Source organism: Gluconobacter oxydans DSM 3504, assembly GCF_000583855.1.
GTDB lineage: Bacteria > Pseudomonadota > Alphaproteobacteria > Acetobacterales > Acetobacteraceae > Gluconobacter > Gluconobacter oxydans.
The window spans coordinates 57,672-265,000 of record NZ_CP004373.1; the positions used below are offsets into that span (position 1 = coordinate 57,672).

Sequence of the window (207,329 nt, forward strand, 5' to 3'; positions counted from 1 at the left end):
CGAGATGAAAGACAGGCCAGCGCCCCGAATGCCGCGTCCACATGGAACCAGAGCCCAGCCTCACGAGCGACCGCCTCGATCGCCACCAGATCGTCAATCGCCCCGCAGTCAACGGTTCCAGCCGTGCCCGCAACCATGAACGGCACGAAACCGTCCTTCCGGTCCTCTGCGATCATGTCCCGCAAGGCGCTGACATCCATACGATGATCCGCCAGAACGGGGACACGCCGCAGCGCCTCGCTTCCCAGCCCTGCCAGATCAAATGCCCGCGGCAGACATCCGTGAGCGGTCGTCGCGGCATAACCCACGAGCCTGCGGCCCCCGATACCTTCCTTCCGGATGGACAGGTCCTGCGCCCGGCTTGCCGTGATCACGCTGATGAAGTTGGCCATGGACGAGCCAGTTACCAGACAGCCCGAGCCATCCTGCGGCATGCCGACCATCTGCAGGGCCCAGCGGATCACCTCGCGCTCGACCTCGATCGGCGCGTGATCGCGTCCACCACAATTCGCATTCAGGCCACCGGCAAGCATTTCCGCCAGCATCCCGACCGGTGTTCCCGCCCCATGCACCCATCCCATGAAACCGGGATGGGTATTCCCCACGCCATAAGGCACGACCAGATCAAGATAACGCCCGTACAGATCGTCGAGGGAATGTCCCTTTTCCGGCAGTCCTTCCTTCAGGGCCTGCCGGGCAGAAGATGGCATGGGTCTCCAGACGGACCCCTCTCCCACATGCTCCATGCGGTCAAAGACCTCGTCCAGCATCCGGTGTCCGATGTCACGAATGCCGCGCCAGTCGGTGGGGTCCAGTCCGGCCATGATTATCCCTTCCCCTGAAATCCGTCAGGTGTCTGCGATACAGGGCCGCCCGGTCGATGTCACGTCAGGAAAAACGCTCAGAACAGCGCAGAATACAGTGACGAACTGCTGTCGCTGCTCGAGTTTCCGGTAAAAAGGGAAAGAATGCTCGTGCTGGAGCCGCTCCCGCCATAAAGGGTCAGCATGCTTGCTGGCGTCGTGCTCGTAACGGGATGGATCTGCAGCAGGGCAAGATATTGCTGCGCGAACTGCTGGATTCCCTGCTTCGTACTGAGTTTGGACATATCCAGCTTCGATCCAAGCAGACGGACCTGCTGATCGTAATCCAGCGCACCGAACTGTGTCGTGTCAAAACCGGAAACAACCTCAGCCACTTTCAGAAGCTTCGGATCTGCCATCACATTGGCAAGAGTCATGTCCGTCGTGGCTGTCCGGGTGAAATACAGCGCATCCCCAAGACCCGGCGTCTCTGTCTGCAGACTGTCTTCGTAACTGTTGGTCAGGTAACTCTGCGTGATGCTCTGCACGGTGTCGGAAGACGCCAGAGGCGAGGTCGACCAGTCGGAAAAGGCATTCGCAAACGCCTTCCAGGCCGAATTTCCGCTGGTCTGGGCCAGGGATTTGGACGAGGTCGGATCCTGCGTCATGAGATCCTTGATGACCGCCGTCTGACCAATGACCGAGGACATTCCATAGGCCCCGAGCACCACCGTGAGGGCCTTGTAGTTTTTCAGAAGCTGCTCCGGCGTCTTGATCGAAGCGGCATCCTTCTGGAAGGCCGTGACGGCCTGCTGGGCGGAGACGCTTGTTTTTTCCCACTTGTTCGCCGAAGAGTCTTCATCCTTGATGATGGAGACATACTGCGGAATGGCGGGCATGGCGGAAATGGAGGAAGACACGCGCGTTTCTCCGAAAAAGGAGTAGGTCCGTCACTCTATCTCCCCATTCCCTAATACAGTCTTAACGTCTCCTGTCCTTCTCCACAGTCCGGAACCCCCTCATGTCCCTTCGCCTGTCCCTGCTCGCCGCCACTGCCGCGCTTCTGATTCCGGTTATGGCCAGTGCCTCCACCCTGTCCGGTCTGCCGGAATCCTGCTTCACCTACGAACTTGCCGGCACAAAGGCCGCCACGCATGGCCTGACGGCTAAAACCCTGCATGCGACCCTGACCGGCACCGACATCACGCTCGACATCCGCGGCGTGAACCTGTCCGATCCATCCGGTCACGTTGAAAGCGCCACCCTGGAGCGCTTCAACGCCGTGGCAGCCTATGCCGCACTCAGCGCCTTCCGTGGCGGGATCAGCGCGGCCTGCAAGGAGCAGAGCCTGACGATCAACAGCAGCGATATCCGTAGCGGAACCCCGCAGGCCGCCTGGACAGACGTCACGCTGGGCCGCCCCGGCCACAACATGACCATCCGTAAGGCTTCAATCCAAGCTGTCCAGACCACGCCGGACCTTCGACTGAAGGTCGAGGGCACGGGCATCCATGATACCAAACAGCCCCTCATGCCCACGCAGCTTTCAGCCGATCTGACGGTCCAGGGCCTCGATACGGCACGCCAGCAGATCACGATCAACGCCCTGCACGCCGTCTCCGGCAGCAGCGCCATCGACGGCAAGGGCAGCATCGAGCCCGGCGCAACAGCTTCTACTTCGGCCGCAGACCTGCATGTCAGCGTCACGAATGTCGACACCCTGATCGGCCAGATCCGCGACACGGCTCCCAAAAAGGTCGTGGCCGCCCTGACGATCGCCCGGCTGATGGGACGTCAGAGCGGTGATGCGACCCTGTGGGACATCGGGCTGAGTGGCGGTGTCGTGACCGTCAACCGCATCCCGCTGCCGTTCTCAGTCCCCTGATTTCGATGCCTCAAGCTTGCGGATCATCTTGCACAGAACGGTCGTGACCTTCTTGGCATAGCCAATGCGGGTCGCATTCGTCATTTCGCGGATGACCGCAAGCTTGTGATCGGGACGGATTTTCACGCCCGATTCCTTCTTGCGCGTTACCCAGTCGATCAGCGCGGCCGGATTGCGGAAACGGTTCCGGCGGAACTGGATCACCATGCCCTTCGGCCCGGTTTCCAGACGTTCCACACCAGCCTCACGGCACAGGCGCTTGATCAGGACCACATCGAGCAGATTGCCCACTTCCGGCGGAAGCGATCCGAAACGGTCCACGAGTTCGGCGCGCATGGCCTCGACCTCGGCCTCGTTCGTCAGTGACGCAATGCGCCGGTACAGTCCGAGACGCACCGGCAGATCCGGCACATAGGTTTCGGGGATCAGTACCGGCAGGCCGAGAATGATGGTCGGGGTCCAGCTGTCCTCGTCGTCCTGACGCTTGCCGCGCTCACGGCGCATATCGATCACGGCATCTTCGAGCATCTGCTGGTACAGCTCGATCCCGACTTCCTTGATATGCCCGGACTGCTCATCACCCAGCAGGTTGCCAGCGCCACGCAGGTCCAGATCGTGGGACGCCAGCGTGAAGCCCGCCCCGAGCGAGTCCAGCGTCTGCATGACCTCAAGCCGCTTTTCCGATGACGGAGACAGCGGACGCGTCTGTGGCCAGGTCAGATACGCGTAACCGCGCTGCTTGCCACGCCCGACACGTCCGCGAAGCTGGTAGAGCTGCCCCAGACCGAACATGTCCGCGCGGTGAATGATGATCGTGTTCACACTCGGCATATCCAGCCCGCTTTCCACGATGTTTGTGGAGAGCAGGATGTCGTATTTTCCGTCTGCGAATTCCGTCATGACGCGTTCGAGTTCCGTGGGCGTCAGGCGTCCATGAGCCTGCACGGTCTTGGCGTCCGGGACGATTTCCGTCAGGCGCTCGGCCATCCGGTCCATATCCGCCAGACGCGGCACGACGCAGAAAATCTGGCCGCCGCGGAATCGCTCACGCTGGATCGCCTCGCGGATCATGACGCTGTCGAACGGCGTGATGAATGTGCGCACCGCCAGACGGTCTGTCGGCGGGGTCGCGATCAGGCTCATTTCACGCACGCCGGACAGCGAAAGCTGAAGCGTTCTGGGCAGCGGCGTGGCTGACAGGGTCAGGACATGCACGTCCTCACGCAGCGCCTTCAGACGTTCCTTGTGCGCCACACCGAAATGCTGCTCCTCGTCGATGATCAGCAGGCCCAGACGCTCGAAGGACACGGTCTTGGCCAGCAGCGCATGGGTGCCGACCACAATATCCACCGTGCCATCCGCCATACCTTCGCGGACTTTCGTGGCTTCTTTCGGCGTGATCAGGCGTGAAAGCTGCGCCACACTGACCGGGAAGCCCTCGAACCGCGTCGAGAAGCTGCGGAAGTGCTGACGGGCCAGCAACGTCGTCGGCACCACAACCGCGACCTGCATCCCGGAAAGTGCGGCCACGAACGCTGCCCGCAGCGCCACTTCCGTCTTGCCGAAACCCACATCGCCACAGACCAGCCGATCCATCGGCCGCCCGGCGCTCATGTCTTCCAGCACGTCTGCAATCGCACGGGACTGGTCTTCCGTCTCCACGAAGGGGAAGCGCGCGCAGAACTCGTCCCACAACCCTTCGGCCGGTGCGAGCGTCGGCGCATCCTTGAGCGCACGGGCCGCGGCTGTCTTGATCAACTCCCCCGCCATGACGCGGATGCGGGACTTCATCTTGGCTTTACGCGCCTGCCAGGCCGTGCCGCCCAGCTTGTCGAGCTGAACACCCGCCTGTTCGGAGCCAAAACGGCTCAGAAGTTCGATATTCTCAACCGGAAGAAGAAGCCGCTGTTCCCCATCATAGAGGATCGACAGGTAGTCGTGTGCAACGCGGCCTTCGACGACCGTCTCAAGCCCCACATATCGCCCGATTCCGTAATCGGAATGAACAACCAGATCCCCTTCCGCGATCTCGCCGACCTGCGAGATGAACTGCTCGCCACGCTTGCGGCGACGGGGGGGACGGGAAATCCGCTCGCCCAGAAGATCCTGCTCGGAGACAAAGCACAGACGATCCGAGACGAATCCGCGCTCCAGACCCAGCGTCAGCAGGCCGGTCGTGCCCTTCGGCATCCCCGCAGCATCCGGCCAGTCTTCATAGGACGTCGTCGTGACACCATGCTCGGCTAGAAGATGCGAAATCCGCTCGCGCGATCCGCGGCTCCAGGCCGTGACATAGGTCCTGCGTCCTGCCTCGGCCCAGGTTTTCACCTGCTGTCCGAAGGCTTCGAACATCCCGGCCCGGCTTCCGTCCTTGGCGCGCGCGAACAGCGGTCCGGGGCGATAGCCTGCATCCACGCCCTGAGCCGTATCCGGCATGGCAAATGCATTGAGGATGACGGAAGGCACATCCGCCAGCATCGACTCCCAGCCGTGAGCATCCAGATACAGCCTGTGCGGCGGCAGCGGACGATACGGAATTTCGCCCTCACGCGTCGGCACACGGCGGGCCTGATAATGATCGGCTATCATGTCCAGCCGCGCCTTGAGGATTTCCGGCGCATGATGGTCAAAGCTGACCGCACCACCCGGTAGATAATCCAGCAGCGTTTCCATCTGGTGTCCGTCACCGTCATGAAACAGCGGCAGATAATGCTCCAACCCCGGATAGCGCCGCCCGTCGGAAACGTTCTCGTAGATCGTATCGGATGTCGCGGCTGAGCCGAACGAATCGCGCCAGCCTGTCCGGAAGCAGCTGATACTGTCAGGACCCAGCGAGAACTCGGACACCGGCCGCAGTTCGAAACGCTTCAGGGTTTCGGTGGAACGCTGCGTTCCAACGTCGAACGCGCGGATGTTCTCGACCTCATCCCCGAACAGGTCCAGACGGATCGGATCGCTCTCGCCGGCTGGGAACAGATCGAAAATCCCGCCCCGTGTCGCGAACTCGCCCGCTTCCATGACCGTATCGGTCCGGGTGTAGCCGTTGGCGATCAGCAGTTCGATCAGCATGGCCTGATCGAGGCTCTCACCCGTCTTCACGCTGATGGACTGCCCACGGAATGCCGAGCGCGGGGGCACGCGCTGTACCAGACTGTGCACGGTCGTCAGAACGATCCGCCGCGCCTTGGTGGGCTCCAGCAGACGGCACAGCGTCCCGGCCCGTTCGGCGATCAGAACCGGATTGGGCGAGACGCGGTCGTAAGGCAGGCAGTCCCAGGCCGGCAGACGCAGAACCTCCACTTCCGGCATGAGCCAAGCCAGCATGTCGGCCAGCGCGGCCACGGCAGCGTCATCACGCGCAACATGCAGCAGAGGTCCGTCATGCTCGGCAAGGCGCTGGCGGAGAAGAAAGGCCACACTGCCATCCGGCACGCCCCAGACGGTTGGTCCGAAAGACCTGCCGAAGGACGCTGTGGACATTTCACGGGTCATGGTTTCGTTTTGTTCCATCCTGCTAATGCCCTATACCTGCCGTTCCATCGCCTGTCAGCCCGAGGAGCACGGGAAGCGCCCGTTGTCACGATGCCGTCCGAACAGTTCCCGCAGTCTCTTCCATCCCATTCCGACCAAGAACAGCGCAACGAAGCCTGGGACGACCGTCTCGCTCCCCTCTTCGCACCGCTGACGAGCCTGCCCGGCATCGGCCCCCGGCACGCCAGCCTGCTGGAAAAAATCGCGGGCGGCCGCCGCGTGCTGGACCTGCTGTTCACCCTGCCCGAACGGGTGGTTGACCGGCGCATTCTGCGCACAGTCGCGGACGGACACAATCTCGCCCCCGGCGAAATCCTGACAGCGCATGTGCGGGTCCTCTCCCTGCGCAAAGCCGCTCGCCCCGGTCAGCCCTCCATCATCCGCACCGAAGACGACACCGGAAAGCTTGATCTGGTCTTCTTCCAGACACGCAACATGCCCAGCCCGACCGTGGGGACCGAACTTCTCGTCTCCGGCAAGACGGGCAGCTTTCAGGGCGAGCTGACGATGCCACAGCCCGACCATGTCGTGAGCTGGGCCAAACGCGACGGCTTCCCCTCGCTCGAACCCGTCTGGCCCCTGACCGCAGGCCTGTTTCCCTATACGGTCCGCAAGGCCATGCGTGCGGCTCTGGCGCTCCTGCCTGACTTGCCGGAATGGCTGGACCCGTCCCTCGTCACCCAGCGGAAATGGCCTTCCTTCACACAGGCCCTGCGCCTGATGCAGTCCCCCGAGATCATCCCGCCGGAAGTCGCCTGGGAGCCTGTCCGCAACCGCGCCCTGTCCCGCCTTGCCGCCGACGAACTTCTGGCCGACCAGCTCTGTTTCGGTCTTGCCCGCCTCAAGGCCCGTGAGCGGCCCGGACGCAGCTTTCCCGGAACCGGCGAACTTCAGGCGGAGATGCTGCGCCGCTTCGGCCATAAGCCCACCCACGCCCAGACACTGGCCATTGCCGAAATCGCTGCCGATCTTGCGGCCTCAACGCCCATGATGCGTCTGCTTCAGGGCGATGTCGGGGCGGGCAAGACCTTCGTCGCCATGAACGCCATGCTCCAGACTGTCGAGTCCGGTGCGCAGGCCGCTCTGATGGCGCCCACAGAAATCCTCGCCCGCCAGCATTTCGAAACGCTCTCCCGTCTCTGCCCCACGGAATGCGTCTATCTGAGCGGCACCATCAAGGGTGCAGCCCGGCGCAAGACCCTCGCCGCCATCGCGGATGGAACTGCAAAGATTGTCGTCGGCACCCACGCCCTGTTTCAGGACGGCGTGACTTTCCACGACCTCGGCCTTGCCGTCATCGACGAGCAGCACCGATTCGGCGTCCGCCAGCGCATGAATCTGAGCGCCAAGGGCGAAGCGACCGACATTCTCGTCATGACCGCGACCCCCATCCCCCGCACGCTCCAGCTTATGGAGTGGGGCGAAATGAGCGTCAGCCGTCTGGACTCGAAACCGCCGGGGCGACAGCCAATCCGCACGACCCTGCACAGTATGGACTCGCTCGACAGTGTGCTCGCCGGCATCAGTCGTGCCCTGCGCGATGGTGTGCAGGTTTTCTGGGTCTGCCCGCTCATTGAAAACAGCGAGACACAGGCCGCAGCAGCGGCGGAAGAACGATGGGCGTCGCTGGAGCAGCGCTTTGAAGGGCTCGTCGGCCTTGCTCACGGCAAACAGGACATTACCGTCCGTCAGGAGGCGCTGGACACGTTCCGTCTGGGTAAAACACGCCTTCTTGTCGCTACCACCGTCATTGAAGTGGGCGTGGACATCCCGGCGGCTTCGGTCATGGTCATCGAACAGGCCGAGCGCTTCGGTCTGGCCCAGCTTCACCAGCTTCGCGGGCGCGTCGGGCGTGGCTCGAAACAGTCCTTCTGTCTCCTCCTCCATGACCGCGCTGCAACACCAACTGCCGTCCGCCGTCTGAGCCTTCTGCGCGACACGAATGACGGCTTCCTGATCGCCGACGAGGACTACAGAATCCGTGGCGGCGGCGACATCGCGGGAGACAGACAGTCCGGACTTCCCGGCTTCCGTCTGGCGCAGGGCGCGCGTCTCAGCCTGCTGCTGACCGCCATGCAGCAGGACAGCGAGCGTGAAATCGCCCGCAATCCACATCTGGAAGGTCCCCGCGGTCACGCACTCAGACTTCTTCTGGAAATATTTGACCGGAATGATCCGGACAGACTTCTGATTTCCGGTTAGACAGAAAAGTTCATGCGGATATAATGCCGCTACTTGATCAGTAATGCATTCAACTGAATTTCATGGAGTACACGCGTGATGAGCAGTCCTGCCAGAGACGCTCAGAAAGAGACTTCACACGAATACTCTGGCACCTCTTCGGATCGCCGATCCCTGCTTTTTCGTCTGCTTCTGCCCGCGACGGGCGGGTCGGCAGTCGCGTTGCTGGACCTCTCCGCAAGCGGCACCCCGGATATTCTCCATGCCATCGGCCCCCTTCCGCCAGCACTGCAGAAAGCAGCCACAGGAAGGATCATTCTTTCATCGGAACAGAATCGGAATGGCGACACTCCGTTTTCCTGCCCGTTACCCGATGACTTTTCCCTGATCGGATACCCTGTCCCCACCCGTTCGAGTGACGGCAAGTCTGGACTGTTTCTGGTTGCGCTCTGCCCACCGGGCGGACGTCTCTCGGCCACGGCTGGCCGCGCCCTGCAGGACGTCGCAGGCGAGCTTGCCAACGAGACTGCGGATCATCCGGGAAAATCCTCCCTGCCGGACCGCGAGGAAAGCCTCCGCGTCCTGCACCAGTTCATTGAACGGACAGGCAAGCTCTCACGCCGCGCCGTGTTCAGCCTGATCCATCTCAACCTGGATCATCTCTCGCTGATCAACGACCGCTATGGATGGGACACGGCTGACCTGATCCTCGCGGAAATGATCCGCCGCCTCAGAGCCGTTCTGCCGGAAGGCTGTTTCCTCAGCTCGATCGGCGGCGGCCATTTCATGGTCCTGACACCGCCGGGCACCACAGCCGTCACGACCCGTTCCCTGGTCAATGCGATCCTGCAGATCTCAAGCGCGCCCGTGTCGCTGGATATGGGCGCAATTCCGTTCTCGATCTCGGCAGGATGGAGCGTTTATCCGCAGGATGCAGGAGACGCGAACCAGCTGATCCTCGCTGCCCGCGCAGCCCTGACCGAAGCCAATCGCACGGGAGGTGGTCATGAGCGCCGCGCCAATGCGGAACTGACGAACACCTATGCCATCACGTCGAATCTTGAGAAGGATCTGCTCAAGGCGGTCGAAGACGATGCCCTTTTCCTGAAATGGATGCCCATCGTCGATACGGCGTCCCAGAAAATCGTCGGACATGAGGCTCTTCTGCGCTGGACACGCCCGGGCCATGGTGAAGTAGCCCCCAATCTCTTCATCCGCTATGCCGAGGAAGTCGGCATGATCGAGGCACTCGACAGCTGGAGCCTGCGCAATGCCTGCCTGGCCGCTCTGCGCTGGCCGACTCCGCTGCGGGTGTGTGTGAATGTCTCGCCCGTCTGGCTGGTCAATGAACGGCTCGCACCGCTCGTCGATACCGTCCTGACCGAGACCGGCCTTCCGCCCGGAAGACTGCAGGTCGAACTGTCCGAATGCCGTCCTTTCGGTCCTTCCGACATCGCCTTTCGCGAGCTCTCCCGCGTCCGCGCGCTGGGTGTGCGCCTTGCCATCGACGATTTCGGGGCCGGCTATTCCTCACTGGAGAGGCTGCGGATCTATCCGCTGGACCAGATCAAGCTCGACCGTGCCTTCGTCCAGTATCTGGGTGAGGACATGCGTGCCGACGAGATCATGTACGCCATTCTCTCCCTTGCCCGCTCCCTGAACATCACCTGCTGCGCGAAAGGTGTTGAAACCGAACACCAGATGGCGCTGCTCGATGCCAATGGCTGCGAGGAAGTCCAGGGTTACCTGCTGGGAGCCCCGGTCCGGGACAGCCACGTCCCGCATCTCGCCCAGGCATGAAAAAAGGCCGCTTCCCGTAAGGAAAGCGGCCTTTTCAGTCCCCGGTCTGGAAACGTCAGAACTTGACCGAAAGCTTGAGCGATCCGTAGTTGAATAGACCCGCCTTCTGCGTCTCGAACTGTGCCGTCTGCCAGTTCTGGCTGTAGGACAGGCGCACACCGTGCCACATAACAGCCACACCGGCATGGATCTCACCCACATCCCAGACCTTCTCGACGTGAGGCGCATTGGGGCGGACCGTGCTGCCCTGAAGCGTCACGTCATAGCCCACGGCCTGGCCTTCGACCCCGCCGTAGAAATACCAGGCAAAAGGACGGGTCGCGCGGAACGCATCAGTGCCGTCGAGTCCCGGTCCGATCGTCGCATTGCCGAAGTCACTGTCCAGACCCTGACCGATGCGGAACGTCGTCGCTACATCAGCATAGGTTCGGTAATCACCCGCCGCACCCGAGATCGCCGGCAGCACGTCGGCATGAATGCCATAGACATTCAGGACAGGCACGCGCCAGATCCGGCCGGCCTGAACCTGAAAGATCGGCTGATTCGCGAGCTGGTGTGACCAGCCGGTGCTCGGCGTATCGCTGATGGCCTTGTGAAAGCCGTTCTGGACCTGACGCCCGAGTCCCGACGGACCAAGCATGCCGAACTGGATTCCCATTACGGTCCGGGAAAGATCCGTATCGTTGATGAGGTTCACGGTTCCCAGCAGCAGCCCGGCATAAGGGCGGTCACCCTGCGGCGGATTGTCAGCCTGGGTGTCGCGCGGCGTGTCGATGATCTGCTGCAGACCGATGCTGATACGCTGTACGCCATCGCCCATCAGGATATGGTTCAGCTTCGCGATAGGCCGCGGAAGATTGTCCGTTCCCGATGTCCAGTTGATGCGCAGACCGGACGTATAATACTGATCCGACGTCCCTTTCAGCGTGGAAATCGCGTCATTTTCACCCTGGACGGTCCAGGTTCCGTACGGATCCTGCAACGGCGTGGCCATGGCGGTGGAAGACAGCGCCAGCACGGCAGTGGCTCCAATGGAAAAAGTCAGTCGGCTTCGCATGGGCACCTCTGTTACGCGCGGGATCGGGAACCACCAAGTACTGGGAAACGTGTGTATGTCATTTTCACGACCGGAATCAAAGTGTCGACGGGTCTCATCCCAATCTTAAAATTAGCGCGAGTTATGTTTCAGCCCCATATTCCCTGTGGCAGAGAAGGAAAAAAGCGTGCTAGGGATTGCTGCAGGAGAGAAACAGCGTCGTTTTTTTCCAAATTTTTGAAATTACGTCACGGCAGGGTCCGCCCTATCATGACACCCCAGTCTCGGGATTAGACCGTTGAGAAACAACAGAACCGACCGCAGCAGCTTCAACTCACCTCGCCGCGGCGGGTTTGACGACACATACTCGTCCCAGCCGTCCTATGGCGATCGTGGAGGCTTTGGTGGTGGAAATGGTGGTGGCGGCTACGGCGCGCCCCGTCGTAACAGCTTCGTCGCAGCTTCAGGCCCGGAAATCAGCTCCCGCGTGAAGTGGTTCAACACCGAGAAGGGTTTCGGTTTCGTTGAACTGTCCGATGGCTCGGGCGACATCTTCCTGCACGCCAACGCCCTCACCAATGCTGGTGTCAGCAACGTGAACCCGGGCGCGACCGTTGTGGTCCGCATCGGCCAGGGCCCGAAGGGCCGTCAGGTCGCTGAAGTCCTCTCCGTTGACGAGAGCACGGCAGAAGCACCGCGTCCCCGCGCTGCTTTCGGTGATCAGCCCCGCTTCGGTGGTGCACGTCCGGGCCGTCCGGCTCCGGACCTGTCCCGCGCTGAAGACATGCGTGGCACGGTCAAGTGGTACAACGCCACGAAGGGCTTTGGCTTCATCACGCCGGAATCCGGCGGCAAGGACATCTTCGTCCACGCCTCCGCTCTCGAGCGTTCGGGCCTGCCGACGCTTGACGAAGGCCAGACGATCAACGTCAAGGTTGTTCAGGGCCAGAAGGGTCCGGAAGCTGCTGAAATCAGCGCTGACTGAACGACCCGGACTTCGGTCTGAGTAAAAAAGCCGCTGCCAGCTTCTGCTGCAGCGGCTTTTTTCATGTCTGCCTTGCGGCCCAGGCAATAAAAAAGGCCGGAAGAATCCGACCTTTTTTCAATCTTTATCCCCAGAGCAAACCGGCTCAGTAGTCCTTGCCGCTGCTCCGAACCAGTCGCGCCTTGTCCCGCTTCCAGTCACGCTCGGCAATGGCATGCCGCTTGTCTTCCTTGCGGCGTCCCTGACCCAGGCCCAGCGTCACTTTCGCCATGCCACGGGCATTGAAATGAATATCAAGCGGCACCAGACTGGCGCCCGCACGGCTGACAGCACCCAGAAAATGCGCGATCTGCTTGCGGTGCATCAGCAGCTTGCGCGGAGCACGCGGCTCAAACCGGGAGAGAACGCCGCCCTGATATTCCGGAATATAGGAGTTGAAGAGCCAGATCTCGCCGTCCCGCTCGGCAGCATAGGCTTCCGTAATCGTCGCCCGGCCGAGACGCAGGCTTTTCACTTCCGGCCCCTTCAGGACGATTCCGGCTTCGGTCGTTTCCAGAATCGTATAGTCAAACCGACCCTTGCGGTTCTGTGCGGCCATGCCATGGGAAATCATGCCGCTCTTGGTTTTCTTTCCGGCCATAGCTGTGATCAGTCCAGAAGCTCAAGCGAGCGGAGGGCAGCGTCAACGGCCCGACGCGTCTCTTCCTGCGGCTCTACGAGGGGCAGGCGCAGCGTCGCATTGCACAGTCCGAGTCTGGACAGTGCATATTTCACCGGACCGGGATTGCTTTCCATGAACATGGCATCATGGAGCGGCGTCAGGTGATCCTGAATAGCGATTGCATCCTCGATCCGTCCTTCCTGCCATGCCAGATGCATATCCGCGCACAGATGCGGCACGACATTGGACGTCACGCCAATGCAGCCGTCACCACCTGCGGCAAGAAAGGACAGAACGCTGTTATCGTCACCAGAAAGCTGGTTGAACGGCTTGTCCACGGCACGACGCACAGCGATCGGCCGGGCCATATTGGCGGTCGCATCCTTGGTCCCGACGATATTGGGGTGTTCGCCCAGACGCGCCATGGTCGCTATCGAGATGTCTACGACTGACCGGCCCGGGATGCAGTACAGGAACATCGGCAGAGGCGTCGCATCGGCAATCGTCATGAAATGGCGATATAGCCCTTCCTGTGACGGCTTGTTGTAATACGGCACAACCACCAGCAGACTGTCTGCCCCGACGGAATGGGCATGCTTTGCCATGAGAACGGCTTCAGACGTGCTGTTGGAACCCGCACCGGCCATGACGCGCACGCGTCCGTTCGCCGTCTCAACGCAATGCGCCACGACGCGACCATGCTCCTCATGCGACAGCGTCGGGCTTTCGCCTGTCGTACCAGCCGGGATCAGTGCCGTGGTGCCTGCTTCGATCTGACGCTCGATCAGCTTTGCCGAAACGTCGAAATCGATCCGTCCATCCGTATGCATCGGAGTGACCAGAGCCGTCAGCGACCCCTGATACATGCTCGTGTCAGCCATTGTTCCGCCTTCTGTCATGGGCTCTGCCTGTCCTGCCCTCACGCCCGGCGTGAGAGACTGCTTGGGTAAACACCCAGAATTCTCAGATCGTCGCTGACCTGCTCCAGTTCCGCGAGCGCCGCCGCCAGAGGGGCCTGTTCCGGATGTCCCTCGACATCCATCAGGAACTGCGTCGCTGCAAACGAGCCGTCCAGCATGTAGCTTTCGATCCGCGTCATGTTGATACCATGCCGGGAAAATCCACCCAATGCCGCATAGAGCGCCCCCGGGCAGTTCCCGACCCGCATCAGCAGCGTCGTCAGCACATCTGTGCGCTCGGGCGAGGGAATGCAAGGCTTGCGGGCCACACGATAAAAGCGCGTCGTGTTGTGCGAAGCGTCCTCGACATTGCTCCGAAGCACCGTCAGTCCGTTCAGCTCGGCCGCCAGGGAAGACGCAATCGCCGCATCTTCCTTCCGTCCCCACTGCGCCACCATCTCGGCCGCACCGGCGGTATCGAACTGCGTTACTGGCTCCACACCCAGTTCACTGATCAGTTTGCGAACCTGTCCCAATGCAACGGGATGTGTGTGAATCCGGCGGACATCTTCGATCTTCGCACCCGGCACGCCCAGAAGGCAGTGCTCGACGCGCTGGAAATATTCCCCGACGATGTGAAGCCCGGCGTCCGGCAGAAGCGAATGAATGTCCGGCACACGCCCGGCCAGCGTATTTTCACACGCCAGAAGCGCTTCGTCCGCCCGACCGTCATGCACGGCGTCGATCGCATCGGCAAATGTCGGACAGGGCAGCGTGGTCCAGCCCGGACGCGCCTGACGGCAGGCCAGATCGGAATAGGCGCCGGGACGGCCCTGAAATGCAATAACCGGCATCAGACCAATCCTCTCACATGCTCAAGATCAGCAGGCGTATCCACGCCCTGAGGCGCGTGGTCAATCCTCGCACAGCCGATCGTCATGCCGGCTTCAAGCGCCCGCAGCTGTTCCAGACTTTCCCGACGCTCCAGCGCGGAGGGCGGCAGCGTCACGAAACGCTCCAGCGCCGCACGACGCCAGGCATAGATCCCGACATGATGCCAGTGCGGCCCCTCGCCCCACGGAATGGGCAGACGGGAGAAATACAGCGCACGCGCCACATCCGTCTCGCCAAACGCGCAGGCAATCTTCACAACCTGTGAGGCCTCGCGCTCAACGTCGCTGGTCACGGAGGCCGCCAGGGTTCCAATATCGAAAGCAGGATTTTCCAGCGGTTTCAGGACTGCAATCAGACTGGACGGCTCGATCAGGGGCAGATCCCCCTGAAGATTGATGACAACATCATGTACCCCATCGGGATCGACCTGCGCGAGGGCGGCATGAACACGGTCGGACCCACTGGCCAGACCCGAGTCGGTCAGCACTCCCCGAACGCCGGGAATATCCGCGATGGCTTCAAGGATTTCCCGATCCCCCGCCGCCACGACAACCGGGCCGGCCTTCGCGGCCAGGGCACGCCGGACCACCCGGACGATCATGGGCACGCCACCAATGTCAGCGAGGGGCTTGCGCGGCAGGCGGGTCGAAGCAAGTCTGGAGGGGATAACGATGATCGGATGCATGGCCCCTCTGATGCCGCCCCCCAGAACGGGCGTCAATCTCATGCCACGCTCCTGGGACGGGAATAGACGAAAATCATGAGTGAAACGGTTCTGCAGACCGCCATTGAAGCCGCCACGGCCTGCGCCGACATCGCCCGCAGGACCGTCCTGCCCCATTTCCGGACGTCCCTTCGTGCCGACGCCAAATCCGACGACAGCCCCGTCACCATCGCGGACCGTCAGGCCGAACAGGCCATGCGCAGCATTCTCGAAGAACGCCTTCCGGAGCACGCCATCCTTGGCGAGGAAAACGGCATAAGCGGCGCCAGCAGCGACTGGCTCTGGGTTCTCGATCCCATTGATGGCACCCGCGCTTTCCTGACCGGCCGCCCCACTTTCGGGACGCTCATTGCACTCTTTCACAAGGGCCGCCCCGTCCTCGGGCTGATTGACCAGCCCGTTACAGGGGAGCGCTGGCTCGGCGTTACGGGGAGACCAACCACCTTCCTGTCCGACCGCCTGCCCGGCACCATCGGCACGCGCCGCTGCCCGGAAGCGGCGGAAGCTGAACTGTCCTGCACGGCCCCAGAAATCATGACAGACGCGCATGCCCCGCGTTTTGCCAACCTGAAAAAACATACCCGGCGCACGTCATGGGGTGGAGACTGCTACGCGTACGGACTGCTTGCCCTGGGCCAGATCGACGTCATTGCCGAATGCACCATGAAGCCCTGGGACTGGGGCGCGCTCGTTCCCGTAGTGGAAGGCGCGGGTGGCTGCATCACGGACTGGCAGGGGAAGCCTCTTACGCTCGAAAGCGACGGCACCGTTCTGGCCTGCGGAGACGCAACCCTGCTTCCCGAACTCGTCCGCCACCTTTCCTGAATCCCGCCAATCGGCTAGGGAGAGGACCCCGGCGAACGTGGCGGCAGACATGAGCCGGGACCGGTCTGGTCACGGCCAGACCTGATGGAAGCAGTTTGAATTGAAACCGGAGCCTTCCGGTTCATGACCGGGACGGATTTATGGAAACGCAGTTCTCTCTCCCCAAGAACAAGATCCGCATTCTTCTTCTGGAAGGCATTCACGAAAGCGCCGCAGCCCATTTCGCCGCAGAGGGCTACACCGAAGTGACGCGCGTCAAGGGCGCACTCGAAGGTGATGCGCTGAAGGAAGCCCTTCAGGGTGTGCACATGGTCGGCATCCGCAGCCGGACGCAGCTGACCCGCGAAGTCCTCGAAGGCGCAGACCGCCTCATGGCCATTGGCTGCTTCTGCATTGGCACGAACCAGGTCGATCTGAACGCCGCACGCATGCTCGGCATTCCCGTCTTCAATGCACCGTTCAGCAACACCCGTTCCGTGGCTGAACTGGTCATGGGCGAGATCGTCATGCTCCTCCGCCGCATTCCATCGCGTTCGGAAGCCTGCCACAAAGGCGGCTGGGACAAGTCCGCCACCAACGCCTGGGAAGTCCGCGGCAAAACGCTCGGCATTGTCGGCTATGGCTCCATCGGCTCCCAGCTTTCGGTCCTGGCCGAGGCATTCGGCATGCGCGTGCTGTATTTCGACGTGATGCCGCGCCTGCCGCATGGCAATGCCATCGCCGTGTCCACCCTGCATGACCTGCTCGCACAGTCCGACATCGTCAGCCTCCATGTTCCGCAGACACCGGAGACCGATCTGCTGATCGGAGAGACGGAAATCCGGGCCATGAAGCCCAATTCCATCCTGCTCAACAACGCGCGCGGCAACGTCGTGGACCTTGAGGCCCTCGCAGCTGCGCTGAAGGACGGACACCTGATGGGCGCGGGCGTGGACGTGTTCCCGGTCGAACCCAAGAAAGCCGGCGAAGAGTTCAAAACGCCGCTTCAGGGCCTCGAGAACGTCATCCTCACCCCGCATATCGGCGGCTCCACGATGGAAGCGCAGGAGCGCATCGGCGTCGAAGTCGCCCGTAAGCTGGTCGATTATTCCGACGTCGGCTCCACGATCGGATCCGTCAATTTTCCCAGCGTCCAGCTCCCCGAGCGTCCCCGGGGCACGCGCTTCATGCATGTCCATGCCAACCGGCCGGGCATCATGCGCCAGATCAATGACCTGTTCGCCTCGCAGAACTGCAACGTAACGGCCCAGTACCTCCAGACGGATGGCGAAGTCGGCTACGTCGTTGTCGAAGCCGAGTCGGAAGGCCCTGACATGGACACGAAGCTGCTGGACGGCCTCAAGGCCCTCGATGGCACACTGCGTGCCCGCCTGCTGTACCAGCGCGCCTGATACTCTTGCCGTTAACCAACGGTAAATAATTTCGGGCTAGGATTTGTCTCATGACGAGTCCCAGCCCGCATACACCTGCCCTCGCCCGCATCCAGAGCTTCGCCTTCTCGGGTATCGAAGCCGTTCCGGTCACGGTCGAGGTCCAGGTCTCCAGCGGCCTGCCCGCATTTCTCGTTGTGGGACTGGCGGACAAATCTGTCGGCGAAGCCCGCGAACGTGTCCGCGCTGCCCTGACAGCCATGGGACTGGCGCTTCCGCCCAAACGCATCCTCGTCAATCTCGTGCCGGCCGACCTTCTCAAGGAAGGCGCACATTTCGATCTTCCCATAGCCCTTGGCCTGCTCTGCGCCATGGGGATTCTGTCATTTGAAGCCGTTTCGGCCTATGCGGCTGTGGGTGAACTGTCGCTGGACGGACGCATCAATCCCGTCGCAGGCGTTCTGTCCGCTGCCATTGGGGCCGTCCAGGATGAGCTCGGACTGATCTGTCCGGCAGCCCAGGCGCTTGAAGCACGCTGGGGCAATGACAGCACGGATGTTCTCGGCGCCCCCACACTCGCAGCCCTTGTTTCCCATTTTCAAGGACAGCAGATCCTGTCGCCGGCCCCGCTCCCGACCGAACATGTCATTGAGTACGGGCCCGATCTTGCGGACGTCAAAGGGATGGCAATCGGACGGCGCGCTCTGGAAATTGCCGCTGCCGGGGCTCATTCGATGCTCATGAGTGGACCGCCGGGTGCTGGAAAATCCATGCTCGCCAGCCGGCTGCCCGGAATTCTACCCAACCTGACACGGGAAGAAGCGCTGGAGACCAGCCGGATCCACAGCGTCTCCGGCATTCTGCAGAACGGCAGACTGGTTGTCCGACCGCCCTATCGTGCCCCGCATCACAGCGCGAGCCTTCCGGCCATCGTCGGTGGGGGTGCAAAAGCGCGGCCCGGCGAAGTCAGCCTTGCCAATAATGGCGTGCTGTTTCTCGACGAGCTGCCTGAATTTTCACGATCCTGTCTGGAATCCCTGCGCCAGCCGATTGAAACCGGCAGCATTTCCATCGTCCGTGCGGCCCATCACACGACCTATCCGGCCCGTTTCCAGTTCATCGGCGCCATGAATCCCTGCCGTTGCGGCTATCTGGGTGACCCGGAACGGAGCTGTCGCAAGGCTCCCCGCTGCGGCGAGGACTACACGGCCAAGATTTCCGGCCCGATGCTTGATCGGATGGATCTGTGCGTGCAGATCGAGCCGTTATCTCCCATCGACATCAGCCGCGCGCCGAAAGGAGAGAGCAGCGCCAAGGTTCGTGCTCGCGTGGAAATTGCCCGCCAACGCCAAATCGACCGTCAGGACGTTCCCAACTCGCAGGTCTCTCCGGACCAACTCGATATGGACGACGATGCCCGCTCTCTCGCCGAACAGGCCGCTGAAAAACTGCGCCTGTCCAATCGGGGCATCACCCGCCTGATCCGCGTCTCCCGCACCATCGCGGATCTGGAAGGCACCCAGAGCATCCAGCGCCATCACGTCGCTGAAGCCCTGACTTTTCGTCGCCGTTAAGGTTCAGAACTGAAGGCTGTCCAGACCTCGTGCCAAATCGGTCTTCAGATCCTCGACGTCTTCCAGCCCGATATGCAGACGGAATGTCGCGGATGTCGGACCACCCTCACCCGTCACGCGCCGGATATGCCCCGTGGTCGGCAGGACCAGACTTTCATACCCACCCCAGGAGGCTCCGATCCCGAACATCCCAAGCCCGTCGATCATCCGCTCGGCGGCCTCAACGGAAATTTCTGGCTGAAGCTCCACCCCGAACAGGCCGCACGCTCCGGTAAAGTCGCGCTTCCAGAACTCATGCCCCGGACAGTCTTCCAGCGCGGGATGCAGGACCCGTGCGACCTCGGGCCGCGTCTTGAGCCACTGCGCGATTTCCAGTGCCGAACGGGACTGATGCGCCAGCCGCACACCCATCGTCCGCAGACCCCGCAGCGTCAGCCAGCAGTCATCCGGCCCGGCGCACAGTCCAAGCTGGATTGCGGCATCCCTTAGCGTTTTCCAGTGCGCTTCATCATTGACCGTGACCGACCCCATAATGACGTCAGAATGCCCGGCGGGATATTTCGACAGGGCCTGGATCGACACGTCCACACCATGAGTGAAGGGCTGAAAGACGCCGATCCCCCAGGTGTTGTCCAGCATCAGGAGCGCTCCGGCCTCATGCGCGATTCCGGCCAGCATAGGTACGTCCTGCACCTCGAAAGTGTGACTGCCGGGACTTTCCGCAAACAGCACCTTCGTCTCCGGTCGCATGAGCGCCAGAACTTCGTCTCGCGATGCCGTGGGCGGATAATAGGTCGTCGTCACGCCCATGCGCTGGAGCATGGTTCCTGCAAAGCGCCGCGTCGGTCCGTAAACCGAATCGGGCAGCAGAAGATGGTCTCCACAACCCAGAAACGCCAGAAGCGGCAATGCGCAGGCAGCGAGCCCTGAGCCGACAACCTGTGTATGGGTTCCGCCCTCGATCCGGCTGAGCATTTCCTCAAGCTGGTGCTGGATCGGCGATCCCATGGCCCCGTAGACCACCTTGTGGGCATGGCTGCGACCATCCGTCCGGTTCATGGCTTCCAGCGACGGGAACAGGACCGTCGATCCGCGGCTCACCGGCGCATTCACGAATGTTCCCGATTCCGGAAGCTCGTGTGGACGTCCCTCGCGCACCAGCATGGAGGCCATCCGGCTCCACCCCGCGCTGACCTGCTTTTCCAGATCGCTCATGCTCATCCCTCTCCCGTCACAACCGGGGCATCGGGGTCACTGCCCCATTCCGCCCAGGATCCATCATACAAAGCCGCATCGCCATATCCCGCGATGGCGATAGCCGCCACAATTGTCGCGGCTGTCAGCCCGGAACCGCAGGTTGCGATCACCGATCGCCCCGCTGCCGCACTCAGAATCTGCTTCAGTTCGGGAGCCGGCAGAAAACAGCCGCTTTCATCCACAAGACGCGTCCAGTCCATGCTCATTGCGCCGGGCATGTGGCCGCTCCGCACCCCGGGACGCGGCTCCGGAACTGTCGCCGCAAACCGTCCTGCACTTCGGGCATCGAGAACGAGACTGCCCTCCCGCTCCAGCGCAAGCCGCACATCCTCCGAACCCGCCAGAAGCCCGTAGCGGGGACGGGGCTGGAAAAGGACTGGCTCCTTTGCGGACGGAGCACCTGCTTCCACCGGACCGCCTGCCTTCAGCCAGGCCTCCAGTCCACCCTCGAGTATCCGTGCGTTCCGGTGGCCGAACAGCCGCGCAAGCCACCAGCCTCGGCACGCGCCCACACTCCCGCGCCCGTCATAAAACACGACCGGCACATCCTCGCTTACTCCAAGCGCCCCCATCAGCCTCGCAAACCGCGCGGCACCCGGAACCGTGTGCGGAAGCGGGCTATCCGGGTCCGCAAAGACATCAATATCGAATCGCTGTGCATCGGGCAGATGGCGCTGGGCAAACGCGGCGTCGGGGTCGCCTTTCTGCCCCGGCAAAAGCACGCTGGCATCAAGGGGAATGAACCGGCCAACCTCGGAGATCAGGGTCGCGGCATCAACAAGTGGCGAGATCGTCATACCCGCACCATAGGTCGAGGGATGCGTCCGACGCCAGAGCGTGCCAATGTGTCACTCCATGAACACGCAGCCCACAGAGTCATGCCGGTCCGTTCTCCCGTCCGGCTCCAGTCAGGAGAGCGGCACCGCATGACGACCGAGCGGATTCTCCTTGGCCTCATCCTGGCCGGAATTGCCTATGGATGCGGCATCATCCTGTGGCCTTTCCTCTCGGCCATCCTGTGGGCTGCAATCCTCGCCTTCACGACCTGGCCCATCTACCGCCGCATGCGTCGGCATGTCCGCCCTGCGCTGGCGGCTCTCGCCATGATGGCATTGAGCGCGCTCTTTATCGTTGTCCCTCTGGCTGTCCTGACCAGCGCGGGCATCAGCGATATCCCCGGCACGATCTCGGAAATCGACACCCTGATCCTGCATGTCACCAGCGCGAACCCACCTCCCGCCTGGCTGAACCGTATTCCGATGGCCGGTCCTCATCTCGTGAATGCCTGGCATCATTTCAGCCATGACGTCGGCGCCTTCGCGACCGAGGTTCTGCGCCCCTATGCCGGGCAGATCGCCCATCTGACGCTGACGGTCCTGCTGCGTCTGGCAGGCGGCCTCGCCGAACTGGTCATGGCGCTGTTCGTGGCGTTCTTCCTGTGGCTCAACGGCGATACACTCGGCAACACCATCACGGCCCTGATCGACCGCATCGCCGGCCCCCACACCACGCCGCGCCTCATCAATATCATCGGCCGCACAGTCCGAGGCACGGTTTACGGCATCCTTGGCACTGCCCTGATCCAGGGCGTCCTTACAGGGATCGGCCTCATGCTGGCGGGCGTGCCCTCTCCCGTTCTGCTGGCCGGTATTACCGCCTTCGTGGCCGTCTTTCCCATCGGCGCTCCGCTCGTCTGGGTCCCGGCTGCAATCTGGCTGGGCATGACCCATCATTTCGGGCACGGACTGTTCCTGGCCATCTACGGCATCCTGATCATCTCGGGTGCCGATCACGTCATCCGCCCGGCCTTCATCGCCCGCGGTGCCCAACTGCCCTATCTGCTGACCGTCCTGGGCGTTCTCGGCGGCATCGTGACCTTTGGCGGCGTAGGCATCTTCCTCGGGCCCGTCCTGCTGGCTGTTGGCTATACCCTGACCAGCGAGTTCGCCGCCGGCCCCCATCATCGCGAACGCAATCCCCTCTATCTGCCGGAGCCTCCGAAATGACGACGTCCCTTCAGTCCGGAGCCTCTTTCAAGATCCTGAGCTGGAACCTTTACCGCTGGGAAGGCGCGTCCCTCGAAGACGTCCTGACAGTTATCCGTGCGGAAGATCCCGATATCGTCGTCATGCAGGAAGCGCAGACAGCGGTGGACGAACTTCCCGAGATCCTCGGCGGCTATTATGACCGCATCCCACTTCCCGGGCGCCCACATGGAACAGCCTGCTGGAGCCGCCTGCCGTTTACGCGCCCTCCCTCATTCTGCCGCCTGCCGCGTGGTCTGCTGGTCAAGCGCACAGCCCAGCTCATCGATTTCGGCAGCTTCTCGCTCGCCAACGTGCATTTGTCCCACGGTCAGATCCTCAACCGGCGCCAGCTTCGCAGCATCAGCGCCAACATGCGCCACCGCGCCGTCATCATGGGTGATTTCAACCTTGTCGGTCCCGTCCTGCTTCCGGGCTTTCTGGATGTCGGACCCAAGGAAAAGACCCACCGGATGCTGAACCATGTTCCGCTCAGGCTGGACCGCTGTCTCGTACGGGGCCTGTCCCGCTTGGAAGCGCGTGCCCTGCCGCGCTTCGGCTCCGATCACCGCCCCATCTCCGTCACGCTGCGACTGGGCGCGTAAGACCCTTACAGATAGGGCAACAGCAGCCTGATCGCCGAATTGCGCATCCGGATCAGGAACGGCAGGCTGTCCAGATCATGATGCGTCAGCCTGTTGCGGCGATGCGTCTGCATGAAGGTGGACAGATCCTTCGCCACGCCGGTGTCATAGATTTCCAGATTGATCTCGAAGTTCAGCCGCAGGGAGCGCATGTCGATATTGGCACTCCCCACAAAGCTCCATTCATCATCCACGACCATCAGCTTGGAATGATTGAACGGCGGATCGGCCATCCACACCCGGCAACCCGCATCCAGAAATGGCCGCAGATTGGCATCCCGCGCATGGTCGATCAGCGCGTGATTACTGCTTTTAGGCACGACGATATCGATCACCACGCCTCGCAAGGCCGCAAGAATAAGCTCCGTCGAGAAGCGGTCATCCGGCAGGAAGTATGGCGTCATGACCCAGATATGACTCCGGGCCAGCGCAAAAGCCTGCAACATCCCGTATTCGATCTTTTCCAGATCCGTATCCGGCCCGGACGTCACGATGCGCATCGGCACATCCCCCACCGGGGACGGTTCGGGCAGATAACGCTCGCCTTCGAGTTCCTCACCCGTCGTGAACGACCAGTCCCAGGCAAACGCCACGGCAAGCTGATGCACGATCGGCCCCTGAAGGCGGAAATGCGTATCCGCCACCGGCAGCTTCGTCCGCAGCCGGAGCATGTTCTCCTCGCCGATGTTCAGACCGCCCATGAAGCCGATGGTCCCGTCCACCACGAGGATCTTGCGGTGATTGCGCAGATTGATGAACGGCATGCGCCAGGGCCAGACCGAGTGCATGAACCGTGCGCAGGCCACCCCCTCACGCCGCAGCCGGCGCTCGATACCGCAGCGGAAATATCCGCTCCCGATCCCGTCCACCAGAACCCGGACCTCGACCCCGCGCTGCTTTGCCGCCACCAGAGCCTCGGCAAAACGCTGCCCCACCTCATCATCGCGGAAAATATAGGAGCACAGGATGACCGATTTTTTGGCCTGACCGATTGCCTCCAGCATGACCGGATAGGCATTGTCCCCATCATGAAGGCAGGTGATCGAATTGCCCCGCATCAGGGGCCGTTCCGTCAGACGCCCCAGCATCTTTGAAAGCGGCGCCAGATCGCCATCCACGGTCTGGCGGTACTGCGCCAGTGGGTCGCGCCCTTCCCACAGATGCCGGTTGACCATTTTCTGCGCCCGGCGCCGGACACGGTTAATCCCGAACATCAGATACAGCACCGTCCCCAGAACGGGCGCAATCCAGCAGATGCCGATCCAGCCCGTGCAGGACGCCGTATCGCGCTTGTGCACCAGCGCATGGACCGTGACGAGCAGGGGCAGCGTCCAGCGCAGGATCTGCATGAGAAGGTGGAAAACGGTCCAGTGCGTCATAAATCTCCCTGCGGCGGACATCCTGTGCTGCAAACAGCACATCAGCCCCCGGATCTTCTTCCGTCATCCTTTCGCAAAGATGGAGGATGCGCCAGCCCCCGTCCTTGCGATAGGATCATCTTCCGGCCCCGTCTTTCGAAAAAGGAGAGCGTTCCATGCAGCATCGCCCACAGCTCTTCTACACGACGGCTCCGGCCCCGTGCCCCTACCTGCCCGACCGGACCGAACGCAAGGTCCTAACCGAACTCGCGGGCCCTGACGCCGTAGCCCTGCACAACCGCCTGTCCCAGGCCGGCTTCCGCCGCAGCCATGCGATCGCCTACGCGCCCGTCTGCGTCGGCTGCCGCGCCTGCACCCCCATGCGCATCCCGGCCGCGACCTTCGCCCCGACCCGCACCCAGAAGAAAATCCGCAGCCGCCACGCAGACCTCGTGGTGAACATCGTCCCGCCGGTCCCCACCGACGAGCAGTTCCGCCTGTTCGAAATGTATCAGGCCGTCCGCCATCCCGATGGTGACATGGCCCACATGTGCTGGCGCGACTACGCGGAACTGATCGCCAATACGCCGGTCGAGACCTTTCTGGCCGAATTCCGGCGCCCGGATGGCACGCTCGTCTGCGTCAGCCTGATCGATCGTCTGTCGGACGGACTGTCCGCCGTCTATACGTTCTATGACGTCAACGACCTGACGGCCTCATGGGGCACGTTCTCGATCCTGTGGCTGATCGAAGAGACCGCCCGCATGGGGCTGGAACATCTCTATCTAGGCTATTACGTCCCCGGCAGCCCGAAGATGGCCTACAAGGCCGCCTTCGGCCCCGCTGAAGTCTTCCGGGACGGCCAATGGAGCCTGCTGGCGGCATTATCCCCCGCCTGAATGGGGGATGATCCCGCTTCAGCTCTTACGGAGCATCCACTGCGGCGCCGCACGCCCTACGGCACCGCGGCGCCCCTCAAGCGGGGCCAGATCCGCCGTCGCGCGGACACGCTGGCCTTCCTGCCACAACAGTCCTTCGGACAGGGTGAGCGTCCGGATATCCCGCAGTGTGCTATCGCCCAGCTTCTGGAACGCCACACCGCCGCCACGCGTCATTTCCGGCACCTGCTCCAGCGGGAAGATCAGCGCCCGCTTGTTCTGCCCCAGGGTCAGAACATGGGTTCCACCCACCGGAATACAGGCAAAGACCTCGTCACCGTCCTTGACGTTGAAGACCTGTTTGCCCGTCCGTTTCTCGGCCACAAGCCCCGCTTCGGACACGATCATGCCCCGCCCGGCCGCTGAAGCGATCAGACGACGCCCCTCATCCGAAACCGGGAACAGCGTCACCACACGGTCTTCCTGAGGCACATCCACCACAGTACGGAACGGCTGTCCGAACCCGCGTCCCCGCGGCAGATCCGCCGCCTTGATGGTATAGGCCTTGCCGCTGCTGGAAATCAGGCACAGACGGTCCGTGCTCTGGCACTCCACGGAGAGCCAGCCTTCGTCGCCTTCCTTGAAGCGGTGCCCCTGCGGATCGAGCCCATGGCCCTTCATGGCCCGGATCCACCCCTCACGGGACAGCAGAACCGTCAGCGGCTCGCGGTCGATTTCCAGTGCCGCAGAAATGTCGATGGGCTCAGGCGCGGCCGCAATCAGCGTCCGGCGGTCCCCAAGCGGACCGGAACCGAACTTTTTGATCGTGCCGTCCAGATCCTTGCCAATCCGGGTCCAGCGGCGACGCTCCGAACCGAGCAACGTCTCAAGAGCTTTCTGCTCATCCGCAAGCTTGTCCCGCTCACGCCGGATTTCCATTTCCTCAAGCCGACGCAGGGAGCGCAGCCGCATGTTCAGAACAGCTTCGGCCTGAACATCCGTCAGGCTGAACGTCGCCATCAGGCTGACCTTGGGCTCGTCCTCTTCGCGGATGATCCGGATCACCTCATCAAGGTTCAGATAGACCGCAAGAAAGCCCTCAAGGATCTCCAGCCGCCGCAGCACCGCTGCGAGACGATGGTTCGAGCGCCGCACCAGCACTTCATGCACATGGTCCAGCCACGCCCGCAGAACCTGCTTCAGCGACAGCACACCCGGAACACGGTCCCCACCCAGAACATTCATGTTCAGGCTGAAACGGTTCTCAAGCGCCGTGTTGCGGAACAGCGTCTCCATCAGGACTTCAGGCTCGACCCCCTTGGTCTTGGGCTCCAGCACAAGGCGGATGTCGGTCGTACTCTCATCGCGCACATCGCCAAGAAGCGGCAGTTTGCGCTGTTCCATCAGGTCCGCAATCTGCTCGATCAGACGTGACTTCTGCACCTGATACGGGATTTCGGTGACAATAATCACCCAGGTGCCAAACCGCCCCTGCTCGACTTCCCAGCGTGCCCGCGTCCGGAAACTGCCACGTCCGGTCTCGTAGGAACGGATGATGGAGTCGCGCTCTTCCACCAGAATGCCGCCCGTCGGGAAATCCGGCCCCGGCATCAGATCCACCAGTTCGGCGATCGTCACATCCGGTTTTTCAATCAGAAGCTTGGCGGCCCGGCAGATCTCGGCGGCATTATGCGGCGGGATGCTCGTCGCCATACCCACGGCAATGCCTGCCGCACCATTGGCCAGCAGATTCGGGAATGTACCCGGCAGCACGATCGGTTCGTGATCTTCATTGTCGTAGGTCGCGCGGAAATCGACGGCGTCGTCCTGAATCCCGTCCAGCAGCGCCTGCGCCACTTCCGTCAGGCGGCTTTCGGTATACCGCATGGCGGCCGCGCCATCGCCGTCGATGGAGCCGAAATTGCCCTGTCCCTCAACCAGCGGATAACGGACCGCAAAATCCTGCGCCAGACGCACCAGCGCCTCGTACACGGAGGCATCGCCATGCGGATGGAACTTACCGATCACATCACCGACGACACGTGCACACTTTTTAAACCCTGATGTGGGATCAAGGCGGAGCTGCTGCATCGCGTAAAGGAGGCGGCGGTGTACCGGCTTCAGGCCATCACGCACGTCCGGAAGGGACCGCGACATGATTGTCGACATCGCATACGCAATATATCGCTCGCTCAGAGCCTCAGCGAGCTTGGTATCCTCGATATGACCAGCCAGATCCGTTCCCATGCATCTCCCCTCTTTCGTGCAGGACTTAGACACTGGCGTGCCATCCTGTCCAGCGCTCTCCTCATCGGCACGGCCGCCTGCTCACCCTACCGCCCGGTCCAGAAGGCGGAAGTGTCGTTCGCGCTGGCTGGTTTCAAGGCGCACCCTGCCGATACGACTGCACGCTGGGCCATGATGAACCTCCTGCCCCCCAATACCCTGACCTACCGCATGCAGAACGGACAGCCGGTCCTGCTCTACGCCGATCCCATCGCCTGCGGCTGCGTCTATATGGGCGACAAGACGGCCTATGCTGCCTACAAGGCCAGCCATCCGATCGATGCCGCGCAGGAACAGCGCATGACGGCCGAGATCAACCAGCATCCCGGCTGGGACTGGTCCGTCTGGGACAGCACGGCCGATGTGGACGTCGTCAACGGTCTGCGCCCTGGCCCCAGCCACGTTTTCTACTGATCGGACTCCGCGTCAGCATCCATCGCAGGCTGAAGCCGCTGCACATACTCCACCAGCCGCTCCCGCGCCGCCGGCAGCGGCTGGTGCCGCACGCCGAATACCCAGCGTGACAGGAAATGTCCCGTCAGCGCCAGACCATCTTTCCAGTCTTCGGGTGTTCCGTCCTGTGTTTCATCCGTCATCAGCGCGGGTAACGGAAGGAGCCTGTCCCGCCATTCGCCGGCACCTTCCCGGCTCACCGCCCGTCCCGAGCGTGGCGACACATAGTCCAGATCCTCCCGCGCGCCCGTCACCGCACATTCCGACAGGTCCAGCCCATAGCCGAGCCCGGCCAGAAGCTGGGCTTCCCAGCGCAGATAGGCCCCCATCGGCGCAGGATCGGGTGCCACGCTGATCAGCGTCAGAAGGCGGACCAGCCGCATGAAAAGCTCCGGATGCGGCTCTCCCTGCGGCAAAGCTCCGTCGACCAGCGCGCAGGCACTGCTCACCATCTCAAGCTGCAAAGGCGCATCCAGAATGCGCCCCGCCACACACTGAACCGGCTCGGCCGTCAGAGTCCCGAGTTGATCTGCGAGGCGCGCCCGCCAGCGCGCCATGACCAGATTGCCGGTCTGCCACAGGGAGGCCTGACGTCGGGACGCGCCCCCGCGCGCCATGCCATGCGAAACCCCGTGCTCTTCGCTGAACAGATGGACGAGCGCACTTCCTTCACCGTAAGGCCGGACTGACAGAACCAGCGCCGCCGCTTCCCATTCCATCGTCCATCCTCCCCGATCCGTACGCCAAAACGCAGAAAGCCCCCGCACGCCGGAGCGCACAAGGGCCTTTCTACAGACTTTCGAGCCCGACCTGAACCGGACAGACCCGGATCAGGACAGGAACGGAAAACCTTACTTGGTGCCGGCAGCAGCGGCGACTTCAGCAGCGAAGTCGCTCTCTTCCTTCTCGATGCCTTCACCGAGCTGGAAGCGCTCGAAACCGACCAGCTTCGCGCCAGCCTTCTCGACAACCTTGGCCACGCGGCTTTCACCGTCCAGAACCCATACCTGCTCCAGAAGAACGACTTCTTCGTAGAACTTGCGGATACGGCCTTCGACCATCTTCTCGATGATGGCTTCCGGCTTGCCGGACTCACGGGCCTGCTCGATCAGAACGGAGCGCTCGCGCTCCAGGGCTTCCGGATCAACGCTGGCAACGTCCAGGGCAGCCGGACGGGTTGCAGCAACATGCATGCCGATCTGACGACCCAGCGTCAGCAGGGCGTCGGACTCGGACGGAGCTTCCAGAGCAGCCAGAACGCCGATCTTGCCAATGCCCGGACGCAGTGCGCTGTGGACGTAGCTGGCAACAACGCCGGACTCGACCGACAGGACCTTGGCGCGACGGATGGCCATGTTCTCGCCGATCGTGGCGATCAGGTGCGTCAGCTCGTCAGCAACCGTGCGGCCCGACGGAACCTTGCCAGCCTTGATGGCGTCCAGATCGTCGCCGACTTCCAGAGCAACGTGAGCGACCTGCTCGACGAATGCCTGGAATGCCTCGTTACGGCCTACGAAGTCCGTCTCGGCGTTCACTTCGACCATGGCAGCGCGGTTCTTGGCGGACGCAACACCGACCAGACCTTCAGCCGTCGTGCGGCCGGACTTCTTCGCAGCCTGGGACAGACCCTTCGTACGCAGCCAGTCGATGGCGGCTTCCATGTCGCCGGCAGCTTCCGTCAGGGCCTTCTTGCAATCCATCATGCCTGCGCCAGTGGCTTCGCGCAGTTCGCGAACCAGGGCTGCTGTGATTTCTGCCATTTATCTCATCCCTCAAAAAAGATCATGCGGCCGGACGAATTCGCCCGGCCGCATGCCATGTTTCAGTTGCCGTTTTCCATGACCGGACCCCGGCAGTCTGTTCAGCCAGCGGAAGCGGGAGCTTCTGCGCCTTCAGCAGCGGCGGCTTCCAGAACAGCCGTCTCAGCCGGCAGTTCTTCAGCAGCACCGATGTCCTGACCCGAAGCAGCCAGCTCGGCGGAAATACCGTCGAGAACCGCACCGGAGACCAGGTCGCAATACAGGGTGATGGCGCGGATGGCGTCATCGTTGCCCGGGATCGGATAGGTCACGCCAGCAGGGTTGGAGTTGCTGTCCAGAACGCCGATGACCGGAATGCCAAGCTTCGTGGCTTCTTCGATCGCCAGCTTTTCCTTGTTCGTGTCGATCACGAACAGCAGGTCGGGCAGGCCACCCATTTCCTTGATGCCGCCGAGGGAGCGCTCGAGCTTCTCGCGGTCACGCGTGATGTCGAGAACTTCCTTCTTCGTCAGACCCGTCGTGTCACCCGACAGCATCTCGTCGATCTGGCGCAGACGCTTGATGGAACCCGTGATGGTCTTCCAGTTGGTCAGCATGCCGCCGAGCCAGCGGTGGTTGACGTAGTACTGGCCGCAACGCTGTGCAGCTTCAGCAACATGGTCAGCCGCGGCGCGCTTGGTGCCGACGAACAGGACGCGACCACCGTTGGCGACCGTGTCACGGACAACCTTCAGGGCGCGGTCCAGCATCGGAACCGTCTGCTGCAGATCGATGATGTGAACCTGGTTACGCACACCGAACAGGTACGGCGCCATGGCCGGGTTCCAGCGACGGGTGTGGTGACCGAAATGAACGCCGGCTTCAAGAAGCTGGCGCATGGTGAAATCAGGCATTGCCATGATTCGAAAATTCCTTGCGTCTGGTTGAACCTCCGCATGGCAACGTCCCCGAAGGGACACCAGAAAACCCAGAGCCATGCGTGCGGATTGTTCTCATTCGGAAAAATCCGGAGAAGAACGGTCGCGATATGGCGGAAAATGCCCACAGACGCAAGACCTGTCAGCAGAGTTTCACACAATACTGCCCCCGTCAGACCTGTAAGGCCTTCTCAACCCCCCGCAATGTCCGCAGCCGCTCCGCAAGACGTGGCGTCACCCGGTAATGTCCCGGAATGGAGATTTCGACATCCTGCGTCTCCTCGACGGAAGGCAGCAGTTTCACACGCCCGAAGCCGCCCTGAACCTCTTCCAGCAAAGAGGCCAGATCCGGCAGGGACGCATCCTCCTTCAGCCAGACGCGGATTTCCGAACGCTCGGCCGCAGCGGCGACCTCCAGATCCATGACATTCTGCGCCGTGATCCGCAGCGCATCGCCATCCACCTTGAGTTCCGCCGTCACCAGAATGGCCTGTCCCGCCACCAGCAGATCCCGGCAGGACGTCAGCGTTTCGGAAAACAGCGTGACCTCACATCCGCCACCGCTATCGGACAGATTGACCCAGGCCATTTTCTTGCCGGTCCGTGTCGGCCGCTCCTTACGATCCACAACACAACCGGCGATCTTGACGCGCGTCGTCCCTGTTTTTGCAGCATTTTCCAGAGCGTTGGATGGCGTCACACCCAGCCGCCTCAGAACACTACGATACGCATCCAGCGGATGCGCGCTCATGTGGAACCCGATAGCCGAAGCTTCCAGAGACAGACGCTCAAAGTCGGGCCATGGGCGGCCTTCGTTCAGGCGCAGAATCTCACGCTCCTGCCCCGCACCTCCGAACAGTCCGGCCTGACCCATTTGCTGCTCCTGCGCCCGCGCCTGAGCCCGCCGCAACAGAATGTCGGCACTCGAGAAAACGATATGCCGTTCCTTGAGAAGACTGTCGAAAGCCCCTGCTTTTGCAAGACTTTCCAGCTGTATCTTGTTCAGGCTCTTCGGATCACAGCGCTCCGCAAAATCCGTGAGATCCTGAAACGGCCTGTCCCCACGGCACGCCACGACACTCTGCATCGCGGCCGCGCCCACACGTTTGATAGCCGACAACGCATAACGGATTCCCTGACGCCCGTCTTCCAGTGTTTCAATGGAAAAATCTGCCAGAGATTTATTAATATCAACGGGTAACACGGGAATCTTCATTCGCCGTGCTTCCTGACACAGAGCCGCCAGTTTGTCCGTTTTTTCCCGTGCCAGAGACATGCAGCCCGCGAGAAACGCGACCGGATGGTTCGCCTTCATCCAAGCCGTCTGATAGGACACCAGCGCATAGGCTGCGGCGTGCGACTTGTTAAAGCCGTAATCCGCAAAACGAGCCATAAGATCAAAGACTTCGACCGCTTTTTCCTGAGGAATACCACGTGCCGTTGCACCCTCAGTGAAGATCGCGCGCTGCTTTTCCATTTCCGCGGCGATCTTCTTGCCCATCGCACGCCGCAGCAGATCCGCGCCACCCAGACTGTAGCCCGCCATCTTCTGGGCGATCTGCATGACCTGTTCCTGATAGACCATGATCCCATAGGTCTCTTCAAGAATATCGCGGATTTCCTCGTGAGGCGGCTCCCAAGGCTCGCCATGCTTGCGGCGACAGTAATCCGGGATGTTTGCCATCGGCCCGGGACGATACAGCGACACGCCCGCAATCAGATCCTCCAGCCGACTGGCCGCCATCTGCTTGAGCATGTCCCGCATACCCGCGCCTTCGAACTGGAACACGCCGGCCGTATCGCCTTTGGCCAGCATCTCGAACGTCTTCGCGTCATCCAGCGGAATACGTGAGAGATCGACCGTAATCCCCTGTTCTTTAAGAAAATCCAGACCTCGCTTGAGAATGGTGAGCGTTGTCAGGCCAAGGAAGTCAAACTTCACCAGACCAGCTTGCTCGACATATTTCATATTGTACTGCGTCACGAGCATGTCGCTCTTCGGATCGCGATACAGCGGCACCAGTTCCACCAGCTCGCGATCACCGATCACCACACCCGCGGCATGGGTGGATGCATGACGGTACAGGCCCTCGAGCTGCAACGCGATTTCCATGAGTCTTTTGAGCGATTCATCGCTGTCCCGCATTTCCTGAAGACGGGGCTCACCCTCAATCGCATCCGACAGCGAAACAGGCTTGGCCGGATTGTTCGGGATCAGCTCGGCAACGCGGTTGACCATGCCGTAAGGCAGCCCCAGCACACGCCCGACATCGCGCACCGCCGCCTTGGCTTGAAGCTTTCCGAACGTGATGATCTGCGCCACACGGCTTCCACCATATTCCTCGCGCACATACCGGATCACTTCATCGCGGCGGTCCTGACAGAAGTCGATATCGAAATCCGGCATGGAAACACGCTCAGGATTCAGAAAGCGCTCGAACAGCAGTCCGAACGGAATGGGATCGATATCCGTAATCGTCAGTGCATACGCCACCAGCGAACCTGCGCCCGAGCCACGCCCCGGGCCGACGGGAATATCATGTGCCTTGGCCCATTGAATAAAGTCGGCAACGATTAGGAAGTAGCCCGGGAAGCCCATCCGCGCGATGATATCGAGCTCCACCTGAAGGCGCTCGGAGTAAAGTTTCCGCTTCTCTTCATCCGCATTGATCGCTTCAAGACGCTTTTCCAGCCCTTCCCAAGCCATGGCCCGAAGCGTTTCTTCTTCCGTCGAGCCTTCGCGGACCTTGGGACAAATCGGCAGTAGCGGCTTGCGCGTGCAGGCCGCCACCGCACATTTTTGCGCAATGATCAGCGTGTTGTCACAGGCTTCCGGAAGATCATGAAAGACAGCCCGCATTTCCGCAGGCGTCTTGAACCAGGCCTGTGGAGACACATGCCAGCGGTCTTCTTCCGCAATGGTCCGGCCCTGCGCGATACACAGCAGCGCATCATGGGCCTCATGCATTTCAGGCTTGGGAAAGAAGCATTCATTGGTGGCGACCAAGGGAATATCCATCTGGTCCGCCATCGGGATCAGGACGCTTTCGACTTCCTGCTCCCCCACCTCTCCAAGCCGGTTCAGCTCGACGGCGATATTTCCCCGGAAAGCTTCTTCCAAACGGCTCAGAAGAGCCTGCGCGTCGGATTTCTGTTCTTCAAGAATCAGCTTGTTGATCGGCCCGCGATTGCCGCCCGTCAGCAGAAACAGTCCCGCCGCATGCTGACACAGAAAGTCGACCGCAACCGAAGGATCAGCCGGATCGCCGTTCAGAAATCCTTCAGACGACAGAATCTGGAGATTTGCCAGTCCTTCCTCATTCCGCGCCAGAACCACCAGCGGCTCGGACATTGCTCCGGGTTTTGTGCTGCGGGGGGGGAGTGAAATCTGGCAGCCGACAATCGGCTGAACACCGTTGCTGCGACAGTACAGCGAGAACTCAAGCGCACCGAACAGATTGCCGCTATCCGTCAGGGCGACAGCCGGCATGCCATTCTTGGCTGCCAGGCTCACAAGCTCCGGAATCCGGATTGCGCCCTGGCTCAGGGAGTACGCGGAATGATTTCTGAGATGAACAAAATCGGCATGAGACATGCCGTCATTCTATCAGGGACGGGCAGCGGATACAGGAGATTTTGATATCCCCTGCTCCACATCCTTCTTCAGAACGGCACGAGCTTTCCATCCCGCAGCGTCACGGTCCGGTCCATGCGGGAGGCCAGTTCGTCATTATGCGTGGCGATCAGGGCCGCCGCGCCCTCTTCCCGCACCACACGCAGAAGCTCGCCGAACACATGATCAGCCGTACCGATATCCAGATTGCCGGTTGGTTCGTCCGCCAGAAGCAGCTTGGGCTGATTGGCCAACGCACGCGCAATTGCTGTCCGCTGCTGCTCGCCACCCGACAACCGTCCCGGTAGCGAATCAAGACGATGCGAAAGTCCGAAGCGGCCCAGCAGATCCCTTGCCCGCTCCCGCGCCTTGCGCGGTGATACACCTGCGATCAACTGCGGCAGCATGACATTCTCGCACGCCGTGAACTCGCCCAGCAGATGATGGAACTGGTACACGAACCCGATCTGATCGCGCCGGATCGCCGTCCGGACGGTATCGCTCAAGCCGCTCGCTGGACGATCCGCCACGAAGACCGTGCCCGCCGACGGTGCTTCCAGCAGACCCGCCAGATGCAGAAGCGTGGATTTCCCGGTTCCGCTCGGCGCCACCAGCGCCACGATCTCGCCGGAGCGGAGCTCGAACTCCGCTCCGCTCAGGATTTCGAGCGTTTCTTCGCCCGACCGGAAACGGCGCGTCAGACCTTCAAGACGCAGGGCGCTTGCACCCATTGAAACTTCATTCATGACGGAGCGCCTCGATCGGATCGGTTCTGGCCGCCCGCCAGGACGGATACAACGTCGCCAGCAGCGACAGGACCAGTGACATTCCGATCACTTCCCAGACCTGTGACCACACCAGCTTCGCTGGCAGGCGCTCCAGAAAATAGACTTCCGGATTAAACAGGTTGGTCCCCGTGAGCGACTGGAGCCATTGGCGGATCCGCTCGATGTTCAGCGCAAACGCAATCCCGAGCGCCGAGCCCGCCACAGTCCCGACAATCCCGACAGACGCGCCGCACATGAGGAAAATCCGCATGATCGCGCCCCGGCTTGCACCAAGCGTTCGCAGCACGGCGATATCCCGCGTCTTGTCCTTCACCATCATGATGAGCGACGAAATGACGTTGAATGCCGCCACAAGGATGATCAGCGTCAGGATCAGGAACATCACGTTCTGCTCGACCGTCACAGCGTCCAGAAAGCCGTTTGCGCTCTGCGTCCAGTCGAGAACCCGCAGGCGCGGGTCTTCCAGACGTGCGGCAATGGCCTTGCGCGTCGGCTGCACATTCGACGGATCAGCCGTCGAGACCTGAATAAGCGAAACGGCGGACGAACCCAGCATCAGGAACTTCTGCGCTGCAGGCAGCGGCATCAGAACAATGCTGGAATTGTAATCATTCCAGTTGGCGTCAAAAATGACCGCAACATGATAGGTCTTCACCCGCGGCATCGTCCCGAACGGCGTCGCCTGGCCGTCCGGAGACAGCAGCGTGATCGGAGACCCGATTGTCAGTCCGGCCCGGTCCGCCATCGTGGTGCCGATCGCAACCGCATTATCGCCGGTAAAATCGTTCAGACTTCCCGCGATGATCCCGCTGCTCAGCGCCGTCCAGTCCCGGAGCGACTGCTGGGACACGCCCTGCATTTCTGCCCCGGAAGAGAAACGTCCCGCCTCCACCAGCACAGTGCCCTGCGCCATGGGGATGACGGATTTTACCCCTGGAACCTGCCGGATTGCTGCAACATCGTTTTCGTAAGCCTCAATGGGTCGCCCGTAGCCATACACGGTCAGATCGCCGTGCAGCCCCAGGATGCGTCCCATCAGATCGGCCTTGAACCCGTTCATCACCGACATGACGATGATGAGCGTCGCCACTCCAAGCGCAATCCCGATCAGGGAAAAGATGGCAATGATCGAGGCGAAACGTTCGCCACGGCGGGCGCGGAGATACCGCCCCGCCACCATGCGCTCAAAGCGGCCAAACATCAGGCTGCTCCGATTTTCGCCAGAACGTCCTCGACCGACAGCTCGAACCGCTCGCCCGTGGCGCGCTGCTTGAGCTCGACCTTACCTTCCTTGGCGCCACGCGGTCCGACGATGATCTGCCAGGGATGACCCATCAGATCCGCATCGTTGAACTTCACGCCGGCCCTCTCGGAACGATCATCATACAGCAGGTTCTCTGGATCGGTCCCGTAGATGCGGTCACAGATCGCGTCGCATGCCTCATCACCCTGACGCAGGTTCAGGATTGCAGCGCGATAAGGGGCCACGGACGCCGGCCAGATGATGCCAGCATCGTCATGCGACGCTTCAATGATGGCACCGACCAGACGCGACACGCCCACACCATAAGAGCCCATATGCGGATGGAACGGCGCACCGTCCGGACCGCTCACTTCGATCCCCATGGAGGCGGTGTATTTGGTTCCGAAATAGAAGATGTGACCGACTTCGATGCCACGCCCTTCACGCTTGCGCTCGGCCGGAACCTTGGCCCATTCGGCCTCGTCGTGCTTCTCATCCGTTGCCGCATAGTGATCGGTCACGGTCGCAAAGAACGTGGCCAGGCTCTCGGCGTCATCACAATCGACCGGACGGCTCAGCCAGTCCTGCTCCTCAAGCGCTGCATCGAAGAACACGGCGCTCTCACCCGTGGGCGCCAGCACCAGGAATTCGTGGCTCAGGTCGCCGCCGATCGGACCGGTATCGGCCACCATCGGCACAGCCCGCACGCCCAGACGCTGGAATATGCGCAGATAGGACAGCATCATCCGGCGGTAGCTGGCGACCGCACCTTCATAGGACGCATCGAAGGAATAAGCATCCTTCATCAGGAATTCACGTCCACGCATCACACCGAAACGGGGACGTACCTCATCACGGAACTTCCACTGGATGTGATAGAGCGCCTTGGGCAGTTCCTTGTAGGACTTCACGGACGATCCGAAGATATCCGTGATCATTTCCTCGTTCGTCGGCCCGTAAAGCAGATCACGGCCATGACGGTCCTGGATCCGGAGCATCTCCGGACCATAGGCGTCATAGCGGCCCGACCGGCGCCACAGTTCGGCCGACTGAAGCGTCGGCATCAGGACTTCCTGCGCCCCGATCGCGTCCTGCTCTTCACGGATGATCTGCTCGATATTGCGCAGAACCCTCAGCCCGGCCGGCAGCCAGGCATAGATGCCCGAGGCAGTCTGGCGCACAAGGCCAGCCCGAAGCATCAGACGGTGAGACGCAATCTGCGCCTCGGCCGGAACTTCCTTCAGCGTCGGCTGGAAGGCTTTCGTCAAACGCATGTGTATTTCTCTCAGACGCGCAGCAAATGGACATCAACAAGCGGACGCTTCTGGAGCTTGCGCCCCAGAGCACGGCGCAGGGCCGTCTTGGCCGCATCCCGGAAGGCCGCATCGTCCTGACGTAGTTCATCGGGGATCTGGTCGATGGCATCGGCGAATTCTTCCTGAATCCGCACGCTTTCCGGATCATCAGATTCCAGCAGACCCGGCGCACTGATCTTTGGATCGCCGATGACATAGCCTTCGTCATCAACGGCAAAGCTCGCCAGCACGATACCATTGAACAGCATCTTGCGACGGGCCGCGAGAACACCGCCCGTCATCGGCAGCAGACGACCACCATCCAGAGCCAGACGGCCCGTCGGCGCCGTATCCACGACCTTCACCTCACCCGGAGACAGGTTCAGGATATCGCCATCTTCCAGCAGGATCGGCTCGGCACCCATCTCATGCGCCAGCGCGGCATGCGCCGTCAGGTGACGCCATTCGCCATGGGTCGGGATGCTGTATTTCGGACGGACGATCCGGTATAGCGTCCGAATGTCCTCGCTGGTCGCATGACCGGACGTGTGGACCTTCGCATCCTTGTCCGTCAGGACCGTCACGCCACGACGCGACAGGTTGTCCTGCACGGCCATGACAGCCTGTTCGTTGCCCGGGATCATCCGCGAGCTGTAGATCACCGTATCCCCCTCGCCGAGGGCAATGTTCGGATGTGTATCGGACGCAATGCGCGACAAAGCCGAACGCGGCTCACCCTGGCTGCCGGTGATGATCATCAGCAGGTTGTCGTCTTCGACATCCCGGGCATCCTGCTCGGTCAGGAACGGCGGCAGATCCTGGAAGTAGCCGCACTCACGGGCCGCCGTCTCGAGATTACGCAGCGAACGGCCAACGATCATGACCACACGACCGGAGGCCTGGGCCGCCTTCGCGATGCTTTCAACGCGCGCCACGTTACTGGCAAAGCACGTCACGGCAATCCGGCCTTCCAGCCCCGCGATCAGCTCCGTCAGGCCCTTGCGCACATCGGCTTCGGACTCGGACTTGCCCGGCTTGAGCACGTTCGTGCTGTCGCCGACCATAGCGAGCACGCCCTCGTCGCCCAGCTTGCCGAACGTCTCCAGATCCGTAACCGGGCCGACCAGCGGGTTCTCGTCAAGCTTCCAGTCGCCCGTATGCACGATCAGACCATGCGGCGTCCGCAGAGCCACGGCCTGTGCTTCGGCAACGGAATGCGTCACGGACACGAACTGCAGATCGAACGGCCCCACATCAAAGCGCGAGCCCGGGCGGATGACGTGGATCTTCACCTGGTTGTTCAGATGGGCTTCCTGCAGCTTGCGACGCAGAACCGCAGCCGCAAACGGCGTGGCGTAGACCGGGCAGCGCAGATACGGCCACAGATGCGCCACCGCACCCAGATGATCTTCATGCGCATGCGTGATCACGAGACCGCACAGGTCCCGCGCACGATCGGCGATGAAGGTCGGGTCCGGCATGAGCACTTCGGCTTCAGGGGTGTCGTTGCCCGAGAACCCGATGCCGCAGTCAATGGCAAGCCAGGTGTCGTGACCGTTCTTCGTCAGGCAGTAGAGGTTGAAATTCATGCCGATCTCGCCCGTCCCGCCCAAGGGCAGGAAGGACAGACCGTCCTGTTTTTCTGTCATGATTGTTCCTTGCAGATATGATGCATAATCAGAGTGATATTCATTGCCCGATGCCCTGAGAGCGTTCGGGGGAATAGGAAAGCGGCGGACCTGTATTGCGGTCCGCCAGAAGGCGCAGGCCATCCAGCGTCAGATCGGGCGCCAGCACATCAAAAAGCGGCGTTCCCTCAGAGAACAGCGGAGCCAGACCGCCTGTTGCGATCACAGTCGGCTTTGCGTCCATTTCATCGGAAATTCGGTGGATCAGTCCCTCGACGAGACCGACATAGCCCCAGAACAGGCCCGAGCGCATCGCCACGCTCGTATTGCGGCCAATCGCCGCCGTAGGGCGGCCGATACTCATGCGCGGCAGGCGAGCGGCTGCACGGTGCAGCGCATCGATCGACAGGTTCACACCCGGAGCAATCGCACCGCCACAGAACTGCCCCGCACTGTTGACGACATCAAAGGTCGTCGCGGTCCCGAAATCGACCACGATCAGCGGGGCGCCAAAAAGCTCGCGACCGGCCAGACCGTTCAGGCGACGGTCCGCGCCAAGTTCATTCGGATTGTCGACAAGAACGTCGATACCCCAATCCAGCCTTGCATTGGCGACCAGGGGCACGACATCCAGCCATTCACGGCAGAAACGGCGCAGTTCGTAAAGCGCTACAGGCACAACCGTCCCGATAATGGCCCGCGTAATGGCCTTGGCGTTCACCCCCACCCGATCAAAGAGTGTCAGAAGCCAGGCCGCATATTCATCCGCCGTTCGTGCTTCATTCGTCGAAATACGCCATTGCCCCAGCCACGACTCTCCATCGTGTACAGCAAACACGATGTTGGTGTTTCCAGCATCAATGACGAGAAGCACGTTGCGGTCCGGTCCTTCAGTCCAGCAGGATATCGCCGGTTACAACCGGAATGGTTTCACCGTGGGGCAAGGCAAGCAGCAGGCGTCCCTGCGCATCGAGCCCTGAAAACGAACCTGTAATATAGGTTTCACAACGCTGAACCGCAAGCGGGGTGCCAACCGGGTGCGCCCGCGCCAGCCACGCGGCCCGAACCGGTGCGAACCCTTCCCGCTCCCGGAGGGCGGTCCAGTGTTCGATCTGTGCCACCAGCACCTTTCCGAAAGCTTCAGCAGACGGCGGATCAGTCGCTTCGGCGAGCGCCGCCAGACGACGACCCGGAATCTCAGGGGCCTGCCGCAGATTGGCCCCGATTCCCACGACGACCCAGGGATTGCCCTGTGGACCGCCCGTCTCGATCAGCACGCCCGCCATCTTTCGGCCATCCATCAGAAGATCGTTGGGCCATTTAAGCATGAAGCGGGACGGCCCCGTCACAACCGGGCAGAAATGCGTGACTGTCTCGAAGAGGGCCACAGCGACAACAAACGGAAGAGCCGCGATGAAAGCCGCGGGATCAGCCGGACGAAACAGCAGCGAAATGGCAAGATTGCCACCCGGGTCAGTCCAGGTCCGTCCGCGCGTGCCGCGCCCTGATGTCTGGGAAAAAGCCTGAACGGCAAGATGTTCGGGTTCACCGGCTTCGGCTCTGGCTTTGCACAGATCGGAAGTGGACCCGAGCGTTTCATGGTATTCGAAACGCCAGCTCATGGCTGCATGATGTTCTTTATGGTGGGCGATGACGGGATTGAACCGCCGACCCTCTCGGTGTAAACGAGACGCTCTACCGCTGAGCTAATCGCCCTCAGACTGTGTGTGCGGTCTATATACACGGTTCCGGATGGCGGTAAAGCCACCCGGAACCGTTTTGTGAGCTTTCTCAGCTCACGGCGTCCTTCAGCCCCTTGCCCGGCTTGAAGCGGACAGAGGTGGATGCCGGAATGTCGATCTCTTCGCCCGTGCGCGGGTTGCGGCCCTTGGCGGCCTTGCGCGTGGCAGTCACGAAGCTGCCGAAACCGACGAGACGGACTTCCTGCTTCTTGGCAAGCGTCGCCTCGATCGTGCTGAACACCGCATCGACAACTTCGCTGGCCTTGGCCTTCGGAAGATCGGCAGCGTCTGCAACGGCGGCGATCAGTTCCTGCTTGTTGAGGGGCTTCTCCATGATGTGCCTTTCTGGTGTTAGAGCGCCTGAGCCGGGCTCTGGTGAGTCCCTTCTGGCTCAGGCGCCTTGTTCGATCTGCGGCCGCACTATGAAGCGGATTTTGCCCGCGTCAACTGCTAGAATCGCAGAAGCGTGTCAGTGTCAGTGTGGAAGTGCCTGCGGAGCCGTCTTATCCACCGTTATTTCACCCATCGGGTCGACATTTTCGTCCCATTCGATGGCTTCCGGCATACGAGTCAGGGCGATCTTGAGCACCTCATCCACATGGCTCACGGGAATGATCTTGAGCGCGTGACGGACATTGTCCGGCACCTCCGCGAGATCCTTCTCGTTGTCCTTGGGAATCAGGACCGTCTTGATGCCGGCCCGCAGAGCCGCCAGCAGCTTCTCCTTAAGCCCCCCGATCTCCAGAACGCGGCCACGCAGGGTGATCTCACCCGTCATGGCCACATCCTTGCGGATGGGGATCTGGGTCATGATGCTCACCAGAGACGTCGCAAGCGCGATACCGGCGGACGGACCATCCTTGGGCGTCGCACCTTCGGGAAGATGGATATGGATATCCCGCTTTTCGAACAGCGGCGGCCGGATCCCGAAGTCCTGCGCCCGCGAGCGCACATAGGACAGCGCGGCCGAAATGCTCTCCTGCATGACTTCACCGAGCTTGCCGGTCTGCTTGACCTGCCCTTTGCCCGGAACCATCACGCTCTCGATCGTCAGGATCTCGCCGCCGACCGAAGTCCAGGCAAGCCCCGTCACCACACCGACCATGTCCTCCGTCTCGGTCTCGCCATGACGGTAGCGGCGGACACCCGCATACTTCTCAAGGTTTTCGGGCGTGATTTCGACATGCTTGACGCCGGTCGTGATGATTTCCTTGACCGTCTTGCGTGCAAGCTTGGCCAGTTCACGCTCAAGGTTCCGGACGCCAGCCTCGCGGGTATAGGAGCGGATCAGTTCGCGGATCGTATCATCCGTGACCGTCCATTCATCCGGCTTCAGATTATGCGCCTCCGCCTGCTTGCCCAGAAGATGACGGCGCGCGATCTGTACCTTCTCGTCTTCCGTATAGCCGGACAGGTTGATGATCTCCATGCGGTCCAGCAGCGGCTGGGGCATGTTGAGGCTGTTGGCCGTCGTGACGAACATCACATCCGAAAGATCATAATCTACTTCCAGATAATGATCGGCAAACGTGGAGTTCTGCTCTGGATCCAGCACTTCGAGCAGCGCAGACGACGGATCGCCGCGCCAGTCGGCACCCAGCTTGTCGATCTCGTCGAGCAGGAACAGCGGGTTGGATGTCCGCGCCTTCTTCATGCCCTGGATGATCTTGCCCGGCATGGAGCCGATATAGGTCCGGCGATGGCCTCGGATCTCCGATTCATCGCGCACGCCACCCAGCGACATGCGGATGTAGTTCCGCCCCGTCGCCTTGGCGATGGACCGCGCCAGAGAGGTCTTGCCCACACCCGGCGGCCCGACAAGGCACAGGATCGGTCCCTTGAGCTTCTGCGAGCGCGTCTGCACCGCCAGATACTCGAGGATCCGCTCCTTGACCTTCTCCAGACCGTAATGCTCGGCTTCGAGAACGTCCTCGGCGTGCTGGAACTCCCGCGTGATCTTGGAGCGCTTCTTCCAAGGGATTCCCAGCAGCCAGTCGAGATAGTTGCGCACAACCGTGCTCTCGGCCGACATCGGGCTCATACCACGCAGCTTCTTCAGCTCGGCATGGGCCTTTTCCTTGGCTTCACGGCTCAGACGGGTCTTGTTGATCTTCTCTTCAAGCTCGGAGTTCTCGTCCTTGCCGTCTTCGCCCTCGCCGAGCTCTTTCTGGATCGCCTTGAGCTGCTCGTTCAGATAGTACTCGCGCTGGGTCTTCTCCATCTGCCGCTTGACGCGGTTACGGATGCGCTTTTCGACCTGAAGAACACCGATTTCCGTCTCGATATGCGCGAAAACCTGTTCCAGGCGACGCGCAGCCGAGGCCGTCTCCAGAATTTCCTGCTTTTCGGAAATCTTGAGGTTCAGATGGCTCGCAATCGTATCGGCCAGCTTGGAAATACCCTCGATCTGGTTGATCGAGACCATGACTTCCGGCGGGATCTTCTTGTTGAGCTTGATATACTGTTCGAACTGCGAAACCGTCGAACGGCTCAGCGCCTCGATCTCACTTCCCGGAGCAGCATCCACAGGCTCCTCGGGAATTTCCTCGATTTCAGCCTCGAAATGCCCGTCCACATCGAACAGACGCGTGATGTGCACACGCCGCGTCCCTTCGACCAGAACCTTCACGGTCCCGTCAGGCAGTTTCAGGAGCTGAAGGATCGTCGAAACCGTACCGTAGCGATAGATGTCATCGACGGACGGATCGTCCAGCGAGACATCCTTCTGCGCCACGAGCAGGATCTGCTTGCTCTCGCGCGTTACGGTCTCCAGTGCCTTCACCGACTTCTCGCGCCCAACAAACAGCGGCACGATCATATGCGGGAACACAACAATGTTCCGAAGCGGCAGAACGGCCATCACGTCATGACGTACGGGCTGCTGTACCACAGGGGTTTCAGCTTCGGGCTCCGCCTTGCGCGCTGCAGCACGTGGCTTGCGCGTTACCTTCTTCGGAGCCGCAGCAACTTTTTCGGGAACGGCCACATCGTCTGTCTTCTTTGTGCGGCGGCGGGTTTTCGGCTTGGTATCGTCAGTCATTCACTTGATCTCCAGAGGGACGATCTTGCGATACCGGCCTGCCATGCAGCGCCGGGATCGCATTTCTTTCATGCTTGAGCGGCATGAATTCGGACAACCTCAGTCAGTTATGTCGAAAGCCGATGGGGCCAGCACAAGAGCCGGAACCATTTTTACGCAGACTGCTCGGCGGGTTCGGACTTGCCCTTCCCGTAGACATAGACTGGCTGGGCCTTGTTTTCCGCCACTTCCCGGTTGATGACGACTTCTTCCACGCCTTCAAGTCCGGGAAGGTCGAACATCGTACCAAGCAGGATGCTTTCCAGGATCGAACGCAGGCCACGCGCACCGGTCTTGCGCTCGATGGCGCGTTTGGCGATCGCTGCCAAGGCATCTTCCGTGAAGGTCAGCTTGACGCCTTCCATCTCGAAGAGACGGCCATACTGCTTGATCAGCGCGTTCTTGGGCTTGCTGAGGATCTGGATCAGGGCGGATTCATCCAGATCGTTCAGCGCCGCGATAACCGGCAGACGGCCAATGAATTCGGGGATGAGACCGAACTTCAGCAGATCTTCCGGCTCCACGCTCTGCAGGATCGCACCGAGACGACGCTCGTCATCAGAACGCACATCCGCACCAAAGCCGATGCCCGATCCCTTGCCACGCGCCGAAATGATCTTGTCCAGACCGGCAAAGGCGCCACCGCAGATGAAGAGCATGTTGGTCGTATCGACCTGCAGGAATTCCTGCTGCGGATGCTTGCGGCCACCCTGCGGCGGTACGGAGGCCACAGTGCCTTCCATGAGCTTCAGCAGGGCCTGCTGCACGCCCTCGCCCGAGACATCACGCGTGATGGACGGGTTGTCGGACTTGCGGGAAATCTTGTCGATCTCGTCGATGTAGACGATGCCGCGCTGGGCCCGGTCGACATTGTAGTCGGCGGACTGGAGCAGCTTGAGGATGATGTTCTCCACGTCCTCGCCGACATAGCCGGCTTCGGTCAGGGTCGTGGCATCGGCCATCGTGAAGGGAACGTCCAGGATACGGGCCAGCGTCTGGGCAAGCAGGGTCTTGCCCGAACCCGTCGGACCGATCAGCAGAATGTTGGATTTCGCAATCTCGATGTCGCTGCTCTTCGCGGCATGGGCGAGGCGCTTGTAGTGGTTGTGAACCGCCACAGAGAGCGCACGCTTGGCCTCGAACTGACCGATCACGTAATCGTCAAGAACCTTGCAGATTTCCTTGGGGGTCGGAACTCCGTCGCGGGACTTCACGAGATGGGTCTTATGCTCTTCACGGATGATATCCATGCAGAGCTCGACGCATTCATCGCAGATGAAGACCGTGGGACCAGCAATCAGTTTGCGGACTTCGTGCTGGGATTTCCCACAGAACGAGCAATACAGGGTGTTCTTGGAATCGCCGGATTTGTTGCTCATTGCTGTTCCCTTTCCCTTGCGCACGACCTGACCACATTCACGCAGCAGACATGCGAAAGAACTTTAACTTTAGGCCGAGGTCAGAGCCTTCGGCAACCCCGGAGCCCAAATGCCCCAAGACACGAAAAGCGGCATATCGGAATGCCGCTTTTCTGTTCCGGAAGGAACGTCAGGCTCCTCAGGTCCGGAAATACCTCAACTCGGGTCGGGCGTGGTCTCATGCGGATTGCGTTCGACAACCTTGTCGATCAGGCCGAATTCGCGGGCCTCATTGGCCGAAAGATAGCTGTCACGCTCGAGCTTCTGCTCGATCTGCTCCAGCGTCTGGCCGGTATGTTCGCGATAGATCTCGTTCAGCCGCTGACGGATGATGAGGATTTCGCGAGCCTGGATCTCGATGTCCGAAGCCTGACCCTGCGCACCGCCGGAAGGCTGGTGAACCATCACGCGGGCATTCGGAAGGGCGTAGCGATGCCCCTTCTCGCCACCTGCCAGAAGCAGGGAACCCATGGATGCGGCCTGACCGATGCAGACCGTGCTCACGGGGCAGCGGATGTACTGCATGGTGTCATAGATCGCGAGACCAGCGGAAACGACACCGCCCGGGCTGTTGATGTAGAACGAGATTTCCTTGGTGGGATTCACGCTCTCCAGATAGAGGAGCTGCGCGCAGATCAGGGACGAAACCTGATCGTAGACGGGTCCGGTCAGGAAGATGATGCGCTCCTGAAGGAGACGCGAAAAGATGTCGAAAGAGCGCTCTCCGCGGGCAGTCTGCTCGACCACCATCGGCACCAGAGAGTTGCTGAACACCTCGAGGGGATCACGATCCCGAATGGTCATGCTGTCTGTTCCTCAATGCCCGATGGGCTTTCTTCTGCTCCCTAACATGGACCCGGCATGCCGTTCCGTCAAAGGGAGCAGGCAGGAAAAAACGGGCACCCCGAAGAGTGCCCGCCGGTTCCCGCGCCGAAAGATCAGAGTTCGGCGGGCGGGATCTCGGCCAGTTCTTCCGGCGTCACTTCCTTGTCGGTGACGTCGGCCAGCTCGATCAGGTAATCGACGACCTTGTTTTCCAGGATCGGGCCACGGAGCCCTTCAACGGCCTGCGGGTTCTTGGAGAAGAACTCGAAAACCATCTGTTCCTGGCCCGGATAACGACGGGCTTCCTGCTGCATCGCACCGAGGAGTTCCTCGCGGGACACCTGGATTTCCTGCTTGCGGCCGATTTCAGCCAGCAGCAGACCCAGCTTCACGCGACGTTCTGCAATGCGACGGTAGTCAGCCTTGAGGGTCTCTTCGTCCTTGCCGGCATCTTCCTCGTCCAGACGACCGGCCTTGCGGTCTTCCTCGACGCGGGCCCAGATCTGGTTGAACTCGGCGTCAACCATGCTGGACGGAGCTTCGAAGTCCGTCTTCTCGGACAGGGCGTCCAGAAGGTCGCGCTTGATGCGCAGACGCGAAAGCTGCTGGTATTCGCCCTCAGCCTGCTCGGTGATGATCTTGCGGATCTGCTCGAGGTTCTCGAAACCGATCGTCTTGGCAAGCTCGTCATCGATGGCCGGATCAACAGCCTTCTTCAGGGACTTCGCCTTGATGTCGAAGGTCACGGCCTTGCCGGCCAGCTCTTCAGCCTGGTAGTCGGCCGGGAACGTCACGTTGATGACGCGCTCTTCGCCAGCCTTCATGCCTTCCATCTGCTCGGCAAAGCCGGGGATGAAGCCTTCGCCGCCGATTTCGACGTTCACATCGTCAGCCGTGCCACCATCGAACGGCGTGCCGTCCAGCTTGCCCACGAAATCGACGCACAGGACATCACCCTTGGCGGCCGGACGGTCTTCTTCGATCGTCTCGAACTTGCGGCTGCGACGGGCGACGTCGTTCAGGGCCTTGTCGACGGTCTCTTCGCTGACCTTGGCGCCAAGGCGCGTCAGCTTCAGGCCGGACAGGTCGGGAACTTCGATTTCCGGGAGAACTTCGGTCTCAACCTTGAATTCGAGATCCTTGCCGTCTTCGATGGCGGAAACCACCTCGACCTTCGGCTGCATGGCCGGACGGATCTTCTGCTCTTCGAACAGCTTGGCGGTCGCGTCGTTGACGGCTTCCTCAAGCAGTTCGGCGTTCACGGACTCGCCATAGCGCTGCTTGACGAGGGAAGCCGGCACCTTGCCCGGACGGAAGCCCGGAAGCTTGATCGTCTTGGCAACTTCGGCGAGTCGTGCATCGCGGCGGGCCTGCAGGTCGGCAGACGGGACAACGACGGTGAAGGCGCGCTTAAGTCCTTCGTTGAGCGTGGGCGTAACCTGCATGAGCCAGGCGATCCTCTCGGTCGGTAGGTTGGTCAAATCTCTTTCTCGGGAAGCCGGGCTTGGTGCGGGCGGAGGGACTTGAACCCCCACGACTTGCGCCACCAGAACCTAAATCTGGCGTGTCTACCAATTTCACCACGCCCGCAGCGCTCGGCCTCCAGGCTCGTGTTACCGAACCTCGGAAGCGCGGCCTTTAGCGCATGAAACGCGACTTCACAACAGGGAGCCGGTCGCCTTTTTGTCTCCCGCCTCCCGCGCCAGACGCGTGGCAGTCGCCCGTGCCGGCCCCAGAGGCAGATCCAGATCCTCGGCCAGGGGCCAGCCGCCATGGACTTTCCCCGCCTCGATTCCGGCTTCCCCGTGCAGCCAGACACCTGCGCAACAGCCTTCCCAGACGTCCATCCCCGCGGCAAGCAGGGCTGCGATCACACCCGTGAGGGTATCCCCCGAACCTGCTGTCGCCAGAGCGGACGACGCATGCGTATTGATGGCAAGGCGACCATCCGGAGCAGCAATGATCGTGTCAGGCCCCTTCATGACGACAACAGCATTGATGCGCTTTGCAGCCGCCAGCGCGGCATCCAGACGGCTGCCTTCGACGGGCCCGAAGAGTTTGCGGAACTCTCCGATATGGGGCGTGACGGCAGCGACCCCTTTCAGCCGCGACAGATCCTGCGCGCCCCACGCCAGTGCACCGGCATCCGCCAGCACGATCCGGTCAGCCTTGAGGAGCTGCGGAAGGGTCGCAGCAACTTCGTCTTCAGTCAGCCCAGGCCCGCAGATCCAGACCTTACGTCGCGCATCCTCCAGCAATTCGGAAAGCGGCGCATCGTCCACGATCAGACCGGGATCACCGAGTCGGTAGGCAGGAGCCCCCTCGCCTGCCGAGATCCGCACAAGACCGGCCCCGCTGCGGCGCGCCCCGCGAGCCGAGAGCCGGGTCGCGCCAGGCATTTCAGCCCCACCGCACAGACTGACCACGCCACGGCGGTATTTATAGTCCCCGTCCCCCGAGACCGGCAGGCTCCACAGGCCAGGCCCGTTATGCTGCACAACCGGTGTGATGCCCTCCCATGCCGCGTCAGGCATGCCGATATCGGCGCAGATCACTTCACCACACAGATCAGAACCGGGTTGCAGAACATGCCCGGGACGCGGACGGACAAAGGTGACCGTGAGCGTACAGTCGCGGGCCTTGCCAAGGATTTCACCCGAGGCTCCGGCCACGCCGCTCGGCATATCGATGGCAACGACCTCCCGGGCGGCCGCAAGAACAGCCGCAACATCATCCGCAACAGGACGCTTCAACCCCGAACCGAAAACCGCATCCACGACCAGATCGGCCCCCGCCAGTTCCTCAGCCGTGAACGGCACCATGGGGCCGGTCCAGCAAGCAGCCATTTCAGCAGCAGGCGTCCCGGGTTTGGGAGCAGCAAGCGCGGCAACGCGGACTGACCACCCCCACCGCGCGAGATTACGGGCCACGACATAGCCGTCCCCGCCGTTGTTTCCCGGCCCACAGGCAACCGTGACACGGCGCGGCGAAAAGCGGTTACGGATGACGCGCGCCACGGCCCATCCGGCATTTTCCATCAGACGTGTGGATGGAAGAAGGGCAGCAGCCGCATGATCCATGCGGTCGCTCTCCTCGGGCAGCAGCAATGCGAAAGGATGGCGGGATACAGGGCTGGATATTTCAGGGCTGGGCATCTCGGGGCGTTCTCCTGCTGGACTCATGACAGCAAAGCATGACCGGCTGTTGCGTTGCCTCTTTCGGGGTCCCTCAATTCCGCTTCCCTCTGGCGCTGAGGGGCTTGCGTCGGATATTCAGGGAAATGCTTCGGGAATGTTCTTCCCCCTTTTTTCCATTTTCAACCATGACGAGGATCAATGACAGGGTCGATCATCTGGAGCCTCGTGCTCGCAATCCATCTGCTGTGCATGACCTACTGGGTCGGCGGCTCGATCTATTCGACGCTCGTTGTCCGCTCCACGGTCGGACTGCTGGATCCGGGACCGCGTAACTCCGTCCTGCTTCAGGGTTACACGCGCTTTTTCCGCGGCCTCTATCAGGTTGTCCCGTTCTCGCTTCTGAGCGGCTGGGGCCTGATTTTCCATGAAGGCGGATTTGCAGCCGTGCCCTGGCCGGTCAATGCGATGCAGCTTCTGGGCCTCGCCATGGCAGTCATTTTCATCCTGACCGTCCAGGGCCCCTTCCGCCGGGCCCGACGCGCCATGCGTCCCCAGCCTGCGCTGTTCGACACCCTGCGCAGCCGCACCGCCATGATGGCGGGACTGGGTGTCCTGACCATTCTTGTCGCCGCAATGGCACGCGGCATCTGAAATCGTATGCGATACGGCGCCAGAAGGGCCGTATCGCTTGCCATTCCTGCCATTTATCGATAACGCACCAGTTATAGCTGCGGGCAATTGCCCCGCCCTCAACTCCGGCCCTCATCCATTTGGGTGTGCGCCGTCAAAGAGAGTCTCGAGAGTCATTTGAGCGCGAAAACGACCTCCGGTCCTTCCAAGCCCCGTACGACTGCAACGCCCAGACGCGGACGCCCCTCTGCTTCGCGTGCTGCCGCAGCCGCAACTTCCCCGACTGTTGCCGATGAAGGCGAAACGTCTCCGGTAACGGAAACTCCCGCTGCCAAGGCACCCCGTACGCGTCGCACGAAGACTGCGGCTGCCGCGACGGAAAAGACGGCGGAAGTGAAGACACCAGCACGCCGGACCCGCAAGGCAGCCACGCCTGCTGCCGAGTCCGCGACTGAAAGCGAAGCTCCTGCTCCGAAAACGACAGGACGCCGGAAGAAGGCTGTTACAGAACCGGAAGCCGTGACCGAGCCTGCCGAGGCGGCTGCAGCCGCACCTGCTTCGCGTCGTCGCCGCTCCATAAAAGCAGCCGAGACCGTGACGGAAGAAGTCGAAGCAGCCCCCAAACGCCGTGGCCGTCCGCGCAAGACGCCGGTTGTGGAACAACCCGCCGCCGAAGTCGTGACCGAAGAAAGCGTGGAAGCTCCTGCCGCGCCGCGCCGTCGTGGCCGTCCCCGCAAGGTGGATGTCGCAGCTGCCGCAGAGGCCGCGGCAGAAGCACCCGTCGAAAAGAAGGCGCGTCCGTCCCGTCGCAAGGCCTCCGCCCCTGTCGTGGAAGCCCCGGAACCCGCTGCCGAAGAAACCCCTGCCGTTCAGGCCGAGCCCACGAAGAGCGAAAAGCCTGCACGCCGCCGCCGCACCAAAGCGGCTGCTGCAACACCGGCTGTCGTTGAAGAAACCGTTGAGGCACCCGCCGTCGTTGAGACCGTCGTGGTTGCCGAGGACGTTTCCGACAGGCCGCGCTTTGCCGATCTGGGACTGGGCGAGCCGATCATGCGGGCCATCGAGGAGCTGGGTTATGAACACCCCACTCCCATTCAGGCCCAGGCCATTCCCGAAGTCCTGAAGGGCCATGACGTTCTGGGTGTCGCCCAGACCGGAACCGGCAAGACGGCCTCTTTCACGCTGCCGATGCTCCAGAAGTTGGCTGGCTCCCGCGCCCGCGCCCGGATGCCGCGCTCGCTGATCCTGGAGCCCACGCGTGAACTGGCATTGCAGGTTGCCGAGAACTTCAAGCTCTATGGCAAGTATCTGCGTCTGACCCATGCGCTGCTGATTGGTGGCGAGAGCATGGCCGAACAGCGCGATGTGCTGAATCGCGGCGTGGATGTGCTGATCGCGACTCCGGGTCGCCTGCTCGACCTGTTCGGACGTGGCGGCCTGTTGCTTACGCAGACCAGCACGCTCGTGATCGACGAAGCCGATCGCATGCTGGACATGGGCTTCATCCCCGATATCGAAAAAATCGTGGCACTGCTGCCCGCCCATCGCCAGACCCTGTTCTTCTCCGCCACGATGGCGCCGGAAATCCGCCGTCTGGCCGATGCTTTCCTCCGGCACCCGGTGGAAATCACGGTATCGCGCCAGTCCTCCGTGGCCACGACGATCGAGGAAGCCCTGGTCATCGTGCCGGAGGACGAGAAGCGTCGCACGCTCAAGAAACTGCTGCGTCGTGAGAACGTCCAGAGCGCCATCGTGTTCTGCAATCGCAAGCGCGATGTGGACATGATCCAGCAGTATCTGACCAAGCATGGCATCGAAGCCGGCCATCTTCACGGAGATCTGGCCCAGTCCCTGCGCTTCTCGACGCTGGAGCGTTTCCGCTCTGGTGACCTGAAGTTCCTGGTATGCTCGGATGTGGCAGCACGTGGCATCGATATCGGCGGCCTGTCGCATGTCTTCAACTATGACCTGCCGTTCAATGCGGAAGATTATGTGCATCGTATCGGACGGACCGGTCGTGCAGGCAACGAAGGCCATGCCTTCAGCTTGGCGACTCCGCGCGATCGCAGACTGCTGGAAGCCATCGAGACCCTGACAGGCAAGGTGATTGCCCGCCCGGTTCTTGAAGGCATCATGACCGTTGACTGGGCGCCCGAAGAGGGTGAACGCCGTCCGGCCGAAACCGCGACTCCTGCACCGCAGGACGTGGCGGAAGAAGGAGAGCAGCGTCCCCGCAAGCGCCGTCGTGGCGGTCGCAAGCGCAATCGTGGCGATCGCGACGAGAGCGAGACCGTTCAGCAGGTTGCTCCCACAGCCGTCGCTTCTGTCGCGGTGATCGAGGCCCCTGTCAGCCACCGTTCGGTTGAACTGGCCCCCGCTTTCGAGAACGATGGGCCAAAGACGGGCTTTGGTGGTGATACGCCCGCTTTCATGCTGCTCCCGCGCCGCAGGAAAGTCACGGTTTCCGGTAGCACCGATCCTGCTGCTCCTGTTCAGCATGATGGGCGCCATTACGGTAATGAATGATACCTTGACCGGGGTTGCAGAACTCCGGATTGAAGGACTGGGTGCGGCAGGCGACGGCGTTGCGCATCTTGATGGCCAGACCGTTTTCATCCCGGGCACTCTGCCCGGGGAAGACGTCCGGGTCCGCCTTGCCCCCGCTCATCCCGAACTCATTGACATCGTTCACGCATCGGCTGACCGCGTCCCCCCCCCGTGCGACCTGTTTGGCGAATGCGGCGGCTGTGCGTTGCAGCACCTCTCCCTGCCAGCCCTGTTGGACTGGAAGGCGCAGCGCGTCACACAGGCTCTCACGGCAGCGGGTTTCACGGATCTGCCGCCTGCACGGATGTTCCAGACAACGCCAAAAACCCGGCGCCGCATGGATTTTGCCGTCCAGCGCGTGCCAGGCGGCGTGATCATCGGGCTGCATCGCCGCAATGGCGATCCCGTGGACATGACGGAATGTCACGTCCTGCATCCCGCGATTTTCGGGCTTCTCGCCCCTCTGCGTGAGGTTCTGGGAAGTCTGGGCGCACTGACGGGCCGCGGGAGCCTGATGGTCAACCTGCTCGATAGCGGGCCGGACCTGACACTGCAGACCCCGGCTCCCCTGACGAGTGCCGACCGCCTCAAGCTGGCAGCCTTTGCCCGCGAGCATGATCTGTCGCGGATCTCCTGGCAGGATCCGAAAGATCTGGGCATCGAGACTGTGGCCCAGTCCGGCCCGGTCCGGGAAGATTTCGGTGGCGTGATCGTCTCCCCGCCCCCTTCCGCCTTTCTTCAGGCGACCGCTGATGCCGAGAAGGCCATTGTCACGGCTGTCGTGGACGGGTTGCCGTCGCTCAACAAGAAGGACGTAACGGTCGAACTGTTTGCCGGATGTGGCACCCTGACCTTTCCGATGTCCGAAAAAGGTCGGGTCATGGCCTATGAAGGCAATCTAGCGGCCGCAAACTGCCTGAAAGCTGCCTCCGGTGGACGCCGCGTTGATGGATTTCATCGGGATCTGGGGCGCCAGCCGCTTCTGCCGCATGATCTGAAATCGACACGGGCCGTAGTCCTCGATCCGCCTTATGCGGGCGCAGGCGCACAGACGATGCCTCTGGCCAAGTCAGCCGTGCCCGACATCGTTTACGTAAGCTGCAACCCTGCTGCACTTGAAAAAGACGGCAAGGCTCTGTGGAATGCAGGTTTCTCGGTCATCGGCCTGACGATCGTGGACCAGTTCCTGTGGTCCACGGAAGTCGAAGCCGTGGTCGTGCTGTCACGTGACGTGAAGCGAATCAGACGTGAAAACTCTCGCCGCAGCCGCAGCGACCTTTCTCGTTCGGATTCCTGAACGTAAAACCGGATTCGAGGTCCTTGACCTCGTAATCCATGACAGTACCGGTCAGGAACAGGGTCGCCTTGCGATCCACCAGCAGGGTCACGCCCTGATCCTCGACGCGCTCATCGGTCGGCTCCGGGGCTGTCACGAAGTTCATTTCGTAAGACAGTCCCGAGCACCCACGCGTTCCCACGCTGATGCGCAGGAGTTGACCCTGATGGGAGCCGGCGTAAAGAGCTTTCAGGCGCTTGGCCGCCTGATCGGACAGGGTCATGAGAGCGGGCAGCGGGCGGCGCGTTGCAACGTCGGACATGATGGTTCTTTCCGGATCAGAACATGTTGAGGGCAAGACGGGCATCGTCACTCATGCGGCTCATATCCCACGGCGGATCCCAGACGATTTCGACAGTGGCCTGACTGACACCCGGAACATGGGACACAGCATCGCGCACCATCTCCGGCAGTTCTTGCGCACTGGGGCAATTGGGCGCCGTCAGCGTCATCTCGATATGCACGCGGCCGTCATCATGCAGGTCGATCGCATAGATCAGACCTAGCTCGTAGATGTTGACCGGGATCTCCGGGTCATACACCGTCGCGATGGCCGCGATGACCGCTTCCTGATCGGGCGCCGTCCCTGTTGCGGGGACAGCAGCTGTATCTTCACTGGTTGTGATATCGGTCATGGCTTCACTCATGTGAGCATCATCCGGGCCCGTTCAAGGCCTTCGATCAGCGCATCGATCTCTTCAGTCGTGGTGTAAATGCCAAAACTGGCGCGCGCGGTGGCATGAACGCCGAGACGACGCACCAGAGGTTCAGCACAATGCTGCCCGGCGCGGATGGCAATTCCGAGCTGATCCAGCAGTGTTGCCAGATCATGCGGATGCGCACCGTCCATGACGAAGGAGATTACACCCCCGCGCTCTTCAGGCTCGCCCAAAATGCGCAGGCTGTTGATCCCACGCATCTTTTCCAGAGCATAAGCGGTCAGCTCAGCTTCATGGCGCGAAATGGCGTCATAACCGATCTCTTCCACAAAACGGACAGCCGCCCCCAGACCGATCGTCTCCAGAATTGCGGGCGTACCGGCCTCGAACTTGTGCGGAACATGCGCCCAGGTCGCACGCTCGAAAGACACGTTCTGGATCATGTCACCACCGCCCATGAAAGGCGGCATGATGTCCAGCAGCTCCATCTTCCCCCAGAGCGCCCCGATCCCCGTGGGGCCGTAGAGCTTGTGACCGGTGAAAGTGAAGAAATCCGCTCCGAGAGCCTGCACGTCGATCTTGCGGTGCACCACCGACTGAGACCCATCCAGCAGGATGCGCGCGCCATAAGCGTGGGCGATTTCCGTCAGTTTCCTGGCGGGAGTGATCGTTCCCAGCACATTGGACATGTGCGTGACGGCAACAAGCGCCACCTTGCCATCCGACAGAAGCGCTTCATAAGCATCCAGATCAATATCGCCGGCGTCATTGATGGGAGCGACACGCAGTTCGATACCCGCACGATCCCGCAGCATGAGCCAGGGCACGATATTGGCGTGATGCTCAAGCTCGGAAATCAGGACTGCCTGCCCCGGCTTCAGCATACTGCCGAAACTGTGCGCCACGAGGTTGATGGCCTCGGTGCTGTTGCGGGTGAAGACAATTTCCCGATGATCGGGCGCATTCAGCAGACGGGCCACATCATGACGGGCGCGCTCATAGGCTTCCGTCGTGCGCTCGCTCATCCAGTGCAGGCCACGATGAATATTGGCATACTGGTGATACGCCGCATCCCGCATGGCCTCGATCACGACATCCGGCTTCTGGGACGAAGCTGCGCTGTCGAGAAAGACCAGAGGCCGACCATGAACAGTCTCGTTCAGGATCGGAAAATGGGCGCGGATCTCCGACAGATCCATCCCGGTACGGCTGTCAGCGAGGGTCATGACGTCATGCTCCGCAGCAGCAGATCACGCAGACCTTCGTCGGAAACCAGATCCAGCGCATCAATCAGGAAAGCACGCACAAGCATATCCCGCGCATCCGCTTCCGCAATACCGCGGGAGCGCAGATAGAAAAGCTGCTCGTCATCAAGTGCGCCGACAGTAGCGCCATGGCTGCACTTGACGTCGTCAGCGTAGATTTCCAGCTCGGGCTTACTGTTGATCTGTGCCTTTTCAGACAGCAGAAGCGCCTGGTTCATCTGGTAGCCGTCAGTTTTCTGGGCCACGCGATCAACAAGGATCTTGCCCTGGAAAACACCCTGCCCGGCGTCGGACAGCACTGTCTTGACGGTCTGGCGCGAGCTCCCATCAGGAGCGGCATGATGGATCATGGACGTCAGGTCGTTCAGACGCTGACCATCAACGATCTGTACGCCATTCACATGCGCCATGGCGTGAGGTGCGCCCAGTGTCACGACAGCTTCGTGACGCGCAAGACTGCTGCCCTGGTTCAGGGTAAAGCTGTCATATTCGCCCTTCTCCGCCACATCGGCCGAGACAATGGCGAGATGCGTACCGGTCAGGCTCTCGCGCTGCACCTTGACGTGACGCAGGGTCGCCCCCTTGCCTACGACGATATCGAAACGCGGATTGGCGATATAACGCCCCTCACCTGCGCTGACATCGTACAGTGTCAGGGACGCGCCGTCTTCCAGTACGATGCGGTGCTGAAGATGCGTCGAAGCATCCTGCCCATCGGACAGGCTGACGAGCGTCAGAAGACCGGCATCCGTTCCAGCAGGAACACGAATGTCGAGACCTCTTTCGCCGAGCGCCGTATTCAGCGTCGCGGAAAACACTCCCTTAAGCGGAGAGACATTTTCCGAAGCCTGCCGAACTGTTTCCGGCAGGGCCGACAACGCGTTCAGAAGCTGGCCATTGCCATAGACCATGCGGGCGCCCGTTTCAGGCAGAACCAGACGGTCCAGCAGCGCAGTGGCGGTTTCGGTCGTCAGGGATGCAGCCTTCTGCCACGCTGTATCCGCGATCGAACGCAGCGGCGTATAACGCCAGGCTTCGACGCGACGCGTCGGCAGTCCCGTGTCGGCCAGAGCCGCACCCTGCCCGGCGGCACGCGCAACAAACGCCTCCAGAGCCGGAGCAGCGTTCTGCGTCACGGTTGGCGCTCCGCTCACGCTGCCGCCTCGAGGAACTGGGTATAACCCTGCTTCTCAAGGGTCTTGGCGATATCGGGGCCGCCGCTATGGATGATGCGACCATGCGCCATGACATGCACGCGATCTGGCACGATATAATCGAGCAGGCGCTGGTGATGGGTGATGACCAGAGCGGAGAAATCCGGGCTGCGCAGGGAGTTCACGCCTTCAGCGACAATACGCAGAGCATCGATATCCAGACCGCTGTCCGTCTCGTCAAGAATGGCGAAAGACGGCTGGAGCAGACGCATCTGGAGCACTTCGTTGCGCTTCTTCTCACCGCCCGAGAAACCGACATTAACCGCACGCTTGAGCATGTCGTCGGACATGGACAGGTGCTTGGTCTCGGCACGGACAGCCTTGAGGAAAGCCACGGCATCCAGCTCGGCTTCACCACGCGCCCGGCGAACAGCGTTGACGGCCGTGCGCAGGAAGTTCGCGTTGTTCACACCCGGCAGTTCGACCGGCGACTGGAACGCCAGAAACAGGCCAAGCGCAGCACGCTCTTCGGGTTCGAGCGCCAGCAGGTCCTGCCCCTTGAACGTGGCGGAACCACCCATGACTTCATAGTCCTCGCGACCGGCGAGCACGTAGGACAGCGTGGATTTACCCGAACCGTTCGGCCCCATGATGGCGTGGACTTCGCCCTTGGGCACCTCGAGATCGAGGCCCTTGAGGATGTCCTTGGGCGTGCCGTCGGCGTCGATGCGGGCCTGAAGACCCTGAATTTTCAGAAAATCGCTCATATTAACCCACACTTCCTTCGAGGCTGATCTGCAGAAGCTTCTGCGCCTCGACCGCGAATTCCATCGGGAGCTCCTTGAGCACCTCGCGGCAGAAACCATTGACGATCAGACCGACTGCATCTTCTTCCGACAGGCCGCGCGAACGGCAGTAGAAGAGCTGGTCTTCAGAGATTTTGGACGTGGTCGCTTCATGCTCCACGCGCGCCGTCATGTTGCGGCTTTCGATATAGGGCACCGTATGCGCGCCGCACTGGTCGCCGATCAGGAGACTGTCGCACTGCGTAAAATTGCGTGCGTTGCGCGCCTTTGGCTGCATGCGGACCAGACCGCGATACGTGCTGTCGGAGTGCCCGGCGGAAATGGTCTTGGCGATAATCGTCGAGCGCGTGTTCGGCGCCAGATGGATCATCTTCGTGCCCGTATCGGCCTGCTGGTGATTGTTGGTCACCGCAACCGAATAGAACTCGCCAACCGATCCTTCACCGGCCAGCACGCAGGACGGATATTTCCACGTAATGGCGGACCCGGTCTCAACCTGCGTCCAGGAAATCTTGGACCGCGCGCCACGGCAGATGCCACGCTTGGTGACGAAATTGTAGATGCCGCCACGGCCTTCATCGTCGCCCGGATACCAGTTCTGGACGGTGGAATACTTGATCGAGGCGTCTTCCATCGCGACAAGCTCGACCACGGCCGCATGAAGCTGGTTTTCGTCACGCTGCGGTGCCGTGCAGCCTTCCAGATAGGAGACAGTGGCGCGATCTTCCGCGATGATGAGCGTACGCTCGAACTGCCCTGTATTGCGCGCATTGATGCGGAAATAGGTGGACAGCTCCATCGGGCAGCGAACGCCCTCGGGGATGTAGACGAACGAGCCATCCGTGAAGACGGCAGAGTTCAGGGCCGCAAAGAAGTTGTCCGCCACCGGAACCACCGTGCCCAGATATTTCTGGACCAGTTCGGGATGTTCACGGATTGCGTCGGAAATCGGGCAGAAGATTACCCCGGCTTCGGCAAGCGTCTTGCGGAAGGTCGTCGCGACGGACACGCTGTCAAAAACGGCATCCACGGCAACGGGCAGACGCTCCTCAGCACCTTCGACACCGGCAAGCAAAGCCTGCTCATGCAAGGGAATACCCAGCTTGGCATAAGTCTTGAGCAACTCGGGATCGACTTCGTCGAGGCTCTTGGGGCCGGGCTTCTTCTTCGGCTGCGCGAAATAATGCGCGTCCTGATAGTCGATCGGCGGATGATGGATATGGGCCCAGGTCGGCTCTTCCATTTCCAGCCACGCGCGAAAGGCCTTCAGGCGCCAGTCCAGCATCCACTGCGGCTCACCCTTGCGCTCGGAGATCAGGCGAACCGTCTCCTCGTTGAGGCCCTTGGGCGCGATATCCATCTCGATATCGGTCTCGAAACCCCATTCGTAGCTGGATTTCGCGAGCTTTTCGACTGTCTCGCGGGTTTCCGTCACGGCTGGCATGGTGTGTTGTCCTTAACTGACCGCGTCGGTCACGGAAGAAGTCTCCGCTCCGGCGGGGGCGACAGGTGCAGACGCGGGGCTGCGCCTTGGCAGGCGCTCCGCGTGACGGCCCATATCTGCCAGTGTGATGCTGTTGAGCGTTTTGAGGATGGCGTCATTCACGACATCCCACTGTCCGGACAGGCCGCACAGCGAACTGTGCTCGCACTCGCGTCCGTCACAGCAGGCCGTGATGGCGATTGGACCATCCACAGCAGCAATAACGGTTGCGACCGTCACGGTTTCAAGTGCGCTGGAAAGACGGTATCCGCCACGGGCGCCACGATGGGACAGAACCAGGCCACTGGAGGCCAGCCCTTTGAGAAGCTTGGCGACGGTCGGTTCGGGGACGCCGGTTTCCACCGCAAGGGCTGCTGCTGTTGCCAGTCCTTCGTGACGACCGAGATGGACCAGAAGGACAGTGGCGTAATCGGCCAGTTTTGACAGCCTCAGCATCGCTTGCACACTCACATCTTGTTCTAATTCAAGACTTGCTAAGTCCTGATTTGTTCCAAATGACCCAATCCCGGGCAAAGGTCAAGACTTCTGTATCCCCCCGTCTCCGGACATGGAATGTTACACACCAAAAAACAGTCGGGAAACGCCGTCGAGCGCCGCTCCGGCAAGAAAACCGACAACGGTGCCATTTATACGAATATAGGCCAGATCACGACCCACCCGCGACTCCAGCCGGGCCGCCAGATCGTTTCCGTCCCACCCCGCCATGACGGCCGCGATAAACCCCGAGAGCTTTTCACGCAGGCCGGGCAGGATCCGCTGGACAGTACTTTCGACAGCCTGATTGACCTTCAGCCGCAGGGATTCATTGGAGCGCAGGGCACTGGCGAGCTGGACGATGGCCGCATCAATGACGGTGGCGCTCCAGCCGTCCTCGCGTCCGCTGTCCTCCTCGACCATGCGCCGCAGACGCTCCCACAGCTCCGAACTCCATCCCTTGAGACTGGTATGCGTCAGGACAGACGTGATCGTATCGGCCATGTCCTTGCGCCGGGCAGGATCGTTTTCAATACGGTCGATCTCACCCCGGACCCAGGTGGTAAAACCGTGTCGCAGATCCGAGTCCATCGGATCGACCCGCTCAAACTCGGCATGAAGCGCCATGAGGACGCGGCTGGCGACGGAACCGCCAATGGCCCAGCCCAGAAAACGTCCCCCCTGCTCGCGCACACGCTCTTCCACGAAATGACGCAGATCGGACTCACGGGAGGTCACGGTCGTCTTGATGCGCTCCAGCAGGAAGGACAGGACCTCCTGATGCATCTCGCTGTCCACCATCGCCCGCATCCCACGCGAAACGAGGGGAGCCATTTCCTCACCATTCAGCAGAACCGGAAGCGCGCGAGAAATGGCGGTCTTGGCGCGCCCGTCTTCCATCCGGTCGAACATCAGCGGAATGGCAGAACGCATGCTGGTGACGAGCGTCTGGCGGTTCGCCGGATCGTTCAGCATGTCGGCAATCAGGCCGGAGAGGTCGATTTTCGACAGGGCGCGGCGAACGTCGTCCTCCGTGAAGAACTGACCGGAAATGAAGCGTCCCAGCGCCTGGCCGAGCCGTTCTTTCTGCCGCGGCAGAATGGCCGTATGGGGAATGGGCAGACCCAGCGGATGACGGAACAGGGCCGTAACCGCAAACCAGTCAGCAAGACCACCCACAACGCCTGCCCGCGATCCGGCACGCAACAGGCCGAACGCAAGACTGCCGTCCCCGATATGACGGGCGGCTGCAAGTGTCGTTCCCGCAGCGAGAACACCCATGCCGACGAGCAGGCCGCCGGCCATGAACCTGGGCGAGAAACCTGTGGGGCTGGATTTCCGGGAAACGGGTGGGGTCGTGTCCGCGTGCATGAGCGCACCGATAGCATCATCCTGCCGTGCTGTCGCGCCCAGAGCAAGGTTGCGCTTGATGACAGGGCATGAAAAGTATTGCGCCCCGTCTTCGTCCCATTTTTTCCGCAGAAGCGAGACTGCTCCCGATGTCTGACTGCGCCTCCCGGCTCGATCCGTCCCTCCATGACCGTATTGACGCAATGACGTCACGGCTTCTCCATGAGCGCGATGGCCTCGCAGACCTGATTGCATCCATTGGACAGGGCCTGTCGGACGACGACCGGAGCGAGAGCAGGACGCAGCTGGACGAAATCGAGAATGTCGTCCGCGCCCTGCGTGACGAGCATTTCGTGGAACGGGCCGCCCATCTGCGCTCCTATGTCGGGCTCGATACCGCTGCTCCCCAGGGCCGCCTCGAAGCCGTGGCGAAACGCCTTGTCGATCAGGCCCCGGATGCCGTCTCCCTGACGGTGCCGCAGATTGCCGCCGTCTTTACCGCCCACCCGACCTTCGCACTGGCGGACGGCGTCTATGAAATCCTGACGCAGCGTGCTGAAAATCCGGAACTGCCGGTGCCCTGCCTCAAGACGCATCGCCGTCCGGCCCCTCCCACACTGGCGCAGGAACAGGCGCTGGCTCTGGCCGCCATCCTGCGGGGACGTGATGCGCTCGACGATCTGACCGAAGCGCTGCTACAGGAAATGTCCCAGCGCTGGTCCGGCGAGGCCGGTCAGGTCGATCCCTCGCCCGTCATCCTCGCAAGCTGGGTCGGGTTCGATACCGACGGCCGGAACGACATCGGCTGGTGGGACACGCTGCGGATCCGGCTTGAGCTGAAATCCTCCCAGCTTCATCGCCTCACGGACGGACTGGAGCGTCTGGGTCTGCAGGACAGCGCGCTGGCCATGCGCGCGCGCCGGGCGATCGAGGCGGTCAAGACGCAGCACGCCGCCTGCCCGACCGGCAAGGACGCGGCTCCGGAAATCATCAAGGATTTTGCCCAGACACTGATCGCCTGCCGGGACAAGGCGCTCCTCGACGCCACCGAGCTTCTGCCGCTGTTCCAGGACGCGGCGGTCGGACTGGATGACGAAGCCAGACTGCACCTGCGGACCATCCGTGCCGGCTTCATGAACCACGGCCTTGGGATCGCGCGGATCCATACAAGGCTGAATGCCGCACAGATCTACAACGTGGCCCGCACCCGTCTTGGCCTGACCGATGATCCCGCCCTGCCCTCGCGTCGGCGCGTTCTGCTGGCCAGGATCGACGAGGCCCTTTCGGACCTGAAACCCCGCGCCGTGGATTTCGGAGCCCTGTTGGTCGAGCCGGCCTCAGCCGCCCGGCTGATGATGACGATGGCGCAGATCCTCAAGCACATCGATTCCGGCTCGCCCATCCGCTTCCTCATTGCCGAGACCGAAAGCGGCTATACGCTGCTCGCCACCCTCTGGCTGGCACGCCTGTTCGGGATCAAGGACCACCAGATCGAGATCTCGCCGCTGTTCGAGACGGAAAGCGCGCTTGAAAACGGCGAGACCATTCTGGAAGAGGCTTTCCGCTCCAGCCACTGGCGCGATTACCTGCGGGCGAACGGCCGCCTGTCGCTTCAGTTCGGATATTCCGACTCGGGTCGTTATGTCGGACAGCTCGCAGCCACCAACCTGGTCGAACGCCTGCGCATGCGGACCCTTTCCCTGCTGGCAGAGCACGGCCTTGAGGACGTCTCCCTGACGCTGTTCGACACGCATGGCGAAAGCATCGGACGGGGGGCGCATCCGTTCAGCCTGCGTCAGCGTCTGGACTATTTCTCCCCTGCCCGCACGCGCCTTGCCATGCGTGAGGCTGGAATCGGCTGCCGGGTCGAAACCGCATTCCAGGGCGGAGACGGCTACACGCTGTTCGGCACGAAAGCAATTGCGGCCTCCACCATCGCAACGCTGGCGGAACATGTGGCCGATATCCCGCTGGACACGAAAGATCCGGTTTATACGCGGCCTGACTTCGCATCGGATTTCTTCTCCACCATCGCGCTCGACATGGGCGCACTGGTCGACGATCCGGGCTATGCGGCGCTGCTGAGCGCATTCGGCCCCGCTCTGATCGACAAGACGGGATCCCGTCCTTCCGCGCGCCAGTCGGACGCGGCGACGGTCACACGCATCACCCATCCGGGACAGCTCCGCGCCATTCCCAACAACGCCATTCTCCAGCAGCTGGGCTGGTGGGCGAATGTGCTGCATGGCCTGGGCAACGCGGCGCAGCGTCATCCCGAAACGTTCGAGCAGTTCGCCACGGAATCCTCGCGTTTCCGCGAAGCCATGGATTTCGCCCGTCAGGCCCTGGCCCACTCGGATCTGGACGTACTGCGGACGACGATCCACCAGCTCGATCCCGGAACTTGGCTGGACCGTGCCGCGAAAGCCCGGAGCGATGAAGAACGTCAGAGCCTGCTGTGCATTTCGCACGGTCTGGAACTGCTGCGCTTCTGGGCGAGTGGCCCGGCCATGTTCCGGCGCATCCAGGCGGATCATATCGCCCTGCGCGCAGCCTGGCCGGATGCACCCCGCATGGAAGCCCGCGAGAAGCTGCTTCATGCGATCCGCTTTGCCCTCATCGACCGGCTGTGGGCGCTTTCAACCCGCATCCCCTATTTCGGGCCGCGCAACAGCCTGACACGCGAAGCGATCACGAACCTGATCCTCTGCCTGGATGTGCCGCGCGCGCTGCATCTGCTGGAAGATCTGTTCCCGGTTACCGCTCCCAGCGTTGCCAATCTCGACTTCGGGGAGCCGGGGGACGCCGCTGAAGCCGCCGGTTTCGCGCGGGAGCATGAGGAAATCTTCGCGCCGCTGTCACGCTGCTTTGCACTGCTGCGTGAGATCGGCGTGGCGATCATGCACGCCAACCGGGCTTTCGGCTGAGGAATGATCCGCGGCCGCAACTCTTGTCCAGTGCGGCCGCCTGCGGTTAGAAAGCTCGCGTCATAACATCCAACGGAAAGTTCCTCTGCATGCTTCGCAAGGCCCTTCTTCTGGGTGCAGCCATGATGGCTGTGCCTGCTCTGGCGGCAGGTCCTGCCACACCGGCGCCCAATGCTGACAGCGTGACGAACGGAACCGTAACGGTCAATGGCGCGACCATCCCCTACCGGGCAGTTGCAGGCACCATTCTGGTTCATGGCGCCGACTACAACGATTCCGGCGATATCCTGGCCAAGCGTGGCACCAAGCTCGATGGCGGCAAGGATGACGACAGCAAGAACGCGCCCGTCGCCTCCATGTTCTACACCGCCTATTTCAAGGAAGGTGTTCCCGCCGAAAAGCGCCCGATCACCTTCCTCTATAACGGCGGCCCGGGTTCGGCCTCCGTCTGGGTACACATGGGCACCTTCGGCCCACGCCGCGTGAACACGCCGGGTGACACCCATCTGCCGGCCGCTCCGTATGCGCTCATCAACAACCCGCAGTCCCTGCTGGACGTCTCGGACGTCGTCTTCATCGACGCGCCGGGCACGGGTTTCTCGCGGATTGCCGGCAAGGACGCTGACAAGGAATTCCTTGGCGTCGATGGTGACGGTGAAGCCTTCACCCACTTCATCTCGAAGTTCCTGGCCAAGTATCACCGCTACAACTCGCCCAAATACCTGTTCGGCGAGAGCTATGGCACGATGCGCTCGGCCGTGGTCATCAACGACCTTGAGCAGGACGAGAACATCGACTTCAACGGCGTGATCCTGCTGTCGCAGATCCTGAACTACGACAACAGCGATGACAGCCCGCAGTTCAATGCCGGCATGGACGATCCGTATGTGCTCGCCCTGCCCACCTACGCCGCCACGGCCTGGTACCATCACTGCCTGCCGGCCGAACATCCGGACCTGAAGGCTTTCCTGCATGAGGTCGAGCATTTCGCAATGACCGACTACACGCTGGCCCTGCGTCAGGGTGCGGATCTGCCGGAAGACCAGCGTCAGGCCATTGCGGCAAAGCTGCATGACTACACGGGCCTGCCGGTCGACTACATTCTGCGGGCGGATCTGCGCGTCAATGGCGGCGAATTCGACCAGCAGCTTCAGGCGAAGACCGGGATGGCGACGGGCCGTCTGGACACCCGCTATTCAAGCCCGACGATCGATCCGATGAGCCAGGAAGTGGATTACGATCCGCAGTCCAGCGCCATCAGCTCGGCTTATGTCACGGTCTTCAACGACTACGTCCGCAACACGCTCAAATACGGCACGGACGAGGATTATCGCCTCTATAACAGCCAGGGCCACTGGGACAGCCATCACCGTCAGCCCGGCCACGGCTACCAGCCCAAGGGCGAGCCGAACGTCATGACGGATCTGGCCATGGCGATGAAGACCAATCCGAACCTGCATGTCATGCTCAACGCCGGCTACTACGATCTCGCAACGCCTTATTTTGAAGGCGTGTACGAGATGAAGCATCTGCCGATGCCGAACAGCCTGCAGAAGAACATCGAATATGCGCAGTACACGTCCGGCCACATGGTCTATGTGGACCCGGCGACGCTGCAGCAGCTCCATGACAACGTGGCAGCCTTCATCCGTCGGACAGACAATCTGCACTGATCCCTGACGGGACCGGACAAGGCGGCGAAGGGGAAACCTTTCGCCGCTTTTTTTGTGCTCAGCCCTTCCGGACAGGCCAGCCGATCCGCACAAGGACGCAGTCAGGCCCGTTGACCGCAAACTCGTACATGCCCCAGGGCCTGACCGACGGCCCTTCCTTTTCAAGGACCCGTCCCGCGAAGGCCTGCGCCAGCGCATCCACATCCGGACGACGGAAATAAAGACCGAACGGATTGCGCCCGGCCTCAACCCAGCCGGGAATAGCCTGCGTCAGATGGAGTTCCTCACCGTCCGCCGTTTCCAGAAGCCTGTATTCGGCTGAACTTCCGTTGCGGGACGAGAAGCCGAGGACCGCAAAAAACTGCTCTGCCTGCGCGAGATCGTTCACCGGCAGAATGGCAATGACGGATCTCCGGGGTTCAGACTGGGACATCGGGTCTTTCCTTGAAAGGGGAATACAAAAAACCCCGCCAGATTGCTCTGGCGGGGTCTGATGTTTCACCGGAGTGAAGAAATCAGGCGGACTTCGCGATGATTTCTTCAGCCACGTTGCGCGGCACCGGATCGTAGTGATGGAACTGCATAGTGAAGGATGCACGACCCTTCGTTGCAGAACGCAGGTGCGAGATGTAGCCGAACATTTCCTTCAGCGGCACCTGTGCACGGATCATGACGGTCGAACCAGCGGTTTCCTGGTTCTGGATGATGCCACGGCGACGGTTGAGATCGCCCACGACGTCACCGACGTGATCGTTCGGCGTGGTGATTTCCACGTCCATGATCGGCTCGAGGATCACCGGACCGGCGTTCTTCATGCCTTCACGGAAGCAGGCCTTGGCGGCGATTTCGAAGGCCAGAGCCGACGAGTCAACGTCATGGTACTTACCGTCGAGCAGCGTGAACTTGAAGTCCACGGTCGGGAAGCCGGCGAGAACACCCGTGGTGCTCTGCATGCGGATGCCCTTTTCGACAGCCGGGATGTATTCCTTCGGAACCGTACCACCGACGACCTTGTTCTCGAAGATGATCTCATCCGGCTTCTCGGAAGGAGCGAACTCGATCTTGACTTCAGCGAACTGACCCGAACCACCAGACTGCTTCTTGTGGGTGTAGGTCTCGACATGCGGCTTCGTGATCGTCTCACGATAGGCCACCTGCGGTGCACCGATGTTGGCATCGACGCCGTATTCACGACGCAGACGGTCAACGATGATGTCCAGGTGAAGCTCGCCCATGCCGGACAGGATGGTCTGACCCGTTTCCTGATCGGTCTTGAGGTGCAGGGACGGATCTTCGGCCGTCAGCTTCTGCAGGGCCAGCGTCATCTTCTCGACGGCGTCCTTGGTCTTCGGCTCGACGGAGATGTCGATGACCGGGACCGGGAACTGCATACGCTCCAGAACCACCGGATCGGCGGCATCGGCAAGCGTGTCACCCGTGACGGTGTCCTTGAGGCCCACGAATGCGGCGATGTCACCGGCACCGACGGACTTCACTTCCTGACGCTTGTCGGCGTGCATCTGGAACATGCGGCCGACGCGTTCCTTGTGACCCTTCGTCGTGTTCAGGATGGTGTCACCGGAGTTCAGGACGCCACGATAGACGCGGACGAAGGTCAGCGTGCCGTACTTGTCGGAGATGATCTTGAACGCAAGGCCAGCGAACTTGCCGTCCGGATCAACCGGGACGATCGGCAGGAAGTCCTCGTCGACCTCTTCGCCTTCCGGCGGAGCGATGCGGATGCCTTCGACTTCGTCAGGAGCCGGCAGGTAGTCGATGACGGCGTCGAGCAGGGGCTGCACGCCCTTGTTCTTGAAGGCCGTACCGCACATGACGGGACGGAATTCGCCGGAGATCGCACCCTTCTTGATGCACTTCTTCAGGGTTGCGACGTCCACGTCACCCTTCTCGAAGTACTCTTCCATGGCAGCGTCGTCCATGGCGAGAGCCGTGTCGAGCAGCGTCTGGCGGGCTTCGGCAGCCTTTTCCTTCAGATCGTCAGGGATCTCTTCGTAGTGGAACTTGGCGCCGAGTTCGCCGCCTTCCCACACGATGGCGCGCATCTCGACCAGGTCGACCACACCGATGAAGTTTTCTTCGGCGCCGATCGGGAGCTGCAGCGGCACTGCAACGATGTCGAGCTTCTCCTTCAGCGTGCTGAAGGCGTAGTAGAAGTCCGCACCGGTACGGTCGAGCTTGTTGATAAAGATGATGCGCGGAACGTTGTAACGGTCAGCAAGGCGCCAGTTCGTTTCGGACTGCGGCTGCACGCCGGCCACGCCTTCGATCACGAAGATCGCGCCATCGAGCACGCGGAGCGAACGGTTGACTTCGATGTTGAAGTCGATGTGGCCCGGGGTGTCGATGATGTTGATGCGGTGGTCGTTCCACTCACACGTCACGGCTGCCGAGGTGATCGTGATGCCACGCTCACGTTCCTGCGCCATGTAGTCGGTGGTGGTGTTGCCTTCGTGGACCTCACCGATCTTGTGAGAGACACCCGTGTAATACAGGATACGCTCGGTCGTCGTGGTCTTACCGGCATCGATATGCGCGGTAATACCGATGTTGCGAATCTTCGAGAGAGCCGACTTGGCTTCCTGAACGCTTTCGGACACGGAGAACCTCCAAAATACAATGAAAGGTGTTTCAGCCTGAACCGAAACACCTCCGCTGCGGTCCTATTGAAAGGACCGAACCTGATTTATCCCAGTGGCGGCTGAATGACGCAGACCGCCATGGTTTTCAAGAGCAATCTTGTTACCAAACAAAGTCCGGCAAAGATTTCTCAGGCGGTCTGGGCAGCCTTGCGTTCCTGAACGCGCAGGATACGGCGCTTGATGACCTGGGCTTCCGTCGGAAGCTTGCGGTTCGGCGTACCCAGCAGGAACGAATCCAGCCCACCGTTGTGCTCGACCGTGCGGATACCGTTGGTGGACAGGCGCATACGCACCGAAGCACCGAGAATATCGGAGATCAGCGTGGTCTCCTGCAGGTTCGGGAGAAAACGACGGCGGGACTTGTTATTGGCGTGGCTGACGTTGTTGCCCGTCAGCACGCCCTTGCCCGTGATCTGGCAACGGCGAGACATGGTGGTACTTTCCTCGATGCTGGATGACGCAGGACAGCGAGGTCCGGCGTGTTCCGTAAATCAGGCGCGGCTTATGACGTATGCTTGGGGGCTTCGTCAACCCCCGAGAGCTGTCCAGCGACGTTTTCACCGGCCTGTGCGGCCCACATTGCGGCATAATGGCCACCTGCGGACAGCAGTTTCGTGTGGCTTCCCTGCTCCACCACGCGCCCCGCGTCAAGCACCACGATGCGATCGGCATCCTGAACCGTGGAAAGACGGTGCGCGACAATGACCGTGGTGCGCGCCTGCGACAGGACGGCCAGCTCCTTCTGGATGGCGACTTCCGTGCGGGTATCGAGCGCGCTCGTGGCCTCGTCCAGCAGAAGGATGCGCGGGTCCTTGAGGATGACGCGCGCAATAGCTACGCGCTGCTTCTCGCCACCGGAAAGCTTGAGCCCCCTCTCACCGACAACAGTGTCATACCCATCGGGAAGTTCACGGATGAAGGCATCGATCTGCGCACTCCGGGCCGCCTTCTCGATCTCCTCACGAGACGCTGACAGATCTCCATAGGCAATGTTTTCGCCAATGCTGGAATTGAAGAGCACCGTATCCTGCGGAACCGTCCCGATGATGTTCTGGATGTCGGTCGGCGCAATATCGCGCAGGTCATGACCGTCGATGCAGACCGAGCCTTCGGTCGGATCATAGGCCCGGGTCAGCAGACGCCCCAGGGTGGATTTGCCTGACCCGGTATGCCCGACAATCGCCAGAGACGTACCTGCGGGAATATTGATGGAAACATCATGCAGGATCTGCCGCGCAGGGCTGTAGCCAAAGGAAACATGCCGGAACGCAACGGACGCCGCCCCCGCTTCCGACAGCTTTCCCGGCAGACGAACCGGCTGGACGGCATGGGTGATCTCGGAGCGCACGGCAAGCAGTTCGAGATAGTTCTCCAGATCAACGCGCGCATTGCGCCAGCCTGCACTGACGTAATTCAGGGCGCCCACCGAAGAATAGAGACCACTCAGATAGCTGCCGATCAACACGAACTGCGCAACCGCCAACCGGTGCGCCACGATATCATGAGCCGCCATCGCGAGAAGGGTCGTCGTCGTGACCGCAATCAGAATGCCGCGGCTGATCTGGGAGAGGCTGACATAACGCTGAAGGCTGATTTCAGCCTGCCGGAGATCCTTCCTAGCCGCGTCGTACCGGGCAATTTCATGCGGTTCGTTGGCGAAACTGCGGACCGTCTCGAAATTCAGAATGCTGTCGACCAGCTGATGCTGGGCCTCGTTACTGGCACGGTTCCGGGCCCGTCTCGCCGTCATTCTCAGACGGGTAAAGACATAAGAGACAGAAGAATACAGCCCGAGCGCCAGCAGAAGCAGCCCGACGTAACGCCAGTCGAAGATCTTCAGAATGACGGTCAGCGTCATGAGGAGTTCGATGACATTAGGCAACACGTTGAACAGCGCCAGGGACAGCAGCGTCCCGACCGCATCCGCCCCCCGATCAAGCGTGCGTGTCAGGGAACCGGTCTGCCGGTCCAGATGGAAACGCACGCTCAGATCATGCAGATGGCGCAGCCCAAGCACCGCCACACGACGCTGAAGATCCGTTTCGACAGGTTTGACCAGAAGCTCCCGCAGCGGGGTCGCCAGCCCCGAAATGATCCGGATGACCGCATACTGGGCGATCAGCCAGAGCGGAACAGCCAGCAGGGTCTCGGGACGCGACAGGCTGCTGACCATGCGGCTGAAGAGCCAGGGCGTGGCGACGGCCGTGCCGCTTTCCACCAGAAGAATGATGAGTGCAAAACCGATGCGTGTCGCGTCGGGCCAGAGTTTTTCGGGCCGGATCATGGGCCACAGCACCCGCAGGGAGAGCGCTTCAGATGTCGAATCGGTTTTCTTGAGCATCGGCAGACTATGGGAAGTGCAGGCGATGCTTTGCAAATGCCTGTCTGCATGCGACATATCGCTCTGTGTCTGACAAATCCTTCCCCCCTGCCCTCGAACCCTTTCTTCGGCATATTGCAGCCTGCAACAGCGCAGTCCTGCCAGGTGGCCGCCTTCCGTTTTTCTGCGGATCAGAACAGATCGGCTGGGTCAGCCCCACAACCGCACAGACGCTTCAATCACTTGGCCTTCAGAAGGACCAGGGTTTCGGCGTAAACGCCGGCACGGAGCTTCTGCCGTTCTCCCAAGCCCTATGCGACATGGGGCTCTACGCGTCGCATGAGGAAGCCTTCGATGTCCGTAATGACAGCGGCATCGTTCTGGGCCAAGTGGATCGCGGCGCCATACCGGTTCTGGGACTGGCCGCCGAAGGCGTGCATCTGAACGGACTGGTCGAACGTGAGGACGGACTTTTCCTTTGGGTAGCCCGTCGCAGCATGAGCAAGCGTCTGGATCCGGGAAAACTGGACCATCTGGTCGCAGGCGGCATGAGCGCAGGCCTCGATCCGCAGACAACAGTCATCAAGGAAGCGCAGGAAGAAGCCGGCATCCCGGCGGAACTGGCAGCAACCGCCCGCGCCGTCAGCCGGATCGAATACGCACTTGAGCGCCCCGAAGGGCTGCGACGCGACGTGCTGCACTGCTATGACCTGCTCCTTCCGCAGGGTTTCACGCCCATAGCGGAGGATGGCGAGGTAGAGAGCTTTCACCTTCTGCCCATTCAGGAAGTCGTCGCGCTGGTCCGGGACACCGATGCGTTCAAGTTCAACGTCAATCTTGTCCTGATCGACCTGTTCATTCGCCGCAGCCTGTTCGCCCCTGCTGAAGCCGCGATCCTGCGAGACGCCCTGACGGGTCGGACTGCGTGAAGAAAACGCTGCTTCTGCTGACCCTGACAGCTCCGCTGCTCGGCGGCTGTATCGTGCCCGTCAGCGTCACACCCAATCTGTGCCGCGAAATCCAGACCCGCGACAGTCTGCAGATCAGACTGATGTTTGGCCTGAGCCGCCCCGATGGCAGCATCATCGATGGCGATGACTGGCAGAATTTCGTGGACAGCGAAATCACGCCACGCTTTCCCGCAGGTTTCACCGTGATTGACGCGCAGGGACAGTGGTATGATGCAGCAGGCCACCGGATCATCCGCGAAGCATCGCGAATCGTCTGGATCGTGGCTCCGTCTTCGGATCGCAACCTGCAGCCTTATCTGAAAGCCATTCGTCAGGCGTATCAGAAACGTTTCAGTCAGCAGGCCGTCGGACTGGCCATCCAGTCCGGCTGCTCTTCATTCGAAAACGTGCCCGTGGAATAGTTCCATGATGCGGAACAGTGTTACTCAGGTTCCTGCATCTTTCTTCATCCGGACTTCTCTCGTCGGAGCAGGTCTCTCTGCACAGGACGACAGTTCAGACATATTTTCATTCCGGAATTCTCATGACCGATTTTTCTCCGCCCCCTTCTCCCGACACCATCACGGTCGAGGCCTCCGCCTCAACCGGAACGATCCAGCGGCGTGCACGGGGCTTCCTGGCGCTCTTCTTCGTGGCGATCGGCCTTTACACGCTCAAGGGCTTCCTGCCCGCGCTGCTGTGGGGCTGCGTGTTCGCCATTTCGATCTGGCCCCTCTACCGCAGAGCCGAGCTGCGCTTCGGCCGCAGCGACTGGCTGCCGATGGTCTTTACACTGGCGGTGGCTCTGATCTTCCTGGTGCCCGTCTCGCTGGTCGGTGTGAAGGTCGCGGATGAGGCGCGGAGTGCGCTGGAATGGATTGATGACGTGCGGAACAACGGCATCCCGATGCCGGAATGGGTTCCGCACCTGCCGTTCCTGTCCGCACAGGCCACCAACTGGTGGCAGAACCACATGACGAGCCCGCAGCGCCTGTCCCATCTGCTTCATTCGGTGGATGTGGGACATGGCATGCAGATGACCAAACAGGTCGGATCGCAGCTTGCACGCCGCGGCACGCTGTTCGCCTTCTCGCTCCTGACGCTGTTCTTCCTGCTCAAGGATGGAGACAGCGTGATCCGCAAATGCCTGCTCGGATCGCAGCGCCTGTTCGGCGAACAGGGTGAAAGCCTGGCCAAGCAGATGATCTCGTCCGTGCACGGCACGCTGGCAGGGCTTGTTCTGGTGGGTCTGGGCGAAGGGGCGATCATGGGCATCGTCTACATGGCAACAGGCGCGCCCCAGCCCCTGCTGTTTGCGATGGTGACGGCCGTGGCGGCCATGATCCCGTTCCTGGCCTGGCCGACGGTCGGACTGGTGGCCCTGCTTCTGCTGGCAAAGAGCAGCATGATCGGTGCAATCGTCGTCTCGGCCATCGGCTCAGTCGTGATCTTCATCGCAGACCACTTCATCCGCCCCGCCCTGATTGGCGGCAGCACGAAAATGCCGTTCCTGTGGGTTCTACTTGGAATTCTGGGAGGCGCCGAGACCTGGGGTCTGCTGGGCCTGTTCCTTGGACCGGCCATCATGGCCGCGCTGCATCTGCTGTGGACACTCTGGACGGAAGTCAATCCGCGCAAGGGCGTCTATGCAGAAGACAAAGGATCTTAAGAAAGGGAAATTACCGCAGGAGTGGTCGGGCAGGCGGGATTCGAACCCACGACCCCCAGTCCCCCAGACTGGTGCGCTACCAGGCTGCGCTACTGCCCGTCGTCCTGCGGTGGCGGTGGTTTAGCAGTGTCCCGCCGTCACCGCAATGGGGCATTGTGACTAGACGGGCAGAAGATTTCGCAAATTGCGAAGCTCTTCCAGAATTTCGCGCAGTTCCGAACGCAGCAGGCTGTTTTCAGCCTCGGTCTTTTCCAGCGTATTGAAAAGAAGTTCGTTTTCGTCACGCAGGGTCACGAGCAGAGCAGAATCGGGAGCTTCGGCTTCGGCTTCGGCTTCGGCTTCGGCTTCGGCTTCGGCTTCGGCTTCGGGGCTCTCATTTTCCGCCGTGCTGTCAACCGTTTCCGTCACAACGACCTCATGGGCCGCGGCAGGAACTTCCGGAAAAACAATGTCGTCAACGCTGGCTTCTATCGGCGTCACCGGAGTATCTTCATTCTCGACAGGCTCGGCCACCGGTGTTGCATCCACAACAGACGCAGGACTTTCTTCAGTCGCCTCAACCGTGACAACCGGAACATGAACCGCTTCCACAGATGCTGCCGAAACCTCCTGCACCGTTTCAGGCACTGCCTCCGGAACAGCCTTCTGGGCGGCCGCGCGCGCCTTCTCGGCACGGCGCTCTCTCAGAACCCGCAGAACCCCCTGCCCCTTGTACCCCTGCACATAAAGTAGATCCGAAATCAGCCGTAGCGTCTCGATATGCTCGGGGCTGTAATAGCGGCGGCCACTTTCCCCGCGAAAAGGCTTTACGCCCGGATAAATGGTTTCCCAGGACCGCAGACGGTGCTGAGGAATATGCAGCTCTTCAGCGACTTCGCTGATGGTGCGGTACGCCTCGGGCGCCTTCCTGACCTTTTCCGGAGCGGAAGCAAGGTCATCGTTCGGCGAAACCATGACGGCCTGGGATGCGGAATTATCTGTCATGGGAGGAAGCCTCGGCCGCTGCGCCATTCTCGGAACCGTTCATACGGTCCCTCAGCAGTTGGGAAGGTCTGAACACCAGCACGGCCCGCGGCAGAATGGGAACTTCCACACCCGTCTTGGGATTGCGGCCGATACGCTCGCCCTTCTGGCGGACAGAGAATGTTCCGAATCCGCTCAGTTTCACGGATTCGCCTGCTTCAAGGCGGTCTGAGATCACACCCAGCAGGCTTTCAAGAATCATGGAGGAGTCATGCCGGGAAAGACCGACACGACTATAGAGATGCTCGACAAGATTCGCGCGCGTGACTGTGCTCATGTCACTTGCGTATCATGACGTTCAGAACAGTCAAAGGAATCAATCATTAACCTGCCCATTGTCAGGGCACAGGCTTACATCCGGATGAGAGCGGATCCCCAGGTCAGACCACCACCCAGCGCTTCCATCAGCACCAGATCACCCTTCCTGACCCGTCCATCCCGCACAGCTTCGTTCAGAGCAAGCGGAATCGACGCCGCAGACGTATTGGCATGACGGTCCACGGTCACGACCACCCGGTCCGCCGGAAGCGCCAGCTTCTTGGCCATTCCGTCAATGATGCGCAGATTCGCCTGATGGGGGACCATCCACTGGATATCCTGCCCGGTCAGACCATTGGCCTCGAGGGCCTCATCGACAGCCTGCGAAAGCTTGACGACGGCATGACGGAAAACCTCACGGCCCTGCATCCGCAGATGCTGCGATGTGGACGGGCAGCCCGCCGCACCATCCACATACAGGATATCACCGGTCCGACCGTCCGAATGCAGATGCGTGGACAGAACGCCCTCGCCTTCCCCTGCACCGGTTTCCAGAAGAACCGCACCTGCACCATCGCCAAACAGGACGCAGGTGGACCGGTCGGTCCAGTCCAGCAGACGCGAGAAGACTTCGCTGCCGATCACCAGGACCTTTTTGGCCTGTCCGGACTGCATCAGGGCCGTTGCCGTCGCGAGGGCATAGACAAAACCCGAGCAGGCCGCGCTGATGTCAAAGCCAAACCCGGCAGTCATGCCAAGACGCGCCTGCACCTGCACAGCCACGGCCGGAAAGACCTGATCCGGTGTCGCTGTGGCGACCAGAACAGCATCGACCTGTGACGCATCCACGCCGGCATATTCCAGCGCCTGACGCGCAGCCTCGGCCGCCATGCTGGCCGTCGTCTCGTCACCGGAGGCGATATGCCTCTGGCCAATGCCGGTCCGGGTTCTGATCCATTCGTCCGAAGTCTCGATACCGAATTTCCGGGCAAGATCATCGTTGGTTACGACGTCACGCGGAAGATAGCCCCCGACACCCGTCAGGCGGACACGAATGGGATCGGACATGTTTTTCAGCTCACAGGTTCAGGGGCAGCCTTGGCAGCGGCGGGAGCGACAGGCTCGGGAGTCCCCATTCCAAGCTGCTCCAGGCGGGCGCGGATCTTGTCGTTCAGATGGTGCGTGACGGCATCCATGGCAACATCGACGGCCGCGGCAAAGCTCTCACCATCCGCACCGCCATGCGACTTCACGACAATACCGTTCAGGCCGACAAACAGGGCGCCGTTATAGCGACGCGGATCGATCCATTCCCGCATCCGCTCCAGACCCGGCTTGACCAGAAGATACCCCAGACGGGTCAGAAGATTGGTCTGGAACACGCGCTTCAGAAGGCTGAAGGCCAGCTTGAGAGCCCCTTCACCGGTTTTCAGGGCAACATTCCCCGTAAAACCATCCGTCACCACCACATCGGTCGTCCCGGCGGTGATGTCATGACCTTCCACAAAGCCGTGGAACTGGGGAGCCAGCGGGCTAGCCCGCAACCGTTCAGACGCCTGACGCAGACGGTCATCGCCCTTCAGTTCTTCCGAACCGACATTGAGAAGACCAATCGTGGGAGACGGAAGACCAAGGGCCGCCTGTGCAAAGGCTTCACCCATGATGGCAAATTCGACCAGGTTACGCGCATCGCAGGCGATGTTCGCCCCGAGATCCAGCATCACGATATCACCGCGCGCGGAAGGCTCGACAGCAATCATGGCCGGACGGGAAATGCCTGGCAGGGCTTTGACGATGATCTTGGCCAGCGCAAGCATGGCACCGCTGTTGCCAGCCGACACCACACCGCAGGCTTCCCCGGCGGCGACGGCTTCCATGGCCATGCGCATGGACGAGCCCCGCACGCGGAGCGCCGCAGTCGGTTTCATGTCCATGGAGATACTTGCCGCAGCATGGCGGATATCACACAGACGGGCAGCTTTGGGATATTTTGCCAGAGCCGGTCTGAGAAGGGCCTCATCCCCGATCAGGAGAATACGGGCCTTCGGGTGCCGGTCGGCGGCCAGATCGAGTCCGGCAAGGACGATATCCGGGGCCCTGTCACCACCCATTGCATCGACGGCGAGGGCGTAAGGCCCGGAGGCCGCGATGTCACGTTCGGGCGTGACAGGCGCTTTGGTCATTGAGACAGTTTCCCGGACAGCATCACAGATGCGGGCCGCGCTCTCTGGAAGCTACGGACCCGCAGGTAGGGATCAGGCGCGGACGGCGGTCTTCAGGCCCTTGCCGCTGTTTCCAGCAGCGACCACTTCGCGGCCGTCATAATGACCACAGTGGCTGCAAACGTGATGCGGACGCTTCATCTCGCCGCAGTTCGAGCACTCTGCATGAGCCTCAACACCCAGGGCTTGGTGGCTGCGACGCATGCCACGACGGGACGGCGTAGTCTTTCTTTTAGGGACGGCCATGGCTTTTATGCCTCTTTCTGCTTCAGTGTCGGCACCCCTGCTCCGCTCCCCGCGGCATCCGGTGCCCTGTTGTTCGTCGTCTCGTAATTACGTCGAGTTCAGGCGGGCGGCTCTAGCAGAGCCCGGGGCAACCCGCAAGTCAGACGTGGGATTTTATTCTTTCCTGTCCCCGTTTTTCAGCACGGAAAGCGCCGAAAACGGATTGGGACGGCGCGGACCATCCGGCCCCTCGCCAGACAGATGTGCCCCTTCTTCCCCTTCTGCAGGCGCCACGTCAACTGCATTTTCCAGACCGGCGCCGGGTTTACGCGGATACGGGTCCAGCATCAGGGCCAGCTGCTCGGCCGCCGCCTCACCGATATCGACGGCCTTTCCGTCATGCGGAACCTCGTCCGGTCCATCCAGATCGATGGAATCGATATCGAATTCGTCTTCCGGCATGTCGGCTGCAGGAATGAACTTCAGGAAGAAGGTCTCGGCCAGCACGTCCTCGAAAGGCTCGGACGTAATGACACAGATCTGCGTAACTTTCGCCGAAAGATGCCCTTCCGCCAGAACACTCCGGTTCTCCGAAGGCGTCAGGCGGAACCGGCAGACCAGGGTTTCGATCTCAGGGATTCCGAGCCGGGCGGCGAGAGCCTTGCGCTCGGCGGCCGAGGCCTCGATCGTCTCGTCCAGTCCCGATCCCAGCCGATTGAAGGGGATGCGTCGGGAAAATTCGGGTGAATGGGACATTCAGGCACTCCAGCCCCCGGAATATGGGGGAAATCGTTGACATGCAGGCGCCGTTCGGGCACGCGCTCATTTGAGCGGTTCTCTTGCACAGGATAGTTTCCGGATCCATGAATAACGCATCTTCCCCGACGCCCCAAAGCAGAACACGCCTCCTTCGCCGTTTCGCACAGGCCGGAGTGGCATGTGTCCCGCTGCTGCTCGGCGGATGCTCGTTCTTTTCCCCGATTCCCGAGCCGCGCGGCTCCCTGATCGAAAAGACCGACTACGCGCAGCTCGTTCCCGGAACGAGCACACGCACGGATGTTCTGGATCTGCTGGGCTCGCCGACCGCCCACGCGACCTTCGACGACAACACATGGATCTACGTGTCCATGATCACGTCCCCGACGCCACTGACCTTCCCGAGCGTGAAGAAGCAGCAGGTCGTGGTCCTGAACTTCGATAACGGCGGCGTCCTGCGCAAGATGGACACGCTCAACAAGAAGAACGCGATGTATGTCGGCATGGTCGGCGCCAAGACCCCCACGCCGGGCACCAGTTCGTCCATCCTGCAGGAGCTGCTGGGCAATGTCGGCCGCTACAACCCGATGAGCGGCATGAGCAGCCAGTTCGGTGGCAGCACCGGCCCGATGGGCGGTCAGGGCACCGGCAATGGCGGCGCTGGCAATACGCTGCCCTGAGCCTGACTATTTCGGGAGGCTGAGCACTACGCCCAGACCTCCCAGCGGGCTCTCCACCAGACGGATCGATCCGCCATGGGCATGAATGATGTCCCGCACGATCGTCAGCCCCAGCCCGCTGTTCCCATCCTGACTGGCCGTCGTGCCATTAAGCTCCGAAATTGCCGCCCGGCGACTGGCCGACAGACCCGGACCGTTGTCCTCAACCGTGATTTCAACGTTCCGCTCTCCCTCACGCAGGGAAAAGCGCATGGCACCCCCGTGACGGCGGGCATTTTCCGCAAGATTTGTCAGCACACGCCGCAGGGCATCGGGGCGCACCGTAGCTTCCACGCCCTCACGCCCTTCCACGCCCAGAACCTGCCCCCCGGCCCTCACCGTGGCCGCCGCGACATCATCCAGCATGGCCCTCAGTTCAGTCAGAACGGGCTCTTCCGCACCTTCCCCCCGGGCAAATGACAGATAGCTGCCGATCAGACGCTCCATGTCCTCAATATCTGCAACCATATCCGCGAGATCCGGCTTCAGGGTCTCGGCGCGGATCGGTCCAAAGGTCGGGATCATGGCGACGGTCAGACGCAGGCGGGTCAGAGGCGTCCGCAGATCGTGCGACACCCCGGCGAGAACCGCCGTCCTCTGCGCCACGAAACGATTGACGCGCGCCTGCATGCGGTTGAAGGCAATGGCAGCCTGACGGACTTCCCGCGCGCCCTGCGGACGGATCGGCCCCTGATCCCGCCCCATACCGAACAGTTCGGCCGCATGGCCCAGCCTGCGAATGGCCCGCACCTGATTGCGCATGAACAGGCCTGCGATCAGGAACAGCACGATGGAACTGCTGACAGCCCAGACGACGAACAGCCAGATCGGCCCGATATTCAGACGCTTCACCGGCACCATGACGACCATTACACCCTGAGGAAGCTGAATGGATGCCCGGACGGTCTGCGGAGACTCCGACCAGTCCACATCATAGGGCCGGCCAAGATTCTGCCGGATGGAACGCGCGAAATCGTCATCCATCGGGCCGAGAACATGATTGGTGCCATACCGGGAAAGCATTTCGCCGGGCTGGAATGAAAATCCGAGCTGGGTCCGGGACGACGCATCCTGAAGAACGAGCGTCCGCTCGGCCTCTGAAGAGGTGTGCTCGATCATGGCGATAACGAGCGAGACCTCACCCGTCACACCGTCCGAGAGGCGCCTGGAGACCACATTCAGGTAGGTGCCATAAAACAGGCCCAGCGCAATGGCTTGCGTAACCAGCAGCGGAATGAGAACGATCAGCATGGATCGCCCCATCAGGGAACGCGGCAGGATACGCCTCAGCGGGCGGTCCAGCTTCTGCCAGGCGTCGTCCCGCTCCCCCACAGGCTCAGCGTCCCGGCTTGAGAACATAGCCCTTTCCCCGGACGGTATGAAGGAAACGCGGCTCCTTGGGATCAGCCTCGATCCGGCGACGCAGACGCGTAACCTGCACATCGACGGCCCGCTCGCCGATTTCATCCATTTCAAGAGCACGGGCGATGGCTTCACGGGAGAGTACCGTCCCGGGCTGACGGGTCAGCACCCCAAGAAGAGCGGACTCACCGCCCGTCAGATGGACCGCTCCCTGCGGCCCACTGAGAAGGCCTCGTTTGACGTCAAATTCCAGCTCCCCCAGACGCAGGACATCCGGAACCTCATCCACAGCCGGGAGGGACGGTACCATCCTGCGCAGATGCGCCCGCAGACGGAGCAGAAGCTCCCGCGGCTCGAAAGGCTTGCCCAGATAATCGTCCGCCCCCGCTTCCAGCCCACCAATCCGGTCCGCCGGTTCGCCACGCGCCGTCAGAAGCAGGATCGGCAGCGACAGACCGTCCCTGCGCAGACTGTTCGTCAGGGACAGACCGTCCTCGCCCGGCATCGTCACATCCAGGACAAGAGCATCCGGCTGAATGCGCTGCAGGACTTCCCGTGCCGTCTGCGCATCCAGCGCCGTACTGACACGATAGCCGTTTTCCGACAGGTAACGCTGAAGCAACCGCAGCAGACGCGGGTCGTCATCGACCACCAGGATATGTTCATCGCTCATCGTGCGCGACTTTCCGCCGGAACCTGAAGGGGCGCCAGAACCCGCCGGAACCCCTCGACAGCCGTCATGCCGGCTTCGCGATATGCCCGGGTCATAACTTCGCGGATCATGAGAAAGAGTTCGCGCTCCAGCGCTTCTCCGCTCGCCGTCAGTCGCAGAGGCCGTTTGCGGCGATCATGACGGTCTTCTTCCTGAATAAGCAGTTTGCGCTCCCGCAGATCTCCCAGAGCACGCCCCAGAGACTGCTTGGTAATGCCCAGACTGTTCAGCAGTACACCAGGCGTGATCCCCGGATGGGCGGCGGTCAGGAACAGGATGCGATGATGCGCAGGCCCCAGCCCTTTTTCACGCAAAAGCGCCTCGCAATCGGCATTCAGGGTCCGCCAGGCCAGCATCATGGCTTCGTAGGACTGACGGATACGGTCTTCGCGCAGATAGAGATGCGCCGTGGCAGATGACGGAACGTCCATGAGACGGGAACTCACCGGAGAATTTCTTCCACATATCCGAATCGCTCGAAATCAGTAATGCGCTGCGGATAGAGAATGCCGTTCAGATGATCGTTCTCGTGTTGCAGGACATTGGCGTGAAAACCTGTCGCCTCACCTTCGAGCAGCGCACCATTCTCATCCAGCCCTGAATACCGGACCTTCGCATGGCGCGGCACATCGGCCCGCAGCCCCGGAATCGACAGGCAGCCTTCGCTGCAGATCATCATTTCATCACCGACAGGCGTGATTTCGGGGTTGATGAGAACGCGGGGCAGCAATGCCTCTTCGGGATTCGCCACGCGGTTCGTGGGAACGTGATAGACGAAAATCCGCAGGGGCTGATGAACCTGCGGCGCGGCCAGTCCGGCACCCCGGGCATCGGCCATCGTTTCCAGCATATCTGCGATGAGCGACTGGATTTCCGGGGCTTTCGGGTCGGAAACGGCCTGTGCTACCTGATGCAGGACGGGGTTGCCCATGCGGGCAATCTTGAGCAGGGCCATGAAAACGTCTGTCCTTCAAACGGGAGTGGCATCCGGGTGTCCCAGAGTGCGCGTTGGGAATAATCCATTCAAGCGTTCCTGAATGAATTGCGTTCCCCGCGAAAGATGTGTTAAGGGCACCATCCTTAGTTGGAATGCCATATCACGGGTGGCGCTGAAGAGCGGGCCCATAAGGAGTTGACGGCACCGTGCAGGTTCTCGTTCGTGACAACAATGTTGACCAGGCGCTTAAGGCGCTCAAGAAGAAGATGCAGCGCGAAGGCGTGTTTCGTGAGATGAAGCTGCGTCGCCACTTCGAAAAGCCCTCCGAGAAGCGCGCCCGCGAAGCAGCCGAAGCTGTTCGTCGCGCCCGCAAGATGGAGCGTAAGCGTCTGGAGCGTGAAGGCTTCTGAGCCTTCCCGTCCTCCGAACGGAAAAAGAGCCGCGTCCTTCGGGATAGCGGCTTTTTTTTGTGCCTGAAATCCGGCCCTCTCCCCTGCCCGTTCCTTTGAACGGACAGGGGCGTGACGTGACTTATTGCGCGTCCATCAGCTTGTGGCTGAGATAGATCGCTTCCAGAGCCCGCTCATGCGCGATCTCAGCAGCATTGACCGTACCCGCATGGCCACCTTCCACATCTTCATAATACAGGAAAGGCAGCTTCAGGCTTTCCAGCCGGGCCGCAAACCGGCGCGCATGGATCGGACCAACCCGGTCATCCCGCGTTGACGTGAAGATGAACGGCTCAGGATAGGACACACCGGCCTTCAGGTTCTGCAGGGGCGACATCTTTTCCCAGAAGGCGCGCGGCCCCGGCTCGGAAATGCTGCCATATTCCGCAGCCCAGGACGCACCAGCCGCCATCTGCTCGTAATTCATCATGTCCAGCAGCGGAACACCAATGATCGCCGCATTCCACAGGTCGGGATGCTGGGTAAACTCCACACCCGCCAGTAGGCCACCATTGGACCGCCCCCGCAGCCCCAGATGCTTCGGGGACGTGATATGCCGGGCGATCAGATCGCGGGCCACAGCCGCAAAGTCATCATAGGCTTTCTGCCGCCCTTCGCGCCGTGCAACATCATGCCAGGCCGGGCCGAATTCTCCGCCACCACGGATATTGGCCATGACGTAAACGCCACCACGGTCAAACCACGTGATCCCCAGATCGGGATGATAGACGGGCAGATACGAAAGCCCAAACCCGCCATAAGCCGTCATCAGGGTCGGGCGGGCGCCATCCTTCTGCCAGTCTCGGGCATGAACGATGAAATAGGGAATGCCCGTGCCATCCGTGCTGGTCGCCGACATCTGCTCCACGACCAGACCGGACGTATCGAACAGGTCCGGCTGACGATACAGCGGCTGCGCGGTCTGTGACGTCGTATTCAGGCTCCACAGCTGCGGCGGCTGAATGAATCCTTCAAGTTGAAGATAGGCCTGCGGAAGCTTCGGATCTGACGAGACGATTTCCGCCGCCATGTTTTTGGGGAGCGCAATGGAACGCGCGGTCCATGCCCCGCTCGCCTCATGGCGGAAAAGCTTCAGGACAGGCTGGACGTTGTCATACACCACAACCACCAGACCATCCCTGGTCACCGCCACAGCGTCACCCATACCATCCCCGATGGTCTGACGGGACGTCGGCGACAGGATCAGCCGGGGTTCAGACGGCTTTGCCGGATCCAGGGCAACAATGCTGTCCGCACGGAATGTCCGTCCGGGCAGGACCCAGTCCTGAAGCAGATGCAGGACAAGCTGACCATCCAGATAGGAGAGGCTGTCGTATTTCTCTGGAAGGGGCAGCCGACTCAGCTGATGCGTGACAGGATTGAAAAGGCTGACTTCCGTGTGAAAGAAATCCCGGTGACGGCTGACAAGGAAAAGCTTCCGCCCCTTCTCATCACGCAGCCTCTCCGGCGAAACATCCATGTCCGTGGTCTGCCCACGATAGACTTCGACAGCCTGAGCCAGTGTCTGACCCCGCCGCAGCAGCCGGACCGAATAGGGATAACCTGACTTGGTCAGCCCCGCATCGCCCGTACCCCAGTCCCGCGAAACCAGAAGCGTATCGGCATCCACCCAGGTGACAGTCTGTTTTCCGGACGGCAGAGCGAAACCGTCTTTTACGAAACTGTCCGTCTGCGTGTCGTATTCCCGGACCACATGCGCATCTTCCCCCGCCTGGGACAGGGACATGAGACAGAAGCGATCCTGCGGTGCAAGACACTCAAGACCCTCCATAACCCAGTTGGCATGTTCGGTGCGGGCCAGAGCATCGAGGTCGAAGCGCGTTTTCCATTCCGGATGACCGGAATTGAAGGATGCGACCGAAGCGCTACGCCAGATCCCACGGACATGAACATCGTCCTGCCAGAAGTTCCAGATTTCCCCGCCCTGCTGCGTGGGAACGGCAAGACGGACCGGAGACTGCTGGGCCGTCAGGATTTTCTGATACAGGGGTTTATAGCGGGGATCAGATGTGAGGACCGCCTCTGTATGGGCATTCTGTGCCCTCACCCAGTCCAGCGCCTTCGCCCCGTCCGTCTGGCTCAGTTCGGCAGGAGACGGGAGAGAGGGCGAACCTGCATAGGCTGCCAGAGGCAGGATGGAGAGAGACAGGCACAGTGCTCTCGCAAGAACAGGAAACATGGAAAGCCTTTACGATACCGACAATATCGACATCGTAAAGACATCCGGCCGATCAGGCCACAGCCGCTGCGCTAACCGCTTCCTCGACTTCCTGAAAGCTCGGCATCAGGTCTGAAGGGATGCTTTTGCGCCCGATCTCAACGCTGACCTGCGGCGCATTACCCTGAAGATGCGCAACGATGACGGAGCGAACGAGGTCGAGGTAGGACGACTCTTCCTCAACCACGCCTCCCAGCCGGCTCGCGATCGGAGCCACAATTCCATAGGCCAGAAGAATACCCAGGAATGTGCCCACCAGCGCGCCGGCAATCATTTCGCCGAGCACGATCGGCGGCTTGCTGATGGACGCCATGGTCTTGATGACGCCCAGAACGGCCGCCACAATTCCCAGAGCAGGCAACGCATCGGAGACGGACTGAAGCGCATGGGGGAGATGCATTTCCTCGCGCATGTTCTTCTTGAGCTCGTTCCCCATCACTTCATCCATCTGGTACGGATCAGTGGCATTCATGCCCGCCATGCGCAGATAGTCACAAATGAACGAACAGACATGGGGGTTGTCGCGGATCTTCGGAAAGGCACCGAAAACCGTACTGCCCTGCGGGTCCTCGATATGGGATTCCAGCGCCATGAACCCCTTGGAAGATGCCAGCTTCGCGATGTGGAACAGCAGGCTCAGAAGATCGACGTAATCTGCCCGGCCGTACTGGGAGCCTTTCATGGCCTTCTTGATTCCGGCGGGAAGATGTTTGACGGCGCCGAGGGAGTTGGCCATCAGAAAGGTTCCAACCGCCGCTCCCAGAATGGTCAGAAGCTCGAACGGCATTGACGAAACGAGCGGACCGATAGCACCGCCGGACGCTACGAACGATCCGAAAACACAGCCCAGAACAACGACCAGACCGATAATGATGAACATCCGAAAATTTCCTGACTGACTTGAATTTATTGAGAAATATCGGGCGACAGCACCAGGACGATGCGACGGTTCCGGGGATTGAGAGGCTGGGTGGGGTCAAAAAGATTGCGGTCGGCATATCCGCTGACGGATTTCAGCCGCCGGTCCGGAAAGCCGCTCTGGACAACGAGATCCCGCACAGCGACCGCACGCGCGCTCGACAGGCTCCAGTTGCTCAGCTGTCCGGGGCGATAGGGAGCGGCATCGGTGTATCCGGCAATGGAGAGCTTGCCGTGGAGCTTCTCAAGATACGGCACAATGGCCTTGATCAGCTGGACGGCATGAGGATTGGGCGAGGACTGCCCCATGGCAAACATCGGCTGGTGATCGGAATCCGCGATCTGGACATGCAGCCCGTCATCACCGACCGTGACCGAGACCTGGGAACGGACATCCGCCAGTTCGGGCGTATTGCTGATGAGCGCCTGGATCTTCTGGGCCGCCTCAGCCCTGGCCTCCTGCTCGGCCTTCTGGGCCGAAGGCGTAACGGGGGGCTCGCCGGGCTGGATCTGGCTGTCATGCAGAACGACGATCTGCGCCGTATGCACGCCCGGCGCGGTCTGGTCCTTCCCCTGCTGGGAGCCTGCTGCTCCCTGGGGCGCCTTGCCGTACTGGTCTTTTCCGGGCTTCAGGGCAACCGGCTTCGTCTCCAGAGACACTGGCTCCGGTGCCGCGGGCAGGACATTGTCCACCGGCGGCGGCATATCCTTCCAGACCGCCATCGGATTGAAGAAGTTGGCGATACCCTTGCGCTGCTCTTCCGTCGTGGCATTGATGAGCCACATGACAAGGAAGAACGCCATCATGGCCGTTACGAAATCGGCATAGGCAATTTTCCACGCCCCGCCATGATGACCGCCTTCGACCACATCAAAACGCTTGATGATGATCTTTCGAGCTTCTTTGCCGTTCTGGTTGGACATCCCACCTCCTGAATGTGTCCAGTATGGCGGGCAAGGTCTTAAGGAGAGGTTTAAGAACGCTCGGGAAGCTGCACACCGGTCGTGAAACCTGGCGGGCTTACGGTGTAGCAGCGGATGGGTTGAGCGCGGACTTCCCGGCACAGTGTTGCGGATTTTTCGGGAACCGCGCCGTGCCGCTGCTCCTCGACCATGACGGCTTTTGCGCTTTCCGCTGCGGGAAGACGGAAAAGGTGCCAGCGTGGATCCGTCCCGATTACGGGCAGGATGTCCTGCGTGAATGCCAGTCTTGAGGCGAGAGCGTAATCCTCGGCGGCGAGCGCGGTTGCGCCTTCGGCTTTGGCCTTCAGGGCGAGCTGTCGGGAAAATGTTTCCCAGCCGCCGGTCAGGCGCAGCACCGGATCCCGATGCGGCACAAGATGCAGCGGTGAAAAAACAGCCTGAATGCAGACAATGAGGGTCAGGGCCAGCCCGCTGATGACGGGCCAGCGGATGCGCCAGCCTGTTTCAAGAGCAGCCAGGGCAAAGACCGGATAGATGACGGCCGGCCAGTTTGGCTGGACCCGGTCCCCGAAGGCATGCGTGACGAACACGGCCATTGGAACAAGAGCCAGCCAGGCCAGAAGGCGGTTACGTTTGAGACAGCCCCAGAGCCCGACCACGAACAGAACGAAAATGAGCGGCGTGGCGAGACCGATCTGCCCTCCGATCAGCTCGCCCATGAACTGGACGGCACGGGCCGGATGCCAGTCTCCTGCCCTGCCTCCCTGTCTGAGGAAGCTGGCCCAGTGGTGATGCGCATTCCACAGGATAACGGGCGACATCGCCACGAACAGGGCCGGAATGGCCAGCCAGGGACCAGGCTGACGGCTCAGGCGTCCCGTCGTGAGGACAGCGCCTCCCAGTCCGGCCCCGATCAGAACGGCAGTGTATTTTGAATCGAAAGCCAGCCCCAGAAGAACAGCCGAACCGATCCACCACGGAAGAGCGGCGCGCGGTTTGAGCTCCGGATCGACAGCGCGGCTGAGCGTGTAGAGAAACAGCGTGATGAAGAACAGCAGCGGGGTGTCTGGCGTCATGGTGGCGGCGCCCAGACCCAGCATGAGCGTAGCATTGAGCAGCAGCGCTGCCTTAAGGCCGGAGGCCGGCCATGGGCAGGACGGCAGCAGACGACGGGCAGCGTGATAAAGCGCCCAGCTGCCGGGCAGAACGGAGAGCGGCCCCAGCAGACGGACACCCAACGGTGTCTCCCCGGCGATCCATGTCCCGACACGGATCCAGAGGGCAACCATGAAGGGGTGATCCAGATAGCCCGGCTGAAGATTGCGGGACCAGACCCAGTAATAGGCCTCGTCGGGCGTCAGCGGGACATTGGCGGCCAGACACAGCCGGATGATGGTCAGGAGGGCAAGAAGCGCCCAGAACAGCCGGATTTGGCGAGGCGTATCACTCAAGATGTCAGCGCCAGACGAGCGTGGAAGAGACCGCGTAGTTCCAGACAACGCCGACGACGGCTCCGGCAGCGGAGGAACGGTCCCAGTGGCCATGGCCGGCGCTGTCCAGCATCATGCGGGCAATACCGATATTGGCGATCGCACCCAGCGAGCAGACGGCAATGAAAATGACCAGTCCGCGCCAGAGCTTCACCCCTTTCAGACGACGGTCATGATAGGTGAAGCGGTTGTTGAGCATGAAGTTCGTCAGGATGGCGACGGCGGTTCCGGCCAGCTGGGCCCAGGAAAAACCCAGACCGCAGGCGCCTGCCAGATTCAGGACGGCTACATTGACGGCCACGCCAATCAGCCCGACCAGCGCAAAAGCCATGAAGCGCGTCGGCAGCCAGCCGCGGGTCAGCTTGTCGAGCAGCATGGTCGCGAACTGGATCAGGACAACGATATCGAGCTTGCTCTCGCCGGCCAGTCGCGGACGGAAGACGAAGGGCACCTCGACGATGCGCACGGTCCGGGGTGCGGACATCACCAGATCGAGCAGGATCTTGAAACCGGTGCCCGACAGTCGGGGCAGCAGGGTGTCAAAGAGATCCCGGCGCATGGCGAAAAAGCCGCTCATCGGATCACTGAGCGGGTGCGGCATGATGGCCTGTGCGGCCCGGATGCCCGCATCCGAGAGCATGTGCCGCCAGTGTCCTGCCAGTCCGGCGCTGTCTCCGCCTTCGACATGTCGACTCGCCACGACGATATCCGCGCCCGACTGCAGTTCGGCCAGCATGGTGCGCAGGACGGATTCATCATGCTGCAGATCACCGTCCATGACCGCGACCCAGGGGGCACTTGATGAGAGAATTCCCTCGATCACGGCAGATGACAGGCCACGACGCCCCACCCGGCACAGCACCCGGACCCGCGGGTCCAGACGGGCAATGCGGGAGACTTCGGCTGCCGTGCCGTCCGGAGAGCTGTCATCGACGAAGATGACTTCCCATTTCCGGCCTTCGAGCGCGCTGTCCAGTGCGGCGACCATGGGCGCCACATTGGCGACCTCGTTGTAACACGGGACGATGACGCTCAGTTCGGCCGGAAGAGGCAGCAGCCGCGAGGCGGTCATGGGGTCAGCCGTCAGATCGGCACGCCGGCGAGATCACGGCTTGTATGGATGGTCTGGAGGGTCTGGACGCGGACGACATGCGGGCTGTCGGTCAGCAGGCGCGTCAGGGCGTTCTGGTGGGCGGCGTCGCGGGCGACAAGGCGCACGAGGAAATCGCCGCCGCCACGGATCATGTGGCATTCCCGCGTTTCGGGCCAGGCGCCGACCTGCGCCTCAAAGGCTTCCAGCACGCTGCCTTTCTGGCTCTCGAGGCCGATCAGGGCATAGAAATTCAGGGACCAGCCCAGCAGGGCCGCGTCCACTTCCGCGTGGTAGCCCTTGATGATCCCCAGTTCTTCGAGCCGCCGGACACGTCGCAGGCAGGGCGGCGCGGAAATGCCGGTCCGACGGGCGAGTTCCACGTTGGTCATGCGTCCATCGGCCTGGAGTTCGGCAATGATCTGCCGGTCGATGGCGTCCAGTTCAATCGGTGCGGGGTGTGGCGGTACGTTCATTTCACTCTGACGTATATGGCAGGTGACATGATCCGCAAAGATGGCAGATGCGTCGGAAGTCTTTATATGGGGGACCAGATACCCATTGAGGACCCATCATGCCTGAAATCCATCATACGGATCTGCTGGTCGTTGGCGCCGGCCCTGCTGGTTACACCGCTGCGATCTACGCGGCCCGCGCGAGCCTCAAGCCGATTCTCGTCACCGGGATGCAGCCCGGCGGCCAGCTCACCATCACGACGGATGTTGAAAACTATCCCGGCTTTGCGACTCCTGTGCAGGGTCCCTGGCTGATGGAGCAGATGCGCGCGCAGGCCGAGCACGTCGGGACGCAGCTGGTTTATGACCTGATCGTACAGGCCGATCTGAAGAACGGTCCTGGGCCGGACGGATATTTCCGGCTGGTCGGAGACTCGGGAGACGAGTTCCGGGCCCGCACGGTTGTGATCGCCACGGGGGCCCAGGCCAAATGGCTCGGTCTCGAATCGGAAAAGCGTCTTCAGCGCGGCGGTGTTTCGGCCTGCGCGACCTGTGACGGCTTCTTCTATCGCGGCAAGACGGTCGCCGTGATCGGCGGCGGCAATACGGCGGTCGAGGAAGCGCTGTACCTGACGCATCATGCGGACAAGGTGCATCTGATCCATCGCCGCGACAGCCTGCGGGCCGAGCGCATCCTGCAGGAGCGCCTGTTCTCCAATCCGAAGGTTGAAGTTCACTGGAACCAGGCTGTGGAGGAAATCCTGGGCACGGGTGAGCCGGAAGTCGTCTGCGGCGTGGCCCTGAAGGACACGCAGACGGGCGCTCTCTCCAGGCTGGACGTGGACGGTGTGTTCGTGGCCATCGGTCACACGCCCAATGCCGGTCCGTTCCGGCATGAAGTGGCCTGTGACAGCGACGGGTATATCCTGACGGAAAGCGACGGCACGGGAACGTCCGTCAAAGGCGTGTTCGCTGCCGGTGACATCCAGGACCGGATTTTCCGGCAGGCCGTGACGGCAGCCGGAACGGGCTGCATGGCGGCGCTGGAGGCGGAACGATATCTTTCTGGCATACCTGCCATGACAAAAACTTGACCCTCGCCTGCGGTTCAGACAGTTTCGTCCATTCAACGACATATCTTGACGGATAACGCCGGGACGTATGGGCAAGAAGGACGAAGACCGTCGCATCGGCGAACGGGGAGAAAACCAGATGGACTGGGACAAGCTGCGGATTTTTCACGCCGTGGCGGAAGCCGGGTCCTTCACCCATGCCGGTGACCGGCTGGGGCTGAGTCAGTCGGCAGTATCGCGCCAGATTTCCGCGCTTGAAGATGTTCTGCGCGTGCCGCTGTTCCATCGGCATGCGCGTGGACTGATCCTGACGGAACAGGGTGATGTCCTGAACCGTACGGTGCGGGAAGTCTTCTCGAAACTGGCCCTCACCCAGGCTTTCCTGAGCGAAAGCAAGGAACGGGCGGCCGGCAAGATCAAGATCACCACGACGACCGGCTTTGGTCTGTCCTGGCTTTCTCCGCGTCTGAACCGGTTTCTGGAACTGCATCCCGATATCGAAGTCACGCTTCTGCTCGAGGATGCGGATCTGGATCTGGGAATGCGGGAGGCCGATGTTGCGATCAGGCTCCATCCGCCGACACAGCCGGATCTGGTCCAGCGTCATCTCGCGAACTTTCCCATGCCGATCTATGCCAGCGCCGAGTATCTTGAGCGCAACGGCACGCCGCATTCGCTGGAAGACCTCGCCAATCACCAGATCATAAGCTTTGCGGGCTGGCATCTGCCGCTTCCCAACGTGAACTGGCTGCTGGATCTGCTGCGGCAGGAAGGCGTTGCCCGTCAGGGAAGCCGGCGACTGGCGATCAATAATATTTCCGCGGTTGCAAATGCCATTGCGGCCGGAACCGGGATCGGCTCCCTGCCCCTTTATGCCGCAACGGGCTATCCGGAGCTTGTCAGGATCCTGCCGAACCAGCAGGTCCCGCTGGTGGAAGCCTATTTCGTCTATCCGGAAGAACTGCGGACATCCAAGCGGATCGCGGTGTTCCGGGATTTCCTGCTTTCAGAAATCAGCAACCTCAAGGGACACGACTAGGGCGAATACGGGAGACGGTCCCGTCTCCCTATCCCCGGCGTCCGTGCGCCCCGGGACAGGCATGAAGCCGGTTGCTGGAGCGGAAGACCGCTTCCCCGATCGGGGCAAACCCGCTTCCACGTCCGAGATGCTTGGCGCTGTTGGGCATCTGTTCCAACACAATGACGCCGGATGCCATCCGGTAACAGATTCTCGCCTGCGCCGAGCGCGATCTGGCCGTGTGATGCAGCGATGCCCTGGCTGGAGATTTCAATACTCCGTGAGCCAGAGCGACTGACGGAGCCAGAAGAGATCCTCCCGCCAGGCACAGGCTGACAGCCCAGGCAGACACAACCAGAAAATGCGGGACAGGTTTCATGGCCCTACAATACTGCAGAAGCGGTCCTTCAAACCAGCCCCGGGCTTGACGCATGGCGTTCCTTGAACACGCCTGATGCAGCACGGACACAGCCCGTTCAGTCACCGTTTTTGCGGGTAGGCAGGCGCTGGTTGACGCGTTCCCTGAGTTCCTTGCCCACCTTGAAGAAGGGGACGCTTTTTTCCTCCACCGGCACGACATCGCCGGTCCGGGGATTGCGCCCCGTCCTGGCCGCCCGTTCGCGGGGCAGAAAGGCTCCGAAGCCCCGCAGTTCGACCCGGTCTCCCCGCGCAAGCGCCGCCCCGATCTCGTCAAAGACCGCGTGGACGATACGTTCGATATCGCGGGTAAGAAGATGTGGGTATGCGGCCGCCAGTTCGGCGATAAGTTCGGATCGGGTCATGACAGCTGTTCCACCTGACTCCGCCTTCTGAAACGGGTCATCAGAGTTGCAAAATCGCAACGGCTCCGTCAAGGCCTTCGCGATCGATCACACTTGAGAAAGTTCCACCCAGCAGGCCCTTCAGAAGCGCCTTTTTGCCAGGCCATTGATACCAGTACCGTGAATGCTCGGGGATCAGCGGGACCACGGGATAAGAGGCATTGCCGATCTTCAGCTGTTCCCGGAGCCAGAGCCGGGCTGCATCTTCATCGCCAAGCTCGTCCACCAGTCCCAGGGCAATCGCCTGACGGCCCGTATAGGCCCGGCCGTCCGCCAGGGAGCGGACTTTTTCCTCGGTCAGATGGCGCCCTTCGGCGACCATCGAAACAAACTGGCCGAACAGGTCATTCACAAGGCCCTGAAGCATCTGGCGGCCTTCGGGCGTCAGGGCACTGGTGGGATCGGTCTGGTCCTTCATGGCGCCGGATGTGATGGCATCCATGCCAATGCCCAGACGCCCCAGCCCTGCCGAGACATCGGGACGCTGGAAAAGAACGCCGATCGAACCGGTCAGCGTAGAGGGCAAAGCCACGATATGCTGGGCCGGCACGGACAGCATGTAAGCGGCAGAGGCGCCCATATCGCCCATGGAAACGGAAACGGGTTTGACGGCGGCAAAGCGTTTGACGGCTTCGTGCAGGCGCTCCCCTCCCGTCACACCACCGCCGGGGCTGTCCACCACGAGCAGAAGTCCGGTCACATCCGACGCATCGCGGGCCTGCTTCAGGGCACGCACGGTCTGGGAGACGTCATTTTTGATAATGCCGCTGATGGCCAGCCGGACGATATGCGGCCGGTGAATGGAATTCGCACTGACGGCACCGCCATGACCGGCCATCGAAATGACCACGGTGCCGAAAAATGCAACAAGAGCCCCGACCCGCCAGACCAGCAGTTGCCGGTGTTTGACCTGCCCCGCCAGAAAGGCATTCAGTTCAGCGTTAATGAAACCGCTCCCGTCCCTGTCGTCTCAAGAGAGCCGGCTGGCGATACGTCTCCCCTTTGGAAGAGTCCCACCAGCCTGCCCTGACGATACTCAGTCTTCCTTCTTGGTACGACGTCCGCGGGCACTCTCTTTCTTGCCTTCGCCGGTTGCGGCACTGATCTTGCGTCCAAGACCGATCTCGCGCGCCAGGGCAGAACGGCGCTGGGCATAGTTGGGGGCGACCAGCGGGTAGTCCGAGGGGAGACCCCACCGCTCACGATACTGTTCCGGCGTCATATCATAAGCGCTCTGAAGGTGGCGCTTGAGCATTTTCAGTTTCTTGCCGTCTTCGAGACAGATGATGTAGTCCGGAAAAACAGAGCGTTTGATGGGGACTGCCGGCTGCGGGCGCTCGGACTGGGGCTCTTCCTCGGGAACTCCGGCCTTGGCAAGGGCGTCGTATACCTGGCGGATCAGGGCGGGCAGTGCTTCTGCTTCAAGTGTTCCACGGGATGCCTGGGCAGCAACGATCTTGGCAGTAAGTTCCAGGAGACCTGTACTGGAAGTGTTTTCGGACATGATATTTCACCCCTCTGCTCTAATGTTTTTTTCAGTTCCATAACGCCTGTAAAGGGTCAGGTAAATGCGGCATTTAAATATTTGGCGCACGCCTTTGCCGACTCAGGAATATCATCATATCAAAATAACCCGCAAACAAAAAAGCAAGCACCTTTTCCGGAGTATTCAGTCTTGCAGCTTACAACTGGGATGATGACATGAACCGCGAAACTGTTGTGCTCTCAACGACAAGTGATTTTTCCGGCTGGCACGCCTGGTCACGAAAACTGCTTCACGAGAGAGTACCAGCCGAGTCTGTACGATGGGTCATAAAGACTCCGGCAGACCTTTACGCCCCTTCTGCCACGCGCGTTCTTCCCAGCGCCCCTTCGACAACCAGCGTTCCCCGGTCTCTCGCGTCTCTATTCCCTGCTGTTTTCGTATCCGAGGCACCCGAGCGGTTCCAGTTACTTTATATTACGCTTCAGACCCTGCGTGATGACCACTCTGTCCCGGATGAACTTGTAGAACAGCTCACGAGACTCGCAATCGAGAGTCGGGAGCGTATTCTTGACCTGCGTTGCCAGATGCCGGACGCCCGCAATCCTGACTGGCAGGTAGTCCGCACCTCCCATGCTTCCGCCCTTATCGACAGTCAGGCAGCCGCGCTTGCAGACCTGCGCCCCGCGCCCTGGGTCGTGATGGCTCCGGAGCGGACACTCTTCTGGAATGGTCAGGAGTACCGTTTCGGCCCGGGACTGGAAGACGATAGTGCTGACCCTGCCGAAATCGTCGCGGCCGCACGCAGTATTGCAACAGCCGGTGCCGGCAATGAGTGGTGGGATGGAATTGCTCCGGTGCGCCTGCATCCTGACGCCGCCGATGTTGCCTCCTCTCCTTCCCTGGCCAGCCTTCGCGGAAAAGCGATCGACTGCCGGATGTGCGACATCTGCGGGCCCGCAACACGGACCGTTTCGGGAGAAGGCAATCCGGAGGCCAGAATCATTTTTGTCGGCGAACAGCCGGGAGATCAGGAGGATCTTCAGGGACGGCCATTCGTGGGGCCGGCGGGGCAACTGTTCGACCGCGCCCTGAAAGAAGCAGGGGGAAACCGGGCGCAGGCGTGGATCACCAATACCGTCAAACATTTCAAGTTTGTGCCAAGGGGAAACCGTCGTATTCACCAGAAACCGGACGCGACAGAAATAACCGCCTGTTCTCCGTGGCTGGCAACAGAGCGCAAGGTTCTGGCTCCCAAAGTGACCGTGATGCTGGGCGTTACAGGTGCGAGCGCTGTTCTGGGGCGTCAGGTGACAGTGTCGCGTGAACGTTCAAGACCTATTCCGCTCGCAGATGGAAGTATCGGACTGGTAACCGTACACCCGTCTTATCTGCTGCGCCTCCCCGATGAGGAGTCGAAGACACGCGAATATACAAAATTTGTAACCGATCTCAGAATGGCAATTTCCGCTCTCGCCGGATAATGCTGTTAGGGCTAAGAAACTCACGCAATGAGTGGCAGCACCATATCCTCGGGACAACCGACTCCGGATAATACGACCACACGGCCTGCACCTCTGCGGCCGCGCGCGCGTCCCTTTCTCTCGTGGCTGTATGCACCCAGCCCCTCCTCCGTCACATTTGCCCTGCGCAACACCATTGCGGCCTGTCTGGCGGTCGGGATTGCGTTCTGGATGGAGCTGGACGATCCGGCATGGGCTGCCATGACCGTCTGGGCTGTCGCGCAGACCAGCCGTGGGGAAAGCCAGTCAAAAGCGAAATGGCGTATCGTCGGCACCATCAGTGGCGCCATCGCTGCCATTACCATCATGGCAGCCGCCCCGCAGGCTCCATGGATGTTCTTTCCCATGATTGCCCTGTGGATCGGCCTGTGCAGCGGATTTGCGACATTCGTCAGTAACTTCCGCTCCTATGCCCTTGTTCTTGCAGGATATACCTGTTCGATCATCTGCATGGGCGCTGCGTCCAATCCTGACAATGTCTTCATGGTCGCTATGTCGCGCGGCACATACATCGTGCTTGGCGTGCTGTGCGAAGCCTTCATGGGGCTCATTTTCGCGACAAGCCAGGAAAGACATGCCAGGGCGCAGCTTCGGCAGAAGCTTGAATCCGCCCTGGTCCTCGTCACCACCACATTGTGCAGCCTTCTGGGCGAGGAGCGCGGCGCACTGAATGCCGCACGGCGGCAGTTCGGCACGATTCTGACGATCAATGACCAGATCGAGTTCGCTGAAGTCGAGATGGGACCGCACGGCCATGAAGGCGATCACGCCCGTGCGGCGCTCGCAGCAGTTTCGGCCCTTCTGTCCCGCGGCTTCGGCATGGCCATGCGCCTTCAGGTGCTCAACCACAATCATCCGGCGTTCACGAAAACCGCTGACGAGATCCTCGCCTTCCTCAAGCAGTTCCCGCAGCGCCTGCCGGACCAGAACGCCGTCCCTGCCCTGCTTGCGGATCTTCAGCACTTTCGCGACATCTGCCGCCTTTATGCCGCGCCACACCGCGAAAGCGACGTCCGCTCGGACCTTGAACCCATTCCCGGCCTCGAACCCTTTGACCAGACCGATGAAGGTCAGGAAATGCAGGAAGACAGGCTGGATGAACGCATCCTGTTCGTCTCCCTGGGCGAGCTTCTGGGAGATCTGGAGCAGGCCATCAAGGAATACGAGGCCAGTACGCATCGCATCAAAGGCGATCATTTCCATTTCCAGCTTGAAACCCATCGTGACACCCGTGAAGCAGTCCATAACGGTCTGCGCGGTGCCTGCGCTGTTCTGATCACGGCCTATATCTATGAAGTAACCGCCTGACCGAACGGACTTGGCTTTATCGCCATTACGACGCTGGTCTGCGGCCTGTTTGCGACCAAGGAAAACCCGGTCCTTGGCACAACCGAATTCCTCAAGGGAGCCGTCGCAGCCTGTATCGTGGCGTGGATCCTGGTTTTCGTACTCATGCCGAAAGTCACGACCTTCGAGACGCTGGCGCTCTTTCTGGGGCCGGCAATGTTTCTGGGCGGCCTGGCGAAGGGCAATCCTGCGACGGCCGGTGGCTCAGCGGCTTACGGGCTCCTGCTTCCAGCCATGCTGGGGCTTGAGAACCATCACGTCATGAATGAAATCGCCTTTTACAATGGGAATATGGCGACTGTTCTGGCGGTGGCTGTCAGTGTCATCGTGTTCCGCAGCGTCCTGCCGTTCAGCAGCGATGCCGAGCGCTTCCGTCTGCGACGGATCATGCTCGGAGAACTGCAGCATCTGGCCCATCCTGGCTTCACGCCACGCATCAGCGTCTGGATCGGCCGCAATACAGATCGCTTTGCCCGGCTGATCCGTCATGCCGGTCCCACCCCGGCTCCGCTGATCGAAGCCTGTATTCTGGGCACGCTGGCAACATTGACGCTGGGCCTGAACGTCATCAGGCTCCGCGCCCTGCTGGACCGTGAATACCTGCCCGAAAGCGCGCGACGTCCGATCCTGCTGGTTCTGCATTATGTGGAACAATCCACGAAGCGGCATGACAAGGCGGCCCGTATTGCGGAAGCGGCTGTCAGGCGACTGCGCGTTCTCGATGCCCAGGAGACGGATCTGGTGACGCGCCTCGAACTGACACGTGCCATCACCTATCTCGTCGTCATTGCCTACACGATGCGGACGAACGAGGACTTCCTCGATGCCAGCAAGCCTTTCCGGGGCGAGAGAAACAGTCGCCTGCTCAATTCCGGTCAGGGCTGATAGTTTTTAGTGATTGAAAGTCGGATGGCGGAGAGGGTGTCCGCCGACCTGGGGCGTCACGGAAAAGCAGATCAGCGCAATAACCGTTGTTTTTCATGGCTTTACAGAAATACATGCCATCCTGAAGAAGCAGATAGACGCATTGAAACCCATCCCGTAAGGTGGGACGGAAGATGGGACTGAAAAGCCATGAGCAAGCTGCCGCCGAGCCAGCTGACTGTCCGCAAGGTCGCCTCCCTCAAAGACGGGGTTCACGGCGATGGCGGAAATTTATGGATCACCGTCCGGGGCGACACCCGGGCCTGGACCTTCCGCTACAAAAGCCCAAAGACCGGCAAAAGACGGGAGATGGGACTCGGTCCCGCCCGGGATATTTCTCTGGCCGATGCCCGGCTCCGGGCGACCGAGAACCGGCGCCTGCTTCTGGAGGGGATCGACCCCCTGGAAGAGAAAGCCCGGCAGAAGGGAGAAACCGTTCAGGAGCGCACCTTCGCGCAGGTTGCCGAGCAGTACATCACCGAGCAGGCTCCCGGCTGGAAAGACCCGCGTTCGGCGCCCATGTGGCGCAGTTCTCTGGAGCGGCATGTCTCTCCCATCCTCGGCCAGAAACCGATTGGCAGCGTCCAGACAGAGGACGTGCTCGCTGTCCTGCGACCAATCTGGGAGAGCACGACCGAAACTGCAACACGCCTGCGTGGACGGATGGAGCGTATTCTGGACTATGCGCAGAGCCATCACTGGCGTGAGGGTGAGAACCCGGCCCGCTGGCGGGGGCACCTGGCGAACATCCTCCCCAAACCCACGGCCGTCACCAAGGTGGTGCACCATGCTGCCTTGCCCTATCGCGACCTCCCGCCGGTCTACAGCCGGCTCGGCGCCGAGCATGGTGTAGGAGCTCTGGCCGCACGGTTCGTCTGCCTGACCGCCACCCGGTCTGGCGAGGTCCGCAAGGCCCTGTGGTCGGAGATCGATCTGAAGAAAAAGATCTGGACCATCCCGGCCGAGCGGATGAAGGCCGGGCGGGAGCATCGTGTGCCCCTGACGAACGGAGCGATGGCCCTGCTATATAAAGTCCAGACTCTGAGATCCAGTTCCGGTGAGGACAGTTTCGTGTTTCCCGGTGGCCGGGTCGGATCACCGCTAAGCGATGTCGCCGTCTCGAAGGCCCTCCATCAGGCCGCAGGCACGAAGGATGTGACGATCCATGGTTTGCGTTCCAGCTTCCGGGACTGGGCGGCCGAGGAAACCGACTTTCCACGCGAGGTCGCCGAAATGGCTTTGGCCCATGCCATCGGTGACAAGGTCGAGGCGGCCTATCGCCGGGGGGATCTCTTCAACAGGCGTGCTGAGATGATGCATGCCTGGGAACGCTTCTGTGCCGGGCAATCCAGTGAGGCGGTCGCAAAGCCTTCGCGTCCCAATCCTGACAGCGCCCCGCTCTTCACCTGGAAAGACTCTGACATCGGGGATTCAGACGCCTGACCGGGTCTCAAACTTCAGAAAACCTTTCCGGATAAGGAATGGTTTCAGCGCCTTCAGAATCCCGTCTCCGCGTCTGTGGCAAAATGCATGAACTCTGCCGATCGCACTGAAGGCCCCTCAAACGCCCGATGATGCGTCACACATGCGTCATTCATGCGTCATGCTGGTTCAAACACTCTCCGTGACGCGTCATTCAAGCGTCACACGCCGAGAGCGGATCAGAGCGATACCCGATCAGGAACTGCAGACCATGGCAATGCGCCATGAAATTGTACTGCCAGATTGTCCGAAATGGCACGATACCGGGTTTTTGGAGCAAAGCTCCGAAAACCCTTTCAAAACAGTCCCTTAAAACCGTTTCATTTTCGTGCCCTGCTAGGGGCGTCCGCATCACGCTGTGACGCGTCATCCGGACCTGCACGCGCCCCCGTTCCGGGGTCGCGCCGCCCCTGGGGGCGGCGGTGCAGAACTCAACCTCTCTCCCTCTCTCACGACGGAAAATGATCAGAGGGGTTCTGTCGTTTTTTTTGGCTTCGCAAGGGAGACCGGGCTGGTCCTCCCCCCAGAGGGCTCACGCGGAGCGTGAGCTGGAATGGTCGCCGTGCGACCAGAGCTAGGGTTTTCTCTCTGGGGCTCTCTTCTCTTTGGAGCCTTTCGCAATGACCAGATCATTCACCGAACTCGACACGCTTTTTGATGCCCACGCCGTGCTTGCGGGCGTCGTTCTTCCCACACTGCGCGATGTGATCGCACAGCCCGGAGCCTTCACCAGCGACACGCGGCTTGAGGGCACGCTGATCGTTTTGGCGCAGACAGTCCGCTCACTGAACCGGGCTCTGACGGAGAACGCAGGAGACCGGACATGACGTACTTCCTGTGCACGGACCTGGCTGTCCGCCTGATGGGTCTTGTCTCCTCCCGCGATCGCCCGGACGCTCCGCTCGGGCCGACCGGGACAGCGATCTGTCTGTACGATCTTGTTCTGTCCCGCGCAGAACCCGTGCCCGTGGCTGAACGGTTGGGCCTGTGGTTCCCCTGTCGGGAGGCCGATCAGGATCCGGCACACAGACAGGCTCTGCGGGACCAGATCCTGCAGCAGCCCATGCCGTCCCCAGCCGGTGCAGCGGAGCACACTGAAGATGGCGCTTTTCTCTCTCCTGGCCTGCTTCCAGATATCGTTCTGCTTATCGGGGAACGAGAGATGACCTGGCTCGGGCCCTGGTCGTCAGAGAAGCCACAGGTCATGACCCTGGACGATCTGATGCATCAGCTTGCGCCAGAGCTGGTGGAAACCGGGAACACGACCGAAGCCCTTCTGGCCCGGTTTGCAGCGGAAGACCGGTCAGGCGTTCACCCGGCTTCCGATCTCGTCCGCATTCATGCCGCGGCCCGACTGATCGAAACCCTTTGGACCGGACAGGTGCCTGGGAGCGGCCTCAAGTATCGCCCGTAACACCTGACACCGACAGGCCGGACAACTCCGGCCTCTCATTTTCTCCCCACAAAAATCTGGAGGCTTCATGCTTCTTACAAAAACCCCGGTCGCTGCGGCGACCGTGTCCCGTCACGCGCGCTCTTTCTTCGAGCCCACGGATGACGATCTCGATCTGTATCGCGACATCAGCGTCAGACTGAAGGCGCAACCGCCCTCAAGCCTGTTCCGCTACCTTCAGCCGGCGGGGCGTCATCTCATGCAACTCGGTGATGAACGACCTAGTGTCTGGGCCTGTCTCCTGCGCAGGGTCGAGCAGCGCTGGCCGGATCTGCCCAGCCAGGGCTCTGTTGCGTCTGATGGAACCCGGCTGAATTCCGTCCCGGAGCGGATTGCCTATGAGGCGATCAAACCCATTGTTCCGCGGGATGTTGCGCTGGATCTGGAAATTGCCCTCGACCCGTTGCAGCAGCCGCGGTTCTATTCCGATTTCGCCATCCGTTACGGCTCGCGTGTGATGCATATCGAGATCGTGGGCGCCTGCGGTGCGGACCGCGTGACGCGCAATGACTGGGAAGCGCATCTGCTGGCGCAGTTTGACCGGCGGCTGGAGGTCTACCGGCAGAAGTGCCTTACGCCCGAGATCTGGTATCTCAACGATCTGCTTGAGCCCGCGCAGTTACAGAAGCGTTTCCTCGCCCTGGTAGCGCAGCTTCGCGCGGGAGGCAGGTCATGACTCCTGGTCCGATCCGGCTGCCGCGCTGGCCCGTCACGCGCCTGAAACTGCTCGATATCACGCCGGATCAGAAAGGAGCGCCCTATGCGGGCGCTCCCGTCACGCTGCTGCAGAGGGACGGCTTTGTCGAAGGGCGAAGCCTGCTCTGGCTCAGCGCCCCCCGGCGTTCCTCGGGTCGTCTGGAGGAAAGTCTCGATGAGCATGGGCAGCCTGCCCTGACCATCAGCGATCCCCTGTTCCGGGCCGTGATGCCGGTGGATGCCCCGCGACCCTTTGTTCTGGCGGGATTTCACATGTCCTTCCTGCGCCGCGTGCTGGGCGGACCGCTGGATCGACCACCGTATGATCTCTGTCTGTACCGGCTCGCACGACAGCGTGCGTCCTGGTTGCGGCCGTGTGGGCTGCAGGAATCCGTTCTCGAACTGCGGACAGACCTGATGACAGAATTGACGCAGGACAGCCCTTTTCTGCGTCTGAACTGCGCAACTGCTTTGCTTGAAACACTTCTTGAGTGGGAGCCGCTGAACCGGCTGCTGGTGCTGTCAGGCAATGTCGTCTCTCCACCGCCTGGCGAGGAGGAACCTTTCGGTCAGGCCGCAGAGTGGGGCTGTCTGCCTCAAGGCCCCGCCATGTTGGAAGAGTAAGTTGCCAGCGGATGCGTCGATCTTGGTGCAGGACTGTTCCACGATGCCCTCAGACCCCGACGATGTATCCCGGTTTTCAGCGATGTAGGTTACCCCCTCTGCTTGTAACGGCAGAGGGGGCTCTCTCCTGTAACCTCAGAACAATCTGCTGCCGGTTTTGACAGCAGAGGCATTCATGGTGTGATGCCAGACGGCATCAAACACTGCGCTGATAAATACAGCTTATTTTATACGCTATGTTCTGATGTGCCATAAAGAAAGCATAAGAACCGTTTTTCCGGACAGGCATGGACTTTTCCACACAGCCCATTCAGAAAATCCTTCTTTGCATAAGTCTATTGAAGCGCATCTTTCCAGACTGCTGTCTGGAGAAGAGAGGATAGCTTTGGCAGGGTCTCTTTCCGGCTGGAAGTCCCTTCTCGTCAGGCGACAGGAGCGTCTGATTTACAGGATTGTGAAAAACAGGACGGACCCACTCTGGAAATAGCAGCCTGTGGGCTTTGGATCTGAAACAGGAACAGCTTTGTATCTGAGGAGAAGGGAAGAAAAATGAAACGCTGGATGATCATTGCCGAGGACGGCCGCCATACAACGCTTGGCCAGCATCGTTCGCCCACTGAGGAAGAAATCGGTCAGGTAACGGCCTCCCTGTCTGCACATGGACTGGGTGGATGGCTCGTTCTGGGGGACGGAGACTATTACCAGATCCGTAAACCTTTCGATCTGGAGAAGGTCCGGCAGGTTTCCAAAAGCCAGGTTCCCTGGGAGGTGGCTGAAACCCGGTTTCGGGATCTCAGAAGCCGGAGTGACTCTCCCGCCGGGTAGCTTTCTCCTGAAGAGAGTACAGTTTCCGGTCAGACCGGATCCAGGAAACGGTTTCCGCCAGAAGCGTTTCCCACGGAAGACGGCCGGGTCCCCGCATGGCGCATTCCCAGACTTCAAGGACCCGCCATCCCTGGTCAAGCAGGGCTTGGCGGTTTCTATCATCCCGCTCCCTGTTTCCGGAGATTTTGGCCCGCCAGAACTCTGTCCGGGTTCCGGGCAGCCGGAACAGACGACAGTGATGGCCATGCCAGAAACAGCCCTGAACCAGAATAACAGCCTTCCAGCGGGGCAGAACGATGTCGGGCCGTCCTGGCAGCGTCCTGTCATGAAGACGGTATCGGAATCCTTCTGCATGCAGGGCTTTGCGGAGTAGGATCTCGGGTTTCGTATCCTTGCCCCGGATCCCGGACATCATACGGCTGCGGACAGCCGGAGAGACAATGTCAGCCAATGGGAACTTCCACGCTGGCTGATGAAAGCTCCTTTCTGCGCTCCGGGTCTTCGGAGGTCTGCATGACGGTCTGAATATAGGGAGCCATGGCTTCTGCCAGATGCTCGATGACAGGAACGACAACGGCATTGCCGAACTGGCGGTAGGCCTGTGTGTCGGATACGCCGATCCGGAAAGGACGTCCCGGTCTTTCAAAACCCATCAGGCGTGCACATTCCTGTGGTGTCAGGCGACGTGGCCGCTTCCCATCCTGACGGATCAGGATCTCGGAACCGTCCTTGTGGTAACGGGCGGAGAGGGTTCTCGCCACATCATCCGGACCGAAGAGTCCGTAACCAAAACCGTTGCCCTTGGCTTCATGCTTGGCCTTGTAGTTCTGAAGGTAGTTCCACAGATGCTCGGTCAGGGTGTACTTGGGGTCCACACTTTCGTTCGGATCCAGAATGCTGCCGAGTTTCGGGCCATGCTCGACCGAAGGGATTTCGAGCTTGTCCAGATCAAAATCCGTTTTTTCCCGAAAGCCGACAATGAAAATCCGTTCCCGCTTCTGGGGCACCCAGGGAGCGGAACTGATGACACGGGCCTGAACATGGTAGCCGAGTTTGTCCCGCAGCGTTGCCATGATGACCGCAAAAGTCCGGCCTTTATCGTGACGCTGCAGGTTTTTGACATTTTCCAGAAGGAAGGCAGCAGGACGGTGATGGGCGATGATGCGCGCCGTATCGAAGAAAAGGGTTCCCTGCATGTCGCAGAGGAAGCCATGAGGACGCCCTAGGGAGTTTTTCTTTGAGACCCCGGCAAGGGAAAAAGGCTGGCAAGGGAAGCCGGCCAGAAGGACGTCGTGTTCCGGGACCAGGGAAGGATCTTCCGAAAAAGGACGGATATCGCCACTGATTTCATGATTGTCCGGATAGTTGAGGGCATAGGTCTGTTTTGAAAACCTGTCCCATTCGGACGTGAAAACACAGTGACCGCCAATGCTTTCGAAACCGATACGCAGCCCACCAATACCGGCGAACAGATCAACAAACCGGAAACCGGGCTGGCTGACCGCTCTGCTCTGCCGACGTTCTTCAATCAGTCTGTCCAGAAGCTTCATTACCGGAGGAGCGATGTTCAGCTTGCCGTTTTCATAACGTGAGGCTGTAGATTCACTGATGCCCAAGCTTTCCGCCGCCTCTTTCAGGGTCAGTCCAGCCTGTTCCCGTAGGCGGCTGAAAGAAGAGGAAATTTTCGGGGAACGTGCCATGCCTGAGAGACCTCTGGGAAATTTCCAAGCATATGGACACTTTATCACCCAGAAATCAAGAATGGTTCTCGAAATGTTCTTCCAAGGAAAGGAGGAGATTTAATAGGGGGCAGCGATACGCTTCGCGTTTTAAGTGCTGGGAACTGCAGGTGCGGGAGCAGATAGGGAGAAGTGTATGTACCAGAACCCGGGACGGGTTGTTAGGGAGCCTATACCGTGGCTTTCTGTGATTCCGTTCGTTCATGAGATTAAAGGTATCGATGTCATCCCAGACTGAAATGGCTCTTGAACAGGCAGCTCCGGATGCCGGCCTGCTATCCCGCCTGTTCGCGACAGCCGACCGGATCATGGTCAAAAAGCTTCGGAATAATGACCGTGACTGGGCCCATAACCGCAGCAAACATCAGGCCGGGGTCTTTATCCCTGTGGAAACACGGGACAGCGGGTTCTTTCCGGAGCTGACAGTCAAGAAGCGCAAACAGGCTGGTGCTGCCGAAATCCGTGAGGCTTTTTTTCTGACCGTCTGGCCACAGGTGGGCGAAGAACGCACAAGCCACATTGTCCACTATACCAGCAAAGGCAACGAAACCCACCTGACGGTGCTGCCAAAGGCAGCTTTTGCAGATCTGCTACCGGCCTCCTTTCTTGTTATGGGGCGCCAGAAAAAACGCGATGGTTGGCGATACGAATGTCTGACCATTGATTCCGGTGGTGACGAATTCGAACTGCTGCGTGACCTGTTCGGGCTGCAGGCCGATTTTGTATCCGGCGTTTTCGAGCCTGCCGTGATCCGCTCGGAGGAGCAGGAAAAGGTTCTCGACTTTGCCGGAGAGGTTATTGCGGCCTGGATGCAGGGTGAAATCGGATTTTTCGCTGACGGGCGGGCTGCCATGCCGACTACCCTCGATCTGGCGCGTGAGGCTCAGGCTGTCTTTATGCGGGAACGGGGCCTGACGAAGATCGACCCGTTTGCCCTTGAGGCTCCTGGTGACGATCTGAGGACACTCAGCCGAACGATCGAATGGAATCTCTTTCGCGAACATCAGCACCGCAAATACGCAGTAGAACTGGTTCGGCTTGTGATGGGTGAAACGCCGTATACCCCGTCTCCTGCTGATATCATTCGGAGGCTGATTGATACCCGGCAGGAAATTGATGCGCTTATGTTATCAGCTGGCCAGCAGCGGAAATCCAGAGCAGGTTATTCCTACGAGCATCATATTGAAGTCATGTTGCGGGATGGTGGTATTCCCTTTGAAAAACAGGTTGTTCTTGAATCAAAGAAACGACCGGACTTTATTCTTCCCAGCCTGAGTTTCGTTGATAGCGATCGCTTCGATGCCAAGACCGGTTTGATCCTGAGTGCCAAGACAACCCTGCGGGAGCGATGGAAACAGGTGGAACGGGAGATGGGCGGACGACCTCTGTTCCTGACAACTGTTGATGAGAACATCGCTGGCAGTGTCATTGAGGATATGGCGTCTATCGGCGTAAGGCTGGTGATCCCGGAAAGTCTTTTGAAAGCGAAAGAGGCCGAGTATGCAGGTCACGCCAATGTGGTGGGATTTGGACAGTTCTGCAGGGATTTCATCAAGCCGCATCTGGCGGCATGGTGATAAATCTCCTTCTCGGCACATGCCTGAACCTTGCCGGGATTAGCTGAAACCAACTGGGACAAACCCAGTGTATATTCAACACTGAGTAGGAAAAGGAGAGTAGCCGGACGTTTCTTTATGACGCTTCCCCCTGTTCGTAAAGGCAAAGGGGGGAGCGGTCAGGCTGCTTTGGAACGCTCAGACGACGTTTTCTGCCGTTCATTCAACTGCGTGTGACGGTCGCTATGCGCCTCTACCCGGTCATAGGCCGGCGCTAGCGTCGTTTCTAATTGCTGCCAGTCCGCTTTGCGCGGGATGACGCATCGTCCGTCCCTCCGGAAAGGCCGTGCTTGGTGGAAAGATGATGTATCGCGGCGGCAGCTACCAAACGCCACCTCTCGCGGTCGCCGTAAGGTCGATTCTGGGCTTTACGCACTCACGGCTTGCGGCAGGTTCAGCCCCATTTCCAGCAGGAAGCGCGAAGGCTGCTTTGACCACCCCCGGTAGCGATCAGCATAGGAGAGGCAGAGCCACTCCCGCGCCCGCGTGATCGCCACAAAGCAGTTGCGCCGCTCCTCTTCCATTTCGGCGCTTTGTTCCCCGGCCTTCACGCTCTGAAAACTGGGTAAAACGTCTTCGGACAGGCCGATCACATAGACGTGGTCGAATTCCTTCCCCTTGGCGCTGTGAATGGTCATGAGCGTGACCGCATTGTCGGGAACCGGCGGTTCTTTCGAACGCAGCGCCAGTTCCTGTAGAAATTGATCGAGTCCCGCGTCGCGCCCGATGGCCTGACCAATACTCCGAACGAGTGACACCCAAGCCGTCCGGTCCTCGTCGATATCAGTCGCGTCCTCGCTTCCCTCGGCGGGAAGTTTTTCGAGAACTTGGTCGATGAACGCGCGAAACGTCGTCGGCTGGGCGCTCAGCGCCGTCGCCATGCCGGTCAGGGCGTTTGCTTGGTCGTCTTCCCTAGATCCAACGGCCCCGGCCCATTCGGCGAGCAGCGAACGGCCGCTGATTTCCGCGCCTGCGGCGATGTCGTCGGACGAAACGCCAAGGTCGAACCAGCGATTGAACGCGCCGGTCAACGTATCGAGGGCGCGCCGATCGGCGGGGCGTGCCGCCAGCCGCAACGCAGCGGCCAGCCACAAAAATTGTGCAGACCGGAAGTCGTCCCGGCGCTGTGCAATAGCGGCGGCGACCCCGGCATTCGCGAGCGCGGTGTTCATTCGTTCGAGCAGCGCCCGGGTCCGCGCCAGCACCGCGATCTGGCCACGCTTGCCTTCGGGCATCCCGGCGATACCAGCCGCTATCGACGTCGCCTCTGCCTCCTCCGTCGAATAGCGCAAGAGGTTAATGTGCTGTCCGTCCGGGTAACGCAGCGTCGTCTTACCCGCTTCCAGCGGCTGCTTGGCAGCCGTGCGCTGCGTGTTGTGAACGACGAGCCGATTGGCGGCGGCGACGATGCTCGGCGGGCAGCGATAGTTGGTGGGGAGCTGGATTTCAGTCGGGTTGAAGTCAGCCCGAAACCGCTGGATCTGCTTATAGCTCGCGCCGTTCCACTGATAGATAATTTGGTCGTCATCTGCGACCGCGAACACGTTGCGGAAGCCGTCTCCGGCGAGGGCTTTGATGAGCTTGTATTGCCCATCCGTCGTGTCCTGAAACTCATCAAACATCCAATAAGCGTAGGCGCGGCGATAGTGGAGCGCGACGCCCGGGTATGTGGAAATCAGGCGGTAGGACTGCGCGATGAGCGATCCGAAATCGAGCGCGTTAGCCGATCGGAGCGCCGCTTCATAGGCGCTATAGACCAGCTCGACGCGCTGCCCGACGCCGCTGTCCTTGAATAGCTTCGCGCAGCCATCCGGCTGGATCAACCGTGCCTTCAGCTTGTCGATCATACCCAGGAACCGATCGTCGTCGCTGTCCAGCCCGTTCGCCCGGATTGCTTCCTTGAGAAGGTCCGCCCGATCCGACTCCAGCGAATAGATCGCGAAATTCGGATTTATGCCGATATGCGAGCCGTGCTGCTGCAACATCTGCATGCAGAAAGAGTGGAACGTACCGATGGTCGCCCGCTGCTGCTGGTCGGGCACGACCGCCTCGATGCGGCTGGCCATTTCGTCGGCCGCCTTGTTAGTGAAAGTCAATGCCATGACGCGGAACGATTTGTCCGGCGTTTCCGCGAGGAGCTTCGCGACGCGCGTGGTCAGGACGCGCGTCTTGCCTGATCCCGGCCCGGCTAGCACGAAGAGAGGGCCATCGACCCAGTTTGTCGCTGCCGCTTGCGCCGGTGTCAGCTCGCTTAGCGCCTTTTCCAATTCAGTCATGGCAGCCCTCTGAGAGTCTCGATCGCTTCCCGGATAGCCAATGGCATCCGCTGGGTCAGCGGCAAGCTGGTCGCGCATTGCGCCGCCAGTTCGGCGGCATAGCCGCATTTGTCGCTTGACAATGTGGCGATCAGCGCCGCGTCGTCCATCGCTGCGACCCCGGGCATACCTTGGTTGATCAGGATAGCTTTCAGTTCCGGTTGCAGGCCATCGGCGACGAGCTGATGCTCCAGTGTCTGCCCGGCGATCTGATGTGTGAGCTGCGCCACTTCGGCGGGTGTGAAATTGCGCGCTTGGACAGACCCTATGTATTGATTGCCAGCCAAGTCGCCATCGACGATCATAGTCCAAGGAAATCCGAGCGCCCGCGCCAGCGCAGTAAACATGCCGCAGTTGCCATTATTGGCAAAATCGATCACGGCAACGCCATGCTCGTCCAGATCGAAATTCATCGCCTTGGCCATGCCGTGGACCAAATGATACTCGGATTGCCCCTCCACCAATAGCCACTTGTTGGCGAAGAATATCTCGCCTCGTATTCTTCGCGCAAAGGTTTCGAGCTTCTGCAAATCCTCATCGGGTATAAATTCGAGCGATGCGTCTCGCGCCGCCTTCAATCGGGCGTGGATTGCAGCCATTTCGGCCTGCCCCTGACAGGCGCCGAGCAATTTTTTGTAGGTGGGCATCGCCAAGCTGCCTTTAATGACCAGCTCGGACAGGCCGCCGTCATATTCGAGGAGCCCGCCGGATGCGGCTATGACGGGCGCAAAAGTAGGCAGATTCGGTACCCGGCAGCGAAACTCGCGCGGCAGCGATTTAATGATCGTGCCGTCCGGGCCAGCGCGGACCACACGCAGGTCGCGAAACGGCACATGCTGAAGGAAATAAGGAGAGTGCGTCGAGATAATTTTCTGGCCCTGAAGCTGCGCGACGTGGCCAAAAAGTGTGCGGGCGGCTTGTGGATGTAGGTGGGTTTCCGGCTCCTCCAAGGCCAGCACGGGGGTGCTCTCGGCGCGATAAAGCTCACCAAGCAACAGCTCGACGAACGAGCGGAACAGGAACATCACGGACAGGCTTTGTACGCCTTGCCCGTGCCGCATGAGCGGCAGCCACGGCTTCGTCCCGTCATTTTGATAAATGACCTCTGCCTTCGACAATAAATCCCATGTGTTCAACGGCAGCACGCGAAGGTTCGCCTGCCCGGGCGTGCCCGTTGTCGCCACGCGGCTGATGTCGGAGAGCGAGGTTGCCAAATCGCCCAGCAACGGGTCGGCGGCAAGCAACTTGGCGTTCAAGAGATTGAAAATGCGAACCGACTTTTGCTCAAGCAGTTCGGGGATTTGAACGGTCCGGAGCAATCGTCCCCAGAACTGGCTGCGCGGGGCAAATTCGTCGCCAGCGTCGCGCAGTGCGTCGAGATAGAAGACGGGCAAGAACGAAAAAAACTCCTGAAAGTTCGTTGCCCGTGCGCCCTTTCCAGCCAGCGGGTTGCGGTCGGTGTTGAGAAATTCCCATTTGGGAATGTAGCTTTGTTCTCCGTCGTCCCATGCGCAACTCACGCGCATGATGATCGAAGCCTGCCCGGACATGGGATTGAGCTGGATGATGTCGGCCAGTGTTTCGTGTAGCTCCTCGGGCCACTCGGCGACCACCGACTCTTGAATTTCGATTTCTATGACGACCGGGTCGCCGACCTTGGGGTCGGTGCGTGCCGCGCACAGATGCACGTCGTACTCGGTAAATCCGGTGCCGCGCTGTCCCCACCGGCGCGTCAGGGCAATGCGGATGGCTTCGAGAATGGCCGTTTTGCCCGCGTTGTTCGGGCCGATCAGCACGGTCGTCGCCCCAAGCTCTATCTCGGCCCGCTTGATCGACCGGAAATTCGCTATAGTGACACGTTTGATCTGCAAAGAAATCTGCCCCTCTCTTTGAAGCAATCGTACCCCTTCCATGCTGGCGGCGGCAACAGCCGTTTGATCCAATTTGCCAGTCGCCCAGGTATTGGCTCAAGCGCCATCGGCGGTAGAGTGAGGGGGCCTCTCGGGACACCACAGCACGATCATGCGGATGCAACGTCGCTCCGTCCAGCGTGTACCATCATATCAATGTACGGCGAAGGAAAGCTAACCAGTTCTGAATAAAACGGCCGTTTCCAAGACGCTGCGAACCACCACTGAGTGGCTGATTATGGGTCATACGTCTGCGGCAGGCTTGCGTGGTGCCGAACTGAAATCGCATCCTCAGCGGTTGCACGAACGACTGCTATTGTCGATTGTCATCCCCAGAGCTGTCAGCCTTCAAACAGCCAAACTCGCCCACGAGAGATCGTGCTGCTCGTGTCCGCTATGTGGAAAGCGATGAAACGTCCTGAACGTCTTCATGGCAGACATCCAGCATATTTCGAGATTGTCAAATGCGGACATTAATCATGACGAAAATTTAGTATTCCCCAAAAAAATAATAGACAGATAATTGTTTATGTAAAACAAATGCCTCATGAACGGAAACACAAATAAGAGAGAAACAAATGCGTCATTTATTAAGGCGAGCCTTGGGTCAAATGACACGTGGCGAATTTTTTACAAATCTCCCAGATGGAAGTAGAGTCATTGAGAGGAATGTTCATCCAAATATATATTTTCATCTCAGAACTATTTATGAAAGAATTCAGGCTGAGGGGCAGAATCAAAATATAGAAGGCCTGCAATTCCATGGAGACCATGTAAAAACTGAAGGTGCGTTTCAGCGCGCAATGCCACTCGAACAATGGAATCAGGTTAAACGGAGATTTCCCGATTTATTTTCACAAGATGGAAATGGATCGGTAATCCCAGACATATGCCTTCATCGTCCTGATAATATAACAAGAAATTCTCTCGCTATTGAAATAAAATGCGGAAATCCATCCAATTATAGTGTGTATCATGACTTTAGAAAACTTAGATTGTACACCGATCCTCAAGCACTTAATTTCCACACAGGTATATTCTTGTATCTTAACTGTTCGGAAACCAGCCCTATCACTTCCTTAACCCGATGGGGGCAGGACCAGGAACGCTCTGCCAGCGGAGCATCTTCGGCGGGGAAACGGAACGCACTCCGGCCACGAATAGCAACACCTAGTCCGGTCGCAGGTAGATGTTTTTACATATGGCAAGTGTCAGATATTCAATTTCTTGAAAATGGAAAATTTAATATTGGTTGTATTAATGAAACAATAGTCTTTAACAATACATTTGGAGACAATATTTTCATTGAAGATTATTGATCTGTGTTTTTTTATAAACTTGCAGCCATTTCTCAAAAATTTAGCTTGAGAGCGGACTGACCGGTTTCCCTCCATAGCTGACAACTTGAGGGTGTCAGATTTGCTTCAACGGCGGCCGCCAAGGTGCGGCTCTCCACTGCGACTCAAAGGGGCTTCACCTGTGATGCCATCGGGGCTTGTTTCGGTCTCGCGATGGAAGATCAGGGGGTGCTATCCAAAGCCGGGCTTTAGCAGTGCGATGCTGTGTCCAACCAAGATCCCTCAAAGCGCGAGCAACATCGCGCTGCTCATCGGACCGGATTGGTCTTTTATAAAAGAGAACGTGTTCTGCAATCACATTGAGTGGCAGACCTGCCTTCCGGTATTCGTCATGAACCTGGATCATCCGGCCTGATGTCAGCTGCGGAAGAAGGTCATCCAGTGTCAAGGCATCAGACCAGAAGGATGTCCGGGCAAACAGCAATTCCATGAGCGCATCTATCTGTGTCCAAAAGTCCGGGCCCCTGGTTGTTGAATGGGGCTGTCGCAGTGTCAGCCTCTCTATGATCTCGTCTGTTTTCCTGTTTGAGAAATTTGGGTTTTTGAAATAAACGGGGGACCATCTTACGCTGATATCGCGCGGTAAAGAGCGCCCGACGATTTTGGAAATGTCCAACAGTGTCCAACTGGCTTGCGGGTGATCAGGATCTGTATAAGTGCCTTCCATGGGGCCTTTGAAGACATTCGTGAGATGCCAGTAGAAAAAATCCTGGGCAAAATTTTTTTCTTCAAGAGAGCTCCATGGAGCTTCCCATGAAAATTCTATTTCAGCGACATCAAACATCGGTTCGACTTTCAGTATTGAGGCGGGATTTGCAGAGGTCTGCCCTGAAGGGGCGAGATGACTAGAAATCCGGTCTCAAGGGCACCGGCGCAGGTGCCTGAAAGCCGACATCGTCACGACGGACGAGATGCTCGACGTCGCGTAGCCGGAAAAGCGTCCGGCGTGGTCCGATCTTGTAGCGTTGCAGAACCCCGGCCGCGACGTACCGATCAATTGTCGAGAGAGAGACACAGAGCCGTGTCGCGGCTTCGCGGCGGCTTATAAAAAAGTCACCCGAGGGACGACTTGGTAGTGTAGAATCCATGATACGCTCATCCAACCATGCCCCTTGCGGGGCTCACGATGACACCTGGTTCGCTGGTTTTTTGGGCGTTCAAGATTCTGCAAAATTGCTGCTTCGATCAGAGGCAGGTCGTGCACTTCCCTTGTGGAAGTCTTCTGTAACGTGGTGTCAACTAACCCAAGAACGTTAGCTGAACACGGGCGACGATTTCAAGACATTTCTGAGCGAATTTTCGCGGATCGCTGCTTCAGTTGCGTCCTCAGAGCATCTGGATGCCTTTGAAAAACACAGGATTTCAGTCAGCAGGTCACTTCGGGAAATTTACAGGACGACGCATATCGCGTCCGGACGCTGCACGATGACGCATTTTTTAAGATGGGACCCAAGATGGGATGGATTTTGATAAATCAAATAACTGCCTGAAGAATCTGGGAATTTTTGATTTATCTGGCGGAGAGGGTGGGATTCGAACCCACGGTACCCGCGAAGGCACAACGGTTTTCGAGACGGAATTTTGAGCCGCAGAAAACTGCCACTTTTCCAATGTTTCCCATATATTCAATGACTTACTCTCGGCATAAATTGGCATGGGCTGGCAGGAATTGGCACAACCCGGACTCCCATTGCCACAAATTGCCACAAGGATTGCCACAGATATTGGCCCTCCTCACTTTCCCGTGAACTCTTCTCCCCATTGACGACCTGCGCCGGTTGTGGCAGGCAAAAAGGACAAGAGCGCGGTTTGTCGTGGGGCGCATCAGTAGCCCAGAGACCCCAATGGGGTGCCCATGGCAAATAAGTTCCGGGGTCCGCCAGCCCGGAAGAACGGCCAGGCAAATCCCTTCGCATGGGAGCCTCGCCATATGTCCGCCCTCATTACTCCCCTCGTCCTCACGGAACGTCAAGCCGCTCACCGCTTGGGACTTTCGACTGATTACCTGTATCGACTGCGTACAGATGGCCCGCGTCGGCGCTCATCGACAGAGCGCCCCCTCCCCCCTGGACCTACTGTCCTGCGTATCGGTCGCCGCATTTTCTATCGGCCCGCCGACCTGGACGCTTGGCTTGCTGCTCTGGCTGACGGTTCCGTCTATGCCCGCCAGGCCAGAGGCCGGGGCAGACCTCGCAAAATCGCCGCATGAACGCACCTCACGGAATGTTTCATTAGTGAGTATGGACTGAAACAGTTCGTGAACACCCGAGCATGTCTGGAAAACTGGAAATCCAGGACTCCGGCACTGTTCAATTATGAAAAAGCCCGCCGCCTTCAGGTCATCGGTCTTGCAGGACCTAACTGAAAGCGAACGGGCTTAGTGCGGATTGGCTTCAATATATCGCAGTAAACTGCCGTTTTCAAGCCATTCCGCCAGGACGTGCGGATGATTTTTTATGCCAGGACAGCGGCACAGGACCGACAGACCTATACAGCTCCTCACAGCCATCAGCCGTGGGTGTGGCCTGACGTCTGACGATTTCGACAGCTATGCCGCGAGCCGCGAGGCAATCATCTCGCAGACAGAGAGAATAGCCGCCACTCTGGAAGAGGCTGGCATCCAGGCCAGGGACAACACCCGGGATATCACTCTTGTAGGTGAGCTGACGGGAGAGTGTGAGAGAATCACGGGATTCCGCCGCCTGCATCTTCTGCCGGAGTTTGCCCAGAGGCACAGGCACCGCATGATTCGGCGTCTGTCCTTCTTCCTGGAGCACTGCGTCAACCGAGGCCGAACTTGCCGGTATGCCGTGGCGACATCCGGCCAGCGCGTCCCTTGGGGCGCAGACCTGAAGGCTCGACGCGCCGAGTTCTTGAACCGTATCAATAGGTGGTCGTCAGAGGCCAGGCGGAGATACGGCATCGAGGTCATCTATAGAGGCGATAACGATACTTTCTGCCGAGCCGAGGGGACAACAGCAGACGGCGTGAATCTCCACGCCGACTTGGTTTATCGTCCGATGCGCCGCCTCACCCCCGAGGACTGGGACCGGTTCCTGAGATGGAGCCGGGAGCGTCTCGGCGGCGTCCACTGGCGTGATTGCGGAGCCCTGCGGAACGCGTCGGCAGTTGTCCGTTACGTCCTCAAGTTGTCCTGGGGCCGCGAGGGCCTGACCGCAGACGATAAAGCTGACGGACTGGTCGGCATCGACGAACTGACGCCCGATGAGCTGGCCTGGTACTATCGCGCTACCTTGGGTGTCACCCGCGTGAAGCCGCTCCGTTCATTCCAGGTTTTCTGCAAATCGCTGAGCGACAACCGTGAGGAAATCCGCTGGGTGCCAGGCCCAGGCGGCAAACGTGAGCTCAGGAGGGTGCAGCGCCCACGCCTGGAACCCCGCCCGCCCGTTGTCGCCAGGGACGGCCAGCCTGCTCCTCGCATGGAAAACATTGTGCTGGGCCGGACCGCAGCACACCCACGGTTTTCCAGCACATGTGAGCCGTGTTCTATCGTTCTGAGATTCACGGGAACTCCCACCACCGAAATCGGTCGTTCTGGTCTCGACATGATTATGGCCAGGTGCGACCAGGCTGCCAGATGGGCTGAGAGGAACGTCCAGAGGGCTCGGGGGGTGGGCGGCATTAAGGTCCACAGTAAGGCATCAGATAGTCCAACCCAGATTTCATCATGTCAGTCATCGCCTAAGCGTGAAGACCTAAATCACCTGCCGTCAGTCCCATCCCTGCCATCTGACACGCCTGCCCAAGCCATTCAGCATGAAGGCCAGGCTCCTGAGGTCTACAAGCCGACCATGCAAGACTTCGAGCAGCTCTCCGCCTTCTATCGTGAACTGAATCCACGTCTGAATGATGCTCAGGTCAGGGCGTCAGTGATGGCATGTGGTCCCTTCTGGGAAGGCCCGATTGGCCCAGTAGTCGAGAAGATGCGGACCAATCTCAATAGGAACCGGAAGACCGACCCGGCCACCACGACGGCAGCACGTCCGCGCCGTATGCGTTTAGCAGACCCCGTGAACGACAATGCTTTCATGGCCTTCTATTCAGCGGCCTAACATCACGCGATACAAAACGGCTTAGCTAAGAAGAAGGGTAGAGCATTATAGGGTTAAAGTTCCCCTTCCTTGTGCATGATACCGCAACGCTTCAAGCAAGCGGGGTGTCATTTTATCAATATCATCTAGGTATCCAACCATGGCATGGAGGGATAAGACAGTGCTGGAATCATAAACTTTAGGGTGGATATTTATCACCTGCTCCCAGCTAAGAGTATAAGAAATTAATTCTTTTGCAAGGTCAGGCGGCAGCAGCCCCAACTCGTCAAAACGGTCCTGAATAATCTTATATGTTGGCGTGCCATCCTCGTTTTGCGGCAAGACCCCCACCTTCTTCCCAGATACAATTCTCTCAATGATGGCTCTGGTGCGTTTGCTTAATTCACCTGGACCAACACCATTACCGGCATTGATTACTGCAATGAACAAGCGACAGAGGTCTTGGCTTCTGAGATTACGCTTTCGGTTTTCCGTTCGAGCAGCTCCATACAACGCGGCCCACGCACCAATAGATGCACCACCCAATCCTGATAATGCCGAGATAATGCTCGGTGCCATATCGGTCATTCTACCACCTATCACTTCTACTGAAATCTTTAATGGCCGGAAGACCACTACCGTATCAAAACTTCGCAGATGTTAGAGCGCTCAAATCCTCTCAATTTTCTGGGTGCATAAACCATTTCTTTTATGCACCCGCCCGACTCTATAATGATTCCAAGGGGTTTTGTGGTGTCAAAACCCTGGTGTCAAAAGTCGGCGGGAGGATTGTTGCTATGAGATACGGATATGCCAGGGTATCGACTTCGAAACAGTCAATCGACAGTCAACTTCCTGACCTGTTTGCTCAGGGGGTAGAGAGGCCGAACATTTTCAGCGACACCGGTGTGTCGGGGGCGACCAAAGCCTTGGACCGTCCAGGTTTCTCTGAGATGGTCCAGAGCTTGAAGCCAGGCGACGAGGTGGTCGTCACGAAAATCGACCGCCTCGGGCGCTCGACCGCTGATGTGCTCAGGACGCTCGACCACCTGGACAGCCTGGGGGTCGAGGTGGTGGTCGTTCAGCTTGGAGGGAGAATCTCCGGGCCTATCGGTCGCCTGCTCCGCACTGTCCTCGCTGCTGTTGGAGAGTTCGAGAGAGACCTGATTACCGAGCGTGTCCTTGCCGGTCTCGAAAATGCCCGCCAGCACGGCACCAAATCCGGCAAGGCCATTGGCCGCCCTCGGAAAACTGGCCGCGCCGTGGGCCTGGCTCTCAAATTGATTGAAGATGGCCACTCTCACAGAAACGCGGCACAGATTGCCAGGGTCTCGAAATCTTCTATCGTCCGAGCTCTACAGCGTGAGAAAGCGGCAGCAGCGTGACACTCAAATGGGAAGTTCCGGACCAGCCCGACGACTGCTTTATCCAAGAGTACCGCCAGCCATTCGGGCAATTTGATAGACGCACATACAACCTGCCCGGCTTCGACCACCTGCGCCACGCCCTGCTTCATGATTTCCTTAATGGCGCATCATTAGAAGACGTTGCGGCTCAGGCCAGCCAGGCCATCGGTCGCCGGTGCGATGCGTACGTCAGTTATGGATTTCTGTGTGTAGTTGCAGAGTACACAGAGTGACCGCGTTGACCACGCTTGCCACACCTTTTCCCCAGGCTCCTCAGCTAGACCCTGAAGTCGCTCTCCGCCTGGGGAAAAGGTGCTCCGGCTGCGCCTACGGTCAGCCAGGCTGACTGGAAATCGTGGACAACGCTAGGTTGGATTTGTCTGGGTGGTCGAGGGCAAACAGGACTTGTTCAGCGACGAACGCAGACCAACGGTGCAGAGACAGCAACGGCTCAGGCACTGACGTGTCGAGACCGATGCGGTCGCCCTCAGGAAGAAGCGTACTGTGACCGGGCATAAGCCGGGGCGGATTGTGGTGACAGAAAAAACTTTGGACTAGGATGGCCGGAAGAACCGGGGCTTCTGGGTCAGCTTTGATAGCGCTGGGACTCAGCAAGATACCGAGCTCACGGATGCCCCCGACCTCACGCGGCAGAGGCATTTCACAGCGGATTTGTTCCGTGAGTTCCCGGAAATATCCATGCGCCTCTGGCTTCCAGAGGTCGGGTAGCGTCAGACGATATCTGCGACAGTTCGCAAGGAAAATCGGCTCTGGTAGCACACTGATATCTATCATGATGGCCCCCTCCTCTGGGGCCATCAATCTTCCCATCTGGCCATGCAATCCAGACTCTCCATCAGGCATTACACGTCTTGTCTGCCTGCTCGCACTTCAGAAACCACAGCAAGACAACATTGAAAGCGGTCGCGGCAGTGCGAGTGTCAGTAGAATTAGACAGCAAACGAAGGGCGTGCCTCAGCGCAGATGCGGGGCCTTCCAGCAGGCGCGAGCACGGGTCCGTCAGCAACCACGTGGAAATCGCCGCTCCGTAATCTACGCCGTTGATTTCAAGTCCAACGACCCCAAACGGTGCAGTCGTGATGAGTGCCTCAAGCGTGTACCGCTTATTATAGCTCAGCCTGACAAATCTGTCGCCGGGGTGCTCCTGTTCTACAGAGAACCGGCCATCCATCCGGTGCCAGGCCGCTAGGGCTCTCTCAATCTCAATGAGCTCTGCCATCACCCCGTCTCCTCTCGATATTCCAAGAGAATTATACTCCGAGGGCTGAACATCCGGATGGGAAATCGTCTTATCAGCTCCCCTGTCCGCCTTGGTCTATCGACCAGGGCGGCAGCCTCGCCAGGGGCGGCAGGTCTCGGCTACGCCTCACCAGTCGCCAGCCGCCGGTCACATTCCCAAGGACGCCAGGTCATCAAGACCCATCCCCGCTGCCTGCTCCCACACCGCCGCAACCACATCAGCAGGCTCCGGGTCCGACTGGTCCGGCTCCGGCTGCATCGTATCTTTCGGACCCCCGCTCTTTCCGACAGCCCCTGAGACAGCGGCAGCAATGGCCACCCGTCGCCTCAGCAGCGCCAGGCCAGCAGGAGCATTGACGCGCAACAGTGTCCCGTCTTGGGCAACGACAGGAGCCAAGACAGCATGGAGCTCTTTGTCTGGCTCTAGCTCCGCCAGGCCTTCCGCCATCCGCAGCACCCCAGGCAAATCGTCAAGCCGCCTGACCGCCTGGACAACATCCGGACGGGCATCGAAATCCCGGATTTTCTTATCCTGCCGAAGCCGCGCCCGCTCCATCTTTGCTGCCTCGGCCTGAATGAAGCTTATCGTCCCACGGCCTTGCCACTCCGCCAGGGCTGCCGTCGCCTCATCTATGGCCGCCTTTCTCTCCCGCGCGGTCCGGGTCCATGAGAACCAGCCTTTCGGAAGCCCCTCAGCCCGGTCACGCGCTTCTTTCAAGTCCGCAGTGCGCTCACGCAGGGCACACTGAAGCGCATCTCTTCCCGGTCGTGTGTCGAACCTGTGCGGTCTCGCCGCCAAGAGCCGCCGGTCTGCCTCACCCTGGGTCTCCAAATCGTCCATCAGCTTTTCCATCAGCACACGCCACAGCTCCACCGTGACAGCGACGAAAGGAAGCAAATGCTCAAAGATACCGCCAACATGGGCGGCTGGTGACGGTTCTTTCATGTGGATATGCTCCCGGAAACTGTGCGGTTTTCTGCCAGTTTCTCACGCTCGTATGCAAGCCAAGGCAACAGAATGGAGGGCCACATTAGACGGGAGACGGCGGCATGAAGGAAATCATCCAGGGGCGCAGGCTGGGAACCAGTGAGCAAGTGAAGTTCGAGTACGACCCGACCAGAGGCAACAGTTACGGCGTGCCGAGTGCAGACTGTGAGAGTAATCTGGTCAGCCACCACGAGCGCATTGCGCCGGAGGCCGAGGTCATCATTGCTCCCCCGACTTCCCACGCGAGCGGCGTGCATTCCCATGGGCGGTGCACACTTTTTTACAGCAGCGTCGGCACCTACGCACAGAGCACGCTCTTCCATGAATTGTGGCATTACGCTGAGAACTACACGCTCACACCTGATGACCGCGAAACCGTCTATGCCGAGTGCCGCAGCCAGGGCGACACTTGGGAGTCTCCATATCTCGACAGTGATTGTGAGCGTGCCGCCAGAGCGTTCCAGCACTATGCAGCCGCACGGGCCAGCGGTCTTCAGCTCACGCCAGCACGCCGGGGCACAGCTCAACACGTTTTCGAGCGGCTGTATGAAGGCACGGAGCACGCCGCCCTGATGAAGCGCCGCCGCCAAGAGCGGTGGGAGCCTGTCATGTCGTGGGTCCGTCCGCTGGCCGCGCTGGCCGCGATGGCCGGGGTGTTCATCGGCATCCCTCACTTCCTTTTCTGACCTCTGAAATCCATCTGGTTTGCGTGCCTCTCTTCTAATGTCTGCGACATAGCCAGGCGTGTTCATTGTGGCCCTTCGGACCCCATGAACAGGCTGGCCAAGGGGGCGCTCCGCTCCCCCTGTGGAACCCCCAGGAGGCAGGCATGGCCACGACTGACAGACTTCATAGCTTCCGCGTCCGCGCATCACGGGCTGACCTCGCAGCCTGGGAACAGGCAGCCCATGCGGCCGGGACTAACCGCACCGCCTGGCTCCGGGCGCTCGCAGCAGACGCCTCGGCAGGCACCCGACACCCTGGGCAACTCGCTGATGAAATCCGCTCATTGAGGCGTGAGCTCTCAGCCTGCGGAAACAATCTGAATCAGATTGCCCACCGCCTCAACGGTGGCGGCCATGCGGACCCATCGGCGGCACTCGACCGTCTGGGCAACCTCATGTCGGAAGTCTCGGATTTTCTTCATGATGCCCACGCCCCGAGACGCAAGGGCGGCAGCCGGACCAGGCGGCAGAGTCAGTGATTATCGGTGCGACAAGAATTCGGGTCAGCTCGAAGAAAGGGCCTTGGGCACTCATCAAGCATGTCTTCCATGGCGCTGATAATGAATCAATGACCATTATACAGGGCGGCAGGCACATGGTCCAGGCAGCTCATGAGGATGCAAAGGCGGCTGGTCGGACATACAGCAATCGCCATTTTTCAGTGTCCCCGGAAGAGGCCACGACGCGAGACCAGGCCCAGCAGGTCTTCCGGTCTATCGCTGATGAGTTTGGGTTTGACCTGGCTGACGCAACAGTCGTGGAGCATCAGAAATCACGCCAGGGCGGTCAGGGATATGAACGACACTGGCATGTGATTGTCCCAGAACTCCGCCCCGATGGCAGCGCACTGGACAGCAAGTTCACGCGTGCCAGGCAGGAGAAATTGGGGCGCATTGCAGAAATCCGTCTGGGCCATCCAGTGACCCACGGCAAACACGATAAAGCCGTGCTTGCGGCGATGCAGCGTGAAGGTCTGCCTGAGGCTGTCAGGTTTGCTGAGTTGGTGCGCTGGCGTGAGTTCGGACCAGGCGCAGGCGAGCCGAGAGCGGCGTACAGTGCCGAGACGCACCAGATACTCCGCAGGAACGGCCTCAAAACCCCCGCCATCAAGTCCGCCATCGTGCAGGCATGGGCGACGAGAGACCCGGAAAACTGCCTCTCTTTCAAAGATACACTGCATCATGTCGGAATCGACCTGGTGCCTGGAAAGCGTCCAGGGGCCTGGGTCGCGTCAGTTGAGGGTGTAGAGGTCACGGCTCTGCATCGGCTCCTGAAAATCCCAGCGCAGGAGGTATCGGCAGAAATGACACAGGCACGGAAATCACCAGCGTGGACCAGAGCCCAGGGCGGATATGAGGCTCTCAGCCCTCAGAACCAGAAGCGGGCCGAAGGGGCGTTTCGGGCCTTCGAGGTCATTTACCAGAAGCGCCACGGGACCGAATACCCATATGGGCTTTCTGAGTACGTTTCGTGGGTACAGGAGCAGGAAGCGCAGCGTCAGCGTCAGCAGGCCATCCTTGAGACGCCCTCGGCATCACGCAGGCCCAGGGCCTTCAGTGATACCGACCGGCCAGCTCCTACCCCGGAGACACCAGCAGCACAGGCCGTTCCATCACGACCGAAATCGCTACCTCTCCCGGACGACAAGGACGCCCTTCGTCGCGTCATCGGTGAATCCCCATGGTCAGACGCAAACCGGGACCCTGCCCGTATCGCTGACGAGTACCGCAGGCGGGTGCAATCGGTCCGGGAGAAGGCCGAAAAACGCCTGGAAACCGCCGAAAAAGCTATCGAGAGGACAGCTCCACGGGACGAGATTGCGGAGGGCAAGGCCATCGAGAAGCTGGCGGACATCGCCGCCGGGCTGGCTCTCAAGCTCATCAATACTGTCCTGAAAGTGCTGGGAATCCCAGAAATCCCCCACCCGAATTTCGGTGGTCCTCGGGTTGTCGGTCAGCTTCCTGGCAACCCGAAGGAGCACGAAGCTGCCCATCAGGAAGCCGAGAAGTTGAAGGAATATATCGGCAACCTTCCTGATGACAACGCCATCACGCAGAAAGGGGAGCGGGTCGCCCTGGCCCGCCAGGCGGAACACGATGGCTGGCTTGACCAAACGGCCCCGGCACGTCTCAAGCTCACGGAAATCGAGGCAAGAGAGAAAGCCGAACGGGAAGAAGCGGAACGCCGTGCCCGTGTCGAAGAAGCCCGCCAGGCGCAGGCCCTGGCAGCGAAGGAGCGTGTGGAGATTGATGCGCCCGAGTTGGGGCCAGAGGTCCATTTGGATGACGAAATCGAGCGCCTGAAGTTCTGATTTATTGAAACAAAATGTGACAGTAAGGGCCGCCATTCGTCATGAACTGGTGGCCCTTTTTCATGAAGCGCCATCACACGTCATGGGTGCCATCATGAATTGATGAGCGCCTCATAAACGGCTGTTTTCTGCCGGTTATTGCGTGTTTTCTCATTCCGTGATTCTGTGTTTCCAGCTTAACAGAAGGAGATTGAGTGATGGTGGATGTGGTGATTTGGGTGGGAACACCAGGAGCGGAAACGGCAGGAGTTCGGGACATTGACGATGGGCCGCTTGTCGATGCCCTGGCCCGATGCAGGAGCATGACGGACCACATCATCATTGAAAGGATGGCCGGGATGCTGGACATGCCCGCATGTGCGCTGTCAGTTCACCGGATGGATGGCGTGCTTGCCCTGGGCGTTGGGCTGGAGGTCATTTAGTAATCCCAGCCCTCTTGGCCATCAGAGCGCGCTCACGTTCTCTGATGGCAGCGGCCCTGTTCTCGGGCTTCTCATTGTCATATCGGGCCAGGACCGTGAGCGTTTTGTGTCCCGTTGTTTTGCTCAGGTCCATCGCATCAAGATGAACATATCGCAGTCGTGTGATAGCGACGTGCCGCAGGTCATGGAAAGTCAGCCGGGGCATCCCCGTGCGGCGGACGGCCTCTTTCATGGCTTTGACATAGTGATAGGCAACCTGGTCGATTGTAAATCCGCCGTCAGCCACTGGGAGGTCAGGATGGCCGAACACATAGCCACCTCTCTCTGCCGACAGGTGGCCCAGGGCGTGTCTCATTTCGCTGATGGTCCGTCGCCCGGCTTCCGTAACTGCAACGTCACGCGGTTCGCTGTTCTTCGTCTCGGGCAAGTGAATCCCCCAGTCATGAACATCTTCCCAACGGACGCGCCGGATTTCCCCTTGGCGCATCGCGGTCTCGATAGCCAGCTTGACGACCCACAGGAGCCATGCCGGGCGTCCAGGCTCCCGGCATACTTCCAAGAGGGCGGTCTCATGCTCGGCTGTTAGATATGCGGACCGAGGGGGCTTCGGCGTCGGGCGCCTGACCCCAGTGCAAGGGTTCGTGAGATTGTAACCCCACTCTGTGACTGCCGTCTTGAACACCGCAGAGAGTGAATTCATTGGGTTGCTGATGGTCGATGGAGCCCTGCCAGCCCTGACCCGCTCATTTCTCCACTTGGCGATGTGACGGGGCGTGATAGATGCAACGGGGAGCCGTGCTAGGTCGCTCCTGAGCCAGGCTTTGACCACATTGGTCTCCTGTTTGGCCCCTTTTTTTTTGGGCGTCTCTTCCTCAAGGTACCGTTCGAGTAGCACTGACAGAGGAGTATCTTGTTCATGGCGGCGGTCTGCGTACCTGCCCCCGGTCATCTCGGCTTTCACGCGAGCCTCTTCCCGCTCAGCTTCTTCGTATGTGCTGTATGTCTGAGCGAACGAGTGGCCCTTGCGTCGGAGCCTGACGAGCCACTGACCTGGCCCTCGCTTTGTGATGCTCACCTTGTGTCAATCCTGCCCCATTCCAAAACCGTTGGAAAAAGCCATTGCCACAGATTGCCACAAATAATCAGGGGTATTTTTCGGAGGACTGCTCAGGAATGGGAGTTTTTGGCGGAGAGGGTGGGATTCGAACCCACGGTACCCGCGAAGGCACAACGGTTTTCGAGACCGCCCCAATCGACCACTCTGGCACCTCTCCGTACGGCTCTGCTTTTGCGCTGAACCTGATCGACGGAGGGGCTTATGACGGGGTTTTTCGGACATTGCAAGAGGGCCAGAGGCTGTTCCTGAGAGAAAGATGCTCTGGAAAGGGTTTTTTCGCCGTTTCTGATTGACTGGAAGCCTTCGTATCTGTATCGACCGCGGCTGTTCCGTGTTCCAATTCTGATTGGGCAGCATGGAGCCAACGACAAAAAGCGACTGGGTCGCGCCAGATCGGGTCAACCCGGCAAAAGCGGCCACGAGATCGGAACAGAGAGAGTTTCCAGAATGTACGCAGTCATCCGCACCGGCGGCAAGCAGTATCGCGTTGCTCCCGAGAGCATCCTCAAGGTCGAGAAGCTCGAAGCTGAAGCCGGCAGCACCATCACCTTCACCGACGTCCTGATGGTTGGCGGCGAAGGCACCCTGACCGTTGGCGCACCGCTGGTCGCTGGCGCAACCGTGACGGCAACCGTGGTTGCTCAGGATCGTCTGCCGAAGGTGATCATCTTCAAGAAGCGTCGCCGTCAGAACAGCCGCCGCAAGAACGGCCACCGCCAGCCGGTGACCGTCCTGCGCATCAACGCGATCAACGCGGCCTGATCGGCCCGACACTCCAGGTAAGGATAAACAGCCATGGCACAAAAAAAGGCAGGCGGTTCGAGCCGTAACGGACGCGACAGTGCAGGTCGTCGTCTGGGCGTGAAGAAGTTCGGTGGCGAAAGCGTCATCGCAGGCAACATCATCGTCCGCCAGCGCGGCACGAAGATGAAGGCTGGCGCCAATGTCGGTATCGGCCGCGACCACACGCTGTTCGCTCTCGTGGACGGTCATGTGAAGTTCCAGCGCCGCGCAGAAGGCCGTGTCCACGTTTCCGTGGCACTGCCGGAAGCTGCTGAATAAGCAGCCCGCGTTTTCCAGCGCGAGCGGAAGGGGCCGGTCCTGTTCGGGACCGGCCTTTTTGCGTATAAAGCGCCCCTCACCTTTTCTTGCGGACAATACGATGAAGTTTCTCGACCAGGCCAAGATCTATGTACGTTCCGGTGACGGTGGGGACGGCGTGATCGCATTCCGGCGCGAGAAATACATCGAGTTCGGCGGGCCGGACGGCGGTGATGGCGGCCGTGGTGGTGACATCATTTTCCGCGCGGTTCCCGGCCTGAACACGCTGATCGATTTCCGCTACACGCAGCATTTCAAGGCCCGCAAGGGCGGCAATGGCGCAGGTTCCAACCGGACCGGTGCCGCTGCGGCCAATGTCACCATCAACGTGCCGGTCGGCACGCAGATCTTTGACGAAGACCGTGAGACCCTGCTGGCCGATCTCGACGCCGAGGGCAAGGAAGTCCTGCTGTGCCGCGGTGGCGATGGCGGCCTTGGCAACACCCATTTCAAGAGCAGCACCAACCGTGCGCCACGCCGGGCCGACAAGGGCTGGCCGGGCGAAGAGCGCTGGGTGTGGCTGCGTCTGAAGCTGATCGCTGATATCGGCCTCGTGGGTCTGCCCAATGCAGGCAAGTCCACCCTCCTCTCCGTCGCGTCCCGGGCACGTCCCAAGATTGCCGATTATCCGTTCACGACCCTGCATCCGCAGCTCGGCGTGGTGCGGCTGAACAATACGGAAGAGTTCGTGATCGCCGATATTCCCGGCCTGATCGAAGGGGCCAGCGAAGGCGCTGGTCTTGGGGACCGCTTCCTCGGGCATGTGGAGCGTTGCGCGACACTGCTGCATCTGATCGACGGCACGGAAAGCCAGATCGTCAAGCACTGGCGCCTGATCCGCAAGGAGCTTGAGGCCTATGATCCCGAGCTGGCGGCCAAGCCAGAAATCATCGTCCTGAACAAGTGCGATTCCCTGACACCAACCCAGCGTTCCGCCAAGAAGCGGGCTCTGGCAAAGGCTTCTGGCGCGGAAGTGATGATGTTGTCCGGCGCGACACAGGAAGGCCTGCCCGAACTGCTCCGGCTGCTTCAGGATCGCGTGACCGCTGCCAAAAAGGATCGGCAGGGATGACCGCTCCGGCTTCTGCTCCTCGTCTGGCGCAGGCCCGCCGGATCGTCATCAAGATCGGAAGTGCGCTTCTGGTCGATTCCGCGAACGCAAGCCTTCGTCTTGAATGGCTGCAGAGCGTCTGTGCGGATATTGCCGACCTGCGTTCCCGGGGCGCGGAAGTCATCGTCGTGTCCTCGGGCGCGATTTCCCTGGCGCGACATCGCCTCGGCCTGACATCCCGCCGCCTGCGGCTGGACGAAAAGCAGGCCATGGCCAGTGTCGGCCAGATCGGACTGGCACAGGGCTGGAGCGCGGCCCTCGCCGGCCATGATCTGGTCGCCGCCCAGCTTCTGCTGACCCCGGACGATACGGAAAACCGTGAGCGCCACCTCAACGCGCGCGCCACGCTTCAGACCCTGCTCGATCTGGGCTGTGTTCCCGTCATCAACGAAAACGATGCCATCGCGACCGGCGAGATCCGCTTCGGCGACAATGACCGCCTGGGCGCCCGTGTGGCCCAGATGACCGGAGCCGACTGTCTGGTCCTGCTGTCCGACATCGACGGGCTTTATACGGCGGACCCGCGACAGGATCCGTCCGCGCGGCATATTCCCGTTGTCGAACAGATGACGGACGAGATCATGGCGATGGGGGGCGAACCGCCGCCGGGTTATTCCTCTGGCGGAATGCGCACGAAGCTCCTTGCGGCCCGGATTGCGACGCGCGCGGGTGCAAACATGGTGATCGCGGCCGGCCAGGAGCATCATCCGCTCCGCAGGCTGCAGAATGGCGGTCTGTGCACATGGTTCATGGCGCAGACCGATGCCGGCTCCGCCCGCAAGCGCTGGATCGGTGGCAGCCTTCAGCCCAAGGGGACACTTACGATCGATGCCGGCGCCCGTCGTGCTCTTGAAGAGGGCGCGTCTCTCCTGCCAGCAGGCGTGACCGGCCTTGAGGGCAGCTTTGGGCGCGGCGATCTGGTACTCATCCGTGATGCTGACGGAAGCATTATCGGGCGCGGTCTGATTGCTTATGATTCCGAAGAGAGCCAGAAGCTGATCGGCCATCGCTCCGGCGAGATGGAACAGCTTCTGGGATATCGCGGACGTGATGCCCTGATCCATCGGGATGATCTGGCGCTCGATCTTCCCTGACGGGTCGGCCCTGCGCGCCGCTGGCTAGTCTCTGGGCGGCCAGCGGAGCTTGGGCTCCGAGCGGGGCCGGTAGGCGTCTTCCTCGACGACCGGTCTGTTGCCCTGTTTCCTGTCCATGCTGCGACCAAGGGGCTGGCGACCCGTCGTCGAAACATCCTTTTCCCATGGCGCCCGGGCCCAGGCGCGTTCGGAGACGTCGGACATCTCCGCCCGCAGGGCGGATTGGGAGGACTGACCGCGACGCGGCAGGGTTTCGGGATCCCCTGCTCCCGGCCCATCCTCATAGGACGGCAGATCGGAACGCAGGCTTCGCACCGGCATGAGATAATCCTCATCCGGCAGGGTCGGGGCTGAATGAGCCGCACGCGGTTCAACAGCCGCAACGGTCTGTCTGTCGGGTCCGGCAGGCAGACTGTCAGGCCGTGTCGAAACGGCCAGCCGCATGTTGAGCGCCCGCAGTTCCGCCCGCAGTTCCGCGATCTGGAACTCCAGTTCCTGCAACCGCGGCTTGGTACCGAAGACGGCGAAGGGCATGCAGAGCAGCGCCAGCGCAAACAGGGCGGCCACCACGGCCAGGCACCCGAAGGCCCAGCCCGGCAGCCATGAAAAATCAGACATCATAAGGAGGCCTGGTCCAGTCTGAAGGTGGCGCGTTCGGGTATCCGGAGGCCGGAATTACATGTCCCGCAATTACATACCAAGGGCACGGCGATAGATATCAAGCAGGGTCTCCTGCTCCTCGATCTCGGCCGGCTCCTGCTTGCGCAGACGGATGATCTGCTTGATGACTTTTACGTCAAATCCGGCGGACTTGGCTTCGGAAAAAATATCCTTGATGTCCCCGGCCAGAGCCTTGCGCTCCTCTTCCAGACGCTCGACGCGCTCGATGATGGAGCGCAGACGGTCCGCAGCGATCCCGCCTGTGGCAGCGCCTTCGCTTTTGCTTTCTGCATCCATGTCCGGTTTCCTTCCTGAGGCGTAAGTCTTGGCTGTATTTTCCGGCGCTGCACGAACACAGCATCCGCCGCGCGGCTTATCGTGATGAGGGCCGGACGGTCAACGGAATTATGTGCACGTTTCATGAACGCGTGAAGATGACGAAGCTTTTCTCCCGAGGTCGTGCAGGGCCCGTCCCTTGACAGGAAGGGCCCTGACAGGGAACTAGACGGTGCCTGAAAAGGCCTGAACCCTAACCCTTTTTTCCCGGTCTGCGGGTTCGAGAGGTCAGAGAGTCTTCCATGGAACATTTCCAGCAGGTCGAGCCTTTCGACTATGTCATCTTCGGCGCCACTGGCGATCTCACGATGCGCAAGCTGCTGCCCGCGCTCTACAACCGCCTTCGGATGGGCCAGATTCCGGATGATGCGTGCATCATCGGAGCCGCCCGTACGGAGCTGGACCGGGAGGCCTATGTCGCGCGGGCCCGAGACGCCCTTGAGCGGTTTCTTCCCTCAGACATCCTGAGCCCGGGGCTGGTCGAGCGTTTCCTCGCCCGTCTCGATTACGTGACGCTGGACAGCAGCCGCGAGGGCCCGCAGTGGGACGCCCTGAAGTCCCTGCTGGCCAAGGCACAGCCTGACCGGGTGCGCGTCTATTATTTCGCAACCGCACCGCAGCTTTACGGCAGCATCTGCGAGAACCTGAACCGCTACGGGCTGATCACCCCCACGTCGCGGGTCGTTCTCGAAAAGCCGATCGGCACGAACATGGCCACCGCCACCGCCATCAATGACGGGGTGGGCCAGTATTTTCCGGAAAAGCAGATCTACCGGATCGATCATTATCTCGGGAAAGAGACGGTCCAGAACGTTCTCGCCCTGCGTTTTGCAAACCCGCTCATGAACGCTGCCTGGTCCGGCGAGCATATCGAGAGCGTGCAGATCACGGCGGTCGAGACCGTGGGCGTCGAAGGTCGCGCGGCCTATTACGACACGTCCGGCGCGCTTCGCGACATGATCCAGAACCACCTGCTCCAGGTGCTGTGTCTGGTCGCGATGGAAGCCCCCGATTCCCTTGAGGCCGATGCCGTCCGCAACGCCAAGCTGGCCGTCCTGAACGCCCTGCGCCCCATCACGGATGCCACAGCCGCCACCGAGACGGTGCGTGCGCAGTACACGGCAGGCGTGGTCGATGGCGAGAATGTTCCGGGTTATCTTGAAGAGCTCGGCAAGCCCAGCGCGACGGAAACCTATGCCGCAATCCGCGCCTGGGTGGACACGCCGCGCTGGAAGAACGTGCCGTTCTACATCCGCACGGCCAAGCGTTCCGGCAAGAAGGTCAGCGAGATCGTCGCGACGTTCCGCCCGGCTGCGACCACCATGTTCGGCGCCACCCCGGCCAGCAACAGGCTGGTCCTGCGCATCCAGCCCAATGAAGGCGTGGACCTGCGTCTGAACGTCAAGAACCCTGCGCTGGATGTCTTCAACCTGCGGACGGCGGATCTTGATACCTCCATCCGCATGGAAGGGGGCCTTCCCTTCCCGGATTCCTATGAGCGGCTTCTTCTGGATGCCGTACGGGGTGATCCGGTGCTGTTCATCCGCCGTGACGAGGTCGAGGCCGCATGGCGCTGGGCCGAGCCCATCCTCGAAGCCTGGAAGCATGACAAGGCGCCCATGCAGACCTACAGTGCGGGTTCCTATGGGCCGGAACAGGCGACACAACTGCTCGCCAGCCATGGCGACACCTGGCATGAAGCGTCGGAGTAACCGCATTTGAGCGACGATAAAAGCGCAACACCCCGCCTGGGCCGCACTCCAGGCCGGGGCACGCGCCGGCAGCCCCGCAGCTTCAAACAGCTCCTGCTGCGTCGGCTTCTGGTCGTCATCCCGGCTTTTCTGCTGATGTTCATCGCGGTCCGGACCGGCCTGCTGGACATGTCCTATGACAAGATCACGTTCAGCAAGCTGAGCTGGTTCGACAACACGGCCCTGGTGGAGCATCTCCGCCTGGCGGTCGTGAGAGACAACCTGACGGACCTGCCGCGCAACTGCCTCGTTTTCGTGGTCAACGGCAATGCGGCGGACAATACGCCGACGATGGATGTCCTGGGACGGCACGGTAATGGCTGCCCCGGCACGACACCTTCGGCGGACAAGCTGTTCAGCCTGAAGATCAACCGCTCGGAGCGGACCGTGCAGACAGATGCGGGAACGCCCGGCGCGTTCCACGACCTGCCTCTTTAAGACACTTCAAGAAGGCGGAGCCTGTCAGCAGGCTCCGCCGTTTTTCTGTGCAAAGACTTCGCGCAGGAACATCCCCCCTTCCCGCAACGCCTGACGTCCGTCCCGGAACAGCGCATAGCCATTCAGGAAACCATGAATCATGCGCGGAAAGTTCTTCAGCCGAACCGGCACGCCTGCCTCATCGAGGCACCGGGCATAGAGTTCGCCCTCTCCCCTGAGCGGATCAAAACCCGCGGTCACGATCATGGCCGGCGGAAGGTCCTGGAAGTCCTCCGCCAGAAGGGGCGAAAATGCCGGATCGAAAAGCTGCTCGGGGCTGCGCAGCGTCTGGCCGCAATACCAGTACAGAAGTTCCGCACTCAGCATGTAGCCCTCGGCATAGGCCTGACGTGAAGGCGGAACGAACGGACCGCTCAGAGCCGGGTAATAAAGAAGCTGTGCGCTCAGGGGGCGAAGACCCTTTTCCCGCACCCATTGCGTGAGCGCCGCGGACATGTTGCCCCCTGCACTGTCTCCCGCAACCGCGACTGGCACATCCTCGTCAACGGTCCGGAAAATCCAGTCCAGCGCCGCCTTGGCATCCTCCAGCCCTGCCGGAAAGCGGTGCTCGGGCGCGAGACGGTAATCCAGCGAAACCACCATCGCGCCGGACGCAGCCGCAAGACGGCAGCAGATCCCGTGATGGGAGACCAGATCGCAATGAACGAATCCGCCACCGTGCAGAAAGAGAACGACCCCCCGGACTTTTCCGCGCGGCCGGTAAAGGCGCGCGGTGCGGAAGCCATCGGCTCCGGGCACACGGATCTCACGCCATCGGCGGATCCGCAGCGAGGACAGGGCCACAGGAAAACTCGGGCGCCCCGTGACACGCCGGATCTGCTTCAGGATCGGTGCGGCGGGTGGCGCGGCGGGAATGGGCGGGATCTCGTCCAGGGCGATCATACGCGGCGTAACGCCACGTCTGCGGCTCTGCCAGGCCAGCCAGGACAGGAAGATCCGTAATGTCAGGGTCGGGCGCATTTCACCATTATGCCGGGGTCACGCCCAAAAGTCTGCCCTTGACCCCGCAGGCGTCCCGGAGCAGTGTCTGCGCCGCCAGACGGCTGGACGATCGCTGTGTGTGCGATGAGGATCGCATACAGGGAGGAAAGTCCGGGCTCCATGGGAAGACGGTACCGGTTAATTGCCGGCGGGGGCGACCCCAGGGACAGTGCCACAGAAAACAGACCGCCCGCCGGACTGTGCCTCATGCGTTCATTCGCGGGGGAACATGTTGCGGGTAAGGGCGAAACGGTGCGGCAAGAGCGCACCGCATCTCCGGCAACGGCGATGGTCATGGTAAACCCTACCGGGAGCAAGACCGAATAGGAACGGCAGGTTTCCGCAAGGAAACCGGGGGTTTCTCGCCCCGTCGTTCGGGTTGGTTGCGTGAGGCCTGCAGCAATGCAGGTCCCAGAGGAATGATCGTCCCGCCTTCGGGCGGACAGAACCCGGCTTACAGGCCGTCTGGCACCCTTTGGAAAAATCTGTTCTTCCCAGTAATTGTTCCCCTTCCCGAAGAAGAACAAAAACAGAACAAATAACGGCAGGTATAGATCCGCCTGTGCGATTATCCCTGATAATCCCTAACAAAAAGCAAAAAATTCCGTCACATTTCAGATTTTGAAAATGTCGCAGTTTTCTGCGGTTTTCGGACGATATCTGTTTGACGTCCCATGAAATCCCATGATATCCCAGTCAAGACCAAGCCAAATAACCAGCAACCGCATGACCGGTTCTGACGCAGGAAGGAGGCACATCATCCATGAGCATGTTCCTCGGCACGCATCAGAACCGTTTCGATGCCAAGGGACGTGTCTCCATTCCCGCATCTTTCCGCGCCGCCCTGAAATCACAGGCCCAGCCGGGAGATCCACTGGTCATCCTGCGTCCGTCCCATCTCCATCCCTGCATCGAAGGCTGGACAGTCGGCGCTTTCGCGTCACTTGCGACACCGCTCGACGAATACGATCCCTTTTCGGAAGATCATGAAGATCTGGCCGCCAGCCTCTATGCGGACGCCTATCCGCTGGACAGCGACAAGGAAGGCCGCATCATTCTTCCCGAAAACCTGCGCACCCACGCAGCCCTGACCGACGAAGTCTCCTTCATGGGGCTTGGCCGCACATTCCAGATCTGGAACCCCGAAGCTGCGGCAGAACGGCGTCAGGCCGCCCGCAGCCGTGCCAGAACCCTCGCAACCAGCCGCCGCCCCGCCAGCGCGCCAGCCGCCGGCAACACAGCGGGAGCAGCGGAATGAACGCGATCACCCTGGTCCATTCCGGCCATGTTCCGGTCATGCTGCACGAGGTTCTCGAAGCGCTCTCCCCGCGCGCTGGCGGACGCTATCTGGACGGCACGTTCGGTGGCGGCGGCTATGCCCGCGCCATCCTGAATGCGGCCGACTGCACACTTGATGCGATCGACCGCGACCCTGCCGCCATCGAGCGCGGAAACGCCATGGCCGTTCAGGCCAACGGACGGCTTCGGATGCATCAAGGCACGTTCGGCGACATGGAAACCCTTGTCGGAGCAGAAGGACCGTTCGACGGCATCGTTCTGGATCTGGGCGTCTCGTCCTTTCAGATCGACCAGGCCGAGCGTGGTTTCTCGTTCCGCAATGACGGCCCGCTGGACATGCGGATGGGCTCGGATGGCCCCTCGGCGGCTGATCTGGTCAATACGTGCAAGGAAGCGGAGCTCGCGGACATCCTTTACCGCTACGGCGAGGAAAAGCTCTCCCGCCGCATTGCGCGCGCCATCGTGGCTGCCCGCGCCGAGGCCCCGATCACGACGACCGGCCAGCTCGCGCATATCATCCGCTGCTGCGTCCCCCGCGACCGCGCCAATATCGATCCGGCCACCCGCAGCTTCCAGGGGCTGCGGATTGCCGTGAACGACGAGCTGGGCGAACTGGAGCGGGCGCTGGAAGCCGCGCCGCGCCTTCTGGCTCCCGGCGGCATTTTCGTTGTCGTAACATTCCATTCCCTGGAAGATCGCCTGGCGAAACGTGCCATGGCCGTCCTTGCAGGCCGGACGGGAAATCCTTCCCGTTACGAACCGGCGCCGCTCCGTCAGGAAGCACCGGCTTTTTCCCTTCTTTATTCCCGTCCCCTCTCCGCCACGGATGAGGAATCCCGGGAAAACCCCCGCGCCCGCAGCGCCCGCCTGCGTGCCCTGGTTCGCAACCCCGCCCCCAAGATGCCCGTCTCAGGAATGCCCTCATGATCCGGCCCTTCACCGTCGCCTGCGCTGTCCTCGCCGCAGGATCCGGCCTGTTTCTCTATACCAAGAAGCATGAGACCACGGTTCTGGACCAGAAGATCACCAAGATCGTGCAGGAGACGCAGCGCGTGCGCGGCCAGACCGCCATGCTGCGCACGGAATGGGCCCTGCTGAACCAGCCGGACCGCCTGAAAACCCTGGCGGCCCGCTTTGTTCCCGCCCTGCATCCGATGGAGCCGGACCAGTTCATCCGTATGGCCTCGCTCGAAGCACGCCTTCCCGCTCCGGGCTCGAAGGCGCAGCCGGCCGATCCGCGCGAGGGACTGCATGAGGTCGTGAACCGCGCTGCCGAAGCCGCTCACCTGCCCCTGCCCGCTCCGCAGGCTGTCGTACATGCTCCTGCCCCCGCCCAGCCGACGCCGGCTCCGCGTCCGGTGGCTGTCGCCATGGCATCACATCCCGCTGCGGCACCGAAGCCGGCCGCCGCCCCTGCGCATGTCTCCCATGCCCGCAGCGCGGATATGCAGATCGCGTCTGCTGCGCCGCGCACAGTTTCGGGGCCGGTTCACGCCCATGCCGACAGCGCGCCCAGTGTCCGGCTGGTCAACTATCGTGAGAGCCACCCTGCCCCGCTCATGGTTGCCGCCTGGCACCCCCAGACCGTGCATGTCAGCCACAGCGCAGCCTCGACCCGCGTGGCCGAAGAACAGCCCCGCACGCATCACACACAACTTTCCGCTCTGGGAAATGCGAATGACGCATTGCCCGCGCCGGTGCCGTTGGCTAACTGAAAGCCTTCTCATCGTTAACCGCTCGTTCAGCATTCTCGGATAGCTTAGGGCGAGCCCTTCAACAGGACGCACCCCCGCACGATGCCCCAGGACGTGCCACCTTCTTCCGGTTCACAGCGCCCCGAGCGTCCGGATGTGCCGTCAGGGCGTTTCCGGCGGGGCGGCACGCCGCGGGGGTTCCGCAGGCTGAATCTTGACCAGATGCACGGACGCCTGCTCGGCGTCGGGATGGGATTTCTCGCGATTTATGGCGCCGTGGCGCTCAAGGCGACCGTCGCCACCGTCCTGATGCCGATGGAGCCGGAAAAGCGCCAGATCGCGCCTCAGGTTCCGGAAATCCCCAAGAGCGATCCGCGCGGGGAAATGTCGGGCGATTTCGTTCTGCCAACCGTCAAGCGCGCGACCATTACCGATCGCACGGGTCAGGTTCTGGCGCTCTCGCTGCCTGTCGCGCAGGTCTATGCCAACCCGATGGAGCTGATTGACCCGGCGGATGCCGCCGACAAGCTCCGCAAGGTCCTGCCGCAGCTCGACCGGGACGAGACGATCCGCCGCCTGTCGCTGAAAAAGCAGTTCGTCTATCTGGCGCGCGACATTTCGCCTGTTCAGGAAATCGCCATCAACAATCTGGGCATTCCGGGCATTTATTTCGAAGCAGGCGAACGCCGCCATTATCCGCTGGGCCGCACGGCCGCGCAGATCATGGGCAGCGTCGATATCGACGATCACGGCATTGCAGGCGTGGAGCGGTATTTCGACAAGCGCCTGAACTCCGACCGCACACCGCTGCGCCTGTCGCTGGACGTGCGCGTGCAGACCGTGGCGCATGACGAGCTTCAGGCGGCGAAGGACGAGTTCTCGGCGATCGGTGCCAGCGCCATCGTCATGGACGTCCGCACGGGCGAGATCCTGGCCATGGTCAGCCTGCCCGATTACGACGCCAACGATTTTGGCCACGCGCCCAACGACGCCCGCTTCAACCGGGCCGTTACCGGCATGTACGAACCGGGTTCGACCTTCAAGCTTCAGACGGCGGCAATGGGCCTGCAACTCGGGATCGTCCATCTGTGGGACCGCTTCTCGACCATTCCCATCAAGGTCGGCCGCTTCACCATCCGCGACATGAAGACCGACCATTTCGCTCCCTGGCTCTCCCTGCCCGGCGTTCTGGCCTATTCGTCCAACCCGGCAGCGGCGCATATCGCGCTTGATGTCGGCGCGACACGTCAGCAGGACTGGCTGCGGAACATGGGCTTTTTCAACCGTGTTCCGGTCGAACTGCCCGAAGCCGGTCGCCCGCTCGTTCCCGCCTCGCGCAACTGGGGCATTTCCACGGTCATGACGGTCGGGTTCGGTCACGGTGTTGCCGAACCGCCGCTGGCCATCGTGCGCGGCACGGCAGCGACCGTGAACGGTGGTATCCTGCTCAAGCCGACCCTCGTGGCACGCGATACCGAGGACGACAGCAAACCGGCACCGGACGCCGATGCGGCCCAGGTCCGACCCGTAGCCTATCGGCCGGGCGCTGACAGTGACGAGATCGGAGCCGAAACGCCGGTGGGTACGCGCGTCCTGTCCGAGCAGACCTCAGCGCTTCTGCGTAAACTGCTGCGCCTCGACGTCACGATGGGCAGCGGCAAATCCGCCGAAGTGCCGGGCTATTATGTCGGCGGCAAGACCGGCACGGCAGAAAAGATCGGCGCGCATGGCGGCTACCTGAAGCACGTCAACGTCTCGGCCTTCACCAGCGTGTTCCCGATGAACAACCCGCATTACGCCGTCTATGTGATGCTCGACAGCCCGCAGGGCACGGCCGCGACGCATGGCTGGACGACGGCTGCCTGGAACGCCGCGCCGACCGTCAAGAAGATCATTTCGCGTGTCGGCCCGATCCTGAACCAGTTCCCCGATCTGGCGAACAAGGATGCGATTGACGCGTCGCTGGCCATTCCGATGAACCCGCCCGTTCCCCCCGGATACCGTGCCCTTGGCCCCGGCAACGATCCAGGCGATCCGCGCAATCAGGCCCATGCCTCCAAGACCCCGACCTCCCGAACACAGCACTGAACCGTTTGATGCGCCTCTCCCAGCTCTTCGCCCTTTGCGGCACGTCGCAGTCCCTGACAGACGATCCCGACATTCTGGCCGTGACCGCCGACAGCCGCCGGGCCGGCCCGGGGACGCTCTTCTTTGCCCTGCGCGGCGCAAAACAGGACGGAAGCGCCTTCATCCCGCAGGCCGTATCGCAGGGGGCCCCAGCCGTGATCGTGGATCAGGAAACCGCGCACCCGGATAGCGCAGTTCCCGTGATCGTACGGCCCGATGCCAAGCATCTGCTCGCCTGCATGGCGTCCGCACTTGCCGGTCCGCAGCCCTCCTGCATCGCGGCGATCACGGGGACGAACGGCAAAAGCAGCACGGCCGATTTCCTGCGCCAGCTCTGGATCCTTCAGGGAAACCGGGCGGCAAGCCTTGGAACGCTGGGTCTCATTTCCGATACGGATGTCCCGGCTCCGCCAAGCCTGACGACGCCGGACCCCGTATCGCTGTCCCAGACCCTGGCCGCGCTGGCCCGCAACGGCGTGGAGCATGTCGCCCTCGAAGCCTCGTCGCACGGACTGGAGCAGCATCGGCTGGACGGCGTCACTTTGACGGCGGCAGGTTTCTCCAATCTGACGCGCGACCATCTCGATTATCACCTGACGCTGGAAGCCTATCGCACGGCAAAATTGCGCCTGTTTGATGAGGTGCTTCCCACGGGGGGCATCGCGGCGGTCAATGCAGACATGGACAGCGAGACGTTTTCGGCTCTTCAGAACATTGCAGCCCGTCGGAGCCTGAAACTCCGCAGCGTCGGGCGCAATGGCACCACGCTGCGACTGATCGAAGCCCGTCCCACGCCGTCAGGGCAGATCCTGCGTCTCGCACTGCATGGTGAGGAACTGCCCGAAATCTCCCTTTCGCTTCCCGGGCGCTTCCAGGCCGACAACGTGATGCTGGCAGCAGCCATGTGCTGGAAAGATGACGCCGATGCCCGGCAGGTTGTAGCCCTTCTGCCGCGCCTGACGGGTGTACACGGCCGGTGCGAGCGGGCTGTTGCATTGCCCAACGGTGCTGCCGCCTATGTCGATTATGCCCACACCCCCGATGCGCTCGACTGCGTCCTCTCCAGCCTGCGACCGCATACGGCAGGGCGTCTGGTCGTGGTCTTCGGCGCGGGTGGGGACCGTGACCGCGGCAAGCGCCCGCTCATGGGGGCCGTTGCTGCGCGGATGGCTGATCTGGCGATCGTGACGGACGACAATCCCCGCACGGAAGAGCCCGCTTCCATCCGCTCCGAAATTAAGGCTGCTTGTCCGGACGCGCTCGAAATCGCGGATCGTCGCAGCGCCATCGCAGCGGGACTTGAGGCCCTGAAGCCCGGCGATATCCTTGTCGTGGCCGGCAAGGGACATGAGCAGGGTCAGATCGTTGGCACGGAAATTCTTCCCTTCGATGACCGTCTCGTTATTCGTGAACTGGCAGGTGTGGCATGAGCGTTCTGTGGAACAGTGCGGACCTTCGGGCCGCGACAGGCGGAACACTGAACGCGGACGTTCAAGTCACAGGCATCTCAATCGACACCCGAACGCTGGCCCCGGGCGACCTCTTCATCGCGCTGCGAGGCGAGACGAGCGACGGTCACGCCCATGTGCAGCAGGCTCTGGAGAAGGGCGCAGCCTGCGCCCTTGTGCATGACACGGCTGGTCTGGACGATCCGCGTCTCCTGATCGTCCCTGACACCATGACTGCCCTTGTGGATCTGGGCCGTTATGCGCGCACGCGCTTTCGCGGAAAAGTCATCGCCATCACCGGAAGTGTCGGCAAGACGACGACCAAGGACATGCTGAAAGTCGCACTGTCCGCCATCGGCCCGACGCACGCTGCGGTCGCCTCCTACAACAATCACTGGGGCGTGCCCCTGACGCTGGCCCGGCTGCCGCAGGACGCCCGGTTCTGCATCAGCGAAATCGGCATGAACCATATCGGGGAAATTGCTCCTCTCGCTGCTCAGGTCCGGCCCGATGTGGCTATCATCACCACGATCGGCACAGCACATCTCGGCCATATGGGCAGCATCGAGGCGATTGCGCAGGAAAAATCCGACCTGTTCGGCGCGCTTGCGGACAAGGGGACCGCCATCGTCCCCGACGACGCAGCCGGTCAGGAGCATTTCCAGACAGCCCTACCCGCAGGATGTGCCCTGTGGCGTTCGGGCTTCTCCGAGACGGCACAGCTCCAGATCGAAAATCTGTACTGCTCGGCAGAAGGCAGCCATTTTGCGCTACATCTGCCATCTGGCATCCAAAATGTGACGCTGACGGCGCCGGGAGAGCATCTCGCCCGCAATGCCGCTCTGGCCCTCGGCGCAGTTGCGGCCCTTGGCGAAGACGTCGCTGTCGCAGCCACCGCACTCCAGAACTTCGTGCCGGGTGCAGGACGTGGACAGATGCGCACGATCCTGAACGACGTGCGCCTTCTGGACGAAAGCTATAATGCGTCCACGCCCAGCGTCCGCGCGGCACTGGCAACCCTCGCGCTGCTTCCGGCCCAGCGGCACATCGCGGCCCTCGGGGACATCCGCGAACTCGGCACCTTCGCCGATGCCGAACACCGTTCGCTCGCAGACGCCGTTCAGAACGCCAAAGCCATCGCCTTCTGCTGCGGCCCCCATATGCGCGCACTCTATGATGCGCTCCCATCGGAGCTTCAGGGAGGATACGCCGCTGATGCCGCGTCTCTGGCTCCGCTGCTCCTCAAAGCCCTTCGCCCCGGTGATCTCCTGCTCGTGAAAGGCAGCTTCGGCAGCCGGATGCGTGACGTGATCTCAGTCCTCGACAACGCTTCCAGCCCGGTTTCTGCCTGATGCTTTTCAATCTCATCGCCGCCCATGACACGTCCCATGGCGGGTTCTTCAACCTGTTCCATTACCTGACGTTCCGTTCGGGCTGCGCCTGCCTGACGGCGCTGGTCATCTCCCTGGCACTGGGCAACCCCTTCATCGCGCAGCTCAAGCGCATCCAGCGCGAAGGCCAGCCGATCCGCACCGTCGGCCCCGAACGGCACATTCTGGAAAAGGCTGGCACCCCCACGATGGGCGGGATGCTGATCCTGATTGCGCTGTTCTCCGCCACGCTGCTCTGGGCAGACCTGACAAACGGGTTTGTCTGGGCGGTCATGCTGACGACGGCAGCCTTTGGGGCCGTCGGTTTTGCCGATGATTACCTGAAGCTCTCCAAACGCAACACGACCGGCGTGTCCAAGCGCACCCGGCTGGGCTGCGAGTTTCTGGCGTCGCTGATCGCCGGCATCTGGCTCCAGTCCCTGACGCCGCCGGAACTGCGCAATATGGTCGCCTTTCCGTTCGTCAAGGATGTGCTCCTTCCGCTGGGCTATGCCTTCCCGATCTTTGCGATGATCACCATCACGGGCTTCGGCAACGCCGTGAACTTCACGGACGGCCTTGACGGTCTGGCTATCGTCCCAGTCGTGATCGCGGCACTGGTCTTCGCCCTGATCTCCTATCTGGTCGGCAATCACGTCTTCGCCGATTACCTGCAGCTCCATCCCGTTCCGGGTACGGGCGAACTCGCAGTGTTCTGCGCGGCCCTGATCGGCGCAGGCCTCGGATTCCTGTGGTTCAACGCTCCGCCAGCCGCCGTCTTCATGGGCGATACCGGCTCCCTGTCCCTCGGCGGGGCTCTCGGAGCCGTGGCCGTCGCCACCAAGCATGAACTCGTCCTGTGCATCGTGGGCGGCGTTTTCGTTGCCGAAACCCTGTCGGTCGTGATCCAGATCTTCTGGTTCAAGCGGACGGGCCGGCGCGTGTTCCTGATGGCACCGCTGCACCACCACTTTGAGAAAAAGGGATGGCAGGAGCCGAAAATCGTGATCCGGTTCTGGATCGTCTCCATCGTGCTGGGCCTGTGCGGTCTGGCGACGCTGAAACTGCGATGAGCGGCTTTCCGTCCGACCTCCTCGCAGGCGAGCGTTATGCCGTCTGCGGTCTGGGGCGCAATGGCACAGCCGTTGTGCAGGCGCTGCTCGGGATGGGCGCAGAGGTTCAGGCCTGGGATGACCGCAATGCCGATCTTCCCGCGCAGCCGAACCTGACGGTTGCTCCTCTGACCGACCTGTCCGGCATGACAGCCCTGATTTTGTCCCCCGGCATTCCTCATCTGCTCCCCAAGGTCCATCCCGTCGCGGACCTCGCCCGGGCACAGGGGATCCAGATCCTGTCCGATGCCGAGATCCTGTATCGCGCCGTCCGTAAGTCTGGCTCAAAAGCCGCGTTCATCGCCGTCACCGGAACGAACGGAAAATCGACGACGACGGCGCTGATCGCCCATCTTTTTACGACGGCCGGACGTCCCTGCGCGGCGGGTGGCAATCTGGGCACGGCATCGCTGGCATTGCCGCTCCTGCCCGATGACGGCGTCTACGTCATCGAAATGTCGTCCTACATGCTCGAACGGCTGGATCGCTTCCACGCGAACGCCGCCTGCCTGCTGAACCTGACCCCCGACCATCTGGACCGGCATGGCGACATGGCGGGCTATGCCGCCGCCAAAGCGCATGTCTTCGATAATATGGGCCCGGACGATCTGGCCGTGATCGGTATGGATGATGACTGGTGCCGCGCCATCGCCTCACAGGTCGCATCACGCGGCGTACAGGTCGTTGAACTGGACGCAGACGCCCTGCCACCTTACGACGGCCCGGCTCTTCCCGGACGGCATAATGCCCAGAATGTCGGCGCGGCCCTGGTCATCGCGAGCCATCTCGGCCTTGATGAGGCGGCAATCCGGACCGGCCTGAAATCATTCCCCGGCCTGGAGCATCGCCTGCAGAAAGTGGCGGAATACGATGGCGTCTCTTTCATCAACGACAGCAAGGCCACGAACGCCGAGGCCGTCTCCAAGGCTCTCGCCGCCTACGACAAAGTCATGTGGATTGCGGGCGGCGTTGCAAAAGCCGGCGGTATCGAAAGCCTCGCGCCCTTTTTCGGGCACATCGCACAGGTTTTTCTGATCGGACAGGATGCGAACGTTCTGGCCGCAACACTGGAAACGCATGGCGTACCCTTTCAGCAGTGCGGAACGCTGGAAAAGGCTGTTCCGGCAGCGTTCGAAGCCGCTCTCGACGAAAACATTCCCGTCGTCCTGCTGTCACCGGCCTGTGCAAGTTTTGATCAATTTCGCAGTTTCGAGGATCGAGGTTCACACTTCCTTCAGATTTGCGATAATATCGTAAAATCAGGCCATTCGGGCACCAACCCCACGCAGAAACAGGAGGATTGACACCATGTCGGGACTGTCCCGTGTCGATACTTCTGCGGTGGCCCGCTGGTGGCGGAACCTGGACCGTGTGACGCTGGCCTGCGTCGGCCTGCTGATCGGTCTGGGCTATGTCCTGATGCTGGCGGCCAGTCCTGCGGTAGCCTCGCGTATCGGCGCCTCGCGCAACATGTTCATTCTCAAGCAGGTAATCTTTCTGGCGCTGGCCGGAGCGATCGTGCTTGGAACGTCCTATCTGTCCCGACAGGCCATCAAGAAACTCGCGATTATCGGCGGCATCATAGCGCTCGGTGCCACGGCCATGACGCTGGTGCACGGCATGGAAATCAAGGGCGCGCGCCGCTGGATTGCGCTGCCGATGATGTCTGTCCAGCCTTCGGAGTTCCTCAAACCCTGCTTTGCGGTCGTGACCGGCTGGCTGCTCTCGGCACGGCGTTCCGTCGTGATGTGGGGCAATATCGCGTTCCCCGGCATGCTGATTGCCTTCCTGTGCTTCGGGGTCATTCTGGTCCTGCTGAAATCCCAGCCCGACATCGGAATGCTGTCCGTCATCACGATGGTCTTCATGACACAGTTGTTCGTGGACGGTCTCAAACTCTACTGGGTTGGCCTGTGCGTTGCGGGCATGGCGGGTGCCTTTGCGGTCGCCTATATCGTCTTTCCGCACGTGCAGTCCCGCGTGCAGCGCTTCCTGCATCCTGATGTCGGTGACCACTACCAGATTGACACCGCATTGCGGGCGTTCGGAAATGGCGGCCTGCTGGGCCGCGGGCCTGGCGAAGGCCGAGTGAAGGATCTGCTGCCTGACGCCCATGCCGACTTCGTCTTTGCGGTCGCAGGAGAGGAATATGGCCTGATCCTGTGCATCGGGATCATCCTGCTGTTCGGGATCATCGTCCTGCGCACCCTGCTCAAGCTGATGCACGAGGATGACCCGTTCGTTATCGTGTCCGCTGCAGGGCTGGTGACGGGGTTTGGCCTTCAGGCCTTCGTCAACATGGGTTCGACATTGCATCTGATCCCGACAAAGGGCATGACCCTGCCCTTCATTTCCTATGGCGGCAGTTCGGCAATGTCGGTGGCCCTGACCATGGGTATGGTTCTGGCGCTGACACGTCATCACGTCGGCCAGAGCCGGATTGGTCAGAGAACCTCTGCGCCTTACGGCCAGGGACCACTGTTTGAGAGGAACGCGCCGTGAGCCGCCCCATCGTTATCGCCGCCGGTGGCACGGGCGGACATTTCTTCCCGGCCGAAGCCGTCGCAACCGTGCTTGCGGAACGGGGTCACGACCTTGTCCTGATGACGGACGCCCGGCATGGACGCCGCGAAACCGGCCTGTTCAAGGACCGCCCGCAATATGTGCTGGACGGCGCGGGCGTTGCTGGCAAGGGTCTTGGCGGGAAAGTCCGTGGCGTGCTGGCCCTGCTGCGTGGCATGATGGACGCGCGCCGTATCCTCGCTTCGCTTGATGCCGCGGCGGTGGTAGGTTTCGGCGGCTATCCGTCCATCCCGCCCCTGACCGCGTCACGCCTTCTGCCTTCCGCAAAGCGCCCGCAGATGGTCATTCATGAAGGCAACGCCGTGCTTGGGCAGGCCAATGCCTTCCTGTCCCGCTTTTCTCCGCTGATCGCCACGTCCTACGCGAAGGTCGCCCGTCTTCCTGAGAATGCCCGGACAACCCTGACCGGCATGCCCGTCCGTGAAGGCATCGAGGCCCTGTTCGGTCATGTCTATGCCCCGCCCGAAGACAGGATCAATCTTCTGGTCTGGGGTGGCTCCCTGGGCGCACGCGTATTCTCCGACATCGTGCCACAGGCGCTGGCCGCCCTTCCCGAAGAAGTCCGCAAACGCCTGAAAGTCACGCAGCAGATCAAGGCCGATGATCTGGAGCGCGTCCGCGCCATCTACGAAAATGCGAGGATCGAAGTCGAGGCTGCCCCCTTCTTCACGGATGTCCCGGCCTGTCTGAAAAACGCCCATCTCGTGATCGGACGCGCAGGCGGTTCTTCGGTTGCGGAACTGGCGATGGCCGGTCTGCCGTCCATTCTGGTGCCGCTGCCCATCGCCGCGTCCGATGAACAGGGTGCTAATGGTCAGGCGCTCGTGGATGCCGGTGCAGCCTGGATGATCCGACAGCCCGATTTCACGTCCGCAGCCCTGACGGCTCTGCTGACAGACCTGTTTTCCCATCCAGAAAAGCTCGAAAACGCAGCAAAAGCCGCTCATCTGTGTGCGCGCCCTCATGCTGCCGCAAAAGTCGCTGATCTGATTGAATCCGCCCTGCGGTCCTGATCCCTGTTTTCTCGTTCCTGCCCAAGAGTACCTGCCCCATGCGCGCCCTGCCCCTGAACATCGGAACCATTCACTTCGTCGGTATCGGCGGCATCGGCATGTCCGGCATCGCCGAGGTCCTGCACATGCTGGGCTACAAGGTGCAGGGTTCCGATATCGCCGAGGGCGCCAATGTGCAGCGCCTGCGCCAGTCGGGGATTGTCGTGCATATTGGCCATGACGCCTCCAATCTGGGCGATGCACAGGTTGTCGTGACCTCCACGGCCGTGAAAAAAGACAACCCGGAAGTCGTGGCCGCCCGCGCCAAGCTCATTCCGGTCGTGCGACGCGCGGAAATGCTGGCCGAACTGATGCGCCTGCGCTGGTCCGTCGCCATCGGTGGCACGCATGGCAAGACGACGACCACCAGCCTCGTGGCCTGCGTGCTCGAGCATGCGCGTCTGGACCCGACCGTCATCAATGGTGGCATCATCGAGGCTTACGGTACCAATACGCGTATGGGCTCGGGCGACTGGATGGTCGTAGAGGCTGATGAAAGCGACGGCTCCTTCCTGCGCCTGCCAGCCGTCATCGCAGTCGTGACGAACATGGATCCGGAGCATCTGGATCACTGGGGCACGGAAGAGGCCATGCAGGCTGGCTACGACCAGTTCGTCTCGAACATTCCGTTCTACGGTTTTGCGGTCCTGTGCGTGGATCACCCACAGGTGCAGCAGATGATCCCGCGCCTGTCCGATCATCGCGTCATCACCTACGGTTTCAGCCCGCAGGCCGATATCCGCGCCGAGAAAGTCGTCATGGATAAGCGGGGGGCCACGTTCGAAGTCGTGGTCACCAATCGCCAGCGCAACCGCTCGCGCCGCGCGGGGCCGTTCCGCCTGCCGATGCTCGGACACCACAACGTCCTGAACTCGCTCGCGGCCATCGCCGTCGCACTTGAAATGGAAATCAGTGATTCCGTAATCGCGTCCGCGCTGACGACGTTCAAGGGCGTCAAACGCCGCTTCACCCGCACGGGAGAATATAACGGCATTTCCATCATCGACGATTATGGCCATCACCCGGTTGAAATCGCCGCCGTGCTCAAAGCCGCGCGTCAGGCCGGTGCGCGCAACGTCATCGCCGTCATGCAGCCGCACCGCTATTCGCGCCTGAAAGTCCTGTTCAACGAGTTCTGCACCTGCATGAACGATGCCGACACGGTCATCGTGGCCGACGTCTATGCCGCGGGCGAAACGCCGATCGAGGGTGCGGGCCGCGATGCGCTCGTTGAAGGCCTGCGCGACCGCGGTCACCGCTCCGTCGTGCCGCTCCCCGATCCGGCTCATCTGGCGGAAATGATCAACGCCATCGCCAAGCCGGGCGATTACGTCGTCTGCCTCGGCGCCGGCACCATCACCCAGTGGGCGCAGGCCCTCCCTGCCCAGCTCGAAGCCCTGAACCGCCAGCCCGCAACCGAAGGCGCGGCATGACGGGTAGCAGCGATTTTCCCGTCAGAGGCCTGCGCGGCAGACTGACCCCGAACGCCCCGCTCGGTCCCCGCGCCTGGTTCCGCGTGGGCGGCCCGGCGGACTGGCTGTTCGTCCCCGAAGACCAGGATGATCTGGCCCTTTTCCTGCGCGAAAAGCCAGCCACCATGCCGGTTACGGTTCTGGGCGCGTGCTCGAACGTCATCATCCGCGACGGTGGCATTGCCGGTACGGTCATCCGTCTGGCGCGCGGCTTCGCGGACATCACCGTTCAGGACAACAGCCTGATCGTGGGCGCGGCAGCCCTCGACATCACCGTGGCCGAACATGCCGCCGCTGCCGGTCTGGCAGGGCTGGAGTTCCTGGCTGGCATTCCGGGCTCGATCGGCGGCGCCGTCCGCATGAACGCTGGCGCCTACGGATCGGATATCAATGCCGTTCTCGAATGGGCAGACATCCTGACGGCTGAAGGCGAACTCCGTCGCCTGTCCCATGACGAGCTCGGTTTTGCCTATCGTCATTCGGCGCTTCCCGAAGGCAGCGTGGTGATCCGCGCCAGCCTGCGCGGCACACCGGACAACGCAGAAGCCATCCGCAGCCGCATCGCGGACATCAGGGCCTCGCGTGAGGCCTCGCAGCCCGTGCGGGCACGAACCGGAGGCTCCACCTTCCGCAACCCCGATGGCCACAAGGCGTGGCAGCTCATTGACGAAGCCGGATGCCGTGGTCTTCAGATCGGGGATGCGCAGGTCAGCGAAAAACACTGCAATTTCCTGCTCAATCTGGGACAGGCCAGCAGCACGGATCTGGAAACGCTGGGCGAAACCGTACGCGAAAAAGTGCTGGCACAGAGCGGCGTGGACCTGCATTGGGAAATCAAACGGATCGGACGTCAGTCCGAAGGAGAACAGACGGTATGAAGGTCGCAGTCCTGTTGGGGGGAACATCCAGTGAGCGGCCTGTCAGTCTCGTCAGTGGCGAGGCCGCGATCGAGGCGCTGCGCGAAAAGGGACATGACGTCACCCCGATCGATGTCGGCCCGGATATCGCAATGACCATCGCCAGCCTGAAAGCCGCCGCACCGGACGTCGTTTTCAATGCCCTGCATGGCCCGCGCGGCGAAGACGGTGCCATTCAGGGCGTTCTGGAATGGCTTGGGCTGCCCTATACCCATTCCGGCATCCGCGCTTCGGCCGTGGCAATGGACAAGGGTGCGACCCGTATCCTTCTGGCCGCCGCCGGTCTGCCCGTGGCGCAGGGACGCGTCGTAACGGTGGATGAACTGGCCGAAGCCGATCCGCTCCCCACACCTTACGTCATCAAGCCCGTCGCCGAAGGCTCCTCCGTCGGTGTGGAGATCGTGCGGACGGGAGACAACCGTCGCGCCGAAATCGCGCGGACCTGGCGTTTCGGTAAAGACGCGCTGGTCGAGAGCTTCATTCCCGGCCGCGAGCTGACCGCAGGCGTCATGGGAGACCGGGCTCTGGCCGTTACGGACATCCTGCCCAGCGAAACGGCCGCGTTTTATGATTTCGAGGCCAAATATAAGGCTGGCGGCTCGCGGCACGTGGTCCCTGCGGAGCTTCCGCAGGCCGTGACGGACCGTGCACTCGATTACGCCCTGCGCGCCCATCAGACGCTGGGCTGTCAGGGGGCCAGCCGCACGGATTTCCGCTACGATGAGGACACCGACACGCTGGTCATCCTTGAGGTCAACACACAGCCCGGCATGACGCCGACATCCCTGCTGCCGGAGCAGGCCGCCTATTGCGGGATTTCCTATCCGGAACTGTGTGACTGGATGGTCCGGGAGGCACTGGCGCGCTGATGCGGGAGGATCCGTCCTTTCAGAGAGACGATTTTGTCCGGGAGCGTTTTTCCGGGGCCCTCCCGCCCCAGGAAGACCGCCCCTCGCGGGCAAAGCTGTTCTGGCGCCGGCAACGGCGGCTGGTCCGGCCTGCGATCGTATTTCTGGTTGTGATGGGAATTGCCGGAGCGGGCATTCGCCTTCTGTATGACGCGGCCTCCGAAGAGCGCTTCGCCCCGCTACGGGCACGGCTGGTCGAAATGGAGCCGCTGCCCATCCGCCACATCGTCATCAACGGTCGCGGCATGACCAGCGAAGCCTCGATCCAGGAAGCGCTGGGCACATCCGTCGGGCGTCCCATTTTCGGATTTTCTGTTGAAGCCGCCCGTCAACGGCTGGATGAACTGCCGTTCATCGACCACGCAACGGTCGAACGGCACATGCCCGATACCGTCATCATCACGCTTGTGGAGCGCACGCCGATCGCCGTCTGGCAGGATCGCGGGCATTTCATGCTCATCAACCGGGCGGGAGAGGAAGTCTCCGATCAGGGCCTGACCGGGAAAAATGCACAGGCTTTTCTGCAACTGCCCCTCGTGGTGGGGGAAGGTGCAAATACGGCAGCCGCCAGTGTGATCGACGCCCTGAACAAGGAGCCGCTGGTCAAAAGCCAGGTCACGGCCCTGATCCGCGTGGGCAACCGGCGCTGGAATGCCACGCTCAAGGATGGAACGACCGTCATGCTGCCTGAAGGCGAGGAAGCCGCGGCATTCACCCGTCTGGCCCGCTACCAGCAGAGCATGCGCCTGCTGGAACGGCCGGTCCAGTCGATCGATCTGCGCCTTCCGGACCGGATGGTCGTCCACCAGCCGCCTCAGGCAGCTCCGCCCCCGGATGGCGCAAAACCTGATCCCTCCTCACCGACACCACCAGCAGACAGCACGAAGCAGCCATGAACGACCACAACTCCATGTCAGATCTTCCGGCATTCCGGCGCCGGGGCGGTCTCAGGGGCCGGTCCCTCATCCCTGTCGGTGGCGAACGTGACGTCAGCGTCAACCGCGTCCCGCGTGACATCCTGCCGCTTCCCCCCGAAGACACCCAGCGGAACATCAGCTGGCGTCCGGGCATTTTCGGTGCGCTGGACATCGGCACGACGAAAATGACCTGCCTGATCGGCAAGGGCGAACCGGACGGATCCATTCAGGTTCTGGGTCATGGTTGGCGCCGTTCCCACGGCATCCGTTCGGGCTCGATCGTTGATATCCGCGAGGCCGAAGCTGCAATTCGTGCCACCGTCGGACAGGCTGAGGAAGCTGCCGAGCGGCGCATGGACTCGCTCGTCGTCAACCTGTCCTGCGGCCGCCCGCTGAGCCGTCTGGTTGACGCGCAGATCCCCATCGGGGGCCGCGAAGTTACCGCCGGTGACGTGCAGCGCCTGATCGCCGAAGGACAGGCCCGTGCCTGGATGGAAGGCCGCGAAGTCATCCATACGCTCCCCATCGGATATGTTGTGGATTCCATTCCCGGAATCGCAGACCCGATCGGGCATCAGTGCGAAGAACTGGCCACCCGGATGCATGTCGTGGACATGAATTCCAGCGCCTTGCGCACTCTGGATGCCGTCCTGCAGCACGCCGAACTGAAGCTGGACGGGCTGGTCGCGAGTCCCTTTGCCTCCGGCGTGTCAGTTCTGGCCGCCGAAGAGCGCGAACTGGGTGTGACCGTCGTGGAAATGGGTGGCGGCACGACGTCACTGGCCGTTTTCTGTGAAGGTAAGCTGCTCCACACGGCCCAGATCCGGGTTGGCGGCCTGCATGTCACGCGCGACATTGCCGGCGTGCTCTCAACCTCTCTGGAAACGGCCGAACGCCTCAAGACAATGTATGGCGCCGCCCAGATGGGGTCGGACGACCAGCGGGAAATCCTTTCGGTGCCGCTGATCGGCGAGAACAGCGACCGGCTGGTCCGCCTTCAGCGCTCCAAGGTCATTTCCGTCATCCAGCCCCGGATCGAGGAAACGCTCGAACTCGTGCGGCAGTCGCTCGATAATGCGGGACTGGGGCGCCTCGCCAATGGTCGGGTCGTGCTGACCGGTGGTGCATCGCTGCTTGAGGGAATCGTGCCCGTCGCAACGCGTATTCTTGGCCGGCCTGTCCGGATGGGAAAACCCCAGAACATTTACGGCCTGCCCGAGACAGCCGCGGCTTCGGCAGGATTTTCAACCGCTGCGGGGCTTCTGGCCTGGGCAGCGGGTGCGGATCGGGATTTCGGAGATATTTCCATTCCTGAACCCAAACCTCGCGGACTTGTTAAACGTCTCGTAGGCTTCATACGCAACAATGTGTAGTCTACTACAGATCACAACGCCCACACCTGTCGCTTTCATGAAGTTCCGGACCAGATCATGACGCTGAACCTTACTCCTACTCCCAATTCCCACGTTGAGCTGGCGCCACGGATTACCGTGATCGGCGTTGGTGGCGGCGGCACGAATGCCGTCGACAACATGATCGCGTCTGAACTCAAGGGCGTGGAATTCGTCGTTGCCAACACCGACGCCCAGCAGCTTGCCCACTCCAAGGCCGAACGCCGCGTCCAGCTTGGCCCCCATCTGACGCGCGGTCTGGGTGCAGGTGCAAAGCCGGAAATCGGTCGCGAAGCTGCCGAAGAAGCCGCACAGGAAATCGACCGTCAGCTCGAAGGCGCGAATCTGGTCTTCATCACGGCTGGCATGGGCGGCGGTACTGGCACGGGTGCGGCTCCGGTCATCGCGCGTATGGCGCGTGAGCGCGGCGTCCTGACGGTCGGCGTTGTTTCCAAGCCCTTCAATTTTGAAGGCCGCCGTCGTACGACTGCCGCAGAGAACGGCATTGCCGAACTGCAGAAACACGTCGATACGCTGATCGTCATCCCGAACCAGAACCTGTTCAATTCGGCAACGCAGAACACGACGTTCCGCGAAGCCTTCCGGATGGCCGACAATGTCCTGAACATGGGCGTGCGCGGCATTACGGACCTCATGGTCTCCCCGGGCCTCATCAATCTCGACTTCGCGGACGTCAAGGCCGTGATGGAAGAGATGGGCAAAGCCATGATGGGGACAGGCGAAGCCTCCAGCGAGGAAGATGCGGAAGACCGTGCCGTGCTCGCAGCCGAGCGCGCGATCTCCAACCCGCTGCTGGAAGACGCGTCCATGGCGGGTGCGCGTGGCCTGCTCATCAACATCACCGGCGGCGAAGACCTGACGCTGTACGAAGTCAACGCTGCTGCGGACCGTATCCGTGAGGAAGTGGCCGACGACGCCAACATCATCTTCGGCGCGCTGATCGACGAAAAGCTGAACGGTCGTGTCCGCGTGTCCGTCGTTGCAACCGGCATCGACACACAGCCGCGTCAGGATCCTTCGGCTCCGAGCGCGGAAACCCGTCAGGCCGCTGCGCCGCAGACGAACGCCGGAACGGCAGCTCCGCGCGAAAACGCCGGGACCCGCGCGGCAGCGTCCTCGTTCCAGCCGGGTTCAACCTATGCCGGGGGACCGCCGCGCCCGAATTTCGCGATTGATCCCCAGCAGCAGCCGGCCCAGAACACAGCCCCGCAGCCGCAGCAGGAAGCCCCGGCGACCCAGCCTGCGGCCACTGAAACCCAAGCGCCCCGTCAGGAAAACACCCACCAGCCTTCCCCCCGGGCCGGTCTGTTCTCCGATCCGTCCCGCCATGCCCCGCCGCCGCAGCACGAAGCGCCGCGGAGCCTGTTCGGCATGGTCACAGGCGCTTTCCGCAGCCGCCCGCCCCAGCCGCAGCAGCCCCCGCAGACCACCCAGCGGACGGAGCCCAGCACCCGCGACGGATACCCCCAGCAGGCACCGCAGCAGCAGGAACAGCCTTCCGGTAATGCTGACGATTCCAACCTGGATATTCCGACCTACCTGCGCCGCTGATCGTCTTTCCCCCTCATGCACACCATGAGGGGGAAATATCCGGCAACAATCGTTGACTGGAACTGACGCCCGGTATCTGTTTTCTAGTCCCCGGAATCAGATTTTTCGGAGGCTTTATGCAGGTTACGCCAACGCATGGCGGCAGCACGGCGAAAGGCGTTGAGGCAGGACAGCCGGAAACGGTTTCTGCCCTCGATGGAACGCCTTCCCGCCCGGAGCGCGGCAGCTCGAAAAACCTGCAGACAACCCTTGCCAACCCCATTCACTGTCAGGGCATCGCCCTGCACAGTGGCGTAACCGTCGATCTGGTTCTCTCCCCCGCCCCCGCGGATACCGGCGTCAGGTTCCAGCGTTCAGACATCGAGGGCTCCCCCTCCTTTCCCGCGCTCTACGACCATATCGTGGACACCCGCCTCTCAACGGTTGTCGGCTGCCCCACCGATCCCTCCCTGCGTGTTGCCACGATCGAGCACCTCATGGCGGCCCTCAACGCCTGCGAGATCGACAATATCCTCGTGACGGTCAGTGGCCCCGAACTGCCCGTTCTCGACGGTGCGTCAGATGCTTTTGCCTTCCTGATCCGCTGCGCCGGCCGCAAAACGCTGGACAAGCCCCGTCAGGTCATCGAGATCCTGCGCAATGTCCGGGTCGAAGGCGAGAACGGTGCCTTCGCCGAACTGCGCCCCGCCCAGCGCGGACTCTCCCTGGCCATTTCACTGAGCTTCCCTGCGCAGGCCATCGGAAACCAGCGCTACGCCATCCAGCTTGATGAACGTCGCTTCATGGAAGAACTTGCGTTCTGCCGCACCTTCGTCAACCGCAAGGACATCGAGTATCTGCAGAGTATCGGACTGGCACGCGGTGGCTCCCTGGAAACGGCGGTCGTCGTGGATGGAGAAAATATCCTCAATCCGGCAGGCCTGAAAATCGAGCGCGAGTTCGCCCGCCACAAACTACTTGATGCGATTGGCGATCTCTATTGCGCCGGCCACCGGATGCAGGCCGGATTTATTGGTCACAAATCCGGTCATGCGCTCAATAACAGGCTTCTGCGGGCAGTTTTTTCCGATACTGCCAACTGGCGTTTCGTCCCAACGGGCTCGTCGCGAGCCGTCCCCAAGGCCCTGCGCGCGCGCGTTGCTGCCTGAGACACATGGCAGGTCTTTCGTCAGCGCGTTCCCGTGATATAAGACGGGCTTCCACGGGAAGAGCAGGTATGACAAGCAGCACTCAGCGTCATTTTGAAGCATCGGTCATGAATGGTGGTTTCATTCTGAGAGCTGCGGCTGTCAGCGGGTTTCTGCTGCTTTCCGGCTGTTCGCTGTTCTCGCACCAGCATGAAAAGCCCGCGATTCCCAAAACTGCCGATGCCGAGACCCTGTACAATTACGGGATCGATGCCCTGCACACGGGCCATTACGAGCTGGCCGGCGGCGAATTCGAACTGCTGCAGCAGAACTACCCCTATTCCGGCTTCACGGGTAATGCCGAGCTGATGGAAGGGTATGCCTACTACCTTCAGGGCGAATACGCGCTTTCGGTCCAGCAGCTCGAACGCTATCTCCAGCTGCACCCGACCAGCCCGGACGCGGCTTACGCCTTCTATCTGCGCGCGCTCTGCTATTACGAGCAGATCGCAAACGTCGAGCGTGACCAGCAGGGCACCGTTGAAGCCCTTGATGCGCTGGAAGAGGTCATCACCCGCTTCCCGCAGACATCCTACGCCCGTGACGCCCAGCTGAAGATCGATCTGTGCCGTGACCATCTGGCCGGCAAGGAAATGCTGGTCGGCCGCTGGTACCAGCAGCAGCGCAACTATGAAGCCGCCATGACCCGCTACCAGCGCGTCGTGCAGGACTACCAGACGACCAACCACGTCGCTGAAGCGCTCGAGCGTCTCGTGGAGGTCTATCTGGCTCTTGGCCTAAAGGATCAGGCGCACCAGACGGCCGCCGTTCTGGGCTATAACTATCCCGACAGCCAGTGGTATCGTTATGCCTATAATGATCTTCGGGAAAACCACCTGCTCAAGAGCGACCTCAAAAAGCCGGTCATTCACCCGGAACAGCAGGCTCACCGTGGCTTCTTCTCCCGCGTCTGGCACAGCGTCTTCTGATATCGTCCCTTTGAAACGGGACGACATGCTCCCAACATTGCTGTCATGCTGACACATCTCTCGATCCGCGACGTCGTTCTGATCGAAAAGCTCGATCTTGGTCTCGCCCCCGGTCTGACGGTCCTGACCGGCGAGACCGGAGCCGGCAAGTCCATCCTGCTCGACAGTCTGGGACTGGCCCTCGGGGAGCGTGCCAGCGGTGGTCTCGTCCGCTCGGGAGCCACCCAGGCCAGCGTGTCGGCCATTTTCGAAATCGCCGCCGACCACCCCGTTTTCGCCCTGCTCGACGAACACGGCATCGTTCGCGAAGACCCGTCAGATCCTGTCGTCCTGCGACGCATCGTCACCCCCGATGCCCGTTCCCGCGCCTATATCTGCGACCAGCCGGTCGGCGTCGGCCTGCTCCGGCGTATCGGTGCCCATCTCGTGGAAATCCAGGGCCAGCACGAACAGATGGGCCTGGCCGACCAGAGTACCCATCTCGATCTGCTGGATGCCTTCGGGATCGCCCCCTCCCTGCGGGAAAAAACGGCTCAAACCTTCCGGCAGTGGGCCGCAGCCCGCAGCGCCCTGAAAGCGGCGCGGAACGACATGGAAGCCGCAGCCCGCGAGGAAGAATGGCTGCGTCAGACAGTCGATGATCTGGAGCGTCTGGCCCCTCAGGAAGGCGAAGAGGATACTCTCGCGGCAACACGCGTCAGTCTCCAGCGCGATGAGCGGCGCGGCGAAGCCGTTGCCGCCGCACTCTCGGAACTGACCCCGCGAGACCGCCGCTCTTCCGCCCCTGCTGCTGCCCTGCGCTCGGCCAGCCGCGCCCTTGCCCGACTTCTGCCCGCCCCTACGGAGACGGAAACGCTTTCCGACAGCCACCAGACACAGGCGCAGGACGCGCTCGACGCCCTCGGAAAAGCTGAAGAAGCCCTGGCCGAAGCTGAAATGCTGCTGAGCCGTCTGGCTGCCGATACGGAAGGTGACCCCCGCCTTCTGGAAGAAACGGAAGAGCGGCTTTTCGCGCTTCGTGCCGAGGCCCGCAAACACAACGTCTCCGTTGCAGAACTTCCCGGTTTTCTTGCCGAGCTGAAAAGACGGCTCGCGGCCCTCGATTCCGGCAATGCTGAACTGGCGCGTCTGGAAACGGCCCTGACCGAAGCGCGCCTCGCTTATGAAGATGCGGCCCGCACGCTTTCTGCGGCCCGGAAAAAAGCCGCCGAGAAGCTGGAAAAGGCCGTCAGTGCCGAGCTGCGCCCCGTCAAGCTGGAGCGCGCCCGCTTCATCGTCTCGCTCCTGCCGCTTGAGCCCGACCACTGGAACAGTCAGGGCATGGAACAGGCCTCCTTCCTGATCGCCGCCAACCCCGGACAGTCTCCCGGCCCTCTCGCCAAGGTGGCCTCCGGCGGTGAGCTGTCGCGTCTCATGCTTGCGCTGAAAGTGGTGCTGGCGGAACGCTCCGATGTCGGGACGCTGGTGTTCGATGAAGTCGATTCCGGCGTTGGTGGTGCCACGGCATCCTCGATCGGGGACCGGCTGCACAAGGTTGCGCAGGACGTACAGGTTCTGGTCGTCACCCACAGTCCGCAGGTCGCGGCGCGCGGCGACCATCATCTGCGCATCGCCAAACGCGTCCGCAATGACCGCACCGAGACCCTGGCCGAACCCCTGCCCCATGACGCCCGGCGCGAGGAAATCGCCCGGATGCTTGCGGGCGACATCATTACAGACGCAGCCCGAGGGGCTGCCGACAGCCTTCTGGGACATCAGATTTCATGACAACCGCCCCTGTTTCTGCCGCCGAGCGTCACGCTGCACTCGAAGCGGACCTCGCGCGGTGGGACGAGGCGTATCACGGACGCGACGAGCCGGAAGTTTCCGATGCCGTCTATGATGCTGCACGTCGTGAGCTTCTGGCGCTGGAAGAAGCATATCCGGATCTCCGCTCCCAAGAGGGAGCCAGCCAGCGCGTCGGCGCCACACCCGATTCCGCTTTCGGCAAATATCGCCATCTCGTCCCCATGCTGTCGCTCGACAATGTCTTCGATCCGGAAGGATTCGATGGCTTTGTCTCGCGTGTGGGCCGCTTTCTCGGCCTGGACGAGGACGGACTTCAGGCGCTCCAGTTCGTGGCCGAGCCCAAGATCGACGGACTCTCCATCAGCCTGACCTACGAGCACGGGCGTTTCGTGCGCGGGACCACGCGCGGAGACGGCATCGAAGGCGAAGACGTCACGGCCAACCTGCTGACCCTGAAGGATATTCCACGCGAACTGCGCGGCGAAGCACCCGAACGGATTGAAATCCGTGGCGAAGTCTTCCTCTCCAAAAGCAGCTTCCTGACCCTCAACGAGCAGCAGGTCGCACGCGGAGCAAAGCCTTTCGCCAATCCCCGCAACGCCGCAGCGGGGTCCCTGCGCCAGCTTGATGCTGAAATCACCCGCAGCCGTCCGCTGTCCCTCTTCGCCTATGCGCAGGGGTACACGTCCTCGCCGGTTGCAACGACACACTGGGACTATCTGGAAAAACTGCGAAACTGGGGGTTCACGGTCAATCCGCTCTCCCAGATGATTGCCCATGCCCGCGACATCCCGGCCTATGTGGAGAAGCTGGCACGCGAACGCTCGGAGCTGGACTATGACATCGACGGCATCGTCTTCAAACTGGACGATCTGAGCCTTCAGGATCGTCTCGGCTTTGCCGGCCGTGCCCCCCGCTGGGCCATTGCGTGGAAGTTTCCGGCAGAACAGGCCATCACGCGCCTGCGGGAAATCGAGATTCAGGTTGGCCGCACGGGTGCGCTGACACCCGTCGCGCATCTTGAGCCCGTGAATGTCGGCGGCGTCATCGTCTCGCGCGCGACCCTGCACAACGAAGATGAAATCGCCCGCAAGGACGTGCGCGTCGGGGATCTGGTCCGCCTGCAGCGCGCCGGAGACGTGATCCCGCAGATCCTCGGTCCCGTCCCAAGCGAAGAGCCCCGCTCGGAGCCTTTCGTCTATCCCGACCACTGCCCTATCTGCGGATCGCTCGCCGAGCGCGTGCATGGCGAGGCCGTCCGCCGCTGCACAGGTGGCCTGACCTGCGAAGCGCAGATCGTGGAACGCCTGATCCACATGGTGTCACGCAATGCGTTCGACATCGACGGGCTGGGCGAACGCAGCATCCGTGAGTTCTACGACGCGGGCTACATCCGCAGGCCCGGCGACATTTTCCGCCTGCGCCAGCACGAAGAGGCCCTGCTCCAGCGTGACGGCTGGGGACGGCTGTCAGTAGACAACCTCTTCCGCGCCATCGAGGACCGCCGCACCATTCCTCTGTCCCGTCTGATTTTCGGGCTTGGCATCCGGCGGATCGGAGAGCGCAACGCCCAGCTTCTGGCGCGGCATTACCAGACCTTCGAAAACTGGCGCATCGCCATGCTGGCCGCCCGACCGGACTCCGAAGAACGCGCCTCCCTGGGCGCCATCATGGGCGTGGGCGATGCGATCGCCGATGAACTCTCCGCCTTTTTCTCCGAGAGCCACAATATCGAGACACTCGATGATCTGGCGTCGGAGCTGAAAGACATCATTGCCGAAGAGGCCCCCTCGGAAGGGCATCTTTCCGGCAAGGTCATTGTCTTCACCGGCACCCTGACCACCATGAGCCGCCCGGAAGCCAAGGCTATTGCCGAGCGTCTGGGCGCACAGGTGACGGATAGCGTGTCGAAAAAGACCTCTCTGGTCGTGCTGGGCGAAAAGGCTGGTTCCAAGGCCAAAAAAGCCGCTGAACTCGGGATCGAGACTGTTGATGAAAGCGGGTGGCGCGTGCTGGCGGGGCTGTAACAGAACTGCAAAACCGGAACCGTGAGAAAGTTGGTAACATCCCACTTTTTCAGGGTATAACGCCTTCCGCATGTCAGTCTCCCCTTCCTCCCAGCACCAGATCGTTCTTCTCCTGCTGGGCCTTGTCGCCACGGTCGCGCTGATTGGCGTCTCCGTGCTGATCTCGCTGTCCGAAATCTCCTTTGCCGCAGCGCGCGACGTGCGGCTGCGCTCACGGGCGGAAGCGGGCGACCCACGGGCCGTTGCGTTCCTGAAGCTGCGCCGCAACAGCGGTCAGGTCATCACGGTCCTTCAGATCTGCCTCAATGCCGTCGGTGTTCTGGGCGGTATCATCAGCGAATCCATGCTGAGTGACCCCATTGCGGAAGGCTTCCGGGCCTTGGGCACGGGTCCGTCACTTGCCAACAAGCTCGGCTCCGCCTGCTCGTTCATCCTGATCACCGGCCTGTTCGTCCTGTTTGCCGATCTGCTCCCCAAGCGCATCGCGATGAACGCGCCGGACCGGATCGCGCTCAAGGTCGGCTGGTTCCCCGCCGTCGCCCTCAAGGTTCTCTATCCGGCCGTTCTGGTCTTCTCAAAGATTTCCGACTGGCTTCTCAAGCTCCTCAAGATCCCGGCTGCGGCCACCGTAGAGCCCGTAACGCCCGAAGATCTGCGGGCCATTCTTGCGGCAGGAACAGCGTCCGGTGTGCTTCTGGAAGAAGAACACCAGATGATCCAGAACGTTCTGGGCCTTCAGGACCGCGCCGTGACGTCCGCCATGACCCCGCGCGATGAAATCGTGTTCCTCGACGTTCAGGAAAGCCCGGAAAGCCAGCGCGACAAGGTCCGGGTCCGTCCCTATTCGCGCTATCCGCTCTGCGACGGCGGCCTGGACAAGGTCATCGGCTCCATCCGTGCCGAAGACGTGCTGGTCGCTGTCGTGGACGAACCGCAGCCCAAAAGCACCGGTCTGGCCCCCGTGGCCAGCCAGATTTTCAAGATGCGGCGTGACGTTCTGTCCCTGCCCGACACGCTGAACCTGTGGGAAACCCTGGCCCAATTCGAAGCCCACTCCGCCGGCTTCGCGCTGATCGTCAATGAATATGGTCTGGTTGTGGGTCTCATCACCTACAAGGACATCATGGGCGCGCTGATGGACGGTCTGGTCAGCCCGTTCGAAGAGCAGGCCATCGTCCGCCGCGATGATAAATCCTGGCTGATCGACGGCGCCGCCCCCATCGGCGACGTCATCCGCGAACTGGACATTCCCATGTTCGACGATGCCCAGAACTTCGACACGGTTGGCGGCTTCGTCATGAACCGTCTGCGCCGCATGGCCCGCAAGGCGGACAGTGTGCAGTCTTCGGGCTTCCGCTTCGAAGTCGTTGACGTGGAAGGCTTCAGAATCAACCAGTTGCTGGTCACACGACTGAACTGACTTCCAGTCCTTAGCGGAGACTGCTTAGATCATCCCATGACCGATCTCAGCCGCTCCGCTCTCATCCTTGTCGATATCCAGAATGACTTCCTGCCCGGCGGGGCTCTGGCCGTTCCGGACGGAGACGGTATTCTTGAAGCCGTCAATGCGCTTGCCAGACATTCGTTCAGGGCAGTCATTGCGACACAGGACTGGCATCCTCCCCGGCACTGTTCCTTCAGCACGCAGGGCGGCCGCTGGCCCGTTCACTGTGTTGCCGGAACTCATGGCGCGGATTTCCCGCAAACGCTCCTGCCGGAGCCGGTGACGCATATCATCCGCAAGGGCGTGCTCCAGGAACGGGACAGCTATTCAGGCTTTCTCGATAATGACCGTGCAACCTCGACCGGGCTGGATGGGTTATTGAAGGGGCTGGACATAGAGCACGTCGTGATCTGCGGCCTCGCCCTTGATTACTGCGTGACGGCCACTGTGCTGGATGCCGTGCAGTGCGGCTATCGCACAGAAGTGGTTCCACAAGCCTGCCGGGGTATCGCACCAGACCCCGGCGATGCTCTGAAAAAACTTGAAAAACAGGGTGTTCTGCTCAAAAGCCTGAACACTTTCTGAAGGTCGGAATAATGCGGATAACCAGACTGCTTCCTGTCATTCTCGCACTTGCGACACTCCGGACAGTCTCGGCTGCGACACCACCGACAACGGCTGAGCTGGCGACCGAAAACGGGTTCAGGCAGGCTTATCAGACCATGTTGACCCTTCCGACATGGGTGACGACAGCCCAGGCGACGTCCGTACCCGTCAGCATTTTCAGCCTGGCGGGCAAGCCCTACATTCTGGGCCATATGTGTCGCCCACATGACTGTGCCGCGGAGCAACTGGAAGTCGTATTCGCGAAGGATCATTCAGCAGCCTGGGGCCTTCTGAGCCTCAAGGACGAGAGATCGCTCAGGCAGAACTTTCTGGGCGCACCGGACGCAGCCATGCAGAAAGTTCTTCTCAAAGCCTATCAGGATAATAATCCATCAGACTGAAATTAAAGGAAATCAGGCGCCAGTTGAGCCTGGGGAATGGCTGGCGCGCCCTACTGGATTCGAACCAGTGACCCACAGCTTAGAAGGCTGTTGCTCTATCCAGCTGAGCTAAGGGCGCATCAATGAAGCCATTAACTGGTCGGGGCGCCCGGACTCGAACCGGGGGCCTCTTGTACCCAAAACAAGCGCGCTACCAGGCTGCGCCACGCCCCGAACCGGCCGGAACCTAGGATGTCTGACCGGTCGAGGCAAGGGGGTTTTTTATTCGCCTTCACTTCTCACGAGCGGAGGCACGAAAAGCGGCGCCGTATCCCACGGGAACAGGACCCAGGTGTCCTGAGCGACTTCCGTCACGTAATGATCGGTGAAAGGCTTGCCTTCGGGCTTGGCGTAGAGGCAGGCGAACACGGCCTTGGGCAGCAGTTCACGCACGATACGGGCGGTTACACCCGAATCCACGAGATCGTCCACGATCAGGAAGCCTTCACCATCGCCGGCGGCAACAGGCGGCTTGACGACCTTCGGCTCGTGCTGCGTGCCTTCCTCGCCGGCATAGCTGATGACCGAGACGCTCTCGATCAGGCGGCAGCCCATTTCGCGCCCGAGAATGGCGGCGGGGATCAGGCCACCACGGGTAATGGCGACGATTCCACGGAAAGGACCATGCTTCTGCATGAGGGTTGCGGCCAGAAGGCGCGCGTCACGATGGAGCTGGTCCCAGGTGACGGTCGCATAATGAACGGTTTGGGGGGTCTGATTGGCTGTCATGGTCTTCCTCTGCCTTCCGTCTCGTAATTTTGCAATAAACTTGAGCGACGGAAATGCCTAAAGTGCCGCAATGATCGATCCGGCCCTGCGCTCTCTCCCCGGCCTTCCGTCCCTGATTGTCGGAAGAATTTTCTCACAGCTCTCAGCGACCACCATGACGATCGCCATCGGATGGCAGGTCTACGCGCTGACGCATGATGTAGCGTCTCTGGGCTATCTGGGTCTGGCGCAGTTCCTGCCCATGGTACCGCTGACCTTTGTCGCCGGTCATGTCGCGGACCGCTTCAACCGGCGCAGCATCGTCCTGATCTGTCAGGTCTGCGAAATCCTGGCCACTGCGACACTGGCCTTCGGGGCCGCGTTTCATCTGCTGACAACAGGCGCCATTTATACGTTCGCGGCGTTCTACGGTGTTCTGAGAAGCTTCGAGATGCCGTGCCAGCAGGCTTTCCTGCCCGCAATCGCCCCGCCCGCCCTTCTGCCCCGGGCACAGGCCATGCTTTCGTCGCTGTTCATGACTTCCTCCATTGTCGGGCCAAGTCTGGGGGGTCTGCTCTACGGCATTGGACCGGTCGTCTGCTACGGGCTCTCCACGGCCGGATTCACAGTGGCTTTTGCCGGAACATTCTCGCTCAGACTGCTTCATACCGTTCCGGCCAAGGAACCGATCACGTTCGCTTCGGTCTTTGCGGGTCTGTCCTTCCTCAATCGCCGCCGGGACCTTCTGGGAGCCATCACCCTCGACCTCTTTGCCGTACTGCTGGGGGGCGCGACAGCCATGCTGCCAGTCTATGCAGACGGTATCCTGCATGTCGGACCCATCGGTCTGGGGCTGCTGCGTGCGGCTCCAGCCGTTGGGGCGCTTCTGATGTCCTGGGGCCTGTCACGCTATCCGCTGAAGGGGCGCACCGGCCTCATCATGTTCATGGCTGTCATCATGTTCGGCATTGCGACGATCGTCTTTGGTGCATCCCATACGGTGTGGCTCTCGATCGTGGCCCTGATGGTTCTTGGAGCCTCCGACGTCATCAGCGTGGTGATCCGCTCCTCGCTGATCCAGCTGGCCACACCGGATTCGATGCGCGGACGGGTTTCGGCGGTGAACACGCTGTTCATCGGCTCCAGCAATCAGCTCGGCGAATTCGAGAGCGGCATGCTCGGAACCGCGATCGGACCGGAAGCCGCCGTCATCGTCGGTGGCATTGGGACTATTCTGGTGGCGGCTGTCTGGGCCCGCTTCTTCCCGCGCCTGTGGGCGCTCGACCGCCTGGAAGACATCTTTCCGGAGGAGCAGTAAGCCCAGAAATGCAAAAAGCTCCCGAGAGGGAGCTTTGTTTGCGGCCGGAGCAGCTTTCCGAAGGAAAGGCTGGCTCCCGAAGTAGGACTCGAACCTACGACCCAGCGATTAACAGTCGCTTGCTCTACCAACTGAGCTATTCGGGACCGGCGAGGTGGTATGTAGCCAAATGGTCGGGGTCGGTAAAGCCCCTAAATGAACTTTTTTTGTCGATTTTTTCGTTTCTCTTCAAAGACCTGAGAAAAACCGTCATTTTTCAGAGTTCTTCACGCCCCCGGGTGGCGAGTTGATCCACGCGTTCGTTGTTCTCGTCGCCCGAATGACCCTTGACCCAGAGCCAGTCGATCTCATGCGGTTTCGCGGCTTCCAGGATCCGCTGCCACAGATCCATATTGGCCACGGGATCGCCTGCCGCATTGCGCCACTTCCGGCGCACCCAGCCCGTATGCCAGCGGGTGATGCCGTTGCGCAAATACTCGCTGTCCGTATGCAGCGTCACGATGCAGGGACGTTTGAGCGCTTCGAGCGCCTCGGCCGCAGCTGTCAGTTCCATGCGGTTGTTGGTGGTTTCCGGGTCGCCGCCCAGAAGTTCCTTTTCCTGACCGCGGCAGACCAGAAGCGCCCCCCATCCACCGGGGCCCGGATTGGGTTTGCATCCCCCATCCGTCCAGATTTCAACCCGGGGACGTTCTCCGGGCGCCTCAGACATGAGACGCGCCTTGGAAATGACGCAGGCGCCGCAGATAGGCCAGCGGATCCTTGCGGGTCACCAAGGCATCAGCGGGGGTGTTGATCCAGTCGTAAAGCCGTGTCAGCAGAAAGCGGATCGCAGCGCCCTGACACAGGATCGGTAGCGCGGCTTTTTCTGCGTCACTCAAGGGACGAACGCTCTCGTACCCCTGCATGATGGCGGCGGCGAAAGACGGCTCGAATGTCTTTTCGTCCCGGAAACACCAAGCATTCAGGCAGATCGCCAGATCGTAGGCCAGAAAATCCGTGCAGGCGAAATAGAAATCGATCAGCCCCGAGACCTGCCCGTTCTGGAAAAAAACGTTGTCCGGAAACAGGTCCGCATGGATCTGCCCGCGCGGCAGATCGGCTGTTGCCGGCCATGCAGCCTCGACGTTCTGAAGCACCTTGCGGACTTCAGCAGTCAAACCGGGTGAAAGCGCGTCTCCGCTGTCACCGCAACTGTCGAGCAGCGGCCCCCAGGCTGCCGGAGACAGGGCATTCGGCCGGACGGCATCATACCCTTCGCCAGCGATGTGCAGCCGGGCCAGCACCTTGCCGAGTTCGAGACACAGGTTCGCGTCAAGCTGCGTTGCGGAAACGCCGGGAAGAAATGTCGTAATGGCGGCCGGGCGGTCTGCAAGGCTGCGCAGGGCAGTCCCGCTCCGGTCCGATACGGGAAGCGGGCAGTTCAGCCCCCTGCCCGCCAGATACTGCATGAGCCCCAGAAACCATGGAAGTTCACGGGCATTCACACGCCGTTCGAACAGCGTGAGAATGAAATCCCCCTCCGTCGTCCGGAGGAGGAAGTTGCTGTTTTCGACACCCTCGGCGATGCCATGAAACGAGACCAGCGTCCCGATATCGTAAGTGCCAAGAAACGCCTCGAGCGTCTCGGCCGCCAGTTCCGTATAGACGGCCATGAGAAATCAGTCGTCCTCGCCAGCCAGCGGACCGGGCAGACGGAAGTTGATGTTCTCTTCCTTGACGATCCGCTCTTCGATCTTGAGCGTGTATTTCTCGGCCAGAGCCGTCACCATTTCCTGCACGAGGCTCTCGGGAGCGGACGCACCGGCACTGATGCCCAGCGTCTCCACGCCTTCAAGGACGCTCCAGTCAAGGTTTTCGAGCTTCGGCACCAGTAGCGCACGACGCGCGCCGGAACGTTCGGCCACTTCCCGCAGACGCTGCGAGTTGGACGAGTTCGGCGAGCCGATCACGATCACAAGATCGCTCTCGGGCGCGATGGCCTTCACGGCTTCCTGACGGTTGGTCGTGGCGTAGCAGATGTCTTCGCGCTTCGGCCCTTCGATGAGCGGGAAACGCGAACGCAGGATGTCCACGATCTCGGCCGTGTCATCGACCGAAAGCGTCGTCTGCGTGATGAAGGCGAGCTTCGTCGGGTCTTCCGGCTGGATCGTGCGGGCTTCTTCCGCATCGTTGATCAGCGTGACAGCGCCCGGCGGAAGCTGGCCCATCGTGCCCACGACTTCCGGATGGCCGGCATGACCGATCATCAGGATGTGACGCTGGTCCGGGCCACCGCCTGCGAAATGACGCTCTGCCTCACGATGCACCTTCGAGACCAGCGGGCAGGTCGCGTCCAGATAGAGCAGGTTGCGGCGCTGGGCCTCTGCCGGGACAGCCTTGGGAACGCCATGAGCGGAGAAAACGACATGTCCGTCTTCGGGAACTTCATCCAGTTCCTCGACGAAAATGGCGCCCTTGGCTTCCAGTCCTTCAACAACGGTCCGGTTATGGACGATTTCGTGGCGGACATAGACCGGAGCGCCATAACGGCGCAGCGCCTCTTCCACGACACGGATGGCGCGGTCCACACCGGCACAGAATCCACGCGGACCGGCGAGCAGGACGCGAAGGGTTTTATGGGCTTCCACACCATCGGTGCGGGAAGGAGCGAAAGTCGTCTGTTCTGACATGGTGTTCCCCAAGCGGGCGGAGTTCGATATGTAGGACCAGTATCGACCGGATTGCCTCTCGTCGCAACGTCCGGGCCGCTTTGTTGGGAGTTTCTTCAGCTGATGCCAGCCATCCGGCGCCTCGCCTCGCCCCTGTTTGCTCCGGCTTTTGCCCTTGTGGCGCTTTCGAGTCTGGCCGGCTGCGACGAATCCAACCCGAGTTTCTTCGCACCTGCCTGCCCGACGCTCGATATCCCGGGTTCGGCAGCGGACCAGTTCGTCTATGACGGCAAGAGCGCGGATATCGGCAGTCTCGTCAGCCATGCCCAGATCGCTTCCCTCTCCGGGGACTGCGAACGTGGTCCGGATGGTCCGCATGGCCACCAGACGGTCCGCACCCGACTGAGCCTTGCGATGAACCTGACCCGTGGTCCGGCTGCGACCAGCAGCACGATCGACGTGCCGTATTTCATCGTCATCATGCGTGACGGCAAAATCGTGGACAAGAAGGTCTTCACCGACAGCTTCCGCTTCCCGGCCAATGTCAGCACGCAATCGGTGCGGACGAACCTGCGCCTGATCGATCTTCCTGCCACGGACAACATGACGCAGGAAAATCCCTATACGCTTGAGATCGGCTACCAGCTGACGCATGGCGAACTCGGGTATAACCGCGAGCATCTCGCACCGGTCTCCTTCCACAGCCACACACAGTAACCAGAGCGCCGGGTCAGCCCTTCAGACACAGGCGGCAGCCCGTTATTTCATGATAACGGACTGCCGCGAATGGCCCGGCATACGGACACGGCGGAATGTTCCGTGCCGGCTATCATTTCGGAACAGAAACACATGGACAGTCGCGAACTGACCCTCCGCGGGATTATTCTCGGAGCCCTCATCACGGTCGTCTTTACGGCAGCGAACGTCTATCTGGGCCTCAAGATCGGCCTGACTTTCGGCTCGTCCATTCCCGCCACGATCATCTCGATGGCCGTTCTGCGCCTTATGGGCGGCGGGACCATGCTGGAAAACAACATGGTCCAGACCCAGGCTTCCGCGGCCGGAACCCTGTCCTGTGTGTTCGCCGCACTCCCGGCCCTGATCATGGTCGGATACTGGCATGAATTTCCCTATGTCATCACGCTTCTGCTGACGATGGCGGGCGGTATGACGGGCGTTGTCTTTACCATTCCGCTGCGACGCGCGCTCGTGAGCAACTCCGATCTGCCCTACCCCGAAGGCACGGCCTGCGCGGAAATCCTGCGCGCCTCCTCTCCCGAAGGTGATGCCCGGAGCCTGAGATCCCTCACCCTCGGCACCATCGTTTCAGGTGCCGTTGCCTTCGCAACCTCGGGACTACGTCTTCTGTCAGACGGGTTCTCTGCCGCAACCGTCGTGGGATCGTCCGCTTTCCGTCTGAATGGCAGCTTTTCGCTGGCCCTTCTGGGAACGGGCTATCTGGTCGGGATCGGTGGCGGGATTGCCATGCTGCTCGGTGTGTTTCTGGCATGGGGCATCATGGTGCCGGTTCTGGGCCATCTCGCCCCTTCAGCCACCCCACTGGCAGACGCAACGGGCCTCTGGCTGCACAAGGTGCGGTTCATCGGCGCTGGCACCATTGCCGTTGCCGCGATCTGGACCCTGCTGGCCCTCGCGAAGCCCGTGGCCCAAGGGCTGAAAGAAGCGCTCTCCGTCACTCATCTGGCAACGGGAGATGACAGTGACCGCGATCTGACGTCCCGGACGCTGATTGCCCTGTGTGCAGGCCTCGCAGTGCTGCTGGCAGGACTGTTCGCCTATTTCCTGTGGCCTGTCATACCGCATGGGGGTGCGCTGGCCACCCTGATCCTGCTGGGACTGATCGCCTGCTTCGGGCTGGGCTTTCTGGTCGCCAGCGCCTGCGGCTACATGGCCGGGATCATCGGGTCTTCGTCCTCGCCGATTTCTGGCGTAGGGATCATTGCCATCATTGCCATTTCGGTCGCCCTGTGGGGGCTGGAAAGCACTGGACTGCTGAGTGTCGAACAGCGCCCCATAGCCATTGCTTTCGGACTTTTCGTGCTGTCTGCCATTACGGCCTCTGCAGCTGTTTCCAATGACAACCTGCAGGACCTCAAGACCGGTCAGCTTGTTGGAGCGGCGCCCTGGCGGCAGGAAGTTGCCCTGCTGATCGGCTGTGTGGTTGGGGCGATCGTCATCCCCTGGGTGCTTCAGGTCCTGTATCAGGCCTACGGATTTGCCGGAGCCATGCCACGAGAGGGTATGGACCCGTCGCGCGCGCTTGCCGCGCCGCAGCCTGCGCTGATGGCCGCCATCGCCACCGGTATCCTGACCCACCAGCTTGACTGGCTCATGCTGGAAATCGGAGCGGCCCTTGGCGTGCTTCTGGTCGTTCTGGATGTCGTGCTGCACCGGCGCAATCTGGCCCTTCCGCCGCTGGCGGTCGGGATGGGCATCTATCTTCCGGCAGATGTCTCGGTCACGATCGGAATTGGTGCGGGGCTGGGATGGCTGCTGCGTCGCTTCCCCAAGGAACAGGGAACGATGATCGCGTCAGGCTTCATTGTGGGAGAGAGCCTGATCGGCGTGGCGCTCGCCGCCATGGCGGGAGCGACGGGAAGCGCCGATACACTGGCGCTTCCTGTTCCGACCCTGCTGAATGCAGGGCTGGGTTGGGCAGTTTTCTGTGGCGTCCTGCTCTGGTTCGGGCGGCAGGTCCGACAGTCAGACTGAGCCCGGCTGGGTGAAGCCCGGGATCAGGCCTTCACCCACCACTGTACCGGCTCCTGCTCGACCACTTCCGTCTCTGCCATTTCCGCTGCTGCGGGAGCAGCTTCCTTGCGGGGGCGGCCGACAGGACGGGGCGCACGACGTGCAGCCTCGGCAGCCTGTTCGCGGGCCTGATGCAGACACGCCTTCAGCGTCTGGATCGCATCCTGGTTTTCACGCAGTTCGCGGTTCAGTTCGGTGATCTGGATTTTCGCATGGGCTTCGCGCGTCTCGAACGCCTTGAGCTGTGAGCGGACTTCCATCAGGCTCCGCTCGGCTTCTTCCCAGCGGCGCTGCTCGCGCTTGACCGACTGGCGCAGGCGCTCGATTTCTTCCTGGTCTTCCTGACTGGGATTGCGCGCGGCAATTCCGCGGCCTCCCTGATGTTCGACCACAACCTGCCCGTCACGGACGAAACGCCGGCGACGTTCGGGAGTGGGTGTAAGAGGCCGGGGCTTGGAAGAGCGGGAGGAGGCTCCTGCCCCCAGACGGGCCAGAGCCTGTCGCAGCTTGTCTTCTTCGTTAACCTGATGCTCGTCCTGCATTCTGTATTCTTCAACCAATATGATATTTGTAGATTTCGTCCCTGCCGGACAGGCCTGCCAAAAAGACAGAAAAGCTGACCGGACCTCGGCCCACCCAGCAACGACTTGCCCTGACAAGGATATGAAAAGTCGACTCGTCTGGAGGAACTCCAGCGTTCTGACGCGAGTTTCCTAGCACTTCACCGGCATTCTGTCATCAGGACAATAAGCGAAGGCTTATATTTTCTTCTGGTGCCAGCGTCCCGGAGACCAGAGAATATCCGTTTCACCATGATTATTGGCGTGACGGGCAAGAACAAAGAAGTAATCGGACAGTCTGTTCAGGAAACGAAGTGTTTCTGCAGGCACCTGTTCGAGCACGGCCACCCGGCGTTCGGCCCGTCGCGCGACGGTTCTGGCCAGATGCGCGTGCGCTGCGACGAGGCTCCCGCCGGGCAGGACAAAGCTTCTGAGCTCCTGCTGGGACTGGCGCATCTCCTCCAGCCGGTCTTCAAGCCAGAGACTGGCTTCCGCAGTCAGGCTGGGAGCGCGGTCCGGATCGGGCAGACAGAGATCCGCGCCGAGATCGAACAGACAGGACTGGATCTGCCGGACTTCGTCTTCAAGACCGGCACTCCGGGTGTCCTGTGCCATGTAACAGCACAGGACACCCAGCTGGGCATTGAGTTCATCAACAGTCCCCATCGCTTCGATACGGTCAGACGACTTGGAAACGCGTGTCCCGTCTCCAAGTGACGTCTGTCCCCCGTCTCCGCCACGGGTCACGATCCTGTCGATGCGGATGCTCATGCCCTGATCCTGCTGCTTAGCGGCTTCTTTTATGCTTGGCGTGATGGCTGATCGTGCGATCGCCCATCAGGTCATGCGCACGGGACGTGTGATCCGTCAGCATCTTGTCCGTATCCGAAGCAAGGGTCTTCACATCCGCCGTACCGCCCGAAGCCTTGGCCGTCGTAATCGCCTTGGTCAGGTCTGCCGTGCGGGTGCTCACGACATCACGCAGGAACATGCGATCAAACGCTGCCCCATAGAGATGCGAGAACGAATCGACATGCTCCTGATCGGCCGCATCGATCTTGGCAGCCACGGTCAGGTTGCCATCCGAGGCAATCTTGGCGACGGCCTTCTGATTGGTCGTGTGATCCGCCTGAACGGTTGACGCGAATGCCTTGATCACGTCGCTGTTGCTGTGCGTGGCGGCGAGTGTCGCAATGGCGATCTGCGTCTGGTCCATCTCATCGATCTGCTGGATGAAGGCCGCGTCCGCCGTGGTCAGCTTGTAGGTGGATGCCACGCTCGAAAGAGCAGGAGCCGGCGGCGCATCCGGAGCATTACAGGCGGCCAGACCGGCAAGAAGGCCGGCGGACAGGCACAGACGGAGATACGAAACAGTCATCGAAGCTTCCTTTTTCAAACGCACCTGACCTCAAAAGGACAGGCCGCGACAGACTGACACTCCACTCATGACAGTCTCTCATTCGCTGTTCAGACAACACATGATACATTCACGGCATGTCCGCAAATCCTGTCCGCGCCAGTCTGCCCGATCCGATCCGGGGAAGTTTCATTTTCGCCACCCTTTTGGCGGCTTCCGGCGTCATGCTCGGCGCATTGTCCGCCCATCTTCCGGACAGGCTTTTTGCCGTTCCGGGTGGACGGGCCATGCTGCATTCCGCAGTCGAGATCCAGATGTGGCATGCGCTGGGCCTTTGCGTACTGTCCCTGAACGCCTCCCGTCTCTCGCCGAAACTGATCCGTCTGTCCTGTCTGTGCATGGCGGTGGGCATGGTGCTGTTCTGCGTGCCGGTCACACTGCTCGCCCTGTTCAATCTCAGACTGGGCCCCATGTCCGTAGGACGGATCGCCCCTTATGGCGGGACGATGCTCATGATTGCCTGGTGCCTGGCCGCGGCATCCGCCCTGCGGCGCCCGTTCCGGGACTGAGTCCCGTCAGACGCGGGTTTTTCTGATTCGCTGAAAAATCAGCAGACCAATTGCCTGCACGCCAAGCGCCAGAAGGAAGCAGGCAATCATGATCCCCGTCAGGATCAGCTGTTCGCGTCCAAGACCGGATTCAATATGAAACAGGCTGTAGAGCTCCTGCCAGGCGGGTGTTCCCGCCACATGCTGCGCAAGCTTGATCGCCGGCTGCCAGAAGCGGAACACCGATGCGAAGGCGAGCGTCAAACCCACGAGAATTACGGTCCGGATCAGGGTTTCCGCAACGCTGATCTCGCGCGGCGACGTCACGTCCGGGCGTGATGGTGTTTTTTTCAAACGCATGACCTTTCGTCAAAACTGGGCTTTAATCATCTGTTCCCGTCGTTCTGCGTTATGGCATGCAGAGGACAACATCAATGAAAGCCTTTTTCATGCGCCGCTCCCTTCTTGCCGCTGCCGGCCTCGGTCTGGCGCTTACCGCAACCCTTCCCGCTCATGCCGCGTCCACGGAAGTGACCCCGACACCTGCTCCGCAACTGGCTGAAACGTCCGCGCCACCCGTCGCCACGCCCTATCCGGACACGACAGTCGCCCATGATCAAGTGGCGCAGGCCTTCGCTCTGGCGGAGAAGACCCATCGCAAGGTTCTGCTCGATTTCGGTGGCAACTGGTGCCCGGACTGCAAGATGCTCAGCGGCATTTTTGCCCTGCCCGACGCGGCGCAATGGCTGGACAGCCAGTTCGTCGTCGTCCCGGTCAATGTGGGGCGCATCAATACCAATCTTGATCTGGCCGCACGCTATGGCGTGACCATCAAGGCCGTCCCCACCGTCATCATCGTGACACCGGACGGCCACGCCCTGAACGGCGACGGCTCCACAGCTCTGGGCAATGCCCGCAGCATGTCACCACAGGCTGTTCTGGACCTCATTTCCAGCTGGAACAAACGCGGCTAAGCCCCTGAGGCTCCGGCTTTTTCCGGAGCCTCAAGTTCCCACTCAGAGAGCAAGCACCTGCTCGGCCTCATGCACGACTTCCGCCAGGACATCCGCCTCGAACGGAGAGGTCAGCCCGGCCTCAGAGACAAGCTGCGCGAAGGGCTTCGAGCCACCTTCAGCGCAAAGCTTTCGGTAAGTTTCCAGCGTCCCTTCGCGATCAAGACGCGAGCCCAGCCAGAGCTGCAATGCGCAACACTGCGCCAGCGCGTAGTCGATGTAATAGAACGGCAGCCGGTAGATATGCAGCTGCGCCTGCCAGCGTCCGCCCTTCGCCGGATAGGCCAGATCGCCCCAGTCCCGCCACGGCATATAAAGCTTCTCCAGCCGCTGCCAGGTCTGATGACGCTCTTCCGGTGTCATTTCCGGACGGGCGTAGACTTCATGCTGGAAGTGATCCACGCAAACGCCATACGGGAAGAACGACAGCGCGTCGATCAGATGCATCCGACGGTACCGGTCCGCCGCACCATCCTCGACCAGAGCGCCAATCTGCGGCCAGGTCAGGAACTCCAGCCCCATGGAATGGATTTCAGCCGCTTCCATGGTCGGCCAGAGCTGATCGATCCACGGCAGGTCACGGCTTTTCCAGTTCTGGAAAGCGTGGCCCATTTCATGGGTGAAAACGCCGATATCATTATGGGTGCCATTGAAATTGGCGAAGATGTAAGGCGTTCCAACTGTCGGAAAAGAGGTGCAGAACCCGCCCCCGGCCTTGCCCTCACGGTTCTTCAGATCAAGATAATCCAGATCCCGCATCTGGGCGTAGAAATCGGCCATCTCGCCTGACGGATCGAGATCGCGGAACATACCTTCCGCACGCGCGACAAGAAGATCATGATCGCCCGCAGGTCCAGGATTACCCTGAAGGTCGATGAGCGCCTCATCCCACGCCATCACCTTGTCCCAGCCCATTTTCAGGCGCCGGCGTTCGATCAGCGAACTGATCAGTGGCGTGACATAGGCCAGGACTTTCTCACGGAAAGCCGCGACCTGCTCGGGCCCATAATCCGTCCGCCGCATCCGGCGATACCCAAGTTCGATATAGTTCTCGAAACCGAGCGTCTTTGCCATCCGGTCACGCAGGGCGACGAGCTTGCCGTAAAGAGCATCGAGTTCGGCACCGTTTTCCTCAAAGAAGGCCCAACGCGCCGCCTCGGCAGCATGACGGACATCCCGGTCCATTCCCTGAAGATACGGCACCAGTCCCGACAGGTTGAGCGTCTTGCCGTCGAAAGGGATTTTCGCGGCTGCCAGAAGGGCCGTGTATTCCCCCGCAAGCCGTGCCTCTTCCTCAAGATCCGTGCTGATGCGCGGATCGAAGGTCGTCGTGTCAGATTCCCAGAGCCGCACCACATGCGGCGTCACGATGGCTTCAAGTCCCTCGCGGTCAGGATCGGCCAGAAGGCGCTTCTTGACCGTCACCTCATGATCGGTCGCGACCGGAGACAGCCGGTCGGCATAGTCACGATCAGCCTTCGCCGCTTCATCCTGCGTATTGCGCGAAAACTGCAGATGCACATGCGACGCCCATGACTCATACTCGCGCCGGACTGCATCAAACGCGTGCAGGGCTTCCACACGGTCGCCTGCATCAAGCAGGGACGCGATGGCATCATAACGGGCCTTGAGAGACTGTTCGTCAGGCCGGAGGAAAGACAGTTCGGAAAAGGGAGGGATTGTCTTCGTCATGGCATAATTCTGCCATTCCCCGGCCCTTGCGTCCATGCCTGTCAGACGGTCCGGATATCGCCCACAAACTGCGCGATACGACGGCAGGCTTCGACCAGTTGCTCATCCGAAGCAGCAAAGGAGAGGCGCAGATACGGGCTGTATCCGAACGCCGAGCCCGGCACGGTCGCGACATGCGCCTCGTCCAGAAGTGCCTCCGCAAAAGCCACATCCGTGTCGAGCAACCGTCCCTGCCCCGATGTGCCACCAATCAGGGCCGCAACCCCCGGATAGGCATAGAACGCACCATCCGGCATCACACAGGTCAGACCCGGGACCTGCTGCAAGGCCCCCACGACCAGACCGCGTCGGCGCTCATAGGTTTCCAGCATCCGGGCGATCCCGTCAGCGTCTCCATCCAGTGCTGCGACTGATCCGGCCTGTGCGAGCGTGCACACGCCGGACGTGGAATTGCCCTGCACCGCGATCATGGCCTGAATCAGCGGGACCGGGCCACAGGCGAACCCCACGCGCCAGCCCGTCATGGCATAGGCCTTGGCCATCCCGTTTACGATCAGGATACGGTCCGCCAGATCCGGCGCGACACTTAGCAGGGAGAGGTGTTTCTTCCCGTCAAACGTCAGATGCTCATAGATCTCGTCGCTCATCACGAGGACATGCGGCGCCTCGCGCAGGACATCTGCGATGGCTTCAAGATCCTGACGCTCAAGAATTGCACCGGTCGGATTGTTCGGGAAATTCAGAACCAGCCATTTCGTCCGCGGCGTAATGGCCTCACGGATCGCTTCAGGGTCAGGGCGGAAGCCATTTTCTTCCCGACAGCGGATCTCGACCGGAACCCCGCCCAGCATCCGGGTAATCAGCGGATAGCTGACCCAGTACGGCGCGGGCACAATGACTTCGTCCCCGACTTCCAGCGATGCCATCAGCGCGTTGAAAATGACCTGCTTGCCACCATTCGCAACCATGATCCGGTCAGACGTAACGTCCAGAGCGTTATCACGACGGAACTTCCGGATAATGGCGTCAATCAGCGGCTTCTGACCGGGGATCGGCGGGTAACCGGTATCCCCAGCCTTTGCTGCGGCATAAGCGGCTTCGATCGCTTCGGGCGGCGACGGAAAATCCGGCTGCCCGAGTGCAAGCGAAATGACATCCGCCCCCTGTGCCTTCAGTTCACGCGCGCGTGCTGCCATTGCGATGGTTGCGGGACGGGGAAGATCAGCCAGGCGGGATGCGATGGTGAAACTCATGAAAGCCCTCGGCAGAAATTCTGGATCCGGGTGCAGGCTTCCTTCAGAAGCTCCGTGCTGGTCGCATAAGAGATCCGGAAATAACCCGGCGTCAGGAACGCCGTGCCATGCACGGCAGCAACACCGGTTTCCTCAAGCAGAGCCGTCACGAAGGCTTCGTCACCATCAATGAGGCGGCCGCCTTTGCTCGTCTTGCCCAATGTTCCGGCGATGGACGGAAACGCATAGAAAGCGCCTTCTGGAAGAGCGCAGGACAAACCCGGAGCCTCATTCAGCATCCCGATCACGAGATTGCGCCGCTCCTGATAAACCGCGACCATTTCGGAAATAAAGTCCTGCGGTCCGGAGACAGCTTCCTGTGCGGCAGCCTGGGCAATGGAGCACGGATTGCTCGTGCTCTGCCCCTGGAGCTTGATGAGCTGTCGCGTCAGCTCGACGGGCGCTGCCGAAAATCCGATGCGCCAGCCTGTCATGGCATAGGCCTTGGACACACCGTTCATGGTCACGGTACGCGAGCGCAGACGCGGCTCGACCTGAACCACGGTCTTAGCAACAGCCCCGTCGTACAGGAGCTTGGCGTACATATCGTCTGTGAGGATCCAGATATCCGGATAGTCCAACAGCACATCCGTCAGCGCCTTGAGAGCCTCGGTATCGTAAGCCGCGCCTGTCGGATTGCAGGGCGAATTGAGACAGAGCCACTTTGTCCGGGGCGTAATCGCGGCGCGAAGCTGTTCGGCCGTCAGACGGAAGCCGTTTTCCGGGTCGGTCTGGACAATGACGGGCGTACCATCGGCCAGCGTCACGATGTCGGGATAGGAGACCCAGGCAGGAGCCGGAATGATGACCTCATCCCCTGCATTCAGGGTCGAGACCATGACATTGTAAATGACCTGCTTTCCGCCCGTGGAGACGCAGATTTCCTCGGCCTTATAATCAAGATCGAAATCAGCGTTCAGACGCGCCGCCACGGCCTTGCGCAGTTCGAGTGTGCCTGCCACGTCCGTGTATTTGGTCTTGCCGGCCTCAATGGCCCGGATCGCTGCCCGCTTGATGAAGTCAGGCGTATCGAAATCCGGCTCGCCTGCGGAAAGGCTGATGACATCGCGGCCCTCGGCCTTCAGGGCACGGGCTTTCTGGGTCACGGCAATCGTCTGGCTGGGCAGAATACGGTTCAGACGGTCGGCAATAAAGGACATGACAGGCTTCCGGATCATTTTGGCGGCACGATCCTAGACGCGTTCCAGCCGCTTTGACCACAGGGGGCCCGGCTCCAATCAACAAAAAAAGGCGCCTTCCCTTTCGGAAGACGCCTTGAGGCCGACAATGCGGGAAAGCCTGTCGTGGAAAAATCAGGCCAGCTTTTCCATTTCGCGAAGCACCGCCTGCCCCATCATTTCGGTGCCGACTCGAGCCATTCCCGGTGACATGATGTCGCCGGTCCGCAGACCCGAAGCCAGGACATTCGAAACCGCCGTCTCGATCAGGTCGGCATCCTCGGTACGATTGAGCGAGTAACGCAGCAGCATGGCGAACGAAAGGATCTGGGCCAGCGGATTGGCGATCCCCTTGCCTGCAATGTCCGGTGCGCTGCCATGGATCGGTTCGTACAGGGCATTGCGCTTGCCATCCGCGCGAACCGGGCCAAGCGTGGCCGAAGGCAGCATGCCAAGCGAGCCCGTCAGCATGGAGGCCAGATCGGACAGGATGTCGCCGAACAGGTTGCCTGTGACGATAACGTCGAACTGGTTCGGGTCGCGGACCAGCTGCATCGCGCAGTTATCCGCCAGCATGTGGGACAGCTGGACGTCCGGATATTCACGCTTGTGGACGTCTGTCACGACCTCCTTCCACAGGAGGCCGCTTTCCATGACATTGCACTTCTCAACCGAGCAGACACGGTTGTCGCGCTTGCGGGCAAGATCGAAAGCCACACGGGCCACGCGCTCGATTTCAGACGTCGTGTAGACTTCCGTATTGATACCGCGGCGCGAGCCATCGGGCAGCGTCTCGATCCCGCGCGGCTCACCGAAATAGATGCCCCCGACCGTCTCACGGACGATCATCAGGTCCAGTCCGCGCACGACTTCAGGCTTCAGCGCGGACGCATCAATCAGGGCATCGAACAGCTTGGCGGGACGCAGATTGGCAAACAGTTCAAGTTCCTTGCGGAGCTTGAGGATCGCCACTTCGGGGCGCTTGTCGAAGCCCACATGGCTCCAGGCCGGATCGCCCACCGAGCCGAACAGCACCGCGTCAGACTGACGGGCCAGTTCAATGACCTCATCACGGATCGGCACGCCATGTACGGCAAGAGATGCGGCGCCGACGAGCTCTTCCGTGATGTCCAGTTTCAGGCCGCGATGTGCGCTCATCCAGTGCACGATCCGTGCGACTTCGCGCATGACTTCCGGGCCGATCCCGTCTCCGGCCAGAACCAGAAGCTTGTATGCGTCGCTCATTTCACAGTCCCTATGGTAATTGACGGCACCCAGGCACGGCTCGGACGATGCTCGAAACTGGTGATCTCGGCATCATGCGCCATGGTCTGCCCGATATCGTCCAGACCTTCGAGCAGCATGTGACGGCGGAAAGGATCGACATCGAACGGAATGCTCTCCCCGTTGGGGCGTACGATCACCTGACGCTCCAGATCCACCGTCAGGCGCGAATTCGCTCCCTGACGGGCATCATCCATCAGTTCGTCACAGATCTCGCGCGGCAGACGGATCGGGAGAATGCCGTTCTTGAAGCAGTTATTGAAAAAGATGTCGGCAAAGCTGGGCGCAATAACGCAGCGGATTCCGAAATCCAGCAGCGCCCAGGGCGCATGCTCACGCGAGGATCCGCATCCCAGATTATCGTACGTGATCAGGATTTCAGCGTGCCGGTAAGGCTCCTGATTGAGCACGAAATCCGGCTTTTCGTTGCCATCTGCGTCATAGCGCTGGGCCGCGAAAGCGTTCTTGCCCAGACCTGTCCGCTGGATGGTCTTGAGAAAGCGCGCCGGAATGATCTGATCCGTATCGATATTCTCGGTCGGCATCGGCGCCGCAATGGCGGTCAGTTCCGTGAACTTGTCCATCAGACGGTCTCCTTCACCAGTTCACGCACATCGCACAGACGTCCCGTGACAGCGGCTGCGGCAGCCATGGCGGGCGAACACAGATGTGTCCGGCCATCCGGGCCCTGACGTCCTTCAAAGTTACGGTTGGAGGTCGAGGCGCAGCGCTGACCCGGCGTCAAACGGTCCGGGTTCATCCCCAGACACATCGAGCATCCCGCCTCACGCCATTCGAACCCGGCATCCAGAAAGACCTTGTCCAACCCTTCAGCCTCAGCCGCATGCTTCACCAGACCGGAGCCCGGCACGATCATGGCGCGAACACCTTCCGCGACATGCCGTCCGCGGACCACGTCCGCAGCAGCGCGCAGGTCTTCCAGACGGCTGTTCGTGCAGGAGCCGATGAACACAACATCCACCGGCGTCCCGGCGATCTTCTGCCCCGCTTCAAGACCCATATAATCCAGGGCGCGCTGGATCTGGGCTGCACGGGCCGGATCGGGCTCATCAGACGGAGACGGCACCGAACCATCGATCGGCAGCACGTCCTGCGGGCTGGTACCCCACGTCACGGACGGGATGATTTCTTCAGCGGCGAGCGTGACTTCCGTATCGAAATAGGCGCCATCGTCAGAGGCAAGGCTGCGCCAGTAGTCGCAGGCCTGCTCGAACGCTTCGCCCTTCGGTGCAAACGGACGGCCCTTCACATAGGCGAAGGTCGTTTCGTCGGGTGCCACCAGACCGGCACGCGCGCCGGCTTCGATGGACATGTTGCACAGCGTCATACGGCCGGCCATGTCCAGATCGCGGATTGCGGATCCCGCAAATTCAATGACATGACCGGTGCCACCAGCGGTACCGATCCGGCCGATGATGGCCAGCATGATGTCTTTCGCCGTCACGCCGGGGCCGACCTTGCCCTCGACGGAGACGCGCATGTTCTTCGCCGGCTTTTGCAGGATTGTCTGGGTCGCCAGCACGTGTTCGACTTCGGACGTACCAATGCCAAACGCCAGCGAGCCGAGCGCGCCATGCGTGGAGGTGTGGCTGTCGCCACAGACGATCGTCATGCCTGGCAGGGAAATGCCCTGCTCCGGCCCGACAACATGCACGATGCCCTGAGAGGCGGAGCGCAGCGGGAAATAGGGGACGCCGAATTCGGCGACATTCTTCTCAAGCGTTTCGATCTGGAGGCGGCTCTGCGGCTCCTCGATCGGCTTGGAACGGTCGGACGTGGGGACATTGTGGTCCGCCACGGCCACCGTGGCATCCGGACGACGCACGCGGCGCCCGGACATCCGCAGGCCTTCGAAAGCCTGCGGACTTGTCACCTCGTGGACGAGGTGCCGGTCGATGTAGAGGATGCACGTCCCGTCCTCGAGACGTTCGACGACATGATCGTCCCAGATCTTGTCAAAAAGGGTTCTGGGCGAATTGGTAACGGGCATCCTGTCTCTACTCCGGACGGTTTAGGAAGCGGCCTTGCTGTCAGCCTTCGGCAGATCGCGCGGACGCTCTGCGATACGGGCAGACTTACCCGAACGGCCACGCAGGTAATACAGCTTCGCGCGACGGACCTTACCGCGACGCACGACTTCGATGCTGGCGATCGACGGTGCGTACAGCGGGAACACGCGCTCCACGCCTTCACCGTTGGAGATCTTGCGAACCGTGAAGTTGCTGTTCAGACCCTTGTTGGAACGGGCGATGACAACGCCTTCGAAGCTCTGCACACGCTCACGCGTGCCTTCGACAACGCGGACGCCAACGCGGACCGTGTCACCTGCAATGAACTCGGGAACAGCGCGGACGCCGGAAAGACGCTCGATCTCGCGCGCCTCATACTGCTGGATAATGTTCATGACCAAACTCCTGAAAACAAAACTTCAATGGACCTGCTGTCGTGCCAGATACGCATCCCAGAGGTCCGGGCGGCGCGCCTTCGTGACGGCGATTGACTGTTCATGGCGCCAGCGGGCGATGGCACCATGGTTGCCGGAGAGAAGAATGTCGGGCACGTCCCGCCCGTCCCACACTGCCGGCTTGGTGTACTGTGGATATTCAAGAAGCCCGTCGGCGAAGCTCTCGTCCTGACCGCTGACGTCCGACCCCATGACGCCGGGAAGAAGACGGACGCAGGCATCCAGAAGCGTCAGGGCGGGAATTTCCCCTCCCGACAGTACGACATCGCCCATGCAGAGCTGTTCGATATCGTGCTTTTCCAGAACGCGTTCGTCCACCCCTTCGAAGCGACCGCAGAGAACGACGACCCCCGGACCGGACGACAGGCGCTCCGCATCTTCATGCGACATGCGCCGTCCCCGCGGTGTCGGATAGACGACCGGGCGGCCATCCAACGCAGGAAGCGCTGAGAGGGCTGTATCCAGAACGTCTGCCCGCATCACCATACCGGCCCCACCACCGAACGGCGTGTCATCCACGGCCCGGTGACGTCCCAGCCCGTGCTGGCGCAGGTCATGCGCCTCACAGGACCAGATCCCCCGCTCCAGCGCCCGGCCCGCGAGGGAAAACCCAAGCGGCCCCGGGAACATGTCCGGGAAAAGGGTCAGGATGTCCGCGCGCCAGCTCATGCCCGCACCTGGACCTCGCCAGCCAGATCCCCCTCGACCTCGACTTCAACGGGCGGGATGAGAACCACTTCCCGTTTCGCAAGGTCTACGCGGGGCACACAGGCCAGCGTGAACGGCACGATCAGACCACGATCCACTTCGAGGCTGACGCCTGCGCCGTAATCGTGAACGACCGAAACCGTTCCCAGAACATCTCCGTCTTCGGAGACCGCCGTCATGCCGATCAGGTCAGCATGATAGAACTCGTCATCTCCAGTCTCGGGCAGGACCGCACGCGGGACATACAGCTTGACGTTGACCAGTCGCTCGGCGGCCGTACGGTCAGGAAGGTCCTGACCATCGGCATCCGTGAGCGCCGCCACGCCCGCTGAAATCCAGCGTGCCGTCCATGCCCTGCCCTGTTCGTCATGCAGCGCACCCAGCGTCTCGACCGAGGCCGGATCGTCGGTGGCAGCATGAAGATGCACCAGACCGCGAACACCGTGCGGGCGACCGACGGTAGCAATCAGGACATCACTGTCAGGGTTGAAGCGGGGCACGTCTCGGGCTTCCTGAAAAGCGGCTCAATCAGGCCGCGGCAGCAGCGTCAGCAGCGGCCTTGGCGCGCTCCTGAGCCTTCGCCTTCGGAGCGGACTTCTTCGGCTGCTCGTTGTAGGTCGGCTTCGGAGCCAGACCTGCATTGCCGAGGAAACGGGCAACACGGTCCGTGGCGAGGGCGCCGTTGGACAGCCAGTGCTTGATGCGCTCGTCAACCAGACGGATACGGTCGGCATGGTCAGCCGGCAGCATCGGGTTGTAGGAACCGACCTTCTCGATGAAACGGCCGTCGCGCGGGCTGCGGCTGTCGGCAACAACGATGTGGTAGTAAGGACGCTTCTTGGCACCTGCACGTGCAAGGCGGATCTTGAGGCTCATGAAATACTCCTGAGAGACAGACTTGTAAAAACGGGACGGATCAGGCGAAAGGCGGGCGTCCACCGGGTTTACCCCCGGGGCCGCCCATGCCCTTCATCAGATCCGCCAGACCTCCTGCACCACCCATGCCGCGCATCAGGCCACCAAGGCCCATCTTGCTGATGCGTTTCATCATGGTGGACATGTCGTTGAACTGCTTGAGCAGACGGTTGATCTCCGGAACCGTGGTTCCCGAGCCCGCCGCGATGCGCTTCTTGCGGGACGCCTTGATGATCTCGGGCGTCTTGCGCTCCTGCTTCGTCATCGAGGAAATGATGGCCTTGTGACGCTTGAAGATCGACGTATCGAGCTCCTTGTCACCCAGCATATCCTTGATCTTTCCCATCCCCGGCATCATGCCGAGAATACCGGAAATCGAGCCCATGCGGTTGATCTGGTCGATCTGGGAAACGTAGTCGTCCAGGTCAAACTTGCCCGCGAGCATCTTCTTGGCGACGCGCTCGCCTTCCTCGTGATCGAGGGTTTCGGCTGCACGTTCCACCAGCCCGGCCACGTCACCCAGGCCGAGAATACGGCCGGCAACACGCTCGGGATGGAATTCTTCAAGCGCTTCGAGGTTTTCACCCGAACCCGTCAGCTTGATCGGCGCGCCGGTGATGGCCTTCATGGACAGGGCCGCGCCACCGCGGGCATCGCCATCCATACGGCTCATGACAACGCCGGTAATGCCGACAGCCTCGTTGAAGGCCTTGGCCGTATTCACAGCGTCCTGACCGGTCATCGCATCGACGACCAGCAGCGTCTCGGCCGGCTTGGTGAGCGTGCGGATTTCCCGCACTTCATCCATCAGCGCCTCGTCGATCGACAGACGGCCTGCCGTATCGAGGATGACGACGTCATAGCCTTCAAGACGGCCCGTCTCGAGCGCACGCTTTGCGATCTGAACGGGAGACTGCCCGGCGATGATCGGCAGAGCCTGAACGCGGCCCGTCTTGGCGTTGACGCGCTCGGCTAGCTGCTGGAGCTGGAGCTGCGCGGCCGGACGCTGGACGTCGAGGCTGGCCAGAAGAACTTTCTTGTTCTCGCGACCGGACAGACGCAGGGCGATCTTGCCGGACGTCGTGGTTTTGCCCGAACCCTGCAAACCCACCATCAGCACCGGGACCGGCGGATTGGCGGACAGGTTCAGCGGTACCGCCCCTGCCCCGCCAAGCGCGTCAATCAGTGCATCATTGACGATCTTGGCGACGGCCTGACCGGGAGAAACGCTTTCCAGCACTTCCTGCCCGACAGAACGCTCGCGGACCTTGTTGACGAAGTCCCGCACCACAGGCAGCGCAACGTCCGCCTCCAGCATGGCGAGACGCACTTCACGCATGGCCTCGGTGACATCAGCCTCCGAAAGCTTCCCGTTCTTGGAAAGCCCATCGAGGACACCGGACATCTTGCCTGAGAGTTGTTCGAACAACGGGTCACCTTAAAGCAAACAGAAACACGCCACTGCGCGAGTCTTCGCGAGGTGGCGTGTCCGGAAACAGGACCGCTCTATCGTCTTGGTGCCGAAGCGTCAAGCGATAGAGGCAGAATCAGCAGTCTTCAGGGCATATCGTCCGGGTCGCCTTCCGGCGGCGGACCCATCAGGGCTTTCATCTGCTCATGGAGCGCCTTGATCTTGTCCATGGTCTCCTTGGCCTGCTGGCGCTGAGCCGGGGTCAGCAGATCGTGAAGCTGCTCCATGGTGTCGAGATGAAGCGCGGAGACCTTGGCTTTGACCTCGTCTTCCTGCTTACCCAGATCCGCCAGCGCGGCGCGATCCAGATCACCAGCCACACTGAGAGCATCGTGAATCTTGCCCTCGATGGCACGCCCTTCAAGACGCAGCGCACGCTCGTCCTGATGAGCCTTCTCAAAAATGGTCTTGAGCTTTGCCTTTTGCGCCGTGGTCAGCGTGATGCCAGGCGGGATGGGCGGCATCATGAAACCCGGGCCGCCATAGGGCGCGCCGCCCGGCGGGGGGCGATGGCCATCAGACCCATGATGCCCCTCGGCAGAAGCCGCTAGAGGAGCCACCACTAGGCCGAGGGCAGCGATGACAGGAAGAAAAGCAGCGGGACGAAAGATCGTCATGGACGTCATATCCTTGGAGGTTATGGCAGCCGGAGACGCACAAAACGCCTCCATACGTTTCTAGATGGCACGTTTCAATGTTGCTGACCGCCCCCTTCTGCGTTTCAAAAAGTAAGCCCCCCACCCCTATGTAACACGGCCCCTTGACGGCAGAAGTTTCCCGTCGCATGAAGCATCCGATCCAGGCAGAATCCTTCAGAAATGAAGCCGGCCGGATGGAGAGGTGGCCGAGTGGTTTAAGGCAGCGGTCTTGAAAACCGCCATACGTGAGAGCGTATCGTGGGTTCGAATCCCACCCTCTCCGCCACATTCCCCGTAAAAAATTCCGAACACGCCACCGCGCTTGGGGCGCATGATTTTGCTGCGCGCTGTCAGTCTGGAATGCAAAAAGCCCGCCCCTGCATTTGCAGAGGCGGGCTTTTCAGTATGCGTTTGAATGAGATCAGCGCGCGCCTGGGCGAGGACCACCACGACCCGGGGCGCCACCACGGCCGCCACCTGGACGACCACCCGAGGGCGGTCCCGAGCGACGACGTCCGCCACCGCCGCCACCACGACCACCGCCCAGAACCGGCGGACGCTGCGTGGACAGTCGCGCCTCTTCGGAATGGAAGGGGTGATCCGTCACAACCGGAATGGGCTTGCCGATCTTCTTCTCAATATCCTTGAGCCATGCGCGCTGTTCAGCGTCACACAGGGAGACTGCGCAACCCTCACGCCCTGCCCGGGCCGTCCGGCCGATACGATGGACATAGGATTCCGGCACATTCGGCAGATCGTAATTGAAGACGTGGCTGACCTCGTCCACGTCGATACCGCGGGCCGCGATGTCGGTTGCCACCAGAGCCTTGATGGCGCCACTGCGGAAACCGGCCATAGCGCGCTCACGGGCACCCTGGGACTTGTTGCCGTGGATGGCTTCCGCGCGGATCCCGTTCTTGTTCAGGAACTCGGCAACCTTGTTGGCTTCATGCTTCATCAGCGTGAATACCACAGCACGGGCTACGCTCGGGCTTTCCAGCAGCATGAGAGCCGCATCTTTCTTGCTGCCCGAGTCAACGAACATGACAGCCTGATTGATACGATCAACCGTGCTCGATTCAGGCGTGACCTGAACCGTTGCCGGGTTCTTCAGAAGCGAATGGGCCAGATCGCTGATGGACGGCGGCATGGTTGCCGAGAACAGCAGGGTCTGACGCTGCTTGGGAAGCAGGGCCATGATGCGCTGGATATCGCGCACGAAGCCCATGTCCAGCATCCGGTCGGCCTCATCGAGAACGAGGATTTCCAAAGTAGAGAGATCGATATGCTTCTGCCCGATCAGATCAAGCAGACGGCCGGGCGCGGCCACAAGGACATCCACACCGCGACGGGTGGCCTCGATCTGGCGTCCCTGCCCGACCCCACCGAACACGACGGCATAGGAGAACTTCATGTGTCGCGCATAAGCGGCAAAGCTCTCACCGATCTGCGACGCCAGTTCACGCGTGGGCGCAAGAACCAGGGCACGGACGCCCTTCGGCGGCGCAGGGCGACGATTCGTGAAGATATGGTTCAGGATGGGAAGCGCGAATGCTGCCGTCTTGCCGGTTCCGGTCTGGGCCAGCCCCAGAAGATCGCGACCTTCGAGCAGATAAGGGATGGCACCGGCCTGAATCGGGGTCGGCGTGGTGTAGCCTTCTTCCGCGAGAGCCTTCTGAATTGGCTCGGCAAGCTTGAGTTCGGCGAAACTGGTCATGGACCTCTCCTTTGAGACGGCAAGGTCATGCTCAGGCAACCGCACCGTTATATCCCCTGCCTGACCAACTGGCCGCAGGCATTTATGGCAAGCGACCCCATTTCCACCCTGCCTCACCTGCAAAACCGGGCCTGAAACAGGCCCGGACAGAACAGAACCGGCGGGTTATGAAGTCATCATCACACTTCAGCAGACTGGCCCTGAAGTGCCCGTGGGATGTAGGACAACACTTGTCCCATTGCAAGGAGACAGGGACCCTTAGCTGAAAAAAGCCATTGGTATTTCTTGAAATTTTGCAATCAAGAGAAGCAGTCGTACTGAACCACTGCATCAAGAGGCAAAAACCCGCCACGGGGTCGAGGCGATGATGCCTCACGTCCAAGCGCGACGAACATCACAATTTCATGATCCGCTGGAAGATTGATGATCTCCCCAACCTGACCGAAGTCGAAACCATCCATGGGACAGGTCTGAAGGCCATGCGCCGATGCCGCCATCATGAGCGCATAGGCCGCAAGACCACAGGAACGGATCCCCTCGTCCCGCTGCACCTGCTCCCGTCCTTCGTAATAGGAGCGGATCATGCCGACATAGCCCTCGCGCACGGACTCGGGCGCATCTTTCCAGTAGCGGGCCGGATCTTTCTCCCAGGCCTTGATATCAGCACACATGACAATCAGCGCGGCACAGTCCTCGACCTGTGGCTGATCCCAGGCTGCGGCACGGATACGACGGCGCTGCTCCCGGTCCCGTACGACCAGAAAGCGATAATTCTGGATATTGAATGCAGTGGGGGCATGACGGGCGGCTTCGAGGATGGCCGTCAGTTCGGCTTCGGGTATCTGATATTCCGGATCAAAATGCTTGGTCGCGCGCCGGGATGCGATGGCCTGAAGAATTTCGCTCATGAATCGGCAACTCCACTCTGACGGTTATCAACCCGGACCCTGCGAAAAGCATACCCCGGCTTCAAGGTTTAACCGTACCGCAGAGCGAAGGTTGCGAAATATGAAAACGAGCCCATCAAAATAGTGCTGTCAGTGTCCCGCACGCTTGAGCAGGAACATGGCCTGTTCACCGAACAGGTTGGCCAGCCGGATGGAACGACGCCACGGGGCACGGGCACCATCCTCATCGATCGCCAGCCACTGCTGAATGACATAACCCTCTTCCTCGCAGAGCAGGAGAAAGTCCCGGATCGTGCACGGATGAATATTCGGTGTGGAATACCAGGGAGTATTCCACACGGGCGTCATCGGCATCCGCCCGGTCGTCAGAAGCTGAAGCCTCAGCCGCCAGTGACCGAAATTGGGAAAGGATACAATGGCATGACGCCCGATCCTGAGCATCTGCCTCAGGACTTCGCGCGGGCGTTCGACGGCCTGCAGCGTTCTTTGCAGCACGACGTAATCAAACGTGTCATCAGGATAGTCCGCCAGATCGTGATCCGCGTCTCCATGCATGACGGGCAGGCCATGCGCGACGGACTGCGTCACGTTCTGCATGTCGATCTCGATCCCCCGCGCATCGCAGGACCGCGTACGGTACAGGTAATCGATCAGCGTGCCATCCCCGCTTCCGACATCGAGGACACGGGCACGGGGCGCAATCATTTCGGCAATGAGCCGCTGGTCCACGCGCATCAGCGTTCTCCCGCCTTAAGGGCCGCATGTTCGGCGGCGCCCGCGACAAAACCCCGGATGGTCCGGTCGAAATCCGGCTCCTCCAACAGAAAGGCGTCATGCCCGCGGTCGCTCTCGATTTCCACGAAAGAGACGTTCGCCCCTGCCCGGTTGAGTGCCCGCACCAGAAGGCGGGACTGGGACGTCGGGAACAGCCAGTCCGAACTGAACGACACAACACAGAAACGGGTCGGCGATTTCCGGAACGGGTTGGCCAGATCGCCGTCATGTTCTGCGGCCAGATCGAAATAATCCATCGCCCGGGTGATCGTCAGATACGAATTGGCATCAAAGCGCCGCACGAACGATGAGCCCTGGTGACGCAGATAGCTCTCCACTTCGAACATTTCCCCGAACAGCGACGGACTGCTGGACGCGGGCACCGCTGTTGCCGCGTCATGCCGGACCCGCCGTCCGAATTTGCGGCTGAGAGCTTCCTCGGACAGATAGGTGATATGCGCCATCATGCGCGCCACCCCCAGTCCGCGGGCAGGAATAGCACCGAAATCCCTGTAATGGCCGTCATGCCAGTCCGGATCGGCAAAGATGGCCTGCCGGCTGACTTCATTGAATGCGATGTTCTGGGCCGAATGGAAGGGCGACGTTGCGATCGGCATAGCGGCGAACACGCGGTCCGGGAAATCCGCCGCCCAGGTCAGCGCCTGCATTCCGCCCATCGAACCGCCAATGACCGCAAAAAGACGATCTATGCCCAGATGATCGATCAGTTTCGCCTGCGCGGCCACGATGTCATGCATCGTGATTGGCGGAAACTCACTGTCCCACGCCTTTCCCGTCTCAGCACAGATCGATCTCGGTCCCGTCGTGCCCATGCAGCCGCCAAGGACGTTGGAGCACACGACGAAATAACGATCCGTATCAATCGGAAGCCCCGGCCCCACCATTCGGCTCCACCAGCCGGGCTTGCCGGTCAGGGGATTGCGTTCCGCCAGGTACTGGTCCCCCGTCAGGGCATGACAGACCAGGATCGCATTATCCCGTGCTGGCGAGAGCGTGCCGTAGGTGCAGTAGGCGACCTCCAGCGGCGCCAGATGCACGCCACATTCCAGATCGAGACCGCTGTCCAGCCGCACGGTCTGATGTGTGTAGACCGGCCCATCCGCGATACTCGGTGACGCGCTGATGTCCATCCCAGATACACCCCTGATGCCACACTGAGGCCTCATGCCTCCCGGGCGCCACGGTATGGCACTGCCTGCCGATACGATCAAATCCCTTTTGGATTGACGATGAATTAACACCTTGAATAAAGTTAAAAAAACGTAAAAAAGTTATACATGCCGCATCCGTTCTCACATTCCTCTGTTGAAGATTCACGGATATCGCCGTTTCCGGTTGACGCATCTCCCCTGCAGATTCTCGGGCATTCCGGCATTTTTGACGCATTTTATTATCTGAAATCCAACCCGGACCTGCACACGCTCGGAACCGCCGTTCTTCGGCATTACCATCAGCATGGATGGCGGGAGGGCCGTAAACCCAATCCCTTCTTTGACCCGCACTGGTATCTCAGCCAGAACCGCGACGTCATCGGTGATCCGTTGCTGCATTATATCCTGCACGGGGAACGCGAGGGGCGCCGTCCGATCGCGTGGTTCGATCCGGTGTGGTACGCGCGGACCTACCACGTCCCGGAACGGATGCTGGCCCTCGCCCATTACCTGAAGAACCGTCACAACACACCGCTGCGCCCGATCCCGGAGTTCGATCCGGACTTCTATCTGCGCGCCTATCCCGATGTTGCCAAAGCCGGCCTCGATGCGCTTGAGCATTACATGGTTCAGGGGTTTCGCGAGGCCCGCAAACCTTTCGACGGGTTTGATCCCCTTTATTACAGGCGGAAATACCTTCGGCACTCTCCGGACAGCAATCCGCTGCTGCATTATCTGGAAAACCGTAACCGGCCGGATATCCATCCGTGCAGTCCCGAAACCGAGATATCGGTTTTTGGTGAAATCAAGCGTCGGAGCAAGCCAGGGCCGCTTTTTGAAAAAGCACGCCCGTTACCCCGAAGCGCCATCCGCCGCGCCCGTATTCTGGCCTATTATCTGCCGCAGTTTCATACCATTCCCGAAAATGACGCCTGGTGGGGCGAAGGTTTCACGGAATGGACCAACCTGCCCCGAGGGATTCCGCGCTTTTCGGACCATTACCAGCCCCGTATTCCACGCGATCTGGGGCATTATACCCTGAACACACCCGAAATCCTCGAGCGACAGGCTGCGATGGCCCAGGCCGCGGGGATCGAAGGCTTCATTTTCTATTTCTACTGGTTCAACCGCAAACGCCTTCTGGACCAGCCTCTGGAAATTCTGCTGTCCAACCCGCAGATCGATCTTCCATTCTGCCTCATGTGGGCCAACGAGAACTGGAGCCGCCGCTGGGATGGCTCAGACGATGATCTGCTGATCGCGCAGGATTACCGTTCCGAGGACGACGAAGCCCTCGTGGACTGCTTTGCCCGGTATCTGCGTGATGCACGCTACATCCATTTTGATGGCCGACCAGTGCTTATGGTCTATCGGCCCGGAACCATCCCCGATGCTCCGGCCGCCTTCGTGCGGTGGCGTACGCTGTTCCGCACCCGCCATGGGCTGGATCCGCTTTTTGTCATGGGACAGGCCTTCGGTGACGAGAACCCCGATCTCTTCGGTCTGGACGGCGCCATTGAGTTTCCCCCCCACAAGGTTGTCTCGAACTGCAACCTGATCAATGACGAAATCACGCTGTTCGATAATGACTTCAGCGGTCAGGTCTATGACTACGGCGAAGTGGTGGATAAAGCCCTCGCCCAGCCCAGAACACCGTTCCCCCTGATCAGGACCGCAGCACCTTCGTGGGATAATGATGCACGACGGCAGGGCAAAGGCCTTGTCCTTCATGGATCAACGCCGGAACTCTATGAACGCTGGCTCAGCGGCCTGATCGAACAGGCTCAGTCCCGCACGTTTTTCGGAGACCCGGTCGTCTGCATCAACGCCTGGAATGAATGGGCCGAAGGCGCCTATCTGGAGCCGGACCAGCATTTCGGAAGCGCCTATCTCAACGCAACGGCACGCGCCTGTACCGGCGCCGGGAAAAACCGCTCGCGATCAGGAATCCTTCTGATTGGACATGACGCGTTTCCCGCAGGCGCACAGCGGCTCCTGCTCGAAACCGGCCGCACGCTGAAGCACTGTTTTGGCGCTGAAGTCCAGTTTCTCCTCCTCGACGGAGGCGCCCTTCTCGACGAATATCGTAACGTGGCACCCACAGAGATCGTTACGGGGGACTCAAAAACCACCACGGCGCGTCTGGAGTATCTCCGCAGGCAGGGATTTCAGTCGGCAATCCTCAACAGTGCGGCCAGTTCAGCCCTGGCGCCCCACCTTGCGGAAGCAGATATCGGCTTTCTGTTCCTCATTCATGAGCTTCCCGCGCTCCTGCGCAGTCGTAACCTGCACGCTCCCATGGAAAAGGCCTGTACGCTGGCACGCCATGTCATTGCACCGGCGCAAAGTGTAGCGAAAAGACTTGGTCTGGAAACCCTGAACAACCTGAAGATCCTGCCGCAGGGTCTCTACACGGAGGCGCCCTTTTCACTGCAGGAACGACTGACAATCCGCAGGGGAATGGGTCTTGGGACAGCTGACCGGATCATTATCGGTGCCGGCTATGCAGACCTGCGTAAAGGCTTTGACCTTTTCCTTCAGCTCTGGCGCAAAATGCAGGGCGCAGTCCACTGTGTCTGGCTGGGCGATATCGACCCGTCCCTGAAGAACAACCTGCATGTCGAACTGAACAGTGCCCTCTCCAGTGGCACATTCCACATGCCTGGCAGGGTCGACAATGTGCCGGCATGGCTGGCTGCAGCAGACGTCTTTGCTCTCACGTCACGCGAAGATCCGTATCCATCAGTCGTTCTGGAAGCTTTGGCGGCCGGGCTACCGTGTGCTGCGTTCGAGGAAACCGGCGGAATTCCGGAGCTCCTGCAACAGATCGATTCCGAAACAGACCATCGCAACAGTATTGTTCCCTTTGCGGATATACCCGCGATGGCGAACGCGGCAAACAAACTGGCGTCATGGTCCGCAGAACGCTCGAGCCGCGAGCGACAGAAAGCTGCTCGCGCCGCAGCTCAACGCTTCAGCTTCAGACATTATGCCCAGAAACTTCTGAGCCTCGCCCTTCCCGCGATCCCGAAAATTTCCGTTGTCATCCCCTCACACAACTACGCTCACTATATGAGCCGCCGCCTTTCTTCGATTTTTGCGCAGACGATACCGGTCTTTGAGATTATCGTGCTCGACGACGCCTCAGACGATAACAGCCTCGACATTGCCCGACAGACGGCGAAAGACTGGGATAGGGAAATCATTTGCATCGAGAATACCATCCCCTCAGGCTCGGTCTTCAAGCAGTGGCACAAAGCCGTCAGGATCGCACGTGGCGACTGGATCTGGATTGCCGAAGCGGACGATTTCTGCGAACCGGAATTTCTTGAACGTATTCTTGACGGTATCAAGAACAAGCCCGCTGTCGTCATGGCATTTACGGACAGCCGGGCCGTCGACGAAGACGGCGCTCCAATTTTTCCATCCTATCGGGCTTATTACGCTGAGAGCGCAGGATTACTGATGGAAAATGACAGTCATTTTACGGGAGAAAGTTTTCTCCGGGGCTGCCTGTCGGAACGCAATCTTGTCCTCAACGTCAGTAGTGCACTTTTTCGAAAAAAACATTTACTGACAGCGATCAATGGTTGTCAGACAGACCTGAAAACCCTCCGTGTTGCAGGCGACTGGCGCATTTACCTTGAACTGCTCACGCAGAAAAACGTCGAGGTCATCTATCTGGCTCAACCACTCAATGTACACCGGAGACATGGGGATTCAGTCACCCATACACTTAGCCGGCGTAACCACATCGACGAAGTCGCCTACATGCATCGCCTTCTGGCAAGTCGCCTGGCACTTCCAGAAACACATATCAGCCGCCAGAAACACTACTGTGCAATGCTGGAACAGCAGTTCGGGCTGGTTCCTCACCATGCTTCAGAAAAGGCATTACCGCTTTCCTAAGCTCCCCCCGGCCTCCATACAAACACCCCCACGAACCTGTTGATTTCGCGGGGGTTTCGGAAACTGTGATTTGGATGGTTGCGGGGGCAGGATACCAACTTTGGCGAACTCGCTACCTACCACCGCTCTACAATTCTGTATTCCCTTACCGAAGTTTCATCCTGTGCTCACGCAAATGAGCCTTCTGCTGCGAGTTCAAGGCTTTAAGCAGACGAGCATCAGGTGAAACACCAAGCAAGGCATAGCCACCAGTCCCAAGCCTCTCAGACAGCAACATTTCTCCATCATCTGAAAAGGAAATGAGATGCTTGTCGAAAGCTGCATCAAGTGTCGCAATTAATAAGAGGCCATTATTAGGATCCAGACGTTCATTATCGCTGGCAATCGCCCAAGGCTTGATGTGAGAGGCCCGCAGCAATTCAAGAACCGATACCCCCGTCACGGCGCATTTACCCCCCCAATGTTCAATCAACTCCTCTCGAAAGATGCCCTGCCCTATGCGGGCGTTTATTAAAGCTTGCTTTTGGGTCGGAGTAAGCCGTGGTGAGTTATTGATATCCTCAATATCCAGACTTCCTGCATCTTCATGTGCTTCCTGCCCACTCACAACGTCTAAGAATTTCTCAAAGGCCGGAAGAGTTTCGAAATTTACATAGAAGCCCACGTAACTACCGGTGGCATTTTTCTCTTCGAATTTTCTGAAATCAGCATTTTTAATTTCTTTATCAAGAAGAACACCACTTATTTCTCTCTGAAAAAGAACCCCATAAGTTGGGCGATCCACAACAAGAAACGTATGTTTTCTTTTGATGCTAGCAATATAAATATATCTTACGCCAACTTTATATTCATCTGCATAAGCCCAAGAATCATGAGCACGAGCATAGCCCTTTTCCCGCAGACGATCTTGTATTTCCTCTCTTGATAACATCAAACTTCACTCACTCTGAATATTATTGTCAAAATCATATAATATTTTTTTTAAATCTAAGAAATATTACTTGGGTTGCGCTTATTGGGACCTAGGTCAGGAAGATCCACTTTCAGAAGGATCCTCCCCTATGCTTGTTCAAGCGCATCGTTTCATCAGCCTTAACCAACGCCTGGGAGATGCCAGCACTCTCACACCAGGCGACATTGTCGATCTCGCAGCCTTCTACCAGGCGGGCTTCCCAGGCGAGAAAGCACAGAACGCCGCTCTTCGCAAAGTCCTGCGACAGATGAACTTTCCTGTGAAGGAGTTTGCTCGGGACCTTCATCGCGTCAAGGCCCTGTATTCCCTACAACATAGCAGCATCGCCGCCACCGACGGGATTGGTAAAACAGCCGCACGATTGCGCTACATCTGTTGTAACCGCCAAGACCTCATCCTGCTCGGAGAACGTCATGGCCTGTCGGCCTATGACACGACCAACCTTCGTACCCTGGCCGAACGCCATGAAACGATGGCAGGCCAAAACGGCCGGATTGCCGAATGCTTCATTATCGCTCTTCCTCGCGAAGGAACGCCGGAGCATCACCAGCATCTCGTCTGCGACTTTGCAGAAAAAGTCACGCATGGTGCTGCCCCCTGGATCGCAGCCATCCATTACGACCGACCAGGCAATCCCCATGTCCATCTGATCGCGCTGGAACAAAACAAACCCCGTACCGGAGGAAAAGGACGGCCCAGCAAGGTCATCGGACTGTCCCGCAAAGGGGCATTGGAACGGGTGCGCGAAGAATGGGCCGAAACGCATAACCGCATCATGGCCGGAACTGGGCCACCGATTGATCACCGTTCTCTTGAAGATCAGGGGAAAGGCCACCTCCTCCCCACACTCCATTAAGGGCCAACTGCCCGGATCATGCAGGCGCAAGGCAAACGTCCTGTCAGCCAGCCCCAAACCAGAAGAAACGGCCAAACCATTGACTGGCCCCAAATCGATGAGGGCCGCACACGCAGCGAAACAAACACCACCGTGCGACGCATTAATGCGCTCGCAAGCCAATTGAAGGAACAGGGATATGAGCGACGATCCGACCGAGTTTTTTCTGCGCCTTCAAGAGAGCGTGGACCATGCCCGACAGAACACCGAGCGCGCAGCGTTTCAACTCCGAGAGCGCCTCACGGCACAATGCCAGCGCCTTCTGGGACAGACAGAGAACCTTCTGGACAGTGCACAGACCCAACTGTCCCAGCCCCGAATGGAACAAACACCATCGCCCTCTTCCCAACCGTGGAAGAGGCACACACTGATGGGCGCCTCATTATTCCTCACGGGGATGATGTTCGGGTGGCTGATGCCTTGAATTCCACCCCATGGCGTTACTCCACCCAAGCCTTGCATGAACATGAGCTCCGCCTGATCGCGCTTCTGCGTAAGGGTTGGGACACTATGCGCAGTCGAGTGCGCCACATGATCAATACCGTAGATTGGGCACGCCTTGCGCCACACAGCCCACCACGCCCCCAGAAAACGTCAACTCCCAGCCTATGGCCTAGTTTCCCACAACATCATCAGCCGCGCAAAGAACGCACAGACATGCAGCGGGGCCGCTAGAAAGGCACTTACGGGGGGAAAGCCGACTTGCGCCACAGCGGCATGGCGGTAGCAGCATTTAAGCCAGAGCCAGACGTGCTTGTCATTCGATCAACCTGCCGACCAACAATATCAAACTGGCAGACCTTGGTTATGATCGAGGGACAATCGGTGGAAGAGGTCAATTCGAGTTCATTGGACGAATTCATCGTTTCCGAAGTCTGGGCGGGCACGCTTCAATTCATTGTCAGCGCGGGCTCTGTGTCAGCGCCTCCTTGACGCTTAGGTATAGCGCAGATCTGAACGCCTCGTCCTGGTTGTGAAGCTTGTAGAGTTCCAACTCCTCTTTCCGGCGTTGTAGCATGACTTCTTTCATAATTTTTTCAAATGCCAAGTTACGGCTGTAGGGATCAGAATTTTCATCAAATTTCTTTTCGAAGTCGGGGTGGGCCTGAACACTTTCAACGATGTTCAGAAACTTGATCCGTTGTTCTTCCGGGGTGGCGCTCCAGCCTTGGAACCAACGTTCGTTGAAGCTGCGGATGATCTCTTCCAACGGGTCTTCCTGCACCTCTCCTTCGCGATAGCCGCGAGGGGTGGGGTTCTGTGGATCTAGCTCTGCTTCTGAAGTGTCCAGGCCGATGGTCTGGTTTAGCTTTGTCCGCTCTAGCCCATATGATGAAAGGTCAACGGCCTCGAGAAGATCATCCAACGCATCCTGATTCGGGTCCTTGATGTTTAGCTTCGGGACCAGGAACTTCAGGAACCAGAAGAGCTTCTCCCAAGCCTCCACTTCGAACGGCATGATTGCAGCCATCTGGCCGTAGATCTTCACGAACTGCTTCGCTTTGATCTTAAAGTCGATCTTCTCCTGGTCTTCCAGTTCCAGGCCGGTGTTGAAACGTTCGGCAGCCACGTCAATCGGGGGGCTGAGTTTCTCGGAATCTTCGCCGTCAAAGAACCTTTTGCAGAATTCCTCTACCTCTGACCATTCGTAGACGCCGACATCATCCAAAGATGCTTTCAGCTCGTGTAAGACGTTTACGTCCGTCGCCTCGGATAGGGTCGTCACCGTGAAGAACGGGTCGAAGGCAGCCTTGATGTCCTCGATCGAGTTGAAGAAGTCGAGAACGAACAGATCCTCGGTCCGTTTGCCGAGCTTGGGGGAGGACCGGTTCAAACGGGACAGGGCCTGGACTGCCAGAACTGACTGCAGCTTTTTGTCGACGTACATCGCACAGAGCTTCGGCTGGTCGAAACCGGTGAGATACTTGTTTGCGACGATCAGCAGGCGGAATTCATCCTTGTCAAACTCGCTGCGGGTCTTGTCCTCAGGTACGCCATTCATCTCGCTCTCGGTGTACTTGACCCCATCGACCTCCTTCTCGCCCGAGAAGGCGATTAGCGCCTTGAACGGGTTACCGCGTTTGGCAAGCTCTGCCTGTACGGCCTTGTAGTAGCGGATCGCCACCTCAATATTTTGGGTTACGATCATCCCTTTGCCTTTGCCGCGCAATTTCTTGGGGTTGACCACCTTGTCGATGAAATTCTCGACCATGATCTCGGCCTTGGTGTTGATCGTCTGCTGGCTCCGCTCGACATAGGCGCGCAGCTTCTTCTGCGCCTTGGATGTGTCGAACAGGGGATTGTCCTCAATAGACTTCTGGATCTCGTAATAGCCCTTGTAGGTCGTGTAATTCGCCAACACGTCGAGGATGAAGCCCTCCTCGATCGCCTGCTTCATGCTGTACAGGTGGAACGGGCGGAAGCGGCCGTCCGGCTGCTGCTCACCGAACTTCTCTAGGGTGATCGGCTTCGGCGTCGCGGTGAAGGCAAAGTAGGACGCATTGCCGCGCATCTTGCGGGCCTGCATGGCCGCCACGATCTTGTCCTGCGCGTCATCTTCGTCTGGGTCGCCGCCCATTGCCTGATTCATCTTGTCACTGGCGATGCCGCTCTGACCGCTATGCGCCTCGTCGATGATCACTGCGAAACGCTTGTCGCCCAAATCCTCTATACCGTCGATGATGAAGGGGAACTTCTGGATGGTCGTAATGATGATCTTCTTGCCGTTCTCCAGCGCTGCTTTCAGGTCCGAGGACTTCAGCGCCGGGGCCACGATATTCTTGACCTCGGAGAAATCCTTGATGTTGTCGCGTAGCTGCTTGTCCAGCAGGCGGCGGTCGGTCACGACGATCACGCTGTCGAACAGCGGGGCGTCCAGCGCTCTGGCGCCGGGCAGGTCTAGCTTCGCCGGATAGGTCTCGATCAGCTGGTAGGCGGCCCAGGTGATGCTGTTGGATTTTCCCGAGCCGGCAGAATGCTGGATCAGGTATTTGTGCCCTACGCCCGTCTGAGCGGCGTAGGACAGCAGCTTTCGGACCACATTCAGCTGGTGATATCGCGGGAAGATCAGCGTCTTCTTCGCCAACGGGTCGGTCTTCTTGCCCTCCAGCAGGACGAAATGCTGGATGATCCCGGCAAGGCTCTCCGGTTGCAGAACCTCTTCCCACAGGTAGGCCGTCTTGTGGCCCTTCGGGTTCGGCGGGTTGCCCGCGCCCTCGTTGTGCCCCTTGTTGAATGGCAGGAAGAAGGTCGAGGCTCCCGCCAGCTTCGTCGCCATCCACACCTCGTCGGTGTCGGCGGTCATGTGGACCAGCACGCGGCCAAAGCGCAGCAGGGTCTGGTTTGCATCACGCTCACGGTACTGCTTCTGGCCGTGGTAGCGGGCGGTCTGGTGGGTCCAGGCGTTCTTCAGCTCCAGCGTCACCAGCGGCAGCCCGTTCAAAAACACTACCATGTCCACCGATTCATTCGGGTTGGCGGTGCTGTGATGGACCTGCCGCGTCACGCTCCAGATATTGGCGGCGAAGTTGTCCTGGACCTTTTGCGCCGAACTGGCCAGCGGAGCGGGATACATCAGGTGGAAATGCGCGTTGTCGACGGGCAGGCCCTTTTTCAGGACATGCACCAGGCCCTTGGACTTGATTAGCTTGTCGAGCTGGCCGGTGATCTTGGCCTGCCAGTCGGCGGGGTTGTGCTGCTTTAGCTTGTCGAGGTCTTTGGATTGGGTGGCTTCGAGGAACTCCCAGAACTTCGCACGGTCGAGCGCGAGGGGCGCGTCGAAATCAGCGGGCTGGCCGATACGGAAAGGGCCAGAGGCGATGGCCCCGGCGGCCAGCTCTTCGGAGTTCGCGCCGCAAAGCCATCTCTCGATGGCCTGTTCGAGGGCGATTTCCTTGGTGTTGCTGACCGCGACATTCATGGCGTTGCTTTCAAATGAGTTTCTACCCCGCCCCGTTGAGGTGCCGGGCGCTTACAATACCTTGATCTTTCCAGTCACCGCCGCGTTGATCAAGCTCGTCTTGTATTCCCGTAATGCGGTGATCTGGGATTCTTTGAGGGCAATGGCCGCGTTAATTTTTGCTCCCCTGTCCCTCAGAGTTCTGAGAATTTCTTCCTGCTCGCCCAAGGACGGTACAGGAAGTGGAATGCGCTTCGTCTTTGCCTGGTTCATGATCGGCATTGTCGTGTAGTCAGTCTGGTTGAAAACCACGTCGCGGGAAACGTTGAGCCAGACCAAGAGCCAATCCGGGACGATATCCTTGTTCGGTTCGATTACGTTAAACTGCTGGTTGCAACTGGCGGGTACGCGGCTGATGTTCGCTTTTCCAAGTGTTCCACCGATCCCGATGAAGAAAATGCAATTTTCAGGGAACATATCTACATGCCCGTGAGAAATAGCGCTTGGGGACAGGCGTTTTTCGCTCGCGTCGAAAACGCCGCCGTCCTGAACGTCACCGGGAGTATACCACGGAATGGTGCCGCCCTCGAAGTAATCCATAGCTGAGCTTGAAGGAGGTGTCCTCCCCGTTTTGACTGAGCGAGATACATCCTTTAGGCGCTTCATCTCCCAATGTGCGGGGATCTGGCCGATCCAGTCGATGCCGCTATCCTTCATGGGGGCGTCGGCGCTCAGGCCGCGGGTGACGGCCTGCTGGATCAGGATTTGCCTCCGCTCGGCCAAGAGCCTGATCTGCTCCTCCTTGATCCGCACCGCTTCGTCAATCGTCGCGCATTTCCCATCCAGAAATGCCGCGATGGCGCGTTGTTCCTGGGGGGTTGGAATCGGCAGACGAAGATATTTGAAATCCTCGTATGAGAGGTTCTGCCGCAAGCCGGAGCCAAGCGCGTAGAAAACCTTCTTCACGTCATAGGAATGCAGGAGGTAGTGCAGGAACTTCGGGTCGATATCAGCCTTTGGGCGAAGGTTGATGTAGGCCGAGGTGATGATCCCTGTATCGCGCGCCAGACCAGTGCGGAGGCTGGTCATATCGTTCTGAAGATCTGTTCCTCGGATGATGATGTCACCGGGCTGCACGACTTGGTAGGTCTCGAAGCTTTCAGGGACGAGGCCGGTCAGCTTGTCTTCATCCTTCACGATCACGCGGCCATAGCTGAGGGAAAGCACGGTGCTCTCCTTCATGCCGATATTCTTTTCCTTGCTTTCGTAGAGGCACTGGCGGCCGGGTTCGATCGACCATGTCGATGGGACCTCGCCAATCCAGTCAATGCCGCAGTCAGTGTAGCTCTCATGTTTGGGATATGCCGCGATGGTCATTCCGCTGGCTCCAGCGTGGTCGCAACCTCGACACCAAGGATATCGGCAATCAGCCCGTCGGCCTTTGCTTCCAGGGCCAAAATGTCCTGCGTCACCTCTTCAAGGCTGCGCAGGGGCTTGTGACGGTAGAAGTACTTGTTGAAGCTGATCTCGTAGCCGATCTTCACGCTGTCGAGGTTGATCCAGGCTTCTTCCACATGCGGCTTCACCTCTGCTAGGAAGTAGCGGTGAATGTCGTCTTTCAGGGCCACGCTTTCGGCATCGCGCAGCTCTGCGGTGCTCTCATAGGCCAGGTAGCTGCCATCCTTCTGCCGATACCAACCGAAATCGGCCAGATCTTTCGCCGCACATCCAAGATGCGTGGTCAGCGCCTCAACCTCGGCGCCGGTCAGCTTGTGCTTCTTGGCGATGACCTTCTGGGCGGTCTCGTCGTACCAGCTGACGGCGTTCAGAATGGCGTTCTTCTCGGTCACGCCCAGCTGGATCTTACGCGCCTTGAGCGCGGCGTTAACTGCCTTGCGGAAGGCGTTGAAGTCGTCGGTCTCCTCAAGGCCCACATCGCCCATGATCTGGGTCGCCGTGGCCAGCAGGTCGCGCAGCTTGACCCAGTACTTGGTGTCGAGCAGCTTGGCCTTCGCCTTGGCGTTCAGGGTTAGCCCAGCCTCCTCACACCACGCGATGATCTGCTTGGCCTGCTCCTTCAGAAAGCCCGGCCGGTAGACCTGATCCCCGTGTTCGTCGTAGAGCCATTCCATCGGCTCGCGCAGGGACTTGTCAAAGCGCAGGGGGGCAAGGCGTTCGGCGCTGAAACCCGCGCGGCGGCGGTCCGGTCGTTCGATGGTGACTTTGTGATAGCCGAAATCCGCGTTGTCGAAGACTTGCACGGCGATGCCCTGCGGATCGCCCGCCGCGTCGATCTGGCGCTCGACAGGGGCGAAGTTCAGGAACGCCTCGGTGATCTGCTGGATATGTTCGTCCGAGAACTCGCAGTTCTTGTCGCCAAGGTTCTTGCGCAGCTTGCGGAACATGAGGTTGGCGTCAATCAGTTGGACCCGTCCGCGCCGTGCCTCGGGCTTGGCGTTGGACAGGAGCCAGATGTAGGTGGTGATGCCGGTGTTGTAGAACAGGTTGTTGGGCAGCTGGATGATGGTATCCAGCATATCATTTTCGATGATAAAGCGGCGGATGTTGGATTCCCCGCTGCCCGCATCCCCAGTGAACAGGCTGGAGCCGTTATGGACTGACGCGATGCGCGAGCCCAGTGGGCTGGCGCTGGTTGGCTTCATTTTACTGATCATCTCCATCAGGAACAGCAGCTGGCCATCCGATGAGCGCGGGGTGGCATCCATCGTTTCGACATTGCCCCAGTAGTCGGCCAGCTTGACCTGAAAACGGGGATCAATGACGTCCTTGCCGTCTTTGATGTACTTCACCTCGCTGTTCCAGCTTTTGCCATAGGGCGGGTTGGACAGCATGAAGTCGAAGCGGTTGGCGGAGAATTCATCGGTGGAGAGCGTGGAGCCTACGCGGATGTTTTCAGGGTTATTGCCCTTGATCATCATGTCGGATTTGCAGATCGCGTAGGTTTCGTCGTTGATCTCTTTGCCATAGAGGTAAACGTCCCCGTGGGCATGGAAAGGGCCATCTGCGTCCGTGATATAGTTCTGAGCCTCGGTCAGCATGCCGCCCGACCCGCAAGCCGGATCGTAAATCGTCAGGATCCGGGGCAGACGGTCCTTTATCGGGTCGAAAACCAGGTGTGTCATGAGGTGGATCACCTCGCGCGGGGTGAAGTGTTCCCCTGCCTCTTCGTTGTTCTCTTCGTTAAACTTACGGATCAGCTCCTCAAAGACGTATCCCATACCCAGGTTAGAGAGGCCCGGAAGCGTGTTGCCTTCCGGATCCTCAATGTCATTCGGGGTCAGGTTGACCCAGGGGGAGACGAATTTCTCAATGACGTCCAAAAGCACCTGCTTCTCCGCCATATGGCGCATCTGTTCGAACAGGTTGAAGCGACCGATGATCTCTTTGACGTTGTCGCTGAAGCCGTCGAGGTAATCCTCAATATTGGCTAGGAGGATCTGCTGGTTGTTGGTGGCAGTGTTGTACAGCTTCTTTAAGGTCCAGTGGCTGGTGTTGAAGAAGACGTAACCAGAGGCATCCTTGAGCGGTTCATCGTCCAACTCCGTCGCGCCAATGTCTTCTTTTTGGTACCGAACCTCTTTCAGAACGGCGTCCTTGGTCGGCTCGAGCAACGTGTCAAGGCGGCGCAGCACAACCATCGGCAGGATCACATCGCGATACTTGCCCCGTACGTACACATCGCGGAGGCAATCGTCGGCAATGCGCCAGATGAAGGAAACAAGGCTGCTGTGGGACGTCTGGTTCAATGTGGGCCTCAAAAGTTGATGCGAGGGCAATAGTCCTTTGACGACTACTCTTCAGGACTTGGTTCTGCAATCAGCCTTGGGATAGGCTCTGTTGCCAGTTGCTCCGGTGCGAAGGCAAAAACGGCCATATATTCGTGCCTATCGGCCAACGTTCCTCGTATCTGGAACAATAGCAACCGCCGTTCGGCAAGTGCCATGCTCTGCCCCAGCGATAAGCCAGCGCCCTTTTTGCAGACGCGTTGCTGACGCGTTTTTTGGCCGATAATCCGCAGCAGACCGGCACTTTCTTGAATATGCAGACGCTGACGGGGGCCCTATCGTCGCGGGCATTATTCCCTATTCAGAATAAAAATCGCTCAGCTGGCATTTTTTTGGCGCCATCAGCTTCCCTCGCCCCCGTTCTGGACCCAGGTGTCCTGTACGGCGCATGCGTCGCCGTATCGCCCCCCATCCAGCATAAGGAGCGCCTAAGATGGCCCGTCATCCCTCTCGCAAAAAGAAAGCCCGACGATCACCCACATCTGCACAAATCTCGATCTTCGATCAGATTCCAAGAAACCTCACGCAAGCCCAACAAGAAACACTCCGGGGCTTCCTCAATTTTAAAACGACCAACACCAAATGGCGTGGCCGTGACATTGTCCCACCTGATACATTCCTGGCGACAGTCATTGATCGCTTTCAACACGGCTGCGATGTGCCCCTGGAAATTCCGGCCTTTACAGCCCTGCACGGCATTGCGGCCTGGCTTCTCGACCAAAATGTCCAAATCTCCGTTGCCGGAAGCACGGTCCGTCCAGACCTCTGGACCACTGTTCTAGCCGAAAGCGGCGCGAGTAAAACCTATGCCACCCGCGTCCTGCAAAATGTTATGGCGCTCCGACGTTTCCCTGAGGTCACAACAGCCGCACAGTTCGTCGCAGACCTCCAAGAGCACAACCATGCAGCCTGGTTCCAAGATGAGTGGGGCCAGTTGATCAAACGGATCAACAGCCAAACCTACGCGGATGAAATCCGCGATTACCTGCTGCGGCTCTATGACAACCAAACCATTTCACGCCGCACCCGAAGCCAGACCATTGAGGTTGAAGATCCGGCCCTGGTGATTTTGGGAACAACGGTCACAGATACATTCCTGCAAAATGTCACACTGGAAAGTATGTTGGATGGCTTCATGCAGCGTTTTCAATATGTCATTGCCGAACGCAGGCCTGAGCCGCCCATGCCGCTCTACACCATGGACGATGCCCCCACATCCAGAGCCTTAACGGAGGCCTGGGACAGGGTGAGCAACACGACCATTCACTCGCTCTATACCGCCTCCCCCGAGGCCATAGAGGTCTATTGCACGCAGTTTCGGAGGCTCTTTCGAGACCATACCACCGTCCCCTCCAGTTTCTTCCGTCGGATCCTGTGGCGGAGCTTCAAATATGCTCTCGTCTACCATGTGCTCCTAGGGAAGGAGACACCAGAAATCGATGCCGGGGATTTAGGCTGGGCTATCCGTGTCGCCGAACTGCACCTTCAAGACGCCCGCAACCTCCTAGACCGCTATAATATGTCGTATCTGGAAAAAGTAGTGTGCAAGGCCGAAGCCCTCGCACAGCGCCTGAGGCGCGCGCCTTCTCCACGGGAGCTCATTGCGGGTGTCCGAGACATTAAAAATGCCCCGATGGCGCGCTTTGTTCAGGAACTCATGCGCCCCCAGGGTCCGCAGCGTGATGCAAACGCGTCATCACGCCCGATGGCCGCCTAAGGCGGCGGGGCCTTTCTTCCCCGCCCAGTTGTCAGTGCTTGTAGACCTCAGCCTGTCCGATGATTTTAGCCTTTTGTTCGACCGAAATCGCGCCTTCGGCATGCATGACCGTTGCGAGACGGCACAAGAAGCGCTGCATCTTCATCCCCCTCCCGAAGACGACGATTTGGTTATTCCTAATCGTTTCGATGGACGAACTCTTTACTTTGTAGAACGGCAATTGCCGCTCCAACGTGATTCGACACGCATAGCGATCGTAGAGCGGTGCTGCATGAGGCCCACAGTTGTCGTCTGGCCCCAGCGTCACGACGAGCTTACGCCCATCTCGCTCCACTTCCCGATGAGCATGTTCCATGAAACACGCCCAAAGCCGTTGGGTATACGGTGGGTTGATCCAGAAGAGCGTTCCCTTCCAGGGACGCATGAGGGACCCGAACGGCCCTTCTTCCGTATAGCGATCATTCGCTGGGACCGGAGCCAATTGCGCTGCGATATCATGATGGTACTGCGCAGGGATAGCGCTCCATGGAATCTTCCGGCGCGCAGCCGGGGACAGAGGCGCTGCGTAACGGCCTGTGTTGCTCATCGAGCAGGCATCAAGGTCATACATTGACCTCTCTGCAGCTTTCAGTCCCCATTGGTAGATGAAAGCGAGCGTGTAGCATTCATCCCCCGCTCCTTTCGCCTTGGGGACTGTCCATTTTGCGAGCAGGAGGCGTCGTGCGAGCCCCGTCTGGGTACGGTGGTCCAGCGTTTGGAGGTCGTCCAAGGCCAGCGGCCCGTCACGCCAAGGCATGAAGAGGTCCACCGCCTTTTCATTTTTCTTCGGTTGATACCGGACGGGGCTCAGGTAAACGGACTTTTGCGAACAGAGGCTGGCATGTGCATCCCGCACGCGAATACGGTAGCCCTCCCCATTTGCTTCAACCTGCACAGCTCCCTGCGTCCCGCGCCGGACCCGACGTACACTGATGGCCTTCACGATCTTCGCGAAGTAAGGATCGGTGACCACTATGACGGAGGCCAGGACATACTGCCCTGCCTTAATGTTGAGGGCGCTCGCATCAGCCTTAGCAATGGACAGGATGACGCGTGGTGACCCTTGCTCTTCCTGTACGACCGACAGGAGCGAGCCCCATGAAGTGGGTCACACTGGATCTACACGAGCCCCCCGCGACCTGCTGGCTGGTTGAAAATCTCATCCCAGAACAAGCACTCGTCTGCCTGTATGGCGCACCCAATACCGGCAAAACCTTTATTGCCTTGGATATTGGCTTGTCCGTCGCATTCGGACAGCAGGCGTTCACCGAGGTTTCGCCCGAGAATGAGAAAGTCCCCCCACGCCCCGTGGTCTTCGTTCTGCGCGAAGCATTGCATAATATCCACCGACGCATTGCTGCCTGGTGCGACTTTCACGGCATCCCTCGCGAGACTGCGCAAAAGCACTTAGCCGAGACCTTCTTAATCCCCGACACATCCGATGATGCCGATATTCGGATTGATCGCATGCGTTCACGTCGCAAACTCATCACGGCCATCAAACAACGCTGTCCCAACCCGGCCCTCATCGTGCTGGATCCACTGGTTGATATGATGGATGGTGACGAAAATAGCGCCCGGGACATGAGTCGTTTCGTTAATGGGCTCAACGAGCTTCGGACTCAACTTGGCGCATGCGTGCTGGTTATCCATCATCAAGGAAAGTACTGGCGCCCCATTGAGCGCGGAAGCTCTGTCCTTCAAGCGGCCGTCGACACCCATATCCACTTGCTGGATCCCAGCAAAACGACGCGTGCACGCAAAAAAGCTTCCAGCGGCGGTACGGACGATCTGCACCAAAAAATTGAGCTCGATATTCACAAACAGAGAGATGCAGCCCGCGCACCCAACATTCATATCGAACTTCGCACTGTCCCAGAACGGGGGAGCACCACTGCTGCACAGGCTCTTGGAAAGGTCCCCGTTAGGATTCAACCATCCGATGAGAGCACGCCCCCCGAAATACAAAGGACTTCGAACGGCCGCACCACAGTCCGGGCACCTTATGAGCGCAAACCGTCCCCGCGCAAACAACAAGAAGCAAAGAGACGGCAAGACATTCTTGCGTTTTTGACCACGGAGTGGAGCACAAAGGGGGATACCCCCATTTTGCGTCAAGAGATTGAAGCCTACTTCTCCCAAACACCGCGCACTACACTGCACCGCGATCTCGAGTTCTTAGCCAAAGACAGCAATGCTATTAAAATTGAGAAGAGCGGCAAAAAAGTGACTGTGAAGCGCAAAGAAGCACAATATGAGATCGCACAGCAGGATTGGGACAATCCTTTTTAAATACAACACATCTGCCCGCTTGGTCTGGACATGTAGCGGAAGATCGCGCTGAGTGAGTTTGAGCGGATTAAGTTGACGAGACAGAACGATGACGGAACGTGTTGCCCTGTATGGCCGATTTTCAGATGACCGGCAGAATGCTTCGAGTGCACAGGATCAAATCCGTCATTGCCGGCGCCGCGCAGAGGCTGAAGGCTGGGCCGTCATCGCCAGCTATACCGATGAGGCCATCTCAGGCGCAGTCAGAAACCGCCCGCAATATCAAAAGCTACGACACGCCATCGACGATGGCGAGTTTACGATCGTTATGGCGGAATCTTTAGACCGCCTATCCCGCTCCCAAGAGGACACAGCCAATCTCTATGAGATGTGCCAATACCGAAAGGTGCGCCTCTTCACGCTATCAGAAGGCTGGATCAGCGAACTGCAAATCGGGCTTTCGTCCACGATCAACGCGGTCTATCTGCGACAACTGGCCGAGAAAACCCATCGTGGCCTGAGCAGCCGTATTGAGTCGGGACGTTCAGCAGGGGGATTATCTTACGGCTATCGGGTTCCCATCCAACCCAACGGCCTCCCACAAACCGGACAGCTTGAAATTGTCCCAGAACAGGCCGTGGTGATCCGACGCATTTTCGCGGAGTATGGGCGCGGTGTCTCTCCCCGCAGCATCGCCGCGGCCCTGAACGCCGAAGGGATCCCTGTGCCCCAACACGGAGCGCGTCGTGGGGATGGGACCTGGCGGGCCAATGCGATCCAGGGCAACAGAAAACGTGGCACCGGCATTCTCAATAACGAACTCTATATCGGCCGACGCGTCTGGAACCGCCTGCGCTATGTCCATCCCCCAGGCGAGAGCAAACGCATCTTCCGTCTCAATCCCGAAAGCGAATGGAAAATAGAAGAGGTCCCTGCCCTGCGCATCGTGGACCAAGACGCCTGGGACACGGCACGCGAGCGCCAAAGACGGATTGATGCCGCCCGTGCAGAAAAAGATACTGGCGATGCCACCCATCTGAGTGGAACCCATGTCAGCCGCCGTCCCACTTACCTCCTCTCGGGCCTGGTCCGCTGCGGAGCTTGTGGTGGCACGATGAACATCGCGGGCAGCGGCGTGCGCCGCTTTTATTGTGCCAACGCGAGAGAAAAAGGCCGCACGGTCTGTCAGGGGATCAAAGGCCTGCGCAAGGATGTGTTGGAACACACCATCGTCCATGGCCTCAAAGAGCATTTGATGCAGCCCGAAGCAGTCCAGGAATTTTCTGACCGCTATGCCGCGCATCAACGGAGTTTAGACGCAGGCCGAGAAGAGAGCGTGCGTCACCTCCGAGCCTCACTTTTGCGGACGGAAAAAGAAATTGCGAATGTGATGACCGCCATTAAGGCAGGAATTTTCACGGAAACCACAAAGGCCGAACTGGAAGCTTTGGAAGCACGTCGGAAACATCAAAGTGACGCCGTGGCTCAGGCTCAGACGACAGCACCTGCCCTGCCTCCAAATCTGGCAGAGATCTACTGCGCAACGATTATGAATCTCACCGAGAGCCTAACCCATCCTGACACAGTCTTGGAATCGTCTGAAGCCATGCGCAGCCTTATCGACCGCATTATCGTCTCTTGGGACGCAGAGCGGGCGGAGCACAGGATTGAGTTGGAAGGTAAGCTGATTGCGCTTTTAAACGCGGGCCGAACGACAAAAGCCCAGAACGCAAAAAACGCCTCAGGCAACGAAGCTGAGGCGTGGGATGAGAGTTCGTTAAAGTTGGTTGCGGGGGCAGGATTTGAACCTGCGGCCTTCAGGTTATGAGCCTGACGAGCTACCGGGCTGCTCCACCCCGCGGTGGTGTTTGGTTGATGTTGGGGGATTTGGTGTGGTGTTGGGTAGGCTGGGGGACCTGGCGGCGACCGACTTTTCCGCACCTTAAGGTGCAGTATCATAGGCGCTGAGGGATTTCACGGCCGAGTTCGGGATGGGATCGGGTGTAGGGCCCTCGCAATGGCCACCAGGTCTTCCAGCCCACCCTGTCTTTTGAGAGAGGGTGGTGGTTGGTGCGTTTGAAGTGTGTGGCTGATTTCTGTGCATGTGTTTTGGAGTGAGAAGTATGAGCGATTAGGACCGGTTAGCTGCATGCATTACTGCACTTTCACACCCGGCCTATCAACGTGATGGTCTGTCACGGCTCTATGAGACCTCGTTTTGAGGTGGGTTTCCCGCTTAGATGCTTTCAGCGGTTATCCCGTCCATACTTAGCTACCCGGCTGTGCCACTGGCGTGACAACCGGTGCACCAGAGGTATGTTCATCCCGGTCCTCTCGTACTAGGGACAAATCCTCTCAAGTCTCTTACACCCACGGCAGATAGGGACCGAACTGTCTCACGACGTTCTAAACCCAGCTCACGTACCACTTTAATCGGCGAACAGCCGAACCCTTGGGACCTGCTCCAGCCCCAGGATGTGATGAGCCGACATCGAGGTGCCAAACCTCCCCGTCGATGTGGACTCTTGGGGGAGATCAGCCTGTTATCCCTAGAGTACCTTTTATCCGTTGAGCGATGGCCCGTCCACGTGGGACCACCGGATCACTATGGCCGACTTTCGTCTCTGATCGAGCTGTCACTCTCACAGTCAGGCGGGCTTATGCCATTGCACTCGACAGCCGGTTTCCGACCGGCCTGAGCCCACCATCGCGCGCCTCCGTTACACTTTGGGAGGCGACCGCCCCAGTCAAACTGCCCACCATGCAGGGTCCCGGACCAGGCTTACTGGTCTCGGTTAGACATCAGAAAAATTCAGGGTCGTATTTCAAGGATGGCTCCACCCAAGCTGGCGCCTGGGTTTCAAAGCCTCCGACCTATCCTACACAGAATGTCTCTGATGCCACTGCAAAGCTGCAGTAAAGGTTCATAGGGTCTTTCCGTCTGACCGCGGGTACCCCGCATCTTCACGGGGAATTCAATTTCGCTGAGTCGATGCTGGAGACAGTGGGGAAGTCGTTACGCCATTCGTGCAGGTCGGAACTTACCCGACAAGGAATTTCGCTACCTTAGGACCGTTATAGTTACGGCCGCCGTTTACCGGGGCTTCAATTCAGTGCTTGCACACCTCCTCTTAACCTTCCGGC

The 207,329-nt window shown here is 60.5% G+C and carries 181 protein-coding genes, 9 tRNA genes, 2 rRNA genes, 1 other RNA gene and 1 pseudogene (2 of these 194 cut by a window edge); 83 read left to right on the forward strand and 111 right to left on the reverse strand.

What is annotated here, in order from left to right; translation table 11 throughout:
- Together GLS_RS00260 and GLS_RS00265 are read right to left on the reverse strand one after the other, a co-directional pair.
- Positions 1 to 824 carry the 5' portion of a pyridoxal phosphate-dependent decarboxylase family protein gene (locus tag GLS_RS00260; protein WP_041110450.1) on the reverse strand. 604 nt of this gene lie to the left of the window's left edge, so 824 of the gene's 1,428 nt are visible here — the first part of the coding sequence; its start codon is at positions 822 to 824; its stop codon lies off the left edge, out of view.
- Between the two features lie 77 nt (positions 825 to 901).
- A complete protein-coding gene (locus GLS_RS00265) occupies positions 902 to 1,723 on the reverse strand; it encodes a DUF1217 domain-containing protein (RefSeq protein WP_041110452.1) in 822 nt (273 codons plus the stop codon).
- A 101-nt stretch (positions 1,724 to 1,824) separates the two neighbouring features.
- Between GLS_RS00265 and GLS_RS00270 the strand changes: the two genes are divergently transcribed.
- Entirely contained in the window at positions 1,825 to 2,688 is an 864-nt protein-coding gene (locus GLS_RS00270; protein WP_041110454.1) for a hypothetical protein, read from the forward strand.
- On the opposite strand, the gene mfd is transcribed toward GLS_RS00270, so the two are convergent.
- A complete protein-coding gene (gene mfd / locus GLS_RS00275) occupies positions 2,677 to 6,198 on the reverse strand; it encodes a transcription-repair coupling factor (RefSeq protein WP_041110456.1) in 3,522 nt (1,173 codons plus the stop codon). The two genes, GLS_RS00270 and mfd, sit on opposite strands and share 12 nt — an antisense overlap.
- 72 nt (positions 6,199 to 6,270) lie before the next feature.
- Here mfd and recG point away from each other — a divergent pair, with 72 nt between their 5' ends.
- The gene (gene recG, locus GLS_RS00280; RefSeq protein ID WP_041110458.1) at positions 6,271 to 8,421 is read left to right on the forward strand and encodes an ATP-dependent DNA helicase RecG; all 2,151 of its coding nucleotides are present in this window, start codon (positions 6,271 to 6,273) and stop codon (positions 8,419 to 8,421) included.
- 78 nt (positions 8,422 to 8,499) lie between these two features.
- Positions 8,500 to 10,200: a putative bifunctional diguanylate cyclase/phosphodiesterase gene (locus tag GLS_RS00285; protein WP_041110460.1), complete on the forward strand. Its 1,701-nt coding sequence runs from the start codon at positions 8,500 to 8,502 to the stop codon at positions 10,198 to 10,200.
- Between the two features lie 55 nt (positions 10,201 to 10,255).
- Here the strand turns inward: GLS_RS00285 and GLS_RS00290 are convergent, their stop codons facing one another.
- On the reverse strand, positions 10,256 to 11,257 hold the full coding sequence (locus GLS_RS00290; RefSeq protein ID WP_024717299.1) for a lipid A deacylase LpxR family protein: 1,002 nt from the start codon (positions 11,255 to 11,257) through the stop codon (positions 10,256 to 10,258).
- A gap of 277 nt (positions 11,258 to 11,534) precedes the next feature.
- Here GLS_RS00290 and GLS_RS13600 point away from each other — a divergent pair, with 277 nt between their 5' ends.
- Complete coding sequence (locus tag GLS_RS13600; protein ID WP_011251660.1) at positions 11,535 to 12,221, forward strand: cold-shock protein; 687 nt, start codon at positions 11,535 to 11,537, stop codon at positions 12,219 to 12,221.
- 145 nt (positions 12,222 to 12,366) lie between these two features.
- Here GLS_RS13600 and smpB read toward each other — a convergent pair whose 3' ends face one another.
- From smpB to GLS_RS00315, 4 genes are read right to left on the reverse strand one after another with little or no spacing between them, the layout of a single operon-like run.
- Entirely contained in the window at positions 12,367 to 12,861 is a 495-nt protein-coding gene (smpB, locus tag GLS_RS00300) for an SsrA-binding protein SmpB (RefSeq protein ID WP_011251661.1), read from the reverse strand.
- An 8-nt stretch (positions 12,862 to 12,869) separates the two neighbouring features.
- Positions 12,870 to 13,763: a 4-hydroxy-tetrahydrodipicolinate synthase gene (gene dapA, locus GLS_RS00305; protein WP_041110462.1), complete on the reverse strand. Its 894-nt coding sequence runs from the start codon at positions 13,761 to 13,763 to the stop codon at positions 12,870 to 12,872.
- 38 nt (positions 13,764 to 13,801) lie between these two features.
- Entirely contained in the window at positions 13,802 to 14,635 is an 834-nt protein-coding gene (locus GLS_RS00310) for a prephenate dehydratase (RefSeq protein WP_041110464.1), read from the reverse strand.
- Complete coding sequence (locus GLS_RS00315) at positions 14,635 to 15,360, reverse strand: 3-deoxy-manno-octulosonate cytidylyltransferase (RefSeq protein WP_052327596.1); 726 nt, start codon at positions 15,358 to 15,360, stop codon at positions 14,635 to 14,637. The genes GLS_RS00310 and GLS_RS00315 overlap by 1 nt, the downstream gene beginning before the upstream one ends.
- Positions 15,361 to 15,435: 75 nt before the next feature.
- Here GLS_RS00315 and GLS_RS00320 point away from each other — a divergent pair, with 75 nt between their 5' ends.
- From GLS_RS00320 to GLS_RS00330, 3 genes are all read left to right on the forward strand, one after another.
- Complete coding sequence (locus GLS_RS00320) at positions 15,436 to 16,224, forward strand: inositol monophosphatase family protein (RefSeq protein WP_041110467.1); 789 nt, start codon at positions 15,436 to 15,438, stop codon at positions 16,222 to 16,224.
- A gap of 140 nt (positions 16,225 to 16,364) precedes the next feature.
- Positions 16,365 to 17,615, forward strand: a complete 1,251-nt coding sequence (gene serA, locus GLS_RS00325; protein WP_041110469.1) for a phosphoglycerate dehydrogenase — start codon at positions 16,365 to 16,367, stop codon at positions 17,613 to 17,615.
- Between the two features lie 50 nt (positions 17,616 to 17,665).
- Complete coding sequence (locus GLS_RS00330; protein ID WP_041110471.1) at positions 17,666 to 19,168, forward strand: YifB family Mg chelatase-like AAA ATPase; 1,503 nt, start codon at positions 17,666 to 17,668, stop codon at positions 19,166 to 19,168.
- 3 nt (positions 19,169 to 19,171) lie between these two features.
- On the opposite strand, the gene metC is transcribed toward GLS_RS00330, so the two are convergent.
- Together metC and GLS_RS00340 are read right to left on the reverse strand one after the other, a co-directional pair.
- Positions 19,172 to 20,383, reverse strand: a complete 1,212-nt coding sequence (gene metC / locus GLS_RS00335) for a cystathionine beta-lyase (RefSeq protein WP_041110473.1) — start codon at positions 20,381 to 20,383, stop codon at positions 19,172 to 19,174.
- Between the two features lie 2 nt (positions 20,384 to 20,385).
- A complete protein-coding gene (locus GLS_RS00340; protein ID WP_052327395.1) occupies positions 20,386 to 21,222 on the reverse strand; it encodes a sulfurtransferase in 837 nt (278 codons plus the stop codon).
- Between the two features lie 129 nt (positions 21,223 to 21,351).
- On the opposite strand from GLS_RS00340, the gene GLS_RS00345 reads away from it, so the two are divergent.
- A complete protein-coding gene (locus GLS_RS00345) occupies positions 21,352 to 22,431 on the forward strand; it encodes an AI-2E family transporter (RefSeq protein WP_011251670.1) in 1,080 nt (359 codons plus the stop codon).
- Positions 22,428 to 23,054 carry an endonuclease/exonuclease/phosphatase family protein gene (locus GLS_RS00350; RefSeq protein WP_011251671.1) on the forward strand — a complete coding sequence of 209 codons (627 nt, stop codon included), beginning with the start codon at positions 22,428 to 22,430 and terminating at the stop codon, positions 23,052 to 23,054. Before GLS_RS00345 ends, GLS_RS00350 begins: the two co-directional genes overlap by 4 nt.
- A 5-nt stretch (positions 23,055 to 23,059) precedes the next feature.
- Here GLS_RS00350 and cls read toward each other — a convergent pair whose 3' ends face one another.
- A complete protein-coding gene (gene cls / locus GLS_RS00355) occupies positions 23,060 to 24,472 on the reverse strand; it encodes a cardiolipin synthase (RefSeq protein ID WP_041110476.1) in 1,413 nt (470 codons plus the stop codon).
- Positions 24,473 to 24,627: 155 nt separating this feature from the next.
- Between cls and GLS_RS00360 the strand changes: the two genes are divergently transcribed.
- Complete coding sequence (locus GLS_RS00360; protein WP_041110478.1) at positions 24,628 to 25,350, forward strand: arginyltransferase; 723 nt, start codon at positions 24,628 to 24,630, stop codon at positions 25,348 to 25,350.
- An 18-nt stretch (positions 25,351 to 25,368) separates the two neighbouring features.
- On the opposite strand, the gene parC is transcribed toward GLS_RS00360, so the two are convergent.
- Positions 25,369 to 27,576 carry a DNA topoisomerase IV subunit A gene (gene parC, locus GLS_RS00365; protein ID WP_041110480.1) on the reverse strand — a complete coding sequence of 736 codons (2,208 nt, stop codon included), beginning with the start codon at positions 27,574 to 27,576 and terminating at the stop codon, positions 25,369 to 25,371.
- On the opposite strand from parC, the gene GLS_RS00370 reads away from it, so the two are divergent.
- The gene (locus tag GLS_RS00370; RefSeq protein WP_041110482.1) at positions 27,553 to 28,029 is read left to right on the forward strand and encodes a hypothetical protein; all 477 of its coding nucleotides are present in this window, start codon (positions 27,553 to 27,555) and stop codon (positions 28,027 to 28,029) included. The two genes, parC and GLS_RS00370, sit on opposite strands and share 24 nt — an antisense overlap.
- Here GLS_RS00370 and recO read toward each other — a convergent pair.
- The 18 genes from recO to GLS_RS00460 all read right to left on the reverse strand — a co-directional run bounded on the left by recO (position 28,023) and on the right by GLS_RS00460 (position 49,531).
- Complete coding sequence (gene recO, locus GLS_RS00375; protein ID WP_041110484.1) at positions 28,023 to 28,787, reverse strand: DNA repair protein RecO; 765 nt, start codon at positions 28,785 to 28,787, stop codon at positions 28,023 to 28,025. The two genes, GLS_RS00370 and recO, sit on opposite strands and share 7 nt — an antisense overlap.
- 132 nt (positions 28,788 to 28,919) lie before the next feature.
- Entirely contained in the window at positions 28,920 to 29,828 is a 909-nt protein-coding gene (gene tsf, locus GLS_RS00380) for a translation elongation factor Ts (protein ID WP_041110486.1), read from the reverse strand.
- Positions 29,829 to 29,929: 101 nt separating this feature from the next.
- A complete protein-coding gene (gene rpsB / locus GLS_RS00385; RefSeq protein WP_041110487.1) occupies positions 29,930 to 30,727 on the reverse strand; it encodes a 30S ribosomal protein S2 in 798 nt (265 codons plus the stop codon).
- A 190-nt stretch (positions 30,728 to 30,917) separates the two neighbouring features.
- Entirely contained in the window at positions 30,918 to 34,340 is a 3,423-nt protein-coding gene (dnaE, locus tag GLS_RS00390) for a DNA polymerase III subunit alpha (RefSeq protein WP_041110488.1), read from the reverse strand.
- 68 nt (positions 34,341 to 34,408) lie between these two features.
- Complete coding sequence (locus GLS_RS00395) at positions 34,409 to 35,104, reverse strand: ABC transporter ATP-binding protein (protein WP_041110489.1); 696 nt, start codon at positions 35,102 to 35,104, stop codon at positions 34,409 to 34,411.
- Positions 35,097 to 36,347 (reverse strand): lipoprotein-releasing ABC transporter permease subunit, encoded by a 1,251-nt coding sequence (locus GLS_RS00400; protein ID WP_041110490.1) that lies wholly within the window; start codon positions 36,345 to 36,347, stop codon positions 35,097 to 35,099. Before GLS_RS00400 ends, GLS_RS00395 begins: the two co-directional genes overlap by 8 nt.
- A complete protein-coding gene (proS, locus tag GLS_RS00405) occupies positions 36,347 to 37,663 on the reverse strand; it encodes a proline--tRNA ligase (RefSeq protein WP_041110491.1) in 1,317 nt (438 codons plus the stop codon). The genes GLS_RS00400 and proS overlap by 1 nt, the downstream gene beginning before the upstream one ends.
- 11 nt (positions 37,664 to 37,674) lie before the next feature.
- Complete coding sequence (locus GLS_RS00410; protein WP_011251681.1) at positions 37,675 to 39,333, reverse strand: ribonuclease J; 1,659 nt, start codon at positions 39,331 to 39,333, stop codon at positions 37,675 to 37,677.
- Positions 39,334 to 39,373: 40 nt separating this feature from the next.
- Complete coding sequence (locus GLS_RS00415; protein WP_011251682.1) at positions 39,374 to 40,186, reverse strand: type III pantothenate kinase; 813 nt, start codon at positions 40,184 to 40,186, stop codon at positions 39,374 to 39,376.
- Between the two features lie 16 nt (positions 40,187 to 40,202).
- Positions 40,203 to 40,934, reverse strand: a complete 732-nt coding sequence (locus GLS_RS00420; RefSeq protein WP_041110492.1) for a biotin--[acetyl-CoA-carboxylase] ligase — start codon at positions 40,932 to 40,934, stop codon at positions 40,203 to 40,205.
- 19 nt (positions 40,935 to 40,953) lie between these two features.
- A tRNA-Val gene (locus GLS_RS00425) sits at positions 40,954 to 41,028 on the reverse strand.
- Positions 41,029 to 41,103: 75 nt separating this feature from the next.
- Positions 41,104 to 41,388 carry an HU family DNA-binding protein gene (locus GLS_RS00430; RefSeq protein ID WP_011251684.1) on the reverse strand — a complete coding sequence of 95 codons (285 nt, stop codon included), beginning with the start codon at positions 41,386 to 41,388 and terminating at the stop codon, positions 41,104 to 41,106.
- Positions 41,389 to 41,529: 141 nt separating this feature from the next.
- Complete coding sequence (gene lon, locus GLS_RS00435; RefSeq protein WP_041110493.1) at positions 41,530 to 44,094, reverse strand: endopeptidase La; 2,565 nt, start codon at positions 44,092 to 44,094, stop codon at positions 41,530 to 41,532.
- A 152-nt stretch (positions 44,095 to 44,246) separates the two neighbouring features.
- Positions 44,247 to 45,512 carry an ATP-dependent Clp protease ATP-binding subunit ClpX gene (gene clpX, locus GLS_RS00440; protein ID WP_041110494.1) on the reverse strand — a complete coding sequence of 422 codons (1,266 nt, stop codon included), beginning with the start codon at positions 45,510 to 45,512 and terminating at the stop codon, positions 44,247 to 44,249.
- A 195-nt stretch (positions 45,513 to 45,707) separates the two neighbouring features.
- Complete coding sequence (locus GLS_RS00445; protein WP_011251687.1) at positions 45,708 to 46,355, reverse strand: ATP-dependent Clp protease proteolytic subunit; 648 nt, start codon at positions 46,353 to 46,355, stop codon at positions 45,708 to 45,710.
- Positions 46,356 to 46,489: 134 nt separating this feature from the next.
- Complete coding sequence (gene tig / locus GLS_RS00450; RefSeq protein WP_041110495.1) at positions 46,490 to 47,821, reverse strand: trigger factor; 1,332 nt, start codon at positions 47,819 to 47,821, stop codon at positions 46,490 to 46,492.
- 60 nt (positions 47,822 to 47,881) lie between these two features.
- Positions 47,882 to 47,966 (reverse strand) — tRNA-Leu (locus GLS_RS00455).
- A 68-nt stretch (positions 47,967 to 48,034) separates the two neighbouring features.
- On the reverse strand, positions 48,035 to 49,531 hold the full coding sequence (locus GLS_RS00460; RefSeq protein ID WP_193363829.1) for an NAD(P)H-hydrate dehydratase: 1,497 nt from the start codon (positions 49,529 to 49,531) through the stop codon (positions 48,035 to 48,037).
- A 180-nt stretch (positions 49,532 to 49,711) separates the two neighbouring features.
- On the opposite strand from GLS_RS00460, the gene GLS_RS00465 reads away from it, so the two are divergent.
- The 3 genes from GLS_RS00465 to GLS_RS00475 all read left to right on the forward strand — a co-directional run bounded on the left by GLS_RS00465 (position 49,712) and on the right by GLS_RS00475 (position 53,987).
- Positions 49,712 to 50,164, forward strand: coding sequence for a hypothetical protein (locus tag GLS_RS00465; protein ID WP_011251690.1), 453 nt, complete (start codon positions 49,712 to 49,714; stop codon positions 50,162 to 50,164).
- Positions 50,165 to 50,536: 372 nt separating this feature from the next.
- On the forward strand, positions 50,537 to 52,669 hold the full coding sequence (locus GLS_RS00470; protein WP_405002439.1) for a DEAD/DEAH box helicase: 2,133 nt from the start codon (positions 50,537 to 50,539) through the stop codon (positions 52,667 to 52,669).
- Positions 52,644 to 53,987, forward strand: a complete 1,344-nt coding sequence (locus GLS_RS00475) for a class I SAM-dependent RNA methyltransferase (RefSeq protein ID WP_041110497.1) — start codon at positions 52,644 to 52,646, stop codon at positions 53,985 to 53,987. The genes GLS_RS00470 and GLS_RS00475 overlap by 26 nt, the downstream gene beginning before the upstream one ends.
- Here the strand turns inward: GLS_RS00475 and GLS_RS00480 are convergent.
- From GLS_RS00480 to GLS_RS00515, 8 genes are all read right to left on the reverse strand, one after another.
- Positions 53,932 to 54,288, reverse strand: coding sequence for a HesB/IscA family protein (locus GLS_RS00480; protein ID WP_041110498.1), 357 nt, complete (start codon positions 54,286 to 54,288; stop codon positions 53,932 to 53,934). The genes GLS_RS00475 and GLS_RS00480 overlap by 56 nt on opposite strands.
- A 16-nt stretch (positions 54,289 to 54,304) precedes the next feature.
- A complete protein-coding gene (locus GLS_RS00485; protein WP_041110500.1) occupies positions 54,305 to 54,673 on the reverse strand; it encodes an SUF system Fe-S cluster assembly protein in 369 nt (122 codons plus the stop codon).
- Positions 54,670 to 55,911: an aminotransferase class V-fold PLP-dependent enzyme gene (locus GLS_RS00490; protein WP_052327398.1), complete on the reverse strand. Its 1,242-nt coding sequence runs from the start codon at positions 55,909 to 55,911 to the stop codon at positions 54,670 to 54,672. Before GLS_RS00490 ends, GLS_RS00485 begins: the two co-directional genes overlap by 4 nt.
- Complete coding sequence (gene sufD / locus GLS_RS00495; protein WP_041110501.1) at positions 55,908 to 57,086, reverse strand: Fe-S cluster assembly protein SufD; 1,179 nt, start codon at positions 57,084 to 57,086, stop codon at positions 55,908 to 55,910. Before sufD ends, GLS_RS00490 begins: the two co-directional genes overlap by 4 nt.
- 14 nt (positions 57,087 to 57,100) lie before the next feature.
- Entirely contained in the window at positions 57,101 to 57,871 is a 771-nt protein-coding gene (gene sufC / locus GLS_RS00500; RefSeq protein ID WP_041110502.1) for a Fe-S cluster assembly ATPase SufC, read from the reverse strand.
- Between the two features lies 1 nt (position 57,872).
- Positions 57,873 to 59,354, reverse strand: coding sequence for a Fe-S cluster assembly protein SufB (gene sufB / locus GLS_RS00505; protein WP_011251697.1), 1,482 nt, complete (start codon positions 59,352 to 59,354; stop codon positions 57,873 to 57,875).
- A gap of 12 nt (positions 59,355 to 59,366) precedes the next feature.
- On the reverse strand, positions 59,367 to 59,849 hold the full coding sequence (locus GLS_RS00510; RefSeq protein WP_041112523.1) for an SUF system Fe-S cluster assembly regulator: 483 nt from the start codon (positions 59,847 to 59,849) through the stop codon (positions 59,367 to 59,369).
- Between the two features lie 120 nt (positions 59,850 to 59,969).
- Positions 59,970 to 61,451 carry a DUF445 domain-containing protein gene (locus tag GLS_RS00515; RefSeq protein ID WP_226986596.1) on the reverse strand — a complete coding sequence of 494 codons (1,482 nt, stop codon included), beginning with the start codon at positions 61,449 to 61,451 and terminating at the stop codon, positions 59,970 to 59,972.
- Here GLS_RS00515 and GLS_RS00520 point away from each other — a divergent pair.
- Positions 61,388 to 64,165 carry a phosphoenolpyruvate carboxylase gene (locus tag GLS_RS00520; RefSeq protein WP_193363830.1) on the forward strand — a complete coding sequence of 926 codons (2,778 nt, stop codon included), beginning with the start codon at positions 61,388 to 61,390 and terminating at the stop codon, positions 64,163 to 64,165. The genes GLS_RS00515 and GLS_RS00520 overlap by 64 nt on opposite strands.
- 89 nt (positions 64,166 to 64,254) lie before the next feature.
- The gene (locus GLS_RS00525) at positions 64,255 to 65,838 is read left to right on the forward strand and encodes a S10 family peptidase (protein WP_041110507.1); all 1,584 of its coding nucleotides are present in this window, start codon (positions 64,255 to 64,257) and stop codon (positions 65,836 to 65,838) included.
- Between the two features lie 58 nt (positions 65,839 to 65,896).
- On the opposite strand, the gene GLS_RS00530 is transcribed toward GLS_RS00525, so the two are convergent.
- The 4 genes from GLS_RS00530 to GLS_RS00545 form a co-directional block, all read right to left on the reverse strand.
- Positions 65,897 to 66,271 carry a VOC family protein gene (locus GLS_RS00530; RefSeq protein WP_041110509.1) on the reverse strand — a complete coding sequence of 125 codons (375 nt, stop codon included), beginning with the start codon at positions 66,269 to 66,271 and terminating at the stop codon, positions 65,897 to 65,899.
- 82 nt (positions 66,272 to 66,353) lie between these two features.
- A complete protein-coding gene (gene fusA, locus GLS_RS00535; protein ID WP_041110510.1) occupies positions 66,354 to 68,456 on the reverse strand; it encodes an elongation factor G in 2,103 nt (700 codons plus the stop codon).
- Between the two features lie 170 nt (positions 68,457 to 68,626).
- A complete protein-coding gene (rpmB, locus tag GLS_RS00540) occupies positions 68,627 to 68,929 on the reverse strand; it encodes a 50S ribosomal protein L28 (protein ID WP_041110511.1) in 303 nt (100 codons plus the stop codon).
- Between the two features lie 71 nt (positions 68,930 to 69,000).
- Positions 69,001 to 70,782, reverse strand: a complete 1,782-nt coding sequence (locus tag GLS_RS00545) for an ABCB family ABC transporter ATP-binding protein/permease (protein ID WP_226986597.1) — start codon at positions 70,780 to 70,782, stop codon at positions 69,001 to 69,003.
- Positions 70,783 to 70,904: 122 nt separating this feature from the next.
- On the opposite strand from GLS_RS00545, the gene GLS_RS00550 reads away from it, so the two are divergent.
- The 3 genes from GLS_RS00550 (at position 70,905) to GLS_RS00560 (ending at position 73,437) form a co-directional block, all read left to right on the forward strand.
- Positions 70,905 to 71,747: an NUDIX hydrolase gene (locus tag GLS_RS00550; RefSeq protein WP_041110513.1), complete on the forward strand. Its 843-nt coding sequence runs from the start codon at positions 70,905 to 70,907 to the stop codon at positions 71,745 to 71,747.
- Positions 71,744 to 72,190 carry a DUF3574 domain-containing protein gene (locus tag GLS_RS00555; protein ID WP_052327400.1) on the forward strand — a complete coding sequence of 149 codons (447 nt, stop codon included), beginning with the start codon at positions 71,744 to 71,746 and terminating at the stop codon, positions 72,188 to 72,190. The genes GLS_RS00550 and GLS_RS00555 overlap by 4 nt, the downstream gene beginning before the upstream one ends.
- A gap of 122 nt (positions 72,191 to 72,312) precedes the next feature.
- Positions 72,313 to 73,437 carry an AI-2E family transporter gene (locus GLS_RS00560; protein WP_041110515.1) on the forward strand — a complete coding sequence of 375 codons (1,125 nt, stop codon included), beginning with the start codon at positions 72,313 to 72,315 and terminating at the stop codon, positions 73,435 to 73,437.
- Between the two features lie 22 nt (positions 73,438 to 73,459).
- Here GLS_RS00560 and GLS_RS00565 read toward each other — a convergent pair.
- The 7 genes from GLS_RS00565 to GLS_RS00595 form a co-directional block, all read right to left on the reverse strand.
- Positions 73,460 to 73,536, reverse strand: a tRNA-Pro gene (locus GLS_RS00565).
- 60 nt (positions 73,537 to 73,596) lie between these two features.
- A complete protein-coding gene (locus tag GLS_RS13465) occupies positions 73,597 to 74,421 on the reverse strand; it encodes a MerR family transcriptional regulator (protein WP_052327401.1) in 825 nt (274 codons plus the stop codon).
- Positions 74,411 to 74,737 carry an integration host factor subunit alpha gene (locus tag GLS_RS00575; RefSeq protein WP_041110517.1) on the reverse strand — a complete coding sequence of 109 codons (327 nt, stop codon included), beginning with the start codon at positions 74,735 to 74,737 and terminating at the stop codon, positions 74,411 to 74,413. The genes GLS_RS13465 and GLS_RS00575 overlap by 11 nt, the downstream gene beginning before the upstream one ends.
- A gap of 74 nt (positions 74,738 to 74,811) precedes the next feature.
- Positions 74,812 to 75,786, reverse strand: a complete 975-nt coding sequence (locus tag GLS_RS00580) for a beta-ketoacyl-ACP synthase III (protein ID WP_041110518.1) — start codon at positions 75,784 to 75,786, stop codon at positions 74,812 to 74,814.
- A 5-nt stretch (positions 75,787 to 75,791) separates the two neighbouring features.
- Complete coding sequence (gene plsX / locus GLS_RS00585; RefSeq protein ID WP_041110519.1) at positions 75,792 to 76,901, reverse strand: phosphate acyltransferase PlsX; 1,110 nt, start codon at positions 76,899 to 76,901, stop codon at positions 75,792 to 75,794.
- A gap of 72 nt (positions 76,902 to 76,973) precedes the next feature.
- On the reverse strand, positions 76,974 to 77,186 hold the full coding sequence (gene rpmF / locus GLS_RS00590; RefSeq protein WP_011251715.1) for a 50S ribosomal protein L32: 213 nt from the start codon (positions 77,184 to 77,186) through the stop codon (positions 76,974 to 76,976).
- Between the two features lie 153 nt (positions 77,187 to 77,339).
- Positions 77,340 to 77,921, reverse strand: coding sequence for a DUF177 domain-containing protein (locus GLS_RS00595; protein WP_041110520.1), 582 nt, complete (start codon positions 77,919 to 77,921; stop codon positions 77,340 to 77,342).
- 107 nt (positions 77,922 to 78,028) lie between these two features.
- On the opposite strand from GLS_RS00595, the gene GLS_RS00600 reads away from it, so the two are divergent.
- A complete protein-coding gene (locus tag GLS_RS00600) occupies positions 78,029 to 78,601 on the forward strand; it encodes an outer membrane protein assembly factor BamE (RefSeq protein WP_041110521.1) in 573 nt (190 codons plus the stop codon).
- A 6-nt stretch (positions 78,602 to 78,607) separates the two neighbouring features.
- Here GLS_RS00600 and GLS_RS00605 read toward each other — a convergent pair whose 3' ends face one another.
- The 4 genes from GLS_RS00605 to def are packed head-to-tail and all read right to left on the reverse strand — an operon-like array spanning position 78,608 to position 81,669.
- Positions 78,608 to 79,999, reverse strand: coding sequence for an ATP-binding protein (locus GLS_RS00605; RefSeq protein WP_052327402.1), 1,392 nt, complete (start codon positions 79,997 to 79,999; stop codon positions 78,608 to 78,610).
- Positions 79,977 to 80,675, reverse strand: a complete 699-nt coding sequence (locus tag GLS_RS00610) for a response regulator (RefSeq protein WP_011251719.1) — start codon at positions 80,673 to 80,675, stop codon at positions 79,977 to 79,979. The genes GLS_RS00605 and GLS_RS00610 overlap by 23 nt, the downstream gene beginning before the upstream one ends.
- Positions 80,672 to 81,145, reverse strand: coding sequence for a MarR family winged helix-turn-helix transcriptional regulator (locus GLS_RS00615; protein ID WP_011251720.1), 474 nt, complete (start codon positions 81,143 to 81,145; stop codon positions 80,672 to 80,674). Before GLS_RS00615 ends, GLS_RS00610 begins: the two co-directional genes overlap by 4 nt.
- An 11-nt stretch (positions 81,146 to 81,156) precedes the next feature.
- Positions 81,157 to 81,669, reverse strand: a complete 513-nt coding sequence (gene def, locus GLS_RS00620; RefSeq protein ID WP_041110523.1) for a peptide deformylase — start codon at positions 81,667 to 81,669, stop codon at positions 81,157 to 81,159.
- Between the two features lie 188 nt (positions 81,670 to 81,857).
- On the opposite strand from def, the gene rpsU reads away from it, so the two are divergent.
- Positions 81,858 to 82,061, forward strand: coding sequence for a 30S ribosomal protein S21 (rpsU, locus tag GLS_RS00625; protein WP_011251722.1), 204 nt, complete (start codon positions 81,858 to 81,860; stop codon positions 82,059 to 82,061).
- Positions 82,062 to 82,182: 121 nt separating this feature from the next.
- On the opposite strand, the gene GLS_RS00630 is transcribed toward rpsU, so the two are convergent.
- Genes GLS_RS00630 through GLS_RS00655 form a run of 6 tightly spaced genes read right to left on the reverse strand, consistent with a single transcriptional unit; the run spans position 82,183 to position 89,237 of the window.
- Positions 82,183 to 84,300, reverse strand: coding sequence for a prolyl oligopeptidase family serine peptidase (locus GLS_RS00630; protein WP_041110524.1), 2,118 nt, complete (start codon positions 84,298 to 84,300; stop codon positions 82,183 to 82,185).
- A gap of 52 nt (positions 84,301 to 84,352) precedes the next feature.
- On the reverse strand, positions 84,353 to 85,219 hold the full coding sequence (motA, locus tag GLS_RS00635) for a flagellar motor stator protein MotA (RefSeq protein WP_011251724.1): 867 nt from the start codon (positions 85,217 to 85,219) through the stop codon (positions 84,353 to 84,355).
- A 26-nt stretch (positions 85,220 to 85,245) separates the two neighbouring features.
- Positions 85,246 to 86,181, reverse strand: coding sequence for a flagellar motor protein MotB (locus tag GLS_RS00640; protein WP_041110525.1), 936 nt, complete (start codon positions 86,179 to 86,181; stop codon positions 85,246 to 85,248).
- Between the two features lie 50 nt (positions 86,182 to 86,231).
- Positions 86,232 to 87,632: an ArnT family glycosyltransferase gene (locus GLS_RS00645; RefSeq protein ID WP_226986598.1), complete on the reverse strand. Its 1,401-nt coding sequence runs from the start codon at positions 87,630 to 87,632 to the stop codon at positions 86,232 to 86,234.
- 4 nt (positions 87,633 to 87,636) lie between these two features.
- Entirely contained in the window at positions 87,637 to 88,743 is a 1,107-nt protein-coding gene (locus GLS_RS00650) for a glycosyltransferase (RefSeq protein WP_041110526.1), read from the reverse strand.
- An 11-nt stretch (positions 88,744 to 88,754) separates the two neighbouring features.
- Entirely contained in the window at positions 88,755 to 89,237 is a 483-nt protein-coding gene (locus tag GLS_RS00655) for an Lrp/AsnC family transcriptional regulator (protein WP_011251728.1), read from the reverse strand.
- Positions 89,238 to 89,335: 98 nt separating this feature from the next.
- Between GLS_RS00655 and trxB the strand changes: the two genes are divergently transcribed.
- Both trxB and GLS_RS00665 read left to right on the forward strand, forming a co-directional pair.
- The gene (gene trxB, locus GLS_RS00660; protein ID WP_041110528.1) at positions 89,336 to 90,310 is read left to right on the forward strand and encodes a thioredoxin-disulfide reductase; all 975 of its coding nucleotides are present in this window, start codon (positions 89,336 to 89,338) and stop codon (positions 90,308 to 90,310) included.
- A gap of 118 nt (positions 90,311 to 90,428) precedes the next feature.
- A complete protein-coding gene (locus GLS_RS00665; RefSeq protein ID WP_024717280.1) occupies positions 90,429 to 91,328 on the forward strand; it encodes a LysR family transcriptional regulator in 900 nt (299 codons plus the stop codon).
- Between the two features lie 455 nt (positions 91,329 to 91,783).
- Here the strand turns inward: GLS_RS00665 and GLS_RS00675 are convergent, their stop codons facing one another.
- From GLS_RS00675 to GLS_RS00685, 3 genes are all read right to left on the reverse strand, one after another.
- Entirely contained in the window at positions 91,784 to 92,089 is a 306-nt protein-coding gene (locus GLS_RS00675; protein WP_041110534.1) for an integration host factor subunit beta, read from the reverse strand.
- A 40-nt stretch (positions 92,090 to 92,129) separates the two neighbouring features.
- Positions 92,130 to 92,966, reverse strand: a complete 837-nt coding sequence (sppA, locus tag GLS_RS00680) for a signal peptide peptidase SppA (protein ID WP_193363831.1) — start codon at positions 92,964 to 92,966, stop codon at positions 92,130 to 92,132.
- A gap of 198 nt (positions 92,967 to 93,164) precedes the next feature.
- Positions 93,165 to 93,632 carry a MucR family transcriptional regulator gene (locus GLS_RS00685; RefSeq protein ID WP_041110537.1) on the reverse strand — a complete coding sequence of 156 codons (468 nt, stop codon included), beginning with the start codon at positions 93,630 to 93,632 and terminating at the stop codon, positions 93,165 to 93,167.
- A 566-nt stretch (positions 93,633 to 94,198) separates the two neighbouring features.
- Between GLS_RS00685 and GLS_RS00690 the strand changes: the two genes are divergently transcribed.
- The 8 genes and pseudogenes from GLS_RS00690 (at position 94,199) to GLS_RS00725 (ending at position 102,485) form a co-directional block, all read left to right on the forward strand.
- Positions 94,199 to 95,095, forward strand: coding sequence for a UdgX family uracil-DNA binding protein (locus tag GLS_RS00690; RefSeq protein ID WP_226986599.1), 897 nt, complete (start codon positions 94,199 to 94,201; stop codon positions 95,093 to 95,095).
- 27 nt (positions 95,096 to 95,122) lie between these two features.
- Positions 95,123 to 97,366, forward strand: a pseudogene (locus tag GLS_RS00695) (FUSC family protein).
- Between the two features lie 189 nt (positions 97,367 to 97,555).
- Complete coding sequence (locus GLS_RS00700) at positions 97,556 to 98,848, forward strand: tyrosine-type recombinase/integrase (protein WP_041110541.1); 1,293 nt, start codon at positions 97,556 to 97,558, stop codon at positions 98,846 to 98,848.
- 659 nt (positions 98,849 to 99,507) lie between these two features.
- Entirely contained in the window at positions 99,508 to 99,714 is a 207-nt protein-coding gene (locus GLS_RS00705) for a hypothetical protein (protein WP_016738202.1), read from the forward strand.
- Positions 99,711 to 100,301 carry a hypothetical protein gene (locus GLS_RS00710; RefSeq protein ID WP_041110547.1) on the forward strand — a complete coding sequence of 197 codons (591 nt, stop codon included), beginning with the start codon at positions 99,711 to 99,713 and terminating at the stop codon, positions 100,299 to 100,301. The genes GLS_RS00705 and GLS_RS00710 overlap by 4 nt, the downstream gene beginning before the upstream one ends.
- A gap of 67 nt (positions 100,302 to 100,368) precedes the next feature.
- Complete coding sequence (locus GLS_RS00715) at positions 100,369 to 101,016, forward strand: hypothetical protein (RefSeq protein WP_041110549.1); 648 nt, start codon at positions 100,369 to 100,371, stop codon at positions 101,014 to 101,016.
- Positions 101,013 to 101,660 carry a hypothetical protein gene (locus tag GLS_RS00720; RefSeq protein ID WP_041110551.1) on the forward strand — a complete coding sequence of 216 codons (648 nt, stop codon included), beginning with the start codon at positions 101,013 to 101,015 and terminating at the stop codon, positions 101,658 to 101,660. Before GLS_RS00715 ends, GLS_RS00720 begins: the two co-directional genes overlap by 4 nt.
- Positions 101,661 to 102,209: 549 nt before the next feature.
- Positions 102,210 to 102,485 (forward strand): hypothetical protein, encoded by a 276-nt coding sequence (locus GLS_RS00725; protein ID WP_041110553.1) that lies wholly within the window; start codon positions 102,210 to 102,212, stop codon positions 102,483 to 102,485.
- Here GLS_RS00725 and GLS_RS00730 read toward each other — a convergent pair.
- Both GLS_RS00730 and dcm read right to left on the reverse strand, forming a co-directional pair.
- Positions 102,454 to 102,900 (reverse strand): very short patch repair endonuclease, encoded by a 447-nt coding sequence (locus GLS_RS00730; protein ID WP_319424408.1) that lies wholly within the window; start codon positions 102,898 to 102,900, stop codon positions 102,454 to 102,456. The two genes, GLS_RS00725 and GLS_RS00730, sit on opposite strands and share 32 nt — an antisense overlap.
- 28 nt (positions 102,901 to 102,928) lie before the next feature.
- Entirely contained in the window at positions 102,929 to 104,185 is a 1,257-nt protein-coding gene (gene dcm, locus GLS_RS00735; RefSeq protein ID WP_041110557.1) for a DNA (cytosine-5-)-methyltransferase, read from the reverse strand.
- Between the two features lie 260 nt (positions 104,186 to 104,445).
- On the opposite strand from dcm, the gene GLS_RS00740 reads away from it, so the two are divergent.
- Positions 104,446 to 105,801 carry a type II restriction endonuclease gene (locus GLS_RS00740; RefSeq protein ID WP_052327404.1) on the forward strand — a complete coding sequence of 452 codons (1,356 nt, stop codon included), beginning with the start codon at positions 104,446 to 104,448 and terminating at the stop codon, positions 105,799 to 105,801.
- Positions 105,802 to 106,208: 407 nt separating this feature from the next.
- Here GLS_RS00740 and GLS_RS00745 read toward each other — a convergent pair whose 3' ends face one another.
- The gene (locus GLS_RS00745) at positions 106,209 to 108,116 is read right to left on the reverse strand and encodes an ATP-dependent helicase (RefSeq protein ID WP_041110559.1); all 1,908 of its coding nucleotides are present in this window, start codon (positions 108,114 to 108,116) and stop codon (positions 106,209 to 106,211) included.
- Positions 108,113 to 110,098, reverse strand: a complete 1,986-nt coding sequence (locus tag GLS_RS00750) for an ATP-dependent nuclease (protein WP_148295869.1) — start codon at positions 110,096 to 110,098, stop codon at positions 108,113 to 108,115. Before GLS_RS00750 ends, GLS_RS00745 begins: the two co-directional genes overlap by 4 nt.
- A 545-nt stretch (positions 110,099 to 110,643) precedes the next feature.
- On the opposite strand from GLS_RS00750, the gene GLS_RS13210 reads away from it, so the two are divergent.
- Complete coding sequence (locus GLS_RS13210) at positions 110,644 to 111,384, forward strand: hypothetical protein (protein WP_148295870.1); 741 nt, start codon at positions 110,644 to 110,646, stop codon at positions 111,382 to 111,384.
- Between the two features lie 154 nt (positions 111,385 to 111,538).
- On the opposite strand, the gene GLS_RS13215 is transcribed toward GLS_RS13210, so the two are convergent.
- Entirely contained in the window at positions 111,539 to 112,207 is a 669-nt protein-coding gene (locus tag GLS_RS13215; RefSeq protein ID WP_041110563.1) for a hypothetical protein, read from the reverse strand.
- 1,146 nt (positions 112,208 to 113,353) lie between these two features.
- On the opposite strand from GLS_RS13215, the gene GLS_RS13615 reads away from it, so the two are divergent.
- Together GLS_RS13615 and GLS_RS00765 are read left to right on the forward strand one after the other, a co-directional pair.
- Positions 113,354 to 113,632, forward strand: coding sequence for a helix-turn-helix transcriptional regulator (locus GLS_RS13615; RefSeq protein WP_148295871.1), 279 nt, complete (start codon positions 113,354 to 113,356; stop codon positions 113,630 to 113,632).
- A gap of 535 nt (positions 113,633 to 114,167) precedes the next feature.
- On the forward strand, positions 114,168 to 115,496 hold the full coding sequence (locus GLS_RS00765) for a hypothetical protein (RefSeq protein ID WP_148295872.1): 1,329 nt from the start codon (positions 114,168 to 114,170) through the stop codon (positions 115,494 to 115,496).
- A 45-nt stretch (positions 115,497 to 115,541) separates the two neighbouring features.
- Here the strand turns inward: GLS_RS00765 and GLS_RS00770 are convergent, their stop codons facing one another.
- The gene (locus GLS_RS00770) at positions 115,542 to 116,063 is read right to left on the reverse strand and encodes a hypothetical protein (protein WP_148295873.1); all 522 of its coding nucleotides are present in this window, start codon (positions 116,061 to 116,063) and stop codon (positions 115,542 to 115,544) included.
- Positions 116,064 to 116,272: 209 nt separating this feature from the next.
- Between GLS_RS00770 and GLS_RS13620 the strand changes: the two genes are divergently transcribed.
- Positions 116,273 to 116,860, forward strand: a complete 588-nt coding sequence (locus GLS_RS13620; protein WP_041110568.1) for a recombinase family protein — start codon at positions 116,273 to 116,275, stop codon at positions 116,858 to 116,860.
- Complete coding sequence (locus GLS_RS00780; protein ID WP_041110569.1) at positions 116,857 to 117,114, forward strand: hypothetical protein; 258 nt, start codon at positions 116,857 to 116,859, stop codon at positions 117,112 to 117,114. The genes GLS_RS13620 and GLS_RS00780 overlap by 4 nt, the downstream gene beginning before the upstream one ends.
- 623 nt (positions 117,115 to 117,737) lie before the next feature.
- Here the strand turns inward: GLS_RS00780 and GLS_RS00790 are convergent.
- Together GLS_RS00790 and GLS_RS00795 are read right to left on the reverse strand one after the other, a co-directional pair.
- The gene (locus GLS_RS00790) at positions 117,738 to 118,121 is read right to left on the reverse strand and encodes a hypothetical protein (protein ID WP_041110571.1); all 384 of its coding nucleotides are present in this window, start codon (positions 118,119 to 118,121) and stop codon (positions 117,738 to 117,740) included.
- A 168-nt stretch (positions 118,122 to 118,289) separates the two neighbouring features.
- The gene (locus GLS_RS00795; protein WP_041110573.1) at positions 118,290 to 119,087 is read right to left on the reverse strand and encodes a hypothetical protein; all 798 of its coding nucleotides are present in this window, start codon (positions 119,085 to 119,087) and stop codon (positions 118,290 to 118,292) included.
- Positions 119,088 to 119,191: 104 nt separating this feature from the next.
- Here GLS_RS00795 and GLS_RS00800 point away from each other — a divergent pair, with 104 nt between their 5' ends.
- Together GLS_RS00800 and mobC are read left to right on the forward strand one after the other, a co-directional pair.
- Complete coding sequence (locus tag GLS_RS00800) at positions 119,192 to 119,815, forward strand: hypothetical protein (protein ID WP_041110575.1); 624 nt, start codon at positions 119,192 to 119,194, stop codon at positions 119,813 to 119,815.
- A 143-nt stretch (positions 119,816 to 119,958) separates the two neighbouring features.
- Entirely contained in the window at positions 119,959 to 120,333 is a 375-nt protein-coding gene (gene mobC, locus GLS_RS13035) for a plasmid mobilization relaxosome protein MobC (protein WP_041110577.1), read from the forward strand.
- A gap of 293 nt (positions 120,334 to 120,626) precedes the next feature.
- Here mobC and GLS_RS13470 read toward each other — a convergent pair whose 3' ends face one another.
- A complete protein-coding gene (locus GLS_RS13470; protein WP_226986600.1) occupies positions 120,627 to 120,923 on the reverse strand; it encodes a hypothetical protein in 297 nt (98 codons plus the stop codon).
- Between the two features lie 234 nt (positions 120,924 to 121,157).
- On the opposite strand from GLS_RS13470, the gene GLS_RS13475 reads away from it, so the two are divergent.
- Both GLS_RS13475 and GLS_RS00815 read left to right on the forward strand, forming a co-directional pair.
- Positions 121,158 to 122,165, forward strand: a complete 1,008-nt coding sequence (locus tag GLS_RS13475; RefSeq protein WP_226986601.1) for a hypothetical protein — start codon at positions 121,158 to 121,160, stop codon at positions 122,163 to 122,165.
- A gap of 197 nt (positions 122,166 to 122,362) precedes the next feature.
- Positions 122,363 to 122,587, forward strand: a complete 225-nt coding sequence (locus tag GLS_RS00815; RefSeq protein WP_041110581.1) for a hypothetical protein — start codon at positions 122,363 to 122,365, stop codon at positions 122,585 to 122,587.
- Here the strand turns inward: GLS_RS00815 and GLS_RS00820 are convergent.
- Positions 122,580 to 123,662, reverse strand: a complete 1,083-nt coding sequence (locus GLS_RS00820) for a tyrosine-type recombinase/integrase (RefSeq protein WP_041110582.1) — start codon at positions 123,660 to 123,662, stop codon at positions 122,580 to 122,582. The two genes, GLS_RS00815 and GLS_RS00820, sit on opposite strands and share 8 nt — an antisense overlap.
- A 109-nt stretch (positions 123,663 to 123,771) precedes the next feature.
- Positions 123,772 to 123,861: transfer RNA gene (locus tag GLS_RS00825), tRNA-Ser, on the reverse strand.
- A 290-nt stretch (positions 123,862 to 124,151) separates the two neighbouring features.
- Between GLS_RS00825 and rplU the strand changes: the two genes are divergently transcribed.
- From rplU to proB, 4 genes are all read left to right on the forward strand, one after another.
- Positions 124,152 to 124,466 (forward strand): 50S ribosomal protein L21, encoded by a 315-nt coding sequence (gene rplU, locus GLS_RS00830; protein ID WP_011251736.1) that lies wholly within the window; start codon positions 124,152 to 124,154, stop codon positions 124,464 to 124,466.
- Positions 124,467 to 124,499: 33 nt separating this feature from the next.
- Entirely contained in the window at positions 124,500 to 124,766 is a 267-nt protein-coding gene (gene rpmA / locus GLS_RS00835) for a 50S ribosomal protein L27 (RefSeq protein ID WP_008851550.1), read from the forward strand.
- A gap of 100 nt (positions 124,767 to 124,866) precedes the next feature.
- Positions 124,867 to 125,877, forward strand: coding sequence for a GTPase ObgE (gene obgE, locus GLS_RS00840; RefSeq protein ID WP_041110586.1), 1,011 nt, complete (start codon positions 124,867 to 124,869; stop codon positions 125,875 to 125,877).
- Complete coding sequence (proB, locus tag GLS_RS00845) at positions 125,874 to 127,010, forward strand: glutamate 5-kinase (RefSeq protein WP_041110588.1); 1,137 nt, start codon at positions 125,874 to 125,876, stop codon at positions 127,008 to 127,010. Before obgE ends, proB begins: the two co-directional genes overlap by 4 nt.
- Before the next feature lie 24 nt (positions 127,011 to 127,034).
- Here proB and GLS_RS00850 read toward each other — a convergent pair whose 3' ends face one another.
- Both GLS_RS00850 and GLS_RS00855 read right to left on the reverse strand, forming a co-directional pair.
- Complete coding sequence (locus GLS_RS00850) at positions 127,035 to 127,631, reverse strand: hypothetical protein (RefSeq protein ID WP_041110590.1); 597 nt, start codon at positions 127,629 to 127,631, stop codon at positions 127,035 to 127,037.
- A 69-nt stretch (positions 127,632 to 127,700) separates the two neighbouring features.
- Entirely contained in the window at positions 127,701 to 127,967 is a 267-nt protein-coding gene (locus GLS_RS00855; protein WP_011251740.1) for a DUF2312 domain-containing protein, read from the reverse strand.
- A gap of 281 nt (positions 127,968 to 128,248) precedes the next feature.
- Here GLS_RS00855 and zwf point away from each other — a divergent pair, with 281 nt between their 5' ends.
- Both zwf and GLS_RS00865 read left to right on the forward strand, forming a co-directional pair.
- Positions 128,249 to 129,718, forward strand: coding sequence for a glucose-6-phosphate dehydrogenase (gene zwf / locus GLS_RS00860; protein ID WP_041110593.1), 1,470 nt, complete (start codon positions 128,249 to 128,251; stop codon positions 129,716 to 129,718).
- A gap of 6 nt (positions 129,719 to 129,724) precedes the next feature.
- Positions 129,725 to 130,195, forward strand: a complete 471-nt coding sequence (locus tag GLS_RS00865) for a hypothetical protein (protein WP_011251742.1) — start codon at positions 129,725 to 129,727, stop codon at positions 130,193 to 130,195.
- Between the two features lie 24 nt (positions 130,196 to 130,219).
- Here the strand turns inward: GLS_RS00865 and GLS_RS00870 are convergent, their stop codons facing one another.
- Entirely contained in the window at positions 130,220 to 131,215 is a 996-nt protein-coding gene (locus tag GLS_RS00870) for an alpha/beta hydrolase (RefSeq protein WP_041110595.1), read from the reverse strand.
- Positions 131,216 to 131,290: 75 nt separating this feature from the next.
- On the opposite strand from GLS_RS00870, the gene rnpB reads away from it, so the two are divergent.
- The 24 genes from rnpB to GLS_RS00985 all read left to right on the forward strand — a co-directional run bounded on the left by rnpB (position 131,291) and on the right by GLS_RS00985 (position 159,480).
- Positions 131,291 to 131,709, forward strand: an RNA gene (rnpB, locus tag GLS_RS13015) — RNase P RNA component class A.
- A gap of 290 nt (positions 131,710 to 131,999) precedes the next feature.
- Positions 132,000 to 132,494, forward strand: a complete 495-nt coding sequence (gene mraZ, locus GLS_RS00875) for a division/cell wall cluster transcriptional repressor MraZ (protein WP_011251745.1) — start codon at positions 132,000 to 132,002, stop codon at positions 132,492 to 132,494.
- Complete coding sequence (gene rsmH, locus GLS_RS00880; RefSeq protein WP_041110596.1) at positions 132,491 to 133,462, forward strand: 16S rRNA (cytosine(1402)-N(4))-methyltransferase RsmH; 972 nt, start codon at positions 132,491 to 132,493, stop codon at positions 133,460 to 133,462. The genes mraZ and rsmH overlap by 4 nt, the downstream gene beginning before the upstream one ends.
- On the forward strand, positions 133,459 to 134,250 hold the full coding sequence (gene ftsL / locus GLS_RS00885) for a cell division protein FtsL (RefSeq protein WP_041110597.1): 792 nt from the start codon (positions 133,459 to 133,461) through the stop codon (positions 134,248 to 134,250). Before rsmH ends, ftsL begins: the two co-directional genes overlap by 4 nt.
- Positions 134,251 to 134,331: 81 nt before the next feature.
- Complete coding sequence (locus GLS_RS00890; RefSeq protein WP_041110599.1) at positions 134,332 to 136,317, forward strand: peptidoglycan D,D-transpeptidase FtsI family protein; 1,986 nt, start codon at positions 134,332 to 134,334, stop codon at positions 136,315 to 136,317.
- A gap of 8 nt (positions 136,318 to 136,325) precedes the next feature.
- Positions 136,326 to 137,786, forward strand: a complete 1,461-nt coding sequence (locus GLS_RS00895) for a UDP-N-acetylmuramoyl-L-alanyl-D-glutamate--2,6-diaminopimelate ligase (protein WP_041110601.1) — start codon at positions 136,326 to 136,328, stop codon at positions 137,784 to 137,786.
- A complete protein-coding gene (locus GLS_RS00900; RefSeq protein ID WP_041110603.1) occupies positions 137,783 to 139,156 on the forward strand; it encodes a UDP-N-acetylmuramoyl-tripeptide--D-alanyl-D-alanine ligase in 1,374 nt (457 codons plus the stop codon). Before GLS_RS00895 ends, GLS_RS00900 begins: the two co-directional genes overlap by 4 nt.
- Entirely contained in the window at positions 139,156 to 140,247 is a 1,092-nt protein-coding gene (mraY, locus tag GLS_RS00905; protein ID WP_011251751.1) for a phospho-N-acetylmuramoyl-pentapeptide-transferase, read from the forward strand. Before GLS_RS00900 ends, mraY begins: the two co-directional genes overlap by 1 nt.
- Positions 140,244 to 141,590, forward strand: a complete 1,347-nt coding sequence (gene murD / locus GLS_RS00910; RefSeq protein WP_041110605.1) for a UDP-N-acetylmuramoyl-L-alanine--D-glutamate ligase — start codon at positions 140,244 to 140,246, stop codon at positions 141,588 to 141,590. Before mraY ends, murD begins: the two co-directional genes overlap by 4 nt.
- A 4-nt stretch (positions 141,591 to 141,594) precedes the next feature.
- A complete protein-coding gene (locus tag GLS_RS00915; RefSeq protein WP_041110607.1) occupies positions 141,595 to 142,788 on the forward strand; it encodes an FtsW/RodA/SpoVE family cell cycle protein in 1,194 nt (397 codons plus the stop codon).
- Positions 142,785 to 143,882, forward strand: coding sequence for an undecaprenyldiphospho-muramoylpentapeptide beta-N-acetylglucosaminyltransferase (murG, locus tag GLS_RS00920; protein WP_041110609.1), 1,098 nt, complete (start codon positions 142,785 to 142,787; stop codon positions 143,880 to 143,882). The genes GLS_RS00915 and murG overlap by 4 nt, the downstream gene beginning before the upstream one ends.
- A gap of 38 nt (positions 143,883 to 143,920) precedes the next feature.
- A complete protein-coding gene (murC, locus tag GLS_RS00925) occupies positions 143,921 to 145,354 on the forward strand; it encodes a UDP-N-acetylmuramate--L-alanine ligase (protein ID WP_041110611.1) in 1,434 nt (477 codons plus the stop codon).
- Positions 145,351 to 146,271 (forward strand): UDP-N-acetylmuramate dehydrogenase, encoded by a 921-nt coding sequence (gene murB, locus GLS_RS00930; protein ID WP_041110613.1) that lies wholly within the window; start codon positions 145,351 to 145,353, stop codon positions 146,269 to 146,271. Before murC ends, murB begins: the two co-directional genes overlap by 4 nt.
- Positions 146,268 to 147,179, forward strand: a complete 912-nt coding sequence (locus GLS_RS00935) for a D-alanine--D-alanine ligase (protein WP_041110614.1) — start codon at positions 146,268 to 146,270, stop codon at positions 147,177 to 147,179. The genes murB and GLS_RS00935 overlap by 4 nt, the downstream gene beginning before the upstream one ends.
- Positions 147,179 to 148,114: a cell division protein FtsQ/DivIB gene (locus tag GLS_RS00940; RefSeq protein ID WP_041110615.1), complete on the forward strand. Its 936-nt coding sequence runs from the start codon at positions 147,179 to 147,181 to the stop codon at positions 148,112 to 148,114. The genes GLS_RS00935 and GLS_RS00940 overlap by 1 nt, the downstream gene beginning before the upstream one ends.
- Entirely contained in the window at positions 148,111 to 149,508 is a 1,398-nt protein-coding gene (gene ftsA / locus GLS_RS00945; RefSeq protein ID WP_041110616.1) for a cell division protein FtsA, read from the forward strand. The genes GLS_RS00940 and ftsA overlap by 4 nt, the downstream gene beginning before the upstream one ends.
- A gap of 57 nt (positions 149,509 to 149,565) precedes the next feature.
- Positions 149,566 to 151,098, forward strand: coding sequence for a cell division protein FtsZ (gene ftsZ, locus GLS_RS00950; protein WP_041110618.1), 1,533 nt, complete (start codon positions 149,566 to 149,568; stop codon positions 151,096 to 151,098).
- 116 nt (positions 151,099 to 151,214) lie between these two features.
- A complete protein-coding gene (gene lpxC, locus GLS_RS00955; protein WP_041110621.1) occupies positions 151,215 to 152,246 on the forward strand; it encodes a UDP-3-O-acyl-N-acetylglucosamine deacetylase in 1,032 nt (343 codons plus the stop codon).
- A 107-nt stretch (positions 152,247 to 152,353) separates the two neighbouring features.
- A complete protein-coding gene (locus GLS_RS00960; RefSeq protein WP_226986660.1) occupies positions 152,354 to 153,214 on the forward strand; it encodes an outer membrane protein assembly factor BamD in 861 nt (286 codons plus the stop codon).
- Between the two features lie 45 nt (positions 153,215 to 153,259).
- Positions 153,260 to 154,981 carry a DNA repair protein RecN gene (gene recN, locus GLS_RS00965; RefSeq protein WP_041110623.1) on the forward strand — a complete coding sequence of 574 codons (1,722 nt, stop codon included), beginning with the start codon at positions 153,260 to 153,262 and terminating at the stop codon, positions 154,979 to 154,981.
- Positions 154,978 to 157,029, forward strand: a complete 2,052-nt coding sequence (gene ligA, locus GLS_RS00970) for an NAD-dependent DNA ligase LigA (RefSeq protein ID WP_041110625.1) — start codon at positions 154,978 to 154,980, stop codon at positions 157,027 to 157,029. Before recN ends, ligA begins: the two co-directional genes overlap by 4 nt.
- Positions 157,030 to 157,099: 70 nt before the next feature.
- Positions 157,100 to 158,449, forward strand: coding sequence for a hemolysin family protein (locus GLS_RS00975; protein ID WP_041110627.1), 1,350 nt, complete (start codon positions 157,100 to 157,102; stop codon positions 158,447 to 158,449).
- A 36-nt stretch (positions 158,450 to 158,485) separates the two neighbouring features.
- On the forward strand, positions 158,486 to 159,058 hold the full coding sequence (locus GLS_RS00980) for a nicotinamidase (protein WP_041110630.1): 573 nt from the start codon (positions 158,486 to 158,488) through the stop codon (positions 159,056 to 159,058).
- Positions 159,059 to 159,069: 11 nt separating this feature from the next.
- Positions 159,070 to 159,480 carry an Ivy family c-type lysozyme inhibitor gene (locus tag GLS_RS00985; RefSeq protein ID WP_041110632.1) on the forward strand — a complete coding sequence of 137 codons (411 nt, stop codon included), beginning with the start codon at positions 159,070 to 159,072 and terminating at the stop codon, positions 159,478 to 159,480.
- Positions 159,481 to 159,521: 41 nt separating this feature from the next.
- Here GLS_RS00985 and GLS_RS00990 read toward each other — a convergent pair.
- The 3 genes from GLS_RS00990 to gpt form a co-directional block, all read right to left on the reverse strand.
- Positions 159,522 to 159,598: transfer RNA gene (locus tag GLS_RS00990), tRNA-Arg, on the reverse strand.
- Positions 159,599 to 159,616: 18 nt separating this feature from the next.
- Positions 159,617 to 159,693: transfer RNA gene (locus GLS_RS00995), tRNA-Pro, on the reverse strand.
- Positions 159,694 to 159,741: 48 nt separating this feature from the next.
- On the reverse strand, positions 159,742 to 160,248 hold the full coding sequence (gpt, locus tag GLS_RS01000) for a xanthine phosphoribosyltransferase (RefSeq protein ID WP_011251768.1): 507 nt from the start codon (positions 160,246 to 160,248) through the stop codon (positions 159,742 to 159,744).
- A 70-nt stretch (positions 160,249 to 160,318) separates the two neighbouring features.
- On the opposite strand from gpt, the gene GLS_RS01005 reads away from it, so the two are divergent.
- A complete protein-coding gene (locus GLS_RS01005) occupies positions 160,319 to 161,545 on the forward strand; it encodes an MFS transporter (RefSeq protein ID WP_041110634.1) in 1,227 nt (408 codons plus the stop codon).
- Between the two features lie 70 nt (positions 161,546 to 161,615).
- Here the strand turns inward: GLS_RS01005 and GLS_RS01010 are convergent.
- The 4 genes from GLS_RS01010 to ispH form a co-directional block, all read right to left on the reverse strand.
- Positions 161,616 to 161,691, reverse strand: a tRNA-Asn gene (locus GLS_RS01010).
- A 110-nt stretch (positions 161,692 to 161,801) separates the two neighbouring features.
- A complete protein-coding gene (gene rnhA, locus GLS_RS01015) occupies positions 161,802 to 162,254 on the reverse strand; it encodes a ribonuclease HI (protein ID WP_041110635.1) in 453 nt (150 codons plus the stop codon).
- Positions 162,247 to 163,197, reverse strand: coding sequence for a homoserine kinase (locus GLS_RS01020; RefSeq protein ID WP_041110636.1), 951 nt, complete (start codon positions 163,195 to 163,197; stop codon positions 162,247 to 162,249). The genes rnhA and GLS_RS01020 overlap by 8 nt, the downstream gene beginning before the upstream one ends.
- 6 nt (positions 163,198 to 163,203) lie before the next feature.
- The gene (gene ispH / locus GLS_RS01025) at positions 163,204 to 164,214 is read right to left on the reverse strand and encodes a 4-hydroxy-3-methylbut-2-enyl diphosphate reductase (RefSeq protein WP_041110638.1); all 1,011 of its coding nucleotides are present in this window, start codon (positions 164,212 to 164,214) and stop codon (positions 163,204 to 163,206) included.
- A 102-nt stretch (positions 164,215 to 164,316) separates the two neighbouring features.
- Here ispH and GLS_RS01030 point away from each other — a divergent pair, with 102 nt between their 5' ends.
- A complete protein-coding gene (locus GLS_RS01030; RefSeq protein WP_011251773.1) occupies positions 164,317 to 164,910 on the forward strand; it encodes a hypothetical protein in 594 nt (197 codons plus the stop codon).
- A gap of 132 nt (positions 164,911 to 165,042) precedes the next feature.
- Complete coding sequence (locus tag GLS_RS01035; RefSeq protein ID WP_041112531.1) at positions 165,043 to 166,926, forward strand: OPT family oligopeptide transporter; 1,884 nt, start codon at positions 165,043 to 165,045, stop codon at positions 166,924 to 166,926.
- 23 nt (positions 166,927 to 166,949) lie between these two features.
- On the opposite strand, the gene GLS_RS01040 is transcribed toward GLS_RS01035, so the two are convergent.
- The 3 genes from GLS_RS01040 to GLS_RS01050 all read right to left on the reverse strand — a co-directional run bounded on the left by GLS_RS01040 (position 166,950) and on the right by GLS_RS01050 (position 168,903).
- Positions 166,950 to 167,507 (reverse strand): hypothetical protein, encoded by a 558-nt coding sequence (locus GLS_RS01040; protein ID WP_041110640.1) that lies wholly within the window; start codon positions 167,505 to 167,507, stop codon positions 166,950 to 166,952.
- A gap of 216 nt (positions 167,508 to 167,723) precedes the next feature.
- Complete coding sequence (locus GLS_RS01045) at positions 167,724 to 168,296, reverse strand: cob(I)yrinic acid a,c-diamide adenosyltransferase (RefSeq protein WP_041110642.1); 573 nt, start codon at positions 168,294 to 168,296, stop codon at positions 167,724 to 167,726.
- A gap of 16 nt (positions 168,297 to 168,312) precedes the next feature.
- Positions 168,313 to 168,903, reverse strand: a complete 591-nt coding sequence (locus tag GLS_RS01050) for a DUF4142 domain-containing protein (RefSeq protein WP_052327408.1) — start codon at positions 168,901 to 168,903, stop codon at positions 168,313 to 168,315.
- A 116-nt stretch (positions 168,904 to 169,019) separates the two neighbouring features.
- Between GLS_RS01050 and GLS_RS01055 the strand changes: the two genes are divergently transcribed.
- Complete coding sequence (locus tag GLS_RS01055; RefSeq protein ID WP_041110644.1) at positions 169,020 to 169,451, forward strand: DUF423 domain-containing protein; 432 nt, start codon at positions 169,020 to 169,022, stop codon at positions 169,449 to 169,451.
- A gap of 6 nt (positions 169,452 to 169,457) precedes the next feature.
- Here the strand turns inward: GLS_RS01055 and GLS_RS01060 are convergent, their stop codons facing one another.
- Entirely contained in the window at positions 169,458 to 169,790 is a 333-nt protein-coding gene (locus GLS_RS01060; RefSeq protein WP_041110646.1) for a hypothetical protein, read from the reverse strand.
- A gap of 74 nt (positions 169,791 to 169,864) precedes the next feature.
- Here GLS_RS01060 and GLS_RS01065 point away from each other — a divergent pair, with 74 nt between their 5' ends.
- A complete protein-coding gene (locus GLS_RS01065; protein WP_041110648.1) occupies positions 169,865 to 170,404 on the forward strand; it encodes a TlpA family protein disulfide reductase in 540 nt (179 codons plus the stop codon).
- 42 nt (positions 170,405 to 170,446) lie between these two features.
- Here the strand turns inward: GLS_RS01065 and GLS_RS01070 are convergent, their stop codons facing one another.
- The 12 genes from GLS_RS01070 to GLS_RS01125 form a co-directional block, all read right to left on the reverse strand.
- On the reverse strand, positions 170,447 to 172,135 hold the full coding sequence (locus tag GLS_RS01070) for a M3 family oligoendopeptidase (protein ID WP_041112533.1): 1,689 nt from the start codon (positions 172,133 to 172,135) through the stop codon (positions 170,447 to 170,449).
- 41 nt (positions 172,136 to 172,176) lie between these two features.
- Complete coding sequence (locus GLS_RS01075; protein ID WP_041110650.1) at positions 172,177 to 173,388, reverse strand: pyridoxal phosphate-dependent aminotransferase; 1,212 nt, start codon at positions 173,386 to 173,388, stop codon at positions 172,177 to 172,179.
- Positions 173,385 to 174,587, reverse strand: a complete 1,203-nt coding sequence (locus tag GLS_RS01080) for a pyridoxal phosphate-dependent aminotransferase (RefSeq protein ID WP_041112534.1) — start codon at positions 174,585 to 174,587, stop codon at positions 173,385 to 173,387. Before GLS_RS01080 ends, GLS_RS01075 begins: the two co-directional genes overlap by 4 nt.
- 153 nt (positions 174,588 to 174,740) lie before the next feature.
- Positions 174,741 to 175,850, reverse strand: a complete 1,110-nt coding sequence (gene leuB, locus GLS_RS01085; RefSeq protein WP_041110652.1) for a 3-isopropylmalate dehydrogenase — start codon at positions 175,848 to 175,850, stop codon at positions 174,741 to 174,743.
- Positions 175,847 to 176,473 carry a 3-isopropylmalate dehydratase small subunit gene (gene leuD / locus GLS_RS01090; RefSeq protein ID WP_041110654.1) on the reverse strand — a complete coding sequence of 209 codons (627 nt, stop codon included), beginning with the start codon at positions 176,471 to 176,473 and terminating at the stop codon, positions 175,847 to 175,849. The genes leuB and leuD overlap by 4 nt, the downstream gene beginning before the upstream one ends.
- Entirely contained in the window at positions 176,473 to 177,900 is a 1,428-nt protein-coding gene (gene leuC, locus GLS_RS01095; RefSeq protein ID WP_041110656.1) for a 3-isopropylmalate dehydratase large subunit, read from the reverse strand. The genes leuD and leuC overlap by 1 nt, the downstream gene beginning before the upstream one ends.
- 21 nt (positions 177,901 to 177,921) lie before the next feature.
- Positions 177,922 to 178,314: a 50S ribosomal protein L19 gene (gene rplS, locus GLS_RS01100; RefSeq protein ID WP_041110658.1), complete on the reverse strand. Its 393-nt coding sequence runs from the start codon at positions 178,312 to 178,314 to the stop codon at positions 177,922 to 177,924.
- A 24-nt stretch (positions 178,315 to 178,338) separates the two neighbouring features.
- Entirely contained in the window at positions 178,339 to 179,043 is a 705-nt protein-coding gene (gene trmD, locus GLS_RS01105) for a tRNA (guanosine(37)-N1)-methyltransferase TrmD (RefSeq protein ID WP_041110660.1), read from the reverse strand.
- Positions 179,040 to 179,582: a ribosome maturation factor RimM gene (gene rimM / locus GLS_RS01110; protein WP_024717129.1), complete on the reverse strand. Its 543-nt coding sequence runs from the start codon at positions 179,580 to 179,582 to the stop codon at positions 179,040 to 179,042. The genes trmD and rimM overlap by 4 nt, the downstream gene beginning before the upstream one ends.
- 28 nt (positions 179,583 to 179,610) lie before the next feature.
- A complete protein-coding gene (rpsP, locus tag GLS_RS01115; RefSeq protein WP_011251789.1) occupies positions 179,611 to 179,958 on the reverse strand; it encodes a 30S ribosomal protein S16 in 348 nt (115 codons plus the stop codon).
- 40 nt (positions 179,959 to 179,998) lie between these two features.
- Positions 179,999 to 181,426 carry a signal recognition particle protein gene (ffh, locus tag GLS_RS01120; protein ID WP_041110663.1) on the reverse strand — a complete coding sequence of 476 codons (1,428 nt, stop codon included), beginning with the start codon at positions 181,424 to 181,426 and terminating at the stop codon, positions 179,999 to 180,001.
- A 128-nt stretch (positions 181,427 to 181,554) separates the two neighbouring features.
- Entirely contained in the window at positions 181,555 to 182,085 is a 531-nt protein-coding gene (locus GLS_RS01125; protein WP_226986602.1) for a Spy/CpxP family protein refolding chaperone, read from the reverse strand.
- Between the two features lie 217 nt (positions 182,086 to 182,302).
- On the opposite strand from GLS_RS01125, the gene GLS_RS01130 reads away from it, so the two are divergent.
- Positions 182,303 to 182,392, forward strand: a tRNA-Ser gene (locus GLS_RS01130).
- Positions 182,393 to 182,527: 135 nt separating this feature from the next.
- Here the strand turns inward: GLS_RS01130 and GLS_RS01135 are convergent.
- The 4 genes from GLS_RS01135 to metX form a co-directional block, all read right to left on the reverse strand.
- Positions 182,528 to 183,823, reverse strand: coding sequence for a DEAD/DEAH box helicase (locus tag GLS_RS01135; protein WP_041110667.1), 1,296 nt, complete (start codon positions 183,821 to 183,823; stop codon positions 182,528 to 182,530).
- 299 nt (positions 183,824 to 184,122) lie between these two features.
- The gene (locus GLS_RS01140; RefSeq protein ID WP_041110669.1) at positions 184,123 to 184,731 is read right to left on the reverse strand and encodes a nitroreductase family protein; all 609 of its coding nucleotides are present in this window, start codon (positions 184,729 to 184,731) and stop codon (positions 184,123 to 184,125) included.
- 129 nt (positions 184,732 to 184,860) lie between these two features.
- Positions 184,861 to 185,466, reverse strand: a complete 606-nt coding sequence (gene metW, locus GLS_RS01145; protein WP_024716992.1) for a methionine biosynthesis protein MetW — start codon at positions 185,464 to 185,466, stop codon at positions 184,861 to 184,863.
- A complete protein-coding gene (gene metX / locus GLS_RS01150) occupies positions 185,466 to 186,656 on the reverse strand; it encodes a homoserine O-acetyltransferase MetX (RefSeq protein ID WP_041110672.1) in 1,191 nt (396 codons plus the stop codon). The genes metW and metX overlap by 1 nt, the downstream gene beginning before the upstream one ends.
- A 147-nt stretch (positions 186,657 to 186,803) precedes the next feature.
- On the opposite strand from metX, the gene GLS_RS01155 reads away from it, so the two are divergent.
- A complete protein-coding gene (locus GLS_RS01155; RefSeq protein ID WP_041110674.1) occupies positions 186,804 to 190,586 on the forward strand; it encodes a glycoside hydrolase family 99-like domain-containing protein in 3,783 nt (1,260 codons plus the stop codon).
- Between the two features lie 145 nt (positions 190,587 to 190,731).
- Here the strand turns inward: GLS_RS01155 and GLS_RS01160 are convergent, their stop codons facing one another.
- Entirely contained in the window at positions 190,732 to 191,517 is a 786-nt protein-coding gene (locus GLS_RS01160) for an HNH endonuclease (RefSeq protein WP_080691868.1), read from the reverse strand.
- A 130-nt stretch (positions 191,518 to 191,647) separates the two neighbouring features.
- Between GLS_RS01160 and GLS_RS01165 the strand changes: the two genes are divergently transcribed.
- On the forward strand, positions 191,648 to 192,415 hold the full coding sequence (locus GLS_RS01165; protein ID WP_041110676.1) for a MobA/MobL family protein: 768 nt from the start codon (positions 191,648 to 191,650) through the stop codon (positions 192,413 to 192,415).
- Positions 192,416 to 192,593: 178 nt separating this feature from the next.
- Positions 192,594 to 192,878 carry a glutathione S-transferase family protein gene (locus GLS_RS01170; protein WP_041110678.1) on the forward strand — a complete coding sequence of 95 codons (285 nt, stop codon included), beginning with the start codon at positions 192,594 to 192,596 and terminating at the stop codon, positions 192,876 to 192,878.
- A gap of 477 nt (positions 192,879 to 193,355) precedes the next feature.
- On the opposite strand, the gene GLS_RS01175 is transcribed toward GLS_RS01170, so the two are convergent.
- The 3 genes from GLS_RS01175 to GLS_RS01185 are packed head-to-tail and all read right to left on the reverse strand — an operon-like array spanning position 193,356 to position 200,119.
- Entirely contained in the window at positions 193,356 to 196,373 is a 3,018-nt protein-coding gene (locus GLS_RS01175; protein ID WP_041110680.1) for a type I restriction endonuclease subunit R, read from the reverse strand.
- Positions 196,374 to 196,424: 51 nt separating this feature from the next.
- Positions 196,425 to 197,729 (reverse strand): restriction endonuclease subunit S, encoded by a 1,305-nt coding sequence (locus GLS_RS01180; protein ID WP_041110683.1) that lies wholly within the window; start codon positions 197,727 to 197,729, stop codon positions 196,425 to 196,427.
- The gene (locus GLS_RS01185) at positions 197,726 to 200,119 is read right to left on the reverse strand and encodes a type I restriction-modification system subunit M (RefSeq protein ID WP_041110685.1); all 2,394 of its coding nucleotides are present in this window, start codon (positions 200,117 to 200,119) and stop codon (positions 197,726 to 197,728) included. The genes GLS_RS01180 and GLS_RS01185 overlap by 4 nt, the downstream gene beginning before the upstream one ends.
- Before the next feature lie 472 nt (positions 200,120 to 200,591).
- Between GLS_RS01185 and GLS_RS01190 the strand changes: the two genes are divergently transcribed.
- A complete protein-coding gene (locus tag GLS_RS01190; protein WP_041110687.1) occupies positions 200,592 to 201,875 on the forward strand; it encodes a DUF3987 domain-containing protein in 1,284 nt (427 codons plus the stop codon).
- 31 nt (positions 201,876 to 201,906) lie between these two features.
- Here the strand turns inward: GLS_RS01190 and GLS_RS01195 are convergent, their stop codons facing one another.
- Positions 201,907 to 202,887, reverse strand: coding sequence for a hypothetical protein (locus tag GLS_RS01195; RefSeq protein WP_041110689.1), 981 nt, complete (start codon positions 202,885 to 202,887; stop codon positions 201,907 to 201,909).
- A 125-nt stretch (positions 202,888 to 203,012) separates the two neighbouring features.
- Here GLS_RS01195 and GLS_RS01200 point away from each other — a divergent pair, with 125 nt between their 5' ends.
- Together GLS_RS01200 and GLS_RS13625 are read left to right on the forward strand one after the other, a co-directional pair.
- A complete protein-coding gene (locus GLS_RS01200; protein ID WP_041110690.1) occupies positions 203,013 to 204,206 on the forward strand; it encodes an AAA family ATPase in 1,194 nt (397 codons plus the stop codon).
- A gap of 88 nt (positions 204,207 to 204,294) precedes the next feature.
- On the forward strand, positions 204,295 to 206,013 hold the full coding sequence (locus tag GLS_RS13625) for a recombinase family protein (protein WP_226986661.1): 1,719 nt from the start codon (positions 204,295 to 204,297) through the stop codon (positions 206,011 to 206,013).
- On the opposite strand, the gene GLS_RS01210 is transcribed toward GLS_RS13625, so the two are convergent.
- The 3 genes from GLS_RS01210 to GLS_RS01220 form a co-directional block, all read right to left on the reverse strand.
- A tRNA-Met gene (locus tag GLS_RS01210) sits at positions 205,970 to 206,046 on the reverse strand. The two genes, GLS_RS13625 and GLS_RS01210, sit on opposite strands and share 44 nt — an antisense overlap.
- Positions 206,047 to 206,099: 53 nt before the next feature.
- Positions 206,100 to 206,214, reverse strand: a 5S ribosomal RNA gene (gene rrf / locus GLS_RS01215).
- 82 nt (positions 206,215 to 206,296) lie between these two features.
- Positions 206,297 to 207,329, reverse strand: a 23S ribosomal RNA gene (locus GLS_RS01220) (it continues 1,703 nt past the right edge of the window).

Excerpts from the sequence above, each read along its gene's own strand:
- ligA (WP_041110625.1), top strand. The coding sequence starts at position 154,978 with ATGACAACCGCCCCTGTTTCTGCCGCCGAGCGTCACGCTGCACTCGAA.
- rplU (WP_011251736.1), top strand. The coding sequence starts at position 124,152 with ATGTACGCAGTCATCCGCACCGGCGGCAAGCAGTATCGCGTTGCTCCC.
- GLS_RS01040 (WP_041110640.1), bottom strand. The coding sequence starts at position 167,507 with ATGCAGGACGAGCATCAGGTTAACGAAGAAGACAAGCTGCGACAGGCT.
- GLS_RS01020 (WP_041110636.1), bottom strand. The coding sequence starts at position 163,197 with ATGGCCGTCTATACGGAACTGGCGGCCGAGACGCTCGAGGCGTTTCTT.
- dnaE (WP_041110488.1), bottom strand. The coding sequence starts at position 34,340 with ATGTCTCATGCCGATTTTGTTCATCTCAGAAATCATTCCGCGTACTCC.
- GLS_RS00770 (WP_148295873.1), bottom strand. The coding sequence starts at position 116,063 with ATGACCGATATGGCACCGAGCATTATCTCGGCATTATCAGGATTGGGT.
- proS (WP_041110491.1), bottom strand. The coding sequence starts at position 37,663 with ATGCGTTTGACGAAAGCCTTCCAGCCGACGCTGAAGGAAGTTCCGGCC.
- GLS_RS00690 (WP_226986599.1), top strand. The coding sequence starts at position 94,199 with ATGCCGGACGCCCGCAATCCTGACTGGCAGGTAGTCCGCACCTCCCAT.
- tig (WP_041110495.1), bottom strand. The coding sequence starts at position 47,821 with ATGCAGGTTACGCCCACGCTCAACGAAGGACTTAAGCGCGCCTTCACC.
- GLS_RS00395 (WP_041110489.1), bottom strand. The coding sequence starts at position 35,104 with ATGAATGAAGTTTCAATGGGTGCAAGCGCCCTGCGTCTTGAAGGTCTG.
- murC (WP_041110611.1), top strand. The coding sequence starts at position 143,921 with ATGCGCGCCCTGCCCCTGAACATCGGAACCATTCACTTCGTCGGTATC.
- GLS_RS00960 (WP_226986660.1), top strand. The coding sequence starts at position 152,354 with ATGAATGGTGGTTTCATTCTGAGAGCTGCGGCTGTCAGCGGGTTTCTG.
- GLS_RS00700 (WP_041110541.1), top strand. The coding sequence starts at position 97,556 with ATGAGCAAGCTGCCGCCGAGCCAGCTGACTGTCCGCAAGGTCGCCTCC.
- GLS_RS00985 (WP_041110632.1), top strand. The coding sequence starts at position 159,070 with ATGCGGATAACCAGACTGCTTCCTGTCATTCTCGCACTTGCGACACTC.
- GLS_RS00655 (WP_011251728.1), bottom strand. The coding sequence starts at position 89,237 with ATGAACGTACCGCCACACCCCGCACCGATTGAACTGGACGCCATCGAC.
- GLS_RS00745 (WP_041110559.1), bottom strand. The coding sequence starts at position 108,116 with ATGACTGAATTGGAAAAGGCGCTAAGCGAGCTGACACCGGCGCAAGCG.
- GLS_RS00600 (WP_041110521.1), top strand. The coding sequence starts at position 78,029 with ATGAATAACGCATCTTCCCCGACGCCCCAAAGCAGAACACGCCTCCTT.
- GLS_RS13465 (WP_052327401.1), bottom strand. The coding sequence starts at position 74,421 with ATGACAGATAATTCCGCATCCCAGGCCGTCATGGTTTCGCCGAACGAT.
- murD (WP_041110605.1), top strand. The coding sequence starts at position 140,244 with ATGAGCGGCTTTCCGTCCGACCTCCTCGCAGGCGAGCGTTATGCCGTC.
- GLS_RS00740 (WP_052327404.1), top strand. The coding sequence starts at position 104,446 with ATGTCATCCCAGACTGAAATGGCTCTTGAACAGGCAGCTCCGGATGCC.
- GLS_RS00790 (WP_041110571.1), bottom strand. The coding sequence starts at position 118,121 with ATGGCAGAGCTCATTGAGATTGAGAGAGCCCTAGCGGCCTGGCACCGG.
- lpxC (WP_041110621.1), top strand. The coding sequence starts at position 151,215 with ATGCAGGTTACGCCAACGCATGGCGGCAGCACGGCGAAAGGCGTTGAG.
- rplS (WP_041110658.1), bottom strand. The coding sequence starts at position 178,314 with ATGAACATTATCCAGCAGTATGAGGCGCGCGAGATCGAGCGTCTTTCC.
- GLS_RS01045 (WP_041110642.1), bottom strand. The coding sequence starts at position 168,296 with ATGAGCATCCGCATCGACAGGATCGTGACCCGTGGCGGAGACGGGGGA.
- GLS_RS01125 (WP_226986602.1), bottom strand. The coding sequence starts at position 182,085 with ATGACGATCTTTCGTCCCGCTGCTTTTCTTCCTGTCATCGCTGCCCTC.
- GLS_RS00345 (WP_011251670.1), top strand. The coding sequence starts at position 21,352 with ATGACGACCGAGCGGATTCTCCTTGGCCTCATCCTGGCCGGAATTGCC.
- metW (WP_024716992.1), bottom strand. The coding sequence starts at position 185,466 with ATGCGCGTGGACCAGCGGCTCATTGCCGAAATGATTGCGCCCCGTGCC.
- ftsZ (WP_041110618.1), top strand. The coding sequence starts at position 149,566 with ATGACGCTGAACCTTACTCCTACTCCCAATTCCCACGTTGAGCTGGCG.
- rpmF (WP_011251715.1), bottom strand. The coding sequence starts at position 77,186 with ATGGCCGTCCCTAAAAGAAAGACTACGCCGTCCCGTCGTGGCATGCGT.
- GLS_RS00460 (WP_193363829.1), bottom strand. The coding sequence starts at position 49,531 with ATGCCCAGCCCTGAAATATCCAGCCCTGTATCCCGCCATCCTTTCGCA.
- GLS_RS00580 (WP_041110518.1), bottom strand. The coding sequence starts at position 75,786 with ATGTCCGATCCCATTCGTGTCCGCCTGACGGGTGTCGGGGGCTATCTT.
- sufC (WP_041110502.1), bottom strand. The coding sequence starts at position 57,871 with ATGAGCGATTTTCTGAAAATTCAGGGTCTTCAGGCCCGCATCGACGCC.
- GLS_RS01075 (WP_041110650.1), bottom strand. The coding sequence starts at position 173,388 with ATGAGTTTCACCATCGCATCCCGCCTGGCTGATCTTCCCCGTCCCGCA.
- GLS_RS00980 (WP_041110630.1), top strand. The coding sequence starts at position 158,486 with ATGACCGATCTCAGCCGCTCCGCTCTCATCCTTGTCGATATCCAGAAT.
- rpsP (WP_011251789.1), bottom strand. The coding sequence starts at position 179,958 with ATGAGCCTCAAGATCCGCCTTGCACGTGCAGGTGCCAAGAAGCGTCCT.
- GLS_RS00520 (WP_193363830.1), top strand. The coding sequence starts at position 61,388 with ATGTCTGACTGCGCCTCCCGGCTCGATCCGTCCCTCCATGACCGTATT.
- ftsL (WP_041110597.1), top strand. The coding sequence starts at position 133,459 with ATGATCCGGCCCTTCACCGTCGCCTGCGCTGTCCTCGCCGCAGGATCC.
- GLS_RS13215 (WP_041110563.1), bottom strand. The coding sequence starts at position 112,207 with ATGTTTGATGTCGCTGAAATAGAATTTTCATGGGAAGCTCCATGGAGC.
- GLS_RS01165 (WP_041110676.1), top strand. The coding sequence starts at position 191,648 with ATGCTTGTTCAAGCGCATCGTTTCATCAGCCTTAACCAACGCCTGGGA.
- rsmH (WP_041110596.1), top strand. The coding sequence starts at position 132,491 with ATGAACGCGATCACCCTGGTCCATTCCGGCCATGTTCCGGTCATGCTG.
- GLS_RS00935 (WP_041110614.1), top strand. The coding sequence starts at position 146,268 with ATGAAGGTCGCAGTCCTGTTGGGGGGAACATCCAGTGAGCGGCCTGTC.
- GLS_RS00525 (WP_041110507.1), top strand. The coding sequence starts at position 64,255 with ATGCTTCGCAAGGCCCTTCTTCTGGGTGCAGCCATGATGGCTGTGCCT.
- recO (WP_041110484.1), bottom strand. The coding sequence starts at position 28,787 with ATGGAATGGGAAGCGGCGGCGCTGGTTCTGTCAGTCCGGCCTTACGGT.
- GLS_RS00370 (WP_041110482.1), top strand. The coding sequence starts at position 27,553 with ATGACCAGCCAGATCCGTTCCCATGCATCTCCCCTCTTTCGTGCAGGA.
- GLS_RS00895 (WP_041110601.1), top strand. The coding sequence starts at position 136,326 with ATGCGCCTCTCCCAGCTCTTCGCCCTTTGCGGCACGTCGCAGTCCCTG.
- GLS_RS13615 (WP_148295871.1), top strand. The coding sequence starts at position 113,354 with ATGTCCGCCCTCATTACTCCCCTCGTCCTCACGGAACGTCAAGCCGCT.
- mraY (WP_011251751.1), top strand. The coding sequence starts at position 139,156 with ATGCTTTTCAATCTCATCGCCGCCCATGACACGTCCCATGGCGGGTTC.
- trmD (WP_041110660.1), bottom strand. The coding sequence starts at position 179,043 with ATGAGCTGGCGCGCGGACATCCTGACCCTTTTCCCGGACATGTTCCCG.
- GLS_RS01050 (WP_052327408.1), bottom strand. The coding sequence starts at position 168,903 with ATGACTGTTTCGTATCTCCGTCTGTGCCTGTCCGCCGGCCTTCTTGCC.
- metX (WP_041110672.1), bottom strand. The coding sequence starts at position 186,656 with ATGGACATCAGCGCGTCACCGAGTATCGCGGATGGGCCGGTCTACACA.
- GLS_RS00975 (WP_041110627.1), top strand. The coding sequence starts at position 157,100 with ATGTCAGTCTCCCCTTCCTCCCAGCACCAGATCGTTCTTCTCCTGCTG.
- recG (WP_041110458.1), top strand. The coding sequence starts at position 6,271 with ATGCCGTCCGAACAGTTCCCGCAGTCTCTTCCATCCCATTCCGACCAA.
- GLS_RS01155 (WP_041110674.1), top strand. The coding sequence starts at position 186,804 with ATGCCGCATCCGTTCTCACATTCCTCTGTTGAAGATTCACGGATATCG.
- GLS_RS01160 (WP_080691868.1), bottom strand. The coding sequence starts at position 191,517 with ATGTTATCAAGAGAGGAAATACAAGATCGTCTGCGGGAAAAGGGCTAT.
- GLS_RS00605 (WP_052327402.1), bottom strand. The coding sequence starts at position 79,999 with ATGTTCTCAAGCCGGGACGCTGAGCCTGTGGGGGAGCGGGACGACGCC.
- GLS_RS00430 (WP_011251684.1), bottom strand. The coding sequence starts at position 41,388 with ATGGAGAAGCCCCTCAACAAGCAGGAACTGATCGCCGCCGTTGCAGAC.
- GLS_RS01190 (WP_041110687.1), top strand. The coding sequence starts at position 200,592 with ATGGCCCGTCATCCCTCTCGCAAAAAGAAAGCCCGACGATCACCCACA.
- rpmA (WP_008851550.1), top strand. The coding sequence starts at position 124,500 with ATGGCACAAAAAAAGGCAGGCGGTTCGAGCCGTAACGGACGCGACAGT.
- GLS_RS00855 (WP_011251740.1), bottom strand. The coding sequence starts at position 127,967 with ATGGATGCAGAAAGCAAAAGCGAAGGCGCTGCCACAGGCGGGATCGCT.
- lon (WP_041110493.1), bottom strand. The coding sequence starts at position 44,094 with ATGACTGACGATACCAAGCCGAAAACCCGCCGCCGCACAAAGAAGACA.
- def (WP_041110523.1), bottom strand. The coding sequence starts at position 81,669 with ATGGCCCTGCTCAAGATTGCCCGCATGGGCAACCCCGTCCTGCATCAG.
- GLS_RS00725 (WP_041110553.1), top strand. The coding sequence starts at position 102,210 with ATGAAACGCTGGATGATCATTGCCGAGGACGGCCGCCATACAACGCTT.
- clpX (WP_041110494.1), bottom strand. The coding sequence starts at position 45,512 with ATGAGCAACAAATCCGGCGATTCCAAGAACACCCTGTATTGCTCGTTC.
- GLS_RS01030 (WP_011251773.1), top strand. The coding sequence starts at position 164,317 with ATGCCAGCCATCCGGCGCCTCGCCTCGCCCCTGTTTGCTCCGGCTTTT.
- GLS_RS00640 (WP_041110525.1), bottom strand. The coding sequence starts at position 86,181 with ATGTCCAACCAGAACGGCAAAGAAGCTCGAAAGATCATCATCAAGCGT.
- motA (WP_011251724.1), bottom strand. The coding sequence starts at position 85,219 with ATGTTCATCATTATCGGTCTGGTCGTTGTTCTGGGCTGTGTTTTCGGA.
- mfd (WP_041110456.1), bottom strand. The coding sequence starts at position 6,198 with ATGGAACAAAACGAAACCATGACCCGTGAAATGTCCACAGCGTCCTTC.
- ftsA (WP_041110616.1), top strand. The coding sequence starts at position 148,111 with ATGAACGACCACAACTCCATGTCAGATCTTCCGGCATTCCGGCGCCGG.
- GLS_RS01070 (WP_041112533.1), bottom strand. The coding sequence starts at position 172,135 with ATGACGAAGACAATCCCTCCCTTTTCCGAACTGTCTTTCCTCCGGCCT.
- GLS_RS00510 (WP_041112523.1), bottom strand. The coding sequence starts at position 59,849 with ATGCTGAGGCTGTCAAAACTGGCCGATTACGCCACTGTCCTTCTGGTC.
- sppA (WP_193363831.1), bottom strand. The coding sequence starts at position 92,966 with ATGGCCGGTCATGGCGGTGCCGTCAGTGCGAATTCCATTCACCGGCCG.
- GLS_RS01005 (WP_041110634.1), top strand. The coding sequence starts at position 160,319 with ATGATCGATCCGGCCCTGCGCTCTCTCCCCGGCCTTCCGTCCCTGATT.
- serA (WP_041110469.1), top strand. The coding sequence starts at position 16,365 with ATGGAAACGCAGTTCTCTCTCCCCAAGAACAAGATCCGCATTCTTCTT.
- GLS_RS00665 (WP_024717280.1), top strand. The coding sequence starts at position 90,429 with ATGGACTGGGACAAGCTGCGGATTTTTCACGCCGTGGCGGAAGCCGGG.
- GLS_RS01170 (WP_041110678.1), top strand. The coding sequence starts at position 192,594 with ATGAGCGACGATCCGACCGAGTTTTTTCTGCGCCTTCAAGAGAGCGTG.
- GLS_RS00315 (WP_052327596.1), bottom strand. The coding sequence starts at position 15,360 with ATGCATCCGATCATCGTTATCCCCTCCAGACTTGCTTCGACCCGCCTG.
- GLS_RS00270 (WP_041110454.1), top strand. The coding sequence starts at position 1,825 with ATGTCCCTTCGCCTGTCCCTGCTCGCCGCCACTGCCGCGCTTCTGATT.
- plsX (WP_041110519.1), bottom strand. The coding sequence starts at position 76,901 with ATGACCAAAGCGCCTGTCACGCCCGAACGTGACATCGCGGCCTCCGGG.
- GLS_RS00730 (WP_319424408.1), bottom strand. The coding sequence starts at position 102,900 with ATGATGTCCGGGATCCGGGGCAAGGATACGAAACCCGAGATCCTACTC.
- GLS_RS01035 (WP_041112531.1), top strand. The coding sequence starts at position 165,043 with ATGGACAGTCGCGAACTGACCCTCCGCGGGATTATTCTCGGAGCCCTC.
- GLS_RS00765 (WP_148295872.1), top strand. The coding sequence starts at position 114,168 with ATGATTCGGCGTCTGTCCTTCTTCCTGGAGCACTGCGTCAACCGAGGC.
- smpB (WP_011251661.1), bottom strand. The coding sequence starts at position 12,861 with ATGGCCGGAAAGAAAACCAAGAGCGGCATGATTTCCCATGGCATGGCC.
- GLS_RS00320 (WP_041110467.1), top strand. The coding sequence starts at position 15,436 with ATGAGTGAAACGGTTCTGCAGACCGCCATTGAAGCCGCCACGGCCTGC.
- GLS_RS00890 (WP_041110599.1), top strand. The coding sequence starts at position 134,332 with ATGCCCCAGGACGTGCCACCTTCTTCCGGTTCACAGCGCCCCGAGCGT.
- ispH (WP_041110638.1), bottom strand. The coding sequence starts at position 164,214 with ATGTCAGAACAGACGACTTTCGCTCCTTCCCGCACCGATGGTGTGGAA.
- GLS_RS00815 (WP_041110581.1), top strand. The coding sequence starts at position 122,363 with ATGGTGGATGTGGTGATTTGGGTGGGAACACCAGGAGCGGAAACGGCA.
- tsf (WP_041110486.1), bottom strand. The coding sequence starts at position 29,828 with ATGGCAGAAATCACAGCAGCCCTGGTTCGCGAACTGCGCGAAGCCACT.
- metC (WP_041110473.1), bottom strand. The coding sequence starts at position 20,383 with ATGAGCGATCTGGAAAAGCAGGTCAGCGCGGGGTGGAGCCGGATGGCC.
- GLS_RS00870 (WP_041110595.1), bottom strand. The coding sequence starts at position 131,215 with ATGCGCCCGACCCTGACATTACGGATCTTCCTGTCCTGGCTGGCCTGG.
- GLS_RS00445 (WP_011251687.1), bottom strand. The coding sequence starts at position 46,355 with ATGACCATTCGGGATCGTGATCCCCTCGAGGTGTTCAGCAACTCTCTG.
- GLS_RS00610 (WP_011251719.1), bottom strand. The coding sequence starts at position 80,675 with ATGAGCGATGAACATATCCTGGTGGTCGATGACGACCCGCGTCTGCTG.
- GLS_RS00480 (WP_041110498.1), bottom strand. The coding sequence starts at position 54,288 with ATGTCCGACGTTGCAACGCGCCGCCCGCTGCCCGCTCTCATGACCCTG.
- GLS_RS00285 (WP_041110460.1), top strand. The coding sequence starts at position 8,500 with ATGAGCAGTCCTGCCAGAGACGCTCAGAAAGAGACTTCACACGAATAC.
- GLS_RS01065 (WP_041110648.1), top strand. The coding sequence starts at position 169,865 with ATGAAAGCCTTTTTCATGCGCCGCTCCCTTCTTGCCGCTGCCGGCCTC.
- GLS_RS00705 (WP_016738202.1), top strand. The coding sequence starts at position 99,508 with ATGACCAGATCATTCACCGAACTCGACACGCTTTTTGATGCCCACGCC.
- GLS_RS00465 (WP_011251690.1), top strand. The coding sequence starts at position 49,712 with ATGACAGGGTCGATCATCTGGAGCCTCGTGCTCGCAATCCATCTGCTG.
- GLS_RS00360 (WP_041110478.1), top strand. The coding sequence starts at position 24,628 with ATGCAGCATCGCCCACAGCTCTTCTACACGACGGCTCCGGCCCCGTGC.
- GLS_RS00615 (WP_011251720.1), bottom strand. The coding sequence starts at position 81,145 with ATGGACGTTCCGTCATCTGCCACGGCGCATCTCTATCTGCGCGAAGAC.
- GLS_RS00720 (WP_041110551.1), top strand. The coding sequence starts at position 101,013 with ATGACTCCTGGTCCGATCCGGCTGCCGCGCTGGCCCGTCACGCGCCTG.
- GLS_RS00800 (WP_041110575.1), top strand. The coding sequence starts at position 119,192 with ATGAAGGAAATCATCCAGGGGCGCAGGCTGGGAACCAGTGAGCAAGTG.
- GLS_RS00420 (WP_041110492.1), bottom strand. The coding sequence starts at position 40,934 with ATGAGCTGGCGTTTCGAATACCATGAAACGCTCGGGTCCACTTCCGAT.
- GLS_RS00290 (WP_024717299.1), bottom strand. The coding sequence starts at position 11,257 with ATGCGAAGCCGACTGACTTTTTCCATTGGAGCCACTGCCGTGCTGGCG.
- GLS_RS13625 (WP_226986661.1), top strand. The coding sequence starts at position 204,295 with ATGACGGAACGTGTTGCCCTGTATGGCCGATTTTCAGATGACCGGCAG.
- GLS_RS00490 (WP_052327398.1), bottom strand. The coding sequence starts at position 55,911 with ATGACCCTCGCTGACAGCCGTACCGGGATGGATCTGTCGGAGATCCGC.
- GLS_RS00715 (WP_041110549.1), top strand. The coding sequence starts at position 100,369 with ATGCTTCTTACAAAAACCCCGGTCGCTGCGGCGACCGTGTCCCGTCAC.
- GLS_RS01135 (WP_041110667.1), bottom strand. The coding sequence starts at position 183,823 with ATGACCAGTTTCGCCGAACTCAAGCTTGCCGAGCCAATTCAGAAGGCT.
- GLS_RS01180 (WP_041110683.1), bottom strand. The coding sequence starts at position 197,729 with ATGACCATCGCGGCATATCCCAAACATGAGAGCTACACTGACTGCGGC.
- GLS_RS13475 (WP_226986601.1), top strand. The coding sequence starts at position 121,158 with ATGACACAGGCACGGAAATCACCAGCGTGGACCAGAGCCCAGGGCGGA.
- GLS_RS00475 (WP_041110497.1), top strand. The coding sequence starts at position 52,644 with ATGGGCGCCATTACGGTAATGAATGATACCTTGACCGGGGTTGCAGAA.
- cls (WP_041110476.1), bottom strand. The coding sequence starts at position 24,472 with ATGACGCACTGGACCGTTTTCCACCTTCTCATGCAGATCCTGCGCTGG.
- recN (WP_041110623.1), top strand. The coding sequence starts at position 153,260 with ATGCTGACACATCTCTCGATCCGCGACGTCGTTCTGATCGAAAAGCTC.
- dapA (WP_041110462.1), bottom strand. The coding sequence starts at position 13,763 with ATGGCTGACACGAGCATGTATCAGGGGTCGCTGACGGCTCTGGTCACT.
- rpmB (WP_041110511.1), bottom strand. The coding sequence starts at position 68,929 with ATGTCTCGCCGTTGCCAGATCACGGGCAAGGGCGTGCTGACGGGCAAC.
- GLS_RS01140 (WP_041110669.1), bottom strand. The coding sequence starts at position 184,731 with ATGAGCGAAATTCTTCAGGCCATCGCATCCCGGCGCGCGACCAAGCAT.
- murB (WP_041110613.1), top strand. The coding sequence starts at position 145,351 with ATGACGGGTAGCAGCGATTTTCCCGTCAGAGGCCTGCGCGGCAGACTG.
- GLS_RS00675 (WP_041110534.1), bottom strand. The coding sequence starts at position 92,089 with ATGACCCGATCCGAACTTATCGCCGAACTGGCGGCCGCATACCCACAT.
- GLS_RS00340 (WP_052327395.1), bottom strand. The coding sequence starts at position 21,222 with ATGACGATCTCGCCACTTGTTGATGCCGCGACCCTGATCTCCGAGGTT.
- proB (WP_041110588.1), top strand. The coding sequence starts at position 125,874 with ATGACCGCTCCGGCTTCTGCTCCTCGTCTGGCGCAGGCCCGCCGGATC.
- leuB (WP_041110652.1), bottom strand. The coding sequence starts at position 175,850 with ATGAGCGACGCATACAAGCTTCTGGTTCTGGCCGGAGACGGGATCGGC.
- GLS_RS00545 (WP_226986597.1), bottom strand. The coding sequence starts at position 70,782 with ATGATCCGGCCCGAAAAACTCTGGCCCGACGCGACACGCATCGGTTTT.
- leuD (WP_041110654.1), bottom strand. The coding sequence starts at position 176,473 with ATGGACAAGTTCACGGAACTGACCGCCATTGCGGCGCCGATGCCGACC.
- GLS_RS00310 (WP_041110464.1), bottom strand. The coding sequence starts at position 14,635 with ATGCCGGTTATTGCATTTCAGGGCCGTCCCGGCGCCTATTCCGATCTG.
- GLS_RS00560 (WP_041110515.1), top strand. The coding sequence starts at position 72,313 with ATGACCGATTTTTCTCCGCCCCCTTCTCCCGACACCATCACGGTCGAG.
- leuC (WP_041110656.1), bottom strand. The coding sequence starts at position 177,900 with ATGCCCGTTACCAATTCGCCCAGAACCCTTTTTGACAAGATCTGGGAC.
- GLS_RS13210 (WP_148295870.1), top strand. The coding sequence starts at position 110,644 with ATGCGTCATTTATTAAGGCGAGCCTTGGGTCAAATGACACGTGGCGAA.
- rnhA (WP_041110635.1), bottom strand. The coding sequence starts at position 162,254 with ATGTCTGAGGCGCCCGGAGAACGTCCCCGGGTTGAAATCTGGACGGAT.
- GLS_RS01060 (WP_041110646.1), bottom strand. The coding sequence starts at position 169,790 with ATGCGTTTGAAAAAAACACCATCACGCCCGGACGTGACGTCGCCGCGC.
- GLS_RS00650 (WP_041110526.1), bottom strand. The coding sequence starts at position 88,743 with ATGACCGCCTCGCGGCTGCTGCCTCTTCCGGCCGAACTGAGCGTCATC.
- GLS_RS01200 (WP_041110690.1), top strand. The coding sequence starts at position 203,013 with ATGAAGTGGGTCACACTGGATCTACACGAGCCCCCCGCGACCTGCTGG.
- zwf (WP_041110593.1), top strand. The coding sequence starts at position 128,249 with ATGGAACATTTCCAGCAGGTCGAGCCTTTCGACTATGTCATCTTCGGC.
- GLS_RS00795 (WP_041110573.1), bottom strand. The coding sequence starts at position 119,087 with ATGAAAGAACCGTCACCAGCCGCCCATGTTGGCGGTATCTTTGAGCAT.
- rpsB (WP_041110487.1), bottom strand. The coding sequence starts at position 30,727 with ATGGCAATGCCTGATTTCACCATGCGCCAGCTTCTTGAAGCCGGCGTT.
- GLS_RS00915 (WP_041110607.1), top strand. The coding sequence starts at position 141,595 with ATGTCGGGACTGTCCCGTGTCGATACTTCTGCGGTGGCCCGCTGGTGG.
- GLS_RS00630 (WP_041110524.1), bottom strand. The coding sequence starts at position 84,300 with ATGTTTCCTGTTCTTGCGAGAGCACTGTGCCTGTCTCTCTCCATCCTG.
- GLS_RS00330 (WP_041110471.1), top strand. The coding sequence starts at position 17,666 with ATGACGAGTCCCAGCCCGCATACACCTGCCCTCGCCCGCATCCAGAGC.
- gpt (WP_011251768.1), bottom strand. The coding sequence starts at position 160,248 with ATGACAGCCAATCAGACCCCCCAAACCGTTCATTATGCGACCGTCACC.
- GLS_RS00410 (WP_011251681.1), bottom strand. The coding sequence starts at position 39,333 with ATGACAGAAAAACAGGACGGTCTGTCCTTCCTGCCCTTGGGCGGGACG.
- mobC (WP_041110577.1), top strand. The coding sequence starts at position 119,959 with ATGGCCACGACTGACAGACTTCATAGCTTCCGCGTCCGCGCATCACGG.
- GLS_RS00710 (WP_041110547.1), top strand. The coding sequence starts at position 99,711 with ATGACGTACTTCCTGTGCACGGACCTGGCTGTCCGCCTGATGGGTCTT.
- obgE (WP_041110586.1), top strand. The coding sequence starts at position 124,867 with ATGAAGTTTCTCGACCAGGCCAAGATCTATGTACGTTCCGGTGACGGT.
- GLS_RS00940 (WP_041110615.1), top strand. The coding sequence starts at position 147,179 with ATGCGGGAGGATCCGTCCTTTCAGAGAGACGATTTTGTCCGGGAGCGT.
- mraZ (WP_011251745.1), top strand. The coding sequence starts at position 132,000 with ATGAGCATGTTCCTCGGCACGCATCAGAACCGTTTCGATGCCAAGGGA.
- GLS_RS00575 (WP_041110517.1), bottom strand. The coding sequence starts at position 74,737 with ATGAGCACAGTCACGCGCGCGAATCTTGTCGAGCATCTCTATAGTCGT.
- GLS_RS00485 (WP_041110500.1), bottom strand. The coding sequence starts at position 54,673 with ATGAGTGAAGCCATGACCGATATCACAACCAGTGAAGATACAGCTGCT.
- GLS_RS00595 (WP_041110520.1), bottom strand. The coding sequence starts at position 77,921 with ATGTCCCATTCACCCGAATTTTCCCGACGCATCCCCTTCAATCGGCTG.
- GLS_RS01055 (WP_041110644.1), top strand. The coding sequence starts at position 169,020 with ATGTCCGCAAATCCTGTCCGCGCCAGTCTGCCCGATCCGATCCGGGGA.
- GLS_RS00530 (WP_041110509.1), bottom strand. The coding sequence starts at position 66,271 with ATGTCCCAGTCTGAACCCCGGAGATCCGTCATTGCCATTCTGCCGGTG.
- GLS_RS00850 (WP_041110590.1), bottom strand. The coding sequence starts at position 127,631 with ATGATGTCTGATTTTTCATGGCTGCCGGGCTGGGCCTTCGGGTGCCTG.
- trxB (WP_041110528.1), top strand. The coding sequence starts at position 89,336 with ATGCCTGAAATCCATCATACGGATCTGCTGGTCGTTGGCGCCGGCCCT.
- sufB (WP_011251697.1), bottom strand. The coding sequence starts at position 59,354 with ATGCCAGCCGTGACGGAAACCCGCGAGACAGTCGAAAAGCTCGCGAAA.
- dcm (WP_041110557.1), bottom strand. The coding sequence starts at position 104,185 with ATGGCACGTTCCCCGAAAATTTCCTCTTCTTTCAGCCGCCTACGGGAA.
- GLS_RS13620 (WP_041110568.1), top strand. The coding sequence starts at position 116,273 with ATGAGATACGGATATGCCAGGGTATCGACTTCGAAACAGTCAATCGAC.
- GLS_RS00350 (WP_011251671.1), top strand. The coding sequence starts at position 22,428 with ATGACGACGTCCCTTCAGTCCGGAGCCTCTTTCAAGATCCTGAGCTGG.
- GLS_RS00400 (WP_041110490.1), bottom strand. The coding sequence starts at position 36,347 with ATGTTTGGCCGCTTTGAGCGCATGGTGGCGGGGCGGTATCTCCGCGCC.
- GLS_RS01080 (WP_041112534.1), bottom strand. The coding sequence starts at position 174,587 with ATGTCCTTTATTGCCGACCGTCTGAACCGTATTCTGCCCAGCCAGACG.
- GLS_RS00685 (WP_041110537.1), bottom strand. The coding sequence starts at position 93,632 with ATGTCCGAAAACACTTCCAGTACAGGTCTCCTGGAACTTACTGCCAAG.
- parC (WP_041110480.1), bottom strand. The coding sequence starts at position 27,576 with ATGGGAACGGATCTGGCTGGTCATATCGAGGATACCAAGCTCGCTGAG.
- GLS_RS00900 (WP_041110603.1), top strand. The coding sequence starts at position 137,783 with ATGAGCGTTCTGTGGAACAGTGCGGACCTTCGGGCCGCGACAGGCGGA.
- GLS_RS01175 (WP_041110680.1), bottom strand. The coding sequence starts at position 196,373 with ATGAATGTCGCGGTCAGCAACACCAAGGAAATCGCCCTCGAACAGGCC.